The following is a 229,398-nucleotide window of genomic DNA, read 5'->3' as shown; positions in this document are numbered from 1 at the left end:
ATCGGTGCGATCGTCGCCAATGCGCTGTTCCTGCAGACCGGCCGGCATCCTGCGCCGATGTTCGGCACCGTGATCAATCTTCCTGCGCCGTCCTCGGTGCCGCTGTCGAATCCCATGCCGCGTCCGCGCCCGGTCGGCGCCGACACCTCGCCGCTCGAACCTAAGGCCACCGAGTTTCGCGTCGAGCCCAAGCCGGCCGAGCGCGTCGCCGAGAAGCCGGTGGAGAAACCGGTCGAGGCGACCGCATCGACGCCGCGCGCGGGCAACGATCCCATGACCAATCTGGTCAAGGCGACGACCTCGACGGCGCCGTCCGCGATCCGTCCGCCGGCGCCGATTCCGATGCAGAGCCCGGCCGCGCGGCGCATCGCCGGCGTGCAGCGCGCGCTGTCCGAATACGGCTATGGCAATCTGAAGATCACCGGCACGATGGGCGGCGAAACCCAGTCCGCGATCCAGAAGTTCGAGCGCGAGCACAAGATGCCCGTCACCGGCCAGGTCTCCGACCGCCTGCTGCGCGAGCTCGCCGCCGCGATCGGCCATCCCGTCGAATAATCGTCAGGCTTGCTTGCAAGGCTGGTGCTGATGGCGGCCCTGGCCTATCGTCCTTTCCATGCGTTTGAAATCCAACATATGGGTCGCGGCCTACTTGCGTCGCTGCCAGACCGAGGGCGTGTTCGGCGCGGTGCGCCGCCGCGGCGCCGAGGAGGCGGGCGCGGTGTTCGTGAAAGTGTCGCTGCTCGACGGCAATGCGATGCTCTACGTGCCGGCGCCGCAGACGGTTTACGACGACGGTCGTCCCGTCGATCGCTTCTTCGTGCCGGTGGCGCCGCAGCCTCTGCCGGAGCACACGATCGAGGAGCGCCTGACCAAGGAGCTTCGCTTCGATCCGGATGCGTGGATCGTCGAGACCGAAGACCGCGCGGGGCGGCATTTTCTGGAACTGGGGAAGACGTAACTGCTGCCTCACCGTCATTGCGAGCGCAGCGAAGCAATCCAGACTGTCTCCGCGGAGGGACTCTGGATTGCTTCGCTGCGCTCGCAATGACGAGTCCGGGGCGGGCTGCATGCCTAACTCGCAGCGTCACTGCCCACAGGGTCAAGCGCGAGAAATTCAGCGCTCCGACGACCCGCCGGTGCCGGTGCGCACCGTTGGGCTGGAGCCCGGCTGCACGCCCGGCCGCGTCTGGCTGGCGCCGGCGCGGGCGCGCTGGCGTTCGCCGTCATGCAGCGATGACTGGTACTTTGCCCGCGTCACCGCGAGCGTCGAGCCGCGCCAGGCTGCCAGCATGACCAGTGCCGAGCGGTCGTCGAGGCGGTCGTAGAGCCGCGACAGCCGGTACACCTCGTTCACGGAATTGCCGATCTCCGGCTTGAAGAACAAGAGAATGCGCTGGAAGTTCGGGCTCGGCATGTCGAGCGCGCGCGCGGCGACCGCGAGTGCTTCGCCGCCGGTATCGTCGACGATCTGCGCGGCGACGCGCGAGGGCAGGATCAGGCTGTCGCCGAGCTCGAGGGTGAAACTCTCGACGTCGCCCGCGATCGCCGCCATCTCCAGGATCTGGAACGCGCGCTTGGCGCGCACGGTGGGAATCCGCGGCGCGGCCTTCAGCGGCGTCTGCGCCAGATTGTGCAGGATCAGCGCGCGCTCGGAGGCGGAGGCGCGGAAGAACATGTCGTGGATCTCGGCGGCGTCCTTCGGCTGCATCGCCATGTTCGCCGCCATGTGCTGCTCGGCCTCGGTCGGCGCGCGCACCGGGGAGGAGGCCGGCGCGGGCGCGGGGATTTCGCGTGCCAGCGGAATCCTGCGGCCTTCCTGGGCCGCGACCAGCCCGAGCTTCTGCAGCACCGGGACCGGCGTCTGCGGATAGACCGCGAGCTTGGCCTTGATAGCCGCGCGCGTCGCGTCGTCGACCTGGTCGATCAGCCGCGTCGCAAGCTCAATGAACTGGCGCTGCTCGTCATCGCTGTGGACGCGCGTCTGGACATAGAGGTCGGTCAGCACGCGCAGCAGCGTCGGCCGAACATCGACGCCTTCGCGACGGGAGAGGCTCATCAGCCCGTCGAATCCGGGAAACAGCGACTTGGTCATGGGAGGCGTACGCAACTCGGAGAAGATACTTGGGGCGAGCCTAGCGCAGGTTCCTTTAAAGGCTCGTTAAGGAAAACGAGGCGTGAAGCCGACCCTTAAATTTGAGGCCTTCTCGTGCCGCAACGGGACGGCGGGGCTGGTCCGTGCAGTTACGGTCCAAAGGGCATGTTTACACCCCGTTAACCATGAGCTGATCTTAATGATCGCCATGTTGCAGGGGCGTATTTGATCGCGCGGCAATTGAGAGAGCTGACATGGGGACCATCATCGAATTTCCGGCCGGTCGCCGGGTAGGCTCGTCGGGGGACGTCACACCGCACGCGGACATGGGAACGATTCTGATTCTCCCGGTGATCCGCATCGAGCGCGAGAGCGACGAAACCAGCGGCGATCGCGGACCGGAGCAGGGCACAGCGCCGGGGCGCCGTCGTCGCCGTCGCTAGGTCCGGCTTTTTGCAATGCCGGACCTCATCCGCCATATCCGGCCTTTCGTATCGGCCGTCCTGCTCGCGCTGCTCGGCGCGACGTTGGGCGCCTGCAGCGGCGGCGATTTCGGCCGCACCCGCGCCGACATGCGCAGCGACGACATGCATCGCTGGCTGGGCGCCGAGGCCACCGGCAGCGTCGGCCTGCAGGCTTCGCAATTCCAGCTCACCGACGAGGAACGCCAGCTTCGCGACCTCGCCTATCCCATGATCGAGCCGCCGCTGTCGCGCCCGGCCTGGAAGAGCGTGTTCGGCGACTACAAGCCGCTGCCATCGCCCTGGCGCCAGAAGATCGTGTTCGACCGCACCATGTACGGCCGCACGCTGATCGACGAGCCGCACCGCTCGCATTCCTCGCGCTATGCGCAGCTGATTGAGGACGTCCGCAACGACATCACCCGCTTCGAGCCGTTCTTCGCCAGCGCGATCCGCGTCATCGATCTCGACAGGAAGCGCGACGCCACCATGGCGCGCGTCTCCGCGCTCTCGCCGCGGGAGAGGGACGATGCGGTCGCGCGCATGCAGGAGAACTCGCTGATCGTGCAGTGGGTGCAGCAGTGCCTGGAGCAGCGCGTCTCGTCGTATCGTTGGGCGCTGGAGCGCCTGGTGATTCAGGCGCCCGACGGCATGGCCGCCGACGCCGACCGCCTGATCGGCGAGCTCGCCGCCCAGACCGCCAACCCGCCGGTCATGAGCCAGCCGCCTTACGGCCGCGCGGTCGTCTCGAAGGGCTGAGTCGTTTGCGCGCGCCGGGCCGTTGTCCGGTCGGCTCTGGCATTCGCCGCTGTTTCTGAAGCTTCCCGACAAAATCCTTCAGCGCATCCGCGAGCGGCGCTGATGCGCGATAGGCCAGCCCCACCTCGCGTTTGACCTTGACCTCGATCTCTCTGATCGCGACATCAGGATTGCCCTTCGCCACGCCTTCCGGGACGATGGCGATGCCGACGCCGGCGGCGACCAGCGCCATCGCCCAGTCCTCCGATTGCGCGATCGCCGCGGTCTGGCGCCGCTGCGCATTGCGGCCGAAAAATGCGCTCTGCTCGCAATGGCAGCGGTCGATCAGCGGGACGTCGGCGAGATCGGCAGCGCGGAGCTTCTCCTTCAGCGTCAGCGGATGCGACGGCGGCAGCGCCGCGACATAGCGCTCGCTCCACAGCGCGACGAAATGCTCGTCATCGCGCAGCATGGTCTTTGCGATGATCCGCGCGTCGGCGCGCTCGTCGCTGCCGACGAGGCGGAGCGCGATGTCGCTGCGCGCCGTCAGCGGCTTCAGGAGCGCGATCGTCCGCGGCACGTCGAGCGTGCGCATCAGGCCCAAGGTCACCGTGGTCTTCGTGTTCGGCTTTTTGAACAGGCTGCGCGCGGCATCGGCCTCGTCGATGATGCGGCGGGCGATGGTGTGAAACTGCTCGGCCGAGGCCGTGGGCGCAACGCCCTTCTTGTGCCGGATGAACAGGGCGGTGCCGAGCTCGGCCTCCAGATGGGTGATCGCGGTCGAGATCGACGGCTGCGACACGAAGCAGGCGCGCGCCGCCGCGGTCAGATTGCGCTCGCGGTAGACGGCGGCGAAGTAGCGAAGCTCGCGGATGTCCATAGGATAGGCCTAGAGATAGTATCAATATTCGATATTTTACCTATGGCATCAGCGATGGCAAGAACGCTCCCGTCACAACAGGCGAGGGCCATCCATGAAAATCCACCATCTCAACACCGGCACGATGTGCCCAGTCGGCCGCCGCCTGGTGAACGGCACCGGCAGCCTGTTCCAGCGCGCCCGCCTGGTCTGCCATTGCCTGCTGGTCGAGACCAATGACGGGCTCGCACTGGTCGATACCGGCATCGGCCTTGGCGATATCGCAGCGCCCGGCCGGCTGGGCCGGCGATGGCTGCGGCAGACCGCGCCGAAGCTCGATCCCGCGGAGACGGCCGTGCAGCAGGTGAAGGCGCTCGGCTATTCGCCAGGCGACGTGCGGCACGTGCTGCTGACGCATCTCGACCGCGATCACGCCGGCGGCGTGCCCGATTTTCTGCATGCTGCGATCCATGTCCATCGCGCCGAACACGACATGGCGGTGCTGCGCAAGCCGGCGCCGCCGGAAGGACGCTACGTCACCGGGCAGTGGAGCCATGGACCGCGTTGGGCCTTCTATGGCGAGGAGGGCGAGGACTGGTTCGGCTTCAAGGGCGTGCGCGCGCTCGGCGACAAGGAAACGGACGTGCTGATGATCCCGCTCGCCGGTCACACGCTCGGCCATTGCGGCATCGCGGTGCGCTCAGGCGAGAAATGGCTGCTGCATGCCGGCGACAGCTATTTCCATCACGCCCAGCTCGACGCCTCGCCGCGCGCGCCGCTGATGCTCGGCTACTTCCAGCGCCGCGGCGACATGGACCGCAGCATGCGGATCGCCAACCAGGATCGGCTACGCGCGCTGAAGCTGAACCACGGCGACCGCGTGAGGATCGTCAACAGCCACGATCCCGCCGACTACGAGCGCTGCCGCTGCGGTGCGCACCAGGTGTTGAAACCAGAGCCAACCGTTCGTCGAGGCGACCGGACCGGATCAAGCTGAACCGCCCGCCGCAAGCTCACGCGTGATCCACTCGGCAAAAACGCGGATCGGCCGACGCTGCCGGCTTGCGCGTGGAAAAACGAGATGATGGCCGACATAACGGATGTCGACCGAGCGTCCGGCAAGGGGCGCAACCAACCGCTTCGTCGCGATCTCGCGTTCGGCAAGCCGCGTTGATTCCAGCGTCACGCCGAGGCCGCTCGAAGCCATCGCGATCGCCAGGAAGCTGCGATCGAAGCGCATGCCGTGAATGGCCGGCGCTTCGAGCCCGTTTGCGGTGAACCATTGGTGCCACTGCACCTGCTTCACGTCCGAGCGGATCAACACCTGATCGAGCAGGTCCTTCGGTTTGCGGATTTTTTTCGCGAGTTCGGGGGTGCAGAGCGGCGTCACGGTTTCTTCACCCAGCGAAACGACCTCGACGCCGTCTGCCCTCGGCTGGCCGTATACGATGTCGATGTCGAAGTCGTCGTTGCTGAACCGCGCATATTCGGTGTTGGCGGCAAGCCGTACCTCGAGCTTCGGCTCTGCGGCCATGAAGCGGGCGAGGCGCGGGGCAAGCCATTGGGCGGCAAAGCTCGGCGCGCAGTGCACCCTCAACAATTGCGGGCCGCGGCCCGCGACCTCTTCGATACCCCGGCGCAGATTGTCGAACGCGGCACCCGCATGACGCATCAGGTTCTCGCCCGCCGGTGTCAGCCGGACCGCCCGGGCGCTGCGCTCGAACAACGTGGTGCTCATCGCGCTTTCGAGCTTGCGAATGGCGTGGCTCACCGCGCTCGGCGTGAGATGAAGCTCGTTCGCCGCGCCCCGGAACGAGCCGGTGCGTGCGGCCGCCTCGAAGGCGCGGATGGACGATATCGGAATACTGGACAGCAACATCGGACAAGTGAACCAAATTCACCCATGCAAGACAACAGCGCGTTTGTGGGAAAGCGGGCGGCGGCATTATCAACCGCGCCAAGAACAGCGGCGCCTTCGGGCCCGGCAACAGGGAGGAGCGAATGCTGCTACGCGGCAAGACTGCAATCATTACAGGAGCCGCCTCTCCGCGGGGTATTGGACTTGCAACCGCCCGCCGCTTTGCGGCCGAAGGGGCCCGGGTCGCGATTCTCGACATCGACGGCCCTGCGGCGGAAGCCGCCGCGCGCAGCCTTGAATCCGCAGGCGAGCCGCATCTCGGGCTCGCCTGCAACGTGGCCGACAAGCATGCCTGCATCAAGGCCGTCGAGGCGGTCATCGCAAAATTCGGCCAGATCGACATCCTCATCAACAACGCGGGCGTGACCCAGCCCGTGAAGCTCCTCGACATCAAGCCCGAGGATTGGGACCGCATCCAGGACGTCAACCTCAAGGGCATCCTGTTCCTGTCTCAGGCCGTGATCCCGCACATGCAGAAGCGCAAGACCGGATCGATCGCGTGCATGTCGTCGGTCTCCGCCCAGCGCGGCGGCGGTATTTTCGGGGGACCGCACTATTCGGCGGCCAAGGCCGGCGTGCTCGGGCTTGCCAAGGCGATGGCGCGCGAGTTCGGCCCCGACGGCATCCGCGTCAACTGCGTGACGCCGGGCCTGATCGGCACCGACATCACCGCCGGCAAGCTCACCGACGAGATGCGGACGAAGATTTTGGAGGGAATTCCGCTCGGCCGGCTCGGCGAGGCTGCTGACGTCGCCGGCATCTACACTTTCCTCGCCTCCGACCTCTCGGCCTACGTGACCGGCGCGGTGATCGACGTGAACGGCGGCATGCTGATCCACTGAGCGGAGGGGAGAAACCATCATGGCAACACCGACACTCGCAAACGCGCCGACGCTTGCCCAGCGCGCCCGCAGCATCCGGCGCAATGCCTTGCTGATGGGCGAAGTCCAGGGCCAGGGCTACATCGCGCAGGCGCTCGACATCGCCGATGTGCTGGCGGTGGCTTACTTTCACGCGATGCGTTTTCGCGCCGAAGATCCAGCCTGGGAAGGCCGCGATCGCTTCCTGCTGTCGAACGGACACTATGCCATTGCACTCTATGCGGCCCTGATCGAGGCCGGGATCATTCCCGAGGCTGAACTACAGACCTACGGCTTCGACGAGAGTCGCCTGCCGATGTCGGGCATGGCGTCCTATACGCCGGGCATGGAGATGTCCGGCGGCTCGCTGGGCCTTGGCCTCGGTATCGCCGTCGGCATGGCGCTCGGGCTGAAGCGAAAGAAATCGGCGGCGCGCATCTTCACGCTGTTCTCGGACGGCGAGCTGGACGAGGGCTCCAAATGGGAAGCCATCATGTCGGCCGCCCATCACAAGCTCGACAATCTGATCGCAATCGTCGACGTCAACAATCAGCAGGCTGACGGTCCCTCGAAGCAGATGCTCGGCTTCGAGCCGCTGGTCGACAAGCTAGAGGCCTTCGGCTGGTTCGTGCAGCGCGTCGACGGCAACGATCTCGATGCGGTGGTCGGGGCTTTCGATGCAGCGATGTCGCATGCCGAGCCGAAACCCCGCATGATCGTTGCCGACACCTTGATGGGCAAGGGCGTTCCGTTCCTGGAGCAGCGTGAGAAGAATCATTTCATTCGCGTCGAGCCGCATGAATGGCAGCTCGCACTGTCTGCACTGAACGCGGGAGACCAGTCATGAAGTCCGCCGGATCGACACCGCCCGGAAAGCCGCGGCTGACCACGTCGGCCATGATCGCCTCGATCGCGGCGGAAGGTCAGCGCACCAAGCCAGCCCCCTTCGGCCACGCGCTCGTCGAGCTCGCGCGCAGCCGCGAGGACGTGGTCGGCATGACTGCCGATCTCGGCAAGTACACCGACCTGCACATCTTCGCGCAGGCCTTTCCCGACCGCTACTACCAGATGGGCATGGCCGAACAGCTCCTGTTCGGCGCAGCCTCGGGTCTGGCGGCTGAAGGCTTCATGCCGTTCGCGACGACCTATGCGGTGTTTGCCTCGCGCCGGGCCTACGACTTCATTCACCAGACCATTGCGGAGGAAGACCGCAACGTGAAGATCGCCTGCGCGCTGCCGGGCCTGACCTCGGGCTACGGACCGAGCCACCAGGCCGCCGAGGACCTCGCGCTGTTTCGCGCAATGCCCAATATGACGGTGATCGACCCCTGCGATGCGCATGAGATCGAGCAGATCGTGCCGGCCATCGCCGCGCATCGCGGGCCGGTCTATATGCGGCTGTTGCGCGGCCAGGTGCCGCTGGTGCTCGACGAGTACAACTACCGGTTCGAGCTCGGCAAGGCCGCGCTTCTGCGCGACGGCGCCGACGTCCTGATCATCTCCTCGGGCATCATGACAATGCGTGCGCTGGAGGCGGCCCAGGCCCTGTCGGAAGACCGCGTCAACGTGGGCGTCCTGCACGTTCCGACGATCAAGCCGCTCGATACCGAGGCGATCCTGCGCGAAGCCGCCAAGCCCGGCCGCCTGGTCGTCGTCGCCGAGAACCACACCGTGATCGGCGGGCTCGGCGAAGCCGTCGCGGCGCTGCTGATGCGCTCGGGCGTCCATCCGGCCTTCCGGCAGATCGCGCTTCCGGACGAATTTCTTGCCGCCGGCGCGCTGCCGACGCTGCACGACCGCTACGGCATCTCGACCGCAGAAGTGAAGCGGCAGATCAAGGAGTGGCTGCGCTAGCCGCGCACGCAGCCAACCCTTCACGTCCGTGAAGCCGACCTGCTTCGCGGCAACGCCGCGGAGAACGAGAGCTGCTGTCCAATGCTGGCGCATCGAGAGCCGGCCAGCAGCAACACCCGGTGGCGAAAGCCGCCGCTGCTGATCAATCCATGCTCAACGGGAGGAATCGATGCCAACGCGGAAACCAATCACCCTCAGCCGCCGCAAGCTGCTCATGGCCGGCGCGGCCGTGCCGCTATGTGCCATTCTCACCCGCCCGGCCTCGGCCGCGGAGTTCCCCTACAAGCTCGCGACCGGCCAGGACCCGACGCATCCCGTCAACGTCCGTGCCAAGGAAGCTGTCGACCGCATTCGCGAGGCGACGAACGGCCGGCTGGAGATCAATCTGTTTCCGGCCAACCAGCTCGGCTCCGATACCGACCTGCTGACGCAGGTCCGCAACGGCGGCGTCGAGTTCTTCAACCTGTCGTCGCTGATCCTCGCGACGCTGGTCCCGGCGGCGGGCATCGTCAACCTTGGCTTTCTCTTCACCAGCTATGACGCGGTCTGGAAGGCGATGGATGGCGAACTCGGCGCCTATATCCGCGCACAGATCGCCAGGACACCGATCATGGCGGTGTCGAGCCCCTGGGACAACGGCTTCCGCCATGTCACCTCGTCTGGCCGTGAGATCAGGGCGCCTGAGGATCTGAAGAACTTCAAGCTGCGCGTGCCGGCCGCACCCAATCTGACGTCGCTGTTTCAGGCGCTCGGGGCGGGACCGGCACCGATCAATTTCAACGAGGTTTACTCCGCCCTGCAAACCAAGGTCGTCGACGGGCAGGAGAACCCGCTGCCGATCATCGCCACGGCCCGGCTCTATGAGGTGCAGAAGACCTGCTCCCTGACCGGGCATGTGTGGGACAATTACTGGATCCTCGGCAACAAGCGCGCCTTCGAGAAGCTGCCCAAGGACGTGCAGGAGATCGTGACGCGCGAGCTCGATCGTTCGGCCAAGGACGAGCGCGCCGACGTCGCCAAGCTCAGCGAATCGCTGCGCGCCGATCTGACCGCCAAGGGCATGCAGTTCATCGACGTCGACCGCGGCGCGTTCCGCCAGGCGCTGGCGAAGACCAGCTTCTATGCCGACTGGAAGACCAAGTTCGGCGATGAGGCCTGGGCGCAGCTCGAGAAAGCGGCGGGCAAGCTGTCATGACCGCGATCAACCATATGCCTGAGGTCGATCAGGGCGCCGCAGTCGCGGCGTCTCAATCCGGTGTGCGTCTGTGGGCCGCCAGGGCCAACAGGGCGCTTGGTCATGTGGTTGCGATCCCGGCGGCACTGCTGGTCCTGGCCGAGATCATCGTGTTGTCGGCCGGCATCGTCGGCAGGTACGTTTTTCACGCTCCGATCATCTGGGCTGACGAGCTGGCCGGCATCCTGTTCCTGTGGCTCGCCATGCTGGGATCGGTGATCGCGTTCCAGCGCGGGGAGCACATGCGGATGACGGCCATCATCGGCATGCTTCGCCCCAATGCGCGCGCATTCCTGGACGTCGTCGCCGCCGCAGCATCGTTGGCGTTCCTCCTGCTGGTGATCCACCCGGCTTACGAGTTCGCGGCCGACGAGGTGTTCGTCACGACGCCCGCGCTCGAGATCGTCAATAGCTGGCGGGCAGCGGCGTTACCCGTCGGCATCGGCTTGATGCTGGTCGCGGCGGTGCTGCGACTGGTTCGGATCGCGGGCCTGAGGGATCTACTCACCGCGGTTGCGCTCGTTGCCGGGATCATCGCGACGCTGGTGCTGGTGGCGCCGGTGCTGAAACCGCTCGGTAATTTCAACCTGTTGATTTTCTTCGTCGTCATCGTCGGCGCCATGGTGTTGGCGGCGGTGCCGATCGCCTTTGCCTTTGGTCTTGCTACCGTTGGCTATCTGGCCCTGACGACAAGCGCGCCCGATGTCGTCATCATCGGACGTATGGACGAAGGCATGAGCCATCTGATCCTGCTGGCCGTGCCTCTGTTCGTGTTCCTCGGCCTGCTGATCGAAATGACCGGCATGGCTCGAGCCATGGTGGGCTTTCTCGCCAGCCTGCTCGGACACGTACGCGGCGGCCTGCACTATGTGCTGGTCGGCGCGATGTACCTGGTGTCGGGAATCTCGGGCTCCAAGGCGGCCGATATGGCCGCAGTGGCGCCCGTGCTGTTTCCGGAGATGACCAAGCGCGGCGCCAAGCCCGGCGATCTCGTCGCGCTGCTAGCGGCGACCGGCGCTCAGACCGAGACCATACCGCCCTCGCTCGTGCTGATCACGATCGGCTCGGTGACGGGCGTATCGATCGCGGCGCTGTTTACCGGCGGTCTGCTGCCCGGCATCGTGCTGGCGATCGGGCTCTGCTCCGTGGTCTGGTGGCGATATCGCGGCGAAGACCTCTCGCATGTGAAGCGCGCGACGGGGCGCGAGATCGGCCGCGCCTTCATCATCGCGATTCCGGCGATGGCTCTGCCCTTCGTCATCCGCGCCGCGGTGGTCGAAGGGGTTGCGACGGCGACCGAGGTGTCGACCATCGGCATCGTCTACTCGGTCCTCACGGGGCTCCTGATCTACCGGCAATTCTCCTGGCGCCGGCTGTATCCGATGTTGGTGGAGACCGCGTCACTATCCGGCGCGATCCTGCTCATCATCGGTGCTGCGACCGGGATGGCGTGGGCTCTCACGCAATCGGGTTTCTCGGCCTCACTCGCGAAGTTCATGACCGCGCTGCCGGGCGGAACACCGGTCTTCCTCGGCGTAACCATCGTGGCCTTCGTCATTCTAGGCAGCGTGCTCGAAGGCATCCCGGCCATCGTTCTGTTCGGGCCGTTGCTGTTTCCGATCGCACGCCAGGTCGGCGTGCACGAAGTGCACTACGCAATGGTCGTCGTGCTCGCGATGGGCATAGGCCTGTTCGCCCCGCCGTTCGGCGTCGGCTACTACGCGGCCTGCGCCATCAGCCGCATCAATCCCGACGAGGGTATCAAGCCGATCGTCGGCTATATCGTGGCTTTGCTGATCGGCACGCTCGTGGTTGCCGCGATACCCTGGATTTCGACCGGCTTCCTCTGAGGTCGCCGTCACCGCTGCCCGTCGTGCACCGAGATCTCCGACGCCTTGAGGCCGCCGATGCGCGCGTGGGGGCGGCCGCCCGTTGCCATCACGAGGCCGAAGGCGATCTCGTCACGGCGTGGCGAATCCCACAGCGTCATCTCCGCGGTGCCGAAATGACTGCGGACATAGGCCGCATGGATGTGACCGAGCGGCACCATCAGGCGCGTGCCGGGCCCGCCGATGGTCTTCGCCGCCGGAACGATCGCCTTCGGCTGTCCTTTGGGCTGTCCCAGCACCTCGCGCATGCCGTGGCCGCCGGCCTCGTGCCAGACGGCGCCGTGCTCGAGCTCGCCGTCCTCGCCGACGATGATGCCCTTGCCATAGGCTTCGATGCGCTCGGCGCCGCCGAGCTGCGCGATCAGCCCGGTTGCGAGCTCGCGCCCGAGCTCACGCAAGGAGGCCTGGAACGGCATCAGGTCAAGTTCATAGCGACCGGCGAAGGGATTGCGGACGACTGCGATGGCCGTCCCGACCAGCAGCGGCTTCTCCAGCCGCGGGCCGCGCTCGTGCCAGACGGTCTCGACGCTGAGCGCGGTCTTGCGAATGTCGTGGGACATGCGCGGTCTTACGCCTCGTCCACGACGGGATTACTGAGCACGCCGATGTTCTCGATCTCGACCTCGACCACGTCGCCGGGCTTGAGGAAGATCGGCGGCTTGCGGGTGAAGCCGACGCCGGCCGGTGTGCCGGTGGCGATGACGTCGCCGGGCACGAGGTCGAAGATGGTCGAGCAATATTCGATCAGCCGCGGGATCGAGAAGATCAGCATCGAGGTGTCGGAGGACTGCACGGTCGCGCCGTTGACGCGGGTCTCCAGCTTCAGCTTGGTGGGATCGCCGATCTCGTCGGGCGTGACCAGCCACGGTCCGAACGGACCGGTGCCGACGAAGTTCTTGCCGGAGGCGATCTGCTGGGCGTGGCGTTGCCAGTCGCGCACGCTGACGTCGTTGTAGATCGAGTAGCCGGCGACGTGATTCCAGGCATCGGCCTGGCTGATGTGACGACCGCCCTTGCCGATGACGACGGCGAGCTCGCCCTCCCAGTCGAAATTGTCGGAGACCTTCGGCCGGATCACCGGCGCGTTGTGCGCCACCTGCGAGCGCCAGACCCGCAGGAAGATCGGCGGGAACTCCGTGATCTCGCGCTTCATGCCGAACGCCACCGCCTCGTTGTGGTGGTCGAGATAGTTGCGCACGGCGCAGACGATCTTTTCCGGGCGCGGGATCACCGGCAGATATTTGACGTCGCTCAGCGCCAGCGTCGGCTTGTGCCCGGCGACGATGGCCGCGCGGCGCGCATAGTCGTCGCTGCCGAGGAAGTCGGCGAGGGTCGGGTACTGGGGCAGGGCGCGGCCGAGATCCACCACGCCGTTTTCGACAACGGCGCCCCAGCTTTCGCGATTTCCGTCCAAGAACGACAGCAGCTTCATGGTTTCGCCCCAAGGGTTTCGATTTTCGATGAGATGTATTATTTTCGAAAATCAGCCCGGGCGCAAGGCCGCCGTGTGCGAAAATGCGGTTGCGCTATTCGGTGTCGAGCAGATGGCCCGCGTAGGTCGCGACGTTATCGGAGGTCGAGCGGATATGCGCCTCGATCAGCTGCACGGCCAGATCGGCATTACGCGAGATCGCGGCCTGCATGATGGCCTGGTGCTCGCCTGCCTTGTCGCGCGGACGCGGGCGGAAATTGGCGGAGAGGTGCCGGTAGCGCTCGGCACGGTCGAACAGCTCGGCGCGAATGGCGAGCAACGTCGCCGAGCCGCAGGCGGACACCAGCGCCTGGTGGAACTGGCGATGGGCGATCTTCCATTCGGGGTCGCGCAGCGGATGCTCGGGATCGCGCTGCTCGATCCGCTTCAGGCGGTGCAGCGTCGAGATCACGGCGATTTCCCAGTCATCGTCGCCGCGCTCGATCGAGCGGCGGATCAATTCCACCTCGATCAGCACCCTTGCATCGGTGACCTCCACCAGATCCTGGCGACTGACCGGCGCCACGCGAAATCCGCGCTGCTCCTGGGCGTCGACCAGTCCTTCCGCGGCGAGCGCCGTCAGCGCCTCCCGCAGCGTCGTAAAGCTCGCGCCGAAGCGTTCGCGCAGCACGTCGAAGCGCAGCGGCTCGCCCGGCGGAAGGCCGCAGGCAATGATCTCCTCGCGCAGCCGATGGGTGATATCGGCGGCAATGGTCTTGCCGAATTCCTTGCGGGGGCGGATGGCGCTGTCGGGCATGGGCCTGCCAATGAATCGATGGCTCAAGATGCCGCGGCAACGACCATCTTGCAATAATTTTCGTAAACGGTATGATTTTCGAAAATACGGTTCTGGGGAGCGAGAAGACATGAGGGCAGTGCTGGTGCGTCAGCCGGGTGGGCCGGATGCACTTGAGGTGGTCGAGCTTCCGGTGCCCGTGCCGGGCGCAGGCCAGGTGCAGATCCGGGCCGAGGCGTTCGGGGTCGGGCAGCCCGACGCGCTGATCCGGCGCGGCGTCTACAAATGGATGCCGCCGCTGCCGGCCAATCCCGGCAACGATGTCGCCGGTCGCATTTCCGCGCTCGGCTCTGGCGTCGAGCGCTTTGCCGTCGGCCAGAAGGTGCTGCTGAGCGCGCGCGATCTGTCCCAGCGCGGCGGCTGCTACGCCGACTATGTGGTCGCACCCGCAGATGCCGTTCACGCGCTGCCCGATCATGTCGATCTGCAAGCCGCCGTGTGCATGTCGAACTACCAGGTGGCCTACGCGCTGCTGCACGAGTGCCGCCATCCGCGCGCACCTAGCAGCGCGCTGGTGATTGGCGCGGCCGGCGGTGTCGGCACCGCGCTGGTGCAACTGGCAAAGCTCGCGGGGATGACCGTGATCGGCACGGTCTCGACCGAGGAGAAGGCCGCGTTCGCGAAGGCGAACGGCGCCGATCACATCATCTTCTACCGCAGTGAGGATGTCGTGGCACGGGCGCGCGAGCTGACCAAGGGCGAGGGTGTCGGCCTCGTGCTCGATCATGTCTGCGGGCCGGAATTCACCGCCTATCTCGGCGCGCTCGGCAAATGGGGCACGCTGCTGTCGTACAACGCCTTCGCCGGATTGCCGGAAGAGAATTTGATGGCGGCGATGCGCAACCATCTCGACATCTGTCCCGCCGTGCGCTGCTTCTCCTTCCACATCTATGACCATGATCGCGACGGCCGCCGCGCCCTGATGCGCAGCGTGATCGAGGCGCTCAGCCGCAATGCGATCAAGCCGGCGATCTCGGCAGTGCTGAAGCTCGACGAGGTCGGCAAGGCGCACACGCTGCTGGAGCAGGGCTCCGCGCTCGGCAAGATCATCATGACGCCATGAGAGGGTGGACCGCACGATGACACAAGCACCCATTGCACGCTTCACCCGGCTGCGGCACGCGACCTTCACCTCGCCTGATCCGGAGCGGCTGCTCGACTATTATCGCGGCGTGATCGGTCTCGGCCTCGTCGCCCGCGACGGCGGCCGCCTGTTCCTCGCTAGTGATTCCGAGCAGCTCTCGCTCGTGATCGAGCGAGGGGACGCCGCGCTGAAGAGCATCGCCTTCGAGATATCTCCTGATGTCCAGCTGGAGGCGCTGGGCGCCGCGCTGAAGCAGGCCGACTTACGGCCCGAGCTCCACAGCGATTCCCTGCCGGGCGTGTCCCGGCTGCTGTCCTTCAGCGACCCCGAAGGCACGCGCTTCGAACTGCTCCAGGGCTGGACGCCGACGCCCGCGCAGGAACTGATCGGCGGGCTCGCGATCGCCAAGCTCGGCCATGTCGCGCTGCGTACGCCCGATCCGCAAGCCGCTTCGGAGTTTTATGCTGATGTGATGGGCCTGCGGGTCTCCGATTGGATCGAGGACCGCTTCGTCTTCATGCGCAGCGGCTTCGAGCACCACACGCTCAACTTCGCTCGCGCGCCGGAACGCAGTCTTCATCACTTCGCCTTCGAGCTGCGGGGGCCCGAGCACATGCATCGCGCCTGCGATCATCTCGCGCGGCACAAGCTGCCCGTGCTGTGGGGGCCGGTGCGCCACGGCCCCGGCCACAACACCGCGATCTACCACCGCAATCCCGACGGCCATCTGGTCGAGCTGTTTTGCGATCTCGACCGCATGACCGACGAGGCGCTCGGCTATTTCGAGCCGAGGCCGTGGCATCGCGATCGTCCGCAGCGGCCAAAAATCTGGGTCGGCCTGCCGCGCGACGTCTGGGGCATGGCGCCTTCGCCTGAATGCACGGAGTTCGCGCGCTAGCGGATTTGAGTTCGAACGGAAGATCGCCGCGCGCGCTGCGGCCAAAGACATAACAATCAAGGGGAGAAGCATCCATGCGAGGGATGAAGCGGCTTGCTGCGGCCATTTTTCTGCTGGGCGGTTGTCTTGCAACCAATCTTGCGGCGGCGGACACTTATCCGTCGCGCCCGATCCGGCTGCTGCACGGATTTGCCGCGGGCGGTGCGGCCGATACGCTGTCGCGCATCATCGCCGACGGGCTCTCGAAGAAGCTCGGGCAGCCGATCATCGTCGAGGCCAAACCCGGCGCCGGCGGCAACATCGCGGCGGACGCGATCGCAAAGGCCGCGCCCGACGGCTACACGCTCGGGCTCGTCACCGGCGCCCACGCGATCTCCGCAGCGACCTACAAGAGCCTCGCCTACCAGCCCGCCGAGAGTTTCGACATGATCTCGACGCTGGTGTACTACGCGCTGGTCATCGCGGTGCGCAACGATCATCCCGCAAAATCACTCGGCGACCTCATCGCTATCGCGAAGCAGAAGCCCGGAGCGCTCAGCTTCGGATCGGTCGGCTTCGGCAGCACGCATCACCTTGCCGGAGAGCTGCTGAACGCGGCGGCAGGCGTCGAGATCGTGCACGTGCCCTATCGCGGCGATTCGCAATCCATCACCGCGCTGCTCGGCGGCGAGGTTCCGGTCATTGTCGGCACGCCCGTCCTGCTCGCCCCGCAGATCCAGAGCGGTGCGATCCGCGGTCTCGCGGTGACCTCGCCGACGCGTACCGCGCTGCTGCCCGATGTCCCGACCGTTCAGGAGGCCGGCATCAAGGGCTACGATGTGCGCACCTGGGCCGGCCTCCTGGCCCCGAAGGGCACGCCGCCCGCGATCATGGCGACGCTTAATGCAGCGACGCTCGAGGTGCTCAAGGACCCCGAGATCAGGCAGCGCCTGGAGATGGCCGTCGGCGGCGAGGTCCGCGGCAGCACGCCGGCGGAGATGAAAGCGCTGATCGAGACCGAGATCGTCAAATGGACCGGCGTGGTGGAGCGGGCGAAGCTCCCGAAGATCTGAAGTGGGGGAGCTTGCCCGCTGTCCCGCTCGCTATGTGCCGGAATGCACGCCTGCAGTCCGGAGCATACGTTGCTTCACCGTCCGCGCGATCGCCGCCGGTGCCTCCTCGGGGATCGCAAAGCACGAGCTGGCGTTGATCTCGCACAGCACGTAGGTGTCGGCGCCCGCGGCATCGCGCGGCCCGTACAGGAAGTCCGCGTCCCAGATGACCGGCAATGACGGCTCATCGATTCCGAGTGTCGCCATCATCTGCGGCGTCCATTCGTCCTCCATCGCTCGCCGCAGCGCCTGGAATTGCGGTGCGTCGGGGCCGTGCATGATGCGCGGACCGGGTTGAGCTTCGGGGGAATCCGGCCCCTCCGGCGGCGGCGGGATCAGGGCCTTGATCTTCTGGTGTCCGAAGCCTGCGACCTTGGCGCCGCTCATGTAGCAGCGGATCATGCCGTCGGGCAGGCGCGGTTGAAACGCCTGGTCGATGATGCAGCCGCCCCAGCCGAAATACGGCTCGCATCGTGCGAGGAGCGCGTCGAGCGGCATGTCCTCAGGGATACTGCCGCGCTGCGCATGGAGCACGCGAACCATGCCGTCCGTGTCGGGCAGTGCCTCCACCTTCCAGACGCCCTGGCCGCCATTGCCGCGGTTCTGCTTCAGCACGCGCGGGCCGTCGGTCCGAAGACGCGCCGGAAACTGGCTGCGGAAGCTTGCCGCGCTGTCGTAGCGATGCGTGTCGGCACCCCAGCCCAGATGGCGCGTCCGGTACAGCACCTCCTTGACGCCCATCGTCAGGATGACGTCCGGATGTGCGCTCACCCATGGCCCACGCGCGGCGACGTCGCGCAACAGGGCGTCGAGCCCGGCGCGCGTCTTGCCCTGGTGGATCGGATCGACCCAGACCAGCACGCCGTCGGCGGCGAGCAATTGATCGCGGACGGCGCCTGCGACGCTTTCGTCGTAGATCACTGGGGAGGCTTCGATACCCGCGGCGGCGAGCGCTTCGAAGACGCGGACGAAGCGGCTGTTCTGCACTGTAGCCTCGCGGCGCGCGGCAGCGTCGCCGCGTGAGAGGATGGCTACGGTCTGGCGGGGGGAGGAGTGACGTTCGGTGTCCATGCGCAAGCTCCACGAATTTGCGTGCTGCGCAGAGCTTGGACCGGGGTCTCAAGGGGAGTCTGCATTGTCCCCGTGGAGCCAGCTTACGTGAGATGGACTTCAGATTTCAAGAGTGGTTGGCAGTTCCAAGCGGGCGCAAAATTCTTTGTGAGGACGCTCGGGGGGAGGGTGAGTTGACAGCTCGGCCACCCGGTCCTCTACTCGGCCCGTCGGGGATGTGCGATCTCCCCGTGAGGCGACATGCCCAAGAATCGCGTCCTGATTTCACCAAGGACGCAGCATGTCATTCGACACTCGATATCATCCTACAGACCATTTTCGGCTTGTTGGCCCGGCGCGGCGCGCCGGCCTCGTCGATGCGTAACCTTGCGAAGCGGACTTCACCTGGGGCGGGGACACAGGAGAATGACCATGCGCACACGGACAATCCTTCAGGCTTTCCTCATTCCGGCACTGATGGCCATCGGCGCCTGCTTCATCGCGACCGCTCATGCACAGGACGTCGACTGGCAGAAGGTCGATGAAACGCTCGGCCGCAAACCGGCCGTCACCGGCGACGTGCATCGCTACGGTTTTCCGCGCACCGACCTCACGGTGACGCTCGATGGCGTGACCATCAAGCCGGCGCTGGCGCTCGGCGGCTGGGTCGCGTTCAAGCCGGCCCATAGCGGCGTCATGGCGATGGGCGATCTGGTGCTGCTCGAGTCCGAGATCAATCCCGTCATGCTGAAGATGATCGCGAGCGGGCTGGAGATCACGGCCGTGCACAATCATCTGCTCGGCGCGAGCCCGACGACGTTCTACATGCATGTGGCTGGCCACGGCGATCCCGTGAGGATCGCAACCGCCCTCAAGGAGGCGCTCGCCGAAAGCAAGACGCCGCTCTCGGTGCCGGCTCCCACGGCCCCGCCGCCGGCCGTCGATCTCGACACCGCGCAGCTCGACCAGATCATCGGCGTCAAGGGACAGGCCAATGGCGGCGTCTACCAGTTCAACGTGCCGCGCCGCGATCCGGTCACCGAGCAGGGGATGCAGCTGAGCCCGGTCGGACCGATGGGCGTGGCCATTGCCATCAACTTCCAGCCGACCGGCGGCGGCAAGGCGGCCATCACCGGCGACTTCGTGCTGACCGGCGACGAGGTGAACCCGGTCATCAAGGCGCTGCGATCACACGGCATCGCCGTAACGGCGCTGCACAGCCACATGTTGGACGAGCAGCCGCGCCTGTTCTTCATGCACTTCTGGGCCAACGACGACGCCGTCAAGCTCGCCAATGGCTTGCGGGCCGCGCTCGACAAGACGGCGAGCACGAAGAGCTGATCGCGGACGAAGCCGGACTGGACCGGGCGTTACCGATCAGGATGCGTCGCCTGCGCTGTCCTCGTCATCCCCGAGGATCGTCTCCGAGAGCAGCGCCGCGGCCTTCTGAAGCGGCGCTATGAACCGATCCAGCTCGGTGAAGCTCACGCGTGCCACAGGAACGGACACGCCCAGGCACGCGATCAGCTCGCGATCCGGAGACAGGATCGGAACGGCGCAGCCGACCACGCCTCGCACATATTCTTCATTGGTCTTGGCCCAGCCGCGCTTGCGCGTCTCGTCGAGCAACTTCATCAGGCTCTCGACATCGATGATGGTCGTCTCGGTGTATTTGGTGAGTGCGAGTGCGCGGCACAGATTCTCGCGTGCCCGCTCCGGCAGGCGGCTCATGTAGATCTTGCCGGTCGACGTGCAGTGGAGCGGTGCTGCTTCTCCGGGATTGAACTGGAGTCCTTGGGGTTGCGATACGCGGACGCTGTCGACGTAGGCAACGACATTGTCCCGCACCACGCCGATCTCGCATTGCTCGCCGATTTCAGCCGCAACGGCCCGGAGCACCGCATGCCGGCGCGCGGTCCTGAAAGCTGCGCCGATCACCTTGGCCGACAGCGTGACCAGTTGATTGCCGACCACGTAGCGCTTCGTTCCCACGGCTTTCTGAAGCAGCCCGCGCTGCTCAAGATTTCCGATGAGCCGGTGCGCGGTCGGCAGCGGCAGGGACAGCGCGCCGGCGATCTCCGCGACCGAGGCTGCTCTGGTCTGGCTGGCAACATAGCCAATGACCGCGAAGGCGCGGTCCAGTGGCCCGTCGGTACTTGGCTCCTGCATTTGCCGTTCTCCATTCATATAAATTATCATTTTTCGGAATTAAAACTACTGAATTATGAAAATTATTCTAGTCGCTCTCGCGCGTTTGCCCATATCGTTGGCGTTGCGGGGCGGTGAATAGGATTTGTGCAGTGCGAGCCGCCGCGGACGTGCTCAGGAGATCGGGATGTCAGGTCACTACGACGTTGAAGCCGTGCGGAAGGAGTTTCCGGCTGCCGAGCGGATCACCTATCTCGACTCCGGCTTCCAGACGCCGCTAGCGCGTCCCGTCAAAGCAGCGATCGACCGTTTCCTCAGCGAAGGCCTCGAGACTGCCGGCCCCAAGAGCGTCTGGCTCGATCGCGTCGAGCAGACCCGCGAGAAGCTGGCGCGGTCTCTCGGCGCATCGGCCGACGAGATCGCCTTCACCAAGAACACCTCGGAGAGCATGAACATCGCCGCGAACGCGCTGCCGCTGCGGGCCGGCGACAAGGTGCTGATGATCCACGGCGACCACCCGAACAACGCCTACGCATTCCTCAATCTGCAGCGCAAGGGCGTGACGGTCGCGTTCGTGCCGATGACGGAGGTCGTGAACGCCGACGGCCTTCGTCCCTACATCGATGCGAGCACGCGGGCGATCTCGATGTCGCAGGTGACATTCCATGCCGGCCACCGTTTCGACGTCGAAAGCATTGGCGCGCTCTGCGCGGAGAAGGGGCTCTACTTCGTCGTCGACGTGATGCAGGCGATCGGCGTCGTGCCGATCGACGCCAGGGCGATGCGCGCGACCTTCATCGGTTCGGGTAGCCACAAGGGACTGCTCGTGCCGCAAGGGCTGGGCCTGCTCTATTGGGACAAGTCGAGGACCGAGCTCGAGCCCGCCTATCTTGCGGCCGCGAGCCTTGCGGACGTCCCGGCCGATCTCATCGCCCGGCCCGACAGACTCGCGCCTGCCCCGAGCGCGCGCCGCTTCGAACTCGGCAATTTCAATCTTCCGGCGATCCATGCGCTCGGTGCCTCGCTCGACATGATCGAAGCGCTGGGCGTTGAGAACATCCAGAACCACTGCTTCGATCTCGGCGACCATCTCATCGCCCGGCTCGATGCGCTCAACGTTCGCCTCGTCGGCCCGCGCGCGCGGCAGCATCGCGCGCCGCACATCTACGTCATCGCGCTGCCCGCCGCCGAATGGCTCGGCCATTTCGAGGAGAACGGGGTGCGCGTGTCGCCGGAGCGCGACGGCATTCGCGTCTCGTTCGGGATGTTCAACACGATTGCCGACGTCGACCGCCTGATCGAGATCATCCGGCGGCGCGGCGTGAAGCCATCATCGAGGGCCGCATAGGCCGCTCATCAGGGGAGATGTACATGACGAAGTCTGCGCGTGTCTTGAGCATTCTGTCCGGCCTCGCGATGCTCGGCGCCATCAGTGGATCCTCGGCTGCCGCCGACAGTCCCACACTTGCCAGGATCAAATCGAACGGCGCCATCACCATCGGCCATCGCGAGGCCTCGATCCCGTTCTCCTATCTCGGTCCCGACCAGAAGCCGATCGGCTTCTCGCTCGATCTCTGCGCGGCCATCGTCGAGCGCATCAAGGCGGAGACCGGCCTGCCCAGTCTCAAGGTCAATTACGTTCCGGTGAACTCGTCCAACCGCATCCCGCTGATCCAGAGCGGCACCGTCGACATCGAATGCGGCGGCACGGCGAACGACAGGAAGCGGCAGGAGCAGGTCTCGTTTTCCGTCGCCACGTTCGTCAGCCAGCCGCGCTGGCTGGTCAAGGCGGACAGCGGCCTGAAGACGGCGGGCGATCTCAAGGGCAAGACCGTCGTCGTCACCCAGGGCTCCAATGCCGTCGGCTTCGCGCAAGGCGTGAATGCGAAGGAGCAGCTCGGCTTCAACATCGTGCAGGCCAAGGACCATGCCGAATCCTTCCTGATGCTGAACACCGGCCGCGCGGCCGCCTTCATGGAAGACGACATCCTGCTCGCCGGCCTCAAGGCCGCGGCTCCGAAGCCGGATGCGCTGATATTTCTCCCCGAGGGCTACGCCAAGATCTATTATGGTCTGATGTTCACGAAGGGCGATACCGGCTTCAAGGCGCTCGTCGATGACGTGCTGTCCAAGCAGATGGCATCGGGCCAGTTCGAGAAGACCTACGCCAAATGGTTCACGAGGCCAATTCCGCCCAAGAATGAGAATTTGGCGTTCCCGCTGACGGTCGAGCTCACGGAACGGATCGCGCATCCCAGCGACGCGGTCGATTAATCGCGGAGAGTGTCCCGCAAACCGAGCCCCGAGGTTCGCCATGTTTGCAGTGCTTCTTGAACAGACGGCGGATGGCCAGCGCTATATCGACTGGCTCGTGTCGGGCCTCGGCTGGACCCTGGCGCTGGCGTTCTTCGGCTGGTGGATTGCTTTTGCGGTCGGGGTCATCGTCGGTATCGGCCGCACCGTGCAGAACCGCGCCGTCGCGGCGCTTGCGCGCCTCTATGTGGAGATCTTCCGCAACATCCCCGTGCTGGTGCAGATGTTTCTCTGGTACTTCGTCCTGCCGGAGATCCTTCCCGTCGCGCTCGGAAACGCCATCAAGCAGATTCCGCCGCCCTGGGGATCGTTCTTTCCGGCGCTGGTGTGCCTCGGTCTCTACACCGCCGCCCGGATCGCCGAACAGGTGCGTGCCGGGATCGAGGCTCTGCCGAAAGGGCAGGTCGAGGCGGCAAGCGCGCTCGGGCTCAGCGGCTATCTGACCTATCGCCACGTCATCGTTCCGCAGGCCCTGCGCCTGATCATCCCGAGCCTGACCAGCGAGGTCATGGGCATCTACAAGAACACCTCGGTCGCGCTCACCATCGGACTGATGGAGCTGACGGCGCAGGCCCGCCAGATCAGCGAAGCGACGTTCCAGACCTTCGCTGCTTTCGGCGCCGCGACGCTTGTCTATCTCGCGCTGGCGCTCATCGCCTATCAGGGGATGGCCCTGATCGACCGGGCCGTCCGCATTCCCGGCACGGGGCGCGGGGAGGATGCAGTCAAGCCGGCCACGCCGCGCGCCACCGAGCAGATCGGCGACTTGCCCGATGCAATGGAGGTCGTGAAATGAGCAGCCTCGATTTTTCCATTGTGCTTCAGGCGTGGCCTTACCTCTGGTCGGGCCTGCTGTTTTCGCTGGCGCTCACCGCTGTTGCCTTCGTGGTCGGCCTGGTCCTCGGCACCTGCTTGGCGCTGGTGCAGCACTTCGAAGTGCCCGTGCTCGGCAAGCTTGTGCGCGGCTATGTCGCCCTGATGCGCTCGATCCCGCTGATCCTGGTCCTGTTCTGGTTCTTCTTCCTGGTGCCGATCGTGCTCGGCCATCTCAGCGGAAACGGACGCCCGATTCCGATCGGCGCCACCTGGACGGCGTTCATCACCTTCGGCCTGTTCGAGGCCGCCTATTATTCGGAAATCATCCGCGTTGGATTGCGGGCGGTGAACAAGGGACAGTTCGAGGCGTGTCAGGCGCTCGCACTGTCCACCTTCGACACCTATCGCTCCGTGATCCTGCCGCAGGTGCTCCGCGTCGCGAGCCCCATCATCCTGAGCCAGACCATCATCCTGTTCCAGGACACCTCGCTGGTCTATGTCCTGTCGCTCACCGATCTGCTCGGCGCCGCCTCGAAGCTCGCGCAGCTCAACGGCCGTCTTGTCGAGATGTATCTGGTCATCGCGGTGGTCTACCTCGCAATCAGCTCGGCGGCGTCGCAATGCGTGGCGTCGCTCCGCAAGCGCTATGCGATCGCGGGCCGCTAGCGCATCATCCTGGTCTTGGGAGAGGAAAATGCTTCAACACACAGCCGGGAACGAGGCCGGACGGTCGACGTCCATCGTCACCGTGGAAAATCTGGTGAAGCGGTTCGGCCATTTCACGGCCCTGAATAACGTCAATCTCAGCGTTGCGGCCGGCGAGAAGATCGTGCTGTGCGGTCCCTCGGGCTCCGGCAAGTCGACGCTGATCCGCTGCATCAACCACATCGAGAAGCACGATGGCGGTCGGATCGTCGTCGATGGCGTCGAGCTGACGAACCGCATGGATGACATCAACGGCGTCCGCCGCGAGGTCGGCATGGTGTTCCAGAGCTTCAACCTGTTTCCGCACCTCTCGGTCGTCGAGAATTGCATGCTCGCGCCGATGAAGGTGCGGGCCTTGTCGCGCGCCGAGGCACATGAGCGTGCGATCGGTCTGTTGCGCAAGGTGCGCATCCACGACCAGGCGAACAAATATCCGGGGCAGCTCTCCGGCGGCCAGCAGCAGCGCGTCGCCATCGCGCGGGCGCTGTGCATGCAGCCGAAGATCATGCTGTTCGACGAGCCGACCTCCGCGCTCGACCCGGAGATGGTCAAGGAAGTGCTCGACACCATGGTGGAGCTCGCGCGGGACGGCATGACCATGGTCTGCGTCACGCATGAGATGGGCTTTGCCCGCGAGATCGCTGATAGGGTGGTGTTCATGGATCGCGGCGCGATCGTCGAGGAGGCCGATCCCGAGACCTTCTTCCGCGCGCCGAGGACTGAACGCGCGAGGGATTTCCTCGGCCAGATCATCCACTAGCGATCCGTCTCGGTTTGCGGCGCGTCGCGGGGCTCCGCGGCATTGATTGGCACATCTCGCAATCCCGTTGGCGCCTTGTGCCGCTGCCAACGCTGTTCCTGAAATCTAGAGACGTCTGCGAGACCAGTGAGCGGCCTGATCGCTCCTCCCAACCGCAGACCAAGGAACAGACCATGCAATCATTCCCGCTTTCCCGTCGATCCGCCATCTTCCTGCTGATGGCAACCGTGAACATCGGATTGATGCCGATGGCGCACGGCGAGGCACCGGTCTCCGACGCGATCGTCGGGACCTGGGAGGCCGACGACGGCACCGTGAAGCTCGACATGTTCAAGACCGGCGCAGAATTCCAGGCCCGGATGCTCTACGGCAACGAGATCGTCGAGGCGGACAATGTGACCTTCAAGAAGGACGCCAAGAACCCTGACCCCGCGCTGCGTTCGCGGTCGCTCAAGAACATCGTCTTCATCACGGGCTTGCACTGGGAAAATGGCGAGTGGAGCGGCGGTTCGATCTATGACGCCTCGTCGGGGCGCACCTACAACTGCAAGGCCACGGTCAAGGACGGCAAGATGCATCTGAGAGGCTATCTCGGCCTGCCGGCGATGGGACAGACCCGCGCATTCCACCGCGTTCGCGGGTAGGGGCCTTCCGCCACCCCCAACTGTTCTGCCGCAAGCGCGGTCGCCCGGACCGCGCTTTTTTCCTGCGAGCACAGCAGTTTGGCCGGTCGCCAGGATTGGCGCGTTGTGCAAGTCTAGTGGCGCGCTTGGTTAGTCAATTCGTGCCGGGGAGGCGGCAGGATAAGGATCGGAACCAAGAGAGGTTGACATGTTCGACAGATCGAAAAGAACCGCGCTCGTCACCGGAGCCTCCTCCGGCATGGGCAAGGAAATCGCAAGGCGTCTGATCAAGGACGGCTTTCAGGTCTTCGTCGCCGCGCGCCACGTCGACAAGATGGATGACCTCGTCAGGCTCGGGGCGAGATCCCTGCGCATGGACATATCGAGCGAGGTCGACATCCAGGCGGCGGTCGATGCCATCCTGCGCGAGGTGGACGGCGTCGATGTGCTCGTCAACAACGCCGGCTTCGGCCTCTACGGTCCCGTCGAGGACGTCGGAATCGACGAAGCGCGTTACCAGTTCGAGGTGAACCTGTTCGGCGCCGCCCGCCTGACGCAGCTCCTGCTGCCGAAAATGCGCGAGAAGCGCGCAGGCACGATCGTCAACATCACCTCGATGGGCGGCAAGATCTACACGCTCCTGGGCGCCTGGTACCACGCGACCAAGCATGCGCTGGAAGGCTGGTCCGACTGCCTTCGGCTCGAGCTTGCGCCGTTCGGCATCAAGGTCGTCGTCGTCGAGCCCGGTCTGATCGAGACGGGATTTGGCGATGTGGTCGCCAATGGCCTGCTCAAGCGATCGGGTGAAGGTCCCTACGCCAAACTCACGCAGGCCGTCGCGAAATCGACCCGTGAGGCCTATGGACAGGGACGCGGCACCAATCCGAGCGTCATCGCCGACATCGTGTCCAGGGCTGTGAGGGAGCCGAAGCCGCGCACGCGCTACGTTGCGGGCAAATATGCCCTGCCGATGATCAAGATTCGCGAGTGGTTCGGCGACCGCATGTTCGACCGCGTGATCATGAGCCAGATGCGCTAGGGATCGGTCATGAGCGGAACAGCGGCAGACAGGTGCAAGGTCCCCCGAGCCTTTTGGCAGGCCGTCGAACATATCGGCGTGCCGCCGGCCGTGCTGTTGCGGCAGGCGAAATTGCCGGCAACCTTGCACCTGAACGATCAAGGGCAGGTCACCACAGTGCAATATTTTGCGCTCTGGAGAGCGCTTGAGGAGCTGAAGCCGGTGCCCGGGCTCGGCTTGATGCTGGTCCAGAGCGTCGAGACGGCGGTGCATCCGCCGCCGAGCCTTGCTGCGTTCTATGCAAGGGACTATCGCGACGGACTGCACCGCATCGCGCGCTTCAAGCGGCTGTGCTCGCCCGAGCAGCTGCACGTCGACGAAGGCAAGGACGAGTGCGTGGTCACGACGGAGTGGCCGTACGCAACCGATCCGGAGCCGGCGATTACGACCGACGTGACCTTCGCCACGCTGGTCGAGCTGGGACGTCGCGGGACGGGACAGCACCTGACGCCGAAGCGGGTGGAGCTGGTTCGTCCTCGCCCCAAGAGCGATGTCCATCACGCTTATTTCGAATGCCAAATCCGCTATGGCGCGGCACGAAACCTGCTGGTCCTGAAATCTGCTGACCTCGATCGTCCGTTTCCCGGCCACAACAAGGAACTGCTCGAAATCCTGACGCCGGCACTAGCGTCGGCCCTGGGCGAGCTGGAAGCGCGCAGCTCCGTCAGGGAGCAGGTGAAGGTGGTCCTCAAGCGCAGCCTTGCGAGCGGGCGGCCGGAATTGTCGGATGTTGCGCGCGATCTCGGCCTGAGCGAGCGGACCCTGCAGCGCCGCATCACCGAGGAAGGCGCGAGCTTCCGCGAGCTCCTCGTCGAGGCGCGTCAGGAGCTCGGGCGGCAGCTTCTGTCGGATCCAACGGCTGACATCGACGAGGTCGCGTGCCTCCTGGGCTATCAGGACGCGAGCTCGTTCTATCGCGCTTTCCGATACTGGGAAGGCGTGACGCCGAGCCGCTGGCGCGAGCTGCACGGCAACAAGATTCACTAGAGCGTTTTCGAGCGAAGTGGATACCGGTTCGCGTCAAGAAAACGCGTCAAAATAGAAATCCAGAGCCCCGTTCCGATTCCATCGGAACGGAAAAGGCTCTGACGGCTGCTGCTCCCGTTTTGGCGCCTGCGGCAACTTCGTTGGCGCGCCTCGTCACTGCCGATCCTGGCCGGCGAGGATAGGACTTGCCGCGTAAGTCCAACTCAATCCATCGAGGATATCGCATGTCTGGCAAAGTCTGGTTCATCACCGGAGCATCCCGCGGCTTTGGCCGCGTCTGGGCAGAGGCTGCTCTCAAGCGCGGCGACAAGGTGGCTGCCACCGCACGTATCCTGGCCGACGTGGCTGATCTTTCGGAAGTCTACGGCGACGCCGTGCTGCCGATCGCCCTGGACGTGACCAATGCCCACGCGGTGCAGAATGCCGTGACCCGGGCTCACGCGCATTTCGGACGGCTGGACATCGTGCTCAACAATGCAGGCTACGCGCTGGTCGGGGCGATCGAAGAGGCGCACGAGGCTGATGTCCGCGCCGAGTTCGACACCAATTTCTTCGGCACCCTCCGCGTCATCCAGGCCGCGCTTCCCCTGCTGCGACGACAGGGCAGTGGTCACATCATCGGTGTGTCCAGCGTTGCGGGCATCGTCGCCGGGCCCATCACCGGGTTCTACAACGCCTCGAAATTCGCCATCGAAGCTCTCCATGAAAGCCTGGCGCAGGAGGTCAAGGGTTTTGGGCTGAAAGTCACGCTGCTCGAGCCCGGCGCCTACGCGACGGGGTTTGCCAGCACGGCCTCGCTCAGGATCTCGCCCGTCATCAACGCCTACAGCAATACGCGGGCGGAGGTGTTTGCCGCCGGTGCCAAGCTCGAGTTTGGCGAGCCGGAGGCGACGGCCGATGCGATCCTGAAGATCGTCGACGCCGAAAACCCTCCGCTCCGATTCTTTGTCGGCACTGAGGGATTGCCGCGTGCCCGCGCCGCCTATGCCCATCGTCTCGCGACATGGGAAGCGTGGGAGGCTGACTCCAACGCCGCCCAGGGCGAGGCCCGGCAACACAACATCGCATCGTAGCTGCACCAGCTTTCTTCGGGACAGACCCGTCTGCTCCTCGCGAGCGGGAAACAGAGGATTGCAATGAACGCTACCGCAGTTGCTGATTTCTTCCAGTTCTTCCGCTCGTACCTGTCCAATCCCTGGCAGGTCTCCGCCATCGCGCCGTCGGGCCAGTCACTGGCGCGCCTGATGACGCAGGAGATCGTGCCGGGGACCGGGCCGGTGATCGAGCTGGGGCCGGGCACCGGCATCTTCACCAGGGCGCTGCTCCGGCGCGGAATCGCGGAGCGCGACCTGCTGCTGATCGAATATGGTTCGGATTTCGTCCGCCTGTTGCAGGAGCGCTTCCCGCGCGCGCGCGTGCTCTGGATGGATGCGCGCCAGCTCGCCCAGTACGAGCGGTTCACGGCGCCGGCCTCGGCCGTCGTCAGCGGCCTTCCACTTCTGTCGATGTCGCCGCGCAAGGTGATCGCGATCCTGACGGGCGCCTTCCGCCACATGCAGGAGGGCGGCACGCTCTACCAGTTCACCTACGGACCGCGCTGCCCGGTGCCCCGGCCGATCCTCGACCGTCTCGGGCTGAAGGCGAGCCTGGTCGGGCGAACCGCGCTCAACATTCCGCCGGCATCGGTTTATCGCATCCGGCGGCGACGGCAGCTCAGGGTCGGGGGCCAAGACTAAGCGCGAGGGATTTCCGCGGCCAGATCATTCATGACGATGTCTGGCCTGGAGCGGAATGAATGGGGGCGAGGTGAGCCTACCTGGCCTCAACCACCTCGCCATCCTCCTTCACGAAGCGGCCGACCGGATTGTCCAGGAGATCGATGACGGCCTCCGAGGGCCGGCACAGCCGCGTGCCCTTCGCCGTCACCACGATCGGACGGTTGATGAGAATGGGATGCGCCATCATGAAATCGAGCAATTCGTCGTCCGTCCATTTGGGGTCGGCGAGGCCAAGCTCCTTGTAAGGCGTGCCCTTCTCGCGCAGCAGCGCGCGAACGGGAATTCCCATCGCAGAGACCAGCTCCTTGAGCCTGTCGCGCGACGGCGGCGTCTTCAGATATTCGATCACGGTGGGCTCGACGCCGCTCTGCCGGATCATCGCAAGCGTGTTGCGCGAGGTGCCGCAGTCGGGGTTGTGATAGATCGTGACACTCATGATCGGGTCTCCGCAACAGGAACAGGGCCGCGCGCCTTGGTTTGCCCGAGCAGCCAGTTCATCAATAGCATGCCGGCGATCGCGCCACAGAGCTCCGCGAGGATGAAGCCGGGAAGATCAGCCGGGCGAATGCCGGAAAAAGTATTCGTCAGCGATCGCGCAATTGCCACCGCCGGATTGGCAAACGACGTCGATGCGGTGAACCAATACGCGGCCGTGATGTAGAGGCCGACCAGCCAGGGAACCGCCGCGCGCTGGAAGCGGATGCCGCCGAGGATGGTCGCGACCAGCCCGAAAGCGGCGACGGCTTCGGCAAACCATTGTGCCCCGCCGGTCCTGACCTTCGTCGATAGATCGAGCAGGGGCAGGCCGAACATCAGATGCGCCGCGATCGTCCCGGCGATGCCGCCGGCGATCTGCGCAATCACGTAGAGCGCGGCTTCATTCACCGGCAGCTCGCGCCTGCCGGTGAAGACCAGCGTCACCGCCGGATTGAAATGCGCGCCCGAGATCGGGCCGAGCACGGTGATCAGGACGACGAGAATGGCCCCGGTCGGCAGGGTGTTGCAAAGCAGAGCAAGCGCGACGTCCTTCGTTAGCGTCTCGGCCATGATGCCGGAGCCGACGACGGTGGTGACGAGGATGCCCGTGCCGAGCGATTCGGCAGCGAGGCGCCGCGAAAGGTCGAATGTCTCCATCAGCGCGCTCGCTCCTTCCGTTTTGGCGCGCAGCAGGCTTGAACGCTTTCGACGACCGGATCGCAAACCTCCGGTCGGCCGCCACAGCAATCGCGCAACAGGAAAACCGCCACGTCCCGGAATTCGCTGAGGTTGGCGCGGTAGATGATCGAGCGGCTGTGCCGCTCGGAGGAGACGAGGCGGGCGCGGCTCAAGATCGATAGATGCGCGGAGAGCGTGTTTTGAGGCACTTCCAAAAGGCGCGCGAGGTCGCCGGCCGCAAGGCCGTCGGGCTCGTGCCTGACCAGCGCCCGGAAGGCCTCCAGACGGGTCGATTGGGACAGGGCGGCAAGCGCGAGGACGGCTTCTTCAGTATCCATATATCCAGACTTATGGAAATATTGGGGCCCGGTCAATCCGGATCCGAAGCATCTTCCCAGGCCATATTTCGAATATTCTAGAAATACGGTTGACGGCGCGGACGATCGGGCGCATTGTGGAGCCATGAAGATCGCCGACGCAGCAGCACGTCTGGAAGCCCTGGGTAATCAGACCCGGCTTCAGATCTATCGCGCCCTGGTCCGGGCCGGGCATTCGGGCATGCCTGTCGGTCGCTTGCAGGAAAAGCTGAAGATTCCGGCGTCGACGCTGTCGCATCACATCAAGACCCTGGTCTCGGTCGGGCTCGTCAGTCAGATCAGGGAATCGACAACGCTCGTCTGCCACGCGAACTTCGAGGCCATGCGGGGTCTGGTCGATTTCCTGGCGGCGGAGTGCTGCGCAGACGAAGTCGGATGCAAGACTGCGCAAACCGCAGCGTGATCTTTTTGGCCAATATTATTCGATGATTCTAGAAAGATGGGAGAAGCCGAATGAACGCCAAGACGGTCGCCATCATCGGGGCGGGGCCTGTTGGCCTCGCTGCAGCAGCCCATGTGCTCGAACGCGGCATGTCGCCCGTCGTGCTGGAGGCGGGCCCTGAGGCGGGACACGCGGTCCGGCAGTGGCAGCAAGTCCAGCTGTTCTCGCCGTGGGAGTACAACGTCGACAAGGCCGCCGCGCGCATGCTGGCGCCGACGGGATGGAATTCGCCGGACCCTCAGTCCTATCCGACCGGCGGCGAGCTGCTCGACCGGTACCTGATGCCGCTCGCGACGAGAACGCCGCTGCGCGGACATCGAGCCGCGTCACGGCCATCAGCCGCGTCGGCTTCGACAAGGCAAAGACGAAAGGGCGCGAGCAAGCCCCTTTCGAAATCCGCTACCAGAACGGCAAGGGCCCCGAGGTCCTGCGTGCGGACGCCGTGATCGATACATCAGGCACATGGTTCTCGCCCAATCCGGCCGGCCGCAACGGCTTGCCCGCGATCGGTGAGCCCGAATGCGCCGACCACATCGCCTACGGCATGCCGGATGTGCGGGGTGTCGCTCGTTCCAGATATGCCGGCAAGACCGTTGCGGTCCTGGGCGCGGGCCACTCCGCGATCGGCACGCTCATCGATCTCGTGCACCTCGCCGACGAAGAGCCGGGCACGCAACCCGTCTGGCTCTTGCGCGGCGCCGATCCCGCCAAGGCCTTCGGCGGCGGCCGCAACGATAAGCTCGCCGCACGCGGCGAGCTTGGCGCTGCCTTCGCCGCGCTTGTCGCCTCCGGGAAGATCAGAGTTGAGGCCGAATTTGGCGTCACGCATCTCTCGGGATCTGAAGGCCGCCTCAAAATTGCAGCCGGTTCCTGTTCCGGTGCGCGCATCGTGATCGCAGACGAATTGATCGTATCGACCGGCTTCCGTCCAGACTTCTCCTTCCTGTCCGAGCTGCGCCTGCGGCTCGATCCCGCCATCGAGGCGCCGGTCGCGCTGGCGCCGCTGATCGATCCCAACGAGCACAGCTGCGGCACGGTGCGCCCGCACGGCGCGCGCGAGCTCGCGCACGATGAACCGGGCTTCTATCTCGCCGGCATGAAATCCTACGGTCGTGCGCCAACCTTCCTGATGATGACCGGATACGAGCAGGTCCGCTCGATCGCGGCCGATCTCGCTGGCGACAAGGTGGCGGCGGCGAGAGTCGAGCTTGTGCTGCCCGAGACCGGCGTCTGCACGCGCGGCGGCGTCGAGACCGGGGCCGCAGCGGGATGCTGCGGCGGACCTCCGAAGGAGGAGCTATCAGCCTGCTGTGCCGCCGATGAAACGGCCAAGAAGGCGGGCACCGCGGGGTGTGGCTGCTCATGAAGCAAGTCCCTGCGGACCAGGCTCGAGGTCCGCTCGCCATCGTGCTCGCGCTCGGCACCGCCCAGACGATTGCGTGGGCGTCGAGCTATTATCTTCCTGCCATCCTGGCTGCGCCGATCGCACGCGATCTGGGACTTGCGCCGACCTACGTGTTCGGTGCGCTCTCGGGCGCGCTCGTCATCTCCGGGCTGCTCGGCCCGCGGGTCGGGCATGCCATCGACACGTTCGGAGGGCGCGGTCTGCTCGCGATCTCGAACCTCGTGTTTGTGGCAGGGTTGCTCCTGCTGTCAGTGGCCCATGGCGCGGCGGTGTTGATCGCGGCCTGGGCGTTGCTCGGGATCGGCATGGGCCTCTATGAAGCGGCCTTCGCAACGCTTGCGCGCATCTATGGCACCAATGCGCGGCGAACCATCACCGGCATCACCCTGATCGCCGGTTTCGCCAGCACACTCGGCTGGCCGCTCACGACGTGGCTTGCTTCCGAGTATGGCTGGCGCGTCGCCTGCCAGGTCTGGGCGGCGATCCATATCGCGCTCGCGTTGCCGCTCAATCTCTCGCTGCCGCGCGCCGTTCCATTGGACCAGCAGCCTCGACCGGGTGCGGCTGCGAGCCGGCGATCCGGACGCCAGAGCGAGACCTTCGCGATGGTCCTGCTGGCTTACATGTTTGCGGCGGCAAGCTTCGTCAGCTCGGGAATCTCGGCCATTCTGCCGACCATGCTGGTTGCGTTCGGTGCTAGTCCGGCGCAGGCCTTGCTCGCGGGAGCATTGGTTGGACCTGCACAGGTCGGCGCGAGGCTTCTGGAGGCGGGATGGCTCGCCAGGTTTCATCCGCTGCTCTCGGCGAGGCTGGCCATGCTCATGAATCCGATCGGCGTCGTCGCGCTGGTCGCGGGCGGCCCCTTGCTCGCGACGACTTTCACGGTGCTGTACGGCGCGGGCAACGGCATCATCACCATCGCCCGCGGAACGCTTCCCCTTGCGCTGTTCGGGCCGGCCGGTTTCGGCAGGCGCGTCGGCATGATCTCGTTGCCTTCGAGGGTAACGGGTGCCGCCGCGCCGCTCGCGCTGGGGCTGATGGTAGAGCACATCGGCAGCAGCGCGCTGTGGATCAGCGCGCTCGTTTCGCTCTCGGCCTTCTTTGCGCTCTTGCTGTTGCGTAGCGAGCAGGCAACATCGACGCCCCTCAAGGTGGGAGAGCAAAATTCATAAGCTGAGCGGTCGGTCCCTGATTGCGGTGATGTGCACCGGCCAGGTCGGCAATCTGCTGCCGCATGTCACGCTGTCCGCAAACCTCGCGCAGCATCTGATGCCGGCGTGGGGTCTCTCTGCCGCCGAAGGCGGGTTGATGGCGAGCGGTTATGCCTTCGGCTACATGCTCGCCGTGCCCGTGCTGACGACCTTGACCGACCGCATCGATGCGCGCCTCGTCCTGCTCTGGGGCTCGATCGTCAGCGGGCTTGCCACCGCAGCATTCGGCATCTTCGCGCAAGGGTTTTGGTCGGGGACCGCGATCTGGTCGCTTGCAGGGCTTGGATTTGCCGGCGCCTACATGCCCGGCCTGAAGGCGCTGACGGACCGGCTTCCCGCCGGCGACACGTCGCGGGCGGTCACCCTGTACACGTCGAGCTTCTCGGTCGGCGTCGGGCTCTCGTTCCTCGTCGCGCAACTGATCGCCGACAGCTGGGGATGGCGGGCCGCTTTCCTTGTCACCGGCTGCGGCCCGATCGCAATGGTTGTCGCGTGCCTCCTGATCGACCGGCGGCAGCCTGTACCGAAGGTCGGGCGGCTGCTGAACTTCGCGCCCGTCTTCGCCAACCGCGAGGCGCTCGGATACATCCTGGGCTACGGCGCCCACTGCTTCGAGCTCTACGGCATCCGCACCTGGCTGGTCGGGTTCTGGACGTTCGTCGTCGCGCATCAAGGCGCACCGTCGTGGCTGAGTCCCGTCGTGCTGAGCTTTTGCTTCGCGGTGATCTCGATGCCCGCCAGTATCCTCGGTAACGAGGCCGCGCTGAAATTCGGCCGCCATCGTGCGATCACGCTTGTGATGATCGCCTCGGCCTGCGTGGCGCTGGTGATCGGGCTCAATGCAACGGCGCCGGCATGGCTGCTCGCACTGTTGCTGCTCCTGTATGGACTGACGGTGCCGGCCGATTCCGGCGCGTTGACCGCCGGCATGTCGACCGCGGCGGCGTCCGAGCATCGCGGCGCGACCCTGGCCCTGCATTCGACGGTCGGCTTCGGCCTGTCCGCACTTGGAGCATGGAGCACCGGCGCCGCTCTCGACATCGCCGGCGGTCCGCAGAGCGCGGCCGGCTGGCTGCTGGCGTTCATCGTTCTTGCCGCCGGAATCGCGCTGGGACCGTTGGCACTGCTGTGGGCGCGGATGGCGCAACCAAAGCAACGATCTTGAGAGCACTGGCTCCCAAATGAAACACCCGCGACGGACGGCTCCGCGCGGGTGTGACGAACTCTCGATAGTGTCAACATGCTCCTGTTTTGCCCGACGAGTCAAACGTGCTCGTAGGTTGCCAATAGGGCGGCATGCATGATGGTTCGCGGATCGGTGAACGGTGACGTTCAAACGTCCAACGTGTGTCCGGGACAAGCCCGAGCGCACGTTGAGACTGCAATTCGCAGACCTACTGTCGTGCCGCGCCGCTGGCTCCGGGGATTTGTCCCCCGAACTTTGACGAGCCAGTGCCACTGACGCTCGTCGGCCCGCCGGCCGTCCCATTCGGGTCAGACCTGGCCGCGGTCCGGCCGGGGCCGTGCAACATGTTCATTGAATTGAACCAGCCGTGGTGGTGATGGCGTTTGGCGCTGAGGGCCGAGGCATAGCCGGTCGAGCAGGCCAGTAAGATCGCTAAAGTAAGCGTTGCTGTTCTCATCTGGGTTTCCTCTCCAGTTGAGGAAAATGCATGGACAAGCGACTTGTTCCAAGGTTGGTGCCGCGCCACCTTCGCCAAAGAATCTGCATCATCGGTTGTCCACAGCCACGACACGCAGTGGCGAATTGCAGATCCGACCTACTAGCGATCGATAATTTGCCAACGAGGTCGGGCCTCGTTTGATGGCGGCATGGGCACCAAATCGCGCGAGGTCGTGTGGAGCGGGCGGATCATGGGGGCGGAGATTTCTGCCAAGCATGCGCGCGAGGAGGCCAGGAAGGCCATTCGTGAGGCCGATCGCGCTGAAGCCGAAGCCTGATCGGGCCGCATGGAAGGGTACGGTGGCCCCTCGCAGCCATCGCCGACGATCGCGCAATGCCTCAACGGCGGCATGGGCTGGCTCGAGGTGGAGTGCAACAGGTGCAAGACGCGCGCGAGCCTGCCGCTCGAAGCGATCCGCCGGCCGCGCGACACGCCGATCTGGAAGTTGGGAGCCTCGCTCAAGTGCCGATCATGCCGAAAGGGACGTTCCGCGCCGCCCGTCCACATGATCAAGCTGACGGCCACGCGAAGCATCACGCCCTACAAATATGGGTGCATCCGACCGAGGAGAGATTGAGCGTGTCTTGGCCGAAATGCCCGCTTGGTGGAGTTTGCGAGAGACGGCATGACGATGGTCTGTGTCACGCGCGGCGTCATTGGTGTGTTTGACGCTGTCCCTATTGCTCAACAAAATCGCCCCACTCCTCCTTGATGACCGCGCGAAAGATGCCGGGAGGCAGCGCTTCCTCCAGAATTTCCGCGTTCGAGAAGGAATTGGGATCCAGGAAGATCCCAATGAGGGGCGTGCACGCTCTCATGGCGTAGTTGGCGGCGTCCTCGGCTGTCCGAACTCCCGCCGCGCGCGCATCAATGCGACGTGACGCAAGCTCGGAAGCGGGAAACTGTTGGTTGTTCTCCACGAGGCGCCTGAGCAGTTGCCTGAGACAATGCCAGAAGCGAGATCAAAATGGCGACTCTCAACAGACGCTCCAAAACTTGGACCAAGTATTGCGTTGGACCAAGCTATTGAGACCGAAATAAGGGGCTGCCATTTCGGCTAGGGCCCACACGCAGACACCGGCCGCGGGTGTGGCAAACGTTCGCACGGCCACGTGGGGCCCTTGTAGCCGGCGCTGCTCGTCGAAGTGGCTGATGGCCTTGTGAAGGAGAGAACGAAGAAGACGGCGAGCGACAGGACCGCGCTCCAAAACCCGAAGCGTGCGGCTATTCGCTGTCCGCGTCTCAGTTTCGGATATCGCTCGCGTGTATCGATGGCGGGAAGCGGCGGAAGAAGTTCGCGAGGTGTGCCTAGCCGGATCGCATCTTCAATTCGTCTTGCGCGTGCGACCGCTGCCGCTTTCCAAAGGCAGACGAGTGCGAGGAGCCAGGCCGTCAGCCAGAGAAAAAGCGAAGCCCACGTATTGTAGGAAATGAAGATCGCGGCAGTCGAACAGATGCAGGCGGCTTGTAGATGGCGGCCTCGACCGAAAAGGCTTATGACACCGCCACAATTCCGAAGAGGATTGGAACGTTCCCGCCATGCATCAGAGACGACCTGTTCGAGGCTTCCAGACTGGATATCTGAAGCTCGCGTGGTCCGCAACTTATGGTGATAAGCAATGGCGACTTCTCCTCGGATTGGCGATTGTCGACTTAGCTCGCGTTGAGACGTTCGTGCGGGCGAGGGCTAAAGCGTTGAGCGGGCGCACGACGGCCCCTCGCTCCAAGGCCCCGACATGACAACACCCGCGACGGACGGCTCCGCGCGGGTGTGTGACGAACTCTCGATGATGCCAGTATGCCGGTGTTTTGCCCGACGAGTCAAAGGGGCGCGCGCTTGGCCCGGTAGCGTCGTATCGCCGGTCGAAAGAGCGTAATGATTTCAATGCCCCCGCTACTGTGCATGGGGTTGTTTTCGCACTTTTTGTTTGGCACCGCCGAAACGGCTGCGCTCACCGCCGGCCGCGCGGCGCTTCCGCCTTGGCCGGCTGCTCGGTCTGCGGGCCGCAGGTCGCGGCCTGAAGCGTCGCCTGCGCCTGCGGCATCAGGCCGGGCTCGGCGGCGAGCGCCTTCATCACGATCAGGCCGGTGGTGCTGGGGGAGTCGATGATCAGGCGGTCGGCGGCGGTGACCTCCTCGTCCTCCGGCAGCTCGTTGTGCTGGGCTTCCGTCATGAGGTCGAGCTCGATCACCTTCCGGCCCGCCGAGCGGTCGTTGATGGCGTAATAGGCGATCTCGTTGCGGGTGTAGAACGACACCGAGGTGTAGGCCTGGCTCACCGGCACTGTCAGCTTGATCGGGCCGCCCGAGAGGTCGTAGCGGCAGATCGCGAGCGCAAAGGCCGGGTCCATGAACGGCATCGGCGAGGTCTGCGGATCGGCGAGGGGCAGCTGCGTCACGCCGTTGAGCTTGGTCATCGGCGTCAGCCGCGAATAGGCGTCCTGCGTCGCGATCCGCGGCAGCGCCAGCACGCTGACGAGATGGACCACGAGGCCCAGCAGCACGCCGGCAACGATGGTGAAGGCGAGGCGGATCATGAGCAGCCCACCGTCGAGATCGTGGGCATCGGCGCATCGCGCTGGGTGCGCGTGGCGACGCCGACGGGGGTGTCGTAGAGGCGCAGCATCAGGGCGTAGCGCTCGATGCCGCCGGTCGGCAGCCAGTTGCCGGCGCGCGAGCGCGAGGCGATGCGGATCTCGAACGTGCCGTCGGACGAGCGCACGATCTCCTGGCTGGTGAAGCCGTAGCGGGCAAGCGAGTTGGCGACGAGGTGACCCTTGCGGTCGTACAGCGTCAGCGTCCAGAACCGCGCCGGCGGCGTCACGCCTGACACGACGACGTCGCAGCGGCCGTCGAGCGCCTTCTTCTTGTCATCAGTGGTCGCGGTGAAGGCGACGCCGTCGCCGGTGCCGATCGGCAGCTCGCCGTTGCGCACGATGGTGGCGCGCGAATAGGGATCGACGTCGGCGGTGCCGGTGCGCGGCCGCGCGGTCCAGGCGCCGATGGTCAGCGCGCCGATCTCGGTGCCGCGCGTCGTCGTCATCCAGGTGGCGCCGACGCCGACCACGGTCGCGAGCAGAAGGGCCGTCAATGTGATCAGGATCAGCCGCACGGGTTTCGATCAGTTCTTGCGCGGGGCGGATGCGTTCGCATTCTCTTCCGCATAGTTCTGCGGGAAGGCGAGTGCACTCGATGCCGAGGATGGCTTGGCCGGCTTGCTGTCGTCGGCCGTCGATTTGTTTGCGGTCCTGGCGGCGTCATCGAGCAGCTTCTCGACCCGCACCAGGATATCGGCGCCGCGCTTGGTCAGTACGGGCGGCGGACCGGGCTTGGTCTCCAGCACCTTCGGCGCCGCGCTGGCCTGCGCGTTCGCGTCCTTCGGCTGCGGCGGCAGCTTCTGCCCCATGCCGATGCCGGGGATCTCCCGGACCTCGACGCCTTGATGCGCGGCGACCATGATGTCGTGCCAGGTCTGCGCCGGCAGCGAGCCGCCGGTCATGCGGTTGGTCGGCGAGTAGTCGTCGTTGCCGTACCAGACCGCGCAGGTGAAATTGCCGGTGTAGCCGACGAACCAGGCGTCGCGATACGCGTTGGTCGTGCCGGTCTTGCCCGCGGTCGGAATGCCGTCGAGGGCTGCGCGGCGCGCGGTGCCCTCGCTGACGACGTGGCTCATCATGCCCGCCATGTCGGCGGCGATGTTCGGCGGAATGGCCTGCTTCGGCTTGGGCCCGTCGCGGTCCCAGCGCCAGACCAGGTCGCCGGCGCCGGTGCGCACCTCCAGCACCGAATGCGGCGTCACCGACTTGCCGCGGTTCGGGAACGTCGCATAGGCGACGGCGTGCTCGAGCACGGTGACTTCGTCGGAGCCGATCGGCAGCGACGGCGTGTCGGGCAGCGGCGCCTTGAGGCCGAAGCGGCGCGCGACCTCGACGATCTTGGCGCGGCCGATCTTGGCCGGATTCGGCGCCTTCGGCTGTTCCTTCTGGCCGATCGCGATCGACAGCTTCACCGGCACGACGTTGATCGAGCGTGTGATCGCCTGCGTCAGCGTCACCGATCCGGAATAGGAATGACCATAGTTCTGCGGGCACCAATTGCCGATGCAGACCGGGCCGTCGACCACGATCGAGTTCGGCGTGAAGCCGTTGAGGAGGGCCGTGGTGTAGACGTAAGGCTTGAACGAGGAGCCGGGCTGGCGATAGGCGTCGGTGGCGCGGTTGAACTGGCTGGCGCCGTAGTCGCGGCCGCCGACCATGGCGCGGATGCCGCCGTCGAGATCGGCGACGACGGTCGCCGCCTGCGTTGCGTGATAATCGCGGCCGAACTGGCGCAGCTGGTTCTCGATGGCGTCTTCGGCCGCCTTCTGCACGTTGGCGTCGATGGCGAGGCGTACCACGAAGACGCGCTCGACGTAGGATTTCGGGAAGGTATCGACCAGCTTGCGCATCTCGTCGAAGGCGTAGTCGAGATAGTAGTTCGGCGAAGCCTCGTCGCGGCGGTCGACGGCAAAGGCCGGGTTGCGGCGGGCGCCGAACACCTGGCCCTCGGTCATGAAGCCGGCATCGACGAGGTTGTCGAGCACGACGTTGGCTCGCGCGCGGGCGGCGGGCAGGTTGATGTGGGGTGCGTACTTCGTCGGCGCCTTGAACAGGCCGGCGAGCATCGCCGCTTCCGAAAGCGTCACGTCGCGCGCGGACTTGTTGAAGTAGAAGTGGGCCGCGCCGTCGACGCCGAAGGTGCCGCCGCCCATATAGGCGCGGTCGAGATAGAGCTTGAGGATCTCGTTCTTGGTCAGGCGCCATTCCAGCCAGATCGCGAGGAAGGCCTCGTTGACCTTGCGCTCGATGGTTCGCTCGTTGCTCAGGAACAGGTTCTTGGCGAGCTGCTGGGTGATCGAGGAGCCGCCCTGGCGGACGCCGCCGGCTTGCGCGTTGGTGACGAGCGCGCGCGCGGTGCCGGCGATGTCGATGCCGAAATGCTCGTAGAAGCGGCGGTCTTCGGTCGCCAGCGTCGCCTTGATGAGGACGTCCGGAAAGTCTTCCAGCGGGATCGAGTCGTTGTGCTTGATGCCGCGGCTGCCGATCGGGTTGCCGTAGCGGTCGAGGAAGCTCACCGCGAGATCGGACTTCTTCAGCCAGTCCTCGTCCGCGGTCTCGCGGAAGGCGGGGATGGCGAGCGTGAGCATCACGACGAGGCCGCCGAGCCCGAGGGTCGCGGCCTCCGACAGCGGCTCGATGAACACCCAGCGCTTCCACCGCCCGACATAGAAGCGGTCCATGAAGGTCGAGTAGCGCTCGTAGAGCTCGCGGATGCCCTTGGCCGAGGAGAACAGGGAGGAGTCGATGCGCGCATCGAGGTCCAGGAAGAAATTCCGGACCTTCTGCTTCCAATGCGGTGGTATGATCTGGCGCACCTAGAACCCTTGAGGCTTGGTTCGAAAGCGTTCAAGCACCCGGCCGGGGGCGGCATCGAGACGTCTTGAGGGAATGTTGCGGCAAACCCAAGGCGCCCGGTTCGCGTCCTCTGGGGACTTGCTGTTCCTTCTAGCCGAGCAGGGCCCATAAACCAATGGTCAGGCTCGCGATTTTGAACAACAGGCCTAATTGACCCCGGTTCATTACGGGCCTCGAAGGGCGTCTGCTTGCACCCTCACGTCCGCCCGCCCTAGATGGCGTTAGCCGTAGCTCTTTCGAATCTTGTTGAGGCGCATGACCGCAGCTCCCAAACGACCTTCCGGCCAGGAAGGATTCTTCTGGAAAACCAAGACGTTGGAACAGATGTCTGGGGAGGAATGGGAAAGCCTGTGCGACGGCTGCGGCCGCTGCTGCCTGAACAAGCTGGAGGACGAGGACACCGGCCAGATCTATTTCACCCATATCGGCTGCAAGCTGCTCGATGGTGCCAGCTGCGCCTGTAAGGACTACCCGAATCGTTCCGACAAGGTTCCGGACTGCGTCCGCCTGACCCCGGCCAATGTCCGCACCCTGAACTGGCTGCCGCCAAGCTGCGGCTACAAGCTCGTCGCCGAGGGACGCGACCTCTATTGGTGGCACCCGCTGGTGTCAGGCGATCCCAACACCGTTCATGAAGCCGGTGTCTCCGTGCGCGGCCGGGTCGAGGGCAGCGAGGAGGATGTCCCGGACGAGGAGCTCGAGGATCACATCGTGCAATGGCCGGCCGTGCTGCCGAAGCGGGCCCGCCTGAAGCGACGCCCGAAGGACTGATCCGCCGCAGGCCTCATCACATGTTCGGGATGACCCTGCGATGGGATGCACCCATGCGCCGCGGTGCCTGCCTGAGAAGAACCTTCCTCTCTACATTGGCTGCATAGAACGAATCCTTCGCGGCGTTTGCGCCGCCTCATGCGTCCGATCGAGATGAACAAGTTCGACCGGCAGAGCAGTTCTGCCGACATCCAGGCATTGCCCGACGACATCGCCGAGGAGCTCTCCCGACTTCCGAGCGAGGTCATCAGCGTCGATGACGCACCCTCGCTCGCGCCACCGGCGCCACTGGGGCAGGACGAGGTCCGCACCATCGTCATCAGCCTGATGCTGACGATGTTCCTGGCCGCCCTCGACCAGACCATCGTCGCGACCGCGCTGCCGACCATCGGACGCCAGTTCCAGGACGTCTCGAACCTGTCCTGGGTGATCACGGCCTACCTGCTTGCCTCGACCGCGGTCGCGCCGGTGTTCGGCACGCTCAGCGACATCTACGGCCGCAAGGCCATGATCATCACCTCGCTGAGCCTGTTCGTGACCGGCTCGATCCTGTGCGCGATCGCGCCCAACATGCCGATGCTGATCCTCGCGCGCGGCCTCCAGGGGCTCGGCGGCGGCGGCATCATGCCCGTCGTGCAGACCGTGATCTCCGACGTCGTGAGCCCGCGCGAGCGTGGGCAGTACCAGGCCTATTTCTCCAGCGTCTGGATGGTCGGCGGCATTTTGGGTCCGGTCATCGGCGGCGTGTTTGCCGAGCACCTGCACTGGTCGATGATCTTCTGGATCAACCTTCCGCTCACGGCCGCCGCACTCGCGCTGCTGCTGCCGAAGATGAAGAAGATCCCGGTGTTCCACCACAAGCGCAAGGTCGACTGGCTCGGCGGCGTGCTGCTGATGGCGTCCGCCGTGGTCTTCATGCTGGTGCTGACCTGGGGCGGCACGCGCGATCCCTGGCTGTCGCCGACCGTGCTCGCGATGGTGGGCGGCGCCGTCGCGCTCGCCGTCACTTTCGTCTGGCATGCGCGCCGTGCGGACGAGCCGTTCCTGCCGCTGCCGCTGCTCGGTGGATCGGTCGTGCCGTTCGGCCTGATGGCAGGTGGCTGTGCGCTCGGCGCGATCACGGGGCTCACCGTGCAACTGCCGCTCTATTACGAGTCGGTCTACCATCTCAGCGCCAGCGAGGCGGGGCTTGCGCTGATTCCGCTCGCGGCGGTCTCGACCTGCGGTGCGGCGATCGCCGGCCGCACCATGGCGCGCGCCAAGCACTACAAGCGCGTCGCCATCGTCGGCACGTCCTGGGCTGCGCTGTGCGGCCTCGGCCTCACGCTCACCACCTTGCCGCTCTGGGGCCTGCTGACGCTGATGGCCGCGTTCGCGCTCGGCCTCGGCACGACCTTTCCGGTCTGCGTGGTCTCGGTGCAGAATTCGGTCCCGCGTCCGCAAGTCGGCACGATCACCGGCGCGCTGAACTTCTTCCGCTCGCTGATGTCCTCGTTCACGGTCGCGGCCTTCGCGGCGATCCTGCTGATCGCGCTCGGCGCCGACATTCCGCTCGCCGGCGAACATCATGTCGCGGGCAGCATCCCAGCGATCCCCACCGAGGACATGCGGCACGCATTCCGCTACGTCTTCGGCGCCGCCACCGCGCTGATGACCGGCGCCGCGCTCTGCCTGATCATGATGGAGGAGCGACCGCTGGCCGGCCCCTCCGTCACGCAGCAGGTGGAGATGGCGGAGTAGGGGTCATCCCCCGCGGTCGGGATCGTCGTCGGCATCGCCTGCGCTAGTCTTCCGCGCCTTCGCCGCGAGCTGTTCCTTGAGCCGCGCCAGCGCATCAGCAGACCAATCACTGATATCGGTGACCGCGACCCAGGCATCGACGTAATGCTCGGGCGCGTAGACATGGCCGAAACCCATCGGCGTTCCGTTCGCGACCGCCATGTCGAGGGCGAGCTGCAGCATCGTCACGATCGGATACCATCGCAGCTCGGGCGACACGTCGGGTCCGCGCGGTGCGCTCATCCAGGCCGGGGCCTGAAAGGCATCGCGGTAGGCGAAGAAGGTGATCGCGTCGCTGGCATATTGCAGGTAGACGACGCGTATCGGGCCCCAGGGCGTATCTGGCGGAACCGTCGGCCCGTTCTGGTTCATGAAGCGCACGATGCGGCTGTCGCGGAATTCCGGGAGCCACGCCGGCGAGCCCTGGTTGCGGTTCGCGGTGACCGAGCGCCAGATGCGGCTCTCGAACGGCGGCCCGCTCCATAGCGCGCCGGCAATGGGATCGCCGATCGTCTCGAACAGCTCCGCGGATTTTTCCGAGTTCATGGCGCCGAGGCTGAGTCCGTGGAGGTACAGCTTCGGTCGCTTGTCCTTCGGCAAGCTCGTCCAGTAGCCGTAGATTTCCGCGAACAGCGCACGCGCCGCCTCGGCGCCGTATTCGGGCTGAAACAGCAGCGATAGCGGGCTGTTGAGATAGGAATATTGCATCGCCACGCTCGCGACATCGCCGTGGTGGAGATATTCGACCGTATCCATCGCGGACGGATCGATCCAGCCGGTCCCGGTCGGCGTGATCACGATCAGGATCTTGCGTTCAAAGCCGTGCTGGCGCTTGAGCTCGTCGAGCGCAAGCCTTGCACGCGCCTGCGCCGTGCCTCCGCCGGCGAGGCCCACATAGACGCGCACGGGGTCATGTGCGGCCCGGCCCGTGATGGCGCTGATGTCCGCTGCGGTCGGACCCGAGGCAATGAACCGGCGGCCCGTGCGCCCGAGCTCCGTCCATTTCACCAGCGACGCCGGACTGCCCGTGCGATCCGGCGCGGTCGGCTGCGGCCGTTCGGGCTCGTGCAGGGCGTCGAGCTCACGGAAGGACGAATCGAGTGCGCGAAATGCCGTGCTGATCAGGACGTTGCTGGCGATCGACCAGAACAGCAGACCGGCAGCCGCGATGCCAATGACGTTCGCGATCTTGCGTGGAATGATGCGCTTGGCGTGCCAGGCGAGGAAGTGCGACACGAGCGCGAACAGCCGCCCCAGCAGCAGCAATGCGGCGAACGTGACGATGGCGATGGCGCAGACCTTGAACGGATGCGCGGTTTCGACCGGCGCCATCTTCATCACAGTGCGGATCGAGTTCTGCCATTCGGCAGCGCGCCACAGATAGACGACGACGACGATCAGGCAGCCGGCCGCGACCAGCGCATTGGCACGCGAGCGCAGGCGCGTCGAGGGCTCGGGCAGCTCGAGATAATGCCACAGCCAGCGCCAAAGGTTGCCGGCGAGGTAGCCGATCGCAAAGCAGGCGCCGGCAAGGGCGCCTTGCGTGAGATAGCTTCGCGGCACCAGCGTCGGCGTCAGAGCGGCCGCGAAGAACAGCGCGCCCAGCATGAGGCCGACGCCGGACAGCGAGAGCAATTGTCGCCGAATGAGCCGGGTCAGATACATGAAAGCACCTTTTGAACGAAGCTACCGTCCGTCCTTGTCCGGGAAGCCGCTCTTCCGCGGCAGCAGAATCGTGAACTCTGTGAACTTGCCCGGTTCGGTCGCGACGTCGATCGTGCCGCCGTGCTGCTTGACCACGATATCATGGCTCATCGACAGCCCGAGGCCGGTGCCTTCGCCGGCCGGCTTGGTGGTGAAGAAGGGATTGAACATCTTCTCCTTCACCTCGTCCGGAATGCCGGTGCCGTTGTCGCGGATTCGGATCTCGATGCTGTCGCCGCGATCGCGCGTCGTGGCGGTCACCATCGGCGCGTAGCCGGCGCCGCCGTGCTCCGCCTTGCGCCTGGTCACCGCGTAAAATCCGTTCGAGATCAGGTTCAGCAGCACCCGCGTGATCTCCTGCGGAAACACTTCGGCTTGGCCGGCCGCGGGATCGAGCTCGTGCTTCAGCGTCACGTCGAACTGCGGTGTTTCGGCGCGGGCGCCGTGATAGGCGAGATTGAGGCTCTCCTCGACCAGCGCGTTGATGTCGCTCAAGCGATGCTCGCCGCCGCCCTCGCGCGAATGCAGCAGCATGTTCTTGACGATGGAATCGGCGCGTCGTCCGTGTTGCACGACCTTGTCCAGATTGTCCTTCAGAAGTCCAGTCAGCTCGTCGACTTCGCTGCGGACGTCGCCCGCGAGCGGGACAGGCGCCAGCACCTCGTTCAACTCGCTCGTCAGCTCGGCGGAGAGCGAGGCAAAATTGTTGACGAAGTTGAGCGGGTTCTTGATCTCATGCGCGATGCCGGCGGTGAGCTGGCCGAGCGAGGCCAGCTTCTCGGTCTGGATCAGCCGGTCCTGCGCAGCCCTGAGATCATCGAGCGATCTGGCGAGCTCACGCGTGCGGTCCTGCACCTCGTTGAACAGGCGCGTGTTCTCGATGGCGATGACGGCCTGGTCGGCGAAGGTCTTGAGCAAATTGATCGCCTTGTCCGGGAACTGACCGGCCACCGGCCGCGTCACGCCGATGGTGCCGATCGCAGTGCCGTCGCGCAGCATCGGGATCACGAGAATGCTGCGATAGCCTCGCGTTCGCGCCAGCACCCGCATGGCGTTGGTGAGGTCGGGCTCGTTCTGCATGTCGCCGCGGAAGGCGTACTGCCCGCTCGCCGCCACCCGGCTGTGAATGCCGGACGCCGCAAGCGGTGCCGGAAACGAGCTGAGCAGTTCCGCGTTGCCGGCCTCGTTGTCGGTGGTGAAGGCGGCCAGATGCAGCATGCCGTCGATGACGCGGGTGACAGTGGAGGAATGCCCGCCGATCAGCGCCTTGGCACTGTCGGAGATCGCCTGGAACACCGGGGTGACATCGGCCGGCGAAGCCGCGATCACCTTGAGGATGTCGGAGGTCGCGGTCTGGCGCTCCAGCGCTTCCCTTGTGGCGTTGAACAGGCTGACATTCTTGATCGCAATCACCGCCTGGTCGGCGAAGGTCTGCAATAGCCGCACATGATGTTCGGCGAACGCGCCCGTCGCCCGCCGCGTGGCGATGATGATTCCGATGGCTTCGCCCTCGCTCATCAGCGGCGCGAACAGCATGCTGCGATAGCCGCGGGCGCGCGCGATGTCGCGCGCGGCCGGCTCGAGCTCGGTGTCGGGCAATTGCGCCGCGGCCCCGTTGGCCACCAGCCGGTAGGGCGGGAACTGCGCGAACGGCACGGGGAACGAGGCCTGGAGCACGCGATCACCGGCCGGATCGGTCGGCGTGAACGCCGCAAGATGCGCGGCACCGTCGACATAGCGCAGGACGGCCGTGGAGAAGCCGCCGATCAGCCGGTTGGCATTGGCGGCGATCGCGTCGAACACCGGCTGGACGTCGGAGGGCGAGGCGGCCATCACCTTCAGAATATCGGCGGTCGCGGTCTGGCGCTCGAGCGCCTCGCGCGTCTGGTTGAACAGCCGCGCATTCTCGATCGCGATCACGGCCTGATCGGCAAAGGTCTGGAGCAGCTGCACGAGATCGGTCGCGAATGCGCCCGGCTCGGCGCGCGTGACGCTGATCATGCCGACCGGCGTGCCCCGGTTCATCAGGGGCATGAACAGCACGCTGCGGAAGCCGCGCAGCCGCGCAAGATTCCTGTTCAGCTCCGGGACATCGTCAGCCTCGCTGTCAGGAAACTGGATCGTCTCGCCATTGCGAACCAGGGCGAAGGTTGGAAAGTCCGCGATCTTGCGCGGGAACGATCCCTTGAGCCCCTCGTCGGCTTCAGGACTGGTCGGCGTGTACGCCACGAGATGCAATTCGTCGCCGATGAACTGCAGCACGGTGGCGGAGAAGCCGCCGAGCAGGCGCTTCGAGCTGGACGCGATCGCCGCGAAGACCGGCCGGGCATCCGATGGTGAGGCCGCGATGGTGCGCAGGATCTCCGCGCTGGCATTCTCACGATCGCGCGCAATCGCGAGTGCGCTGCGTAGCCGCGCGTTCTCGGCCCCAAGCTCATCGGCGACTTCATTGGAAGGGTTGGTCATTCGCAATCCGGCTTGATGCCACGACATGCGTGGCATCAGGTCGAATTATCACATCTCCTGCGGCCGGAGCCAGTGCTCGCGGCTGAAACCCGGTTCGCCTCACGTGCCCGGCCGCGACACCTCGGTCTCCTTGCTGGTGATGAACTCCAAAAGCACCGGCACGCCTTCCCGTGTCTTCTGAATGCCGCGCTTGATCGCGGGCACGATGTCCTCCGGCCTGGTCACCCGCTCGCCATAGCCGCCGAAGGCGCGCGCCATCGCGGCATAGTCGCCGGAAATGTCGGTCGAGCGATATTTCTCGGTCGAGACCGGCATCACCTTCAGCTCGATCGCCATCGAGAAATTGTTGAGCAGGACCGACATGATCGGGATGCGCTCGCGCACGGCGGTTTCGAAATCCATGCCGGTGAAGCCGATCGCCGCATCGCCCCAGACATTGATGCAGAGCTTGTCGGGCTTTGCCAGCTTTGCGCCCATCGCGAGCCCGAGGCCGTAGCCGAGCTGCGTCGTCTTGCCCCAGCCGAGATAGGTGAGGGGCTCGACCGCCTTCCAGAACGGCGAGAGCTGGTCGCGTGGGCTGCCGGCATCGTGTGTGATGATGGTGTTCTTGACGTCGACGGTGTGCTGCAAGTCCCACAGCACGCGATAAGGGCTCAAGGGTGCATCGTTGCTGGTGAGTTTTGGCATCCATTTCGCCAGCCACTCCTTGTGCGAGGCCGCGATCTCGGCCGCGACCGCCGAGGCGTCGCGATCCCTGGTGACGGTCTTGCCGATCTCCTCCAGCAAGGCATCGAGCACGAGGCCGGCATCGCCGACGAGGCCGATGCTGGCTTCGACATCCTTGTTGAGATGGTTCGGATCGAGCGTCGAATGGATGATGGTCTTGCCCTTGGGCATCGCGATGCCGAAATTCGTTTCGGTGAAGGAGCAGCCGATACCGAAGATGACGTCGGCCTCGGCGAGGAATTTCGGGACTGCGCGCGGCACCGCGAGCCCGCCGGAGCCGAGCGAGAGCGGATGCGTTTCCGGAAACGCCGATTTGCCCCCGAGGCTGGTGGTGACGGGGATAGCGAGACGCTCCGCGAGCCGCTTCAGCTGCGGCCAGGCCTGCGCGTAGTGCACGCCCTGGCCCGCATAGATGACCGGCCGCTTCGCGTTGACGAGAAGGCTGGCGGCTTCCTTCACGTGGACGGGATCGGCGCCGTAGCGGGTGCGCAGCACCGGCGTGTAGTTCAGCGGCTCCGGCACCTCCTCGTTCCACATGTCCGAGGGGATCTCGACGATCACGGGCCCGCCGCGGCCGTTCTTCAGCTTGGTGAAGGCGCGGCGGAAGATGTTGGCGACCTCTGCGGCGAGGATGATCGGCTCCGATGATTTCGCGAACGGCTTCATCGCTTCGCTGGAATTGAAGTTCGGCTCGATATGCGCGAGCCGGCGCTGATAGCCCATCGGCAGCACCAGCACGGGCACGGATTCGCCGAAGCACTGGGCGACGCCGCCCATCGCATTCTCGGCCCCAGGTCCATGCTGCATGCAGAATGCGCCGATGCTCCGTCCCGAGGTCACCCGCGAGATTGCATCCGCCATGTGGATGCCGACGCGCTCCTGCCGCACCATGACGGGACGGATCTCGGCCTTGGCCGCATGCTCGATTAGGTGATTGACCGGATAGCCGCAGAGGATCTCGATCCCCTCGCGCCTCATGATTTCCGCAATCGCAGTGCCGAGCTTCATGGCGTCTCTCTCCTCAGGCAGAGGCCGGTTGATCCGGCTGGTTGGGACGAGAGGATCAGGAAATCGGAGAGGCGTAAAGCGCGCGCGGTGGGCGCGGCGGTAGGCCAGCTATGCACCGCGGGCGTGCATCGGCTCCGGCTGGCGATAACGGCCGCAGCCATTCGCAGTTGGCTGCCTGCGCTGCAGCAGGCGCTCGGCCGCAACGAGATCCGGCGTTTCGAAGCCCTCGGTGAACGCGTCATAAATCGGGGCGAGCAGTCGGATGGCCTTCGCCCTGCGGCCGGTCGCGATCCAGTGTGCCGCGAGATCGGCGGCGATCCGCAGCTGGAATGTCATCGCGCCTATGGCGCGCGCTTCGGTAAGTGCCTGCTGGAGTCGCTGCTCGGCGCGCAGCGGCTCGCCGGCGTGGAGAAGGACCGCTGCCTCGACCCGCTGCAGTTCCGACCGGCACCAGCGCTCACCCTGACGTTCCTGATGGTCGATCGCACGCGTGATGGCTTCGCGCGCATCTGCGATCCGCCCCTGCCGCAGATAGGCGCGGGCGAGGACCGCGAGATAGCTGCCGATCCGCATCAGGAAGCGACATTCGATCAGTTCGTCGATTGCGGCTCGAATATCCTGAACCGCACGGGGATCGCCACGTAGCTCGCGAAGGCAGGCGGAGAAATAGCGCTCGACCGGAACCCAGCGCGAGATGCGCTCGCGTTCCAGGTTGCGACGCAGCCGCATCGTATAGCTTTCGAGCGCGTCCAGATTGCCGGTTTCGAGCGCGACGGGAAGTGCGGCAAGCCCCAGTGCGTTCGACTGCGATACCCAATGGCCGCCGCGGTCCGCGGCGTCGACCGCGTCGCGGGCGAGCCTTGCCGCGTGGTCGGCCTGCCCTTGCATCCACGCCACGAAGGGCAGGTTGAAGCGGACGGTGATGAACCGGTAGACCTCATTCGCATCCTTGCGCGAACGGCCCTCGGCCAGCGAATAGGTCGCCGCGAGGCGATCCAGAACCGGGCGGCTCTTGCTCAACTCGCCGGCAAAGGCGTGGGCCCAGGCCAGTGCCCGATCGGCTTCGGACGTCGCCGTCAGGTCGCGGCCGCGGTCGCGGTCGGCGAGCGCGGTGGCCTCCTCGAGATAGGTTATGGCGCGCGGGACCTGACCGATCTGCAACAGGTAAAAGGCAAAACCCACCAGCGCTCGCTGCTGATACTCGATACTGCCGGCGCGCCTTGCAAAGGCGATCGCATCGAGCCAGGCAACCTCGTTCTCGTTCGACATCTTGCGGGCGTAGAACAGGCTCCAGCCAAGGGCGCAGGCGAGCTTTGCCTTCGACAGATCGTCGCACGCGACGGTCTTGGCCAAGGCAAGCGCATCTTCCAATCTTGCCTGCGCTTCCGACAGGATGGAGGTTTCCGACCACAAGGTGATCGCCGCAACCGCGAGCCTGATGCCGAGGACAGCATCGCCGTCCTCGCCGAAGGCCCACGACAGCGCAGCTCTCAGATCGGCGATGCGGCCGAGGTAGCGCTGGGTCCAATCGGCCGGCTCGCGCCAGTTCCACTCCTCCTCGGACTGCTCGAACAGCGCAAGCACGCGCTGCGCATGGTGACGCAGCGCCTGGCCGCAGGCGGGATCGGCCTGGCGCCGCTCGGCCGCATAGCGGCGTGTGCTGTCGAGCAGCCGGTAGCGAAGGTGCGCTCCCCGGGCCTGCGCACTCAGGAGCGATTTGGCGACGAGGCTGCCGAGGCCGGTGACGACGTCGATCGGCGTGAGCCCGGCCGCTTCTGCGACGAAAACCGCATCGTCGGCGTCAAAGGCGTCGCTGAACACCGACAGCAGGCCGAACAGTCTGGCCTCCTTCTGCGACAGCAGCCGGAAGCTCCAGTCGATCGTCGCCATCAGGGTCTCGTGGCGCGGCGGCGCGCTCTCGGCGCTGGGCGCGCGAAAGCCCAGGTTCTGGTCGAGCAGCGTCACCAATTCCCGAGGATTGAACCTGCCGATCTGGGCTGCTGCCAGCTCGATGGCCAGCGGAAGGCCGTCAAGCGACTGGCAGATCGAGGCGACCGCCTCGCAATCGTCATCGACGAACTGGTAGTCCGACCATTCGGCGGCGCGGCGGACGAACAGCTGCACCGCTGGAAATGTCACGGCCTGATCGACCGACAGGTCGAGGCCAGACTTCGGCGAGGCCAGCGAGCCAAGCCGTACGACGTGCTCGGTGGCGGTGCCGAGCGCTTCGCGGCTCGTCGCCAGCAATCTGGACGGCGATGTGTCCATCAGGAACTTGCCGGCGAAGATCGTGGCGGCGGGCAGCACATGCTCGCAATTGTCGAGGATGAGCAGCATCTGCCGCGGCCTCAGATAGTCGAGGGCGGCAGCCAGACCGTTGTCCGTATTGCCTCTGATGCCCAGTGCCGTCACCAGCGCTGTGCCGAACAGCGTCGGATCGGAGATCGTCGCGAGATCGACGAAGCAGACGCCGTCGCGGCACCGCGGCGCAAACGCCTGGGCGACAGCCACGGCAACTGTCGTCTTGCCGATGCCTCCCGCGCCGGCCAGGGTCACGTGCCTGTTGTCGGCCAGCAGATCGGCGATTTCGACGATTTCCGCTTCGCGACCAACGATGCCGCGTGGCAATGGCGGATTGGACAGGGGGAGCGGATCGGCGAGCGCAAGATCGTCCTCGACCTCGCCGATGCTGATTTGGACGTCCGCGATGAACTTGTACCCGCGGCGCGCCACGGTCGCGATGTAGACGGGCTCGATCTGGGTATCCCCCAGCGAGCGCCGCAGGCTCCACATGCTGACCTTGAGATTGCTGTCGTGGAGGAAGGTGCCCGGCCAGGCCGCCGCCATCAGCTCATTCTTGCTGACCAGATCGCCGCAGCGCTGCACCAGCACCTGCAGGAGCTCGAATGCGCGTCCGCCCAGTTTGACGGGACACCCGTCGAGAAGAAGCAACTGGCGGCGGGGAACCAGTCGAAATGGGCCGAAGCAGTATGTGAGTTCCTGCCGGTGTGTGCCCCGTTGTTGTGTCTCCGTGGCAGCCCGCATTGACCATTGCCAATCGATCGAGAAGATCGCTTGCAATTATCACGCGCTGCAAACCTGTTGAAGTGAGCCCTTCTGAATTCGCACGATTGCTGCCGGCATTGCCGGCAGCATGGCTGCGACAAAACCGCTCGCGCGGTGCCGGCTATTTCTTGGGCACACCAAGTACCGCCATGCGCATGACTTCGACGCCGCCATCGGCAAGTTCCGGAAGCTCGGCGAACCACGCCTGCACATAAGGCATGGCATTATGCGCGTCGAAATCGGCCTGGCTGGCGAACACCTCGTAGAAGATGAAATGACCGGGTTTGGCGCGGTCTTCCTGGAGAAAATAGACCAGGTTCTTGGGATCGCCCCGAACCAGGTCGATCAGCGGAAGCGTGGCCATGCGCAATGCGTCTTCCTTTCCAGGCTTGGCGCGTACCTGGGCCACCACCGAATAGGCGCCTTCCGGAATCTCCTGATAGCGCACGCGCGGGGCTTCCTGGGCGACGACTGGTGCCGCCGTCATGGCCACCGAGACAGCGACGAGCAGAGCGCCAAGCGAATTGCGGACGAGCGTTTGCATGATGAAGTCCTTCACATCGAGATCGAAGGTGCTTTGTCGGGCGACCAGCGGAAGCCGGTCGTCCGAGTCTTATGGGTCAGCGCACGATTGTCTGCTGGCGCTTTGCCAGAGCCTCGCTGAAGCGCTGCTTGACGGGGCCGAGCGCTTTGACGAATTCGAGCTGCTCGCCCTCCGGCCCCTTGCAATAGATCAGCTCCCACCCGTTCGAGGGTTCCGCGGTCACCCGGTTCGTGTTGGCGCTACGGGGAGCCGCCTTGCGGTCCGCCTCCGTCATGACGCGGATGGTGCGGTTCGCTCGTACCTGGTTCATGCCGCGACGCGCGGATTCGGCTTCGAGGTCGGCGATGAACTTGTTGAAGTCGACATCGTCGCGAACATAGAAGCAGATGTGCATCATGCGCGGGAAAGCCGGACTCATGTGCTCCAACGGTTCGGCAAAGCTCTTCGCGGCGCCCATGGGCTGGTCGGCCTCGCGATATTGCAGCAATTCGAGCACCATGTTGTCGAACTGGATGAAGCGCACATCGAGCCTTTGCGCTCCGCTTCTGAGGTCGGGAACGCCGATGGTCCGCGGATTGACCCCGCGCGCGTTCGCCTCGATCTCCTGGTCGGCCAGCAGCGTGTTCTGCACCCCGTCGCCCTGGAAGTCGCCGTGACGGAACACCTCGGTGCCGCCGAGCACCTCCGTGTAGAACTGATAGGCCCGCTCCATATTCTGCACCGTCAGCCCGAAATGCTGGACGCCCTGAAGCCGCGCACCGAGCGGCGCCTCGTCGCGCGCCGCTGACGACATGCCGTCTTGCGTCGCGGCCCGCGCGTCGGTCGTGCCGGCGACGAGGCCGGTGACGACGGCTGCGCCGGCGGTCTGGAGCAGGGTGCGGCGGCCCATGTCGGTGGCGTTGTCTGCTTCATCTGTCATGTCGCTCTCCTTGGTCGTTCGTTGGATTTTGTGTGCGTTATCCTGCCGGCCGGAGCAGCGCTCGGCCGGGATGAACCTGCTTGTGCCCTCGGCGCCTCAAGCAGCCGCCGGAAGCGGAGCTGCGGGGTTGACGAGCCCTTCCGAACGTAGCTCGCGCCAGAAATCGGCGGGGATGGCCTCCTCGAGCGCAGCGCGATCCTCGGCGATGCGGCCCGGGCGGCTCGCGCCGGGAATGACGGCCGCGACCACCGGGCTCGCGAGCGCGAACTGCAAGCCTGCCGCCTTCATGCTGATGCCGTAGCGGTCGGCGATGGCCTTGATCCGCGCCACCTTGTTGAGGATTTCCGGGGGCGCCGGCGCATATTCGAAGTTCGGGCCGCCGACGAGCGCGCCCGAACTGTAGGGGCCGCCGACGACGATCGCGAGTTCATGTTCCGCAACCATCGGCATCACCCGCTGAAGCGCCCTTGCATGGTCGAGCAGCGTGTAACGGCCCGCGAGCAGGAAGCCGTCGGGGCGCGGCTCTTCGAGCGCGAGCAGCAGCTCGATCGGCTCGACCCGGTTGACGCCGAGGCCCCATGCCTTGATCACGCCTTCGTCGCGCAGCTGGTCGAGCGCTTTGAACGCGCCCTTGCGCGCGCTTTCGAACACCGAAAGCCACTCGTCGCCGTAAAAATCCTGCGCGACGTCGTGCACGAATGCGATGTCGATGTGGGAGGTGCCGAGCCGCTTCAGGCTGTCCTCGATCGAGCGCAACGTCCCGTCCCGGGAATAGTCGTTCACGATCCTGTTCGGGCGCCCGTACTGGAAGACGCCGCCCTTCTCGCCGAGATCGCGGGCGCTGACATCCTCGATCTCGTCCAGGATCAGGCGTCCGACCTTGGTGCTGACGACATAGTCGCTGCGCGGCCGGCCGGCGAGCGCAGCGCCCATGCGGATCTCGGCGAGGCCCGCGCCGTAGAACGGCGCGGTGTCGAAATAGCGGATGCCGTCGTCCCAGGCTGCGTTGACCGTCGCGAGGGCTTCCTGCTCCGGGATGTCGCGGAACATGTTGCCGAGCGGCGCTGCACCGAAGCCAAGTCTTCCCGGCAGAATATCCTTGAGGGGCATGTCGCGAGTCCTTGTCCGTGACAGGCGAGCGCATCCGCACGTAGCGCGGCCGATCTCAGTCGGTTGCGGAGGTGTCTGCGCTTCTGATGAACGCCGCGACCTCGCGCGGATGCGACAGCATCACCGCGTGGCTGCTTTTGATCTCCGTCACCTTCGCGCCCGAGCGCTTGGCCATGGTGCGCAGTAAGCTCGGAGGGATAATGTGATCCTCCATCGTCACCATGTAATAGGTCGGCTTCGTCTTCCAGGCCACGCGCTCGACCTTGGTCTGCACCGCCTGCAATCCAAACGGCAATTGCGCCGCAGCCATGAAGCGGGTCGTGGCCGGGTCGACACCGGCGGCGAAGGAGGTCGGGAATTTATCGCGCTCGACGAAGAGATAATTGCCCTCAATGACCAGCGGACCCTTGTGCTCCCCGGGCGGCACGGGTGCTTCCGACAGCGTGCTGACCGACTCGCCGGCATCGGGAGCATATGCCGCGAGATAGACCAGGCTGCGAACCTTCGGATTGTCGCCGGCTTCCGTGATAACCATTCCGCCATAGGAATGTCCGACGAGAATGACCGGATGCCGCGCCTTGGCGATCACGCGTTCGGTCTCCGCGACATCGTCACGCAGCGAGATCGTCGGCTGCTGCACGACGAGCACCTCATAGCCCGCCTTCGAGAGGATGTCGTAGGTGTCCTTCCAGCCCGATCCGTCGACGAAGGCGCCATGGACGAGGACGATGGAAACGGTCCTCTCGGCCGCGATTGCGGGGGCGGCCGTTGCGATCGTCATTGCGGCAAGTGTGGAGATTAGCGTCTTCATATCAGGCTCCGATCCTCGATACGGCGGCATTGCCGTTGATGAGCCTTTCACTAACGCGGGCGAGCATTGCGGTATTTCCGATTCCTGCGCGATGACGGACGCATCTTGCTCTTCCATGAAGAGATCGGCTTTCGAAGCCGAGCACGCCGCGTTCCAAGTCTTTGCTTTGCCTGCCTTTTACCTCTTTTAACCGCGTTGCCTCTGGACTTCGCTGTCGCCGCTTGTGAGAAATTCGAAGATCGGCGTGGCAGCAGCCGGGGCTGCAACTCATCACCGGATGGAATGATCGCTCGCTCGCGATACGGGGCCGGGATTCGCCGCAACTGAAGCGGAGGTCGTGATGGCGCTCGTGACGCATGGAGATCAGAAATATCAGAACAGCGAGAAGCTCGCTGCGGCCAGCGACTGGCCGGGGCTGGCCATCGAACATCGCAAGTTCGAGGCAGGGCGCCAGGCAACGCCCGTTCCGATCTGCACCGAGCTCGTCATGCTGCTATCGGGAGGTGGGATGGTCTGCCGGGCCGGCAACGGCGAAGTCCAGAAGAGCCTCGCGCGGCCGGGCATGAGCTACCTCGTCCCGGTGGGGACACAGGAAAGCCATCTCGAGCTGTCGGACCGGATGGAATGTCTTCATCTCTATCTTCCGCCGGCGCTGCTCGACCAGAGCGCGCTTGCGGACTTCGATATCGATCCGGCAAAAGTCGAGATCGCCTACGCCCACGGTCTGGCGGACCAGGTGCTCTTCCACATCTGCTCGCCGCTTCGCGATCTGCTCCATCGCCCGCGCCAGTCGACCGACGCGCTGTTCGTGGAGGGAATCCAGGTTGCGCTCGCGGCGCATCTTCTAGGAAATTATACGATCGACCGCTGGCGCGCGCCGGACAAGTTGCCGGCGCTCGATCCGCGGCGCCTGCAGCGCGTACTGGACTATATCGAGGCTTCTCTTGGCAGCGATATCAGGCTCGAGGATCTGGCGGCCCAGGCTTGCCTCAGCCCCTATCATTTTTCCCGCCTGTTTCGCGAAGCGACCGGATTGTCACCGCACCGCTATGTGACCGAGCGCCGCGTTCAGGCTGCGCGGCACGAACTCGCGCGCGACCGCTTGTCCCTGGTCGAAATCGCCCTGGCCTTCGGTTTCGGCTCGCAAGCCAATTTCACGCGCGTGTTCCGCAAGGCCGCAACTCTCACGCCGGGGCAGTATCGTGAATTGTGCTGCGGCCAGGCCGAGGTGAAGACCGATCGCTCCGATACGGCACTGCGCACGGATTGCGCATGATTCCGCAGGAATCGGGAATACGGCTCAGCGTCCATCAGGCAGAGCTGTCGTGCCGACCGGATCCACGAAGGGATATACGGACATGATCGAGCTCACGGTGAATGGGATCAAGCGCCAGGTCGACGTGGTTGCCGAAATGCCTCTGCTGTGGGTGCTGCGCGACGAGCTCGGCATCACCAGTGCCAAATACGGCTGCGGTGTCGCACAATGCGGCGCCTGCACCGTTCATATCGACGGCAAGGCGGTGCGGTCCTGTCAGGCGCATATCGGCGAGGTCGCCGGCAAATCGGTCGTCACGCTCGAAGGGCTGGACAACAAGGACCAGCATCCGGTCCTGCAGGCCTGGATCGAGCATCAGGTCCCGCAATGCGGCTACTGCCAGACCGGACAGATCATGCAGGCCATCTCGCTTCTTGCATTGATCTCCAAACCGACCGACGAGCAGATCAATCAGTTGATGTCCGGCAACCTCTGCCGCTGCGGCACCTATCCGCGCATTCGTGCGGCGATTCATGCGGCTGCCGCAAACAAGACGGCGGAGAAGTGAGATGGGCCACATGCAAACCCTTTCCCGCCGCGCCTTCGTTTTCGGCTCCGCCGCTGTCGCCGGCGGCGTCGCGTTCGGCGCCTACGGTCGTGCTGAAGCGGTCGCGCCGACCGCCAGCGATAATCCATTGGCGGCGGGCCTCGGGCCGAATTCCGTGACCTTCAATCCCTGGGTCGAAATCAGCCCGGAGAAAATCACGCTGATCGCGCAGCACGCCGACATCGGCCAGGGTGTCGGATCGGTGCAGCCGATCATGATCGCCGAAGAAATGGACCTCGATCCCGGCCAGTTCGAGATCCGCTTCGCCGGTCCCAGTCCCGCCTATTTCAACACCGGATTCGCCGACGAGTTTGCGCCGTTCGTGGCCGCGGATCAAAGTCCGGCCGCTGAGGAAGCCCGCGCCAAGACGCTCGAATGGCTGAGGCAATCTGGCCTGCAAATGACCGGCGGATCGAGCTCGGTGCCGGACACCTATGAGAAGCTGCGTGTCGCCGGTGCGGTAGCCCGCGAGACGCTGAAAGCCGCCGCCGCCAAACGGTCTGGCGTCGCCGTGGCTGACCTGCGCACCCAATCGGGCCATGTGCTCCTGCCCGACGGAAGCAAGATCGCCTATGTCGCACTCGCGGCGGAAGCATCGAAAATTCCGCCGGTGCTCGATGCGAAGCCGCGCGACCCGTCCAAATGGCGCATGCTCGGCAAGCCGATGATGCGGCTGGACGTCCGCGCGAAAGTGATGGGCGAGCTGAAGTTCGGCATCGATATGAAAATGGACGGCATGCTCTATGCCGCCGTCAAGCTGAACCCCGCCAAGGGGCAGCCGCTGAAATCGTACGACGCGAGCAAGGCGCGCGTGATGCCGGGGGTCAAGAACATCCTCGAGATCAAGAATGGCGTCGCGGTGATCGCGACGAACAGCTGGTACGCGATGAAGGCCGTCGACGCCATCGCTTGCGAGTGGGCGCCCTCGGCCTATCCCGCCGAGCAGGCCGAGCATTGGAAGGTGCTGGAATCCTCGTTCAAGCCTGAGTTCCTGGGCAAGGAGTGGCGGAAGATCGGTGACATCGAAAGCGGGCTGAAGGCAGGTACGCGCGTCGAGGCCGAATATCGTGCGCCGTATGTGGCGCACCAGCCGCTCGAGCCGCTGAACGGGATCGGTCTCGTCACCGACAAGGGGATGGAGATCTGGGTCGGCCATCAGAGCCCGCGCTTCGTGCAATATGTTGCGGCGACGGCGATCGGCCTCAAACCCGAGCAGGTCACCTTCCACAATCAGTGGACCGGTGGAAGCTTTGGCCACCGTCTCGAGTACGAGAACGTCCGCGTTCTCGCCGAGATCGCCAATCAGATGAAGGGAACGCCGATCAAGCTGGTGTTCTCGCGCGAGGAGGATTTCCTCCAGGACATTCCGCGGCAGATTGCGATTGCCAGGCACCGGGGCAGCGTCGACAAGAGCAAGATCGTCGCGGCCGATCTGCAACTGGCTTCGACTGCTCCGCTCAAGGGGCTGCTCGAGCGTTCGGGCACGCCCTCGAAGGATCCCGACGGGCAGTTGGCTGCAGGGCTTTGGAACGTCTATTACGACATCCCCAATTTCCGGGCCACGAGCTACGAGGCGCAGGGGCTTTCGCCGAGCACCACGTGGCGTTCGGTCGGCGCCTCGACATCGGGCTTCTTCACCGAAAGCTTCATCGACGAGCTGATCCATGCAGCTGGACTTGATCCGATGCAGGCGCGCATCGCGATGTGCACCGTGCCGCACTATCGCAAGGTGCTGGAGACGGTCGCGGAGATGTCGGACTGGAAGGGACCGCTCGGCAACGGTCGAGGGCGCGGCGTCGCGTTCGTGGAGTCCTTCGGGACGCCGACCGCGGAAGTCGTCGAGGTGACGGCGACGCCCGACGGTATCAGGATCGACAAGGTCTGGGTCGCGGTCGATGTCGGCAAGGTCGTCGATCCCGTCAATTTCGAGAACCAGGTGCAGGGCGGCGTCGTCTGGGGGCTAGGCCACGCCATCAACTGCGAGCTCACTTACGCAAAGGGCGCGGCGCAGCAGACCAACTACAATCACCACGAAGCCATGCGGATCTATCAATGCCCGGTCATCGAGGTTCGCGGGCTCGAGAACGATCCGAAGGTGAGGGGTGTCGGCGAGCCGCCGGTTCCGCCGGCCGCGCCTGCGCTTGCGAACGCGATCTTCGCGGCGACCGGAAAGCGCATCCGCGAGATGCCGTTCAACAAGTTCATCGATTTCGTGTGAGGCGGATGATGAAGAGATCTCCGATCGTGGTCGCACTCGCCGCTGCGTCAATCGCGGCCCTCACGGGAATTGTCGCGGCCAAGGACGAGGCCAAAAAAGATGTCTTGCCGCCGGGCAGCGTCAGTCGCGCCGAGGGACTGGAGGCCTGGAAGCGGATTGAAGCGGTGGTGACCCATCCGCGCTGCGCCAACTGCCATGTCGATGCCAAGGCCATCCCGATCTGGACGCCTGCGGGCGAAACGAAACCTCGCGTGCACGGCATGAACATCCACGGCGGCGAGAGCCGCACCGGCGCGGAGGCGATTGCGTGCTCGACCTGTCACATGACCTCGACCCAGGCCAACGAGCCGGCACCGTCGCCGCCGCGCGCCGGCATCGACTGGCAGCTCGCACCGGTGGCCTTCATCTGGTTTGGCAAGAGCGGCGCCGAAATTTGCGCACAGTTGAAGGATACCAAACGCAATGGCGGCCGCGACGCCGCCGGCCTCGTCGACCATTTGCGGCACGATGCATCGCTGAACGGCTTCATTCCGAGAGGCTGGGCCCCCGGAGCAGGCCGCTCGACGCCGCCGGGGACCTTCGAGGATCACGTCAAGGACATGGCGATGTGGGGCGCGGCCGGGCAACCCTGTCCGAACTGACCGTCCTCCGCCTCGCGCCAACTGGCCGCCTGAATGAACAGCGTTATCGCAAGGAGAAAACCGTGACCCAACATGTCCTCTTCATCGTCACCAACGCAGCCGTGCTCGGTCCGCATAATCGCAAGACCGGCTTCTTTTTCGCCGAGGTCGCCCATCCCTTCGAGGTGCTCGACAAGGCTGGGGTCGCGGTGGAGTTCGCGTCCCCGGCGGGGGGATGGACGCCTTACGATGCGTACGACGAGAAAGATCCCGCCCAGAAGGATTTTCTCGCGAGCAAGGCGTTTCGTCGCCTAAATCACAGTCGCAAATTGTCCGAGGTGGACGCCGCCGACTACGACGCCATCCTGGTGCCCGGCGGTCTTGGGCCCATGGTGGACATCCAGCGCAACGCCGCGGTCCAGAACGCCATCGTGCGCGCCTGGAGCACTGGCAAGCTCGTCGCCGCTGTTTGTCACGGGCCGTGCGCGCTGCTTGGCGTCAACCTTGGTGATGGCACCCCGTTCGTGCGCGGCAAGAAGCTCACGTCCTTCTCGAAGAAGGAAGAATACGACTACGCCCGCGATGATGTGCCTTACGAGCTCGAGGACGCGTTGAGGGCAGAGGGTGCCGAGTACTCGTCTGCAGCCAACTGGCAGCCTCACGTCGTCGTCGATGGCCGGCTCATCACGGGGCAGAACCCCGCTTCGGCCGGACCGCTGGGAAAAGAGCTGCTGTCCGCCCTGAAGCGACAGGACCGGTGACGCGAAAATCTGAAAGTTGGAGTGGTCGCAATTTGCGAGGGACGGGCTCGGCATCGGCCAAGCCGCGCTTGCCCTCGCATCGGGAGCTATCGAATGACGCAATCGCCATCCAAGATCACCGCCATCCTGGTTGCTCGCCCGGGCAAGTCCGCTGAACTCAGAGCGCTGCTTGTTGGCATGGCACCGCATTCCAGGGCCGAACCTGGCAACCTGCACTGGGACGTCTGGCGCGACATGTCGAATGAAGATCGCTACGTTCTCGACGAGCTGTACCGGGACGTTGCGGCCGTCGAAGCTCACCGAGCCACGCCGCATTACCAGGCCTACCTGGCCAAAATTCCCGAGCTGGCTGATCGGACGGCCGTGGTCTTGGAAGCGGTTGAGGTTGGGGGCAGGTGAACGGCGTCAGAAGACCTTAGAAGTAACTGCATCCGCGCGGACCGCTCCCCGGATTTCGCTGCGCTCCATCCGGGCTACCAGCTTGCCAGCCGCTGCAGCCGCAGTCCGGAGCCGGCTGACGACGTCCTATTTGCAGTTCCGGCAGATCATCAGCTTTCGCTTTAGCGCCCCATCTTCCTGATCGAGGTCATTTGCATCTGGATTGGACCTGGCGTCCCTTGCTGCGCGTGACCGCACAGGCGGCGTCACCTGGCTCGGGGTGTCAACGTCATCGACGGTGCCGACGCTGAAGCCATCGTAGTCGGCGGCCGGATCCGGCTTTAGTTGAGGACCGCCAATCACGGAAGGCTCTCTGCCGGGCGCCGCCGGTGGAGTTCTGTTCGTCGTCACCCGCGCGGGCTTGGTGGCACTCGGGCGCGGCGGCGATGCATCGGGCGGAGCAAGCGAAACCGGCGGGGTGACCGAAGTCTGGCCTCTCGCGCTGTCGTGCGACCATGCGCCGACAAACATGAGGCTGAGAGCCACGAGCGTCACGCTTCTCATCCGCATCCTCTCGGCAGCTTGGCTCAACGATCGATTGCATGGCGCGCCGAGCCATGACGTGGTGCAGAGTATCAGGACTCACACAGCCGTCAAAGCGTCGTAGCCTGGATGGCGCTCCGCACCATCCGAGCTACGATTCCTTGCCTTTGCCCGGCAAACAAGACGCGCCGCAACCGGGCGAAGCGCGACCGCCGGCTCAGACCAGCGTGCCGGCGTGGAAGCTCGCATGGGCCAGCAGCGACTGGATCACGACGTTGTCGCCGGAACCTCCATCCAGCACGTCGGTTCCGCCGCCGCCGATCAGCACGTCGTCGCCGAGCCCACCGAGCAGCGTGTCGTTGCCGGCGCTGCCGATGAGCACGTCGTCGCCGGCACCGCCGTCGAACACGAGGTGCGGCCCGCCGGGGCCGACGCCTGATGCCTCGATCACGTCGTCGCCGCCGAGGCCATTGATGGTGATGGTGTCGTTGAAGTCGAAATTCTCGATCACGACCTGGCTTGCCAGACCGTCGATCACCAGCGCGCCATTGCTGTTGAGCGAAAGCGTGATGACGTCGTCGCCGCCGGTGCCGTTGATCACGATCTTGTCGGCCGCGCCATCGCCGCCCGGGTTGCCGGGAACACCGCCGAGGTCGATCTTGACCTCCGTCACGTCGGTCCCGCTCATGTCACCGACATTGATCGTATCGGCGCCGCCGCGAGCATTGAACGCGATCGTCTCGACGCCGTGCGTATCCATCGTGATCGAGGCGACGTCCCGCGTCAGCTCGGCACGGGAGCCGTTCGCGAAGATGTTGATGGTTTCGGCGATGTTGGCGCCGTTGAACAGCAGCGTGTCGGCGCCGCCCTGACCCTCGACCGTGTCGTTGTCGTCGCCCGGATTCCAGACGAAGGTGTCGTTGCCCGCGCCCATCAGCGCCACGTCGTTGCCGTCGCCGCCGTTGATCACGTCATCGCCCTGGCTGCCGCGGATGGTGTCGTTGCCGAGCCCGCCATTGATCGTCAGCTGCAGCACGCCGGCAGCAAGCCCGCTGGCGTCGATGACGTCGTCGCCGCCGAGGCCGTTGAGCGTCAGCTGGTCGGTTGCGTCCATGCCGCTCAGGCTGGTGGTCGTATGCAGGCCGAACACCGTCACGCCGCCGGCATTGCCGGAGACGCCGAACGTGTCACCGCCCTGGGTCGCGTCGACCGAGACGGTATCGAGAGCGCCGTCGGGCGTACCAGTCGAACCGCCGAAGTCGATGTTCACCTGCGTCACGTCGGTTCCGGTCAGATCTCCCACCGCGATATGGTCGGCGCCGCCCAGCGCGTGGAGATCGACATGCTCGACCCCGTGCAGGTCCATCGTGATATTGCCGACGTCACGCGCGAGCCGGGCGTGATCGCCGTTCGCCGCGAGGACCATATTCTCGGCAATGTTGGCGCCGAAGAACCGCAGCGTGTCGACACCGGCACCGCCGTCGACGGTGTCGCTGCCGTCGCCCGGATTCCACTGGAACACGTCGCGGCCGTCGCCGAGCTGCACGAGATCATCGCCGCGGCCGCCGACGACGAAGTCATTGCCGTCGCCGCCGATCAGCGTGTCGTTGCCTGCGCTGCCAGTGATCGTATCGTTGCCGGCACCGCCGTCGATCGTGAGGTGCACGACGCCCGCGACAAGCATGGCCGCCGAGATCGTGTCGTTGCCGCCGAGGCCTTCGACGACGAGTGCATCGCTCGCGCCTTCCGCATTGGTGACGGCGAGGGCGGCGGGCAATCCCGTGACCGACACCGATGTGCCCGAGCCGGACACCTCGATCGTATCGGCGCGGCCCGTGCCCTCGAGCGTCACCGTATCGGCCGCACCGTCGCCGGTCCCGGCCGATCCGAGATCGACATTGACCTGCTTGACGTCGGTTCCAGCGAGATTGTTGACGACGATGTTGTCGCTGCCTCCGCGCGCGTTGATCGTGATGGTCTCGATGCCGTCGAGGTCCATCGTGATGTTGCCGACATCGCGGGTCAGCAGCACGCGTCCGCCACTGGCGGCGGAGATGGCGATATTCTCGCCGATGTTCGAGCCGTTGAACAGCAGGGTGTCGGTTCCGGCCTGACCGTCCACCTTGTCGCTGCCGTCGCCGGGGTCCCACTGGAAGGTATCGTTGCCCGCGCCCAGCAGGGCGGTGTCGTTGCCCTGGTTGCCGTCGATGAAATCGTTGCCGTCGCCGCCCAGCAGGCGGTCCGCACCATTGCCGCCGTGGATCGTGTCATTGCCCGCGCCCCCGTCGAGCGTCAGCGTGATGAGCGCGGCGAGATTTCCGGTGGCGGTGATGAGGTCATCGCCGCCACCGGCATGGACCACGAGGTTTTCGGTGGTGCCGATGTCCAGCGAGAACGGCGCCGGCTCGAGCCGGTCGAAGCGGACGCGCGTGCCATTGGCCGTGATGGCGAAGGTCTCGCTGCCGTTGCCGCCGTTCACCCCGGCAGTGTCGATGCCTTCCCCGCCTTCCATCAGGTCGCTGCCGTCGCCGGGATTCCAGATCATGCGGTCGTCGCCGGCTTCACCGAACATCTGATCGTTGCCGTCGCCGCCGACCAGCACGTCATTGCCGGAGCCGCCGAACAGCAGGTCGTTGCCGCCCTTGCCGAGCAGCGTGTCGTTGCCGGACTGGCCGAACAGCATGTCGCCGGCGGAGCCGCCCGTCAGCGTATCGTTGCCGGCGCCGCCGAACAGGTTCGCTGCAGGCATCGCGCCGTTGCTCTCGTCGATGGTGATGATGTCGTTGCCGTCCTGGCCGAAGGCCTGGATCAACTTGGTGTTGGCGACCGTCGCGGGGCCGCCCTTGATCGCGACTGCGCCGCCGTTGACGACGATCGTTCCGGCCGCATTGCGGCCGAGTGCGATCGTATTGTTCAGGCCATTGCCAAGGACGGTGAGAATTTCGGCGGAAAAATTTGCTGTGACAGCCATGTGTGCTTCTCGCTTGCGTGATCGCCGAAACGGACCGCGGCGGTATCGCGACGGGTTCTCGCGATGGCCGGGTGAGCGGCAAATGACGTCGTCTGTAGGCGGAGACGGCAGTTCCGGCTTGAAGGAAGTCTTCGGACCGGGTCCTGTTTCTCTTGAGGGCAGCTTGATTTTTGGGAAGCCGATCGCAGCCGCGTGAACCGGAGCGCCGAAGAGACGTCTTCGGAGGCGGGGAGATCGGGGGAAGCGCTAGAGCTTCTGCGCCGCAACGCGAGGAACGCAGGCGTCCGGGATACGGAAACTAAGCGGTGGCGGAGCAGCTTGCTCCGTCATTGCGAGCGCAGCGAAGCAATCCAGACTGTTGCCGCAGAGGAACTCTGGATTGCTTCGCTGCGCTCGTGATGACGAGTTTGGAGGCGCCGTGCCTCCGACGCTATCGCAGAAATCGGAGCGACGGGTATGCCGACTACTTCGTGGCTGCGTCGATCGAATTGAACTTGTTGTTCAGCAGCGCGCTGCCGGTGTTGTTCACGACAGCGACGATCGCGAGCGCGATGCCGGCGGCGATCAGGCAGTACTCGATAGCGGTGGCTGCACTTTCATCGGCAAGAAAGGACCTGAGCAAAGCCATCGTCAACTCCTGTTCATCCGTCTAATTTAGGCTGGTGCCGTTTTCGGAATGGTAAATTGATTCACTAAGTTTTTCGCGGCGCGCGCACGCCAAAGCGCAAGGTCGGATGCTCCCGACCCCGGGCCTCATATACTGCCTTCCTTGATTTAAGGTTTCGTCACCTAATGCGGGTGCATTCGCCCGTGTCGCCGCCGTCTCAGGATTTGACAGCGCATCCGGACGCGGCCTTGCCTGGGCGTCTCAGCGCGGCTGCGAGGCGCCCGATCAGATTGCCCATGACGCGCGGCTGCGACCGCGCCGCGCTGTCGGCAAGGCGCTTGTCCTCGGTCGTGTCGTTCACGAGGCCGATATAGTTCTTGCTGGCGTCCGGTTGCTGCACCACGCGCAAACCCTGCTTCCATCGACGGCGCGACCTTGTCCTGCGCAACGGGAATCGACGGTTAATTTTGTCTTCCGTAGGAATACGTGGCGGCGCGCAAGCCTGCCGGAAAGAGCGGCGCGGCTTAACGGATTGTTGAGGCTATTTGCGGCGTGCGTCCGCGTTCAGTGCCCGCAGCATCGCGATGCGGGCGAACATCATCCAGCCGCCGCCCGTTTCGGCCGCGTTGATCAGAGTCTCGATCGCGGTCTGCCAGTGGCTGGCGTGCTGCGCATCCTCGGGCAGCTGCATGATGTGGTCGGCCGCTTCCTGCAGCGTCCGCAGCCTGCGCCCATTGGAGAGCGGAATCGGATCGTCGAACGCCGCCGACCAGGGCATGTCAGGCCGGCCGACCGGAGGGGAGGGACATCACGGCGCGATCGACAGGTCTGGTGCTGCTAGCTGGCCTTCTTGGCCCGCGCCGGTGCGCGCACCGGCTTCTCGGCCTTCTTCTGGGTGTCCTTGGGAGCCGCCTTGGCCGCGGCGTCCTTGCCGCCCTTGCCGGCGATTGGCAGCAGCATCTCGCGCTGGCCCTCGACGCGCTTCTTCGGCTTCTTGCCCTTGACGGCCTCCTTGGCGACCCTCGCCACAGGCGCCGCTTCCTTCTCGCTCGCGAGGCTCTTCTTCAGCGCGTCCATCAGGTTGATGACGTTGCCGCCCGTCTTCGGCGCCGCCTTCGCGGTGATGGGCATGCCGCTGCGCTTCTTGTTGATGAGATCGATCAGCGCGGTCTCGTAGTGATCCTCGAACAGCTCGGGCTCGAACGCGCCGGACTTCTTCTCCACGATGTGCTTGGCAAGGTCGAGCATGTCCTTGGTCAGCTTCACGTCCTGGATGTCGTCGAAATATTCCTTCTCGCTGCGCACCTCGTAGGGGTAGCGCAGCAGCGTGCCCATCAGGCCGCTCTCGAGCGGCTCCAGCGCGATGATGTGCTCGCGGTTGGTCAGCACCACGCGGCCGATCGCGACCTTGTCCATGCTGCGGATGGTCTCGCGGATCACCGCAAAGGCGTCGTGGCCGACCTTGCCGTCCGGCACGAGGTAGTAGGGGCGGATCAGGTAGCGGCTGTCGATGTCGGTCCTCGGCACGAACTCGTCGATCTCGATCGTGTGGGTGGAGTCGAGCGCGATGTCGTCGAGCTCGTCCTTGGTGACCTCGATATAGGTGTCGGTGTCGACCTTGTAGCCCTTGACGATGTCCTCGGACGTGACCTCGTCACCGGTCTCGGCGTCGACCTTGAGGTACTTGATCCGGTGACCGGTCTTGCGGTTGATCTGGCTGAACGAGACCTTCTCGGTATCTGAAGTGGCCGGATAGAGCGCGACCGGGCAGGTCACGAGCGACAAACGCAGAAAACCCTTCCAATTGGCGCGGGGGGCCATGGGCTACTCCAAACGCAACAGAGGACAGACCTACGAGAATACCATCGGGGAACACCGAATCATACACGGCTCGGTGCGGAATCTTGCAACTGCGTTAACCGGTCGTCGCGCGCGTGGTTGCTGCCCGATCGGACGGCAAAAGCCGGAACATCATATCGGATCGGGCGTTGGCTCAGGACACAAGGCTGCGAGGAGGTCGCGGCCACCGGGGCAGCATCCAGAGATTGAGGGCATCATGGCAACCACGCGAGAGCAGCGCCAGATCGTCGAAACTCCGACTGAGGCGCGTCAGGGCGAGCCCGGCCCTTCGGTGGCGGCGTTGCTCGCCATCTCGACCGGGCTGGCGATCCTGATCCTCGCCGTCATCTGGTTCGTGTTCTTCCGGACCTGACGGCCCCGACCGGAACGCTCCGGGCCCTTCCTAATCGCCGCGCAACGCGGCACATTGCGCCCGCCAGGCCGCCGGCTCGTCCGGTTGACTGGCGGGCGCAGTCACGTTGGTGGACAACAAGTCGTATATGACCAAAAAGTAACGTCGGCGGTTCCCGGCGTTCATATTCAGTTCACGCCGGAATTGCTCATCTGGAGCGGTGTTCATGCGGTCTATTTCTGGAGAGAAGCGTGCGCCTGCTCGTTGTTGAGGACGACCCCGATCTCAATCGCCAGCTCACGAAAGCGCTGACGGACGCCGGCTATGTCGTCGACCGCGCTTTCGACGGGGAGGAGGGGCACTATCTCGGCGACAACGAGCCGTACGATGCCGTCGTGCTCGACATCGGCCTGCCGAAGAAGGACGGCATCTCGGTGCTGGAGGCCTGGCGCCGCAACGGCCGCACCATGCCGGTCCTGATCCTGACCGCACGTGACCGCTGGAGCGACAAGGTGCAGGGCTTCGACGCCGGCGCCGACGACTATGTCCCGAAGCCGTTCCATCTCGAGGAGGTGCTGGCCCGCATCCGCGCGCTGCTGCGCCGCTCCACCGGTCATGCCCAGAGCGAGCTGAGCTGCGGCCCCGTTACCCTCGACACAAGGACTGGCCGGGTCAGCGTGTCGGGCAATCCCGTCAAGATGACGTCGCACGAATATCGGCTTCTGGCCTACCTGATGCACCATTCCGGCCGCGTCGTCTCCCGCACCGAGCTGGTCGAGCATCTCTATGACCAGGATTTTGACCGCGACTCGAATACGATCGAGGTGTTCGTCGGCCGCATCCGCAAGAAGCTCGACGTCGACATCATCCAGACCGTCCGCGGCCTCGGTTATCTCCTGACCCCGCCGCCTGCGCCCGGCGCCTGAGGCCTTCCCGGGCTTGACGGGAGGCCGAACAGGGCCCTTGGTCCGGTGATGACCTCCGACGCCCTGATATCCTGCGCCTGCGGGGACGCTTCCGATGGCCGCTAGCTCACTTGCCAATCGCCTGTTCCTGTCGGCGACCGCGTGGCTCGTGGTGATCCTGGCCATCACCGGCGTGGTGCTGTCGTCGGTCTACAAGAACGCCACCGAGCGCGCTTTCGACCGCCGGCTCAATCTCTATCTGCGCACCCTCATCGCCGAAGTCGCCACCCCGGACGAGCCGCCGGACCGCCAGTTTCAGTCGCTTGGCGAGCCGCTGTTCGAGCTGCCGCTGTCCGGCTGGTACTGGCAGATCACACGCACCGACACCGAGAAGCCGGAGGTGCGCTCCTCGCGCTCGCTCTGGGACAAGAAGCTGCCGAAGCTGGAGGAGCAGGGCGCCGAGCTCACCGCCGCCGGCATCCGGCTCGGCTATGTCGACGGGCCCGAAGGGCAGAATTTGCGGATGGTGGAGCGGCCGGTGGATCTCGGCGCCGACGGCAAATATCTGGTCAGCGTCGCCGGTGACGACACCGAGATCTTCGACGAGACGCGGAGCTTCGATTACTATCTCGGCGGCACGTTCACCGCGCTCGGCATCGTGCTGCTCCTGACCACGGTGTTCCAGGTTCGCTTCGGCCTCGCGCCGCTCAAGCGCATCTCGGAATCGATCGCCGACATCCGCTCGGGGCGGGCCGAGCGGCTCGAGGGCGAATTCCCGGTCGAGATTGCGCCGCTGGCACGCGAGACCAATGCGCTGATCGAAGCCAATCGCGAGATCGTCGAGCGCGCGCGAACCCATGTCGGCAATCTCGCCCACGCGATCAAGACGCCGCTGTCGGTCATCGTCAACGAGGCCGGCGCCCACGCCGCGGAGCCGTTCGCGGCCAAGGTGATGGAGCAGGCGGACGTGATGCGTGACCAGGTCGCCCATCACCTGGAGCGTGCGCGCATCGCGGCGCGCGTCTCGGTGGTCGCGACCGTGACGGAGGTTGCGCCTGCGATCGAGGCGCTGCGGCGGACGATGGAGAAGATCCACCGCGACCGCGACATCGTGGTCGAGGCCAAGGCCGATCCGTCGGGCAAATTCCGCGGCGAGCGGCAGGATCTGGAGGAGATGGTCGGCAACCTCGTCGACAATGCCTGCAAATGGGCGGCCTCCCGCGTCTTCATCGAGGTGCTGGTCGAGGCGCCGCAGCAGGCGGGCGCGGGGCCGCGGCTGCGGATCATCGTCGATGACGACGGCCGCGGCCTGTCGGAGGCGGAGCGGGCCCAGGTCTCCCGGCGCGGCCAGCGGCTCGACGAATCCAAGCCCGGTTCGGGGCTGGGGCTATCGATCGTGACCGATCTCGCCGCGCTCTATGGCGGCAGCCTCTCCCTCGGCGGGGCGCCGACCGGGGGCTTGCGGGCCGAGCTGGTGCTTCCGGGAATATAATCCTCTGTTCCCAAGGGGTTATTTGGTCTGCCGGGCGCCGATCCGGAACAAAACGGCGGTGTTGGAGCCAACGTCCTCAACGGCTTCTTAAGGCGCAGCCACCTATGATCGCGCCCGGACGCATCCCACGTCTGCCATTTTACCGTGCATTACCCGGGCGCATGAGCCAGACATCGATCGAGCGGCTGAGGGAATATCTCGCGCAGCTCCCGCCGCAGTCGCAGGCGCTGCTGATGCGGGAGTTCGAGCGCGCGCTCGAGCGCGGCCAGGACACGGCCGTGGCCACCCTCGTGCTCGAGCAACTGCGCAAGATCGTCCGCAAAACCGAAGCCGACGAAGCCCCGCCGCCGCGGACCGACGATCTGTCGCGGCTGCTGTTCCAGGCGCTGGAACCGTTCCTGGTCGAGGCAGGCGCCCCGATCCGGGTCGGCCAGATCCGGCGCTCCTCGCTGCAGCCGATCTGGCAATGGCTCGGCCGCGACGGCGCACCGGACAAGCTGAACGAATTCGAGGCGGCGCTGGCACGCATGCCGGCTGACAGTGGGGGGCAGGTCGAGGCTCTCGCGCAGAAGCTGCAGACGGTCGCCGCGGACGCGATCTTCGTGCTGACCGGTCCCGGTGGCGGCGACAAGTCGCGCGCGCTCGCCCGGGTCGGCCCGCCCAACGTGATCGAGGACCTCTATTCGATCGGAGCGGTGCTTGGGGTCCGCGAGGCCATCGCCACACTGAACGAGAAGCTGCCGCGCACCCTGCGCGCCTTCGGCGATCCCCAGGTCGCCTCGGTGACGTCGGCGCTCAACATTCCGGTCCTGCAGACGCCGCAGATGCTGCCCTTCGCGCTGTCGATCGTCGTGCAGCGCATGACCGCGCCGTGGCAGATCATCCGCCTCGCCATCAAGATCGCCGCCTCCGACGACGAGATCCGCGTCGCGGCAACGCCTTATGGCGTCGCCGTCACGATCGCCCTGCACGATTTGTCCTGCGTCGCGGCGATCCTGCGCACGGACATCAAGCGCGGCCATTTCGACAATGTCGCAGACAACCTCAAGGCGCTGCATGATGGCGTGCGCGGCCTGCGCACCGAGCTCGACCTGCGCAACGATTCCGTCTGGGGCAAGCAGCTGACCTCGATCCGGGCCGACATCTCCAATGCGCTGCAATCGGAGATCGACAGCGTTCCCGGCCGCGTGCGCCGCATCCTGCGCCAGCGGCCAGAGAAGGACATTCCGCCGGGCGCGCGGATCGACAGCACCGAGGTGGAGGAAACCGCGGCGCTGATCGATTTCGTCGCGACCTGCCGCAACTATGCGAGCGAGCTTGCGATCAACGAGGTGACGCTGCGCACCTATTCCGACCTGCAGCAATATGTCGAACGTTCGACCGAGCAGCTGGTGCAGTCGCTGCGCGCGGCCGATCACAAGGTCCGCACCTATCGCCAGCAGCAGGTGCAGGCGGCGATTCGCTTCTGCCAGGTGCTGTTCGGCGATGACTATGCCTCGCTGATGAGTCGCGCTGCGGAGAACGCTGCAACCGGCGAGCGCAAATCGTCGCGCGCGAGCTGATTCAGGCGCATATTTTCGTGATCACAATTTGTGGTTGACGCTGCCGGTGACGGGCCCTACGGTCGCTGCGCAAGCTTTTGGAATTTCTACCTGTGGGCGCATGAAATCCATTATCAGCTCCATCGAGATCGAGAACCGGGTCATTGTCGCCAAATATCAAAGGCTGATGGTCGGGGCGAAGGTCGTGCTCGTCGAGAAGGCGAGCGGCCGGCAACTGCCTGAGACAGCGACCAGGGTTGCTTCTCCGGTTCCGGTCGGGGCGGTGCGCATCAGGTTGCCGGATGCGATTCCGCCGGGAACATATTTCCTGAAGGCCTTCAACGGTCATGGCGAGGATGCCGCTCGGAGTGCCGACTTCGAGATCGGCTAAACTGTTGGGATATTGACCGTTTCAGGACAGAGCGCGGTCGCGCCGAATTGACAATTGTCAATTGCCGCATCGTCCGGCCGTGGTGTAAAGCCACCTATGGGCGCGGGTGGCGCGCTGCCGGAAGCTTGCCAGATGACGTTATGGTTCGTGTTCGCGCTGATGACGGTCGCGGCGATTTTCGCCGTGCTCTGGCCGCTCGGCCGCAGTGGACGCGCGCAGGATCAGGGCAGCCAAAATCAGGCCGGTGAGGTCGCGGTCTACAAGGATCAGCTGGCCGAGATCGAGCGTGATCTTGCCGCAGGCTTGATCGCGGCCCCCGAAGCCGAGGCGGCGCGCGTCGAGATCAGCCGCAGGCTGCTCGCCGCGGCCGGAAGCGAGTCCTCGCCGGACCTCAAGTCGGCGCCGAGCCTCAAATGGCGCCGCGCGGCAGCGGTGCTGGCGCTCATTGGCCTGCCGCTGGTCGCGATCGGCGTCTACATGCCGCTCGGCTCGCCCCGGCTTCAGGACTTTCCGCTGGCGCAGCGGGAGCGCGGGGCCGGGTCCGGCATGGCCCGATCGCTCGAGAATCTCGTCGTGCAGGTCGAGCAACATCTGGAAAAGAACCCGACCGACGGACGCGGCTGGAACGTGCTCGCGCCGGTGCTGCAGCGGCTCGGCCGCTTCGACGATGCGGTGCGGGCCTATCGCAACTCGCTCACCTACAATGGCGAGAGCGCAGAGCGCCGCTCCGATCTGGGCGAAGCGATCTCCGCCGCCGCCGGCGGCGTCGTGACCGCCGAGGCCAAGACCGAGTTCGAGCGTGCGCATGCGCTCGACGCCGATGATCCCAAGGCGAACTACTTCCTCGGGCTCGCCGCCGAGCAGGATGGCCGCAAGGACGATGCGGCCAACATCTGGCGTGCGCTGCTGGCCAAGGCTCCGGCGGATGCACCGTGGCGGCCGCTGGTGCAATCCTCGCTGGCGCGGGTCGGCGGTGGCGGCACGATGCCGCTGTCGGACGAGACCATCGCGGCGTCCAAGGACATGGCCGAAGGCGATCGCAACGCGATGGTGCGCGGCATGGTCGAGCGTCTTGCGACGCGCTTGAAGCAGAACGGCGACGACGTCGAGGGCTGGCTGCGCCTGGTGCGCGCTTATCTCGTGATGGGTGATCGTGACAAGGCGATGGGCGCGTCGACCGACGCCCGTCAGGCGGTCGCCAAGGATGCCGAGCGGCTCCGCCAGCTCAACGAAGGCCTCAAGACTCTCGGGCTCGACGGATGATGATTTCGGGACGAGACGAGCGGAGAACGGATACGCCATGACGCGCAAGCAGCGACGTATGACCATCATCGGCGGCTCGCTCGCCGTGCTCGCGCTCGCGGCCGCGCTGGTGCTCAACGCATTGCGCGACTCCATCGTGTTCTTCTCGACCCCGACCATGGTCGCCGAGAAGCACGTCGCACCCGGCAAGCGGTTTCGTCTCGGCGGCCTGGTGCAGCCCGGCTCGCTCCAGCGCGGCGACAATCTCGCAGTGACCTTCGAGGTTGCCGACGGCGGCGCGAAGCTGCCGGTCGCCTACAAGGGCATCCTGCCCGACCTGTTCCGGGAAGGGCAGGGCGTCGTCGCCGAAGGCGCGCTCGACGCCAACGGTGTGTTCAAGGCCGACACCGTGCTCGCCAAGCATGATGAAACCTACATGCCCAAGGACGTCGCCGATGCCCTGAAGAAGCAGGGACACTGGAAGGACGACTATGGCGCCCAGGCCTCCGGTGGTGCCGCGCCGGCGGCAACGACCGCGCAGGGCAATCCGCAGGGAGCAGTGCGTTGATCGCGGAATCAGGACATTACGCGCTGGTGCTGGCGCTTGGCCTTGCGCTGATCCAGTCCATCGTACCGCTGATCGGCGCGCGCCTGCGCGATGCCGCGCTGATGAACGTAGCGCGTTCCACCGCGCTGGCGCAGCTCTTGTTCGTCGGCGCCTCGTTCGTGGCGCTGGTGATGCTGCACGTGAATTCGGACTTCTCGGTCGCCAATGTCTACGAGAATTCCCACTCCATGAAGCCGCTGCTCTACAAGATCACCGGCGTGTGGGGAAACCATGAAGGCTCGATGCTGCTGTGGGTGTCGATCCTGGCGCTGTTCGGTGGATTGGTCGCAGCGTTCGGCAATAACCTGCCGCTGTCGCTGCGCGCGCATGTGCTCGCCGTGCAGGCCTGGATCGCCAGCGCCTTCTATCTCTTCATCCTGGTGACCTCGAACCCGTTCCTGCGCATCGCCAATCCGCCGATCGAGGGACGCGATCTCAATCCGGTGCTTCAGGACATCGGCCTCGCCGTGCATCCGCCGATGCTCTATCTCGGCTATGTCAGCTTCTCGATCTCGTTCTCCTTCGCCATCGCGGCGCTGATGGAGGGCCGGATCGACGCGGCCTGGGCGCGCTGGGTGCGGCCGTGGACGCTGGTCGCCTGGATCTTCCTGACGCTCGGCATCGCCATGGGCTCCTACTGGGCCTATTACGAGCTCGGCTGGGGCGGCTGGTGGTTCTGGGATCCGGTCGAGAATGCCTCGCTGATGCCCTGGCTCGCCGGCACGGCGCTATTGCATTCGGCGCTGGTGATGGAGAAGCGCAACGCGCTGAAGGTCTGGACCATCCTGCTCTCGATCCTGACCTTCTCGCTGTCGTTGCTCGGCACCTTCCTGGTCCGCTCCGGCGTCATCACCTCCGTGCACGCCTTCGCCACCGATCCCACGCGCGGTGTGTTCATCCTCTTGATCCTCTGCCTGTTCATCGGCGGCAGCCTGTCGCTGTTCGCGGGCCGGGCAACGTCGCTGAAGCAGGGCGGCCTGTTCGCGCCGATCTCGCGTGAGGGCGCGCTGGTGCTGAACAATCTGCTGCTCACGGTCGCCTGCGCGGTGGTGCTGTTCGGCACGCTCTATCCGCTGGCGATGGAGATGCTCGCCGACTTCAAGATGTCGGTCGGCGCGCCCTTCTACAACCTCACCTTCGCTCCGCTGTTTGCTCTGCTGCTGCTCGCCGTGCCGTTCGGTCCGATGCTGGCGTGGAAGCGCGGCGATCTGCTCGGCGTGACGCAGCGGCTGCTCGCGGCCGGCCTTGCCGGGCTCGTCGCTGTAGCGATCGCTTGGGGCTGGGCGAGTGGCGGCGCCACGCTGGCGCCGCTCGCGATCGGACTTGGCGTCTTCGTCATCGCCGGCGCCGTCACCGATCTCGTCGAACGGACCGGGCTCGTTCGGCTGCCGTTCGCCACGGTGCTGCACCGGGCGCGCGGCCTGCCGCGTTCGGCCTGGGGCACGGCGTTCGCGCATGCCGGCCTCGGCGTCGCGCTGATCGGGATCGTCTGCGAAACCACCTGGAACAGCGAATATATCGCGACCATGAAGCAGAACGAGGTCGCCCATATCGCCGGCTACGACGTGAAGCTCGACGGACTGTTCCAGCGCCAGGGCCCGAACTATCGCGAGATGATCGCCGAGTTCAACGTCAGCCGCGACGGCGAGACGCTGAGCGTCATGACCCCGTCCAAGCGCAGTTTTACGACGCGCGGCTCTTCGACCACCGAGGCTGCGCTGCTGACGCGCGGCGCGAGCCAGCTCTACATTTCGCTGGGCGATGCCACCGCCGAGGGTGCCATTGCCGTGCGCATCTATCACAAGCCGCTGGTGCTGCTGATCTGGTGGGGGCCGGTGCTGATGGCGTTCGGCGGCGTGCTGTCGCTGTCCGACCGGCGTCTGCGGGTCGGCGCGCCGAAGCCGGCGCGGGCCAAGCAGCGCCTGCAACCGGCGGAGTGATTTTGATGCGCCGGATGATGGCCGCGTTCGTCGCGCTGATGCTGCTGGCTTCGCCTGCGGCGTACGCCGTGCAGCCCGACGAGATCATGTCGGATCCCGTGAAGGAGGGGCGCGCGCGCGAATTGTCGCGCGAGCTGCGCTGCATGGTCTGCCAGAACCAGTCGATCGACGATTCCGATGCGCCGCTGGCGCGCGACCTGCGCCTCCTGGTGCGCGAGCGCATCGCGGCCGGCGACAGCAATTCGCAGGTGCTCGACTTTCTGGTCGCGCGCTACGGCGAGTTCGTGCTGCTCAAGCCCCGCTTCGAGCGGCAGACCCTGCTGCTGTGGCTGCTCGCGCCGCTGCTGCTGATGGGCGGCGGCACGGCGTTGTGGCTGCAAATCCGTCGTCGCGCGCGGAGCGGTGCAGACGTACCAGCTCCGCCACTCACTGCGGAGGAAGAGGCGCGGCTCGCCGCCCTGATGTCCGATGATGCGAAGACGCGAAGACGCCCTGACCTACGTAATGATACGTAACCTGTCGGGCGCTGAGCGTTTCATCCTCTATTGACCTTTGTCTGGAAGCTTGTCGCGAGATTCGATTCCAGCCTCTGAGTCCTGCCATGTTCGCGAACAGCAATCTGACGATCCGCTTCCTGGTCGGTGCCGTCGTCGCTGCACTATTGTTCCTGCTGGGCATCGGCGGCGGCACCGGCTTCGTCGCGGTGCTCTATCTCAACAACGAGATCACCAGCCTGTCGTCGGATTTTGCCGCATTGAGCGGCCCTGCGCGTGATCATGCGATGCAGATCTACCAGCAGGCGCAGACCGCGTTCTCATATTTCCTGATCGCCTGCGGCGTGATCGCGGTGGTCGCTTTCGCGATCTGCCTCACCACCTGGTTCGCCGTGCGCAACGGTATCCTCAATCCGCTGGCGGCGATCGTGCATGCCATGCGCGAGGTCGCCGACCAGAAGTTCGAGACGTCAGTGCCGGGGCTCGGCGGCACCAATGAAATCGGGCTGCTCGCCGGCGCACTCGAGGTCTTCAAGACCAATGGGCTGGAGCGGCGCCGCCTCACCGAGCAGCAGTTACAGGAGGCGCAGCACCAGGCCGAGCGCTCGAAATTCCTGGACGCGCGGATCAAGCGCTTCAACGATCTCGTCGCCAGCGTGGTCGACAGCGTGGCCTCGTCCGCCGTGCATCTGAAGCGCAACGCCGAGACGCTGTCGCGGACGGCCAACGACACCAGCACCAAGGCCAATGCGGTGGCGAGCGGCGCGAGCCAGGCCAGCGCCAGCGTGCAGGCGGTTGCGGGCTCGGCCGAGGAGATGACGAATTCGATCGGCACGATCAGCCGCCGCGTCACCGATGCGACCCAGCGCGCCGAAGGCGCGGCAAGCCAGGCCGAGAAGAGCCGCGACACCATTCACACGCTGTCGGACGCCGCCGACAAGATCGGCGAGGTCGTGCAGCTCGTGCAGGCGATCGCCTCGCAGACCAATCTGCTTGCGCTCAACGCCACCATCGAGGCGGCGCGAGCGGGCGAAGCCGGCAAGGGCTTTGCCGTGGTGGCCTCTGAAGTGAAGAATCTGGCGCACCAGACCAGCAAGGCGACGGAGGAGATCACCTCCCATGTCGCCAGCATCCAGGGCATCACCGCGGAGACACGCGACGCGATCGACGGCATCTCGAAGACGCTGTCGGAGATCTCTTCGATCATGTCCGGCATCGAGGTCGACACCGCCCAGCAGCGCACCGCCACGCAGGACATCACCCGCAGCGCACAGGACGCCGCACAGGGAACCCTGGACGTCTCCAATCACATCGCCCAGATCACCTCGACCTCGGCGGAGACCGGGCGCATGGCGGCCGAGGCGCGGGATTCCGCCGTCGATCTGTCGCAGCAGGCCGAGACGTTGAAGCGCGAAGTCGACGCGTTCATCGTCAGCGTCCGGGCCAGCTAAGGCCAGCCAAAATCTCACTCGGTGCCCGTCGCGGGAACTCGACTAAGTTCCTGTAGGGGCACGATTTTCGGCCTGCGCTAAACTGCCGCATCCGTAGCGCGGCATCATTACAAAAGTTTAACCCCACCGCCAGCGCACGGTAAGGCGGGAGTCCCCATCTTCAGGTTCGCAAGGTGCCCGACATCCGGCACCAAAACGAATTCAAGGCCCTGGAGATCCCTGCATGAACGACCGTATCGACCTCTCGAACCTTCCGTCCTACCGGCAGCCGCGCCGGTCGGTGTTCTCCGCGCGCAAGCTCGCGCTGATGGCCTCGGTGGTCGCCGGCCTCGGCGCTGCCGTCTATGGCTTCAGCCCGTCGGTGTCGCCGGCCGACCTGATCTCGAGCCCGGCGCATGCGCAGGTCAACAACGAGGTCCGCAAGGTCGAACGTCCGGTCGGTTTCGCCGACATCGTCGAGCGCGTGAAGCCGTCGGTGATCTCGGTGAAGGTCAACATCAAGGAGAAGACCGCGAGCAACGATGACGGCGACGACGCACAGTCGCCGTTCCAGCCGGGCTCGCCGATGGAGCGCTTCTTCCGCCGCTTCGGCGGTCAGGACGGCATTCCCGGTCTGAAGGGTGGCGGCCGTGGCCGCGTCGTGCAGGGCCAGGGCTCCGGCTTTTTCATCTCGGCTGACGGCTTTGCCGTGACCAACAACCACGTGGTCGACGGCGCCGACAAGGTCGAGGTCACCACCGACGACGGCAAGACCTACACCGCCAAGGTGATCGGCACCGACCAGCGCACCGACCTCGCGCTGATCAAGGTCGAGGGTGGCTCGAACTTCCCGTTCGCCAAGCTCGCCGACGCCAAGCCGCGGATCGGCGACTGGGTGCTCGCGGTCGGCAATCCCTTCGGTCTCGGCGGCACCGTGACCGCCGGCATCGTCTCGGCCAGCGGCCGCGACATCGGAAATGGCCCCTATGACGATTTCATCCAGATCGACGCGCCCGTGAACAAGGGCAATTCCGGCGGTCCGGCCTTCGACACCAACGGCGAGGTGATGGGCGTCAACACCGCGATCTACTCGCCCTCCGGCGGCAGCGTCGGCATCGCGTTCTCGATCCCGGCCAACACCGTCAAGAGCGTGGTGGCCCAGCTCAAGGACAAGGGCTCGGTCAGCCGCGGCTGGATCGGCGTTCAGATCCAGCCCGTGACGTCCGATATCGCCGACAGCCTCGGCATGAAGAAGGCCGAAGGCGCGCTGGTGGCGGAACCGCAGGCCAACGGTCCGGCGGCGAAGGCCGGCATCGAATCCGGCGACGTGATCACCGCGGTCAACGGTGAATCCGTCAAGGACGCCCGCGAGCTCGCCCGCACCATCGGCGGCATGGCGCCCGGCGCGACCGTGAAGCTCAACGTGCTGCACAAGGGCCAGGACAAGGTCGTGAACATGACGCTCGGCCAGCTGCCGAATACGGTCGAGGCCAAGGCCGACCTCGACAAGGACAGCGGCAAGGGTGCGAGCAAGGGCACTGACGTGCCGAAGCTCGGCATGACCGTTGCCCCTGCGAACTCCGTGGCCGGCGCCGGCAAGGAAGGCGTCGTGGTTACCGAAGTCGATCCGAAGAGCGCTGCGGCCGAACGCGGCTTCAAGGAAGGCGACGTGATTCTCGAAGTCGGCGGCAAGAGCGTGGCCACTGCCGGCGAAGTCCGCGACGCCATCAACGCGGCGCGGACCGACAACAAGAACAGCGTCCTGATGCGCGTGAAGAGCGGCGGCCAGTCGCGCTTCGTCGCGATCCCCATCGCCAAGGGGTAAGCCTCAGGAGGCCCAGGAAACTCAAGTGATGAAGGGTGTCGCCGGCATCAGTCGCCCCCGCCGTCGGCGCCCTTCGGGGGAGCAGCGTAAATTTCGCTTCCCCAGCCTACCTTCCGGTGGAATTACGCCCCCCTCCGTCGGAAGGCATAGGGCGGTGAGGTCCCCCCAGCTTCACCGCCCGCCTTTTTCTCGCTTCGACACTCTCCCGCTCGGCTTGCATGCGATTGCCGCTCGCGCCATGTTTAGAGAAGGTTGACCCCCTTGACCGCCGCCGAACGCACGATGCGCCTCCTCATCATTGAAGACGATCGCGAATCCGCCGATTACCTCGTGAAGGCGTTTCGCGAGGTCGGACACATTGCCGATCACGCCGCGGACGGCGAGGAAGGCCTCGTCATGGCCGAGAACGGCGACTATGACGTTCTGGTGGTCGACCGCATGCTGCCCAAGCGCGACGGCCTGTCGCTGATCGGCGCGCTGCGCGACAAGGACAACGTGACGCCGGTGCTGATCCTCTCCGCGCTGGGACAGGTCGACGACCGCATCAAGGGCCTGCGCGCCGGTGGCGACGACTATCTGCCAAAGCCCTATTCCTTCGCCGAGCTGCTCGCCCGCGTCGAGGTGCTGTCGCGCCGCCGCGGCGGCCCCGCCGAGGACACGCTCTATCGCGTCGGCGATCTCGAGCTCGACCGGCTCTCCCATCGCGTCGCCCGCGGCAAGGACGAGCTGACGCTGCAGCCGCGCGAATTCCGCCTGCTCGAATACCTCATGAAGCATGCCGGCCAGGTGGTGACGCGCACCATGCTCCTGGAGAACGTCTGGGACTATCATTTCGATCCGCAGACCAACGTGATCGACGTGCACATTTCGCGGCTGCGCTCCAAGATCGACAAGGGCTTCGATCGGCCGCTGCTGCACACGATCCGCGGCGCCGGCTACATGATCCGCGACGGCATTCGGTAGAGACGTCGGCGCCTCCAAGGTCCGCTAACTAGACCTTGCCGCGTCGGCGGCTATCGTCACTTCCGGCCAACGGTGTCGCTGTCGCTCCGGTGGATGGCCGGGGGATTCCACACGCCGGTCAGCGCCTCCGACTTCGGCGCATAGAGACGCATGGTGAGGTTGAACGGACCTTTAGGTGCGGGCAGCCAGTTGGCTTCACGATCGCTGCCGGGATTTTCATTCTGGAAATGGAGCGTCAGCGAGCCGTCGGCGTCACGCTTGAATGGCATCCAGCTGCTCACCGCAAAGCGATTGATCGGATTGGCGACCTGAAAGCCTTCGTCGTCATACAGGGTGATTGACCAGAATGCCTCGACCGGTGGCAGTTCGTCCTTGGTAAAGCGGATGATGTATTTGTTTGCGCCGTCGAGCGGCTTTCCGCTTTGATCGCCAATGCTGTTCGGGTAGATCGCATCCTCCGGCAGATTGGCACCGAGGCCGAGCTGGGCGACAATCGCGCGCTTCAGGTAGTAGTTGCCGTAAACTCCCATCGTGTCCGTGTTCATGGACCAGTTGTTTGCGACGCGCGCCAATGTCGGAACTTTCCAGGCCATCAGCTTTTGCGCCTGCGCCGGCGCATCGTCGATGGCTTTCCGAACCGTTGCGTCAACCTTGGCCATGTCGAAGCTCTTGCCCTGCTCGAAACCGATCCGCTTCATGCGCGCGATGATCGGCTCATCGGTGATGTGTGGCGGGTTGACCTTGAGCAGCTCCGCGGCATAGGCGAAGAATTTATCGCCCGCCATCGTGTCGACTTGCTTCTTCGGCGGCGTTTTGACGTCGACGCTGGGATCGATGGTTTGCGTTACCGCGACCGGAGGCTTGCCCCATCCAGACAGCGGCGTGATCTTGTAGCCCTTCTGCACCTCGTGAACGGCGGCATAGTCGGCGGGTCCATCAGTCTTGGTGCGACCAATGACCCAGACATGGGGTGTCGGCGCATTGATGCGCGTGAAGCCCGCCGGCACGTCTCCATTCCAGCCCGGCGGCACGACCAGGAAATTGGCCGCTTGGGTGCCTGTCGTGCGCATTCCCGGCGATGCAAACACATCGGACCACATGTCGAGCATCGGCAGCAGGTAGTAGCGACCACCGGTATCAGGAACCGAAACCACCAAGGGCTCCTGCGTCAGGTCCAGCCAGGCGCTCGAATACAACGTGTCGAAATTGGGCCGCACCACCGCCCTCATGTCCGCGGTCGGGTAGGCCTGGATATTGTCGAACGTGTTGGGCGGGCCGCCTATTCCGCCGGATTTGGGATCGGAATTGATGAGCTGCTTGCGTGTCACGTCCATCGTCACGAGCGGATAGAAGTAGACATACGCTTCTGCAGCGATGGCCTGTGCCTCGTCGGCAGAAATTGATTGAGCCGCGCTCGGCACCGATGTCGGGACCATGAAAATCAGACCCGACAAGACCGCAGCCAGAGATGACAGATGCTTCGTCATAATCTTCCTCCTGGTTATCCCTGCAGCGGCGAGCAAATGATCCTGGCGGATGTCATGTTGCTTTCCAGCTGCGGAATATTTTCCCGATTTCCTTCAAGGGCGGAGATTGGACAGTGGACGAGCCAGCCAAGAGGCGAAGCGCCGCGGTCTGCTTGATCTACATCAATGGACGCCCGCGAACGGTCAAAAACGGAAGATCAAGCAATCCGCCGTCCCAAGGTCTGCTCGAACTCCGGAAACACACCCTGGGAGCCCGCGAGATTGCACAGAATTAAGTAGAGGAGGGCCGCTTCTGCCTTTATCATGACAAGACGGTGCGGTCCGCGATAGCTCGATAAGGCATTGTGGCCGCTTGCCAAAAGGACCACCCCTGAGAGGACGGCAAGGAAAATGGTTTTGAATTTACCGTTCTGCCAGTGCCGTAAATGATCCGTGACGGCATTCGGTAAACTCGTCCGCACCACGGCCTTCCGGCTCACGCTGGTCTATCTGCTGCTGTTCGCGATGTTCGCGGCCTCGCTGCTCGGCTATTTCGCCTGGAACACGCGGCGGCTGATCACCGAGGAAATCACGCAGACGGTGAATGCCGAGACTTCGGAGATCAACGAAATCTATGATCGCCGCGGCTTGGTCGGCCTCGTGCGGACGATCGAGTACCGCGCGCTGCGGCCGGGCGCCAACCTCTACCTCGTGACCACGCCGACCGGGCAGGCGATTGCCGGCAATGTCGGCTCGCTCGCGCCCGGCGTGATGGCGAGCCGCGGCTGGTCCGAGACCGCCTACCGGCGCATCGAGGACGCCGACGACCGCGATCATCGCGCACTGGTGCGCGTCACCGAACTCGAAAACGGCTTCCGGCTGCTGATCGGCCGCGATCTCGCCGAGCGGCGTCGCCTGTTCGGCATCGTCGCCAAGGCGGCGCAATGGTCGATCCTGATCGTCGTCGTGCTCGGCCTCGGCGGCGGCATCTTCGTGGCACGCAGGGTGCTGAGGCGCATCGACGCGATGACCGGCACCGCGCAGCGCATCATGACCGGCGATCTCAGCGGGCGCCTGCCCGTGGGGCGCAGCGGCGACGAGCTCGATCGCCTCGCCGAAAACCTCAACGCCATGCTGGAGCGGATCGAGGCCTTGATGGCGGGGCTGAAGGAAGTCTCCGACAACATCGCCCACGATCTCAAGACGCCGCTGACGCGCCTGCGCAACCGCGCCGAGGAGGCGCTGGCGAAATCGGGCTGCGAGGCCGATTACCGTGCTGCGCTGGAGCGGACCATCGAGGAATCCGACGGGCTGATCCGCACCTTCAACGCATTGCTGATGATCGCGCGGGCCGAGTCCGGACAGGCGCGGGGCAACATGGATGATTTCGATGCCGCCGACGTCGCGGGCGGCATCCACGAGCTCTACGAGCCGCTCGCCGAGGACGACGGCATGACCTTGAAGGTCAAGGCCGATCCGACGCCGGTTCACGGCAATCGCGAACTGATCAGTCAGGCGCTCGCCAATCTGGTCGAGAATGCCATCAAATACGGCAAGCCGGTCGCGCAGGCCGGCGGAACCGTTGTCAGCATGGACGCGCGGCAGATCACCATCGAGGCGAAGCGCGAGGGTGACCAGGTGCTGCTCAGCGTCACTGATCGCGGCCCCGGCATTCCTGAAGCCGACCGCAAGCATGCCGTCGAGCGATTCGTCCGGCTCGAGGCGAGCCGCACGCTGCCGGGGTCCGGCCTCGGCCTCAGCCTCGCCTCGGCTGTTGCGACGCTGCATGGCGGAGAACTGCGGCTTGGCGATGCCCATCCGGGCCTCGTCGCCACGCTGGTGCTGCCGGCGCGCACGGGCGCGGGCGACAGGGTTGCTCCGCCAATACCGGATGTGCCACAGAAGGTGGCATGAACCACTCCGCGCCGGGAAACGCGGACAAGCATGGTGAGAGTCTGGCCGCACGCTTCGCGGAGGCTCCCCATATTGTCGCTTCCACAACCGACGAACGCCGACTTGAAAACTGGCTGGCCGAGCTCGAGCCGGCACAATCGGCCCGTCTCGGAGCGTTGCTGGTTCATCCCTTCGCCCGGAATATTTTGGCCGGCATCGCGGAATTCTCGCCCTATCTGTTCGATCTGGTGCGCGCCGATTCGCTGCGCCTGATCCGGCTGCTCGAATGCGATCCGGATACGCATCTCGCCGCACTGATCGCTGAGACAAGGGGCGCGGTGTTCGCGGCGCCCGACGAGGCCGAGGTGATGCGACTGCTTCGCCGCATGAAGGCTGAGGCCGCGCTGCTAACCGCGCTGTGCGACATCGGCGGGGTCTGGCCGGTGATGCGGGTGACGGCGGCGCTCACCGACGTCGCAGTCTCCTCGGTGCAGGCGGCGCTGCAGTATCAGCTGCGGCAGGAAGCCGCACGTGGAAAGATCGTGCCGCCCAATCCGGAGGCACCGGAAGAGGGCTGCGGCCTGATCGTACTCGCGATGGGCAAGATGGGCGCAGGCGAGCTGAACTATTCCAGCGACATCGATCTCATCGTGTTCTTCGATCCCGATGCGACGACGCTCGCGCCCGATATCGAGCCGCAGCCGTTCTTTGTCCGCGTGACGCAGGGCATGGCGCGCATCCTGCAGCAGCGCACTTATGACGGCTACGTTTTCCGCGTCGATCTGCGGCTGCGTCCTGATCCATCCTCGACGCAGGTGGCAATCTCGCGCGACGCCGCGCTGCATTATTACGAGCGGGAAGGGCGCACCTGGGAGCGCGCCGCGATGATCAAGGCGCGCGCCTGTGCCGGCGATGCCAGGGCAGGCGAGGCGCTGCTCGCCGAGATCGCGCCGTTCGTCTGGCGCAAGCACCTCGATTTTGCCGCGCTTGCCGATGTCCACGACATGAAGCGGCAGATGCAGACCTATCGCGGCCAGAGCGAGGTCGCGGTCGAGGGCCACAACGTCAAGGTCGGCCGCGGCGGCATTCGCGAGATCGAGTTCTTCGCGCAGACCCAGCAGCTGATCGCCGGCGGCCGCCATCCGGAATTACGGGTACGGCCGACGCTTAGCGCGCTCGACGTGCTTGCGAGCAGCAACTGGATCACCTTCGCGGCGCGTGACGAGCTGACCACGGCCTATGAATTCCTGCGCCGGGTCGAGCATCGCCTCCAGATGATCGCGGACGAGCAGACCCATGCGCTGCCCGACGACAAGGATGCCGTCGAGCGCTTTGCGCGCTTCTTCGGCTATCCCGATCGCGAGGCCTTTGCCCACGACCTGCTGCGGCAGCTCGAGATCGTCCAGGGCCACTACGAAAAACTGTTCGAGGGCGATGACCCGACCGGCACGGCTGGCCTGCCGGCTCTCGACTACAGTGCCGGCCCCGACGACCCGCGCCTGCTCCAGCACCTGACGACGCTCGGCTTCAAGAAGCCCGCCGCCGTGGCGCAAACCGTGCGCGACTGGATCACCGGCGACTATCGCGTGTTCCGCAATGAGGCGACACGCAGCGCTTTCATCGAGTTCGTGCCGGCCCTGATCGACGGTCTCGCGCATGGCGAGGAGCCGGACCGCGCCGTCGTCGCGTTCGATCAGTTCCTCGGGGCGCTCCAGCGCGGCGGCCGGCTGATCACGCTGCTCGGGCAGAACCGCGATCTCGTCGCGCTGGTGGCACTGGTGCTGGGAGCTGCGCCGCGGCTCGGCGAGATGCTGGCGCGGCAGCCGCAGCTCATGGACGGCCTGATCGATCCGCGCTTCTTCGGCGCGATGCCCGACAGGCAGGAACTGTCGGGACGGCTCGCCGCCACCGTGCAGGACGCCGCCTCGTACGAGGAGTTCCTCGATCGCCTGCGCCTGTTCGGGCAGGAGAGCCTGTTCCTGATCGGCACGCGCATCCTGTCCGGCACCGTCTCGGCGCAGCAGGCGAGCACCGCCTTTGCCGATGTCGCCGAAGGTATCGTCCACACCGTGCATGGTCTTGTTGCCGACCGCTTTGCCGCGCAGCACGGCCGGATCAAGGGCCAGGAGACCGCGATCATCGCGATGGGCCGGCTCGGCAGCCGCGAGATGACGGCATCGTCAGATCTCGACCTGATCCTGCTCTACGATTTCGACAGCGAGAACCCGGACTCGGATGGGACGAAGTCGTTGCAAGGCGCGCATTATTTCGCCCGCTTCACCCAGCGCCTGATCAGCGCCTTCACGACCCGCACCAATTACGGCGTGCTCTACGAGATCGACGTGCGGCTCCGTCCCTCGGGCCGCGCCGGTCCGGTGGCCTCGAGCCTCGCCTCCTTCGCAGACTACCAGGCCAACGAGGCCTGGACCTGGGAGCACATGGCGCTGACGCGCGCGCGCGTGGTGTCGGCTTCGCCTGCATTCCGGGAACGCATCGAGCGCGTCATCCGCGATGTCCTGACCCGCCGCCGCGATCGCGCGGTCATCGCCAATGACGTCGCCGACATGCGCAGTGCGATCGGCCAGGAGAAGGGCGAGACCGATTATTGGGATCTCAAATATGCCGCCGGCGGCATGATCGACATCGACTTCATTGCGCAATATCTTCAGCTCGTGCATGCCCACGACAAGCCCGAGATCCTCGACGTCAGCACGTTGCAGGTGCTGGACAATGCCTGCAGGCTCGGCGTGCTCGGACAATCGGAGACCGAGATCCTGCGCGCCGCGGCGCGGCTCTATCACGATCTGACGCAGATCCTGCGGCTGTGCGTCAGCGACCGCTTCAAGCCGGAAACCGCCGGCACGGATCTGCAGCGCGTCATGGCGCGCGCCGGCGATGCGCCGGACTTCTCGTCGCTGGAGGCCCGTGTGAAGGAAACGCAGGGCGAGGTGCGGCGCGTGTTCAGGGCGCTGCTGGAAGGGTCGTCGTCTGCTTCAACGCGGTGATGGCTTCGCGCACGTTCGGCTCCAGGCCCACGCCGCCGGCATCGAGATGGGCGAAGATCGCGCGCTTCATCCGGGGATCCCAGAACTTCTTGATGTGCTCGGCGATCCCCGGCACGGCCTTGTCATGGCCCTGGCTTTTGAAGAACTTGCCGATCTGGTTGGCCATGTAGATCAGGCGGTCAGGCGACATCGGCAACCTCCGTGGCATGGCGGGCGACAATCCGGCCACCATGCGAGAACACTTCGAACCCGTCCTGGCGGGCAATGGCGATCAGCGTGATGCCCGCGGCTTCCGCCGTGCGCACCGCGAGCGCGGTCGGCGCGGACACCGCGACCATCACCGGCGCGCCGATCGCGGCGGTCTTCTGCACCATCTCGACCGAGACACGGCTGGTCAGCAGCACCATGCCGCCACTTGCATCGGTGCGGCTGCGCGCCAACGCGCCGGCGAGCTTGTCCAGCGCATTGTGGCGGCCGACGTCTTCGCGCAGGGCGACGATGTTGCCGCTAGGAGACCAGAACGCAGCGGCGTGAACGGCGCGGGTCTGCAGATTGATCGATTGCAGCGGTGCGATCGCCTGCATCGCCGCCATGATGTCTTCCGGCGTGAAGGTCTGCCCCTGCGGCACGACCGCCGCGGGTCGCACCGCCTCGGCAATGGACTCGATGCCGCAGATGCCGCAGCCGGTGGGACCCGCGACGTGGCGGCGGCGCTCGCTGATGAGTGCCGCATCTTCCGGTGCCAGCCACATCCTGAGCTCGATGCCGTCATCGAGGCGAACCACCTCGAGCGACTTGATGTCGTCGACCGACTTGATGACGCCTTCGTCCAGGCTGAAGCCGACGGCGAAATCCTCGAGGTTCTGCGGCGTCCCCATCATGACGGCATAGGTGCCGCCATTATAGGTCAGCGCCAGCGGCGTCTCCTCGGGGATCAGCCGTGTCCCTTCGGACGCGACGCCGTCGCGCCAGATCTCGCGGTCGATGGCCTGGACGGGCACGTGCATGCCGTTACTCCGCGGCCTCGGCTGGTACGATGCGGCGGGATTGCCGCGCCTGCGCGTCATAGGCCTTCTGCCAGTCGGACGGGCCGTTCGAGGGCGAGACCTGCACCGCCGTCACCTTGTATTCGGGACAGTTGGTCGCCCAGTCCGAATACTCCGTGGTGATGACGTTGGCCTGCGTGTCCGGGTGGTGGAAGGTGGTGTAGACGACGCCGGGCGCGACGCGGTCGGTGATCTCCGCGCGCAGCGTGGTCTCGCCGGCGCGGCTCTTCAGCCGCACCCAGTCGCCGTCGCGCACGCCGCGCTGCTCGGCGTCGTGCGGATGGATCTCGAGGCGATCCTCGGCATGCCAGACCACGTTATCGGTGCGCCGCGTCTGCGCGCCGACATTGTACTGGCTGAGGATGCGGCCCGTGGTGAGCAGCAGCGGATAGCGCGGGCCGGTGCGCTCGTCGGTCGCGACATATTCGGTCACGACGAACTTGCCCTTGCCGCGGACGAATCCGTCGATATGCATCACCGGCGTGCCCTCGGGCGCCTTCTCGTTGCAGGGCCACTGCACCGAGCCGAGCTCGTCCAGCCTGGCGTAGGAGACGCCGGCGAAGGTCGGGGTCAGCGCCGCGATCTCGTCCATGATCTCGGAAGGGTGGCTGTAGTTCATCTCGAAGCCCATCGCCTTGGCAAGGCCGATGGTGACCTCCCAGTCGGCGAGGCCGTTCTTCGGCGTCATCACCTTGCGCACGCGCTGGATGCGGCGCTCGGCATTGGTGAAGGTGCCGTCCTTCTCGAGGAAGCTCGAGCCGGGCAGGAAGACGTGGGCGTAGTTGGCGGTCTCGTTCAGGAAGAGGTCGTGGACGATGACGCATTCCATCGCCGACAGCGCCGCCACCACATGGCTGGTGTTGGGATCGGATTGCAGGATGTCCTCGCCCTGCACATAGATGCCCATGAACGTGCCTTCGACCGCGGCGTCGAACATGTTGGGAATGCGCAGGCCCGGCTCGGGGTTGAGCTCGACGTTCCACAGCGCCTCGAACTGGTCGCGGACGGCATCGCCCGAGATGTGGCGATAGCCGGGCAGCTCGTGCGGGAACGAACCCATGTCGCAGGAACCCTGCACATTGTTCTGGCCGCGCAGCGGATTCACGCCGACGCCGGGACGGCCGATATTGCCTGTGACCATCGCAAGGTTGGCGATCGCAATCACGGTGGTCGAGCCCTGGCTGTGCTCGGTGACGCCGAGACCGTAATAGATGGCGCCGTTGCCGCCGGTGGCGTAGGTCCGCGCGGCTTCACGCAGGTCCTTCGGATCGACGCCGGTGAGGATGGCCGTGGCTTCCGGGCTGTTGCTCGGCTGGGCGACGAAGGCCGCCCATTCCTCGAACTCGGCCCAGTCGCAGCGCTCGCGCACGAAGGCTTCGTTGACGAGGCCTTCGGTGACGATGACATGCGCCAGCGCCGTCATGACCGCGACATTGGTGCCGGGCATCAGCGGCAGGTGCAACGCCTTCACATGCGGCGATTCCACCATTTCGGTGCGACGCGGATCGATCACGATCAGCTTGGCGCCCTGGCGCAGCCGCTTCTTCAGCCGCGAGGCGAACACCGGATGGGCGGACGCCGGGTTTGCGCCGATCACGACGACGACGTCGGTGTCCTCGACCGAGTCGAAATCCTGCGTGCCGGCGGAGGTGCCGAAGGTGGTGGCGAGGCCATAGCCGGTCGGGGAGTGGCAGACGCGCGCGCAGGTGTCGACATTGTTGTTGCCGAAGCCGGCGCGGATCAGCTTCTGCACCAGATAGGTCTCTTCATTGGTGCAGCGTGACGAGGTGATGCCGCCGATGGCGTCGCGGCCGTACTTCTTTTGGATGCCGCGCATCTTGGCGGCGGCAAACGAGAACGCCTCGTCCCAGGACACTTCCTTCCAGGGATCCTCGATCCGGTCGCGGATCATCGGCTTCAGGATGCGTTCCTTGTGATTGGTGTAGCCCCAGGCGAAGCGGCCCTTGACGCAGGAATGGCCGCGATTAGCCTTGCCGTCCTTGTAGGGCACCATGCGCACGACTTCCTCACCGCGCATCTCGGCCTTGAAGGCGCAGCCGACGCCGCAATAGGCGCAAGTGGTGACCACGGAGTGCTCGGGCTGGCCGATCTCGATCACGGACTTTTCCGTCAGCGTCGCGGTCGGGCAGGCCTGCACGCAGGCGCCGCAGGAGACGCATTCGGAGCCCAGAAAACTCTCGCTCATGCCGGGCGACACGCGGCTGTCGAAGCCGCGGCCGGAGATGGTCAGCGCGAAGGTGCCTTGCACCTCCTCGCAGGCGCGGACGCAGCGCGAGCAGACGATGCACTTGGAGGGATCATAGGTGAAGTACGGGTTGGACTCGTCCTTCGGCATCCAGTGGTCGTTGTCGCAGCCGTGGCTCTTGGCGAAGACGTGGTTCTCGCCCTCGTAGCCATAGCGCACGTCGCGCAGGCCGACCGCGCCGGCCATGTCCTGCAATTCGCAATCGCCATTGGCGCCGCAGGTGAGGCAGTCGAGCGGATGGTCGGAGATGTAGAGCTCCATCACGCCCTTGCGCAGCTTCTTTAGCCGCTCGGTCTGGGTGTGCACGACGAGGCCGTTCATGACGGGCGTGGTGCAGGAGGCCGGCGTGCCGGCGCGTCCCTCGATCTCGACGAGGCAGAGCCGGCAGGAGCCGTATGCGTCGACCATGTCGGTCGCGCACAGCTTCGGGATCTGGTGGCCGGCGTCCATCGCCGCCCGCATGATCGAGGTGCCCTCGGGCACGGTGACCTCATTGCCGTCGATGGTTAGCGTCACCATCGTTTCCGATTTGGAGCGCGGCGTGCCGTAGTCGATTTCTTCGATCAGAGACATTGTCGTTCTCCTATTCCGCGGCCTGAAGCGCGGTCGGGATGGGTGCGAAATCCTCCCGGAAGTGCTTCAATGCGCTGAGCACCGGATAGGGCGTGAAGCCGCCGAGCGCGCAGAGCGAGCCGAATTTCATGGTGTTGCAGAGGTCCTCGACCAGCGCGAGGTTTTCATGCACGCGCTCGCCGTTGATGATCTTCTCGATGGTCTCGACGCCGCGGGTGGAGCCGATCCGGCACGGCGTGCACTTGCCGCAGGATTCGACGGCGCAGAACTCCATCGCGAAACGCGCCTGCCTGCGCATGTCGACGCTGTCGTCGAACACGACGATGCCGCCATGGCCGATCAGGCCGTCGCGCGCGGCAAAGGCCTCATAGTCGAACGGCGTGTCGAACAGGGCGCGGGGGAAGTAGGCACCCAGGGGGCCGCCGACCTGCACGGCCCGAACCGGGCGGCCGGTCGCCGTGCCGCCGCCGATGTCGTCGACGAGCTCGCCGAGCGTCACGCCGAATGCTGTCTCGAACAAGCCGCCGTGGCGGATGTTGCCGGCGAGCTGGATCGGCATCGTGCCGCGCGAGCGGCCCATGCCGAAATCGGCATAGGCCTTGGCGCCCTCGGCGAGGATGAAGGGGATCGCTGCGAAGGACAGCACGTTGTTGATGACGGTCGGCTTGCCGAACAGGCCGTGATGGGCCGGCAGCGGCGGCTTGGCACGCACGATGCCGCGGCGGCCTTCGAGGCTCTCCAGCAGCGAGGTCTCCTCGCCGCAGACATAGGCGCCGGCGCCGACGCGCACTTCCATATCGAAGCTGTAGGTCGAGCCGCCGATCTTGTCGCCGAGATAGCCGCCGCGCCTGGCAGCCACGATCGCGGCATTCATCGCCTCGACCGCGTGCGGATATTCGCTGCGGATGTAGATGTAGCCCTTGGTCGCGCCGACGGTGATGCCGGCGGTGGTCATGCCCTCGATCACCAGGAAGGGATCGCCTTCCATGATCATGCGGTCGGCAAAGGTGCCGCTGTCGCCTTCGTCGGCGTTGCAGACGATGAACTTGCGATCGGCCTTGGCCTGCGCGACGGTCTTCCACTTGATCCCGGTCGGGAAGCCGGCGCCGCCGCGGCCGCGCAGGCCCGAAGCCGTCACCTCATTCAGGATCGCATCAGGTCCGAGCGAGAGTGCGCGTTCAAAGCCCTTGTAGCCGCCATGGGCACGGTAGTCTTCGAGCGAGCGCGGATCGATCACGCCGCAGCGGGCGAAGGTGAGGCGGGTCTGGCGCTTCAGCCAGGGGATCTCGTCGATCGCGCCGAGCCGCAAGAGATGCGGCGTGTTGCTGGCGAGCGCGTCGAGCAGGGAGGGGACGTCGGCCTCGGTCACCGGGCCGAAGGCGATCCGGCCCTGCGGGGTCGCGACCTCGACCAGCGGTTCCAGCCAATACATGCCGCGCGATCCGGTCCTGACGATCTCGATCGCAATGCCACGCTTGGCCGCAGCCTGTTCCAGTGCCAGCGCAACCTCATCGGCGCCGACGGCGACCGCGCCTGCATCGCGCGAGACGAATATCCGCATGCTCATCGCTGTGCCTCCGCAACCAGTGCATCGAGGCGCTTCTCGTCGAGCCGGCCGATGAGGCGGCCGTCGAGCATCGCGGACGGGGCAGTCGCGCAAAGGCCGAGGCAGTAGATCGGCTCCAGCGTGACGCGATCGTCGGCCGTCGTGTTGCCGAGCGCCACACCGAGCTTCGTCTCGGCGCGTGCGGCCAGTGCATCGCCGCCCGCAGCCTGGCAGGCTTCCGCGCGGCACAGCTTCAGCACGTGGCGGCCGGCCGGCTTGTGGCGGAAATCATGGTAGAAGGTGAAGACGCCATGCACCTCGGCGCGCGACAGATTCAGCGCCTGCGCAGCCATGGGAATCGCCGCCTCCGGCACGTAGCCGAATGCCTCCTGAAGCGCATGCAGGATGACCAGCGTTGCGCCTTCCTGCCCGGCATGTTCGGCGATGATCTCAGCGCCGCGCGCTTCGTCCCAAGGTTCGTAACGAGGTTCGTAAAGCGTTGTCATTGTTCGTTCTCAACCTGAGCGTTCCTTCCGTGCAAAGTATTTGGAATCATTCGAAGATCAATAAAGCTGTCTCATGCTGCGATTGCGAATTCAGATCGATTTGCAACCGCAATCGGTCGATACGGACTGGTAATGAAGATTGCATCGGCTGCCGGTTTTTGCGTGTTGGTGCAGGCCCGGCATGCTAGCTTGCATGCCAACACAGAATCCGAGGGGACAACCGGTTGATCGATAAGCTTGAACTGCTGCTGGCGCTGGCGAAGGAGCGGCATTTCGGACGCGCGGCAGAGGCCTGCGGGGTCACGCAGCCGACCATGTCGACCGGGCTGAAGCAGCTCGAGGAGATCCTCGGCGTGATGCTGGTCCAGCGCGGCTCCCGCTTCCAGGGTTTCACCCCCGAGGGCGAACGGGCGCTGGACTGGGCGCGGCGGATCGTGGGCGATGCCCGCGCCATGCGTGACGAGATCAACGGGCTGAAGCACCAGCTCTCCGGCGAGATCCGCATTGCCGCGATCCCGACCGTGCTCGGCATGGTCGCCGCACTGACGACGCCGTTCCGCGCCCGGCATCCCGAGGTGCGTTTCAGCATCCGCTCGACGACCTCATCGGAGGTGCTCGGGTTGCTCGAAAATCTCGAGGTTGATGCGGGGCTGACCTATATCGAGAACGAGCCGATCGGCAAGGTACGCACCATTCCGCTCTACAATGAAAGCTATCGCCTGCTGACTGCGCCGGACGGAATGTTCGGTGACCGCGAGACGGTGACCTGGAAGGAAGTGGGGCAGGTGCCGCTGTGCCTCTTGACGCCCGACATGCAGAACCGCCGCATCATCGACCGCGCGCTGCGCTCGGTCGGCGCGGAGGCGACGCCGACGCTGACCTCGAACTCGCTCCTGGTGCTGTTCACGCATGTGAAGACGGGACGCTGGGCCAGCGTGATGCCGGCCAAGCTCGCCGAGACGCTTGGCCTGTCCGATACGGTGCGGTCGATCCCGATCGTCGACCCCGAGGTCAATTACAGCATCGGCATGGTGATCCCGCAGCGCGATCCGATGACGCCGCTGATCGCGGCGCTGGTCAATGTGGCGCGAGAGGTCGCGCCGACGCTGCAGCTATAGGGCCAGGGCGGGCGGGTCTGAGCAAGCGCCTCGTCCTTCGAGACGCCCGCTTCGCGGGCTCCTCAGCGACTGTGTTCTTCGTCAAGCGGTTTGCCATGGTTTTCGGTCCCTGAGCATGGCGTTGAGGGTGGTCAGGAGCTTGCGGGCAACGGCGATGAGGGCGACCATTTTCGGCTTACCGGCGCTGACCAGGCGGCGATAGAAGACCTTGAGCTGCGGATGGCACCGGATCGCCGAAAGAGCGGCCATGTAGAGGGCCGCCCGCAGGGCGGATCGGCCTCCGCCGATCTTGCTCCTGCCCTTCCATCGGCCGGACTGGCGGACGAACGGGGCAAGTCCGGCGAGGCTTGCGATCTGGCGCCGATTGAGCGCGCCAAGCTCGGGGACTTCGGCAAGGAGGGTGCGCGCGAGTGTGTTGCCAACACCGGGAAAGCTGATCAGCAAATCCTCCTTGTCCCGCCAGACCGGCGAACCGCGCACCAGTGTGTCGATGTCGTTGTCGATATCCGGCAGTTCCTTCTCGAGCAGCTTGATGTGGCGAGCAAGGCCCTTGCGGATGCGGACGTTCTCAACCCGTTGCTCGCGCTGGCGTTCGGCGACGATCATCTCAATGATCTGCCGTCGGCGAGCGACCAACTCGGCCAGCAGCCGCGCCTGCTGATCCGGGACGGGGCGCAAGGCCGGCTTCACCGCCTCGACGAACCTTGCGATCACTGCCGCATCGATCGGATCCGATTTGGCGCGCTGACCGATGGCCTGTGCGAAATGCCGGATCTGGGCCGGATTGATCACCACCAGCGGCAGCTGGGCGCCGGCCAGTGCCGCGGCGACGACGGTCTCGAAGCCTCCCGTCGCCTCCACCCCAACCAGCGTCGGCGAACAGCTCAGAAGGCGCGCAACAAGTTCTTCCAGGCCCTTGCCATCGCGCGCTACGGCAAACACTTCTCCGATCGGACGGACATGCACGTCCAGCCGGTCCTTCGACACATCAATGCCAACATAGATCGCGTCCATCTGCACCCATCCTTGCGCAACCGGGCTCGCCAGGCGGCCCCCGCGACTGTTCGGGTTCAATGGAACAACGGACGGGGCGCCGCGCTGAGGAACGGGCTTCAAGGCCCTTGGATGAAGCGGTCTCCCGTCCGTTACCGCATCGGACACTCTATCCGATCCAGTGAGTCGTGACTTACAAGGATGAGGCTCCGCGCCATTGGATGCCTTTGGCACTGCTGCCGCGCACGCTGCCCTCATCCTGAGGGCCCGCCGCAGGCGGGCGTCTCGAAGGATGGCCGCGGGCACGTAACCTCGAGCCGCCTCTAGGCCGCAGCCGATATCCCGGCCCCCTTCACGGCATCGCGCGGCAGCGTCACCCGGACGACGGTGCCGACATCGATCTTCGAGCGCAGCCGCATCGAGCCGCCGTGGAGCTGGGCCAGCGAGCGGGCGATGGCGAGGCCCAGCCCAGAGCCGTGATAGGTCTTGGTGAGCTGGCTCTCGACCTGCTCGAAGGGGCGGCCGAGCCGCGCCAGCGAGTGCGGTGCGATCCCGATGCCGGTGTCGGCGATCATCAGTACGATCCTGTCGTCGAGCTGCCGGCTGCGCACCACGATCCGTCCGCCGTCGGGCGTGAACTTCACCGCGTTGGAGAGCAGGTTGACGATGATCTGCTTGGTGGCGCGGCGGTCGGCGACGACCGAGATCGATGTCCCGATGTCGGCATCGAGCGTCAGGTGCTTGTCCTCGGCGCGGCGGGAGACGACGCGCAGGGATTCGGCGAGCGTCCGCGCGAGGTCGAGCTCTTCCATGTCGAGCTTCATGCGGCCGGCCTCGATCTTGGACATGTCGAGGATGTCGTTGATGACCTCGAGCAGATAGTGGCCGCTGGTCAGGATGTCCTGGCAATATTCCTGGTATTTCTCGCTGCCGAGCTCGCCGAACATGCCGCTTCCCATGATCTCGGAGAAGCCGATGATGGCGTTGAGCGGCGTGCGCAGCTCGTGGCTCATGTTGGCGAGGAACTTCGACTTGGTCTGGTTGGCTTCCTCGGCGCGGGTCTTCTCGCGCTGGTATTTTTCGGCGAGGTCGGCGAGCTCGTTGGTCTGGCGCTCCAGCGCGGCCTGCGAGCGCTTGAGGTCGATGACCGTCGCGCGCAGGCGCAGGTCGTTGTCGACCAGCTTCTGCTCGTGCTCCTTGATGCGGGTGATGTCGGTGCCGACCGAGACGTAGCCGCCGTCCTTGGTCCGGCGCTCGCTGATGTGCAGCCAGCTGCCGTCGTCGAGCTGCGCCTCGAAGGTGCGCGCGCCCGGGCCTTGGGCAGCGGTCTCGTTGTGGCGGGTGCGCACCTCCGGCATGCGGCCGACCTCGAGCACGGTCTCGTAGGAGGTGCCGGGAATGACGGCGCTGTCTGGCAGCTTGTGCAGGCGCTGGAAGTGCGAGTTGCAGAGCACGAGGCGGTCGCTCGCGTCCCACAGCACGAAGGCCTCCGGAATGGTCTCGATGGCGTCGCGCAGCCGCAGGTCCGCTTCCACGGTCCGCTCGGCGAGGCTCTTCTGCTCGGTGATGTCGACCGCGATGCCGATCAGATGCACGCTGGAATCGGTCGCGCCGCGGGTCTTTTCGCAGCGGACGCGGAGCCAGATCCAGTGGCCGTCGACATGCTGCATGCGGAAGGTCTGGTCGATGTGGTCGATCTTCTCGGAGATGAGCTGGTCGGCGATCTCGAACAGGTCGATGTCGTCGGATTTCACCAGCGCGTTGACCTCGCCGAAGGTGAGCAGCTCGTGGCGACCGTCGAGGCCGAGCATCGAGAACATCGACTGCGACCAGAAGATCCGGCCGCGCGACAGGTCCCAGTCCCACAGCCCGCAGCGGCCGCGATTCAGCGCGGTGTCGATCCGGCCGCGCACGGCGTCGTTGATGAGGTCGCCCTCGCGGGCGCGGGTGGACTGCCAGTGGAAGGCAAAGCCGAGGATCAGGACCACGAAGCCGGTGGTCGCCGACAGCGTCACCGAGAGCGCGGCGTCCGAGCCCCAGATCGGCTCGTTGCGCTCCTGGATCACGGTGACGAAGCCGGGCAGCGACTTGATCTGCCGCGAGGTGGCCATCGCAGCATTGCCGCTCGGCAGCGTCATGTCGGAGACGTTGCCGTCGCGCGGCGGCGCCGCAAGCAGCTGCGCCGTGGTGATGGCATCGAGCAGGCGGTCGTTGCCCGAAGGGTCGCTGTCGATGGGAATGCGGGCGAGGAGACGGCGGTCGATCCCGGCCGAGGTGACGATGACGTGGCGGCCGCTGGCCGTGCCCCAGGACGGGATCAGGTCGGGCAGCAGCGTCGGCAGGCGCTCGATGTTCTTCTGCCGCTCGATCCGCAACGAGGTGAGGCGGTCGATGCGCTCGGCGAGCAGGTCGGCGAGCGCGGAGATGTCATGCCGGATCACCAGCCGCTTCTGGCGCGTCTGATCGACGACCTGCACGAACGCGCCGAGGCAGATCGTGATCAGGAACGCGATGATGAGCGTTGGCACGGCACGGCGCAACGCCGGCTCTGCGATCAGCAGCCGATGATAGGCAGGTTTCGCGATCGATTGCGCCAATCCCTTGATCGAATCGGATTGGACGCACGCGTTCGCGGCGTCTGCACGCGACATGCCTTCGGCCCCCTGAAAACCCTGCTTGCAACTTGAGTTCGGAGGCAGCCCCACGTCGCTTCCGAATCAGACCGATTTGAATCCAGTTTTGCCGGGCTGTCGAGAGTCAACGAATCGTTAACGCGAAATTATTCTTATCCAACGCGCAGTTTACGCATCACGCGTCCGCAAACCCACGTGGGCGAGGAGTCCGAAACGGGAACGTGTGACTCCTCGCGCAATCCGCGTCACATGCGCGGCGGCTCGGCGTGACTGATGACGCGCTTCACGCTCGGAAACGCGCGGCGCAACGCGCGCTCGATCGCGTCGACCTGCTCGTGCACCTTGATCACGCTCATCGACGGCGCGGCGCGGCAGTGGAAGTTGACGATCTCGCCGGCGTCGGTGTTGCGGACGCGCACATTATGGATGTCGTGGATCTCGCCTTCGCCGGCGAACTCGGCCAGCGCGGCGGCGATGGTCTGCACCCTTTCCGGCGCGGCGTCGACGCCGAACGGCAATTCCGGTTCCAGCGGCTCGATGTGGACGTCGACCTCGACGTCCTCGCCGAACTCCTCCTTGATGTTGCGCTCCAGCGTATTGGCGATGTCATGGGCCGCGTCGAGCCGCATCCCGGCATCGACCTCGAGATCGATGCCGACGATCAGCTTGGCTCCGAGGTCGTGCACCGTGACGTGGTGGATGGCGAGGCTCGAATTGCGCGCGATCACCATAATGCGGTCGCGGACGGTTTCGTTGTTGCGCGCGACCGGGACCGGGGTGAAGGTGAGGTCGGCATCGCCGAACGCCTTGTCGACGGCGGCCTGTGCCTTGCGCTTGATCTCCTCGACGCGGTCGATCGGGTAGGTCCGCGGCACCTTTGCGATGGTGTCGATGAAGGTGGTCGCCCCGACCATGCGCACGCGCAGCCGCTCGACGTCGATCACGCCGGGAACGCTCCTGATCGCGGCCGTGGCCCTCTCCTGGGCGCCCTCCGGCGCGCGGTCGAGCAGCGTCTGCACGGTCGAGCCGGCCATGCGCAGGCCAAGCAGCGCGATCATCACGGCGACCGCGGCGGCGGCCGCGGCGTCACCCCACCAGAAGCCGAGGGCGGCGAGGATCAGGCCGACGATCACGGCGCAGGAGCCCATCACGTCGGAGGCGAAGTGGAGCGCATCCGCGGCGAGCGCCTGGCTTCGGGTCTCCCGCGCGGCGCGGTGCAGGGCGCGGGCGCGCCAGAGATTGACGGCGATGTCGATCACCAGCACGACGAACGGCACGGCCGAGATGGTCGGCGGCGGCGTCCCCTCGCGCAGCCGGCTATAGGATTCGACCAGGATGCCGCCGGCGAGCACGTAGAGCAGGGCGGTGACGCCCAGTGCGGAGATGCTTTCCAGCTTGCCGTGGCCGTAATGGTGCTCTTCATCCGCCGGCTTGTCGGACACCCGCACCACCGCCCAGGTGATGATGGTCGCGACCAGGTCGATCGAGGAATGCAGGGCCTCGGAGATCAGCGCCAGCGAGCCGATCGCGATCCCGACCACGAACTTGGCCGCCGCCATGCCGCCGCTGGCGAAGATCGAGATGGCCGCGACCGAGGTTTTATTGTGCTGGGAGTTCATGGCGGGGATTTAGCAGCCTGAGGCTGAACATCAAGCGGCGATCCACAGCTGTAGTCGCAAGTGAGTTGCAGGAGCGAAGCCATTGCGAATGCTTCTGAATTGAATGGTGGCTCGCTGCTACGAGCTCGGTCTCGTAGGGTGGGCAAAGGCGCAAAGCGCCGTGCCCACCATCCGTCCGTGATGGATACAGATCGTGGGCACGCTTCCGCCTTCGCTCTTCGAGCTACGGCGGACGAGCCGCTTTGCCCACCCTACGGGACCGTCGCTTTGGCCGAGTCTGCCCCTTAAAGCGTCACCACGATCTTCCCCAGATGCTTGTTCGCCTCCATGTGCTCGAACGCCTGGTCGATCTGGTCGAACGCATAGACCTTGTCGATCGGCAGCTGCAGCTTGCGCGACTCCACCGCGCCCCAGATGTCCTTGCGGACCTCCTCAAAAATCGCGCGGACCTCCTCGATGGTGCGGGTGCGGAAGGTGACGCCGATATAGCTGATGCGGCGGGCCGCATGCAGGTCGAAGTTGAAATCTGCATGGGTGCCGCCGAGCCGGCCGACATTGACGATGCGGCCAAGGACCTTGGTCGCGGCGAGGTTCTGGTTTGCGACCTTGCCCGAGACCTGGTCGATGATGAGGTCGACGCCTTCGCCGTTCGTCGCCTTCAGCACCTCGTCGACCCATTTGGGGTCGGAGGAGTCGACCGCGAGGTCGGCGCCATATTCCTTCAGCCGGCCGCGCCGGTAGGCATCGGTCGACGAGCCGATCACGAGCCTGGCGCCCTTGAGTTTTGCAATCTGCATCGCCATCAGGCCAACGCCGGAGCTGGCCCCCTGGATCAGCACGGCTTGCCCCGGCTGCACCCCGCCGACGGTGACGACGGCGTTGTGCATGGTCGCCAGCGCGACGGGGAGGGTGGCGGCCTCCTCGAAATTCATGTTCGAGGGCGCGCGGAACAGCCGGCCGTGATCGGCCAGCGTGTATTCAGCAAACGCCGCGCCGCCGGATCCCATGATGCGGTCGCCGACTTTGACGCCCTTCGCATCGGGCCCGAGTTCGGCAACCTCGCCGGCCCATTCCATTCCGAGCACGGTGCCGACGCCGCCGGCCGCGCCATGGGCGTGACCCTTGCGCATGCCGGTATCGGCGCGGTTCAGCCCGCAGGCGCGGACCTTTACCAGCACCTGCGTGCCTTTCGGCTTTGGTTGAGCGACGTCGGAAATCCGAGCGCCTTCAGGGCCGTAGACGTAAGCCTTCATGAATTACTCTCGCTTCTTGCAGTGATTATTCCGCAGCTTGCGCGCTTGGAGCGATCATGCCTTCGAGCCGGCTGCGAATGATCGCTTCGGCCTCGCGCACGATGCGGGAGATCAGCTCGCCGCAGCTCGGGATGTCCTGGATCAGGCCCTGCACCTGGCCGGCCGACCAGATCCCTTCATCCGAATTGCCGGTCGCATAGACCATCTTGCCGCGGGCCCCCGCAACGAGCTCGCGGATGTCCTCGAACTTGGCGCCCTCCTTCTCCATGGCGACGACCTTGGTCGAGATCTCGTTCCTGGCGACGCGCGAGGTGTTGCGCATGGTGCGGAAGATCAGCTCGGTCTCGCGCTCGTCATTGGCGACGATCTTCTCCTTGATGAGTTGGTGGATCGGGCTCTCCTTGGTGGCCATGAAGCGGGTGCCCATGTTGATCCCTTCCGCACCCAGCGCCAGCGCCGCGACGAGGCCGCGGGCGTCGGCAAAGCCGCCGGAGGCGATCATGGGGATCTTGACCTTGTTGGCGGCGGCCGGGATCAGGATCAGGCCGGGCGTGTCGTCCTCGCCGGGATGCCCGGCGCATTCAAAACCGTCGATCGAGATGGCGTCGACGCCCATGCGCTCGGCCGAGAGGGCGTGGCGGACGCTGGTGCATTTGTGCACGACCTTGACGCCGTTCTTCTTGAACTCGTCGACATGCTCCTGCGGCTTGTTGCCGGCGGTCTCGACCACCTTGATGCCGGCCTCGATGATGGCGGCACGGTATTCGGCGTAAGGCGGCGGCTTGATCGCGGGCAGGATGGTGAGGTTGACGCCGAACGGCTTGTCGGTGAGGTCGCGGCAGCGCGCGATCTCCTTGGTCAGATCCTCCGGCGTCGGCTGCGTCAGCGCGGTGATGAAGCCGAGCGCGCCGGCATTGGCGACGGCGGCGACCAGCTCGGCCCGCCCGACCCATTGCATGCCGCCCTGGACGATCGGGTGCTCGACGCCGACGAGCCTGGTGAACCGTGTCTGCAGCATGATCTGTTTCCCCCGCGCCCCGCGTGGCGCTCTGTTATCGTTTGATGGCAGCAGGATGCCGCCGGGGGTGGCAAAAGTCTATTGCGGGGCCGTGCGGTGAGGGCGGGGTGTCATGCGGGGCGTGAGGGGGATTCCGCCGGGCGGATAATTTGGGCCTCACTCCGTCATCCCCGCGCAACCGCGAAGCGGTTGTCGCTGGAGGTGCGAGGCATGGGACGCAACGCGTCCCATGGGGAGCTTCGAAGGATGAGCGGCCACGCTGTGAGAGCCGGGCGTCGCCCTTCGAGGCTCGCTCAGCGGCGCGATGCGCCGCGGAGCGCGCACCTCAGGGTGACGTCATAGAGAAGTGCTCGCTGCTTCAACCCCGTCATTGCGAGCGTAGCGAAGCAATCCAGACTCTCTCCCCGGCGGGATTCTGGATTGCTTCGCTGCGCTCGCAATGACGGCAGAGCTACTCCGCCGACAGCCGCACTATCTGCCGGCCGCCGTTCATTTCCTTGAGGCGGTTGACGAACTTTTCCGGACGCTGCCAGCGATTGGGGACCTCTAGGCCCATGAACTCGGCGATATCGCCGATGAAGCCGGTGCAGTTGGCGGTCTCGGCGTTCCATACCGGCGAGTTCGCCTGCAATTTCTTGATGTAGGCGAACACGCGCTTGGCGTCGGCCTCGTTCAGGTAGACCCGATAGTTCGCGGTCAGATATTCCGGATCGAGGTCGCCGTAGCTCGCGCCGGTTTCGGACGGCACAAAGGTGATGTGGCCGAGCACGTAAGCGAGCGTGTCGCCGGCCGGCGTCAGGCCCGCGACCTCGACCGCCTTCTCGCTGGTCTTGCCGTACCAGACGAAGGCATGGCCCCAGCTCGCCGCCGTCCTGGCGCGGAAGTCGACGTAGTAGGGGCCTTTCTCCGCGCGCGCGACGGGGCGCCGCGTCGCTTGCGGTTGAGGCCGCGATGCGGTCTCGGACGTGGCAAGCGCGTTGGCATCGGCAACGCGCTTGTTCGCTTCGTGGGCCGAGGCCGTGGGCGTCGTGCATGCGATCATCGCCGCGAGGGCGAGCCCCGCGAGGATGCAGGATCCCGATCGATCAGCTCTGTTCGTCACGCTATGTCCCCTCGACTGTCGGCCGCTTACGCAGAGTCTGCGCGTCAGTAGCGCGCCGCGACCGGGCCGGGCGCCTTGCCGATCGGGGCCTTGCCAACCGGGCTCTTTCCAATCGGCATCTTGCCGATCGGGGCCTGCTCCGCCGGATAGACCGGCACGGGCTGCCGGCGCGGCAGATCCGCGGCATTCGCGGCCGTCACCAGAGCGAACGTGGCACCCAGAACAAATACAATCTTCTTCACAGTCATACCCCCTAGAAGGTTTGGTCCAAACACGGCCAGGCCGTGCCCCCAGACACGCCTCACAGAAGGGCGGCCGAATGCGTCCAAGTTGCGGCGCGCACGGGACATGTTGGCGGCATTGATCGGGCGTAAGCAGATGTGATGTGTCTGGATGTTTCGGGGCCGGCTGGCGGTGTCGTAGCCCGGATGAGCGCAGCGATATCCGGGGTGCTTGTGGCCGCATGCGTCCCGGATGTCGCTATCGCTCATCCGGGCTACAGCAGCCGCGCTTCACCCGATCCGGTTCAAGCTGTTCCTGATCGTCGCGAAGATGCCGCCGATGTCCTTGCGCAGGGCATCGAGCGCATTGAAATTCTCGAAGACGCGGGCGAGGCGGTCTTCGACCTCGCGCTTGCTTTTCGTCAGCGCGTCGACGCGCGAGTCGAGGGTGACTCCGGCGTTCGCCTCGATCTCGCCGACGGTCTTGGCGAGGAGGTCGCGGGTGGTGCTGACCTCCGCGATCATCGCCTCGATGCCGAACACCGGAGCCTTCAGCGGGACGAGGTCGGCCTGCGACTTCGACAGCTCGGTCTTGAAGGCGTTCAGCGTCGCCAGCGTCTCCTGCAACGCGCCGAGGCGCTGGCGCGACTGCAGGACAAAATCGTTCAGCGCATTCTGGCGCTCAATGAGGCTCTTGCCGTCGCCGTCGGTCTCGACCTCCGCGATCGCGCGTTCGAGCTGGCCCCGGCGCTGGCCGAGCTCCTCGAAGTCGAGCCGGATGCCTTTCAGGATGTTGAAGCTGTCATCGATGCGCACGAGGCGCTGCTCGATCTCGATCTTGTTCTTCGACAGCGTCTCGACGCGGCTGCCGAGCGGCGCTTCGCCGCCGGTCTCGAGCTCGTCGATGCTTTTTTCGAGGCGGTCATGGCTGAGGCTGAGCTCGCCGATCAGGGCGTTGATGCCGGCGTCGGTCGAGCGCAGCGGCGCCAGCTCGGCATGGGACTTCGCCAGATCCTCCTTGTACTGGTTGAGGGTCGCGAACGTGTCCTGGACCGCGCTCACCCGTGTCAGCAGCGCCGACACGTCGCGCGCGATGTCCTTCAGGCGATCGGCGAGGTTGTTCTTGCGGTCGTCGGTCTCGAGGTCGTGCAGGGAGCGTTCGAGCTGGTTCTGGCGGTCGCGGATCTCGGTGAAGACGGGCTCGACCGCGCGGCGCTGGTCGGCGATCTTGCCGACCATCTCGCGCAGCGCCTGCTGGCGGCGGCGGATCTCCGCGAGCTGGTCGTGCATGTCGGTGGCTTCGTTGCGGCCCTGCTGCAGCAGTGCGCGCTGCTCGGTCTCGCCGAGCTTGTCGTGAAGGGCGGAGACGGCCTCCCGTGGATCGCTCTCGATCAGGTGCTGGACGGTGGCATCGAGGTGGTTTTGCAGGGCATGGGCGACGACGACGTCTTCCCGGGTCTTCTTCAGTCGGTCGCGCAGCGTGTCGAGGCGCCGGTCCTGGCGCGAGAGCCGCCAGGCGGTTGCGCCGATCAGCGCCAGGCCTGCGGCCAGGATCGTGCCGGCCGCGATGCGCTGCGGCACGGACAGGGCCGCGAACCACGCCGGCAGGTGACCGACGTCGTAACCGAACGCCTGCTGGCCGAGGATCGCGATGACGGCGAGCAGGGCAAACCAGGCAACCAGGAAAAACAGCCACATCGTGAATTCCTCACGCCGGCACACAATTTCGCCATGATTGCTATTGGAGAGCGGAACCGAGATCAAGGGCGAGCGGGTTGCCGGATGCGCGTGGCGGCGCGAAATCCACGACTGGTTGCGTCAGCCGATCGGTGGAGCGGCGTAGAGAGGTGCCGGATTTTCCCGATCGGTTGGGGCCGTGGCTGCCAACATACTCCGCCGTCATTCCGGGGCGGCGCGCAGCGCCGAGCCCGGAATCCATAACCACAGGCGGTTGTGTTGAAGCGAGGTCGGCGTGGCGCGCAACGTCTCACCCAATCGCCGTCGTGGTTATGGATTCTCAGGTGCGCAATTGCGCACCGTAGCTCGCGACTTCGTCGCGCCCCGGAAGCACGGAGAGAGAATCGTAGACCGCATGTAGGCGGCGACATGCAGGACCACGTCAAGGTCTGTCCCGGACGTCGCTCCGCTCATCCGGGCTACGGCCTCTTGCTCGCTCTCATTTCCCGAGGAAGTTCGAGCGCATCTTGTCGGCGAACCAGACCACGAAGATCGCAGCGAACGAGAGAGCAAAGTACAGAGCCGTCCACAAAAGTGCATTAGCGGCATTCGACATGGCGTCCTCCCTGGCATCAGAAAACCGATCTGTTGCCGGGAAGGATAATGGCGGCCGCGACGGCGCGATTTGCGCAGGATCAATTTTGCCGCGCTGCGGCGAACATGACCGGCGAGCCTTTATTCCTGGGCCACGATGGAGTTGCGCCGGGGAATGATGGTCGGGCCGTAGCCTGTAGCCCGGATGGAGCAAAGCGCAATCCGGGTCGGTCCATCGTCATGCGAAGGTCCCGGATTACGCGGAGCCTGTCATCGGGCGGCGCTTGGCGCCGACCCGTTGGCTCCATCCGGGCTACGGCACTGCGTCTGACGCTACAGCCGAAACTCGTTGGTGAGCTCGCCGATGCCGTCGATCGCAACGGTGACCGTGTTCACCGGCTCCTTCATCACGCCGACGCCGACTGAGGTGCCGACGGCGATGAGGTCGCCGGGGAGCAGGGTCATGTCCTGGGAGATCCTGCTGACCAATTCCTGCGCCGAAAAAATCATGTCCGAGATCGGATAGTTCTGCCGCTCGGCGCCGTTGAGGATGGTGCGCACGGTGAGTTTTGCGGGATCGAGGCCGGTCGCGATCACAGGACCGAACGGACCGTAATCGTCGATGCCCTTGGCGCGCGCCCATTGCGGGAAAGTCGGATCGCTGGTCAGGATGTCGTTGGCGGTGATGTCGTTGACGCAGGTGTAGCCGAAGATGAAGCCGTCGGCTTCCGCAGGCGACACGCGGGCGCAGGTCTTGCCGATGACGATGCCGAGCTCGCCCTCGTAAGTCGTCTTGCCGTCGTAGTAGGAGGGGCGGCGGATCACGGCGCCCGGCGTCGTGATGCTGGTGGTGGCCTTCAGCAGATACAGCGGCTCCGGCGGCTCGGGCTGGTTCAGCTTGGCCGCGAGCGCGTGAAAATTATTCCAGAGCGCAACGATCTTGCTCGGTGCGCAGGGCGCGAGCAGCTCGACCTCCGACAGCGCCAGCGTCTTGCCGGTCGCGGCATTGCGGCCGAACAGCTCGCCCTCGTGCACGCCGATGCCGGAGGACGTCAGCGTGCCGAAACCGGCCGTGCCGGCATGGCGAAAGCGCAGCCACTTCTTCATCTCGCCCGCCATCACGCCACCGCCAGTGCACGCGGATCGGTTGTCGAGACGCCGTCATAGAGACCGGCGATGCGGGCGCGCTGGCTCACCATCGCCAGCACCGAGTCGAGTGCCGGCGTCGCGATGCCGGTGAGGCGGCCCATCTCCTGCACCACGGTGACGAGCGGGTCGATCTCCATCGGGCGGCCGCGCTCGAGATCCTGCAGCATCGAGGTCTTGTGCGCGCCGACCTTGCGGGCGCCCTCGATGCGGCGCTCGACGTCGACGCGGAATTTGACCCCGAACGTCTCGGCGATGCCTTGAGTCTCCACCATGATCGCGCGCGACAGCGCCCGCGTGGCGGGATCGGTGCAGATCACGTCGAGCGTGGCGTGGGTCAGCGCGCTGATCGGGTTGAAGCAGACATTGCCCCAGAGCTTGAGCCAGATCTCGTCGCGGATGCGGTCGAGCACCGGCGCCTTCAGGCCGGCGGCGACGAAGAGATCGGCGAGACGCTGTACGTCGGACGTGACCTCGCCGGAGGGCTCGCCGAGCGGGAAATTGTTGCCGTAGACGTGACGGATCACGCCCGGCGCCTCGATCTCGGTGGCGGGATAGACGATGCAGCCGATGGCGCGCTCGGCGCCGATCTCGCGCCATTGCCGACCGCCGGGGTCGATGCTCTCCAGCGTCGAGTTCTCGTATTGGCCGCCGTGCTTGTAGAAATACCAATAGGGGATGCCGTTGACGGCGGTGACGATGCGGGTGTGCGGCCCGAGCAGCGGCTGCATCTTCTCGATCACGCCGGTGATCGAATGCGCCTTCAGCGTGATGATGATGTAGTCCTGCACGCCGAGCTCGGTGGGATCGTCGGTGCAGCGCGGATGCACGGTGTGCGTCTCCTCGCCGGCGAGCAGCGTCAGGCCGCGCTCGCGCATGGCGGCGAGGTGCGCGCCGCGTGCGACCAGGCTGACGTCGGCGCCCGCGCGCGCGAGCTGAACTCCGAGATATCCGCCGATCGCGCCGGCGCCGTAGATGCAGATCTTCATGAAATCCTCGCGAGCAGAGACCGGATTTTGGGACGAAAGATCCGGTCCGGCTCGGATGGATCCGAGCCGGGGCCGGTAGTCGCAGGGGAAGTTTTGCCGCTTGTTAGGCTGCCGCTTGCGGCGTGCCGTTGATCGCCTCGTCCATCGCAGCGGCGATGTCGCGCATGCTGATGACCGAGACGAGGCTGTAATCGTCGATGACCGGCAAGTGACGGATGTGATGCCGGTTCATCAGATGGCGCACGTGCTCGATGGTGTCCGAGGAGGTGCAGGAGACGAGCTGCTGCACCGACACGAGCTGCGAGACCTTGACGTTGACGGCATTGGCGCCGTGCTCGGCGACCGCGCGCACCACGTCGCGCTCGGTGAACATGCCGACCGCGGTGTTGCCCTCGGAGCGGACCACGTCCTTGACCACCAGCGCGCTGATATTGTTGGCGCGCATCAGCTTGGCGGCGATACCCACCGTTTCGTTCATTCGCACCGTGACAACGCGCGGCGTCTTCTTGCGCAGAATGTCTCCGACCAGCATTGCGACCTCCCTGGGTGAATGACAGGAGGAAGTGTGGTATACATAATGCCAATCGTCAAGCGCTGGATTTGGCTGATCCGAAAAATCTTGCGGCAGCAATACTGACGTTTGTCGGCGGGCAAAAAAGAAAAGGGGCGCATCGCTGCGCCCCTTCTTGAAAGCTCTGGTGTGTTGGTTGCTTACGCCGTCTCGGTCTTGGCGTTGCCCGTTGCCGTGCTGGCGCTCTCGGCTTCCTTGCCGAGGATGAAGGAGCGGCGCAGCGGCTTGATCACGAACAGCGCCATCAGCGCCGCCGTTGCGTTCAGCGCCACCGCCACCACGAACACGGCCTTCCAGCCATAGGTTGCCGAGATCACGCTTGCGAGCGGAACGAGCAACGAGGCGGTGCCCTTGGCGGTGTAGAGCATGCCGTTGTTGGTCGTTGCGAACTTGGAGCCGAAGGTGTCGCCGCAGGTCGCGGGGAACAGCGAGTAGATCTCGCCGAACACGCCGAAATACACCGCGGTCGCGAGCACGAAGACAACAGGATTCTGGCCATAGGCCGACAGCGTCAGGAGCATCACCGCGGCGGTGCCGAAGGCGATGAACATGGTGTGCTCGCGGCCGATGGTGTCGGAGACCCAGCCGAAGAAGGGGCGTCCGAAGCCGTCGAAGATGCGGTCGAGCGAGATCGCGAAGGTCAGCGCCGCCATCTGGAAGCCGGCGAGCGTCACCGGCGTGTCGGCGATCTTGTAGTCGTGCGCGATCGGGCCGATCTGCGCCGCGGTCATCAGGCCGCCGGAGGCGACCATGACGAAGACGAGGTACATCACCCAGAAAATAGGGCTGCGCAGCACCTGCGGCGGGGTGAAGTCGATCTTGGTCTGCGGCAAATTGAGCTGCTTCTTCCTCGGCGGGATCGAGATCCGCGGCGGCTGGATGAAGAAGGCGAGCACGAACACGATCAGACCCTGGCCGATGCCGAAGGTGAGGAACGCCTGCTGGTAGCCGCTCGATGCGATCATGGTCGCGATCGGGACGATGGTGAGCGCGGCGCCCGCGCCGAAGCCCGCGGCGGTCGCGCCGGCGGCAAGGCCGCGGCGGTCGGGAAACCATTTCAGCGCGTTGCCGACGCAGGTGCCGTACACGGCGCCGGCGCCCATGCCACCGACAACCGCGGCCGCGTAGAGCAGAGTTAGCGAGTCGGCGTAGGAGTTGAGCACCCAGGAGAGCGCGATCATCACGCCGCCGAACATGATGACGATGCGCGGGCCGTATTTGTCGACGAACCAGGCCTCGACCGGCACCAGCCAGGTCTCGGTGACGACGAAGATGGTGAAGGCGAGCTGGATCGCGGCGCGGCCCCAGTGGTGGACCGCATCGATCGGATCGACGAACAGCGTCCAGCCATATTGCAGGTTGGCGATCATCGCCATGCAGACGATGCCCATGCCGAGTTGGAGCCAACGGAAACCGGTGCGAAGAGGCGCGGCCGTGACGGCGCCGTCCGTGCTGGAAATCATCAAGAACCTCCCAACGCGCCTGATTGATTGCGACTTGGGATTGCAAGATGACCCGGTGTCGCAAATGTTGTGGCTTATCGTCGCAAGCGCGGCGGGGACATTGGTATACCATATTCCAGAACGCAAGCCCTATCTCACGCCGTGACGCAAGAAAATGCCCGGTTCCGTTCGGGTTATCGGAACCCAGGAAGGCTTCGGGCAAACGAAAACGCCCGGCCGCGAGGCCGGGCGTTGTTGCCTGGAGTTACTGTGTGAAGCGTGTCAGAGGGTCGATTTCGCGACCACGACCTTGCGCCAGGGTTTCAGCACCGCGATCGCCAGCAGCGAAGCCAGGATGTTGGCGCCGGCCGCGATGATGAACACGCTGTCCCAGGTGCCCGACGACTGCTGCATCAGGTTTGCGACCGGGACGAGCAGCGCGGCGGTGCCCTTGGCGGTGTAGAGCAGGCCGGCATTGGTGGTCGCGAACTTGGCGCCGAACGTGTCGGTGCAGGTCGAGGGGAACAGCGAGTAGATCTCACCCCAGGCGAAGAACACGAAGCCCGAGAGCAGCACGAACCAGACCGGATCGTGGCCCCAGAGGTAGAGCATCCAGATGCCAAAGCCTTCCATGCCGAAAGCAATGAACATCGTGTTCTCGCGGCCGATATTGTCGGAGATCCAGCCGAAGAACGGGCGCGTCAGGCCGTTGAGCACGCGGTCGATGGTCGCTGCGAAGGTCACCGCGGTCATCGTCACTGCCATCAGCGTCACCGGCACGCTGTCGACCTTCCAGTCAACCGCGATCGGCTTCAGATTCGCGGTGACCATCAGTCCACCCGCGCCGACGATCACGAACATGAAGTACATCAGCCAGAAGATCGGCTGGCGCAGCACTTCGGTCGGCTGATAGTTGCGCCGGGTCTGGATGATATTGGCGTTCGCCACCACCTGCGGCACCTGGCCCGCTTTCGGCGCGAGCAGGAAGAAGGCGAGGATGCAGATGATGATGCCTTGTCCGAGGCCGAAATAGAGGAAGGTGGTCTGGAATCCACTGTCCTTGATCATGGCCTGGATCGGCGCGACGGTGAGGGCGGAGCCTGCACCGAAGCCCGCCGCCGTGATGCCCGCGGCAAGACCGCGCTTGTCCGGAAACCACTTCAGCGCGTTGCCGACGCAGGTTCCGTACACGCCACCGGCGCCGATGCCCGCGATGATCATGCCGAGATAGTAGCCGTTGAGCGAGGTGGCCTGTGCGTTGATCGCCCAGCCGATGGCGCAGAGCACGCCGCCGACGAGAACCACGATGCGCGGGCCGTATTTGTCGACGAACCATCCTTCGACCGGCACGAGCCATGTCTCGAACAGCACGAACAGCGTGAAGGCCCACTGGATCGAAGCGCGATCCCAGCCGAACTTCTTCTGGATGTCGGGGACGAAGAACGTCCAGCCGTATTGGTAGTTGGCGATCATCACCATGGCCGCTACACCGATCGCCAATTGCGCCCAGCGATACGTGTCGCTAACGCGCGCGGCTGTAGGGGCCGTTGCCTGCACCATGTCCGTCATAAAATCCTCCCGAAGGCGCCGATCATTTTTATGCGCGCGCGGCCCGCATCTTGGTATTCATTATGCCAAGATTCAACTGACGGACTGAGGGTGCGGCGAAATATCGCGGGATCGGGTCACATGCGCTCTGGCCGCGGAATTGTAAAGCCCCAATCGCTGCAGCGGGACAGCGGCCGCAACGGTCCTATGCGCGCAAGACTTTGAATTTGCGAGATATCTCTGCTGTCGCCGCGTGCCGCAAACCGGCTGTGGGAAGCTGATCTACACTCGTGCACACGTCGACGTGCGCAGTGCCGCCAGGATGGATGCGCGTCGTCAGAGGACCGCGCGACTCCTGGAATTCTTTATTCCAGAAGTCCGGGGTGCGGCGAATTTGACGCGGTCAGCGGCGCGCTTCACGCCATCGACATGCGCAGCCGGCTGTAGCCTTCCTGGATCGCGGACCAGAACAGGGCCACCAGGCCGAGCGCCATGATCGTGCTGACGAGGCCGTTGGAAAAGAACACGCCGAGCGACCCCTGCGATCCCAGCAGGGATTGTCGGAAGGCTTCCTCCGCCTTGTCGCCGAGCACGATGGCGAGCACAAGCGGCGCGAGCGGATAGTTGCACTTCTTCAGGAGATAGCCGAGCACGCCGAACACCAGCATCAGCATCACGTCGAAGGTGCTGTTGTGCACCGAGTAGGCGCCGATCGCGCAGAGCACCAGGATCAGCGGGGCGATGATTCCGAAGGGCACGCGCAGGATCGCGGCGAAGATCGGCACGCAGGTGAGCACGACGATGAGGCCGGCGAGATTGCCGAGATACATCGACGCGATCAGGCCCCAGACGAATTCCTTCTGTTCGACGAACAGCATCGGGCCGGGCTGCAGGCCCCAGATCAACAATCCGCCAAGCAGCACGGCAGCCGTCGGCGAGCCGGGCACGCCAAGCGAAAGCATCGGCAGCAGCGCCGAGGTGCCTGCGGCGTGCGCGGCCGTCTCCGGCGCGATCACGCCTTCGATCTCACCCTTGCCAAAATTGTTGCCGCGCCGCGCCAGCCGCTTCGCGATGCCGTAGCTCATGAAGGACGCCGGCGTTGCGCCGGCGGGCGTGACGCCCATCCAGCAGCCGATCAGGCAGGAGCGCAGTGACGTCATCCAGTAGGCGGGCAGCTCGCGCCAGGTCTGAAGCACGACGCGGAGGTTGATGCTCGCATTGCCGCCGCGGAATGCCAGCCCTTCCTCCATGGTCAGCAGGATCTCGCCGATTCCGAACAGGCCGATCACGGCGATCAGGAAGTCGAAGCCGTTGAGCAACTCGGTAACCCCGAAGGTCAGTCGCAACTGTCCCGTGATGGAATCCAGCCCGACCGCTGCAAGCGCAAAGCCCATCATCATGGCCGCGATGGTCTTGAACGGCGGCTCCTTGCTGAGGCCGACGAAGCTGCAGAAGGCGAGGAAGTAAACCGCGAACTTTTCCGCCGGGCCAAATCGCAACGCGAAGCCTGCGACCAGGGGCGCGACGAGCGTGATCATGATGACGGCAAACAACGCGCCCACGAAGGAGGAGGTGAAGGCCGCCGTCAAGGCTTCGCCGGGTCTGCCCTGTTGCGCCATGGGATAGCCGTCGAAGGTGGTCGCCACGGACCATGGCTCACCGGGGATGTTGAACAGGATCGAGGTGATGGCGCCGCCGAACAACGCGCCCCAATAGATGCAGGACAGCATGATGATCGCCGATGTCGGCGGCATACTGAAGGTGAGGGGCAGCAGGATCGCCACGCCATTGGCGCCGCCAAGCCCCGGCAGCACGCCGATGATGACCCCGAGCGTGATGCCGATGATCATCAGCATGATGTTGTAGGGCTGCAGGGCGACCGCGAAGCCGTGAAACAGATTGGCCAACTCTTCCATATCAATACGTCCTGCAGCAGCAATTGAATGAATGCGTAGCTCTTACAGACCTAGCCATTCCTCGAGCGGCCCCTTGGGAAGCGGGACCAGGAACCAGCGCTCGAAGACGAGATAGGTCACGACCGGCATGCCGACCGCCACCGCGGCGACCGTCAGCCAGCGATAGCCGCCGAGCCAGCGCATGAACCAGGCGATGAACACCATCGAGGAGACGTAGAGGCCGATGAACGGCATCGAGCCTACATAGATCGCGGTGGGCACGACGACGCTCATGACCTGGCGAAGCTGTCCCCATTCTGCGAACAACCGGCCGTCGTCGTGGCGCCGCGCGCTCCAGAGGTTGATGGCGCTCGCGCCGACGATGGCGGCGCCGACATAGAAGGGGAAGAAGCCGGCCCGCGGGCCCTCCGCGCCCCAGTTGATGCCGGCCTTTAGGCTGCCGAAGATCACGACCAGCCCGAAGACGCCGATCAGCAGCGCGATGCCGATTTCCAGCGTCTTGTGTGCCGGGCCAGATTCGGATCCGGATTGTTCAGTCATGGGACCTCCAGGCGAAACGCGGTCTTTCGCGGCAGGCGTGAGGACGACCAGCGTCCTCAGCCGTCATCGACGTCGTGCGTCAATTCCCCGATGCGAGGAATCCGGCTTCCTTCATCAGGCCTTCGTGGCGCTTCTCCTCCGCCTCGATCCACTTGGCGTAGTCGGCTCCCGCCAGGAAGGTCGTGTTGAAGGCGCCGTTCTTCATGAATTCCTGCCACTCCGGCGTGGCGCGGACCTTCTTGAACAGCTCGACGTAATATTCGATCTGGTCCTTCGTGGCCTTGGGCGACATGAAGATGCCGCGCAGCATGAGATATTCCATCGCGAGGCCCTGCGACTTGCAGGTCGGAATATCCTTCCAGGCCTTGCCGTCGGCGATCGGCTCGTCATAGGCCATCGGCTGGGCGTCGAAGACGCAGAGCGGACGAAGCTTGCCGCCGCGCCATTGCGCGACCGCCTCGATCGGATTGTTGACGGTGGAATCGACGTGATTGCCGACGAGTTGAACCGCGACTTCGCCGCCGCCCTTGTAGGGGATGTAGGTGAATTTCGCGTCGATCACCTTCTCGATGCCGACCGTGATGATCTGGTCTTCCTGCTTCGAGCCGGTGCCGCCCATCTTGAACGAGCCGCTCGGAGCCTTCTTTGCAGCGTCGACGTAATCCTTGACGCTGTTGTACGGCTTCTCGGCGTTGACCCAGAGCACGAATTCGTCGAGCGCCAGCATCGCGACCGGGGTGAGATCCTTCCAGTTGAACGGAATACCCGTCGCCAGCGGCGTCGTGAACAGGTTCGACAGCGTGATGATGATCTTGTGCGGATTGCCCGACGACGTCTTCACGTCGAGGAAGCCTTCGCCGCCTGCGCCGCCGGCCTTGTTGATGACGACCAGCGGCTGCTTCATGAGATTGTGCTTGGTGACGATGCCCTGGATGGTGCGTGCCATCTGGTCGGCGCCGCCGCCGGTGCCCGCGGGCACGATGAACTCGACCGGACGGACCGGTTCCCAGGCAGCACGGCTTGCGGTGCTATTGGCGCACGACATCGCGATTGCCGCCAAAGCGACATTCAGAACGAATGGCTTCATCTTGTTTCTCTCCCTGTCGAACCTCGAACGCAGCCACTCTCTGGCGGCTTGCGTCAGCCCATCTCGATTCAGATGCTTGGGGTCACCTTGTTGGTCGATCTCCCATTGCAGTCCCAGCCAGCACTTTATGAGCAGGGGACAGGGCCCGGCATCCGCTCCTTTCGGCTAAGGCTCTGCCGAGGATCACGGCAAGTGCGCTTCGCCCTCGGTCCTTCCTGTTCCCGTCCCGCACCTTCAATTTGTGCAATTGTTCTTGGTTCCCGAATGGTATGCGAGATGCCAGCAGACAAACAATTAGATCAAAGGGTCATGTCGGCGGACCAATCGTCGCAGTTGTGTTCGCGGGCGAGGTGGGGGCTCAAAAAAGAAAATGGCCCCGTCATGCGGGGCCATTTGATCGGACGTACGGTCCTCGAAACGTGTCTACCAGCGCGCCGTTGCGGCTGCGCGTGGAAAGCCTTCTCAGAGGCCGAAACGGGGCAGGTCGCCGTTGTGATTCGAGATCTCGGCGCTCGCCATCAGGAAGCGGTCGACCGCGGCCAGGAAGCGGGCGAACAGCGTGGAGGAGGGGGCGATAGCGACGGTAGCGGTCTTGGACATCGGAATTCCCTTTCTTGAGACGGTCAGTGATGCTGTCTCATTTCGAAGGGCAATCTACGTATACCAGATGCCAGTGTCCATGCATGCCATTGCATGGCAGCATGTGTTCTGCCGCATTGCAACATAATATCCCGTTAAAGCGGCCGTTCCGGACTTAAAATTGCCGGTGTGGATATAAAAACAGGGATTTCGACCTCCAGCGAGCGGAATAGCCCTGTTCACGCGACACGGCACGGCGCCCGGCGGACTGCGAATTCCGACCGCGCTGCAGCAAACCGGCTCTTGGCAGGGCGGGCCAAAGCCGTTAGTGCTCTGCCCCCTTTTCCAATCAACTGTCAGAGTGGTTCATGTCGAGCGCCTCGCCCGCCGTCTCGATCGGCATCGATTTTGGGACCAGCAATACGGTCGTCGCCCTTGCGGCGGACGACCGCCGGGTCGAGGCCATCCGCTTCGATCACGGCGGACAGCGCCACAGCACCTATGTGTCGGCGCTGTGCTTCTGGGAGGACCGGCCGGGCGCCGGCGCCCAGGCCGAAGGCGGGCCGTGGGCGATCGAGACGTTCCTCGAGGGGCGCCACGTCTACCGCTTCCTGCAGTCGTTCAAGACTTTTGCGGCCAGCAGCAGCTTCAACACCACGCAAGTCTTCCGCCAGCGCTTCAAGTTCGAGGACATCCTGGCGGCGTTCCTGCGCACGCTGGCGCGCCATGGCGGCGAGAAGTTCGGCTTCGAGACGTCCAACATCACGGTCGGCCGCCCGGTGCGCTTCGCCGGCGGCAATCCCGACGAGGCGCTGGCGATGCAGCGTTACCGGGCCGCGTTCGAGCGCTTGGGTGCCGGCCACGCGCGTTATGTCTACGAGCCGGTGGGGGCGGCGTTCTCCTTCGCCCGAAGGCTCGAGCGCGATGCCACCGTGCTGGTCGCGGATTTCGGCGGCGGCACCAGCGACTTCTCGGTGATGCGCTTTTCGCGCGCGGGCGGCACGCTGCGCGCCGAGCCGCTCGGACACGCCGGCATCGGCATTGCCGGCGACACGTTCGACTATCGCATCGTCGACCACGTCGTCTCGCCGCGGCTCGGCAAGGGCTCGAGCTTCCGCTCGTTCGACAAGGTGCTGCCGGTCCCGAGCGGCCACTACACCAATCTGGCACGCTGGCATCAGCTCGCGATGATGAAGAGCAACGGCGATCTGCGCGAGCTCCGCGAGCTTGCGCGCACCGCGCTGAAGCCGGAGCTGCTCGAGGATTTCATCACCATCGTCGACTTCGATCTCGGCTTCTCGCTGTACCGCGCGGTGTCCGACGCCAAGGTCGCGCTGTCGGGGCAGGACCAGACCGACTTCCGTTTCAAGGGCGGCGGCGTCGACATCGGCGCGACCATCACCCGCAAGAATTTTGAATCCTGGATCGCCGACGATATCGCCCGTCTGGGTGCGACCGTCGACAAGGTGCTGAACGAAGCCGGCATCACCGCGCGCGAGGTGGAGAAGGTGTTCCTGACCGGCGGCACGTCCTTCGTGCCTGCGGTCCGAAAGCTCTTCGCCGACCGCTTCGGCAACGAGCGGCTGATGTCGGGCGACCAGTTCGAGTCGATCGCCTATGGCCTGGCCTTGATCGGACATAGTCCGGAGCCGGACCGCTGGACCGCGGATGGCGGGCTCAAGCCGAAGGGCGCGTAGCGATCGTTCGCAATCGGTGCATTGCTGGCATTGCAAGTTCACAGGGCTCTGCAGCAACTCGATGTGAGTTGTTCTCTCGGAGAGTTCCTCATTCTCCGTCTTTGCGAGCGCAGCGAAGCAATCCAGAATCGTTCTGCGGAGGGACTCTGGATTACTTCGATGCGCTCGCAATGACGACGTAGGTGGGCACGCTGCGCTTTGCCCACCCTACGAATACTGATGCTACCGCTACTGGTTGATCTCGGGCTCGACGAGTTTCGCCAGATTCCGCAGCGACTCCTGCCAGCCGAGGTAACAGGCCTCCGGCGGGATGACGTCGGGGATGCCGGCCTGCGTGATGTCCACCTCGGTGCCGACCGAGACCTTCTTCAGGATCACGGTGACCTGGATTTCGCCCGGCAGATTGGGATCGTCGAACCTGTCGGTGTAGCGCAGGCGTTCGCCGGGGACGAGCTCGAGATATTCGCCGCCGAAGGCGTGGCTGTTCCCCGTCGTGAAGTTCCGGAACGACATCTTGAACGTGCCGCCGACCTTGGGCTCGAAATGATGCACGGTGCAGGTGAAGCCGTTCGGCGGCAGCCATTTTGCCAACGCATCCGCCTCCAGGAAGGCGCGATAAACCTTTTCCGGGCTCGTCGTCAGAACGCGATGGAGACGTACGGTGCTGGGCATGTTCTTTCATCCTCTTGCATCGATGGGCGTACATTGGCGTCTACAGCCCATTCATGTCTCAAGGACGACCGTGATGCCGCCGATCCGACACGACGGCTCAGATTTTCTTGCTGCCGTGCCGGCTAGTTCGCTGCGACATCCTGCGGTGTCATCGTGAAGGCCAGCCGGTAGTGGCCGATGACCGGATTGTCGCAGGCGCCGTGCGGCTGAAGCGCTGGTGGCGACAACCGGTCGGCAACCGCGCGCGCGACTGCGTCGTCATCGTAGCCGGACAGCAGCACGATCCAGTCGGCGGCGCCGTCCTTGCCGCGGATCTGCTGCTCGGTCGTGGGCGCGCTCGCCCTCGGTGTGTCGGTTAGAAGCAGGTGGGCGCCCGTCAGTCTCGGCTTCTGCGCCAACGCACCGAGCGTCTCTGAGAGGTGCGCCTGCAACGCCGTTTCACGTCCGGCCTGCGGCGAAAGCCGGATGGTCGCGATCGAGGCCGCGACCCCGCCGCCAAAGCTTGCGACGATACGGCACTGGCTGCGCACCATGCCCAGATGATGCGGCATCATCCTGGTCGACCACGGCGTCGGCGCATTGAGGCGGTCGAGATATCCCTTCGACGTCAGCACGTCGTACTGCTCGAGCTCATAGAGCACGAAGAAGCCTTCGGCATCCGTCGTGCTGCTCCAGCGCGATCCGCGCCGGAAGCCGGGAATGCTCATCCGCTCCGGGAAATGTTCGTGGGAATGCCAGTCGCCGAACTCGGCGCGCTGTTCGGGGCGGACGCTCCACCACATCGCAACGGCGGCCTTGCCGAGCAGTGACATGTTGATCTCCCGATGTCGTGGCAGCTGCAGAGGCGCCGATGACGGCGACATTGAATGAGGGCTTGGTCGGGCCCAACGAGGAAAGCCCGAACTATAGTCTGACGGCTGAAGGACGAGCAACGTTACTTGCCGAGCGACGGTCCTGCGCTCCAAACACCAACGCCCGTCACTTCGTGATGACGTGCTTCGTCGGCGTCACTGCGGGTGGCGGTGCCGCCGGCGAAATCACGAACGTCACCCACGCATTCCAGCCCTCGGGCCGGTTCTCGGCGGCAAATTCCTTGTAGCCCTTGAAGTTGAGGTAGCCCTGTTTGTCGCCGATCGGGAAGATGAATCCGATCTGCGGGCCGATCCCGCCGACCCGCGAGCGGAAGCAGCCGACGCGATCGCCGGATCCGCTGTCGCAGCCGAGCTGCTGGTAGACATAGCCGACGAGTCCCACCTGCACCTGCTTGCTCAGGAACTGGGACGCGCCCCAGTCGAAATGCATGTCCACGCCACTCTGATACTGCGTATCGGTGTTCTTGAAATTGTAGGTGAAGCCGAGCACGCCGGACAGCTCATGTCCGGTCTGCGGATTGAAATAGGTGTAGCCGCCGCCCGCGTCGATCGCACCGTGACCGATCCCGATATTGGCGAGCCGGGTCGACTGGTAAGCCCCAACCGGAATATCGCCCGTGATGTATGTCATGTAGTTGTTGACACCGGCATTCCAGCGCAGCGAAAATTGCGGGATCACATCGCCAAAGGCGGTCACGGAATCGCTGATCGAATCGAAGCGCGAGAACGGAATCGAGCCGAGCGGCGTCGCAAGCGTTCCCGTCACCAATCCGTTCAGCGAAGTTGTGTTTGCACCGTAGACTCCCATCAGGGTGGCCGAGGCCTGACCGCCCAGCACCGGCGTTGCGAAGACGTAGGTTGCGTTCAAGAGGCCGAGATCCACGTTCGCATTGACATTCGCGTTCAACGTGGCCGTCAGGTTCGCAGGGATGCGTCCGATCTGAATTTCGCGCGCCCGCGCCACGTCACCGCCGGCGGACACCGAGGTGTGATAGTAGATCGCAGCGGCCGTCCAGCCCGGTTGCTGAGGTGTGGCAGCAAGGCTGCCGAATAGGCCCGGAATCCAGAAGCTGATGCCGCTTTCGTCGGCCAAGGTCTTGGTCGGTATTGATGCCACGGCCGCAAATGCAAGAGCGGCAAGCGCTTTCGTCAATCGCATGGTGACCCCTCCCGAACCACGAGCTTCGCTCAGTGGGAGCGCCTGATATGTTGCTGGATCATATGACCCAGCCGGCCGTGCTTGCCATAGTTGTCGATGTGCCGGGAATATTTTGCAATCAGGTGTAGCAAGAGAACAACAATACCGCGCCATGATACCGGCGCGATGGAGATGAGTTCCCCGGGAATTTACGGAAAAGCGCCGCTCCTCCGTCTGCAACTTCTACGTGTCTGATCCGCCATCTTGATCTCTTGATCCATATCAAGCCCTTTTTCGGGTCCCGGAAAATGATGGCGGCTCATTTGAAGGGAGTGATTGCCATGAGCACTGCGCGACCCTTTCATCTTGTCGCATTTTCGCTGACCCTTGCGCTTTCTTCGCCAGCATTCGCACAACAAGCCCAACAAGCTGCACCGCCTCCGGGCTCGCCCGCCGCGACCATCACCATTCCCGGCAATCAGCTGCCGCCGCCGCCGCAGCAGTTCGGCGGCAAGATCGAGCGCGATGCGCGCAATTCGACACCTTTCTGGCCCGCGCGCGTGGTGCCGCCCAAGGGCGCACCGAACGTGCTGCTCATCATCACCGACGATGCCGGCTACGGCGTGCCAAGCACGTTCGGCGGCGTCATTCCAACGCCTGCGCTCGACCGCATCGCACAAAGCGGATTGCGCTACACCAATTTCCATTCAACGGCGCTGTGCTCGCCGACGCGCGCGGCACTCATCACCGGACGCAACCATCACTCGGTGGGCTACGGCGTGATCGCCGAACAGGCCACCGGCTTCCCCGGCTACGACAGCATCATCACCAGGGACAAGGCCACGATCGGCCGGATCCTGTCCGATAACGGCTATCGCACCGCGTGGTTCGGCAAGAACCACAATACGCCGGAATACCAGGCGAGCCAGGCAGGCCCGTTCGACCAGTGGCCGACCGGCATGGGCTTTGAATATTTCTACGGCTTCATGGGCGGCGACACCAACCAATGGCAGCCCGGCAATCTCGTCCGCAATACCACGCCGATCTATCCCTATGAAGGAAAGCCCGGCTGGAATCTGGTGACGGCCATGGCCGACGAGGCCATCGACTATGTCAATCGCATGAACGCGCTATCGCCGGATACTCCGTTCTTCGTCAAGTTCGCGCCCGGCGCAACCCATGCCCCGCATCACCCGACGCCGGAGTGGGTCAAGAAGATCGGCGACATGCACCTGTTCGATCAGGGTTGGAACAAGCTGCGCGACACGATCTTCGAGAACCAGAAGAAGCTCGGTGTCATTCCGCAGAATGCCAAGCTGACTTCGTGGCCAAAGGACCTGATCAAGGAATGGGATCAGCTTTCGGCCGACGAGAAGAAGCTGTTCATCCGTCAAGCTGACGTATTCGCAGCCTATGCCGCATACGCGGACAACGAAATCGGTCGCGTGATCCAGTCCATCCAGGATATGGGCAAGCTCGACAACACGCTCATCATCTATATCGAGGGCGACAACGGGACGAGCGCAGAGGGGCAACCCAACGGCACGCCGAACGAAGTGGCGATGTTCAACCAGATCAACCCGTCGGTCGAGGATCAGCTCAAATATTTCTACGACGTCTGGGGCACCGATCGCACCTACAATCACATGTCGATCGGTTGGGCCTGGGCGTTCGACACGCCGTTCTCCTGGACCAAGCAGATCGTCTCCCACTTCGGCGGGACGCGCCAGGGCATGGCGATCTCCTGGCCGGACGTGATCAAGGACAAGGGTGGCATCCGCACTCAGTTCCACCACGTCATCGACGTCGTGCCGACCATTCTCGAGGCTGCGCAGATCAAGCAGCCGGACATCGTCGACGGCATCAAGCAAAGCCCGATCGAGGGCGTCAGCATGATGTACACGTTCGATGCCAAGAACGCGAATGCGCCTTCGACGCACACGACGCAGTATTTCGAGATGATGGCCGATCGCGCCATCTATAACGACGGCTGGATCGCCTCGACCAAGGTCTTGCGTCCGCCGTGGGTGACGGTCGCGAAACTGCCGCGCCCGGGCGACTACCCCTGGGAGCTCTATGACCTGCGCAACGACTGGACGCAGACCGAGGACGTCGCCGCCAGGAATCCGGACAAGCTGAAAGAGCTGCAGGCGCTGTTTTGGAAGGAGGCGGAAAAGTATCAGGTGCTGCCACTCGACTCGACGGTGGTTTCGCGCATGATCACGCCGCGTCCGAGTCTCAGTGCCGGCCGCACAAGCTTTGCCTGGACGCGTCCGATAACCGGTACGCCGAACGGCGACGCGCCGAGCTTGCTCAACTCCTCCTACAACTTCAAGGTCGACGTCGACATTCCCGATGGCGGCGCCGAAGGTGTGCTGGTGACGCAAGGCGGCCGATTCGGCGGCTATGGCCTCTATGTCCTGAAGAACAAGCCCGTGTTCACGTGGAATCTCGTCGATCTCAAGCGCGTGCGCTGGGAGGGGCCGGAGCTCACACCGGGCAAGCACCTCATCGAGTTTGACTTCAAGTACGATGGTCTTGGAGCGGGCACCATGGTGTTCGGCAACTATACCGGCATCGGACAAGGCGGCACCGGGACGCTCAAGGTCGACGGCAAGGTGGTGGCCACCGAGAAGATGGAGCACACGCTGCCGTTCATCCTGCAATGGGACGAGGCGTTCGACATCGCCTCCGACACCGGCACGCCGGTCGACGACAACGACTATCAGGCGCCGTTCGCCTTCACCGGCAAGATCAACAAGCTTGCGCTGGACATCGACCGACCCAAGCTGAGCCCGGACGACGTCAAGCGGCTGCAGGAGGCCGCCCGCGCCGCCGGTGATGGGCCATCTGCCGACGACGGACAAACTGCTTCGTCCGGGGCACAAGTGGGCACCGTTGGCCTGAGCCTTGTCGACAAGATCCAGGTCCGAATGGACAAGCGAGAAGGCTGTCGCAAGCAGGCCGAGGCGAAGGGCCTTGGTATGGTGGACCGCGTCAAGTTCGTTCAGGAGTGTGCCCGCCAATAGCTCGGCGCGAGACCGCGGGGAAGCCATTCGGCTTCCCGGCCAAATGCACGGGATGCGTGATCGGAGAAGCTCATGAAGAACGGTCGTTGGATCTTCATTTCAACGCTTGCGCTGATCGACGTCTTGGCCGTCGGCCGCGCTGCAGCGCAGGGCGCGGCGGAGACGCTTCAGGGCATGCTTGCCGCACAAATCCGCTCGCAGGGGTTTACTTGCGACAAGCCGCTGGGCGCAACCAAGGATGCCGGGCGCTCGAGGGCCGATCATGGGGTCTGGGTGCTCAGATGCAGCAATGCGAGCTATCGGGTGAGCCGCTGGCCAGACATGCCCGCCAAGATCGAGCCGCTGCGGTGACGAAGCGCGCGGCGGCTGGAGCGGTAAGCAGACGTGGCACGAGGCTCGCGAAAGAACCGCAAGCGCGACAAGGTCCGCACGGCGCGAGCGCCTGAACCAGATCGTTCCTCACCGCAGTCACGGCCTCCCTCCGAGGGCACCACGAAGCGGTGGATCGCCGTCGCGAGCATATTTGCCGCCGCGATCGCCGTCGGCCTGCTCTGGTTCGCGACGTCAAGGGCCCCGATCCAGCTTCCCGCAGTGGTCGAATTGGCCTTCGTCGGGAGCGAGTCCTGTGCCGGCTGCCACCAGGCCGAGGCGAAACTCTGGCGGACGTCGCAACACCGCCACGCCATGGATCATGCGACCGCGCAATCCGTGCGCGGCGATTTCAACGGCGCGACCTTCGACTATGCCGGCACCCGGTCGCGCTTCTTCCGCAAGGACAACAAGTTCCTGGTCGAGACCGACGGGCCCGACGGCAAGCTCGCGACCTTCGAGGTGAAATACACCTTCGGCGTCGAGCCGCTGCAGCAATATCTGATCCAATTCCCGGACGGCCGTTTCCAGGCTCTGTCCATCGCCTGGGACACGCGGCCGAAAGAGCAGGGCGGTCAGCGCTGGTTTCATCTCTACCCGGACAGCGCCATCACCAGCAGCGATCCCCTGCACTGGACGAAGCTGAACCAGAACTGGAATTTCATGTGTGCGGAGTGCCATTCGACTGATGTGCACAAGGGCTACAATGCCGACCGGGACAGGTTCGCGACCACCTTTTCCGAGATCAGCGTTGGCTGTGAGGCGTGCCACGGTGCGGGCTCGCGCCACGTCACCTGGGCGCGTGGCAAGCCGGCGGCGCGCACCGCCGATAACGGCCTGCTGGTCCGCTTCGACGAGCGCTCCGGCGTCACCTGGTCCGCCTCTGCCGACACATTGACGCCGGTACGTAGCGCGCCGGCGCCGGCCCTGCGCAAGGAGGTCGAGACCTGCGGGCGCTGCCATGCGCGCCGCGGGCAGCTTTCGGAAGACTGGATACCGGGCCGACCGCTCTCTGACACACACCGCGTATCGCTGCTCGATCGCCAGCGCTTTCATGCCGACGGCCAGATGCGCGACGACGAGGAGACCTACAATTACGCACCGTTCAAGCAGAGCAGGATGTTCGCCAAGGGCGTGACCTGCAGCGACTGCCACGACCCGCACAGCGCAACGTTGAAGGCGTCCGGAGACGGCGTTTGTTCGCAGTGCCATGCGCCCGCCAAATATGAATCCATGGCGCACCGGCACCACGCCGATGTCTCGCCGCCGCCGGGCTGTCCGGCCTGCCATATGCCGGAGCGCCGCTACATGGTCGTCGACCGTCGCCACGACCACGGCTTCCGCGTTCCGCGCCCCGATCTCTCGGTGCAGACGGGCGCACCGAATGCGTGCAACGACTGCCATCGCGACAAGCCGGCGGCCTGGGCAGCGCATCAGATCGAGGGCTGGTTCGGGCCGGAGCGACGCGGCCATCAGACCTGGGCGCGGGCATTTCATGCTGCCTGGAGCGAAGCTGCCGACGCGCAAGCGCAGCTCGCCGCAATCGCTGAATCGGCTGACGTTCCCGGTCTCGTCCGCGCCAGCGCGCTGGCGGAGCTTCCGGCGCCGGTTCTCGATCTGATCCGGCAGGGGCTTTCCGATTCTGATCCGCTCGTGAGGCTCGGCGCGCTCGATCGGCTCGAAGGAGTGCCGGCCGATCAGCTCTGGCCGCTCGCTTCGGCGCAGCTGAGCGATCCCGTGCGTGGTGTCCGCATTCGCGCCGCCGAAGTCTTGGCCGCCATGCCTCCAGCGCGCCAGCCACCGCCCGATCGCGACAAGTTCATGCGGGCGGCTGCCGAATTCATTGTTGCGCAGAAGCTGAATGCTGATCGGCCGGATTCGCGAACGGCGCTCGGCGACTTCTTCCGGCGCCAGGCCAATCCCGGCGCGGCGGAGGCCGAATACCGCGCCGCCCTCAGGCTCGATCCCTCGTTTGCGGCGGCCGCCGTCAACCTGTCCGACCTGTACCGGCAGCTCGGACGCGACAGTGACGGGGAGAAAATCCTGCGTGAGGCACTCTCCACGTCGGCGCAGGCCGCATCACTCCACTACGCGCTTGGTCTGACACTCGTGCGCCAGAAGCGCAGCGAGGAGGCCCTCGACGAGCTGCGTCGGGCGACCTCTCTCGACCCTGGCCAAATGCGGTACGCCTACGTCTATGCCATAGGACTGAACGGGGTGGGCCGGCGCGACGATGCACTTTCCGTGCTGAATCAGAGCCTGCGCGCTCATCCGAACAATCTGGAGCTGCTTTCAGCCGCTTTGAGCTTCAGCAGGGAGAAGGGAGACATCGCTGCGGCGCTTGGTTACGCCGAGCGACTGGCGCTTCTCCGGCCTGACGATCCACGGTTGGCGAACCTCATCAGAGAGCTCAGGCGATAGCTGAGGTTGGAACCGAGGTCGGGCCGCCGCCGGCTGCGGGCGCGATTAAATCTGCCCGAAGCCTTGCTAATGTCGATGGCGAGGTATAGCGTCACTTCATTCGTTCAGCCGCTGTGCCTTGTTGAATGCGCCCGCGGGCTCCTTTTCCAGAGACATCGACGAATTGAAACGATCTGCGTGAGCGTCACGCGGACTACGCGCTCGCGCGCTTTGGAGAAGAGAATGGCGACAGGTACAGTGAAGTGGTTCAACGGCCAGAAGGGTTTTGGATTCATTCAACCCGACGACGGCGGCAATGACGTGTTCGTTCACGTCAGCGCGGTCGAGCGGGCAGGCCTTGCGGGTCTCGCCGAGGGCCAGAAGGTCAGCTTCGAGGTCAAGACCGACAAGATGCGGGGCAAGGTCAGCGCGGAGAATCTCTCGCTGGCTTGAATTCTGTAGCGCCGTTTCACGGATGTACTGAAACGGCCATGCGACCCGCTCGATCCCTGGGATTGAGCGGGTTTTCTCCGTTGCCGGGCAGGGTGAAGGATGAGCGCCAAAAGATGAGCGCGAAGAAAACGGCCGAGCCGTCACCCGAATCCGTCGCGCGGGCCGAGCGTCAACGCCTGGCCGCCGAAGAGGGCGCGCGGGCGGTCGCGGATGTCGAAAGGCGCGCTGTCGATATCCGCAAGAACATGGCGCGGCTTCGCGAGCTGCGTGAGGCCAAGGAAGCTGCCGACGCCAGTCTTAGTGCATCGTTGCCGGCGCCTGTACCGAAGAGGCGCGCGAGGAAATTGCCGCGATAGCCGGATTCAACAGCGTCGCCGAGAACCTGAAAAGGGCCGTTCACATGCCAGAGAGTGCGGGCCGTGCCTAGGATCAAGCCGGATGACGGCGGCACCATCACCTTCTTTCTCGCGCTTGGCGCAGGCCGACAGCTATGCCGTCTTGCCACGACCTTCCGGACGCAGAGGCAGGCCTTCAGCTATCTTCAGAAATACCGGACGGAGTTCGAGCGTATCGCACGGGCGCGCCTCGCGTCAGGTGAGCTCGAGGACGGCGTCGTCGTCCTCTCGATGCTCTGAAGCATGATCCCGACCCGAGGGCCGCGTTAGCGCAAAGTGCGAAGCGGTTTTCCGAAAGATCATGCTTAGGCAACAACCTGAAGCGCGGTGGCGATTCATCTATTCTCACCGCGCTTCAGGCCGAACTCCTGGGGCGATCTCAATCGTTCGACCGGGCGGTCCCGAAGAGAAATGCCGCCCGAAAGATCGGGCCATTGTCATCGCGCACCTCGATCGCCAGGCCGCGGCCGCTCGCGGACGGCGCAAGGTCCTTGGCGCTATCGGCAAGAGACAGCGCAGCTTCGATCTCGGCAGCTCTCTGGTTCGTCAGATTCAGTCCCTCTTCGTCCACAGCGAGTGCCTTGCCGTCCCTGATGTCGAAGTAATAATGCGGCACCGGCACTGCCTTATCTGGGACGATATCCCTGTTATCTGGGGTGCTTTCCCTGCTTGGCCTCTCGCGCCAGTCGTTCCGCCTTCAGGCGCTCGCGATTCTCATGAAGAGACTGTTGCGCCTTCGCATAGTCGCTCATCGGCTTCTTCGTTTCGACCGGCTTGAACGCTCTGTTGGCCTCCCGCAGAGCCCGGGACGCGGGATGATCTCTCATCGTCTTGACCTCGATTTGGGTGGACAGGCGCGATCTCGAAATGCGCCGGACCCGGCGTGTTCGGCTCGCGGGCTGGCGGCGGTCGACTTGTCGTTGGATGGCCCGCCTGCGCTCCCACGAGCGCGCCCGTGCAAGATAACGGGGCGGAACCCCGCCTGTTCCTGGGAGGCGACCTTAATTCGGCATCGATTGCTTCTCGGAGGATGGCAGGGCTACCTCATCTGGCGCCCACAAGAAATCTGGCGCAATCGGAGGCCACAGGACGACGCCTGGGACCGATGTTGCTTTTTTCGACGATGGCATAATACCCCTGTTTTGCCCGACGGGTCAAAAGGCATTTCGTAAAAGCAGAAATGCCTTTTGACGCCAATGGGGTGGCTACTGTGCATGGGGTTGTTTTGCGACTTTTTAGTTTGAGCCCTGCGCCTGTGCGCCTTCACAAGCAAAAAGGGCCGCCCCTTCGGGCGGCCCTTTCGTCGTTCTCTGACAGACTCGCTTACTCAGCGGCCTGCTTCTGCGGCGGATCGAGCGCGCCGGACTTGTGGATGTCGGCGACCTGGTGATCGCTGAAGCCGAGCACCGAGCGCAGGATCTCGTCGGTGTGCTCGCCGAGCAGCGGCGAACGCTCCACCTCGCTCGGGGAGTCCGACAGCTTGATCGGGTTGCCGACCGAGATGTACTTGCCGCGGGTGGGGTGGTCGACCTCGACCACGGTGCCGGTCGCGCGCAGCGACTGGTCCTCGGCGATTTCCTTCATCGACAGGATCGGGCCGCAGGGGATGTCGTCCTTGTTGAGGATTTCCATCGCCTCGAACTTAGTCTTCGTCATCGTCCACTGCTCGATGCGGGCGAAGATCTCGTTCAGGCGCGGCAGGCGGACGGCCGGCTTGGCGTAGTTCGGATCGGTCTTCCAGGTCGGCTCGCCGATCACGTCGCAGATCTTCTCCCAGACCGGGGCCTGGGTGATGAAGTAGATGTAGGCGTTGGGATCGGTCTCCCAGCCCTTGCACTTCAGGATGCGGCCGGGCTGGCCACCGCCGGAATCGTTGCCCGCGCGCGGCACGGCATCGCCGAACGGAACGCCTTCGCCGAACTGGCTGTATTCCTTGAGTGGGCCGTGGGCGAGGCGCTGCTGGTCACGCAGCTTGACGCGCGCAAGATTGAGCACGCCGTCCTGCATCGCGGCGGTGACCTTCTGACCCTTGCCGGTCGTGGTCCGCTGATGGAGCGCGGCCAGGATGCCGATCGCAAGATGCAACCCGGTGCCGGTGTCGCCGATCTGCGCGCCGGTGACGAGCGGCAGGCCATCGCGGAAGCCGGTGGTGGAGGCGGCGCCGCCGGTGCACTGCGCGACGTTCTCATAGACCTTGCAGTCTTCGTAGGGGCCGGGGCCAAAGCCCTTGATCGAGGCGACGATCATCTTCGGGTTGAGGCTGTGGATCTTCTCCCAGGGGAAACCCATGCGGTCGAGCACGCCGGGGCCGAAATTCTCGACCAGGACGTCGCACTTCTTGATCAGCTCGGTGAGGACTTCCTTGCCCTTGGGGTTCTTGGTGTCGAGCGTGATCGAGCGCTTGTTGTGGTTGAGCATGGTGAAATACAGGCTGTCCACGTTCGGGATGTCCTGCAGCTGGCCGCGGGTGATGTCACCCACGCCCGGACGTTCCACCTTGATCACGTCGGCGCCGAACCAGGCCAGCAGCTGCGTGCAGGTCGGTCCGGACTGGACGTGGGTGAAGTCGAGAATGCGAACGCCCGTGAGCGCTTTGGTCATCGTGTTGCTCCGTACTCTGTGTCTGCCCCTGCGAACCACAGGGAATAAGGGTTGAAGGGGAGGCTAAAGCGCGCTTGGCGCTTTAGCTCTTTTGTTTGGGCATGATCTTATCGGAAAACCGCTTCGCACTCTTCCGGATCGTGCCTTACTTCTTCTTCTGCAGAACGCTCTGCGGATTGAGGTTGCCGATACGGCCGCTCTCCGAGCCCGCGGCCGGATCGATCACCGCGTTGATGAGCGTCGGCTTGCCGGACTTCATGGCTTCGTTGACGGCGCGCTTGAGCTCGTCGGGCGAGGTGGCATTCACGCCGACGCCGCCGAAGGCTTCCATCATCTTGTCGTAACGCGCGCCCTTGACGAACACGGTGGTTGCCGGATCGTCGTTGGCGCCGTTGACGTCGGTGCCGCGATAGATGCCGTCATTGTTGAAGATGACGACGCAGATCGGCAGGTTGTAGCGGCAGATGGTCTCGACCTCCATGCCGGAGAAGCCGAACGCCGAGTCGCCTTCCACCGCGAGCACGGGATGGCCGGTCTCGAGCGCGGCGGCGATCGCCTGGCCCATGCCGATGCCCATCACGCCCCAGGTGCCGACGTCGAGACGCTTGCGAGGCTTGTACATGTCGATGACGCCGCGGGCGAGATCGAGCGTGTTGGCGCCTTCATTGACGAGGATCGCCTCGGGATACTCCTTGATGACGTTCTTCAAGACGCCGAGCGCGCCGTGATAGTCCATCGGCGACTTGTTGTTCATGAGCTTCGGCGCCATCTTGGCGACGTTCTCGTCGCGCTTGGTGGTGATCGCCTTGGTCCATTCGGCGGGCGGGGCGGCCCAGCCCGTAGCGATCGCCTGGTTGAAGGCCGAGACGACCGAGCCGATGTCGCCGACGACGGGCGCGACGATCTCGACGTTGGAGTCCATTTCCTTCGGCTCGATGTCGACCTGGATGAACTTCTTCGGCGTTTCGCCCCAGCTCTTGCCCTTGCCGTGGGAGAGCAGCCAGTTCAGCCGCGCGCCGATCAGCATGACGACGTCGGAATCCTTCAGCACGGTCGAGCGGGCCGCGCCGGCGCACTGCGGATGGGTGTCGGGGAGGAGGCCCTTGGCCATGCTCATCGGGAGGAACGGCACGCCGCTCTTCTCGACGAAGCTCTTGATCTCTTCATCGGCCTGCGCGTAGGCCGCGCCCTTGCCGAGGATGATGAGCGGACGCTTTGCGCTCTTCAGAACATCAAGCGCGCGCTTGACCGAAGCAGGCGAGGGGATCTGCGCGGGGGCCGCGTCGATCACCTTGACCAGCGACTTCTGGCCGGCCTCGGCGTTCATCACCTGGCCGAACAGCTTTGCCGGCAGGTCGAGATAGACGCCGCCCGGGCGGCCCGAGACTGCGGCGCGGATGGCGCGGGCAAAGCCGATGCCGATGTCCTGGGCGTGCAGCACGCGATAGGCCGCCTTGCACAGCGGCTTCGCGATCGCGAGCTGGTCCATCTCCTCGTAGTCGCCCTGCTGCAGGTCGACGATCTCGCGCTCGGAGGAGCCGGACACGAGGATCATCGGGTAGCAGTTGGTGGTGGCGTGAGCGAGCGCGGTGAGGCCGTTGAGGAAGCCGGGCGCAGACACCGTGAGGCAGACGCCGGGCTTCTTGGTGAGGTAGCCGGCGATGCCTGCGGCGTAGCCGGCGTTCTGCTCGTGGCGGAAGGAGATCACGCGAATGCCGGCGGCCTGCGCCATGCGGCCCAAATCCGTGATCGGGATGCCCGGCACATTATAGATGGTGTTGATGCCGTTCAGCTTGAGCGCGTCGATGACGAGATGGAAGCCATCCGTCAGTTCCTGCTCGGTGCCCGGTGCTTCGGACTTGGTCGCGGTATTCAGCATGGGCCTTGTCTCCCTGGTCTCAAGTAACGGGGCGAATTTTTCGCCCTTCTGGTGAACGTTGCTAGTTACGTGAACAGTTCCTGGCCGTGCGCTTCGACGTAAGCGGCAAGGCCGAGGGTGTGGTCGCGGGCGCGCTTCTCGGCGAGCTCGGTGTCGCGCGCTTCAAGTGCTTCGATCATGCCGAGATGCTCGGGTAGCGACGTCGCGGTGCGGTCCTTGCGTCCGATCGTCAGCTGGCGATAGCCGCGCACGTGCAGCAGCAGGTCGTTGGTGAGATCGACCAGGACGGGCGATTCCGACAGCGAGATCAGCGCCTGGTGGAAGGCGATGTTGGCCTTGGAGTATTCCTCCACATGATCCTCGGGCAGGCGGTCCTTGCCGAAGTCCTTGAAGAAGTCGCGCAGCGCCGTGATGTCCTTCTTGCGAGCGGTGGTGGTGATGAGGCGCGCCGCCATGCTCTCCAGCGCCGCCCAGGCGCGGATCATGTCGACGATCTCGCTCTTGGTCCTGCGCACCACCATGATGCCGCGGCGCGGCACGGTCTTCACGAAACCGTCCTGCTCGAGCATCGCGATGGCTTCGCGGATCGGCGTGCGGCTGACGCCCAGGCGTTCGGACAGCGCGCGCTCGTCGAGCATCACCGGCTCGGGCGTCGAGTAGATGTCCATCTTGAGGATGGCTTCCTTCAAGGCGTCATACGCCTTGTTCTTGAAGCTGCTCTCCGGGGCAATGCGAACGATTGCGATGTCTGCCTCGGCCATGTTCGGCAACGCCTTGGTTGGTTTCCGTAGTGACACGACGAATCTCCTCCAGTGGGAGTCGTCTTTTACAGGAATATTAACGGGAAAGTTTTTGGCATACCACATGCCAGAATGTCAAGCTGCCTATTTTTTGCGGCGTTCCAGGGTGCGCGGCGGCTTGACAAGTTGGCTTCTGGCATACCAAATGCCATCGCCAGCCATTTTTGATCCAAGCCGGCGGAGTATTCTGGCCCTTATGCCACTCCGTTCCGCCGCATGGAACAGAGCGCGGCGAATGGCAAGCATCACGGGCGGCCGCAACACGCGCGCGCTTTGCAAAGAACGAACTCAGGTCAAGGGAGAAGCCATATGTCCAATTCAAAAGATGCCGTCCGCAAGGTGCTTGACCAGGTCAAGGCGGACAACCGCACCAGCCTGACGGCGCCGGAAGGCAAGCTGGTTTGCGACGCCTACGGCATTCCGGTGCCGAAGGAAGGCGTGGCCAAGTCGGCGGGCGAGGCCGGCAAGATGGCTTCGTCCATGGGCTTCCCCGTCGTGATGAAGATCGTCTCGCCGGACATTCTCCACAAGACCGAAGCCGGCGGCGTCATCGTCGGCCTCAAGACGGCTGAAGAGGCCGAGAAGGCCTACGAGACCATTCTCGGCAATGCCAAGAAGTACAAGGCCGACGCCAAGATCGAGGGCGTCCAGGTGCAGCAGATGCTGGCCGGCGGCACCGAGGTCATCGTCGGCTCGATCACCGACGGCTCGTTCGGCAAGCTGGTCGCCTTCGGCCTCGGCGGCGTGCTGGTCGAAGTCCTGAAGGACATCACCTTCCGCCTCGCGCCCGCGACCAAGGAAGACGCGCTGTCGATGCTCGACGGCATCCAGGCGCATGAGATCCTGAAGGGCGTGCGCGGCGGTGAGCCGGTGAACCGCACGGCGCTCGCCGACGTCATCGTCAAGGTCTCGCAGCTCGTGACCGATTTCCCCGAGATCGTCGAGCTCGACCTCAACCCGGTGTTCGCGACGGCGAAGAGCGCGATCGCCGCCGACGTCCGTATCGTCGTCGACTTCGCCTATGTGCCGAAGCCCAAGCCGCGTCCGACCGAAGAGATCGTCGCCGCCATGAACCGCATCATGCAGCCGAAGGCGGTCGCCGTGGTCGGCGCCTCCGCCGAGGATGGCAAGATCGGCAACTCCGTGATGAAGAACCTCATCAACGGCGGCTACAAGGGCGAGATCTATCCGATCCATCCCAAGGCTGCCGAAATCCTCGGCTACAAGGCCTACAAGAGCGTCAAGGACGTGCCGGGCGTGATCGACACGGCCGTGTTCGCGATCCCCGCGAAGTTCGTCGCGGCGGCGCTCACTGAGTGCGGCGAGAAGAAAATCCCGGGCGCGGTGCTGATCCCGTCGGGCTTCGCCGAGGCCGGTGCGCCGGAGCTGCAGGCCGAGATCGTCGAGGTCGGTAAGAAGTACGACATCCGCCTGATGGGGCCGAACATCTACGGCTTCTACTATACGCCGGCCAATCTCTGCGCGACCTTCTGCACCGCCTACGACGTCAAGGGCCACGCGGCGCTGTCGTCGCAGTCGGGCGGCATCGGCATGGCCATCATCGGCTTCTCGCGCTCGGCCAAGATGGGCGTCTCCGCGATCGTCGGCCTCGGCAACAAGTCCGACATCGACGAGGACGATCTGCTCGCCTTCTTCGAGCAGGATCCGAACACCAACCTGATCGCGCAGCACTGCGAAGACCTCAAGGACGGCCGCGCCTTCGCGGAAGCCGCCAAGCGCGTCTCCAAGAAGAAGCCGGTCGTCGTGCTCAAGGCAGGCCGCACCTCGGCTGGCGCGAAGGCCGCGTCCTCGCACACCGGCGCACTCGCCGGTAACGACAAGATCTACGAGGACGTGCTGGCGCAGTCCGGCGTGATCCGCGCCCGCAGCCTGCGGCAGCTGCTCGAATTCGCTCGCGGCGTGCCGGTGCTGCCGACGCCAAAGGGCGAGAACGTCCTCATCATCACCGGTGCGGGCGGCTCGGGCGTGCTGCTGTCGGACTCCTGCGTCGACAATGGCCTGTCGCTGATGTCGATGCCGCCGGATCTCGACGCGGCCTTCCGCAAGTTCATCCCGCCGTTCGGGGCGGCCGGAAATCCTGTGGATATCACCGGCGGCGAGCCGCCGATCACCTACGTCAACACGGTGAAGCTCGGCCTGTCGGACGAGCGCATCCATTCGCTGATCCTCGGCTACTGGCACACGATCGTCACGCCGCCGATGGTGTTCGCCCGAAACATGGTCGAGGTGAAGAAGGAGATGGAGGCCAAGGGTTTTGTGAAGCCGATCGTGGCGTCACTGGCCGGCGACGTCGAGGTCGAGGAAGCTGCCGAATATCTCTACCAGAACGGCATCCCGGCCTACGCCTACTCCACCGAGCTGCCGGTCGAGGTGTTAGGTGCCAAGTACAAGTGGGCGCGCGGGGCAGGGCTGCTCTGAGCCTAACTCTCCTCCGGGGCGATGCGGAGCATCGAACTATGGTGCGCACTTGCGCACCTGAGGATCTCGAGATTCCGGGTCTGGTACGCCAGGCCCGCGCTGCGCGCAGTCCCGGCGCACCATCCCGGAATGACGGACGCACGCGATGAGCAAGAACGTGATCCGGCGCAAATCGCTCGAAGCCCGGCCGCCATCGGAGGCCGAGCACGAGGCGCGTGACGGCGGCGTGCAGTCCGTGGACCGCGCGCTGTCGATTCTCGAGACGCTCGCTGAAGACGACGAAGGCTATCGCCTCAGCGATCTCGCCGTGCGGACCGGTCTGTCCGCCTCCACCGTCCACCGCCTGCTGGCGACGCTGGAAAGCCGCCGCTTCGTTCAGTTCGACCGCGTCGAATCCAAATGGCATGTCGGCGTCCGCAGCTTCACTGTCGGCGCGAGCTTTGCCCGCCGGCGCAATTTCTCCACGCAGGCGATTCCGTATCTTCGTAAGCTGCGCGACCTCACCCGAGAGACCGCCAATCTTGCCGTCGTCGACGATGAGTTCATCATCGTGCTGACCCGCATGGAGAGCCGCGAGATCATGCGGTCGCTGACCCAGATGGGCGGACGCGTCCCCATGGTGACGTCGGGGGTCGGCAAGGCGGTGCTCGCCACTTATTCGGACGAGGACGTCGGCGCCGTGATCCGCCATCACGGCATGCCGCGCCTGACCGAAAAGTCGATCGTGCGGCCGAGCGACCTGTTCAGGGAGCTCGAAAAAATCCGCAAGCAGGGCTATGCGGTCGACGACGAGGAGGCCTCCATGGGCCTGCGCTGTATTGCCGCAGTTGTCTATAACGACTGCGCCGAGCCGCTGGCGGCGATCTCCGTCTCGGGCATGACCAGCCGCCTGACCGACGACAGACTGCCGGAAATCGGGCAAATCGTGCGCGAAGTCGCCGGTGAGCTGACGTTGGCGCTCGGCGGGGCGATGCCGCAATCCGGATAGCAAGGAACCGGGCCCGTCGCTGGACAGCGTCGGCCGTTTTGGCTGATATGCGACCAAACGACACAATGCGGCAAACGATCAACACGTCCGCACGAGCCTGGAGAATGCCCCCATGTTTCAGTTTTCCGCGCGCCTTGTCGGCGCAGCCGTCGCGCTGACCCTCGCGGCAGCGACGCCTGCCTTCGCCCAGCAGCTCGAGCTCAAGCTGATGGCGCCGGCAGCCCCGGGCGGGGGCTGGGACCAGACCGCGCGCTCGATGCAGCAGGCGCTGGTCGCTGCGGGCGTGGCGCGCAGCGTGCAGGTCACCAACGTTCCCGGCGCCGGCGGCAGCGTCGGCATCGCGCAGTTCGTCAACGGCGCCAAGGGCGACGGCAACCAGATGATGGTGAACGGCTTCGTCATGGTGGGCGCGCTCGCAATGAACAAGTCGCCGGTGACGCTCGAGCAGGTGACGCCGATCGCGCGCCTCACCGAGGAAATCCAGGTGATCGTGGTGCCCGCGAATTCGCCGATCAAGAATGCGCAGGATCTCGCCGCCGCGGTGAAGGCCGACATCGCCAAGGTGACCTTCGCCGGCGGCTCGGCCGGCGGCGTCGACCATGTGATGGCCGCGCTATTCGCCGGCGCGGTCGGTGCCGACGCCAAGAAGATCAACTACATCCCGTTCTCCGGCGGCGGCGAGTCGCTCGCGGCGATCCTCGGCGGCAAGGTCACCGCGGGCATTTCGGGCTTGAGCGAATATGAAGGGCAGATCAAGTCCGGCAAGCTGCGCGCGATCGGCGTGACCTCGGAGAAGCGCATCGCAGGCAGCGACATCCCGACCTTCAAGGAACAGGGCATCGATCTCGTGATCGCCAATTGGCGTTCGGTGGTCGCGCCTCCCGGCATCACGCCGGAGCAGCGCAAGACCTTGAGCGATGCGGTCGAGAAGATGGTGAAGTCGGACGCCTGGAAGGAGATCCTCAAGCAGAAGGGCTGGGAGGATGCTTATCTCGGCGGCGACGCCTTCGCCGACTTCCTGAAGAAGGAAACCGTGCGCGTTACCGACGTGCTGAAATCGGTCGGCCTCGTCAAGTCATGACCTCAGGCGATCCTGCGCAGCCGCGGCGCGTCGATCGCGCCGGCATCGTCATCGCCGCCTTGCTCGCGCTACTTGCCGCGGTGCTGGTCTGGGACGCGCGCGGCCTGCAGTCCGCCGCGATGTACGGCATGGGGCCGGAGGCGATGCCGGTCGTCGTCGCCACCGGCCTTGCGCTGCTCGCGATCGGCAATTTCATCGACGCCCTGCGCGGCAATCTGCCGGCGCGCGAGAGCGCCGATCCCGTACCAGTTGTCCTGATCCTCATTGGCCTTGCGCTGCTGATCGCCATCATCGGCTTCGGTGGCGGCTTCATCCTGGCGACATCGGCGCTGTTCGTGACCACGTCGGCGGCGTTCGGGCGCCGCGCCGTCCTCGTCGACAGCATCATCGCCCTCGTGATGTCGACCCTCATCTATCTCGCCTTTGACCGCCTGTTGACGCTGAGCCTTCCTGCCGGCCCGCTGGAGCGACTGCTGTGATGGACACTTTTGCCGCGCTGGCCCACGGCATGGCGGTCGCCGTCCAGCCGATGAATTTGCTGTACGCTCTTATCGGCGTGTTCCTCGGCACGGCCGTGGGCGTGCTGCCTGGCATCGGCCCGGCGCTGACGGTCGCGCTGCTGCTGCCGGTGACCTACAAGCTCGATCCCGGCGGCTCGCTGATCATGTTCGCCGGCATCTATTACGGCGGCATGTATGGTGGCTCGACCACCGCGATCCTGATCAACACACCCGGCGAGAGCGCCTCGATGGCGACCGCGCTGGAAGGCAACAAGATGGCCAAGGCTGGCCGCGGCGGCCCGGCGCTGGCGACGTCGGCGATCGGCTCCTTCGTCGCCGGCACCATCGCCACAATTGGCCTTGCGTTCCTTGCGCCATGGCTGGTCGATTTCGCCGTGCGCTTCGGCCCCGAGGATTATTTCGCGCTGATGTGCGTCGCCTTTGTCACGGTGTCGGCGACCTTCGGCGATTCCCCGATCCGCGGCCTCACCAGCCTGTTCATCGGCCTGACGCTCGGCCTCGTCGGCATCGACAAGCTGACCGGCCAGGCGCGGCTGGCGTTCGGCGTCCCCGAACTGCTCGACGGCGTCGAGGTGACGACGCTGGCCGTCGGCCTGTTCGCAGTGGGTGAGGCGCTCTACGTCGCGTCGCGCCGTCACCACAGCGAGGAGAAGCTCGAGCCGGTGCGCGGCTCGCTGTGGATGACCAAGGAGGACTGGAAGCGGTCGTGGAAGCCGTGGCTGCGCGGCACCATGTTCGGCTTCCCGATCGGCGCGCTGCCGGCGGGCGGCGCGGAGATCCCGACCTTCCTGTCTTATTCCACCGAGAAGCGCCTCACGAAACATCCCGAGGAATTCGGCAAGGGCGCGATCGAAGGCGTCGCCGGACCGGAAGCGGCCAACAACGCCTCCGCCGCCGGCACGCTGGTGCCGCTCTTGACGCTGGGACTGCCGACCTCGGCGACGGCCGCGATGATGCTGGCGGGCTTCCAGCAATACGGCCTCAATCCCGGGCCGCTGCTGTTCGCCGAGCGGCCTGACCTGGTGTGGGGCCTGATCGCAAGCCTGTTCATCGCCAACATGATGCTGCTGGTGCTCAACTTGCCGCTGGTCGGCCTGTGGGTGCGGCTGCTCGCGATCCCGCAGCCCTGGCTCTATGCCGGCATCCTCGTGTTCGCGACCATGGGCACCATCGCGGCAAAGCCGTCGGTGGTGGAATTGTCGATGCTGGCCGGGTTCGGCGTGCTCGGCTTCCTGATGCGCCGGTTCGATTTCCCGATCGCGCCCGTTGTGGTCGGCCTGATCCTCGGCCCGATCGCCGAGAGCCAGCTGCGCCGCGCGCTCGCCATCAGCCTCGGCGATCCCATGACGCTGCTGCAGAGCCCGATCTCGGCGACGCTGCTCGGCGTCGCGCTGATCGCGCTGCTGGCCCCCTTCGTGCTGAAGGGGCTCGGCCGGTTCAAGGCGAACGAGGATTAGACGAACGCCAATCCGGCGGCGATCAGCACCGTCAATCCGAGCGCGATGTTGAGAGCGCGCTCGTTCCTGGGCGACAGCGACAATCCGCGCAGGAAGGCTCCAGTGTAGAGCCAGATGATGTCGACCACGATCATCACTGCGATCAGCAACATCCACTTGGTGAAAGCATCGTGCGGGGCGTTGTCCTTGATCAAGGTGTACGATGCCAGCAGCGAGGCGAACGCGAGATAGGCTTTTGGATTCGTCACGCCGAGTAGAAATCCCATCGCGGGCGAGGCGTGCGCGCCGTTGTATGTTCCTGCTTCCCCGATCGGGGACGACGCGATGCTCCAGGCGAGATAGACGAGATAAACTGTGGCTGCGATCGTCATCACGTGCAGCGCGGACGGGAATGTCGCCAGCAACGAAAACAATCCCGCGGCCGTGATGCCGGCGGCCATGGCCAGACCGAGCTGAAGCCCCAGGAAATATCGCAACCCGCCGGCAAAGCCGCGGGCGCGACCGACCGCGAGTAGCGCAGCGATCGCCGGCCCCGGCGATCCCAGCAATCCGACCGCCGCTGTCAGGAATAAGCCCGTTGCAACCGTGTCCATCGCGACGCTCCTCGCATCCGTCAGGACTAGCCGGCTTGTTCTCAATAGAAAAACTAATTATTAAAATGGGACGTATTGGTTTTCTTAATTGCAGGAATGTCCGATGGACGACATCGACGTCAGCTTGCTGCGCTCCTTCGTGGCGGTGGCCGAGACCGGTCGCATGACGACGGCCGCAAAGGTCGTGAACCGGAGCCAGGGCGCGGTCAGCCAGCAGATCAAGCGTCTGGAAGATCTGTTCCGTGCGCCGCTGTTCGAGCGCCACGCCGCCGCCGTGCGGCTGACCCGCAGCGGCGAGCGATTGATGGTTGCCGCCCATCGCATCATCGCGCTGAACGACGAGGTGATGAGCCAGATGCTGGCGGTCGAATTCGCAGGTGAAGTGCGGCTCGGCGTCCCTCATGACGTGGTCGGCATGCTGATGCCGCCGATCCTGCGATTGTTTCGGCAGGATCATCCGAACGTACTGGTCACGCTGGTCAGCGATACCAGCCGCGCCCTGAAGCGCGGCCTCGTCGAGGGCAACGTCGACCTGACGCTGCTCACCGAGCCGCAGCCCGGCGAGGGCGACCGGCTGCTGTTGTCCGACAGGCTGGTCTGGGTTGGCGCCAAGGGTGGCGATGCCCACAAGCGCGATCCATTGCCGATCGCGCTCGGGCAAGAGGACTGCGGTTTTCGCGCTGCAGCCGTGGAGGCCCTGACCAACGCCAAGGTCGAATGGCGGGCGATCTGTCAGGTGGGCAGCCTGGAGCCGGTCTTTGCCACGCTCGAGGCCGACATGGCGATCGCGCCGTTCCTGTCGAGGACGGTCCCCGACCGCCTTGCCGTGTTGACCGGCCCCCATTTGCCAAAGCTGCCAAGGCAGTTTGTCAATCTGAGGCTTCCTTCGACGCGAGTCAGCGCGCTTACGAAAGAGTTCGCGCGCTATATTCGCGAGGGCTTTCACAAGCGTCACGGCTGAATTGGCGCTATCGTCCGATCTCGAATCCATCCCGTGGGGAACGTCATGCCGTCCGAAATTCGCTCGCCCCGTCTCGCCGTCCTGATCGATGCTGACAATACGTCGGCCAAGATCGCGGACGGGCTGTTCGAGGAAATCGCAAAGATCGGCGAGGCCAGCGTTCGCCGCATCTACGGCGATTTCTCCAATGCCCGCTCGAAGGGCTGGGCCGACATTTTGGCGAAGCACGCCATCATCCCGCAGCAGCAATTCGCCTATACGACCGGCAAGAATGCGTCCGACATCACGCTCGTGATCGATGCGATGGATCTGCTGCACAGCGGCCGGTTCGATGGCTTCTGCCTGGTCTCGTCGGACAGCGACTTCACCCGGCTCGCCGCGCGCATCCGCGAGCACGGCATCGACGTGTTCGGGTTCGGCGAGCAGAAGACGCCGGAGAGTTTTCGGCAGGCCTGCCGGAAGTTCGTCTACACCGAGAATTTGCGCGGCGGCGTGGCCAACAATCGGGATGCCGCGTCCGCGCCGCGCTCGCTGCAGCCGCCGGAAGCCGCGACCTCGATCATCAAGAACGTCATCACCCAGGCGGAAAGCGAAGACGGTTGGGTCGAGCTTGGCGTGATTGGAAAGCAGGTGACCAACCTGGCGCCCGATTTCGACCCGCGAACCTACGGATCCCGCAAGTTGATCGACCTCGTGCGCAAGACGAATGCCTTCGACCTCGACCAGTCGAAGGATCGGTGCGCATCCGTGTCAAGCCCGTGACGGTGGCCGCGCCGGTGCCGAAACGGCGCTCTCGGCGAAAGTCCGAGGAAGCCAAGAGCTGATCGCGAGGACGTCGTCCTGCGCATGGCACAAGCCCGCTTTGGCCGAACAGTGGCGCCCACGTTGCCCAATGCGTAAGCACGGGTGCCGTTTTATTTGAGTTGCTCCTGCCGCTGCCGGGGGCAACCATCGCTGGGTTGTCCAATCTCCGCGAGAGTCCCGATGACCAAACTCACCCGTTTCTCGGTCGCGCCGCTGCACAGCATGACGCGGCGCCTCGCCGACGTCGCCTCGGCGCGCGTCGTGCCTGATCTCGTCATATCGGGCGCGCGGGTGCTCTCGACCTATTCTGAGCGTATCCATCCGGGGCGGGAGGTCTGGATCACAGGCGGCCGCATCGCGGCGGTGAAGCCGGCCGGTACGGCGAAGAAGGTGTGGAGTGACGTACCGCTCTATGACGCCGCGGGCGGCATCATCGCGCCCGGCCTTGTCGATCCGCACATTCACATCGAATCCTCGATGGTGACGGCCTGCGCCTATGCCGAGGCAGCGCTGCTCAACGGCACCACGACGATCTTCTGCGACAGTCATGAGATCGGCAACGTCATGGACGTCGCCGGTGTCGAGGCGATGCTGGAGGACGCACGGGAGGCGCCGCTCTCGATCTTCCTGACGGTGCCGAGCACCGTGCCGGCGACCTCGGCGGAACTGGAGACCGCCGGCGGCGACCTCACGCCGGACAAGATCGCCGGCCTGTTCGACCGCTGGCCCGAGGCGGTCGCGCTCGGCGAGAAGATGGATTTCGTGCCTGTCACGATGGGCGACGAGCGCAGCCACGCGATCCTCGCGGCCGCCCTGAAGCGGGGACGTCCGGTGTCCGGCCATGTCTACGGCCGCGAATTCGTTGCGGCCTATGCGGCGAGCGGCGTCACCGACACCCATGAGGCGATCGACCGCGACATCGCCGATGATCTGCTCGACGCCGGCGTCTGGGTATTTTTGCGCGGCGGCCCCCCGACGACGCCCTGGCACTCGCTGCCGCAGGCGATCCGGACGATCATGGAGCTCGGGGCCTCGCACAAGCGCACGGCCGTCTGCACCGACGACCGTGACGCGGATGATCTCCTGCTGTTCGGCCTCGACTGGGTGGTGCGGGAGGCGGTGAAGGCGGGGATGTCGCCGGAGCAGGCTTGGTCGATGGGCTCGCTGCATGGCGCCACGCGCTTTGGCATGGAAGGCGATATCGGCGGGCTCGGCGGCGGCCGCCGCGCTGATCTCGTGCTGATGGACGACCAGCTCAAGCCGCAATGCACCTGGTATGGCGGCGAGCTCGTGGTCGAACACGGCAAGATCACGCCGCGTCTCGATCAGGCGCTGTCGCAGCGCTACCAATATCCGAAGGCGGCCTATGCGACCGTGAAGCTCCCTGAGAAGATGAAGCTCACGCCGGAGCTGCCCGCGAAGGCCTGCACCGTCAACGCCATCAAGACCGCGCTGCCGGGCATCACCTTGATTCACGAGAAGGTGGCGATCGAACCGGCCAAGGACTGGCCGTCGCTGTTCGCGCGCTACGGCCTCTGCTTCGTCACGGTGGTCGAGCGCCACGGCAAATCGGCCGGCAACCTCGCTTATGGCCTGCTGAAAGACTTTGGCCTGAAGCGCGGCGCGGTTGCCTCCAGCGTTGGGCACGACAGCCACAATATCATCGTCGCCGGCACTAACGAGGCCGACATGCAGGTCGCGATCGCAGCGATTAGGGAGCAGCAGGGCGGCGTCTGCGTCGTCGCCGACGGCAAGGTGAGGGCGCTGGTTCCGCTGCCGATCGCGGGGCTCCTGTCCGACAGGCGCGTCACGGAAGTTGCCGAGGAGGTCAAGGCGCTCAAGAAGGAATGGGCGGAGGTCGGCTGCACCATCCCCTACATGGGCTTCAATTTGATTCCGCTATCGGTCATTCCGGAAATTCGTATCACCGACAAGGGCCTCGTCCTGGTGCCGCAGATGGAGCTGGCGCCGCTGTTCGAGTGAAGCGGCTTTCACTGACCGTTTCATCTAACCGATTGAGACATCCGCGGATTTTCCAGCGGCTGCCGCATCGTGGAAAATAAAATCGATCTCGTTGAGATCGCATCCCCCGCATCTGATGATCTCGCTCACTGACTTGAACCTGAGGGAGGTCCGATATGGCGAAGATGCGAGCTGTCGATGCGGCCGTGCGTATCCTGGAGAAGGAAGGCATCTCGACCGCCTTCGGTGTTCCCGGGGCTGCGATCAATCCGCTGTACTCGGCGCTGAAGAAGCGCGGCTCGATCCGCCACATCCTGGCGCGCCATGTCGAGGGCGCTTCGCACATGGCGGAGGGCTACACCCGGGCCAAGGCCGGCAATATCGGCGTCTGCATCGGTACCTCCGGGCCGGCCGGCACCGACATGATCACCGGGCTCTATTCGGCGATCGCCGATTCCATTCCGATCCTCTGCATCACCGGCCAGGCGCCGCGGGCCCGGCTCTACAAGGAGGATTTTCAGGCCGTCGACATCGAGTCGATTGCCAAGCCCGTGACCAAATGGGCGGTGACGGTGCGCGAGCCGGCATTGGTGCCGCGCGTGTTCAGCCAGGCGTTTCACATCATGCGCTCGGGCCGTCCCGGGCCGGTGCTGATCGACATGCCGCTCGACGTGCAGCTCGCCGAGATCGAGTTCGACGACGAGACCTATGAGCCGCTGCCGGTCTACAAGCCCGCCGCGACGCGCAAGCAGGTCGAGAAGGCGCTGGAGATGCTCAACGCCGCCGAGCGGCCGCTGATCGTCGCGGGCGGCGGCATCATCAACGCCGACGCGTCGGACCTGCTGGTCGAATTCGCCGAGATCGCCAACGTACCTGTCGTGCCGACGCTGATGGGGTGGGGCGCGATCCCCGACGATCACGTGCTGATGGCCGGCATGGTCGGCCTTCAGACCAGTCACCGCTACGGCAATGCCACGCTTCTCGAATCCGACTTCGTGCTCGGCATCGGCAATCGCTGGGCCAACCGCCACACCGGCTCGGTCGAGACCTACACCAAGGGCCGCAAGTTCGTTCATGTGGACATCGAGCCGACCCAGATCGGGCGCGTGTTCAATCCCGATCTCGGCATCGTCTCGGACGCAAAGGCCGCGCTCGAGCTGTTCGTTGCCGTCGCCAGGGAGTGGCGGCGGTCAGGCAGGCTTCGCGAGCGCCAGGCGTGGCCCGCTGCCTGCCGCGATCGCAAGAAGACGATGCTGCGCAAGAGCCATTTCGACAACGTTCCGATCAAGCCGCAGCGCGTCTATGAGGAGATGAACAAGGCCTTTGGTCGCGACACCACCTATGTCACCGTGATCGGCCTGTCGCAGATCGCCGGCGCGCAGTTCCTCGGCGTCTACAAGCCGCGCAACTGGATCAACGCCGGGCAGGCGGGCCCGCTCGGCTGGACGCTGCCCGCTGCCCTCGGCGTGCGCGCGGCGTGTCCGGATCGCGAGATCGTCGCGCTGTCGGGCGACTACGACTTCCAGTTCCTGATCGAGGAGCTCGCGGTCGGCGCGCAGTTCAATCTGCCCTACATCCACGTCGTCGTGAACAATTCCTATCTCGGCCTGATCCGCCAGGCCCAGCGCGGCTTCGACATGGATTACCACGTCCAGCTCTCCTTCGAGAACATCAACGCGCCCGAGATCGGCGTCTACGGCGTCGACCATGTCACGGTGGCCGAAGGCCTCGGCTGCAAGGCGATCCGCGTCACCGATCCCAAGGATACCCAGGCCGCATTTGCGACAGCACGCGAATTGATGGCCAAGCACCGCGTGCCCGTGGTGGTCGAGTTCATCCTCGAACGTGTCACTAACATCGCGATGGGCACGGAGATCGACAACATCGTCGAGTTCGAGGAGGTGCTGGATCTGCCGCTCGACGAGGTCGGCACCACGCGCGTGTTGCAGCCGGCGGAATAAAGGAGAGCATCATGCCGAAATTTGCCGCCAACCTCACCATGCTCTTCAACGAGATGCCGTTCCTCGACCGCTTTGCCGCGGCGAAGGCGGCGGGTTTTGCCGGGGTCGAATATCTCTTTCCCTATGATTTCGACAAGGCGCAGCTGCGCGAGCAGCTCGAGGCCCATGGCCTCACGCAGGTGCTGCACAATCTGCCGGCCGGAAATTGGGCCGGGGGCGAGCGCGGCATCGCGATCCTGCCCGACCGCACCGCCGAATTCCGCGACGGCGTGTTCCGCGCCATCGATTATGCCAAGGCGCTCGATTGCGAGCAGGTCAACTGCCTCGTCGGCATCGCGCCTTCCGACGCTGATCCGCGCGAGCTTCAGGAGACGCTGGTCGGCAATTTGCGCTTCGCCGCCTCGACGCTGGCGCGTGAAAATATCAAGCTGCTGGTCGAGCCGATCAACACGCTCGACATTCCCGGCTTCTATCTCAACGGTACCGAGCAGGCGGTGCAACTGATCTCCGAGGTGCGCTCGAACAACCTCTTCATCCAGTACGACATCTATCACATGCAGATCATGGAGGGCGATCTCGCCCGCACCATGCAGGAATATCTGCCCCAGATCGCCCACATCCAGCTCGCCGACAATCCCGGCCGCCACGAGCCCGGCACCGGCGAGATCAACTATCCCTTCCTGTTCCGCCATCTCGACGCGATCGGTTATCGCGGCTGGATCGGCTGCGAATACAAGCCGCGCACCACGACGCTGGAAGGCCTCTCCTGGCACGCGGCACAGACCTTCGAGACCTAAGGAAGACACAGAGGCGGTGCGCTCCCTCTCCCGCTTGCGGGAGAGGGTTGGGGAGAGGGTGTCTCCGCGATGGGGCCTTCTGATGTGTGCCGAGATAATCCCCGGTCGGATAGAGCCCTCACCCGGCACTGCGTGCCGACCTCTCCCGCAAGCGGGAGAGGTGCACTGAGCGCGCGGATGAAACTTCGCCAATGCAACTGAGAGAACATCAGACATGATCGACATCGGCTTCATCGGACTTGGCACCATGGGACGGCCGATGGCCGGCCACCTCCTGGCCGCGGGCCATCGCGTGTTCCTGCATGACGTCGCGCCGGTCGCATCTGAGCTGATCTCTGCGGGCGGCATCGCCTGCAAATCGGCCAGGGAGGTCGCGGAGCAGGCGGACGCCGTCATCATCATGGTGCCGGATACGCCGCATGTGGAGGCCGTGCTGTTCGGCAAGGACGGCGTTGCGAGCGGTATCTCCAAGGGCAAGATCGTCGTCGACATGAGCTCGATCTCGCCGCTGGCGACGAAGGAGTTCGCGAAGAAGATCGAGGCACTGGGTGCGGACTATCTCGACGCGCCAGTGTCGGGCGGGGAGGTCGGGGCGAAAGCCGCGAGCCTCACCATCATGGTCGGCGGTCCCGAGCGGGCCTTCGGCACCATGAAGCCGATCTTCGACAAGATGGGCAAGAACGTCACGCATGTCGGTGCCAATGGCGACGGCCAGACCACGAAGGTCGCCAACCAGATCATCGTCGCGCTGACCATCGAGGCCGTGAGCGAAGCGTTGCTGTTCGCATCGAAGGCCGGTGCGAACCCCGCGCTGGTGCGCAAGGCGCTGATGGGCGGGTTCGCCTCGTCGCGGATTCTCGAGGTGCATGGCGAGCGCATGGTGAAGCGCAATTTCGATCCGGGCTTCCGCATCGAGCTGCATCAGAAGGATCTGAACCTCGCGCTCGAAGGCGCGCGCGCCCTCGGCCTGTCGTTGCCGAGCACTGCGGTGGCGCAGCAATTGTTCTCGTCCTGCACCGCGCATGGCGGCAAGGCCTGGGATCATTCCGCGATGGTGCGGGCGCTGGAACTGATGGCAGGCCACGAGATCGCGGCTAGCTGAACTGTTACGCGGTAACAGTCTCCAGACATGTGATGCATCTTTCGTCGCAGGGGAACCGGAACATGCTCCGGCCCCGCGGGTTGAAGTCGCACAACAATCACTGGAGGCGTAAGGATATGAAAACGCGTCTTGCGATTACGTTGGCCGCCGCGTCGCTGCTGGCGTCGAGCGCGGCCTTTGCCCAGTCGACCACCGAACAGGGCGCCAGGGACGGCGCGCGTGCGGGTGGGGACATTGGCGGCCCGGTCGGCGCGATGGTCGGCGGCACCGTCGGTGCGGCCGTCGGCGCAGGCCTCGAAATTCCGAATGCGGTGCTCGGCGGAATCCCGCGTAGTGATTCCGTCGTGATCCACGAGCGCGTCGTCGTCGGTGAGCCGCTGCCCCCGACCGTGGTGCTGCGGCCCGTGCCGAACTATACCGAGTATCGTTATGCGGTCGTGAACGATCGCCGTGTGATCGTCGAGCCGCGTACGCGCCGCGTCGTCAAGATCATCGATTGATCGGCGCAGCGTCGCATTGTTGAGATCGGGCCCTGCGGAGCGTCGCTCCGCGGGGCCTCAGCTTGTCAGGGCCGAGTTTGCCCGAGACCGGCTCATGACCCAATCGGCGACGGCGGCGAGGGCAAAGCCGATGCAGGCGGTGCCGGCATCGACCAGAAAATCCTCCAGTCGCGCATGGCGCCCCGGCGCCCAGAACTGCATCAGTTCGAGCAGGCCGATCAGGACCACCGAGACGGCCGCCACTGCGAGCCGCCGCTGCCGGTAGGCGAGGCCGAAGGCCAGCCCGACCAGGATAAAGGCGAGCGCGTGCTCGCCGTCCTGGCCGAGGTCGGAATGGGGCCGCAGGCCTGGAGGCCCGAGCGTTGCAAAGATCACGGCGGCGGCGAGCAGCCAGGCAAAGGCGCGAACAAAGAGGGACATCCGCACCGCTTAGCACGGATGGGCAGAGGCCTGCCGCGTGATGCGGATCAGATCGCCGTGTAGTTAATGACCAAACGTTAAAGCGGCTCGCGTACGCCGAGGCCGTGCATGAAGCGTTCCCGGATCTGCACGGGATCGCGCCTCGTGGTGCCGACGCCCGGCTTGTCGTCGATGCGGACTGCGATCAGGCTCGGCTCTGAGGCCAACATGGCCTCGTCGACCAGGCGCTCGAAATCCTCCTCGTCCGCGGCCCAGGAACTCCTGACGAGCCCGGAAGCGGTGGCAATGCCGACGATGTCGGCGACGCCAGCGGCCGGCGTCGGCTGCGCGCCGGTGATCTGGTAGATGCCATTGTCCATCACGATCATGATCAGGTTTTGCGGCTTCAGTGCCGCGATCGTCGAGAGCGCGCCGAGCTGCATCAGGAGCGAGCCGTCGCCTTCGAGCGCGAAGACGCGGCGCTCGGGCTGCGCCAGCGCGACGCCGAGTGCGATCGGGAAGGCGAGACCCATGCTGCCCAGCATGTAGAAATTCTGCGGGCGGTGGCCGGCGGCCCAGAGGTCGAAATTGGTGTTGCCGATGCCGCCGATCACGGCTTCCTCGTGCTTGAGCTTTGCGATCAGACGCGAGGTGACATCGAAGCGGTTCATCACCTTGGTATTGCCAGTGTTCATCGCCGGCCTCACTTGTCAAAAACCTTGCCGCCCGTGAGCAGCGGGTTGAGGATCAGGGCCACCGGCGCCTGCGTGGTGACGGCCTGCTTGATCGAGCGGTCGGCGATGAATTCGAGCTCGTCGAGCCGGGTGATGGTGTGGTGCTCCAGCGCCAGCGAATCCAGCACCGGGCGCATGGTGCGGCAAACCAGCGACTGGCCGTAATTGAACTCGCCAAGCGTGCCGCGCTCTGAGACGAACATGATCAGCGGAATCTGGTAGGGCACCGCGAGCGAGGCGAGCACGTTGGCGAGCGTGGCAAAGCCCGAGGTCTGCATCAGCACCGCGCCGCGCCGTCCGCCCATCCAGGCGCCGGAGACGATGCCGACGGCCTCTTCCTCGCGGGCGGTGGCGAAGGTGGTGAAGAAGGGATCGGCGTGCAAATTCTTGATCAGCGGCGTCAGCACGCGGTCGGGCACGTAAGGGATCAGGCTGATCTCGTTCCGCTTCAGGGTCTGCAGGACGATGCCATGCCAGCTTCTGTCGCTGGTCGCCTGCTGTTCCGCAATCGCCATTGCGTTCTCCCTTCGGCCGCACATGCTTCTTGGTTCTGGCCGTCGCGGCGATCTGCCGAACTTGACGCAGGCAGCGGGATTGTCAACATGTCCGGGCCGGCACCGTGATCTGCGCCAGACGGCCTGCCGTGGCCGGCACCGCCATGGCATAAGCGGCTACAACCAGAAAGCTGGAGGGGCACGGACGGGCGCGCATCGCGCTGACCTTGCGGATCTCCTCGATCGAGCCGGAAGGGTCCTGATGTCCGTCAACAGCAAGCGCGTCTTCTACGTCAAATATCTGGCCAACCCGATCTATATCGACATCCTGAAGGCGCGGCCCGACGTGCGGCTCGACCGCATCGAGAACGAGAGCCCTGAAGATGTCTACGCGCCGATCCTGAGCGCGGCGCATGTCTACCAGATCGGCGCCGCGCGCGACGAGCTCGCCCCGCATTTCCATGTCGATGCCGCCTTCCTGAAGCGCACGCCGAATTTGCTGCTCGTCTCCAGCAACGGTGCCGGCTTCGACCCTGTCGATGTCGAGGCCTGCACGGAGGCGGGCGTCCTGGTTGTCAACCAGTCCGGCGGCAATGCCCATTCGGTCGCCGAGCACGCGCTGGCGATGATGCTGACGCTGTCCAAGCGCATCATCCAGTCCGACCGCCGCCTGCGCCGCGAGCGCGACGTCAACCGCAACGAGCTCGTCGGCAACGAGGTCGAGCACAAGACCGTCGGCATCGTCGGCCTCGGCAATGTCGGCCGCCGCATCGCCGCGCTCTGCAAGGGGCTGCTCGGCATGAAGGTGCTGGCCTATGATCCCTATTTGTCGGCCGAGGTGATGGCGGAGCGGGGTGGCGAGAAGGTCGAGCTCGACGAGCTCTTGCGCCGCGCCGATTTCGTCTCGATCTCCTGCCCGCTCGACAAGAAGAGCCGCAACATGATCAGCACGCGCGAATTCGCGCTGATGCAGCCGCATGCCTACTTCATCACCACCGCCCGCGGCTTCATCCACGACGAGGACGCGTTGCTGCAGGCGCTACGCGACAAGCGCATCGCCGGCGCCGGCCTCGACGTCTGGTCCAAGGAGCCGCCGCCGCCGGAGCATCCGCTGCTCCAGCTCGACAACGTGCTGGCGAGCCCGCACACCGCCGGCGTCACGATCGAGGCGCGTCAGAACATGGGCCGCATCGCCGCCGAGCAGGTGCTGGAGACGCTCGACGGCAAGCGCCCGCCGCGCATCATCAATCCCGAGGTCTGGCCGCGCTATGCCGAACGCTTCAAGCAGGCGTTTGGCGTGACGCCGGGGTAGGGTGCGCGAAGTCCAATCGCGTGCCGATCGTTGGTTACGAGGACGACAACAGAAAGCGGCGGATTTTACTGATGGCGTGAATGAACGCGTATGACTTGTCCTGTACATCAGCGTTCATGAGCATACTTTCGATTGCGACATCCGGACTTTCTGCGGCGAGCCTGCGCGTGAGCGTGGCCGCGAGCAACATTGCCAACATCAGCACGACCGGCCCGCTGCCAGCATCAGGTGGATCGAGCACATCGGCCGGTGCGGGCATCGCTCCGACGTTTCCGGCCGCCTATGTGCCGCTGCGGGTTGATCAGGTCTCCCAATGGAGCGGCTCGACACCCGGCGGGACGATCGCGACCGTGTCGGCGGTTTCGCCGAGCTATACCGCGCAGTCGGATCCGAGCGCTCCCTTCGCAAACCAGGACGGCCTGGTCGCCGCGCCGAATGTCGATCTCGCCAATGAGTTCGTTGAGCTGGCGACCGCAAAGTACAGCTTCATTGCCAACGCGAAGGTCATTCAAGCCTACGCCGAGACCGAAGACACACTCCTCGATATCAAAGCGTGATGGCTGATGCCGGCCCAGTCTTGCCGGCGTCGCGTCCGTTCGCCTCCACCGGCATAGCGCCGGGTAGGCGCCTACCCCAACTTCGCGCCGAGCTGCTGGAACACGGCCTCGCAGGTCATGAGATCAAGATGGCCGCCGCCCGCATTCTTGAAGAACGTGATGTCGGACGATGACGTTCGCCCCTGCACGCGGCCGCCGGCGAGATCGTAGAGGTCGCCGAGGACGTCCGCTTCGCTGATCGCACCGCTCGCGATCGGCTGCAGGATGTCGCCGACGCCATGGAAGGCGGATTCCCTGCGATCCACGAAGACGCGCGACATCTTTGCCGCTTCGTCGTCAGCCTCACGCGTTTGCGGCGTGTAACCGCCGACGAGGTCCAGATGCGTGCCCGGCCGCAAATTGCGGCCCTTGATCAGCGGCTGATGCGCGCGGGTGCAGGTGGTGATGACGTCAGCCTCGCGCGTCGCGGCGTCGAGGTTCGTGACCGTTTGCACCTTTACGCCGTCCTTCGCCAAACGCTGAGCGAGATCCGCGGCCCGGTCCAGGCTCCGATTCCAGATCAGCACGCGCTCGAGCGACGGTCGCACGGTGCGATGGCCCCGGATCAGCCATTCGGACATCTCCCCGGCGCCGACGCAAAGCAGCGTCTCGGGATTGGGCGGAGCGAGCAGTTTCGTGCCCAGCGCGGAATCGGCTGCGGTGCGCCAATGCGTGATTTCGGTGCCGTCCATCGCCGCCAGCGGCCGTCCGTTGGTGCCGTCGAACAGCACGCAGACGGCCTGCACCGCCGGCATCTTGCCTTCGGCCAGATTGGCCGGGAAGCTGGTGAACATCTTGCTCGCCATGTAGCGGCCGGGATCGACGGCGCTGCGGATGACGTACTGCCCTTTCTCGTCGCCGAGGAAGGCGTCCAGCACCTCCATCTTCGGCCGGCGGTGCGCTTCCTCCAGAGCTGCGATGAGGATCGGAAAGGTCAGAACGTTCGTGACTTCGGTATCGGAGACAAAGTGCAAGGGGGAAATCCTCATGGGCGATCGGCACTTGCCCATAAACCCGCGCGGTGGGTTCCGCAACGAGTCTTCGGCCGGGACTCGCTAAGCCTTGATCCGCGTCAAAATCTTCTTCCCCCGTCCGGCCTAAATGGGATTAGAGTGCCGCCGGGGCAGCAGGGAGGTCCCATGTCAACTTTTGTGGTCAAGTTCATGAAGGACGTGCTCGGCCAGTACGGCCGCGAGATCGAGGTCTGCCAAGGCACGCTCGAGATCGATGCCGCCGACGAGGACGAGGCCAGGGAACGTGCGAAAGTGAAGTTCTGCAAGGACCAGGCGTTGCATCATTGGTCGCTGCATGCCGATCGCATCCACGTCAGACCGGCTGACTTTCCCTCGTAGGGCTATCGCCCGGGCGCCGTGACCGGCGGGGGCGCCGTCGTCCCCGTGCCGAGCGAGCGTTGCACCATGACAGTGTCGGACCAGCGGCCGTGGCGATAGGCAACGCCGCCGAGCAGGCCGGCGCGCGCGAAGCCGAACTTCTCGTGCAGCGCCAGCGAGGGGGCGTTGTCGGCATCGATATAGCCGATCAGTTGGCGAAAACCTGCCGCGGCACAGGCATCGATCATTGCCCCGAGCAAAAGCCGTCCCACACCACGACCGAGATGACCGTGGTGCACATAGATCGAGTGCTTGGCGGTGTAGCGATAGGCCGGACGCTTGCGGAACAACACGGCATAGGCATAGCCGACGACCTCGCCGCGATAGGTCGCGACCAAATGGGGCAGGCGGGTCTGTTTCAGGTTCTTGCGCCGGTCGCGCAAGTCATCCGGCTCGGGCGCGCCGGTTCCTTCGACGTCGCGCGGCACGCCATTGCGGACGTGATGGCGGTAGATCGCCAGCATCGCCTCGACATCGCTCTCGCGTGACGGCCTGACCAGGACGGGTTCGTCACTCGCGCGCGCAGCTGGTTCGTTCATCGGCACCTACTCTGCAACGACGTAGGTATAGAGCCCAATGCGCCCCTGGGCATCGATCTCCTTGTAGACGCCCTGGATCTCGACGTCGAAGCCCGGGAAGGTGTTGAAGCAGGTCTCGAACATCTTGAGGTAATCGATCATGGGCTTGGCTCGCTCCGTCAGCCGCTCGCCGGGCACGATGGTGGCAATGCCGGGCGGGTAGACCACGAAAGGCGTGGTGGCGATGCGGCCTGCGATCGCCTCGATCGGGAGATAGTCGACGTCGTTCTTGAACAGATAGCGCGCGGCATCGCGGGGCGACATCGCGATCTCGGGCATGTGCTCGGGCATGAACTGCCGCGCCTGGAGCGCGCTGACATCGGCGGCGCGGAAGAAGCGGTGCATGTCGCCGCAGAGGTCGCGCAGGCGCACGCCGGCATAGCGCGCCTGCCGCCGCTGATAAAATTCCGGGATCGCGTCTGCCAGCAGCGCATTGTCGTCATGCAGCCGCTTGAACGCGACGAGACCGGAGATCAGCGTGCCGGCCTTGCTCGCCTCGACGCCGGGGGTGAGCAGGAAGAGCATGGAGTTGAGATCGTTCTTCTCGGGGACGATGCGGTTCTCGCGCAGATATTGCGCGACGACCGGCGCGGGGATGCCATGCTCGGCATAGGCGCCGGTCGCACGATCGAAACCCGGCGTGAGCAGGGTCAGCTTGTTCGGATCGGTCATGGCAAAGCCTTCCGCAAGATCCGGAAAGCCGTGCCAGTTGGTATCAGGAGAGAGCTGCCACAGCGCAGGATTGGTGGCGAGCTCGTCGGTGGAGAGGGTCTCCCAGGCGACGTTATGCGCGGCACCGGGGCGGCTGACATCGGGAATGGCGACGCGGTCGGGAACGAAGGGCTCGAAGAACCAGCGGCGGTCCGGATTTTGCTCCTTCTCCTCGAACTCCCGGCGCATCGCGCGGACCTTCTTGCGCAGCTCGATGCCGAGGCGGATCGTGTCGTCCCACAGCACTTCGCCGGAGCGCCCCTTCATCATCTGCGCGCCGACGTCGAGCGAGGCGAACAGCGGATAGAAGGGCGAGGTCGAGGCATGCTGCATGAAGCTCTCGTTGAAGCGGCGGTGCTCGACGCGCCGCTTCTGGCCGCGAATGTGGCGGTCCTTGATGTGGATCTGCGAGGCCTGCGAGAAGCTCGCGAGCTGCTTGTGGGTCGACTGCGTCGCGATGATGCCCGGCGCTTCAGGGGCCAGGTTCGCAAGGCCCATGGCGAAGCGGCCGGCATAGAGCGGGTGGAATTTCATGAAGCCGGCCCAGGCCTCGTCAAACAGGATGTAGTCGCAGAGATGGCCGATGCGCTTGATGATCATCTCGGCGCTGTGGATCGAGCCGTCATAGGTGCACTGCTCGACCACGGCGACGCGGAACGGCCGCTCGTTGCGCCAGGCGTCGCGATCCTTCACCAGCGGATGGTTGCGGATCGCCTCGCGCAGGGTCTTCTCGTCGAGCATGTCCCAGCGCATCGGGCCGATCAGGCCCCAGGCGTTGCGGACGGTCGGGACGTAGACCGGGATGCCGCCATTGATCATCAGCGCGCCGTGATGGGCGGCCTTGTGGTTGTTGCGGTCGAACAGCACGAGATCGCCGTCGGTGACGAGGGCGCCGAGCGCGACCTTGTTGGAGGTCGAGGTGCCGTTGAGCACGAAATAGGTCTTTTCCGCGCCGAAGATCGCCGCCGCTTCCTTCTGCGCCTTCAGCGCCGGGCCCTCATGGGTGAGGAGGTCGCCGAGGTCGAGCACGGAATTGTCGAGGTCGTCGCGGAACACGGACTCGCCGAGATGTTCGACGAACACCCGCCCGATCGGGCTGCGATTGTAGAACACGCCGCCGTTGTGGCCCGGACAGGTCCAGAGCTGGTTGCCTTCCTCGGCATAGTCGACCAGCGCGCCGAAGAACGGCGTCTTCAGCGTCTCGGCATACTGCTTGAGCCGGCTGATCAGGTTCTTGGCGATGAAGGGCGGCGTCTCCTCGGACAGGAAGACATAGCCGTCGATGAAGTCGAGCACCTCGACCGGCAGGTCCTCGAACCGCTTGCGCCGGATCAGCAGGATGATCGGGAAGTCGAGGCCGCGCCGCCGCATCAGATTGATCAGCGCCGAGGTCTTGCCCTCCAACCCCTTCTTGCCCCAGTCCACCACCATGCAGCCGATCGCGGCATCGGTCTGCACCGCCATCTCGGCGTCCTCCAGCTTGCGGGCGCGGACCACCTCGAAGCCGGAACGCTGGATCTCCTCGATGATCTGGTTGAAGCGGACGCCCTCGAGGTCGTCGGCGTCGAACATGGGGGCTGCGAACAGGAAGTTGAAGCGCTTGAAATAGTCCATTGTCGGTCCCGAATATGCTGGAGACACAGCTCTCGGCACATTCGATGACAGTTGGATGACAAGAGCGAGTCTGGCCTGCGGCGTCTCAACTTGATCCGTCATCCTGAGGCGCGATGATGGGACCGGAGCGTCCCATCGGCAGCCTCGAAGGGTGAACGGCCGGGATGCAGCGGCTGACGCCGCACCCCCTCAATCGAGCAGCTTGTCCAGCGTAATCGGGAAGCGCCGGATGCGCTTGCCGGTGGCGTGATAGACCGCGTTCGCAATCGCCGCAGGCACGCCGACGATGCCGATTTCGCCAAGACCCTTGACACCCAGCCTGTTGATCCGGTCATCGGGCTCATCGACGAAAATCACGTCGATGTCGTGAACGTCCGCATTCACGGGAATGTGGTACTCGGCAATGTTCGCGTTCATGATCCGGCCGTAGCGGTGATCCATCAACGTTTCCTCGTGCAGCGCCATCCCGATGCCCCAGACCACGCTGCCCATGACCTGGCTGCGGCCGGTCTTGGTGTTCAGGATGCGGCCGGCCGCGACCGCGCTCACGACCCGCGTGACGCGAATCACGCCGAGTTGCTCGTCTACTTTCACTTCGGCGAAGACGGCCGAATGGGTGTTGCGCGCGTACGACTTCTCTTCCTCGAACTGGTTGAGCTTCTCCTTTTCGATCCGCTCGAGCTTGCTGTGGCGCATGATATCCGCAATCGAGACGGCGCGGCTCCTATCGCCCGCCTTGGCGACGGTTCCGTCGACGAGAATGATGTCCGGCGCATCGACGCCGCCGAGCGGCGAGGCGGGCATCGCCTTGACGCGACAGACGAGCTCCTGGCGAATCTCCTCGGCTGCTCCTAACACGGCGTGCGCGCTCGAGGCGGCCATCCACGAGCCGCCTTCCACCGGCGCCTGCGGCAGGCTCGAGTCGGCGAGCCGGACGCTGATGTTCTCGATCGGCAGCCCGAGGGCATCGGCCGCGACCTGTGCCACGATGGTGTACGTGCCGGTGCCGATATCGGATGCGGCGCAGGAGACCTCGGCATGGCCGTTGGCTGTGAGCACGATGCGGACGGCGACCGGCATTTGAAGCGCCTCCCACACCCCGGTCGCCATGCCCCAGCCGACCAGTTCCTTGCCGTCGCGCATGGAGCGCGGCCCGGGGGCGCGTCGGCTCCAGCCGAAGGCTTCTGCGCCCCTGGCATAGCATGCGCGTAGTTGCTTGCTGGTGTAGGGCAGGTCTTCGCTCTGGTCGCGATCCGAGTAACACCTCAGCCGCAACTCGATCGGGTCGAGCTTGAGCGCGACGGCCAGCTCGTCCATGGCGCATTCGAGCGCGCAGACGCCCGATGCTGCACCCGGCGCGCGCATGTCGCAGGGAGTGGCGACGTCGAGGTGGACGAGCTTGTGGGAGAGGCGGCTGTTAGGGCTCTTGTAGAGCTGTTCCCCCCAGCCTGTATCGTTGCGGGAGAAATTCTCAAACCGCGAGGTGACGGCTATGGCTTCGTGCATGACGGCTTCGAGCGTGCCGTCGCGGTTTGCGCCGAGCGCAACGTGCTCGATCGTCATCGGCCGGTAGCCCAAGCCGTACATCTGGTGCCGCGTCAGCACGACACGGACAGATCGTTTCAGTGCGAGAGCGCCAAGCGTTGCCAGGACGACCTGGTGCTGCGGCCGCAGACCCGAGCCGAAGGCGCCGCCGACATAGGGCGAGATCACGCGGATTTCGTCCGGCTTCCTGCCGAAAACGCTGCAGAGGAACTTCTGGACGTTCTGGACGCCTTGCGTCTTGTCATAGACGGTAAGCTTGCCGTTGCCATCCCAGACGGCCGTTGTCGCATATAGCTCCATCGGGTTGTGATGCTCGCTCGGAATGACATAGTCCGCCTCGTGATGGACGGCCGCTCGCGTCAGCGCCGCCGAGGCGTCACCGCGCGGCTTGTGCGGCTGATCGACTTTGGCAGCCTTGGTGCGTTCGGATTCGAGATCGGTCGCAAACGCCTCCTCTTCATATTCAACTCGAATGCGGGTTGCGGCGAACTTGGCGGTTTCCCAGTCCTCGGCGACGACCAGCGCGATCGGCTGGCCGTTGAACTTGACGCTGTTGTCATAGAGCGGACGAAACGGCGAGCCCTGCTCCGGCGCCACCTCGTCCTTCCAGGCTTCGTCCTGCTCGGCGAGGGGCGGGCGATGCGCGTGGGTGAGTACGTCGACCACGCCCTTCACCTTCAGCGCCTTGCTGGTGTCGAGGCGAGCGATGCGCCCGCGCGGAATGGTGGCCGCGACGACGAAGCCATGGAGGAGGAGGTCTGCTGCGAATTCGCCGGCATATTTGGCGGCTCCGGTGACCTTGGCCCGGCCGTCGACGCGCGACGTTGGTGTTCCGACATAGGCGTTCATCGGGCCCTCATGCGATCTTCTTGTGAGCTTGCGATTGCGGTGTGGCGTTTGCGGCCTGCATCAGCGTACGCACGACGGCTCGCCGCGCGAGCTCGATCTTGAAGCCGTTCTGCGAACGAGCGGTTGCTCCCTGCAGCAACAGGTCGGCGGCGCGGCCAAAATGATCCGGCGTTGCCGCCTGGCCGCGCAATGCCGCCTCGGCATCGAGGTTCCGCCAGGGCTTGTGGGCCACGCCGCCCAGCGCCAGGCGCGCTTCCCCGATCGCGTTGCCCTCCAGTTCGAGCGCGGCCGCGACCGAGACCAATGCAAAGGCGTAGGACAGCCGGTCCCGGACCTTCAAATAGCTGTAGTTCCGGGCGAAACCGCGCGGCGGCAGCTCGATTGCGGTGATGATCTCGCCGCTGCCGAGATTTGTATCGACATGAGGTTTGTCGTCAGGCAGCCGATGGAAATCGGTCAGCGCGATGGTACGCTGACCGGCAATGCCTGCGGTGTGTACCAGCGCGCCCAGTGCGGCCAGCGCCACGCTCATGTCGGATGGGTTGGTGGCGATGCAGGACCTGCTGGTGCCGAGGATGGCGTGATTACGGTTGAGGCCATCGAGGGCCGAGCAGCCGGTGCCTGGGCTTCGCTTGTTGCAGGGCGTTGCAGTGTCATAGAAGTACGCGCAGCGCGTTCGTTGCATCAGGTTGCCGCCGACCGAAGCCATGTTGCGCAGTTGCGCGGAGGCGCCGGCCAGGATGGCGCTGGCGAGCAGGGGATAGCGCTGCTCGATCAGCGGATGGTACGCGAGGTCCGAATTTGGTACCAAGGCGCCGATGCGCAAGCCCCCGTCCGCGGTCTCCTCGATGTCGCGGAGCGGCAGGCGGGAGATGTCGACCAGTCGGGAGGGCCGTTCGACATTCTCCTTCATCAAGTCGATCAGATTGGTGCCGCCGGCAATCAGCTTCGCGCTCGGATCTGCAGCGAGCAGACGAATGGCATCGGTGACGTCGCTCGCGCGGGAATACTGGAAGTTGTTCATGACCGACCCATTGCCTGCTCGATCGCAGCCACGATGTTGGGATAGGCACCGCAGCGGCAGAGATTCCCGCTCATCAGTTCCCGGATCTCGTCGGCATCGCGGGCGCGGCCCTCGGCCAGAAGACCGGCCGCCGAGCAGATCTGCCCCGGCGTGCAATAGCCGCATTGGAATGCGTCGTGATCGACGAAGGCCTGCTGCAGGGGATGCAGCGCGCCATTCTCGGCCAGGCCTTCGATCGTCGTGATCTCGGCGCCGTCCTTCATGATCGCGAGCGTTAGGCAGGAATTGACGCGCCGCCCATCGACCAGCACGGTGCAGGCGCCGCATTGACCGTGATCGCAGCCCTTCTTGGTGCCGGTCAACTCCAAGCGGTCACGCAGGGCATCCAGCAGCGTGGTCCACGGCGCGATCTCGAGCGTGCGCCTCGCGCCATTAACGACAAGGTTGATCGGAATGCGTTCGGGGATCTGATCCGTGGTGTCCGCCATGTTCTGTTCCCTGCGGATGGGCCGAGCCGGGCAAGGATACTGACGCGAGGATGCGTCGCCGCGCTGGCCGATAGCGCCCAACGGATGACCCCATGCTTGGTTCCTGGCCGGTTCGAGATCAGCGCTTCCCCTCGCCGAACACCACGGTCGGCACGGCGCGGTTGACGACCTCGCGCAATGCAAAACTCGATTGCACCCGCGCGACGCGCGGCAGGCGCGACAGCTCGGTGCGATGGATGCGCTCGAAATCCTGGATGTCGCGGGCGAGCACGATCAGGATGTAGTCGTCGGTGCCCGACATCAGGAAGCAGCGCACGACGGAGGGGCATTTCCCCACCTCCGCCTCGAACGCCTTGAGCGCCTCGTCGCTCTGGCTCTCCAGCGCAATGCGGACCAGCACGGTCGTTGTGAGGCCGAACTGCGTCAGATCGAGCGCGGCCTGGTAGGCCTGGATGTAGCCGTCGTCCTCCAGCGCCTTCTGCCGCCGCGCCAGTGCCGTGCTCGAGAGCCCGACCTTGTTGGCGAGCTCGGTGTGGCTGGCCCGCGCATTGGTCGTGAGTTCCGCGAGGATGGCGAGGTCTTTCCGGTCCAGGGCCAAGGTTTTGTTTCCGGCGTGAAAGGATGTTTCCGCGCCGGAAACCGGCGCGCGAGGTCCGAAACTAGCGGATATTTGCACGAAACCAAACCGGCCCTCTCGCTACGATCAACAACGGAATCAATTCGTTGGCGAAGGAGCGGAAGATGCACGTCGGTGTTCCCAGGGAGATCAAGGTGCAGGAATATCGCGTCGGGCTCACGCCGGGCGCGGTCCGTGAATATGTCGCCGCCGGGCATCAGGTGACGGTCGAGACCGGCGCCGGCAGCGGCATCGGCGCGTCCGACGAGGTCTATCGGCGGGCAGGGGCTGCGATCGCCGACAGTGCCCGCGACATCTTCGCCAAGTCCGACATGATCGTGAAGGTGAAGGAGCCGCAGCGAAGCGAATGGGTCCAGCTCCGCGAAAGCCAGATCCTGTTTACTTACCTCCATCTTGCGCCGGATCCCGAACAGGCCAAGGGCCTGCTCTCGTCCGGTTGTACGGCGATCGCCTATGAAACCGTCACCGACGCGGCCGGCCACCTCCCCCTGCTCGCGCCGATGAGCGAAGTCGCCGGCCGCCTCGCCATCGAGGCAGCCGGCGCCGCGCTCAGGCGGTCGGCCGGCGGCCGTGGTCTGCTGCTCGGCGGCGTCCCCGGCGTGCAGCCGGCGCGCGTCGTCATTCTCGGCGGCGGCGTGGTGGGGACGCAGGCCGCGCGCATGGCCGCGGGCCTCGGCGCCGAAGTCACCGTGATCGACCGCTCCATACCCCGGCTGCGGCAGCTCGATGATCTCTTTATCGGACGCGTGCGGACGCGCCTTTCGACGATCGAGTCGGTCGAGGAGGAGGTGTTCGCCGCCGACGTCGTGATCGGTGCAGTGCTGGTGCCGGGCGCCAGCGCGCCGAAGCTCGTCACGCGCGCGATGCTCAAATCGATGCGGCCGGGCGCGGTGCTGGTGGATGTCGCGATCGACCAGGGCGGCTGCTTCGAGACCTCGCACCCGACCACGCATACCGATCCGACCTACGAGGTCGACGGCATCGTGCACTATTGCGTCGCCAACATGCCGGGTGCGGTGCCGGTGACCTCGAGCCACGCGCTGAACAACGCGACGCTGCCGTTCGGCCTGATGCTCGCGAGCAAGGGTTTTGCCGCGGTGCTGGAAAATCCCCACTTGCGCAACGGACTCAACGTGCATCGCGGCCGCATCACCAACAAGGCGGTGGCGGAGAGCCTGGGGCTGGAATTTGCGCCGGTGGAGAGCGGGCTGGCGGCCTGAGTAGCCGCAACCTCCGTCATTGCGAGCGCAGCGAAGCAATCCAGAGTCTTTCCGAGGAGGGATTCTCTGGATTGCTTAGCTTCGCTCGCAATGACGATGTGGGGCGTGCGCGACTCAAGCTTCGGCCAGAGGCAGTGCTGCCTCACCCCTTCGTCAGCCTGTACTGCCGCAGATCCGGATCGTGCGTCATGCGCCAGTAATCCACGAACCGCCACGGCATCGCCGAAAATACGCGGCCACTGCTGTTGCGGTAGTAGGTCGTCATGCCCGGATGGGTCCAGATCATCGCCTCGTGCTCGGCATCGACCTTGCGGATATAGTCGTCGAGCACGTCCGGGCGGACGTCGATCGCCGCAATGTTCTGCTCGATCATGCTGGCGAGACAGGCTGAGATGTAGCGGCTCTGGCATTCCGACTGGAAGATGACGCTGCCGCCATGCGCGGGACCGGAGTTCGGCCCGAGCATGCAGAAGAAGTTGGGGAAATCAGGCACGGTGAGGCCGAGGAACGCGGTCGGATTGTCGTTGCTCCAGGCTTCGCGCAGATCCTTGCCGTCGCGGCCGGTGATGTTGAGGCGCGCCGCCATCTCCGTCACCTTGAAGCCGGTGGCGACAACGATGATGTCGGCGGGACGGTGCTTGCCGTCGGCGGTGACGATGCCCCTTTCGTCGAATCGGTCGATCGCGTCGGTGACGAGCTCGACATTGTCCCGCGTCAGTGTCTTGAACCAGTTGTTGTCCAGCAGGATGCGTTTGCCGTAGGGCGGGTAGGTCGGTACGCATTTTGCGATCAGGTCCGGCCGGTCCTTCAGCTCGGTGAGGATGAAGTCGGTCAGCTCCTGCCGGTGCCGGTCGTTGCCCTTGTTGACGGCGCGCTCTGGGTGCGGCCAGGTCGGGTCCTTGCGCAGGAACGGCAGCAGGCCGTCGCCGTAGCGCCAGAACATGTTGAAGCGGTACCACTGCACATAGAACGGCAGATGCGCCAGCAGCCAGCGCGCACCCTCGGTGATCGGGTCCGAATAGCCCTTCACCGGCCGCGCCCATTGCGCGCTGCGCTGATAGACCGTGACCGAGGCGACGCGGCCTGCGATCGACGGCACCAGCTGCATCGAGGTCGCACCGGTGCCGATCACGGCGACATGCGTGCCGTCGAGCCCGATATCGCCCGACCATAGCGCCGAATGCAGGATCGTGCCCTTGAAGTTGTCCTCGCCCTTGAAGTGCGCGCGGGAGGGATCGTTGAGCTGGCCGATGGCCGAGACCAGCGCGGTGGATTCGAAAATCTCTTCGCCGTCCTTGGTCTTCAGCGTCGAGATCCAGCGCTTCTTGCCTTCGTCCCAGCGCGACGAGGTCAGCTCGGTGTTGATGCGCAGATGGTTGCGAATGCCATATTCGTCCGCGACCTTCAGCAAATAACCGAGCAGCTCCTCACGCGGGCAAAAATAGCGCGTCCACGCGTTGCGCGAGCCGAACGAATACGAGTAGGAGTGGTTCGGCGTATCGACGCCGCAGCCGGGATAGCGGTTGATCCACCAGGTCCCGCCGAGCTCGTCGTTCTTCTCGACGATGGTGTAGGGGATGCCGAGATGGCCGAGCGCTACCCCGAGCGCGATGGCGCAGACCCCGGCGCCGACGATCAGCACATGCTGCTCGGCGAGCTTCTCGTTCGACGGTTGCCTGGTCCAGCGCGCTTCGCGCGACACAAAACCCATCTCCTCGCGCATCAGGGGCGCGTATTCCGGCGCGACGTTCTCGCCGAGGCAGGCGCGCATCATCCTCAGCAGCAGGCCGTCGCCGGGGTCGGTGATGACAGGCTTTGGCGTGCCGCCGGCAAACAGCTTGACCACGGCGGCGCGGATCTCATCCTGGACCTCCCGGGGCACGCCGGCATCGGGATCAGGAATGAGGCGGATGTCGCGCTTGGGCAGGTACGGCGGTTCGAGCCATTTCTCGTCGCCCGTCATGTGCACCAGCACCATCAGCAGGCAACGGATATCGCCCTCGGCAATGGCCGAGGCGAGATCGAGCGGCTTGTGCGGAGATTCGATGTTCATGGCGTGTCCTGATCTCCGGGGGAGCTGAAGAGGCCGCGCGTCATCAGCTTGCGATAGGCGGAGATGACGTGGTCGGGCACGGCGGTGACGCCGCCTTGCGAATAGGAATAGCGGCGGCTGAGATAGCCGCGCGCGCCCATCAGCATGTGGACGATCGCCTCGAATTCCTCGTCGCTGTAATCCTCGATCGCGCCGGCAAGGCGGGCGCGTCGCAGGATGCGGACATAGGCGACCGAGATGTTGTCCAGATGCTTCTGGTAGCCGTGAGGTGCAAAGAACTCGGCCTCGTTGAGGATGCGCAGGAATTCCGGCACCTCGCGGATGAAGTCGAAGAAGGCGGAGAAGCGCTCGATCTCCTGCCGTGCCGCGTGCGCATTGCCGGTGCGGGCGCGGATGAACTCGACCATGTCGAGGCCGATCTTGGGCAGCAGCTGGTCGAGCAGCTCCTGCCGGTTCTCGAAATGATTGTAGAAGGTGCCCTGCGCGACACCGGCCTGTTCGGTGATGCGGGCGACGGAGGCTTCGGCATAACCATATTTGCCGACGACCTTCGTCGCGGCGTCGAAAATCTTTTGCTTGGTCCAGGCGTTGCGCTCGACGCGGTTGAGCTTTGTGACCTTGGCGTTCACTTGCGTCATTCAGACGTCTCCAGCTCGGCGCGCAGCACGCGCTTGAGGATCTTTCCACTCGGGTTGCGCGGCAGGCTGTCGCGAATGATCAGCTGTTTCGGCACCTTGAAGCTCGCCAGCCGCGCGCGGCAGTGCTCGGTGAGGGCAGACAGCTCGAGGCGCGCACCTTCGGCGAGCACGACGATCGCGACGGGACGCTCGCCCCAGCGCGCGTCGCGCAGACCGATCACCGCGACCTCGCGCACCTCAGTCAGATCGTAGATGACGCGTTCGACTTCGGAGGAGGCGATGTTCTCGCCGCCGGAGATGATCATGTCCTTCTTGCGGTCGGTCAGGTACAGAAAGCCCTCGTCGTCGAGATAGCCGACGTCGCCGCTGCGGAACCAGTCGCCGAAGAAGGCGGACGCCGTCTTCTCCGGATCCTTCCAATAGCCGCGCGTGATCTTGGGACCGCGCAGGCAGATCTCGCCGTTGACGTTCGGCGGCAGCGTCTGGCCGTCCTCGTCGCGGATGGCGATCTCGACATGGGCGATGGCGCGGCCGGTGGAGCCGATCTTCTCGATCTCGCGGCCGGCCTCCATGAAAGTGTCGCCGCCCACCGTTTCGGTGAGACCGTAAGCGTCGATGTAACGCGCGTTGCGAAAATATTCGGAGAAGGCGCGGATGCGAACCTCCGGCGTCTTCTCGCCGCCGCCGATCGCCCATTTCAGGCTGGAAATATCGTAGCGGTCACGGGCGTCGCAGGTGAGCATCGCTGTCGTCATGACGGGCGCGAACCAGGCGGCGTTGAGCTTGTCCTCGGCGATGGCGCTGAGCGCCGTCTCGGGCTCGAAATTGCGCTCGATGCGGATGAAGCCGCCATGCCAGAGCACGGCGATGCCGGGCAGGTCGAGCGCGCCGACGTGGTAGAGCGGGCCGACGACGAGAAGTCGCGTCTCGGCAGTGAGGCCGAGCGCGATCGTCTGGTCGGCCGACTTCCAGTAGAAATTATCGTAACTGAGCATCACGCCCTTGGGGCGGTCGGTCGTGCCCGACGTGTACATCAGCCGCATCAGGTCTGATGGCTGACGAACGTGCATGGAGGCGGGCGGCGCGTCGCCTGCCAGATGCGTGACGCTCTGCTGCGCGGCCTCATCGAGCACGACAATCCTCGCGCCCGCTGCGATCGCCGCCAATTCCTCATCGACGATCAGCAGGCGCGCGCCGGCATTGCCGGCGATGTAACCGACCTCATCGCGCGAAAGACGAAAATTGATCGGCAGGAACACCGCGCCGAGATGGCTGGTGGCGAAGACGAGCTCCAGGAACGCCGCGCTGTTCTTCATCAGCACGGCCACGACGTCGCCGGCGCCGATGCCCTGCGCGGTGAGCCAGCCGGCCGCTTTCCGGATGCGCGCGTCGAGCGTGGCGTAGGAAATCTCCTCGCCGCGATATTTCAGCGCGGGCCGCTCCGGCGTGCGCCGGGCATGAAAGCCGATGAAGCTCGACAGATTGATCATTTTCGCTGGTTTCAGGCCAATTGCCGGCCTCGTTCCTCTGCTATGAATTCTGACTCATAATTCATCTTTGGCTTGACGTCACCCCCTCCCTCTGAAATCCTTGGGAACACGGAGACGAGACGATCTCCGGCAAGGGACCAGGAAAACGCCGACCCGAAAGAGGGAGGGGAAAATGACGAGAACCCGCACGCCGGGCATCAGCCGCCGTTCAACATTGGCGCTGATGGGCGCCGGTGCGATGACATTTGCCGCGCCCTGGGTGGCGCGCGCTCAGGCCAAGACCATCAAGATCGGTATGCCGACGATCCTGTCGGGGCGCGTCGCGCAGCTCGGCACGTCCTCGCGCAATGCGGTGATGCTCGAGGTCGAGAAGGTCAACGCCGCCGGCGGCCTCGCCGGCCGGCAGATCGAGATGGTGATCCGCGATTCCAAGGGCCAGCCGCAGGAAGCCGCCCGCGTCGCGCGCGAGCTCGTCAACACCGACGGCTGCGAGCTGATGATCGACGCCGAAGCCTCCTCCGGCGCCTTCGCGGTGCATGAGGTCGCGCGCGATCTCGGCGTGTTCTGCATCCACACCAATTCGGAAACCTCGGCGCTGACCGCGGATCCCAAGCAGCACATCCCCAACGCGTTCCGCACCGCGCGGCAGGGCGTGCACGATTCCATCGTCGGCGGCAGCTATGCCGCGGCGATCGCCAAGGCGAAGGGCTTGAAGAAATGGGCGACCTGCTCGCCCGACTATGCCTATGGCCGCGACACCACCGCGGAATTCACGCTCTACCTCAAGCGCTTCGCGCCCGAAGTCGAGATCATCAGCGAGTCCTGGCCGAAGCTGTTTCAGCCCGACTACACCGAGGTGGTCACCAAGATCCTGCAGGCCAAGCCGCAAGCGCTCTATTCCTGCTTGTGGGGCGGTGATCTCACCTCCTACATCGACCAGGCCAACATCTACGCGATGTTCGGCCAGATGGAGGTGTTCGCGGTCAACATGGCCGACTACACCGCGCTCACCGTGGTCAAGAACCTGCCCAAGGGCATCCACTCCGGCAACCGCTACATCAAGACCTTCCCGACCACGGCGGAGAATGCCGCCTGGGGCGACGCCTACAAGGCCAAGTACAACGAATATCCGACCAATTGGTCGTGGGAGAACGCCACCGCGATCATGCTGATGGCCGAAGCTTCGAAGAAGGCGAACTCGGCCGACGGCAAGAAGATCGCGGAGGCGCTGAAGGGCCTCACCATCAAATGCCCGTTCGGCGCCGACGGCACCGTGACGATGCGCGGCGACGACCACACGCTGGTCGGCTACGCCATCGGCTGGGGCACCACGATCCCGCAGGAACCGTACGTGCCCGAGGTCAAGGCCGGCGACTGGAAGACCATCTTCGAACTCGAAGCCGAGTGGAAGATGAGCAAGGGCTACACCTGATCTGAAGCGCAGCGGAGGCGGGCGACCGTCTCCGCCTTTTGTTTTCCGCGCCACATCAGGCGCGCAGCAATGAAAGTGCTCCCGTGGATCTCGATGCGCTTGCCGGCTGCCTTTCCAGCTCCGCCTGCCTGGTGACGCAAACCACCAGCGGCCTCATCATCGGCATGCTGCTGTTCCTGGTCGCGGTCGGGCTGACGCTGATCTTCGGTGTGCTCAAGGTGGTCAATTTCAGCCACGGCGCCTTCTATATGTTCGGCGCCTATTTTGCGATGACCGCCTATCAGCTCACGGGAAGCTTCGCGCTGGCGATGCTGGCCGGTGCGGCCGGCACTGCGATCCTCGGCCTGATCTTCGAGCGCGTCTTCATGAGCCGCGTCTATGGCGCCGACGTCCTGATGCAGCTTCTCGTCTGCTACGCCTTCGTGCTGATCTTCGACGATGTCGTGCGCATCATCTGGGGACCGGAGTTCAAGGCGATGGGCATGCCGTCGGCGTTCCAGGTGATGCCGCTGTTCATCGCGGGCGGCGTGGTGCCGCCTTATTACCTGCTGTTGATCGGCGTCGCGCTTGTCGCGGCCATTGTGCTCGGTATCGGCCTGTCGCGCAGCCGCATCGGCAAGGTGATCCGCGCCGCCGCGCATAATCCCGGCATGGTCTCCGCCCTCGGCATCAACACCGGCCTGATCTATGGCGGCGTGTTCGCGCTCGGCGGCATGCTGGCGGGGCTCGCAGGTGCGCTCGCAGCGCCGGTGCGGTCGCTGACACCCGGCATGGGATTCTCGGTGCTGATCGAATCCTTCATCGTCACCGTGATCGGCGGCATGGGCTCGATCCTGGGCGCGCTGATCGGTGCGCTGCTGCTCGGTCTCATCCGGTCGTTCGGCTCGCTCGGCTTTCCCTTGTTCACCGAAGGCCTGATGTATCTGTTCATGGTGATCGTGCTGGTCTCCAAACCCACCGGCCTGTTCGGCAAGGAGGCGGCATGACCGAGCTCGAGGCCGGCCGCGCGCAGACGCTGGTGCCGGTGCGTGGCGGCACGGTGCCTCACCGCTATCGCGACGTGCTGATCGCACTGATCGCCTTCGCCGTGCTGGCGAGCCTGCCGCTGTTCACCGGCAGCAAGGCGCTGCTCGATTTCGTCATCCGCTGCTCGGCCTATGGCCTGTTCGCAACCTCACTCAATCTCTTGGTCGGCTATACCGGCCTGACCTCGTTCGGTCACGGCATGTTCTTTGGCCTCGGCGCCTACAGCTTCGGCCTGATCATGCAGAAGCTCGGCGTGCCGATTCCGATCGCCTTCGTCGCGACGCTGGCGATCACGGCAATCGTTGCGGCCATCATCGGCGCGATCTGTGTGCGGCTGAAGGAGATCTATTTCGCCTTCGTCACGCTCGCCTTCCAGATGCTGATCCACTCGACCATTTTGTCCTGGGCCTCCTTCACCGGCGGCGATCAGGGCCTGCGCGGCGGCATTCCCAGGCCTGCGTTCCTCGGCATCAATCTTGCCAACCACGTCCATCTCTATATCGCGAGTTGTGCGCTGCTGATCCTCGGCCTGCTCGCGATGCGGCAGATCGCGCAATCGCCGTTCGGCTACACCTTGCGCATGATCCGCGACAATGCCGCGCGCGCGAGCTTCCTCGGCATCGACGTCTGGCGGGCAAAGCTCACCGTCTTCGTGCTGGCGGCGCTGTTCGCCTCGATGGGCGGCATGGTGATGGCGCTGTTCGTCTCCGGCGCCTATCCTGAGTTCGCCTACTGGACCATCTCGGGCGAAGCTATCTTCATCAACATGCTCGGCGGCGTCTCGACCTTCCTCGGCCCGATGGTCGGCACTGTTCTGCTGCTCCTGCTCAACGACACCGTGACGCGGTTCACCGAATATCACGGCATCGTGCTCGGCGTCGTCATCCTGTTCTTTGCGCTCGGCCTGCGCAAAGGCCTCTTGGATTTCGTTGCCGACTGGTACGCGCACCGGCGCGAGACAGGCGAGGGGCGCTAGTCATGCTCAGTGTATCCATTGGGCAGTCATTCCGGGGCGCACGAAGTGCGAACCCGGAATCTCGAGATTCCGGGTCTGGTCCTGACGGACCATCCCGGAATGACGGTGCCAGACAAGCGCGAGAGGCGCACCATGCTTGAGATCCGCAACCTCGCAAAGTCCTTCGGCGGCGTGAAGGCGACCAACGACGTCACGCTGGACTTTCCCGACGGCTCGCTCACGGCCGTGATCGGCCCGAACGGTGCCGGCAAGAGCACCTTCTTCAACCTGATCACCGGTGCCTTGAGGCCGGATTCCGGGCAGGTGCTGCTTGACGGCGTCGATCTCGCCGGCCGTTCGCCGCCGGAGATCGTGCGCCATGGCATCGGCCGCGCCTTCCAGGTCGCCAGCATCTTCAAGTCGCTGACGGTGCAGGAGACCATGCTGGCCGCGGTGAGTGCCGACCAGCGCACCTCCGCCGTGCTGCACAAGCGCTTTCCCTTGCCCGAGACACGCGACCGCGCCGAGCATGTGATGGAGCTGCTGGGTCTGGCAAGCAAGCGCCATCGGACCGCTGCCACGCTGTCGCATGGCGACCAGAAGCTGCTCGACATTGCGCTGGCGCTGGTGCTCGAACCGAAGGTGCTGCTGCTGGACGAGCCGACCGCCGGCATGGGTCCGGAGGAGCGCTGGCGCATGATCGACAAGGTGCGCGAGCTCTGGGAGAGCCAGAAGATCACCGTCGTCTTCATCGAGCACGACATGGACATCGTGTTCAAGATCGCGCCCAAGATCGTCGTGCTCTGCTACGGCCGCATCCTCGCGACCGGCACGCCCGACGAGATCCGCAACAACAGCGCCGTGATCGACGCCTATCTCGGCACCGAGCATGCGGGAGCCGCCGCATGAGCGTCGCCGTCATCGAAGTCGCCGATCTCGACGTCTATTACGGCACGAGCCAGATCCTGTTCGGCGTCGGCCTCTCGGTGCGGCAGGGCGAGACGATGGCGCTGCTCGGCCGCAATGGTGCCGGCAAGTCCACCACCATGAAGGCGATCATGGGCCTCGCGCCGCCACGGCGCGGCAGGATCAGCCTGCGCGGCGCGGTGATCTCGGGCCAGAAGCCGCATACGATCGCGCGCGCGGGTCTCGGCTTCGTGCCGGAGGATCGCCAGATCTTTCCGGAGCACACGGTGGAGGACAATCTCGTCATCGGTCGCAAGAAGGGGCCGGAGGGTCAGGACGAATGGCCGATCAAGCGCATCTATGAGGTCTTCCCGCTGCTGGAGCCGCTACGCCATCGCATCGCTGGGCGTCTCTCCGGCGGCGAGCAGCAGATGCTGGCGATCGCGCGCACGCTGATGGGCAATCCGGCGCTGCTGCTGCTGGACGAGCCGAGCGAGGGGCTGGCGCCGATCATCGTGCAGCGGATCGGCGAGCTGTTGCGGCAGCTCCGCCAGCTCGGGTCGACCGTGCTGATCGCCGAGCAGAACATGCATTTCTGCCTGGGCCTTGCCAGCCACGCCACGGTCATCGACAAGGGCCAGATCGTCTATGCGGCCGGGATCGACGAGCTGAAGGCCAACGACGCGATCCGGCGGCGTTATCTGGCCCTGTAGCCCGCGCCGCCGGTGTCCAAATAGGCCGGAAGAAGAAAACTATTGCCGCGGCATCGTCGGGAGGAAGGAGTTTCCCCTCCAGAGGGCAAAAACGCCAATCGCTTCCATTGCTGTTTTGGGCCGAAACGACGACATTTCTGCCAGAAATTGATGGATCGGCAGCTATGGAACGCACCGCATTTGAGCCCTTCGGCGAGCAGCTGGTGTCCGCAACGGACGCCCAGCCGAAATCGCGCGCCTCGAAGCTCCTGTTGCGGGCCGGCACGACGCTGTTCTGGTCGCTGGTCGCCGGCATCGTGCTGGCGCGCGCGGCCTTCTTCGAGCCGGGCATCTATGACGGCTTCAGCCGCGTCGCCTCGCTGGCGAAAAGCCTGATCTTCTGAGTCCGATTATTCCAGGCCGAGGACAGAACTTCCCTCGGCCCTGATATGTCGAAAACATATTTCCCAATCGGGCCGCGCTGCGTATAAATCCTTCTCCTCCGGGAGAAATTTGTGTCGCAGAATCAAGCATCCAGCCCGGCCGAGTCCAAGCCGGCCACCGCCGTCAGCCGCATTGCGGCGCTGATTCCGGGTATTCTCCTCTGCATTCTCGTCGCCGGCGTCTCGGCCCTGCTTGAGCGGGCGGAACTGGGCGTCTTCGAGCACCCCTATGTCGAAGCGCTGGTGATGGCGATCCTGCTCGGCATGGCGCTGCGCAGCTTCTGGAAGCCGGCCCCGCGCTGGCAGGCCGGCATCGCCTTCAGCGCCAAGCAGCTGCTCGAAGTCGCGGTGATGCTGCTCGGGGCCTCCATCAGTTTCGCTGCGATCGCGGCCTCCGGCATCGCGCTGCTGGCGTCGATCGCCGCGGTTGTCGTGGTCGCGCTGTGCGTCTCCTTTGGCCTCAGCCGGCTGCTCGGCCTGTCGACGCGCCTCTCGATCCTGATTGCCTGCGGCAACTCGATCTGCGGCAATTCCGCGATCGCCGCCGTGGCGCCCATCATCGGCGCCAACAACGACGAGATCGCATCCTCGATCTCCTTCACCGCGATCCTCGGCGTGATGATGGTGCTGGGCCTGCCGCTGCTGATCCCGCTGCTGCAGCTGTCCGCCACCCAATACGGCATCCTCGCCGGCCTCACCGTTTACGCGGTGCCGCAGGTGCTTGCGGCCACTGTGCCGGCCGGCCTCGTCTCGACCCAGATCGGCACGCTGGTGAAGCTGATGCGCGTCTTGATGCTCGGTCCGGTCGTCGTCGGCCTGTCGCTGGTTGCCTCGCGCTGGCAGAGCGATGCCAAGAAGACCAGCGTCGGCTTCTTCCGCCTGGTCCCCTGGTTCATCCTCGGCTTCCTCGCGCTCGCGACGTTGCGCTCGCTCGAAATCGTGCCGGCCACGGTGGTTGGCCCCGTGACGAAGATCACGAGCTTTCTCACGGTGGTCTCGATGGCGGCGCTGGGCCTCGGCGTTGACGTGCGCGTGCTCGCCAATGTCGGTGGCCGCGTGACGGCAGCCGTGACGCTGTCGCTGATGCTGCTGCTGGGGATCAGCATCGCGCTGGTGCACTGGTTCAAGTGAGGGACCCGACACTGCCGTAGGGTGGGCAAAGGCGCGAAAGCGCCGTGCCCACCGCGCGTCTTAGCGTGCGATCAAGATGGTGGGCACGCTTCGCTTTGCCCACCCTACGGCAGTTTCGCCAGCGAATGGCCGTGGACTTCCCCCGCCAGACGTTTATTGGTTTTCACCAATGTGATCGGCCGCTGCGAATGCAGCCGATCCTTTAGAAACAACGAGGACGCCGGCCATGACGACATTGACTGTAAAAGACCTTCTCCCCGAGGACGGCACGCGGGGAACATTGGTCGGCCGCGTCTGGCTGCCGCAGGTGAATGGCCCGGCCGTGGTCGCCGTGCGCGGCGACGGCGTCTTCGATGTCACCGCAAAATTTCCGACCATCAGCGCGCTGTGCGAGGAGGATAATCCGGCCAAGGCGCTGGCTGCGGTCAAGGGCGAGCGCATCGGCGATCTCGAAGCCATCGTGGCCAACACGGCCCCCGACGGGCGCGATCCCAACAAGCCTTGGCTGCTCGCGCCGGTCGATCTCCAGACCTTGAAGGCCGCCGGCGTCACCTTCGCCATCTCGATGCTGGAACGCGTCATCGAGGAGCGGGCCAAGGGCAATCCGGCCTCGGCTGAAGCGATCCGCAAGGAGGTGACGCGGCTGATCGGCGACGACCTGTCGAAGCTCAAGCCGGGCTCGGACCAGGCGATGCACCTGAAGCAGGTGCTGATCGACCAGAATGCCTGGAGCCAGTATCTCGAGGTCGGCATCGGTCCCGATGCCGAGGTCTTCACCAAGGCGCCGACCATGTCCTCAGTCGGCACCGGCATGGATGCCGGCCTGCATCCGAAATCGACCTGGAACAATCCCGAGCCGGAGCTGGTGCTGTTCGTCTCGAGCCGCGGCAAGATCGTCGGCGGTGCGCTCGGCAACGACGTGAACCTGCGCGACTTCGAAGGCCGTTCGGCGCTGCTGCTGTCGAAGGCCAAGGACAACAACGCGTCCTGCTCGATCGGCCCGCTGCTGCGGCTGTTCGACGACAGCTTCACGCTCGACGACGCGCGCAAGCTCGACATCAGCCTGAACGTGACGGGCACGGACGGCTTCGTCCTCGACGGCCACTCCTCGATCAGCAAGATCAGCCGCGATCCGACCGATCTCGTCGCGCAGACCATCGGCAAGATCCATCAATACCCCGATGGCTTCGTGCTGTTCCTCGGCACCATGTTCGCCCCCGTGAAGGATCGCGACGCGCCGGGGCAGGGTTTTACGCACAAGCGCGACGACATCGTCACCATCGCCGCGCCCGAACTCGGCAAGCTCGTGAACCGCATGCGCACCAGCGACGAGTGCGAGCCCTGGACCTTCGGCATCGGCGCGCTGATGAAGAACCTCGCGCAGCGGAAGCTGATCTAGCGCGGGTCTTCTTCGCCTCTCCCCGCGTGCGGGGAGAGGCCGGATTGCATCGAAGATGCGATCCGGGTGAGGGGGACTCACCGCGAGTCAATCTGCTCGAGAGACGCAGGGGCTCTATCGACACCGTCATTGCGAGCGCAGCGAAGCAATCCAGAATCCCTCCGCGGAACGACTCTGGATTGCTTCGCTGCGCTCGCAATGACGAGGAGGAGAGTCTGCGCGTCCGTTTGTCGCCGTCCTCGCGGAAACTCCCGCATCCCACCCGCCCTACAATTTCCTTCATCTCCCAGTTGCATCGCTGGAACAAAATCGCGCTTAGCGTGTCTTAGAACCGCCCGCCGCCGCTCGCGCCCATTTTCCTCCAATAGTCAAATAATATGACTAGTCGGAACCCATCTTCCGTGAAATAGTGCCTTCCGCCGCCCAAAAGGCCGGCCTGCGGGTGCCATGCTACCAATCGGCGCCCCGGATAACATCTTGGGAGACACGCCTGATGACCCCTAAAGCCCTCTTTGCGGCCAGCGCCATGGCCGCCTTGCTGCTCGCGCTGCCGGCCAGTGCCGGTCAGCTCACCATCGGCTTCTCGCAGATCGGATCGGAATCCGGCTGGCGCGCGGCCGAGACGTCGGTCTCCAAGCAGGAAGCCGCCAAGCGCCAGGTGAATCTCAAGATCGCCGACGCCCAGCAGAAGCAGGAGAACCAGATCAAGGCGATCCGCTCCTTCATCGCGCAGAACGTCGATGCGATCTTCCTCGCGCCTGTCGTCTCGACCGGGTGGGATTCGGTGCTGAAGGAAGCCAAGGAGGCCAAGATCCCGGTCGTGCTGCTCGACCGCGACATCGATCCGTCGGGTAAGGAGCTTTATCTCACCGCGGTCACGTCAGACAGCGTGCACGAGGGCGCGGTCGCCGGCGAATGGCTCGCGAAGACCGTCGGCGAGAAGGCCTGCAACATCGTCGAATTGCAGGGCACGGTCGGTGCCAGCGTCGCCGCCAACCGCAAGAAGGGCTTTGACACTGCCGTCGCCAAGCATCCGAACCTGAAGGTGGTGCGCAGCCAGACCGGCGACTTCACCCGCGCCAAGGGCAAGGAGGTGATGGAGAGCTTCATCAAGGCCGAAGGCGGCGGCAAGAACATCTGCGCCGTCTACGCGCACAATGACGACATGATGGTCGGCGCCATCCAGGCGATGAAGGAAGCCGGCCTCAAGCCCGGCAAGGAGATCCTCACCGTCTCCATCGACGCGGTGCCCGACATCTTCAAGGCGATGGCCGCCGGCGAAGCCAATGCCACCGTCGAGCTGACGCCGAACATGGCCGGCCCCGCACTCGATGCCATCGCGGCCTTCAAGGACAAGGGCACGGTTCCGCCGAAATGGATCCAGACCGAGTCCAAGCTCTATACGGCTGCCGACGATCCGCAGAAGATCTACGACAGCAAGAAGGGCCTCGGTTACTGAGGCGGGCTTCGCCGGACCGCGCTTGCGGTCCGGCCCCCCCTTCGAAACCGCTGCGCGAACGAATAGGCTGGGTGTCCGCATCGTTTGCGGGCGCCGGTGGGAGTGACGTCGCGATGGAAAACAGCCTTGATCCTGCTCTGCCGCTGCTGGAAGTGCGCGGGATCAGCAAGAGCTTTGGCGCCGTGCGCGCGTTGCAGGAGGTCGACTTCACGCTGCGTGCCGGCGAGATCCATGCGCTGCTCGGCGAGAACGGCGCTGGCAAGTCCACACTGATCAAGGTCGTCACCGGCGTGTTCGCCCGCGATGCCGGCATTGTCAGGCTCGGTGGTGAAGAGGTCGCGCCGCGCTCGGCCAAGGCAGCGCTCCAGGCCGGTATCGCCACCGTGTACCAGGAGGTCAATCTGCTGCCGAACCTCTCGGTGGCGCAGAACCTGTTCCTCGACCGCCAGCCGATGCGCTTCGGCATCGTGCGCGAGGGCGAGATGCGCCGCCGCGCCAAGGCATTGCTCGCGGATTTCGGTCTCGACATCGATGTCGCTGCACCGCTCGGCAACTATTCCGTCGCGATTCAGCACGTCACCGCGATCGCCCGCGCGGTGGATCTCTCCGCGCGCGTGCTGATCCTGGACGAGCCGACCGCGAGCCTCGATCGGCATGAGGTCGAGATTCTCTTTCGCATCATGCGCCAGCTTGCCAAGCGCGGCATCGGCATCGTCTTCGTCAGCCACTTCCTCGACCAGGTCTACGAGATCTCCGACCGCATCACCGTGCTGCGCAACGGCCGCCTCGTCGGCGAGCGCGAGACCGCCTCGCTGCCGCGGCTCGAGCTGATCCGGATGATGCTCGGCCGCGAACTTGCGGAAACCACCAGCGCGCGGGCGGCAACGCGCGAGCATGGGGGCCGCGAAGTGTGTGCGAGCTTCGAGAATTACGGCAAGGCCGGCTATGTCGCACCGTTCAGTCTCGAGCTGCGCCACGGCGAGGTCGTCGGCCTTGCCGGGCTGCTCGGCTCGGGCCGCACCGAGACGGCACGGCTGGTGTTCGGCGCCGAGCGTGCCGATGGCGGGCAGGCGAGGGTGGAGGGGGCACCGGTGCGGCTGCAGTCGCCGCGCGACGGCGTGCGCCACGGCTTTGGCTATTGCCCGGAGGAGCGCAAGACCGACGGCATCGTTGCGGAGCTCAGCGTGCGCGAGAACATCGTGCTCGCGCTCCAGGCCAAGCGCGGCCTGCATCGCCCGCTGTCGCGCCGCGAGCAGGACGAGATCGCGCGCCGTTACGTCAAGATGCTCGACATCCGCCCGCCCGATCCGGAGCGGCCCGTGGGCCTGCTCTCCGGCGGCAACCAGCAAAAGGTGCTGCTGGCGCGCTGGCTTGCGACCTCGCCGCGGCTTCTCGTGCTGGACGAGCCGACCCGCGGCATCGATGTCGGCGCGCATGCCGAAATCATCCGCCTGATCCGCGAGCTCTGCGATGACGGGCTTGCGCTGCTCGTGATCTCCTCGGAGCTGGACGAGATCGTGACCTATTCGGATCGCGTCGTGGTGTTGCGCGACCGCGCCCATATCGAGGAGCTCGCAGGCGAGGCGATCGACGTCGGCAACATTCTCGCCGCCATTGCCGCCGATGGCGCCGCGGTCGCGCTTGAGGCCCACACATGACAGCGCTGTTGCCGCGCCGCGGCCTTGCCCAGATCCTGGCGCTGATCGTCATCCTCGCGGTCGATCGCTTGGTGTCGCCGCAATTCTTCGATCTGCGCCTCCAGGACGGCCGGCTGTTCGGCAGCCTGATCGACGTGCTCAACCGCGGCACGCCGGTGGCGCTGCTCTCGCTTGGCATGGTGCTGGTGATCGCGACGCGCGGCATTGATCTCTCCGTCGGCGCGGTCATGGCCATCTGCGGCGCGATCGCGGCGAGTCTCGCCGACAGCCACGGCCTGCCGGTGGTGCTGGCAGCCGCGCTCGGCGCCGGCCTCGTTTGCGGCCTCTGGAACGGTTTCCTCGTCGCCGTGCTCGGCATGCAGCCGATCGTGGCGACGCTGATCCTGATGGTGGCGGGCCGCGGCATTGCCCAGCTCATCACCGAAGGACGCATCGTGACCTTCTCCTCGCCGGACCTGGTCTGGCTCGGCAATGGCTCGGTGCTCGGCCTGCCGGTGCCGGTCGTGATCGCCCTGGGCATGCTGATCCTCACCGGCGCGGTGGTGCGCGGCTCCGCGCTCGGCCTGCTGATCGAGGCGACCGGCGGCAACGCGCGCGCGAGCGAGCTCGCCGGCGTCGGCACTCGCGCGATGATTTTGGCGGTCTATGTCTGGTGCGGCGTCTGCGCCGCGCTCGCCGGCGTGATCGCGGCGGCCGACATCATGGGCGCGGATGCCAACAATGCCGGCCTCTGGCTCGAGCTCGACGCGATCCTGGCCGTCGTGATCGGCGGTACCTCGCTGTTCGGTGGCCGCTTCAGTCTCGTGCTCGCGGTGCTGGGGGCGCTGATCATCCAGACCATGAACACCGGCATTCTGCTCTCGGGCTATCCGCCGGAGTTCAACCTGCTGGTCAAGGCGGTGGTGGTGCTCGCGGTGTTGCTGCTACAATCGCCGAAATTCTCTGGTCTCGCCGGTATCGCCGCGCGGCTGCGGAGGACCAAAGCATGAAAGGCCTGCCGCCGGTTCTCATCACCGCCATCGTGCTCGTCGCGGGCTTTGCGCTCTGCGCCATGCAATTCCCCAACATCGCCTCCACCCGCGTGGTCGGCAATCTGCTCACCGACAATGCCTTTCTCGGCATCGTCGCGACCGGCATGACCTTCGTCATCATCTCCGGCGGCATTGACCTCTCGGTCGGCTCGGTGATCGGCTTCACCACGGTGTTCGTCGCGCTGGCGATCGAGCGCTGGGGCGTGCCGCCGCTGGTCGCCTTCATTGCCATCCTCGCGCTCTCGGCGGCCTTCGGCGCGGCGATGGGTGCGGTGATTCACGTCTTCGATCTGCCGCCCTTCATTGTCACGCTCGCGGGGATGTTCCTCGCTCGTGGCGCGAGCTTCCTGCTCTCGACGGAATCGGTGCCGATCACCGCACCGGTCTATTCCACCGTGTCGGACTTCGCGCTACGCATGCCTGGCGGCGGACGATTGACGGCGATCGCGATCATCATGCTCGTGATCGTGATCGGCGGCGCCTTGCTGCTGCATCTCACGAGGTTCGGCGCCAACGTCTATGCGCTCGGCGGCAGCCGGACCACCGCGAGCCTGATGGGCGTTGCCGTCGGCAAGATGACGATCAAGATCTACATGCTGTCGAGCCTGCTTGCGGGGATCGCCGGCATCGTCTTCTCCTTCTACACCAGCGCCGGTTATTCGCTCTCGGCAGTCGGCGTCGAGCTCGACAGCATCGCGGCCGTCGTGATCGGCGGCACGCTGCTCACGGGCGGACAGGGCTCGGTGATCGGCACCTTCCTCGGCGTATTGATCCAGGGCATGATTCAGACCTACATCAATTTCGACGGCACGTTGTCGAGCTGGTGGACCAAGATCGCGACCGGCGTCTTGCTGTTCGCCTTCATCGCCCTGCAGCAGGGGCTGGTCGCGCTGGCGCGCCGGCCGGTGGCCAAGAGCGCAGGAGCGGCGTCATGACTTCGCGCATCGTCGTCATCCCGACACGGCGGGCTCACTCCAACCACGCGGAGGTGGCCCGCTCGATCGGTGTCGACATCATCGCCGGCCGCTATGCGGAAGGCACGCGCCTGCCCGGCGATGCCGAGATGATCGCGATGTTCGGCGTGTCGCGCCCGGTGCTGCGCGAGAGTGTGAAGACGCTGGTCGCCAAGGGCCTGCTCACCACCAAGGCGCGGGTCGGCACCGTCGTGCGCGAGCGCGGCGCCTGGAACATGTTCGACGCCGACGTGCTGGCTTGGCATCTGGACGCCGGCATCGACAAGCGCTTCCTCAACGACCTCGCTGAGATCCGTCTCGCGGTCGAGCCGCGCGCGGCCATGCTCGCGGCCGCGCAGCGGTCCGAGGAGGACATCGCCGAGCTCCGCCGCAGCATGGACCGCATGCGGCGTGAAGCCTCCGACTCGGTCGGCTTTGCCGATGCCGATCTCGCGCTTCACGTTGGCGTGGCACGGGCCTCCGGCAATCTGTTCATGCGCTCGATCGGGCACGTCATCGAGGCAGCCTTACGCGCGTCGTTCCTGCTCAGCGCTCCGGTCGAGACGGAGGACCGCGACACCGTGCTGCTCTGGCACCAGAAGATCGTCGATGCCATCGCGGCCGGTGATGCGGACGCCGCGTCCGAGGCCATGGTCTATGTCATTCACAACGGCATGCGCCGCCACGAGGGCACGGTGATCGAGACCGCCCCGGCCGAGCCGCTGCCGTCTGCAGATACTGGAGAACAAGCGTGACAGACCTTCGTATCGCCATCGTCGGCTTCGGCAAGATCGCGCGCGATCAGCATGTGGGCGCGATCGCGGCGACACCGGGCGCAACGCTCGCGGCCGTGGCGAGCCGCAACGCTTCGCTGCCGGACCTACCGCATTTCGCTACCATCGAGGAGCTGCTGGAAAAAGGTCCGCCGATCGACGCGGTCTCGCTCTGCACGCCGCCGCAGGTGCGCCGCGCCCAGGCCGCCGCGGCGCTCGCCGCCGGCAAGCATGTCATGCTGGAGAAGCCGCCGGGCACTGGCGTTGCCGAGCTCGATCCGCTGATCGCGATGGCGACTGATGCGAAGCGAACGCTGTTTGCCACCTGGCATTCGCGCTACGCGCCGGCGGTCGAGCCGGCCCGCGAATGGCTGGCCACGCGCCGGATCAAATCCGCGCACATCAACTGGAAGGAGGACGTCCGCGTCTGGCATCCCGGTCAGGCCTGGATCTGGGAACCAGGCGGGCTCGGCGTGTTCGATCCCGGCATCAATGCGCTGTCGATCCTGACCCGCATCCTGCCGCAGCCGGTGTTCGTCACTGCGGCCGAGCTTGCCTTCCCGGCCAATTGCCAGGCGCCGATCGCCGCGAACCTGAACCTGACTGATATCAAAGGCCTGCCCATCACCGCCGAGTTCGACTTCCGGCAGACCGGCCCGCAGAGCTGGGATATCCTCGTGGAAACAGACCAGGGCCGGATGACATTGTCTGATGGCGGCCGGCGGATGGCCGTCGACGGTAAGGCCATTGCGGATGCGCCCGATCAGGAATATCGCGAGCTGTACCAGCGCTTCGTCAGGCTGGCGGCGTCAGGCGCAAGCGATGTCGATCTGGCGCCGCTGCGTCTCGTCGCCGACTCTTTCCTGCTCGGCAAGCGCACGATCGTCGAACCGTTTGTGGACTGAACATGGCCGGCTCAAGGAAAATAGAAAAGGACGTCTTCGGAGCACTGCCCGACGGCCGCAAGGTCGAACGCATCGTGCTGCGCGGGCAGGGCGGCTTCGAGGCTCGCATCATCACCCATGGCGCGGTGATCCAGGCGCTGATCGCGCCTGATACCAAAGGTGGTTACGACGACGTCGTGCTTGGCCATGACGACTTCGCCGGCTATCTCGCTGAACGGAAGTTCTTGGGCGCCACCGTGGGCCGCTATGCCAACCGCATCGCAAAGGGACAATTCTCGCTCGACGGCGAGACGGTGCAGCTTCCGGTCAACAACGGTCCAAACGCTCTGCACGGCGGCCTCGACGGCTTCGATCGCAAGCTCTGGGAGATTGCCGCAATCGACGAGGGCGCCGAGCCCGCGGTGACGCTCACCTATTCCAGTCCGCATGGTGAGGAGAATTATCCCGGCAAGCTCGACGTCCGCCTGACCTATCGCATCACGGGCCCGACCGAGCTGTCGCTGGCGATGGAAGCGCGAACCGACCGGCCGACCATCGTCAACCTGACCAACCATAGCTTCTTCAATCTGGAAGGCGCCACGTCAGGCACGTCCATTCTCGACCATCGCTTGACGGTCGCGGCCGAGCATTTCCTCGCCATCGATCCCACCGCCATTCCGCTGCCGGAGCCGCCGCGCGCCGTGGCCGGCACGCCGTTCGACTTCCGCCATCCGCACGCCGTCGGGGAGCGCATCCGCGAAAGCGATCCGCAATTGCGCAACGGCAGGGGCTACGACCACACCTATTGCCTCGGCCGCGATGGCATGCTTGCGCTCGCAGCGCGGCTGGAGGCACCGCGCTCGGGACGCGTCATGGAGCTGCTCACCAATCAGCCCGGGCTTCAGGTCTATTCCGGCAACTACCTCGACGGCACGATCTCGGGCAAGGGCGGCAAGCTGATCCGGCAGTCGGACGCCATGTGCCTGGAGCCGCACATCTGGCCCGACGCACCGAACCGGCCGGACTTTCCGAGCCCGCGCCTCGATCCCGGCCAGATCTATCGGCATCACACCGTCTATCGCTTTGGAGTGAGGGCGTCATGATGGAACAGGTGCCGACCTCGGTTCTATCCGCCGAGCAATGCCATCTGGGAGAGGGGCCGACCTATGATGCGACCACCGACACCGCCTGGTGGTTCGATATCCGCGAAGGCAAGCTGTTCGAGGCGCAGCTCGGTAGCGGCTCTGTCCGTATCCACGCGCTCGGCCGGATGGCGAGCGCGCTCGGGCGCATCGACGCCGAGCGGCAGTTGATCGTGGCGGAAGACGGGCTCTATATCCGCAAGCTCGCGGACGGCGCCATGACGTTGTTCTGTCCGCTCGAGGCGGACAACCCGGCGACGCGCTCAAACGATTGCCGCGTGCACCAGTCCGGCACATTCTGGATCGGCACCATGGGCAAGAAGGCCGAGCCGAAGGCGGGGGCGATCTACGCGCTCCATCGCGGCAAGATCTCGACGCTGTTTCCCGGCATCAGCATTCCCAATTCGATCTGCTTCTCGCCCGATGGCGCCACCGGCTATTTCACCGATACCCCGCGCGCCATGCTCTACGCCGTCCCGCTCAACCCCGCGACCGGCCTGCCGCGCGGCGAGCCCGAGGTGCTGCTGCGCCACAGCGGCATCGGCGGCCTCGATGGCTCGGTGTGCGACGCCGATGGGCAGATCTGGAATGCCTGCTGGGGCGCGAGCCGCGTCGATGTCTACTCGCCGCAAGGCGAGCGCCTGCGCTCGATCGGCGTGCCGGCGAAGCAGGCGAGTTGCCCGGCCTTCGTCGGCCCCGACCTGTCGCGCCTGCTCGTCACCTCGGCCTGGCAGGACATGGACGCGGCGGCACGCGCCGCCGATCCGCAAGCCGGCTGCACCTTCCTGCTCGAAGCATCCGCGCGCGGTCGCGCGGAGCCCGATGTCAAGCTCGCATAGGAGACCCCAAGCAACCGACCTCCGTTCTCGACGACACGAAGAAACAGTCTGACACCCAAAGGGAGTGAAACATGCTGAAACTGAAGACCACATTCCTCGCGCTGGCGCTGGCCGGCGCTGCGACGATGGCCACGGGCCTGTCTGCCACCGCGCAGGACAAGGCAACCGTCGGCATTTCCATGCCGACCAAATCGTCGGCGCGCTGGATCGACGACGGCAACAACATGGTCAAGGTGCTGAAGGAGCGCGGCTACAACACCGACCTGCAATATGCCGAGGACGACATTCCGAACCAGCTCTCGCAGGTCGAGAACATGGTGACCAAGGGCGCCAAGGCGCTGGTGATCGCCGCGATCGACGGCACCACGCTGTCCGACGTGCTCAAGCAGGCGAAAGCAAAGGGAATCACCGTGATCGCCTATGACCGCCTGATCCGCGGAACGCCGAACGTCGACTATTACGCGACCTTCGACAATTTCCAGGTCGGCGTGCTCCAGGCGGAGTCGCTCGTGCAGGGCCTCGGCCTGAAGGACGGCAAGGGCCCGTTCAACATCGAGCTGTTCGGCGGCTCGCCCGACGACAACAACGCCTACTTCTTCTACAACGGTGCGATGAGCGTGCTGAAGCCGTACATCGACAGCGGCAAGCTCGTCGTCGTGTCCGGCCAGATGGGCATGGACAAGGTCGCGACCCTGCGCTGGGACGGCGCCACCGCCCAGGCCCGCATGGACAATCTGCTCAGCGCCTACTACGGCAACAAGAAGGTCAACGCCGTGCTGTCGCCGTATGACGGCCTCTCGATCGGCATCATCTCCTCGCTGAAGGGCGTCGGCTACGGCAGCGCCGACCAGCCGATGCCTGTTATCTCGGGCCAGGACGCCGAGGTGCCGTCGATCAAGGCCATGCTGCGCGGCGACCAGTACTCGACCATCTTCAAGGACACCCGCGACCTCGCCAAGGTGACCGCCGACATGGTCGACGCCGCTCTTGCCGGCAAGCAGGTGACGGTCAACGACAGCAAGACCTACGAGAACGGCGTCAAGACCGTGCCGTCCTATCTGCTCAAGCCGGTCGTGGTCTACAAGGACAATTGGGAGAAGACGCTGGTCGACAGCGGCTACTACAAGAAGTCGCAGTTCCAGTAAGAGTTGCTACTCCGTCATTCCGGGGCGATGCGCAGCATCGAACCCGGAATCTCGAGGTTCCGGGTTCGCCCTTCGGGCGCCCCGGAACGACGGCGATTTAGGGACATGACACAATGACCGCCATGCTGGAGATGCAGAACGTCAGCAAGAGCTTTGCCGGTGTGCAGGCGCTGCGTGACGTCAATTTCTCGGTTCAGGCCGGGCAGATCCACGCCCTCGTCGGCGAGAACGGCGCCGGCAAGTCGACGCTGATGAAGGTGCTGAGCGGCGTCTATCCGGCGGGCAGCTACGAGGGCACCATCGTCTTCGAGGGCGAGGAACGCCGCTTCCGTGACATCAACGATTCCGAGGCGCTCGGCATCATCATCATCCACCAGGAGCTGGCGCTGATCCCCTTGATGTCGATCGCCGAAAACATCTTCCTGTCGCATCCGCCGTCGAAGTTCGGCGTGATCGACCGCGACGAGGTCTACCGGCGCACGCGCGAGCTGCTGGCGCAGGTCGGCCTGAGGGAATCGCCGGATACGCTGATCACAGATCTCGGCGTCGGCAAGCAGCAGCTGGTCGAGATCGCCAAGGCGCTCTCCAAGCGCGTGCGCATGCTGATCCTGGATGAGCCGACCGCGAGCCTCAACGAGGCCGACAGCGCCGCGCTGCTCGAACGCCTCATGGCCTTCCGCGAGCAGGGCATCGGATCGATCCTGATCTCGCACAAGCTCAACGAGGTCGCCAAGGTCGCCGACCACATCACCGTGCTGCGTGACGGCCGCACCGTCGACAGCATCGACTGCCGTGCCGAGCCGATCCAGGAAGACCGCATCATCCGCAGCATGGTCAACCGGGATATGGCGCACCGTTTCCCGGAGCGTAGCGTGACGATCGGCGAGCCCGTGCTCGACGTCGCGAACTGGTCGGTCTATCACCCCATCCATCCCGAGCGGCAGGTGATCAAGAACGTTAATTTCGGCGTCAGGCGCGGCGAGGTCGTCGGCATTGCCGGCCTGATGGGGGCGGGGCGCACCGAATTCGCCATGAGCCTGTTCGGCCGCTCCTGGGGCACCAATATCAGCGGCAGCATCAAGCTCGAAGGCCGCGAGATCGCGCTGCCGAGCGTTGCCGCGGCGATCGATGCCGGCCTTGCCTATGTTACCGAGGACCGCAAGCAGCTCGGCCTGATCCTTGCCGACGACGTCCGCAAGAACATCACGCTGGCGAGCCTTGACCAGGTCGCGCCGGGCAGGGTGATCGACGACATCGCCGAGCTGAAGGTCGCCAGCGACTACCGCAACCGCATGCGCATCCGCTGCTCCGACGTCTACCAGGAGACCGGCCAGCTCTCCGGCGGTAACCAGCAGAAGGTGGTGCTGTCGAAATGGCTGATGACCGATCCCAAGGTCCTGATCCTGGACGAGCCGACAAGGGGCATCGACGTCGGTGCCAAATACGAGATTTACTGTATCATCAACGAGCTGGCGGAAGCCGGCCGCGGCGTCGTGGTGATCTCCTCGGAGATGCCCGAGCTGCTCGGCATCTGCGACCGCATCTGCGTCATGAACGACGGCGCCTTCGTCGGTGAGTTCAAGGGCGCTGAAGCGACACAGGAAAAGATCATGCGCGCCATCATGCGCAACGAACGAAGCAACAGCGTGCCTGAGGCCGCGGAGATGGGAGGATCGCAGCCATGACCGACAAGACGGTTTCGCTGCCCGAGGAGCGCCGGCACGGCAGCTTCATCAAGAACAATCTGCGCAATTACGGCATGCTGATCTCGCTGATCGCGATCATGCTGTTTTTCCAGGTCATGACCGGCGGGACCCTGCTCCAGCCGCTCAACCTCACCAATCTGGTCCTCCAGAACAGCTACATCGTCATCATGGCGCTGGGTATGCTGCTGGTGATCGTCACCGGCCATATCGACCTCTCGGTCGGCTCGGTCGCGGGCTTCATCGGCGCCGTGGCCGCGCTTCTCATGGTGACCTACAAGGTCGACTACACGCTCGCCTTCATCGCCTGCCTCGCGCTCGGCGCCGCCATCGGCGCGGCGCAGGGCTATTGGGTGGCCTACTTCAAGATCCCGTCCTTCATCGTCACGCTGGCGGGCATGCTGGTGTTCAAGGGTCTTGCGCTTGCGGTGCTGCAGGGCCAGTCGCTCGGGCCGTTCCCGCCGACCTTCCAGAAGCTGTCCTCCGGCTTCATTCCGGAGCTGCTGCCCGAGGCCGGCACGCTGCATCCGACGTCAATGCTGATCGGCGCCGTGCTCGCGCTCGGTCTCGTCTATGCCAGCGCCAAGGGGCGGTCGCGCGAGCAGTCGCACGGCATCGAGGTCGAGCCTTACGCGTTCTTCCTCGGCAAGAGCATTCTGCTCGCCTGCGCCGTGCTCTATTTCACCTATCTGATCGCCTCGCATCGCGGCCTGCCCAACGTGCTGGTGATCATGACCGCGCTGATCGCGCTCTACGGCTTCGTCACCCGCCGCACCGTGATCGGCCGGCAGATCTACGCGGTCGGCGGCAACGCCAAGGCGGCCAGCCTGTCGGGCATCAAGACCGAGCGGCTGACCTTCCTCACCTTCGTCAACATGGGCGTGCTCGCCGCGCTCGCCGGCCTCGTCTTCGCCGCGCGGCTGAACACCGCAACGCCGAAGGCCGGCCTCGGCTTCGAGCTCGACGTCATCGCCGCCTGCTTCATCGGCGGCGCCTCGGCCTATGGCGGCGTCGGGCGCGTCGGCGGCGCCGTGGTCGGCGCCATGATCATGGGCGTCATGAACAACGGCATGTCCATCCTCGGCATCGGTATCGACTACCAGCAGGTCATCAAGGGCCTGGTGCTGCTGGGAGCGGTGTGCATCGACGTGTATAACCAGCGAAGGTAGGCGTAAAATCACGTCGCGGAGGTGAGGCTCTGGCGCCGCCCGCGCCAGGCGGTTACAATTTTCGTCGATTTCGATCACGGCTTCGGCATCGCGACCGGGTCCGCTGCCTCGCGATGACCATGATTTGGGGGCTAGATTCGGGGGGGCCGAGCAGGGCACGGGCAGGGCAGCACCAGTGGCGGCTCATATCCGCGAGATGACGGACGACGAATTTGAGGGGCGGCTTCGCATCCTCGTGCGGATCGTTTCCGTCTGCACCTTGGGGCTCTGCTCCTTTGCTGCAGGTTTGTTGATCGGGGCCTTTGTTCTGTTCTGATCAAGGCGATTCACGCCAAGCCTCGGAGAGAGAGGCGCCGGCGCACCTTCTTGATCTAGATCAACTGGCAACGAGTTTCGCGCGAATTTCATGCGGTTGGCGCAAGTGATTACGGGGAACCTGAGTGGCGCGTACAGTGGGGTCATCGCCGGCTTCGGAGGTGATGCTGGTCTCGACGTTGCCGGCGTTGCAGCTGATCTACGACACTGCCCCGATCGGGCTGGCCTGTCTGTCACCGGACTGCCGCTATTTGCTGATCAACCAGCGTCTGACTGAAATCTGCGGCATATCCGTCGAAGGCCATCTTGGGCACACGGTCAGGGACTGCGTGCCGGCCCTGGCGGATTCCGTCGAGCAGATTGTGCGCTCGATCGTCGCGACGGGCGAGCCGGTGATCGGTATCGAGGTGGCGGGGCAGCGGGCCGATCAGGTCGAGGAGCGCTCCTGGGTCACCTATTGGCACCCGCTGCGAATGCCGGACGGCGAGATCGTCGCGGTCAACGTGGCGGCGGAGGAGATCACCGAACGCAAGCGCGCCGAGCGGGAGGTTCGCAGCGCCAGGGACGCCGCTGAGACCGCGCTTCGCCATCTACGCGATATCCAGGACACCCTGATCGAGGCGGAAAAGCTGGCGGCGCTCGGGCACATGGTCGCCGGTGTCGCGCACGAGATCAACACACCGCTGGGCAGCAGCCTGACGGTCGCCTCGACGCTCCAGCGCAAGGCCCAGCAGTTCGCCGCGGAGGTCGCGCGAGGCAATCTCAAGCGTTCGACATTGACGGGTTTTCTGGAGCTGGTGGGCGATGCCTCGGCGCAGCTGGTCAACAATCTCGGCCGCGCCGCCGAACGAGTGCAGTCCTTCAAGCAGGTGGCGGCCGATCAGACCCGGTCACACCGGCGCAGCTTCGATGCGGGTGAACTGACCGGCCAGGTTCTCTCCCAGTTCGAGCGGCAGCTGCGCACGCGCGACATCGCGCTTGGCCTGCGCTGCGAGCCAAAGTTGGCCATGGACAGCTATCCGGGTCCGTTCGGGCAGGTGCTCACCAATCTCGCCGTCAATGCGATGACGCATGCCTTCGCTGGCGGCGGAGGAGGGAAGATCGACGTCTCGCTGCGCGCGGCAGGCCACGGGCATATCGAGCTGCTGTTTGCCGACGACGGTTGCGGCATGGCGCCCGACGTGGAGCGGCGGGCCTTCGATCCTTTCTTCACCACACGCCGACATGACGGCGCGAGCGGCCTTGGCCTGCACATCGTGCACAGCATCGTCGTGGATCGATTGGGCGGACAACTCCGGCTCGAAAGCAAGCCCGGCGAGGGTACGCGGATTCAGCTGGTCCTGCCGAGAACGGCGCCCGATCGGCGATCGGGCGAGAGCTGATCGCGCCCCCGATCCGCGGCGTCCGGGTTACTGGGTCGTGAACAGCACCGTCGCGATCGCGACGGAGAGGCTTACCGCCGACGCGGTCGCGACCGTCGACAGCACCCCCATGCGCCGGAGCGCGATGGCGAAGGCGATGATGATGGGTGTCGCCGTCATCAGCCCGATCTGTGCATCGCTCATTTCGTCACTCCCTGGGAACTCTGAGCCCTTCGTAGCGCGTTCCGGCCCGCCGGACGTTGCGTCGGCGCAAACAACGCGCTCCGGCGTTCTCCAGTTTGTCCTGCGACAAATTCCGAACTGGACGGGCGAGCTAAGCCTTTCCGGTGTCCTGATCCGGAAAGACGATGTCGACGGCGGAGTGCGAACAACAGGGAACCGGTTGGGGAATTCTGGAGGATCTCCCCGGCGATCCCATGATCTGGGTGCTGATCTTCAGCGAGCTCATGGCCTTCGGCCTGTTCCTCGGCGCCTTCGTGGTTGCGCGCGCGATCCATCCGGCGGTGTTCGCAGCCGGGCAGGCGACGCTCGATACGAATCTCGCCGGCCTCAACACCGTCGTGCTGGTGACCAGCGGCTGGGCTGCGGCCCGGGCCACGAAAGCCGCGCGGGCCAGCGAGAGGCGGGCGTCGCGCCGCTGGCTCCTCGGTGCGATGGCGCTGGGAGGCCTCTTCATTGCGATTAAGCTCGCCGAATACGCCGAAGAGATCGGGCGCGGCGTCGGGCTCGAAACCAGCCCGTTCTTCACGCTCTACTTCCTCCTGACCGGCTTTCATCTGCTGCATGTCGGTCTCGGCATCATCATCCTCGCCGTGGTCTGCCACCGCGCTGAGGTCTCCGGCGTCGAGACGGGCGCCGCGTTCTGGCACATGGTCGATCTGGTCTGGATCGTCATATTCCCGATCCTTTATCTGGTGCGCTGATGAATCTGGATCGCCTCGACATCGCCTGGCTCGTGCTGATCGGCCTCGCGCTCGCAACGATCGCGCTGCCGCCGTTGATGCCGCGGCCGCTGCTCGGCAACGCCCTGTTGCTGGCCTTGGCCGCGCTCAAGGGCCACCGGATCGCGCTCGACTTCATGGACCTTCGCGCCGTGCCCGCGCTCTGGCGCGGTCTCGTCAGCGCCTGGATCCTGATCGTGCTGCTGCTCGCCTGGCTCACCTCCGCCGTCGTCGCCCTGATCTGACGCGCTCATTGCGCCCTGACAAAGAACGGGCCGGGCCAATCGGCAATAAATCGCAGCATCGCATTTCTTCAGGAAACAACCGGAAAGGATTGGCAATGGCTGAACGCCTGACCAAGTCGGCCGCTCGAAACGTGTTCTACGGCGGCTCGGCCTTTTTCTTCGCCATCTTCATAGGGCTGACGGCGCACAGCCATTACTACATGGCCACGAGCTCGACCGACGCGACAACGCTGACCTCATCGGTCGCCCGCGGCAAGCATGTCTGGGAGAAGAACTCCTGCATCAACTGCCACACGCTGCTGGGCGAGGGCGCCTATTTCGCGCCCGAGGTCGGCAACGTCTGGGATCGCTGGGGCGGCAAGGAGGATCCGGCCGGCGCGCGCGAGACGCTGAAGGCCTGGATGCAGGCGCAGCCCTCGGGCGCACCGGGCCGGCGGCAGATGCCGCAGTTCAACCTAACCGACCAGGAGCTCAACGATCTCGCCGACTTCCTGCAATGGACCTCGACGATCAAGCGCCAGGAATGGCCGCCGAACAAGGCGGGCTAGAGCACGCGACTTTCCTCTTTCAAGACTAGAGAGACCCGAGATGAAATACCAAACCCAGAACGTCGCGATGCTGTATTTCTACGGCGCGCTGACGCTGTTCCTGGCCCAGGTCCTGTTCGGCCTGCTCGCCGGAACCATCTACGTCCTGCCCAACACGCTCTCGACCCTCCTGCCGTTCAACATCGTCAGGATGATCCATACCAACGCGTTGATCGTGTGGTCGCTGATCGGCTTCATGGGCGCGACCTATTTCCTGCTGCCCGAGGAAACCGAGACCGAGCTTTTCAGCCCGCTGCTCGCGAAGATCCAGTTCTGGATGTTCTTCGGCGCCGCGGGCGTCGCCGTGGTCGGCTATCTCTTCCACTACCACGAAGGCCGCGAATTCCTCGAGCAGCCCTTTATCATCAAGGTCGGCATCGTTGTCGTCTGCCTGATGTTCCTGTTCAACGTCACCATGACGGCGCTGAAGGGGCGCAAGACCACGGTCACCAACATTCTGCTGTTCGGCCTGTGGGGCGTTGCGATCTTCTTCCTGTTCGCCTTCTACAATCCGGCGAACCTCGCGGTCGACAAGATGTACTGGTGGTATGTCGTCCACCTCTGGGTCGAGGGCGTCTGGGAGCTGATCATGGCCTCCGTGCTCGCCTATCTCATGATCAAGCTCAACGGCATCGACCGCGAGGTCGTGGAGAAGTGGCTCTACGTCATCATCGGCCTTGCGCTGTTCTCCGGCATCCTCGGCACCGGCCATCACTTCTACTGGATCGGCGCGCCCGGCTACTGGCAGTGGATCGGCTCGCTGTTCTCCACGCTCGAGGTTGCGCCGTTCTTCACCATGGTGATCTTCACGGTGCAGATGACCTGGAAGGCCGGCCGCAAGCATCCGAACCGCGCCGCGCTGCTGTGGTCGGTCGGCTGCTCGGTGATGGCGTTCCTGGGGGCCGGCGTCTGGGGCTTCCTGCACACGCTGTCCTCGGTGAACTACTACACCCATGGCACCCAGGTCACCGCCGCGCACGGCCATCTCGCCTTCTTCGGCGCTTACGTGATGCTGAACCTGTCCGTGATGGCCTACGCGATCCCGCAGCTCAAGGGACGTGCGCCCTATAACCAGTGGCTCAGCATGGCGAGCTTCTGGATCATGTGCACGGCCATGATGACCATGACCTTCGCGCTGACCTTCGCCGGTGTGATCCAGGTCCATCTGCAGCGCATCCTCGGCCAGAGCTACATGGACGTGCAGGACCAGCTCGCGTTCTTCTACTGGATCCGGCTCGGCTCCGGCGTGTTCGTCGCGATCTCCGCGCTGATGTTCGTGTGGGCCGTGCTGGTGCCCGGCCGAGAGAAGACGGCAGCCATTCCGGCCGCGTTGCAACCGGCCGAGTAAACGCACATGGCGGCCGCGGTTCGCCGCGGCCACCGTCTCAATGTGAATTGCGGAGAATGACCATGAAAGCTGCCCTCCACGCCGTCACTGCGCCGGCACCGGCGCTGCCGCCCTATGTCGCCAGCGGCAATGAATGCGCGCTGTTCGAGCAAGCCTGGCGGCATCAGCTTCCGGTCCTGCTGAAGGGACCGACCGGCTGCGGCAAGACCCGCTTCGTCGCGCATATGGCGGCACGGCTGGGTCTGCCGCTCCACACCGTCGCCTGCCACGACGATCTCACCGCGGCCGATCTCACCGGCCGCTATCTCTTGCGGGGCGGCGACACCGTGTGGACCGATGGTCCTTTGACGCGGGCGGTGCGCGAGGGCGGCATCTGCTATCTCGACGAGGTCGTGGAGGCGCGCAAGGACGTCACCGTCGTGCTGCATCCCCTGACCGACGACCGCCGCATCCTGCCGCTGGAGCGCACCGGCGAGGAGCTCGCCGCGCCCAACAGCTTCATGCTCGTGGTCTCCTACAACCCCGGCTACCAGACGCTGCTGAAGGCGCTGAAGCCCTCGACGCGACAGCGCTTCGTCGCCATCGAATTCGGTTTCCTGCCGCCAGAGCAGGAGATCGCGGTGGTCACGGCCGAGAGCGGGCTGTCGCCGGATCGCGTGCGGCCGCTGGTTGCACTGGCCGGCCGGCTGCGCGCGCTGAAGGGCCACGATCTCGAGGAGGGCGTCTCGACCCGCCTCGTCGTCTATTGCGCCACGTTGATTGCCGCCGGCATGCCGATTGCCGATGCCGTGCTCGCCGGCATGATCGAGCCGCTGACCGACGATGCCGACGTCAAGGCGGCGCTGCTCGACGTCGCACGTGCCGTGATCGGGTGAGGCGGGTCCCATGCTCGACTTCCTCGAACTGGAGGAGACGGTTGGCCGTGCCTGGCATCGGATGGTCGGCGGCACCGCCAGCTATCCGGTTCATGCCGATCATGCGGTCTCGCTTGCCGAGATGAGAAGCAGGCTCGCGGTAATGTTCCGCGCGCTCGGTGGCGAGACCGGCGTGCAGATCGCGAGCGCCGGCGCGCGCAAGTCCAGCCATCGGCTCGGCTGGCGGCAACGCATCGGTCTCGGCGACGAGCGCCTCGAACAGCCGGGCCGCGACGCCGCAACCATCTTCCTGCCGGACAGCATCGCGATTTTCGCCGACCGCGAGCTCAATGCATGCCTCTATCGCTGGCTCGCGGCCTGGTTCGCGGTCGCGCCGATCGAGGCGATCACCGAGACCGATCCGCTCCGGCGCGATCTGCTCGTGCTGCGCCGCGCCGCGGAAACGGCGGTTTTCGTGCTCATGCAGTTTCCCGGGCTCGTCGCCGACTACGCGCAGCTTGCCGCGGCGACCGCCGAGGCCCGGCCGCGGCGCCCACTGCCGCGCATCGAGCAGGAGATCGAGCAGATCGTTCTCGCCCTGCTCGGTGCCGGACCTGCGCCCGCAGGACAATTGTGGCCGGCGATGATGGGAACGGCGCCGCTGCCGGACAAGGCGCCGCCGGGCTATCATCCGATCCTGCCGTGTCCGCTATGGGGCGATTGCTGGACGCGCGAGCTCACGCCCGCACATGCGGGTGAGGACGAGTGTGCTGCTGGTGCGGAGCCCGCCAGCGAGGACAATCGCAAGCGCTTCGCCGTGCGCGAGCGCGAGGACGGCGCCAACCGCCGCGATCCCTTCGTGCTCAACCGCTTCGAAAAAATCCTGGCGATGGCCGAGATGGTCAATGTCGATCGCCCCGCGGACGACAGCGAGGACGAGGACGCGCAGAAGGCGGCCGACGACCTGGAGGAGATCACGCTCAGCCGCCGCACCGGCAAGCCGGCGAGCCGCTTCAAGTTCGATCTCGACCTGCCGCCGGAGGCGCTCGATGCCTCGCGCCTGAATGCGGAGCTGACCTATTCCGAATGGGATTATCGCAGCAGCTCCTATCTGCCCGATCATTGCCGCGTGCTCGCAGCTCCGGCTTCGGAGACCGGAGAAAGCTGGACGCCTGACGAGACCATGCGCCGGCACATCCGCCAGGTGCGCCGTCGCTTCGAGGTCTTGCGGCCGCGCCATGAATTGATGCGGGCCCAGGCCCACGGGCACGACCTCGACCTCGACGCGCTGGTGCGCGCGAGGTGTGACCTTCGCGCCGGCAGCAGCGCTGGTCTCGATCGTGTCCACATGGCGATGCGGCCGCAAGGGCACGATCTCGCCGTCACGCTGCTGGTCGACGTCTCGCTCTCGACCGATGCCTGGGCCAATGGCTACCGCGTGCTCGACGTCGAGAAGGAGGCGCTGCTGGTGCTTGCGCACGGGCTGTCCGCCTGCGGCGATCACCACAGCATCCTGACCTTCACCTCGCGCCGGCGCTCCTGGGTGCGGCTCGAAACGGTCAAGGCGTTCGGCGAGCCGATGAGCGGCGTGGTCGAGCGCCGCATCGGCGCGCTCAAGCCAGGCTATTACACGCGGATCGGCGCGGCGGTCCGCCACGCCTCCGCCGAGCTTGCGCGCCAGCCGCAGCGCAAGAAGCTGCTGCTCATCCTCACCGACGGCAAGCCGAACGACGTCGACCATTATGAGGGGCGCTTTGCGCTCGAAGACACCAGGAAGTCGGTGCAGGAGGCGCGCCGGCTCGGCATCGCGGTGTTCGGCGTGACGATCGACGCGGCGGCGCAATCCTATTTTCCGACGCTGTTCGGCCGCAGCGGCTATGCCATCGTCGGAAACATCAAGCGACTGCCCGCGGCGCTGCCGGCGATCTACCGGCAGGTGGCCCATTAAACCAGTCGAACCAACGTTCCCGAGTGAACTATTGCTCATCGCATGGGTATATGATCGAATGGGCGGATGGACCAAATCCGGTCGAAACCCGATCTCATCATCTTTGACTGCGACGGCGTGCTCGTCGACAGCGAGCTGCTGAGTTGCCGGTGCTTGTCCGAGGTGCTGGCGGAGTTCGATTTCGAGCTCAGCCTGGAGCAGGCGCTCGAGCTGTTTCTGGGCCGCAGCACGGCCGCGATCGGACAGTATTATCGCGAGCGTGGACGAACACTACCCGATGAATTCCTGCCGCGCCTGAAGGCGCGCGTGCGTGAGACCTTTGCGAAGTCGCTCCAGCCAATCCCCGAGGTCGCCACCATTCTATCCGCGCTGAAGGCACCGCGCTGCGTCGCCTCGTCCAGCGATCTCGATCGTGTCTCGCTGTCGTTGGACGTGACTGGCCTCGCGTCGCATTTCGACGGCCGGCTCTATACCGCGCAAATGGTCAAGCACGGTAAACCCGCACCGGACCTCTTTCTCCACGCCGCCGAAATGATGCGCGCCGACCCCTCGCGCACGCTGGTGATCGAGGACAGCGTCAGCGGCGTGCAGGCGGGCAAGGCGGCCGGCATGACCGTCTGGGGATTTGTCGGCGGCGGCCATTATCGCAGCCGCGACGGCCGGGCTATATTGTCGGCCGCCGGGGCCGATCGGGTCTTCGCGCGCATGAGCGATTTCTGGGAGATGTGAGCCCGCATGGCCGCCGAGAACGACAAGTCGAGACTCGACGACGCCGCGCGTGCCGGCTGGCTCTATTTCATTGCCGGCCACACCCAGGACGAGATCGCAAAAATGCTCCAGGTCTCGCGCGCCTCGGCGCAGCGGCTGGTCTCGCTGTGCCTCGCCGAACGGCTGATCACCTTCCGGCTCGAACATCCCATCGCCGCCTGCATGGAGCTGGCGGCCCGTCTGAAGGAACGGTTCGACCTCGTTCATTGCGAGGTGGTGCCGGCCGATTCTGCCGCGCCGCAGGCAACCGCAGGCATTGCCGAGCGCTGCGCCAATCTGCTCGATTCCACGCTGCGCTCGGAGACGCCCGTCATCGTCGCGCTCGGCACGGGCAGGGCGGTGCGTGCCGCGGTCGAGCGCGTCACGCCGATCGACCGGCCCAATCACCAGATCGTCTCGCTGGTCGGCAACATCTCCGCCGACGGCTCGGCGAGCTTCTACGACACCGTCGGCCGGCTCGCCGATCGCACCGGCGCGCGGCACTATCCGATGCCGCTGCCCTTCCTGATGTCGTCGGAGGACGAGCGCAACAGGATGGTGCGCATCGAGCCGATTGCCAAGGTGAAGGCGGTCGCGGCCAGGGCCGATTTGCGCCTCGTCGGCATCGGCCAGATGGATCAGAAGGCGCAGGTGCACGTCGACGGCTTCGTCACCCGCGACGAATTGTTCGAGATGATGCGCCTGGGAGCGATCGGCGAGATCACCGGCTGGGCCTATGATGCGAAGGGCCGCCTGCTCAAGGCCGGCACCAACAAGCGCCTCACCAGCATCCCGCCCGAAGTGCCGGCAAAGACCACGACCATCGGCGCCGCCGTCGGCGCAGCCAAGGTGGCGGCGATCTCTGCGGCGTTGAGCGGGGGCCTGATCAACGGCCTGATCACGGACGAGGCGACGGCGAGGGCGATTCTGGAGCGGTAGGCCGGAGCTGGCACGGCAGCGGGACTCCGCTCCCTCTCCCGCTTGCGGGAGAGGGCTGGGGAGAGGGTCTTTCCGCTGGCAAGACTCCCCAAGAGGAGCAAGCCCTCACCCGGATCGCATCTGTCGATGCGATGCGACCTCTCCCGCAAGCGGGAGAGGTGGAGCAAGCCGCGCCATCTGCTTCCATTCACTTCCACCCCTCCCGCACCGCAGCACTCATAAGTTGCTGGAACGCCCGCGCGCCTGCTTGACAAGCACCGTCCCTCCGTTGAACATACGCCCAACGCGTGGGCATATGCTCAAAAGCGCGAATTGAGGGAGGTCACCGTGAAACATGTCCTCGGCGCCGTCTGCGGCGCGTCTGTCCTGTTGGCCGTCCCCGCGATGGCCGAAACGACCCTGACCATCGCCACCGTCAACAATGGCGACATGATCCGCATGCAGGGGCTGACGGGTGAGTTCACCAAGAAGAACCCTGATATCGCCGTGAAATGGGTGACGCTGGAGGAGAACGTGCTGCGCCAGCGCGTCACCACCGACATCGCCACCAAGGGCGGCCAGTTCGACGTCCTCACCATCGGCACCTATGAGGTGCCGATCTGGGCCAAGAAGGGTTGGCTGGTGCCGCTGGCCAATCTCGGCGCCGATTACGACGTCGCCGACCTCCTGCCGAAGATCAAGGACGCGGTCTCCGCCGACGGCAAGCTCTATGCCGCGCCCTTCTACGGCGAGAGCTCGATGGTGATGTATCGCACCGATCTGTTCGAGAAGGCCGGCCTGAAGATGCCGGAAAAGCCGACCTGGGACTTCGTCATCGACGCCGCCAAGAAGCTGACCGACAAGAACGCCGGCACTTACGGCATTTGCCTGCGCGGCAAGGCGGGCTGGGGCGAGAACATGGCCTTCCTCTCGGCGATGGCCAATTCCTACGGCGCGCGCTGGTTCGACGAAAAATGGGAGCCGCAGTTCAACACGCCGGAATGGAAGACGACGCTCACGACCTACGTGAACCTGATGAAGGAAGCCGGCCCGCCCGGCGCGAGCTCCAACGGCTTCAACGAGAATCTGGCGTTGTTCAACGCCGGCAAATGCGCGATGTGGATCGACGCCACGGTCGCGGCGTCCTTTGTCACCAACCCGAAGGACTCCAAGGTCGCCGACAAGGTCGGCTTCGCGCTCGCGCCCAACACCGGGCTCGGCAAGAACGCCAACTGGCTGTGGGCCTGGAATCTCGCAATCCCCGCCGGCTCCAAGAAGACGGAAGCCGCCGAGAAGTTCATCGCCTGGGCAACCAGCAAGGACTACACCAAGCTGGTGGCGTCGAAGGAGGGCTGGGCCAACGTGCCGCCGGGCACGCGCACCTCGCTCTACCAGAACGATGAGTACCTGAAGGTCGCGCCGTTCGCCAAGCTGACGCTGGCCTCGATCGACGCCGCTGACCCCAACAAGCCGACGGTGAAGCCCGTTCCCTACGTCGGCGTGCAATACGCCGCGATCCCCGAATTCCAGGGCATCGGCACCCAGGTCGGCCAGCAGTTCTCGGCTGCGCTCGCGGGGTCGATGACGGTCGATGCCGCGCTCACCGCGGCGCAATCGGCAACCGAGCGCGAGATGAAGCGCGCCGGCTACATCAAGTGAGCTCTCCCTCCTGAGCTCAAACTGGCGGCCATCCTCCAGCCCAGCCCCGGATGGATGGCCGCCTTCTTCCCGCCAACGGAGCGCGCGGATGGCAACCCGGCAGACGCAATTCCTCGCGAGGTCGCTGCTGACCCCGGCCGTCGGATTGCTGTTCATCTGGATGATCGTCCCGCTCGCGCTGACGCTCTATTTCTCGACGCTGCATTACAGCCTGCTCGATCCCGGCTCCGAGGCCTTTATTGGCCTGGAGAACTTTCGCTACTTCCTCACCGATCCCGCCTTCCTCGCCTCGCTCCAGAACACGCTGGTGCTGGTTGGCTCGGTGCTGGCGCTGACCATCCTGCTCGGCATTCCGCTGGCGCTGCTGCTCGACCAGCCCGTGATCGGGCGCAATTTCGTGCGGCTGATGGTGATCGCGCCGTTCTTCGTGATGCCGACCGTGAGCGCGCTGGTCTGGAAGAACCTCTTGATGCACCCGGTGTCCGGCCTGTTCGCCTGGCTCGCAAAACTGGTCGGACTGACGCCGGTCGACTGGTTCAACGACGTGCCGCTGTTCTCTGTGATCCTGATCGTGGCCTGGCAATGGCTGCCGTTCGCGACGCTGATCCTGCTCACCGCGCTGCAGTCGCTCGATGAAGAGCAGAAGGAGGCGGCTGAGATGGATGGCGCGAGTGCGGTCTCCACCTTCATCTACATCACGCTGCCGCACCTGGCGCGCCCCATCACGGTGGTGATCCTGATCGAGACCATCTTCCTGCTCACCGTCTTTGCAGAGATCTACGTCACCACGGGCGGTGGCCCCGGGCTGTCGACCACCAACATCGCCTTCCTGATCTATGCGCAGGCGCTGATCCAGTTCGATGTCGGCAGCGCCTCGGCCGGCGGCCTCGTCGCGGTTGTGATCGCCAACATCGTCGCCTTCTTCCTCGTCCGCATCGTCGGCCGCAACCTGGAGGCCTGAAGTCATGGCACGCATGGCGACGAGACAGCGGGTGGTCATATCGACGATCGGGGCCTGGCTGTTCGGCTTCCTGATCTTCTTCCCGATCCTGTGGATGGTGCTGGCGAGCTTCAAGACCGAGCTCGAGGCCTTCGCCATTCCGCCCTCGTTCCTGTTCTTCCACTGGACCCTGGAAAACTACGCGACCGTGCAGGAGCGCAGCGACTATTTCCACCACGCGATGAACTCGATCATCATCGCCGGCGGCTCGACGCTGATCGCGCTGCTGATCGCGATCCCGGCGGCCTGGTCGATGGCGTTCTCGCCGACCAAGCGCACCAAGGACATCCTGCTCTGGATGCTCTCGACCAAGATGATGCCGCCGGTCGGCGTGCTGGTGCCGATCTACCTGATCTTCAAGACGTTCGGCCTGCTCGATTCCCGCATCGGCCTCGTCTTCATCCTTTGCCTCGGAAATCTGCCGATCGTGATCTGGATGCTCTTCACCTATTTCAAGGAGATCCCGCGCGACATCCTGGAGGCCGCGCGCATGGACGGCGCCACGATCGGCCGCGAGCTGGTCTATGTGCTGACGCCGATGGCGATCCCGGGCCTCGCCTCGACCTTGCTGCTCAATCTGATCCTGGCCTGGAACGAGGCGTTCTGGACGCTGAACCTGTCTACCTCGAACGCCGCGCCGCTCACCACGTTCATCGCGTCCTATTCGAGCCCGGAAGGGCTGTTCTGGGCAAAACTGTCGGCGGCCTCGACGCTGGCAATCGCGCCCATTCTCGTCCTCGGTTGGTTCAGCCAGAAGCAGCTCGTGCGCGGGCTCACCTTTGGCGCGGTGAAGTAAGGGGGCTGCCATGGGTCAGATCACACTTCAGGGCGTGCAGAAATCCTTCGGCCCCGTGCACATCATCAAGGGCGCCGACCTCGACATCGCCGACGGCTCCTTCGTGGTGTTCGTCGGTCCCTCCGGCTGCGGCAAGACCACGCTGCTGCGGCTGATCGCGGGGCTCGAGGACGTCAGCGGCGGCAAGATCCTGATCGACGGCAAGAACGTCGTCGATACGCCCCCGGCCAAGCGCGGGCTGTCGATGGTGTTCCAGTCCTATGCGCTCTATCCGCATATGAGCGTGCGCGGCAATATCGGCTTCGGCCTGAAGATGGCGGGCCTTGCCAAGGACGAGATCAACCGCAAGGTCGAGGCCGCCGCCGCGACGCTGAACCTTTCGCCTTATCTCGACCGCAAGCCGCGCGAGCTCTCCGGCGGCCAGCGCCAGCGCGTCGCGATCGGGCGCGCCATCGTCCGCGAGCCCAAGGCGTTCCTGTTCGACGAGCCGCTCTCCAACCTCGATGCAGCCTTGCGCGTGCAGATGCGCATCGAGGTGACGCGGCTGCAGAAGCAGCTCGGCACCACTGCGATCTACGTCACCCACGACCAGGTCGAGGCCATGACCATGGCCGACAAGATCGTCGTGCTCAACGGCGGCAAGATCGAGCAATATGGCTCGCCGCTGGAGCTTTACGAGCGGCCGGCCAATCTCTTCGTCGCCGGCTTCATCGGGTCGCCCAAGATGAACTTTGTCACCGGTGAGCTCGCCTTGCAGAAGGGGGCGGCGACGATTGGTGTACGGCCGGAACATCTGAAGATCGAGCGCGACGGCGGAGGCGGCTGGCAGGGAACGATCGCGGTCGCCGAGCATCTCGGCAGCGACACCTTCCTTTATGTCGATGCCGGGCCACTCGGCATGCTGACCGCGCGCTACATTGGCGAATTGAGCCTGCATGCCGGCGACCGCGTCTCGCTGGTGCCGGACCCCCAGCGCATTCACCGCTTCGACGACGGCGGCAATGCCCTTCGAGGCTAACAAGAAACGGCAAGACAACGGCAAGAAACGGAAAGACCACCATGTACCTGGAAAAATTCAGATTGAACGGGAAGACCGCGTTCATCACCGGCGGCGGGCAGGGCATCGGCCTTGGCTGCGCCGAGGCGCTGGCCGAGGCCGGCGCCCGGGTCATCATCGGCGACCGCGACAGCAAGATCGCCGACAGCGCCAAAGCCGGCCTGAAGGCGAAGGGTTTTGACGTCGAGACCGCGATCATGGACGTCACCGACACCAAGCGGGTGGCCGACGTCGCGAACGACCTCGTCGCCCGCCACGGCAGGGTCGACATCCTCGTCAACAATGCCGGCATCGCGCGCAGCGAGACGCCGGCGGAGACCGTCACCGACGAGCACTGGCTCAACGTCATCGACGTCAATCTCAACGGCACCTTCTGGTGCTGCCGCGAGTTCGGCAAGCACATGCTGAAGGCGAAAAGCGGCGCCATCGTCAATGTCGGCTCGATGTCGGGCTTCATCGTCAACAAGCCGCAGGAGCAGTGCTTCTACAACGCCTCCAAGGCCGCAGTGCACCACCTGACCAAGTCGCTGGCCGCGGAATGGGGCGCACGGGGCATTCGCGTCAATGCGGTGGCGCCGACCTATATCGAGACCCCACTGAACGCCTTCGTGAAGAGCAATCCAAAAATGTACGACGCCTGGATCGGCGGAACCCCGATGGCGCGGATGGGGCAAGTCGAGGAGATCGCCTCCGTCGTGCTGTTCCTGTCGTCGGAGGCCGCGAGCCTGATGACCGGCAGCATCGTGCTGGTGGATGGCGGCTACACTTGCTGGTAGGCTTATCGTCAAAACTGACGGAAAGCGACCGGGAGCGACAATGCCGCGAGCGTATATCGGCGTCGACGTGGGGACCACGAGCACGCGGGCAGGGGTGTTTGACGAGGCAGGAACCTTGCTCGCGACCGCCCGGCATCCGATCAGGATCTGGCACGAGGCCGGCGACATCGTCGAGCAGTCTTCCGAGGACATCTGGGACGCCTGCGTCAAATCGGTGCGCGCGGCCGTGGCGGAAGCGGCGATTGCGCCCGACAGCATCGGCGGCATCGGTTTTGACGCCACCTGTTCCCTCGTGGTGCTTGATCCGCAGGGCGAGCCGCTCACCGTCAGCGCCTCCGGCGATAAGCAGCGCAACGTCATCGTCTGGATGGACCATCGCGCCATTGCCGAAGCGCGGCTGATCAACGAGACCGAGGACGCCGTGCTGCGCTATGTCGGCGGCTCGATCTCGCCCGAGATGGAGATGCCGAAGCTCTTGTGGCTGAAGCGGCATCTGCGCGCGAGTTTTGACGCCGCAGGTCACTTCTTCGATCTGGCGGACTATCTGACCTGGCGCGCGACCGGTTCGCTGCAGCGTTCGACCTGCACCGTCACCTGCAAGTGGAACTATCTGGCGCATGACGGCGGCGGCTGGAGCGCGCCGTTCTTCAAGCGCATCGGTCTGTCCGACTTCGTCGCCGAAAAATACGCCCGCATCGGCACCGACATCGTTGCGCCCGGCACCCGCGTCGGCACAGGCCTCACGTCGGCAGCCGCAGCCGAGCTCGGCCTGACGCCGGGCACCCCGGTCGGCGCCTCCCTGATCGACGCCCATGCCGGCGGCATCGGCGCGATCGGCGGCCGCGATGGCTCGGGCGGCGCGAGCGAGGTCAGCGACCGGCTCGCCTACATCATGGGAACGTCGGCCTGCATCATGGCGACGACGAAGGAGCCGTGCTTCGTGCCGGGCGTGTGGGGGCCCTATTATTCCGGCATGGTGCCGGAGTTCTGGCTCAACGAAGGCGGCCAGTCGGCCGCGGGCGCGGCGATCGACCACCTGCTCAAGTCGCATCCCGGCCACACTGATGCGAGCGCGGCGGCGCGCAGCGAAGGCCTCGACCTGATCGAGTTCCTCGAGCGCCGCATCATCGCACGCGCCGGCGATGCCAGCCGCGCCGCGCTGCTCGCCCGCGATGTCCATGTACTGCCCGAATTCATCGGCAACCGCTCGCCCTATGCCGATCCCGACACGCGCGCGGTGATCGCCGGTCTCGATCTCGACACCGACATCGCCTCGATGGAGCGGCTGTTCGTCGCCGGCCTCTGCGGTCTTGCCTATGGCCTTGCCGAGGTGATCGAGGCCTTTGCCGCGCATGGGGTCCGCTCCAGCCTCATGATCATGGGCGGCGGCGCCAGCCGCAGCCCGCTGGTGCGGCAGATCATGGCGGATACCACGGGCCTCACCGTCGCGCTGCCGCAAACCAAGGAGCCGGTGCTGCTGGGCGCCGCGATGCTCGGGGCGGTGGCCGGCGGCGCCTATGCCTCGATCGGCGAGACCATGGCCAAGATGTCGGCGCTCGGGCGCAAGAGCGAGCCGACCGCGCCCGACATGGCCGCATTTCACACGCGCAAGCGCGAGGTCTACAAGCTGCTGCGCGAGGTCGATCGCGGCAGCCGTGCCGCGATGGCCGGCATCGCCAGAGGTTGAAGAGACATGCTGATTGCTAGCGGCGATGCGCTGATCGATTTCGTGCCGACGCGAAACACGGAAGGACGCGAGGCGGTGATGCCCGCGGTCGGCGGCTCCTGCCTCAACGTCGCGATCGGCATGGCGCGGCTGGGCGCGCCGACCGGCTTCGTCGGCGGCATCTCGACCGACCTGTTCGGACGGATGATCGAAGACCACGCAACCGCCTCGAATGTCGCACTCGATCTCGCCACCCGCAGCGACCGCCAGACCACGCTCGCCTTCGTCCGCATCGTCGCGGGCGAGTCGCACTATGCCTTCTATGACGCCGAAACCGCGACGCGGAGCTGGACCTACCGGCGCGGGAGCATTCCTTTCGATACGGTCGAGGCCGTCCATGTCGGCTCGACTACGCTCGTCAACGACCAGGGCGCCGCCGAGACGAAGGCGCTGATCGCGGATGCGCGTGCATCGTCCACGATCTCCTTCGATCCGAACTGCCGGCCCAACCTCGTCAAGGACAAGCCGGCCTATCTCGCGCGCATGGCCGAGTTCGGCGCCTCTGCCGATCTCATCAAGATGTCCGACGTCGATTTCGGCTATCTCTTCGGAGACGAGCCGTATCAGCAGCGGGCGAGCGCGCTGCTGGGGCAGGGCACGAGCCTCGTCGTCATCACCCGCGGCAACAACGGCGCCATCGCCTGGCACGCAGCCACAGGGCAGATCGAAGTGCAGGCACCAAAGGTCGAGGTCGCCGACACCATCGGCGCCGGCGACAGCTTTCAGGCCGCGCTGCTGTTCGCCCTGCACAAGCAGGGGCGCCTGGTCCGCGAGCGGCTCAAGGACATCAGCGCAGACGAGCTCCGCCGCGCGCTGTCCTTTGCCGCCAATTGCGCCGGGCTGACCTGCACCCGTCCGGGCGCCGATCCGCCCTGGAGCCACGAGGTCACCTGGAGCCTGTAGCCGTCACAACGCCGCGACGACCTTCTCGGCGCATTTCAGGAAGGTGCGGATCAGCGGGCTGTGCGAATCCCGCCGCCAGCAGACCGCGATGTCGAGGGAGTCGGTGGCATCGCGCAGCGGCCTGAACACGATGCCGCGCGGCGCGCCGAGCTGCGCGCAGGCGGGCAGGATGGCGAGGCCTTCGCCGGCGAGAACCAGGCTCATCGCCGAATGCACCGTCTCAACCCGGCTCGCGATCGGCATCACCACCTGGTGCCGGCGCAGCAGGGGGACCACGGCGGACGATGCGGGGCCATGGTCCGGATGTGGCAGCGCGATCAGCGGACGGCCGTGCAACCGGGCCATCGGCACGGAGCTGAGGCGCGCGAGCGGCGAGTTGGTCGGCATCGCCAGCATGAAGCGCTGCGTACCGATCCGCGCCACCTGGATCTCGGGATGGTTGATGGCCGGCATGCACAGCGCGACCGTGACGGTGCGATCGAGCACCCGGGCCTCGCGCGTCGAGGCGCTGAGCTCGGCGAAGTCGAGGTCGACACCGGGCACCGAGCGGCGCAGCTCGGGGATCAGCCGCGGCAGGATCGCATTGGCCAGCACGAACATGTAGCCGACTGAGAGCCGCCCGCGCCGGCCCGAGGCAACCGCGCGCGCGGCCTCGATGCCGTCGGCCGCCAGCGCCAGCGCTTCGCTGGCGCGCACCAGCAGCGCCTGGCCCGCTTCGGTCAGGTCCATGCCGCGGGTGCCGCGGCGGAACAGCGGTGCGCCGACCTCGGCCTCCAGCTTGCGGATCTGCACCGAGAGCGGCGGTTGCGCCATCCGCAGCCGTTCGGCGGCCTTGCCGACGCTGCGCGCCTCGGCCACGGCGACGAAATAGCGGAGCCGGCGGAGATCCATTGGCATACCGAAAACGTATGGGTTGGCGACCAAAATCGTATTGGACGGCGAGTTAACAAAACTGTCATTCTCGCTGTCAATCCCTGCCAACGGTGGCGGGCTTGCGGAGCGTGATGTGACGATGAACGGCGATCCCTGTCTCCTGTCCGCAACCGACCTGCGCGGCCTCATCGCCGCCAGGAAGATTTCGCCGGTCGAGATCGTCAGCGCCGTGCTCGCCCGCGCCGAGGCGCTCCAGCCCGAATTGAACTGCTTCATCACGCTGTGCGGCGACGAGGCGATGGCGCAGGCCCGCGCCGCCGAGCGCAAGGTGATGGCGGGCGAGCCGCTCGGCCTGCTCCACGGCATCCCCGTCACCGTCAAGGACATCGTCAACACCAGGGGCGTCAAGACCACCTTCGGCGCCGTTCCCTACAAGGACAACGTGCCGACCGAGGATGCCGTCGCGGTGGCGCGGCTGCGAGCTGAGGGCGCGATCCTGATCGGCAAGACCACGACGCCGGAATTCGGCAGCAAGTGCCTGACGGATTCCCCGCTGTTCGGCCGCACCCGCAATGCCTGGGACGCCTGCCGCTCCTCCGGCGGCTCCAGCGGCGGCGCGGCGGTGGCGGTCGCGAGCGGCATCGCGCCGCTGGCGATTGCGACTGACGGCGGCGGCTCGACCCGGATTCCCGCCGCCTGCAACGGCGTGGTGGGCCTGAAGCAGAGCAACGGCGTGATCCCGCACAGCCAGGCGCTCGACGTCTTCGGCAACCAGACCTATGTCACGCCGACCACCCGCACCGTCGCCGACACCGCGCTGATGATGCAGGCGATGGCGGGCGAAGATTCTTGCGATCCGTGGTCGATCGGTCTCCCCGTGCCCGATTTCGTCGGCACCGCCGCTCCGCGCGGCGACCTGCACGGGCAGAGGATTTTGTATTGCCTGACGCCGCCGGGCCGCCCCGTCTCCGCCGAGGTCGCCGCCAATTTCAAGGCGAGCCTCGACCGGCTGGCCGGGCTCGGCGCCGAGCTCGAGGAATTCTCCGGCGAAGGCTTCGACATCGAGCCGATCTGGCGCGCCATCAACCACACGGTCTGGCGCACGCGCTTTGCAAAGCTCGCGGCCGAGCACGGGGACGAGCTGAGCGAGGCCTTCCTCAAGCAGCTCGCGCTCGCCACCGAGGTCAGCGGCGTCGACTATCAGGAGGCGATGTTCGCGCGCACCGCGCTGTTCCGCCGCGTGCAATCCCTGCTTGCGCGGGGGCACTTTTTGGCGATGCCGACCCTCACGCGCACCGCGCTGCCGATCAAGCAGGACCTGTTCGGCAGCATCGAGATCGACGGGGCGCATTTCGACAGCGTCCGGCCGAATTGGTTCCCCTGGACCATGCCGTTCAACATGACCGGCCATCCCGCCGTCAGCCTTCCCTCAGGTTTTGCCCGCGACGGCCTGCCGGTCGGGCTCCAGCTGGTCGGCCGCTTCCGGGCTGATGCGGAATTGCTGCGCGTCAGCGCGCTGTTCGAGGCCTCGAGCGGTCTTCTGTCCCGTTGGCCGGGCTGAGGAGATGGGCATGCAGCAAAGCCCTTGCCTCCGCCGCCCGGACATGTTGATCGTGCCGCGGATGAGCCCTGAAATCGACCGCACATGAGCGTCTTTGTCCTCCGACGTCTGTTGACCCTGCTGGCGACGCTGGTCGGCGCGTCGCTGATCATTTTCCTGGTGCTGGACGCGCTGCCGGGCAATGCCGCGCAGATGCTGATGGGCGCCGACGCCTCGCCGGACGCGGTGCGCGCGCTCACCGCCAAGCTCGGGCTCGACCAGCCGCTGGCGATCCGCTACCTGCAATGGATCAAGGGCCTCCTCATTGGCGATCTCGGCAATTCCTATGTCTATGGCACGCCGGTCGCCGGCTTGATCGCGGAGCGGCTGGTGCTCACTATTCCGCTCGCGATCATGTCGATGGCGATCACGGTGACGCTGGCGCTGTCGGCCGGCATCTACACCGCCGCCAACCACAACAAGCTCGGCGACGTCGGCGTGATGTCGCTGACGCAAGTGGGCATCGCGCTGCCGAATTTCTGGTTCGCGATCCTGCTGGTGCTGTTGTTCGCGGTGCGGCTGCAATGGCTTTCGGCGGGCGGCTTCGCCGGCTGGGAGGACGGCGTCTGGCCAGGCGTCAAGTCGCTGCTCCTCCCGGCAGTTTCTCTGGCGGTGGTCCAGGCCGCGATCCTCGCCCGCGTCACACGCTCGGCGGTCCTGGAAGTGCTGCGCGAAGACTTCGTCCGCACGGCGCGGGCCAAAGGGCTCGGCAAGCGCGAGGTGCTGTGGAGCCACGTGCTGCGCAACGCCATGATCCCCGTGATGACGGTGATGGGGTTGCAATTCGCCAACCTGCTCGCCGGCACCATCGTGATCGAGAACGTGTTCTACCTGCCGGGCCTCGGCCGGCTGATCTTTCAGTCGATCGCCAACCGCGACCTGATCGTGGTGCGCAATTGCGTGATGCTGCTCGCGACCATGGTCGTCATCGTCAATTTCGTCGTCGACGTGCTCTACGCGCTGATCGATCCCCGTATCAAGGTGCACGACCTGTGAGCGCGCCCGTGACCACTTCCATTGACGCACCCGTCGCGACGCGCCGTCTGCCGGCCAAGACCTTCTGGGGCCGCGCGCTGCGCCATCGCAGTTTTGTCCTCGGCGGCTCCCTCAGCCTGCTCGTTCTCGTCTCGGCGCTGCTGTCGCTGGTGTGGACGCCGTGGTCGCCTTACGAGATCGACATCGCCTCGAAGCTGCGGCCGCCCTCGGCCGCGCACTGGCTCGGCACCGATTCCTTCGGCCGCGACATCGTCTCGCTGCTGCTCGCCGGCGCGCGTTCCACCATTGCGGTCGGCATCATCGCGGTCAGCATCGGTCTCACTTTCGGCGTCTGCCTCGGCCTGATCGCCTCGGCCAAGCGCGGCTGGACCGAAGAGATCATCATGCGTTTCTCCGATTTCACCTTCGCCTTTCCGGCCGTGCTCTCGGCAATCATGCTCGCCGCGGTGGTCGGCCCCGGCATGGTGACTTCGATCGTCGCGATCGGCATCTTCCAGATCCCGACCTTGACCCGGCTGACGCGCGGCTCGGCCAACGCGATCTGGGCCCGCGAATTCGTGCTGGCCGCGCGGGCCTCGGGCAAGGGCAAATTCCGCATCACCATCGAGCACGTGCTGCCCAACATCCTGTCGATCCTGATCGTGCAGCTCACCATCCAGTTCGCGCTCGCCATTCTCGCGGAGGCAGCGCTGTCCTATCTCGGCCTCGGCACGCAGCCGCCGCAGCCGTCCTGGGGGCGGATGCTGAACGATGCCCAGACGCTGCTGTTCCAGTCGCCGATGCTCGCGGTCTATCCGGGCGCGGCGATCGCAATCGCCGTGCTCGGGCTCAATCTCCTCGGCGACGGGCTGCGCGATCTGCTCGATCCCCGGCTGGCGCGGGAGAGATGACGATGGCTGAGCGCTCCACCATGCCGCTGATCGAGGTCGACAATCTCGGCGTCCGTCTCAACACCAGCCGCGGGCCCGCACAGGCCGTGCGCGGCGTCAGCTTCTCCCTCAAGCGCGGCGAGACGCTCGGGCTCGTCGGCGAGTCCGGCTGCGGCAAGTCGGTCACCGCGATGTCGCTGATGGGCCTGCTGCCCGACAGCGCACGCGTCACCGGCAGCATCAAGCTCGACGGCAACGAGCTCGCCGGCTTATCGGATGCGGACTACTGCCGCCTGCGCGGCAATCGCATCAGCATGATCTTCCAGGAGCCGATGACCGCGCTCAACCCGATGCATACGATCGGCAACCAGGTCGCCGAGCCGCTGCGGCGTCACAAGAAATATTCGGCGGGGCAGGCGCGAAAAGAAGCGATCGCCTTGCTCGATCGCGTCGGGCTGCCCGATCCGGCGCGTCGGATCGATGCCTATCCGCACCAGTTCTCGGGCGGCCAGCGCCAGCGCATCACCATCGCAATGGCGCTCGCCTGCGAGCCCGACCTGTTGATCGCGGACGAGCCGACCACCGCGCTCGACGTCACCATCCAGGGCCAGATCCTCGACCTCATCGCCGATCTCGTCGAGGAGCGCGGCATGTCGATGATCCTGATCTCGCACGATCTCGGCGTCATCGCCGAGAACGTCCAGCGCATGATGGTGATGTATGGCGGCACCGTGGTCGAGAGCGGGCCGACCGATGAGGTGTTCCGCCGGATGGGTCATCCCTACACGCAGGGCCTGTTCCGCGCGCGGCCGAAGCTCGGTGCGCGCAAGGGGACGCGGCTGAAGACGATCTCGGGCACGGTGCCGGAGCTCGCCGACCTTCCGGCCGGCTGCACCTTCTCGGAACGATGTCCGCTCGTGATCGATGCGTGCCGCGCAGCGCTGCCGCCGATGGTGGACGTCGGTCCCGGACATGGCGTGCGCTGCATCCGAACGGACGTCTCGATGGCTGCGAATGTCGGAGCGCTGTCCGCATGAGCACCGCGCCTCTTCTCGACGTGAAGGATCTCGAGCAGCGCTACACGCTGCCGCGCGAGAGCCTGTTTCGTCCGCCCGGACATGTGCGCGCGCTCAACGGCGTCAGCGTGCAGGTCCAGGCCGGCAAGAGCCTCGGCATCGTCGGCGAATCCGGCTCGGGCAAGTCCACCTTCGCGCGCGTGGTGATGGCGCTGGAGCGGCCGACCTCGGGGCAGGTCGCGCTGCTCGGCCGCGATCTCAACCGGATCCCGCCCGATGAGCTGCGTCGCGCCCGGCGCGATTTCCAGATGGTGTTCCAGGACCCCTATGGTTCGCTCGATCCGCGCCAGATCATCGCCCGCATCGTCGCCGAGCCGCTCACCGTGCTGGAAGGCGCCGACCGCACCACCTTCCGCGACCGCGTCGCCGCCGTGCTGAAGCAAGTCGGCTTGCGCGAAGCCGACATGGACAAATATCCGCACGAGTTCTCCGGCGGCCAGCGCCAGCGCATCGCGATCGCGCGTGCGCTGATCACCCAGCCGAAGCTGATCGTCGCCGACGAGCCGGTCTCCGCGCTCGACGTCTCCGTGCAGGCCCAGGTCCTCAACCTGATGCAGGACCTCCAGGAGCAGTTCGGCCTCAGCTACATCCTGATCAGCCACGACCTCGCCGTGGTCGACTATCTCTGCGACGAGGTCGCGGTGATGTATCTCGGCCGCATCGTCGAGAAGGGGCGCCCCGAAGATCTGTTCGAGCATTGTGCCCATCCCTATACGCGGGCGCTGCTGGATGCCGTGCCACGGGCGCGCGCCGGGGGCGGCCGGCGCCGGCGCGGAGCCCAGGCGATCGCTTCGCAATCGGCGGCCGCGACCGGATGTCCCTATGTCGCGCGCTGTGCACTCGCCGACCAGCATTGCCGCGAGGCCCTGCCTGAGCTACGCAGGGTGGGCGAGGGGCACCTTGCCGCCTGTCACAAGGCGGAGTCTGTGATGGCGTTGCCGCAGGCCGCCATGGAAGGTTAGTGTCCGGAGCAGGATTGGCATAGGCTCACGAAGACAGCAGGCCGGGGAGTTACGAGATGTTCAGGAAACTATCCATCGTCGCATTTGCCGCCGCGCTCGCCGCGGCGCCTTTGCCTGTACTGGCGCAGAGCAAGAAGGACAGCGTCGTCATGGCGATGACGCTGGAGCCGCCGGGGCTCGATCCGACCAATGCCGCTGCGGCCGCGATCGCCGAGGTCACGCTCTACAACATCTACGAGACGCTCACCAAGATCAACGAGGACGGCTCCGTCTCGCCGCTGCTGGCGGAGAGCTGGACCGCGTCGCCCGACCTGAAGATCTATACCTTCAAGCTGCGCAAGGGCGTCAAATTCCACAATGGCGAACCGTTCGATTCCGCGGCGGTGAAGTTCTCGTTCGACCGCAACGCCGCTGCGACCAGCACCAACAAGGACAAGAGCCTGTACCAGGCGTTCGAGAAGGTCGAGACGCCCGACGCCGACACCGTCGTGATCACGGTGAAGTATTCCGAGCCGAACCTGCCGTTCCTCCTCGGACAGGCGAGCGGCTCGATCGTCGAGCCGAAGAGCGCAGCCACCAACGTCACGCAGCCGGTCGGGACCGGGCCTTACCAGTTAGGGGCCTGGGCCAAGGGCTCCTCGATCACGCTCAACAAATGGGCGGACTATCGCAACGCCTCGGCGATCAAGCTGTCGAAGGTGACGATCCGCTTCATCTCCGATCCGGCCGCCCAGGCCGCGGCGCTGCTCTCGAACGATGTGGACGCATTTCCGCGCATTGCGACCCGCGTCGTTGCCCAATTCAAGTCTGATCCGCGCTTCACGGTGCTGATTGGCGGCTCCAGGGCCAAGACCATCGTGGCGATCAACGAGCGCAAGAAGCCGCTCGATGACGTCCGCGTTCGCCGCGCCATCCTCGCTGCGATCGACCGCAAGGCATTGATCGACGGCGCCGTCGAGGGTTTCGGCACGCCGATCGGCAGCTTCTACACGCCGGGCTCGCTCGGCTATGTCGACACCACCGGCATCAACCCTTACGACCCCGAGAAGGCCAAGAAGCTGCTCACTGAAGCCGGCGTCACCACGCCGCTCGAGCTGTCGCTGAAGCTGCCGCCGCCGCCCTATGCGCGGCAGGGTGGCGAGATCGTCGCGGCTCAGCTCGCCAAGGTCGGCATCATCGCCAAGATCGAGAACGTCGAATGGGCGCAATGGCTGTCGCAGGTGTTCGGGCCCACTGGTCCGCATAATTTCGATCTCACCATCGTGAGCCACGTCGAGCCGTTCGACCTCGTCAAGATCACCGAGCCGGACTACTATCTCGGTTACAACAACGAGGCGTTCAACGCGCTCTACAAGCAAATCGTGTCCACGCCGGACGAAGCCGCCCGCGCCAAGCTGCTCGGCGACGCCCAGCGTATGCTGGCCACCGACGCCGTCTCCGCCTACCTGTTCCAGCCGCAATGGCCGACTGTCACCAACAAGAAGCTGAAGGGCGTCTGGAAGGAAGTCCCGCAGTTCGAGAACGATTTCTCGACCTGGTATTGGGAGTAGGGGCGACGACAGCGCGGTGCCCATTCGCGGTGCCCTTTCCCGTCGTGGGCAGAGCTATGCATATGGATTTCACGAAGATTGTCCGCGGGCTTGCTCCGCCTCCCCCGCTTGCGGGAGAGGCCGGGCGCGGCGGGTGAGGGCTCTCGCCACACAGAGACGCCCTCCACAATTAACAATCCCACCGCGGAGACACCCCCACCCCAGCCCTCCCCCGCAAGCGGGAGAGGGAGCCCAGCGCCGATGCCGCAGCATCGTGCACGCCATATGCGATTCCCCTGCCGTCGTGGGGGAGGGCTATCGCGGATGGCGTTGGTGGCGGCCTGAGCAAGCGCCTCGTCCTTAGACGACTGCTTCCCGCGGTCTCTTCAGGAAGCGGCTAAGCAGCATTGGCCCCGTTTGAAATTGCCGCCACGCACTCCTCCCTCATCCTGAGGGCCCGCCATCGGCGGGCGTCTCGAAGGCTGCGTTGTAGGCGTGCTATCCGCAACCCTTCTTTTCATGCGGATGCGCGCCTGTATCCGAATTCCCACACTTGCCGGCAAAAGAGATCTGTTTGTCGCCTTTCGAACAGACGGAAAAAGCCTGCTTCGTTCCAATTCCCCAGCGATCGAAAAAAGTCATCGGTGGGGCAAACGAAATGGAACGTTCCCTGTTAGTTGAGATGGCGCGCGATGAATATGTCGAGCGTTGCAAGCAACGGGCCTTCGATCATCTGGACCGAGGCGATCTCAAGAACGCGGTCGCCTCGTTTGTCGGCAATATGAACGCGCGTCCCGATTGCGAACTGCCGTTCCACCTGGCAGCGCTTGGCGCTTTGCTGCTGACGGCGAACGATGCGTTCGGCTGGAAAATGCTGATTGAAGGATTGAGGTGATGATCCGATAAACGCGGGCGTAGGGAGACTTGGGGATGGCTCACTACCGGGCTTATCTTTTGGATCAGCACCGCCACGTTATAAGCGTAGCGAAATTGCAGTGTGCCGACGAGCAGGAAGCACGAGAACGTGCTGCGCAACTGGTTGATGTCAACGACGTCGAGCTCTGGCAACTCGATCGCCGGATTGCGGTCTTTGAGGCCCCCGCAAGCCGAACCTCGCAGGCTGCGGGAAAGGAAAAGCCGCAGCGCCCTAAAGACAAATGAGGCGTGCGTGTCAGTGCACGAATCCCGCGAGTTGAATTCGCGGAGACAACCCCTCATCGGCGGCGTCCGCGGATGTTTTCGGCCAAGTGCTTCCGGTTCCTGTCGGGAACTTACGTGATCATCATCGCTGCGCGCCGGCCGCTTGATTTAGATCAAGCGCGAGGCAACGAAATGCCAAATGCATGCGCTGGTGCCGTCGCCGTTGGCGCGGGCATCACGCGCGGAAGCCGGCGGATCGATGGCGCCTCACCATCAGGAGGAAGCTCATGGTTCGCTATGGTCTGATTGGTTTCGCGGCAGCCATCGTCGTCGCTGCCAGCCTGGTGCCCGATGACGCGTTTGCTCGCCGTGGCGGAGGTGGCGGCATGCGCGCCGGAGGCGGATTTCATGGCGGCGGCATGCGCGCCGGTGGCTTTCATGGCGGTGGCATGCGTGCTGCCCACGTTCGGGGCGGCGCCGTTCATGCCGGACGCGGCTATCGCGTGGCCGGAGGAGTTCGGCCGGCGCATCCGATAGCGGGCCGCCCGATTGCAGGTCGGCCCGGCTATCCGGGACGCCCGATCGCGGGCCGCCCGGGCTACGGCGGCGGCTACTACCGCCCGGGCTTGGGCTATGGCGCTGCCGCGGTGGGCGCCGCCGCTGCCTACGGAGCCTACGGTTACTACAACAACAACTACAACAGCGGCTGCTACTACGACACCTACGGCAGCTACGTCTGTCCGGGTCAAAATCAGTATCAGTATCAATATTGAGAAGACCAAGTGAGCGCGGACGGCGGTGATCGAGGGCCGCCGCCTGCTCCCAGCTTTCTCGCCCCCGATTGATCCGGATACGAGGCGAACCCTTTGGGGCAGCTTTTGTCGCGGCAGCCGATCCCCGCGGGCTCAGGATGGGCACGAGCGATACATCGCCTGCAGCGGGTCTCCGCGAAGGAATATGGTTCGGGGCGTCAAGCCGCCGCGATGGGCGATCCAGCGCCGCACCGGTGCAGGATACATGAGATACATCATGCGCGTGGCGCCGGCGTTCGTGACAGCCCGTCCGCGCGGACCAATATCCCATGCGGCGTGGAACGCCATCTCGGCCCGCGAGGTCACGCAGATCCTTTCGGAGGGCAGGGTCGCCAGGACAATGGTGCAGGCCGATGCGCAGAAGCCATCGATGATGACTCTCTGGCCCGAGGCGCGCAGCCGTTCATACTTGTATATGTACTTCCCGATCGATCCGCCTCGATCGTCCGTGATCCGTATGGCGGCATCGCCCGAGCGCGATCCGGCGACCATGAGTGCTGCGATGACGAGCCCCACCCAACGTTTCATCCCAGGCCCCCGCGCGTTGCCTGGTCAATCCTGTTGAATCAGGCTTCGCCGGGCTTGATCCAGATCAATCAACTCGAAAACACGCCGACATCGGCGGGAGATTGCCGAGCTGGCGGTTGACCACGTGGAATGGCGCGCGGATGGCCTCTCGATTGGTGCGACCGAACACAGCTGGCGTCTCCTTAGGAAACGCGATCAAGTTTTGGTCGCTGCGGCAACCTCACGCCCGCGAGGCGATTTGTCAGGGAGGTTGTCCCAATTAGGCTCGCGTCCTCGACTTGATGTCGTCGAACCTCAAAGTATCTAGATTCAAATTCGGGAGTGTTGATTTGCCGGATTGCGGCTCTCGCGGGGAATAAGCAATGAAGGAAATGCAGGCCCAGCTAGAACTGCTCCGCGCGCAAATCGCCGATTGCGAGCGACTTCAGAAAACTGCCAAGAACCAAATCAAGCGCGACACTTTCACGAGATTGCTCGCTCGCTACAGGGCCATCGCTGTGGAGTTGGAGCGAGCAATAGCAGGAATGCCACCGGCTCGCAGTACTCTCCTGGGCCGCAAAACCAAAGAACCCCGTCCGAAAGAAGAGTAAGGCCCACCTGAGTTGGCAGCCTTTTCGTGCTCTTCATCCAAGTGACTTGTTCGCCTGGTGTGAAGTCGATGTCTCCGGATCGTCCGTTCGTAGACGACTCGATCCAGCAGATCGAGGACGCGATCGTCGCGGTTGAGGCCGGTCGCTCGAGCCTTCCGGATATACCCGCAGATGCTGGCTCCGAGTTTGCCGGAGCTTCAAAGTCCGATTTGCTCTCTCTCGACACATGACGCCGCGGCCTCGTGTTGCTCGCGATGGCTGCGTTGAACGTCACTGGATTGCATCAGTTGCGCTCGAACGATTTGAAGTCGTAACGAATTCGAATCACGTCCGGAGAGTGAAAATTAGTTCTGCGCCATAATCGTAATGACTCCGTCGTAAAAAAAGAAAATAAGGTGCAAAAAACAAAAAATAGCTGGGAGGAGCAAATGGATACTGCGAGTCGCCTGCGCGCGATGGCATCGCTGTGCCGTCAGACAGCCGCGCATCATCCTGATCGAAGTTGGAAGCTGCTCGCCGAAGCTGAGTATTGGGAGCATTTGGCCAACGATACGCCGCCCGATGATTTCGAACTTTGCCAAGTTGGCTCACCGCCTCATGGAGAGCGCAGTCTCACGCAACCGGCCGCGGCCGTCGCAGGGGAAGTGCAAGACAGCATAGTTTGTTAGCTTCTATGTGCCTAACTGGAAGCGTGCCCGATTACCGCCGATTGCGGCACATTGGAATGGGAATGCCGGCCCCGGCTGTTACCCCATCCTGCGGCTGGGGCCGTTTTGAACTTTCAAACTCCAACTACAACCATGTTGAGAGGCAGCGCTGTAGCGCTATTTGGAATGGGCATCTTTTCTCAGCGTGGTCGAGCGCTGTTCTGTGGCCGCAATACTGATGCCGCTGTTGGGGGTATGCGGGAGATCAGCCGAGGCTAGGGGCCCTTCGGGCTCTACCCGTGCGCCTCGTTGATCAGGCAGCGCCCTGCCAGGGACGGCTACTTCTTCAACAGTATTCCCATGCTCCGCGCCATTCGTCGCACCGACCCGGCGTGACGGCCCAATTCGGCGGCTATCTTCGATGTGCCAACTCCCTGCCGGGCGAGCCTGATCAATCGGCGGACTTCCTGCTCGGCCCATTGCTTTGGCTTCGGTGCTTTCATTGCGGTGCTCGACGGCACCAGTTAACCCGCAGGGTGATCGGCCGGCACTTGGGAAATTTACGGGTGGTGTTTGCTCCCAATCGACATCCGACGCCTGCCAGCCGCCACGAGGCACGCGGCTGCGCGCAACGGCTGCCCCGCTTGCTCGCGCGCCTCTAACCTTGATGGTATTCTGATGACCCATCGCTAAACTGCGTGGGTTGCTCCCGCTGAAGTCCAGCCGCACGTCAGCGCCGCCGAGCCGTCGATCCAGATGCTTTTCGCGCCGGTATTGCCTCCCACTTGGAGGAGAACGAGGACAACGCCCGGACTTCGGAATAATAGCATTATACCCCTGTGTTGCCCGACGTGTCAAAGCGGCGTGTGGCTATCTGCGTAAGCCGTTGATTGTGTTATCGCCAGCTACTGTGCATGGGGTTGTTTTCGCGTTTTTGTTTGATGGGGATGACCCGGCTACGCCGCCGCCGGCAGATCCGGATCGGCAATCGCCCCGGCAACACGCACGCGCACGCGCAGCGCATTGCCGGGCAGATACGCGATCGGCATGTCCTCGACGTCGACCGTCTTGAGGCTGTCGCGCGCGGCTCCGGCCTGAACGGCGCGGTCGGCCGCGATGTCGCGCGCGGCTGCGATGGCATCCTCGCGGCTGAGGTCGCGGAACACCTGGTCGGCTTCACCGGAGACCTGCGCGATCGCGGCGCCGACCGCATTGGCGCAGTCGCCATGCGGCACGCGGACGATCTCGGAGATGCCGGGCAGGCGATCGGGCACCAGGAAGGCGCCGCCGCCGACCGCGAGCAGCGGCACGTCGCCGGCCTCGGTCTTCATGCGGTCGATGTCCTCCTCCAGCTTGCGCCAGGCATCGCGCAGCGCGGCGTCGATCAGGCGCTTCGGCAAGTTCGCGACGCGTGAGCGGTCGCCGATGTCGATCAGGCCGGCGGCCACCGCAATGTCGGTGGCGGTGAGGCGCGAGCCGCCGAACACCAGCGCGTCCGACGTCAGGCGATAGCCGACGCTGAGCGGGCCGACGCGGACCGGGTCTTCGTCGACATGGCTGCCGCCGCCGAGCCCGATCGAGAGCAGATCGGGCATACGGAACAGCGTGCGCACGCCGCCGACCTCGACGACGGCATTGGCTTCGCGCGGAAAGCCGTGACGCAGCTGGCCGATGTCGCTGGTGGTGCCGCCGACGTCGACGACCATGGCATCGTCGAGACCGGACAGATGCGCGGCGCCGCGCATGGAGTTGGTGGCACCGGAGGCAAAGCTCATCACCGGGAACGCGGTGGCGATCTCGGCCTGCATGACGGTGCCGTCGTTCTGGGTCAGGAACAGCGGCGCATCGATGCCGCTGTCGGCGATCGCCTTGCGGAAGGCCGCGACCGTGGTGACGGCGAGATCGTGCAGCGAGGCATTGAGCAGGGCGGCGTTCTCGCGCTCGAGCAGGCCGATGCGGCCGAGATCGTGCGACAGCGTCACCGCGACGTCGGGGCAGATGTCGGCGAGGATCTCAAGCGCCGTGGTCTCGCAGGAGGGATCGAGCGGGGAGAAGCTCGAGCACACCGCGACCGAGCGCAGGCCCTGGTCCTTGATCTTTCGGGCGGCGTCCTTGAGGCCGCCGACGTCGAGCGGCATGAACGGGCGGCCGTCGTAATCGTGGCCGCCCTCCAGCATGAAGATCTCGCCGTTGACGAGAGAGGCGAGGTCCGTCGGCCAGTCGCAGAACGGCGGCAGCGAGGCGCTCGCCGGCATGCCGATGCGGATCGCACCGATCTTCTGCACGTGGCGGCGCTGCACCACCGCGTTGATGAAGTGCGTGGTGCCGATCACGACCGCATCGACCTTCACCGCGGCAGCCGGCTCGGCGCGCAGCGCCTTCAGCGCGTCGAGGATGCCCGAGGTCACGTCGGCCGTGGTCGGCCGCTTGACGGAATGGACGACCTTCTCGTCGACGATCAGCACGGCGTCCGTGTTGGTGCCCCCGACATCGATGCCAATACGCTTCATGGGATCTTAAGCTCCAGCCGCCGCGGGCGAGAAGAGGGAACGGAAGTCGAGGTCGTAGCCGAAGGCGCGCGGGCCGACGAATTCGAGACCGCGCGGGCTCGTCAGCACCGGCGGCGCCGGCAGGGCGACCACGGTGACGCGCTGGCCGTAGCGAATGGTCTCGGTACCGATGCCGTGGCCGTTGACGCTGTCGAGCACGCAGATCAGATCGGGCGAGGTCGCGATCGCTTCCTCGCCGCGCCAGGCGACGATCCATTCGTTCTGGAACGAGAGCTTGAGCTTGGTACCGCGATCAGCATCGCTGCCGTCGACCATCGCGGTGCCTCGCAGGAAGCCCTCGGTGGTGCGCCGGGCGACGTCCACAATCTTGCCGGTGAACAGTTTTTGGCCGCCTTCGGTCGCAAGCAGCGCGGCGATCGGGTCCTCGTGGCGGCGGTTCGCCTCCTGCACGGCGCGGCCGATGCGGATCGCCTTGGTGGTGGTGAAGTGGATGCCCCAGTCCTTGACCTCGCGGCCCGTGCGCGGGGCCTTGCTGGTCGAGGCGATCGAGCCCATCTCGACGCAGATCTTGCGGCTCGCCCGCTCCATCCATTTCCAGGTCGGAACCTTGGTGACGACGGCTTCGATGCCGCGGGGATCGTAGAGCGTGCAGGGATAGGGACGTAAGTCCCCGATCGCGACCGAGGTCATCTGCGCCTCGGGGAAAGCGCGGCCCATGCAGTCGGCATCGACCACGGGAATGCCGAGATGCGCGGCCGCCATCAGCGCCTGCACGCCGTTGCCGCCGCCGATCTCGACCGACATCACGGCGCGGAACTTGATGCCGTTGATCTCCTCCTGCATGCGCACGGCGCGCGCGATGTTGCGGCTGTCGGCAAGGCGCTCCTGCCCGACCAGCGGCGCGCCCATGTTGGAGACCACCGCGACCCAGTCCGCGTCGTCGAGGTCGAGCGGCGACATCAATTGCACGCGATGGCCTTCGGCATAGAGCCGGCGCAGATTGAGCAGGCCGAGATAGGGGCTGCCGCCGCCGCCGGTGCCGAGGATCCAGGCGCCGACCGCGAGCGCCTCGATCTCCTCGAGGCTGATCGTCTTCAGTTCCACCTTGCTCACGACACCAGCTCCTCGACGATGCGGGCCGCCGCGGCAATGCCGAGGATGACGGGGCCTGGATAGGCTTTGCGCACGCGCGCCTTGTTGGCGCTGGTGTAGCTGATGCAGTCCATCACGACGAGATCGGGCTCGAGGTCGGCCATGGTGTGTGCAGCCTCGTCGACGACAGCCTCACTGGAACCGGGGCGCAGCGTGATGCCGACCACCTCGACGCCGTCGCGCTGCCATTTCTTGTCGATCAGCGCGGTCTGCTCGGGCAGCGGCGAGAACACGCCGAGCCGTCCCTTCGGCAGCACGGCCTCGACGAGATTGTGCAGGATGGCCGAGGGCAGGATGACGAGCCCGTCGGCCGCGAGGTTGGGGAATTTTCCGGTGCACGCCATCAGCGTCACGCCGACGCCCTCATGCTTGAAGCGCGTGATCTGCTGGCTCGCGCGCCGCTCCACTTCCTTCTTGCTGATGGTGACGCCGTCGCCGTTCGGCAGCAGCGTGAACAGCGTGTCGTAGCCGTCCATTGGCGGGATGGCGTCGATCTCGGCGCGGCTCATGCCGTCGAGCGCGCCGCGCAGCTCGATCTGGATGCCCGGCGACAGCACGGCTGCGATCTCGGCAGCGACGGTCGGGCGCGGACTCTGGCCGATCACGACCACTCCGATGCGCTGATGCTTCAATGGCATGTTCATGGGGCTAGTCCTTCAAGACGACGAGATCGGCCGGCGTCCATTCGAGTGTGACGCCGTTGCCGGGAACGAACAGGCGGCTCGTGCCTGCATTGGGTTGTTGCACGAGAACGCGATGTCCACCCTCTAGCGTGACGCGGTAGAGCACGGCGCCGCCGAGGAAGTTGGTGTTCTCGACGATGCCATGCGCGGAGATGCCGGCTGGAGTGGCGCCGTCACCGCGCGGGATGAGGCGAATCTTTTCCGGGCGCAGCGCGACCGAGAGCACGCCAGTGCCCTGCGCCTCGGTCGGCGGCAGCGCCAGGATCAGGCCCTTGCCGGCATCGAGCGCCGAGGCAACCGTGCTGGTCCTGGTGCGCTCGCCGCGGAAGATGTTGGTGTCGCCGATGAAGTCGGCGACGAAGCGCGTCGTCGGCTGGTTGTAGATTTCCGTGGGCGTGCCGACCTGCTCGACGCGGCCGCCGTTCATCACGGCGATGCGGTCGGACATCGCGAGCGCCTCTTCCTGGTCGTGGGTGACGAAGACCAGGGTGAGGCCAAGCTTCTTCTGCAACTGCTTGAGCTCGAACTGCATCTGCTGGCGCAGCTTCTTGTCGAGCGCCCCTAACGGCTCGTCGCAGAGCAGGACGCGCGGCGCGATGACGATGGCCCGCGCAAGCGCGACGCGCTGCTGCTGGCCGCCGGACAGCTGGGCGGGGCGGCGATCTTCCAGTCCGGACAGCTCGACCATGGCGAGGGCCGCCTTCACCTTGGCCGCGATGGTCGCCTTGTCGAGCCCGCGCATGCGCAGGCCGAAGGCGACGTTCTCGGCGACGGTGCGATGCGGGAACAGCGCGTAGTTCTGGAACACCATGCCCATGTCGCGCTTGTGCGCGGGCACATGGGTGATGTCGGCGCCGTCGACGTGGATCGCGCCCGAGCTCGGCGTCTCGAAACCGGCGATCATGCGCAGCGTCGTGGTCTTGCCGCAGCCGGAGGGGCCGAGCAGGGAGAAGAACTCGCCCTGCCTGATGTCTATCGCGACCGCGTCCACTGCGCGGACGCCGCCGTCATAGACCTTGCTGACGCCGGCGATCTCGATCGACGCGCTCATGCGCGGAAGATCCTGTTGACGCGCTGGTCGATCTCGTCCTTGCGCTCGTTGTACCACTTCCAGTCGACCTGGATCAGCTTGGAGACCTTCTCGGGCGTGGTGAGCAGTTTTGCATCGTACTTGGCATCGAGCTTCACCTTCTTGTTGGCCGGCGAGTACCACACGGTCTCGGCGAGGCGCTTCTGCACCTCGGGGCGGAGCATGTAGTTCACATAGGCGTTGGCGAGCTCCTTCATCTTGCTGCCGGGCGTGATGGTCAAAACCTGCTCGAGCGACAGCACGCCTTCGCTCGGCGAGACGAAATCGGTCGGCTGGTTTTGGCCGTCATAGCGGTAGATGCCGGAATCGTGGATGACGCAGAGGCCGACTTCGCCGGAGAGCAGCATCTTTTCCATGGCGCCGGTGAAGTCGACGATCTTGATCGGCTTCAGCTTCTCCAGTGCGGCATAGGCCGCGTCGAGATCGGTCTGCCCCTTGCCAAACAGCGTGCCGCACATCATCAGGAAGGCCTGGCCGAGGCTGTTGACGGGAATGACATAGCCGCCACGGACGCCGTTGTACTTTGCGTCCCACAGCTCCTTCCAGGAGGTGATGTTGCCATAGTCCTTGTCGGTGCGAAGGCCGAGGCCGATGGCGCTGGTGAAGATCGAGACGCCGACGATCTTGTCGCTGACGGCGTAGGGATAGACGTCGGCGAGGTTCGGCACGAGCTTCGCGTCGATCTTCGGCTCGACCAGGCCCATTTCGGCGGCCGCCCACTGCTCGTTGGAATTGGTGTGCATCACGTCATAGATCGGCGCGGAGCGCGAACTCGCCTGGAGTTTTGGCAGATAGGGGAAGGCGGAATCGATCTGGAGCTTGCACTTGAATTCGTTCTCGAAGGCGGGGCCGATCTCGGCCTTCATGATCTCGCCCCACTTGCCGCCCCAGCCGGTGATGCGCAGCGTCGGATCGTCGGCGCGCGCGACGTAAGGCGCGGCGATGGTGCCGATGCCGAGTGAGGCGCTTGCGGTCAGAAAGCGGCGGCGGCTGAGCGGTCCCAAAGCTTTCATCATGTGTCGAATCCTTCGTTGCAATGAGCGGTTACAATTTGACGTAGGAGCGCAGGCCCACCGTGCGGTCGAGCCCGATGACGACGACAAAGGCGAGCACGATCGAGACCACCGAGGCGGCGCCGATGGTGCCGTCCAGATCGAACTTCAGATAATTGAACAGCGTGACCGGCAATGTCTCGTTGCCCGGCGAGACCAGGAACAGCGATACCGGGAACTGGTCGAAGGAGACGATGAAGGCGAAGATCGCGCCGGCGAGCACACCCGGCTTGATCAGCGGCAGCGTCACCTCGAAGAAGGTGCGCAACGGACTTGCGCCGAGATTGCGCGCGGCCTCCTCCAGGCGCGTGTCGAAATTATGCAGCACGGCGAGCGTGGTGCGCACGACATAAGGCAGCGTCACCAGCGTGTGGCCGGCGACGAGGCCCCAGGTCGGACGTCCCACATCGAGCAGCACATAGGTCTGGAACAGCGCGAGGCCCGTGAGGATCGCCGGCAGCATCAAGGGTGAAAGCATGGTCGCCACGATCAGCCGCGTGCCCGGCAGGTTGCCGCGCGCGAGCGCCAGCGCCGCGGAGGCGCCGAGCACAGTTGCGGACAGGGTGGTGAGCACGGCGACTTCGAGGCTGAAGCCGAGCGCATGCATGAAATCACGCGAAGCGAAGAACTTTTCGAACCAGCGCAGCGACACGCCGACCGGCGGAAACTGGATGAACGGTGTCGGGTTCAGCGCGAACACCACGACGATCGCGATCGGCGCCAGCAGAAAGACCAGGATGGCGATGTTGATCGCGAAATAGAGGTAGCGGCCGTAATGCCTGATAGGCCCGGGCGTCCGCACAGACGTTGCTTGGTGGGCTGCCGGGAGCGAGGGCGAGGCCGTGGTTTGCATCGTCCGCCTTATTGCAATTCGCGCTGGCCTGAGACGAGGCCGAGTGCGCGGTTATAGGCGATGACGAGCATGAGCGAGATCACGAGCAGCACGATGCCAAGCGCGGCGGCGAAGCCGACGTTGAAGTTCGCCGAGATCTGCTGGTAGATCAGGATCGGCAGCGTCATGATCTGGAAGCCGCCGAGCAGGATCGGCGTGACATAGGCGCTGATCGCAAGCGCGAACACCAGCAGTGAGCCGGCGAGGATGCCGGGCAGGCTGAGCGGCAGCGTCACCTCGAGGAAGGCGCGCAAGGGGCTCGCGCCGAGGTTTTCCGCGGCCTGCTCCAGCCGCTCATCGATGCGGCCGATGACGCCGGTCAGCGTCAGCACCATGAAGGGCACGTAGATGTGGACGAGGCCGACCACGATGCCGGTCTCGGTGTACATCAGCTTCAGCGGCTGAGCGATGAGGCCGAGCGACATCAGGGTCTGGTTGACCACGCCCTTGTCGGAGAGCAGCGTCATCCAGGCGAAGGTGCGCACCACGATGCCGGTCAGCATCGGCGCCAACACCGCCATCAGCAGCAGCGCGTGACCGGCACGGCTCTTGATGCGCGCCATCCAGTGCGCCAGGGGATAGCCGATGAGGAGCGCGACCAGCGTGGTGACCAGCCCGATCCGGATCGTGGTCCAGATCACCTCGAGATAATAGGGATCGCCGACCATGCGGGCGTAGTGGCGCGTGGTGAAGGCGACCTTCGGCATCACCACCGGATTGCCGGTGAGCACGCTCATCAGCGCCATCAGCCCGATCGGCAGGAAGAAGAACAAGGCAAACAGCAGCGCGCTCGGCAGGATGAAGAGCGCAAGGCCGTTGGGACGGGTGGTTGCGGTGCTGCTCATCGCGTCCCCGTCTGGATGCGCGCGGTGTCCTGATCGAGCGGATCGCCGGTCAGTCGTCGCAGCTTCGCGGACATCGCCGCCAGCTCGCGGCGGACATTGGCGCGTTCGACGGCGGTGGTCGCCTGCACGGAATAGGACACCGCGATGCCGATCATCTCGCCGGTCTCGCCGCTCTTGAGCGCAAAGCCTTGCGAGCCGACGCCCTCGATGGATTCATCGGCCGCCTCCGACACGCCGGTGCGGCGAATCTCGTCGAGGCGTGTGATCAACTGCTTGAAATTCTGCGGCGAGTTGCGCGGCAGCTTTGGATAGGTCGCGGGCACGCGTGCGCGGATGTCGTCGTCGGAGAGGCGCGCCAGCATGGCGCGGCCGTTCGAGGTCGCGAGCGCCGGCGTGCGCTGGCCGGGCGGATTGACGACGCGCAGCGGATTGGAGCCCGGCACGATGCGGAGCACGACCTGCTCAAAGCCGTCGAGCACGGCGATGTAACCGGTGTGGCCCGTGCGCGCACAGACCTCGCGCAACTCGCGCTCGGCCATGCTGATGAGATCGTCATGGGCACGGTGCAGCCGGCCGAGCTCGAAGGTGAGCAGGCCGGGCCGGTAGCGGCGGGTGTGCGGGTCCTGCTCGAGCAGGCCGCAATCGCGCAAGGAGCGCAGCAGCCGCGAGGTCGAGCTCTTCGGCTTGCCCGTCAGCGCCATCACGTCCGCGAACGACAGATCCGGCCGTGCGCTGGAAAAGCAGCGGAGGATCTCGATCGCGTTGGTGAGAGCGCTCATGAAGGCTGGTCCAAGGTAGTTCCAAATTTCGGGACCTTGTCCCAAATTTTAGGCCTGCCGCGGAAACGGGCAAGCGGAAATTTCCGGCAGGCTGGCGCCCGATTGCGCAGATGCGGCGGAAGGTCGCTCGCAGGGGTTCGAAGCGACGCATCGCAGTCGTGCGATGCGTCGCTTCTTCGTCAGGCCGCTTCGGCGGCGACGTTGCCAATCCAGTCGCGGGCGAGCGTCACGTCGGCCTGCGACAATTGATGGCCCGCCGGCAGGACCTTGTGCGTCACGCTGGCGCCGGCTTGCGACAGCAGCGCGGCGAGCTGCGCCGAGTTGCTCGCCGGCACGATCGGATCAGCCTGCCCGGACAGCAGCAGGACAGGTTTGCCGCCGAGCTCCGCTTTGGGCGAATCCGACAGCGGCACCATGGCGCGCAGCAGGATCGCGCCTGCAAGCACGTCCGGCCTCAGCAGCAACAGCGCAGCTGCAATGTTGGCGCCGTTGGAAAAGCCGACCGCGACAGGCGCGGCGATGCCGTAGCGTTGCCGCGCTTCCGTAACGAAGTCGCCGAGCTCGCGTGCACGCCGTCGCACGTCCTCCTCGTCGAATACACCCTCCGCGAGGCGACGGAAGAAGCGCGGCATGCCGTGCTCGAGCACGCGGCCGCGGGGCGAGAGCAGGGCCGAGCCCGGCGAGATCATCTTGCCAAGGCCGAGGAGATCGCTTTCGTCACCGCCGGTGCCGTGCAGCAGCAGCAGAGGAGGGGAGCCCGCGCTGGTCGCGGGCTCGAAGCGATGGATGAATGCACTCTCGGTCACGACACGCTCTCCTCCAGGCTCGGCAGCACGTCCTCGATCTGCTTGCGATGCTGCTCGAGGAAGCCGGGCAGCTTCAGGTCGCGTCCCAGCGTCGCGACGGGTTCGTCGACGGCGAAGCCGGGGATATCGGTTGCGATCTCGAACAGCACGCCGCCGGGCTCACGGAAGTAGATCGAGCGGAAGTAGTTGCGGTCCCTCTGCTCGGTCGGGTGCAGGCCGTGATTGCTCACGAGCTTTTGCGCCATCTGGCCCTGCTCGGCATCGTCAGCCGCGCGGAAGGCGATGTGATGCACTGAGCCGCCGCCCTGGTGCCCACGTAAAAAGCCCTTGGCCTCGTAGATGTCGACGACGCTGCCTTCGACATCGCCCGGGGCCTTGAAGCGGATCACAGAACCTTCGCGGCCGGTCTCCTTGAAGCCGAACACGTCGGTGAGGACGGCGGCCGTCTTCGCCGCGCTGTCGAGCAGCAAGGTCACGCCATGGAAGCCGCGGATTGCATGCTCGGCCGGCACGTCGCCATTGCTCCAGCCGGGCTCGTTCTCGGCGCCGGGGATGCCGACGAGGGCGAGCGCCATCCCATCAGGATCGGTGAAGGGCAGCACGGATTCGCCAAAGCGCTTCTCAAGCGCCTCGTAGGCGATGCCCTTCTCGGTGAAGCGCTGGGTCCAGTAGCCGAGCGAACGCTGCGGCACGCGGAAGGCGGTCTGATGGGTTTCGCCGACGCCGCGGCGGCCGGCCGGCACGCCCGCCCAGGGGAAGAAGGTCAGGATGGTGCCGGGGCGGCCGGTCTCATCGCCATAATAGAAATGATAGGTGCCGGGATCGTCAAAATTGACCGTCTTCTTGACGAAGCGCAGGCCGAGATCCCGGGTGTAGAAGCCGAAATTCCTGATGGGGTCGCCGGCGATCGCGGTCACATGGTGCAGTCCAGACATTGTCGTCCTCCTGAAATCGGGAGCGGTCTTGCTCTGGCCGGAAATATCGTTCCGCTTTGGATTGGAGACAATCCATGCAAATATGACGGCTATGTCTACGATTTGGAAACAATCACCGAAGCCAGACCTTGGATAAGGTCGCCAGCCTCCGGGCCTTCGTCAAAGTGGTCGAAAGCGGCAGTTTTGCCGAAGCGGGCCGGCAGCTGCGGCTGTCGCGCTCGGCGATCAGCAAATACATCGCCGACCTCGAGGAGAGCCTCGGCGTCCAGCTCTTGAACCGGACCACGCGGCACGCCAGCCCGACCGAGAACGGACAGCGCTATTTCGAGCGTGCGGTCGTGATCCTCTCGGAGATCGAGGCCGCCGATCAGGCGGTGACGCAGGCCCAGTCAGCGCCGCGGGGGCTGCTCCGCGTCAACGCGCCGATGTCGTTCGGCACCATGCGGCTCGGTCCGGTGCTGGCCGACTTCATGATGCGCTATGGCGAGCTTCAGCTCCAGATCGTGCTCAGCGACGATCTGCTCGATCCTGTGCAGGACGGTTTTGACGTGACCTTGCGGATCGCGGAGCTGGAATCCTCCAGCCTGATCGCGCGCAGGATCGTGCCTGTCCCCCGCATGATCTGTGCCTCGCCGGATTATCTCGCCCGTCACGGCACGCCAAAACATCCGCAGGATCTGCGCGAGCACGCTTCGCTGACCTACGGCTTCCTGCTCACCGGCAATCAGTGGAAACTGACCGGCGCCGACGGCGATCACTGGATCCAGCCGGCCTGGTCGCTCTGCGTCAACAATGCCGAAGTGCTGCGCGACGTCGCGATCAAAGGCCGGGGGCTGGCACTGCTGCCCGAGTTCATCGCGGCCGACGCTTTGAAGAAAGGCGAGCTGCGGACGGTGCTGGACGACTATTCTGCGCCGCCGCTCGCACTCTATGCGGTGTATCCGCCGACGCGGCATTTGTCGGTGAAGGTGCGGCTGTTCATCGATTTCCTGGTCGAGCGTTTTGGTCGGGAGGACGGAGGCGTGGGGACGCGCTGAGGGTGATGGCGTGGGCTCATCAAGCGGCCAAAAGCGACGACCTGTATTGCCTCCTTGTCCTCAGTTGCAGGCCGAGGACGGAGCACCGAGTTACTGGGCCTCGGCGATCTTCGGTCCAGATGACGGCATCTGCGCGTTATTTGCCGAGGGCCGGTTCGACGGCGATGCCGGGTCCGGCGATCGGGAAGCGGCGTCGGGCGCTCCCTGGGATGGTCGACGGGTAGCGGTTGCCGGAAGCACGATCACTTTCGCTCCGACTTTCACCCGCTCATAAAGGTCCACGACATCTTCATTGGTCAGCCGGATACAGCCGGACGAAACCCGCTTCCCGATCGTATCGGGCTTGTTGGTGCCGTGAATTCGATATTCGGTCTCGCCGAGATACATCGCCCGGGCGCCGAGCGGGTTGCCGGGGCCGCCTGCCATGAACCGCGGCAGATAGGGCTGACGCGAGACCATCTCCGCAGGCGGATGCCAATCCGGCCATTCTGCTTTACGGGCCACAGTCTGCTCACCGGACCACGTGAAACCTTCGCGGCCAACACCGATGCCGTAGCGCAGTGCTTGCGTGTCGTTCAGGACGAAATAAAGGAACGTGTTCTTGGTATCGATGATCACGGTGCCCGGCGTCTGGCGGCTGGCGTAGTCGACCACCTGCCGAACCAATGCTCCGGGAACGTCAGCATCGGCTCTTGGTGGTTCGACCAGAGGCGCCGGGGCTGGAATCGGAGCCGGAGCCGGCGCGGATGCATGCGTTGGAGGTGCCACGTAAACCGGACTTGACGATGCCTGGGCTTGGGGCGCGGACGGCTTCCGTGCCGGCTGCACGCTGGCCGGGCGAGACAGCAAACCGTACCCCAATGCGGCGACGGCCACGGCGCCAATTGCAACTCTCGCAGCCATTGGCAGTGCGAGCGTCTCCGCCTTTCCACGCTTGGCCCGCTTACTCATGTCTTTCCCCAGGTCACCATGCCTGGAAGAGGTACCCAGCAAAATTTAAGAAACTTCGAAGCGATGTCGCTCAGACTGGAACCGTCAGCGATGGTTAACGCCGAACTCCGTGCGCTACCCGGCCGATGCGAGCAGATCGTCCAGCGCGCTGATCGAGGCCTTCTGGAGCGCGGCGAGATCGCGGGCGGCGCTCTGGCACTCCGGCGGGGACATCGAGGGCGCCGCCAGCTCGACCTCGCGGCAGCGCTCAAACAGGCGGACGAGGCCGAGCGCGCCGGCGGCGCTGCCGAGCTGGTGTGTGGATCGCGCGAGCTGTTTGCGATCGCCGGCGGCGGCGGCTTTGGTGATGTCCTCGATCAGCCTGTCGCTGGTCTCCTGCAGCAGATGATGAAGCTTTGCGATCTGCGTCGCGCCCAGCAGCTCTTTCTGGTCGTCGAGGAAATGCCGGTCGATCAATGCGCCCGCGGCGAGTTGCGCGGCGGCCGGCTCGTCCTGGGTGTCTTCGATCGCCTCACGCAGCGCATTGATCAGGATCGGCTTGCTGACGACCTTGGCGATGCCGGCGCCGGCGAGTCGTTCGCGGGCGAGGGTGGAGACGTCGGCCGTCACGGCGATGATGCGCGGTCTCTTCGGCAAGCCGAGCTTGCCGATCCGCGACGCCGCCTCGACGCCGTCCATGTCAGGCATGTGCAGATCCATCAGGATGACGTCGAACGCCTGATCGCGGGCAAGCTCTATGGCAGATGCGCCGTTCCTGGCGATCGTGGGGTGGTGGCCGAGCCGGTTCAGGATCGCTTCGCCGACCTCGCAATTGACGGGATCGTCGTCGACCAGCAGCACGTTCAGCTGCCGCGATGGCGGTGGAAGCGCGCCTTGTGCAATGCCGCTCGCGGCGCGGCCGAGCGGCACGTCAAGCGTGAAGGTGCTGCCGGCGCCCGGCGTGCTCTTCACCGTCAGCTCGCCGCGCATCAGGCGCGTGAGGCGCCGTGCGATCGCAAGTCCGAGGCCGGTGCCGCCGAATCGCCGTGCAATGCTGTCGTCGGCCTGGACGAAGTCCTCAAAAATCCGCTCATGCATGTCGGGCGCGATGCCGATGCCGGTATCGCGAACGGTGATGTGCAGCAGGACATGTTTGTCGAGCTGTTCTGCGGCCGCCGTCAAGGCGATCCCACCGCGCGGGGTGAACTTGATCGCGTTGCCGATCAGGTTGAGCAGGATGCGGTTGAGCCTGACAGGATCGCCGTGCACGGCGATGTTGACCGTCGCATCGCTGGCGAGATTGAAGGTCAGTCCCTTGTCGAAGGCCTGCGGGCGCATCAGGTCGGCGGCGGCCTCGATCAGCTGGTCGAGGCGGAAGTCGCGCGTCTCCAGCGCCTCGGTGCTGGCCTCAAGGCGCGCATATTCCAGGATCGCATCGACCAGTGCGATCAGTGTTTCGCCCGATGCGGCGGCGGTGGCGAGGTGGCGCCGCTGCACTTCGCTAAGGTTGCCGTCGTCGAGCAGTTGCAGCACGCCCATGACGCCGTTCAGCGGCGTGCGCAGCTCGTGGCTGACGACGGCGAGGAAGCGCGACTTGGTCTCGTTGGCCTGCACGGCAATGCTGCGCGCGCGCTCGGCTGCGTCGTGCTCGGCGAGGGCCTGATCGCGCGCCTTCTCGAGCTCGGAGGTCCGCTCGATCACCTTGCCCTCGAGCGTTGCGTAGGAGTCGCGCAAGTGAGCGGCCATCCGGTTGAACTGGTCACCGAGCGCCTCCAGCTCGTCGCCGGTCCTGATCGCGAGCCGCAGACCGAGATCGCCGCTTCCGATCCGCCGCGCGCCCTGCGTCAGGATCTGGATCGGCACAGTCATGCGCCGGCTGAGCCAAAGGGACACCAGCACCGCAATGGCAAGCAGGGCGATCAGAAGAAATGTGGAACGTCCGATCGACGCATAGATCGGGGCATAGGCCTCGCTGAGCGGAAGCTCGACGAACACCAGCCAGCCGAGCGAGGGCACCGTCGCGTAGGTCGAGAGAACGCGTTGACCTGACAGGTCCTCCCTGACCAGGCCGCCGGAGGGCGGGCCCACGCCGTCGAGCGCGGCGCGCACGTCCGCGTGGCCGGTGAGATCGCTGCGGCGTAGTGCCGGCCATAAATCCGGATGCGCGATCAAGACTCCCGTGCGGTCGACCACATAGGCCTTGCCGGTGTTGCCGACCCTGATCCCGGCGACGAGGTCCCAGATGAAGCGCAGATTGACTTCGGCGACGACCACATTGGGCTGGCGGCCGGTCCCGCGAGTGGCGAGCGTCATGAACGGTTCGGTATCACCGAAGAAGTACACGGGGCCGTAATAAGCGCGGCTTTCATTGGCGCCGCGGAAGGCCGGCGAGGTGGAGAGGTCGGCTTTGCTGCCG

At 65.1% G+C, this 229,398-nt stretch carries 207 protein-coding genes and 3 pseudogenes (2 of these 210 only partly in view); 122 read left to right on the top strand and 88 right to left on the bottom strand.

The window, feature by feature from the left end:
* A protein-coding gene (locus N2603_RS30610; protein WP_260385058.1) for a peptidoglycan-binding domain-containing protein crosses the window boundary here: on the top strand, positions 1-555 show its 3' portion. Its footprint begins 165 nt before the window's first position; the window shows 555 of its 720 coding nt (coding positions 166-720); the start codon falls outside the window, past its left edge; its stop codon occupies positions 553-555.
* A gap of 58 nt (positions 556-613) precedes the next feature.
* Positions 614-958 carry a DUF1491 family protein gene (locus N2603_RS30605; protein WP_260385057.1) on the top strand — a complete coding sequence of 115 codons (345 nt, stop codon included), beginning with the start codon at positions 614-616 and terminating at the stop codon, positions 956-958.
* A gap of 156 nt (positions 959-1,114) precedes the next feature.
* Here N2603_RS30605 and N2603_RS30600 read toward each other — a convergent pair whose 3' ends face one another.
* Positions 1,115-2,092 (bottom strand): DUF2336 domain-containing protein, encoded by a 978-nt coding sequence (locus N2603_RS30600; protein WP_260385056.1) that lies wholly within the window; start codon positions 2,090-2,092, stop codon positions 1,115-1,117.
* 254 nt (positions 2,093-2,346) lie between these two features.
* Between N2603_RS30600 and N2603_RS30595 the strand changes: the two genes are divergently transcribed.
* On the top strand, positions 2,347-2,535 hold the full coding sequence (locus tag N2603_RS30595; protein WP_018647854.1) for a hypothetical protein: 189 nt from the start codon (positions 2,347-2,349) through the stop codon (positions 2,533-2,535).
* A 15-nt stretch (positions 2,536-2,550) separates the two neighbouring features.
* A complete protein-coding gene (locus tag N2603_RS30590; RefSeq protein ID WP_260385055.1) occupies positions 2,551-3,312 on the top strand; it encodes a hypothetical protein in 762 nt (253 codons plus the stop codon).
* Here the strand turns inward: N2603_RS30590 and N2603_RS30585 are convergent.
* Positions 3,266-4,171: a LysR family transcriptional regulator gene (locus N2603_RS30585; RefSeq protein WP_260385054.1), complete on the bottom strand. Its 906-nt coding sequence runs from the start codon at positions 4,169-4,171 to the stop codon at positions 3,266-3,268. The two genes, N2603_RS30590 and N2603_RS30585, sit on opposite strands and share 47 nt — an antisense overlap.
* Before the next feature lie 94 nt (positions 4,172-4,265).
* On the opposite strand from N2603_RS30585, the gene N2603_RS30580 reads away from it, so the two are divergent.
* Positions 4,266-5,147, top strand: a complete 882-nt coding sequence (locus N2603_RS30580) for an MBL fold metallo-hydrolase (protein WP_260385053.1) — start codon at positions 4,266-4,268, stop codon at positions 5,145-5,147.
* Here N2603_RS30580 and N2603_RS30575 read toward each other — a convergent pair.
* The gene (locus N2603_RS30575) at positions 5,139-6,026 is read right to left on the bottom strand and encodes a LysR substrate-binding domain-containing protein (RefSeq protein ID WP_260424299.1); all 888 of its coding nucleotides are present in this window, start codon (positions 6,024-6,026) and stop codon (positions 5,139-5,141) included. The genes N2603_RS30580 and N2603_RS30575 overlap by 9 nt on opposite strands.
* Before the next feature lie 125 nt (positions 6,027-6,151).
* On the opposite strand from N2603_RS30575, the gene N2603_RS30570 reads away from it, so the two are divergent.
* The 5 genes from N2603_RS30570 (at position 6,152) to N2603_RS30550 (ending at position 11,866) form a co-directional block, all read left to right on the top strand.
* Positions 6,152-6,910, top strand: a complete 759-nt coding sequence (locus N2603_RS30570; RefSeq protein ID WP_260385052.1) for an SDR family NAD(P)-dependent oxidoreductase — start codon at positions 6,152-6,154, stop codon at positions 6,908-6,910.
* Positions 6,911-6,929: 19 nt separating this feature from the next.
* Positions 6,930-7,775: a transketolase gene (locus N2603_RS30565; RefSeq protein ID WP_260385051.1), complete on the top strand. Its 846-nt coding sequence runs from the start codon at positions 6,930-6,932 to the stop codon at positions 7,773-7,775.
* Positions 7,772-8,782: a transketolase family protein gene (locus N2603_RS30560; protein ID WP_260385050.1), complete on the top strand. Its 1,011-nt coding sequence runs from the start codon at positions 7,772-7,774 to the stop codon at positions 8,780-8,782. The genes N2603_RS30565 and N2603_RS30560 overlap by 4 nt, the downstream gene beginning before the upstream one ends.
* Positions 8,783-8,951: 169 nt before the next feature.
* Positions 8,952-9,977, top strand: coding sequence for a TRAP transporter substrate-binding protein (locus N2603_RS30555; protein ID WP_260385049.1), 1,026 nt, complete (start codon positions 8,952-8,954; stop codon positions 9,975-9,977).
* Positions 9,974-11,866: a TRAP transporter large permease gene (locus N2603_RS30550; protein WP_260385048.1), complete on the top strand. Its 1,893-nt coding sequence runs from the start codon at positions 9,974-9,976 to the stop codon at positions 11,864-11,866. Before N2603_RS30555 ends, N2603_RS30550 begins: the two co-directional genes overlap by 4 nt.
* An 8-nt stretch (positions 11,867-11,874) precedes the next feature.
* Here the strand turns inward: N2603_RS30550 and N2603_RS30545 are convergent, their stop codons facing one another.
* From N2603_RS30545 to N2603_RS30535, 3 genes are all read right to left on the bottom strand, one after another.
* Positions 11,875-12,465, bottom strand: a complete 591-nt coding sequence (locus N2603_RS30545; RefSeq protein WP_260385047.1) for an amino acid synthesis family protein — start codon at positions 12,463-12,465, stop codon at positions 11,875-11,877.
* An 8-nt stretch (positions 12,466-12,473) separates the two neighbouring features.
* Positions 12,474-13,337 carry a fumarylacetoacetate hydrolase family protein gene (locus tag N2603_RS30540; RefSeq protein WP_260385046.1) on the bottom strand — a complete coding sequence of 288 codons (864 nt, stop codon included), beginning with the start codon at positions 13,335-13,337 and terminating at the stop codon, positions 12,474-12,476.
* A 94-nt stretch (positions 13,338-13,431) separates the two neighbouring features.
* Complete coding sequence (locus N2603_RS30535) at positions 13,432-14,133, bottom strand: GntR family transcriptional regulator (RefSeq protein ID WP_260385045.1); 702 nt, start codon at positions 14,131-14,133, stop codon at positions 13,432-13,434.
* Between the two features lie 109 nt (positions 14,134-14,242).
* Between N2603_RS30535 and N2603_RS30530 the strand changes: the two genes are divergently transcribed.
* The 3 genes from N2603_RS30530 (at position 14,243) to N2603_RS30520 (ending at position 17,206) form a co-directional block, all read left to right on the top strand.
* The gene (locus N2603_RS30530) at positions 14,243-15,235 is read left to right on the top strand and encodes a zinc-dependent alcohol dehydrogenase family protein (protein WP_260385044.1); all 993 of its coding nucleotides are present in this window, start codon (positions 14,243-14,245) and stop codon (positions 15,233-15,235) included.
* A 16-nt stretch (positions 15,236-15,251) separates the two neighbouring features.
* A complete protein-coding gene (locus N2603_RS30525; protein WP_260385043.1) occupies positions 15,252-16,154 on the top strand; it encodes a VOC family protein in 903 nt (300 codons plus the stop codon).
* A gap of 74 nt (positions 16,155-16,228) precedes the next feature.
* Positions 16,229-17,206, top strand: coding sequence for a tripartite tricarboxylate transporter substrate binding protein (locus N2603_RS30520; protein WP_260385042.1), 978 nt, complete (start codon positions 16,229-16,231; stop codon positions 17,204-17,206).
* Positions 17,207-17,236: 30 nt separating this feature from the next.
* Here N2603_RS30520 and N2603_RS30515 read toward each other — a convergent pair whose 3' ends face one another.
* A complete protein-coding gene (locus N2603_RS30515) occupies positions 17,237-18,316 on the bottom strand; it encodes a Cj0069 family protein (protein WP_260385041.1) in 1,080 nt (359 codons plus the stop codon).
* Between the two features lie 405 nt (positions 18,317-18,721).
* On the opposite strand from N2603_RS30515, the gene N2603_RS30510 reads away from it, so the two are divergent.
* Entirely contained in the window at positions 18,722-19,636 is a 915-nt protein-coding gene (locus tag N2603_RS30510; protein ID WP_425248935.1) for a DUF1259 domain-containing protein, read from the top strand.
* A 36-nt stretch (positions 19,637-19,672) separates the two neighbouring features.
* Here N2603_RS30510 and N2603_RS30505 read toward each other — a convergent pair whose 3' ends face one another.
* On the bottom strand, positions 19,673-20,464 hold the full coding sequence (locus tag N2603_RS30505) for an IclR family transcriptional regulator (protein ID WP_260385040.1): 792 nt from the start codon (positions 20,462-20,464) through the stop codon (positions 19,673-19,675).
* 166 nt (positions 20,465-20,630) lie between these two features.
* Here N2603_RS30505 and N2603_RS30500 point away from each other — a divergent pair, with 166 nt between their 5' ends.
* The 10 genes from N2603_RS30500 to N2603_RS30455 all read left to right on the top strand — a co-directional run bounded on the left by N2603_RS30500 (position 20,631) and on the right by N2603_RS30455 (position 29,461).
* A complete protein-coding gene (locus N2603_RS30500; RefSeq protein WP_260385039.1) occupies positions 20,631-21,791 on the top strand; it encodes an aminotransferase class V-fold PLP-dependent enzyme in 1,161 nt (386 codons plus the stop codon).
* A gap of 17 nt (positions 21,792-21,808) precedes the next feature.
* Complete coding sequence (locus N2603_RS30495; protein WP_260385038.1) at positions 21,809-22,717, top strand: amino acid ABC transporter substrate-binding protein; 909 nt, start codon at positions 21,809-21,811, stop codon at positions 22,715-22,717.
* 40 nt (positions 22,718-22,757) lie between these two features.
* Positions 22,758-23,552 carry an amino acid ABC transporter permease gene (locus N2603_RS30490; protein WP_260385037.1) on the top strand — a complete coding sequence of 265 codons (795 nt, stop codon included), beginning with the start codon at positions 22,758-22,760 and terminating at the stop codon, positions 23,550-23,552.
* Positions 23,549-24,238, top strand: a complete 690-nt coding sequence (locus N2603_RS30485) for an amino acid ABC transporter permease (RefSeq protein WP_260385036.1) — start codon at positions 23,549-23,551, stop codon at positions 24,236-24,238. The genes N2603_RS30490 and N2603_RS30485 overlap by 4 nt, the downstream gene beginning before the upstream one ends.
* A 28-nt stretch (positions 24,239-24,266) precedes the next feature.
* Positions 24,267-25,037: an amino acid ABC transporter ATP-binding protein gene (locus N2603_RS30480; protein WP_311740698.1), complete on the top strand. Its 771-nt coding sequence runs from the start codon at positions 24,267-24,269 to the stop codon at positions 25,035-25,037.
* Between the two features lie 173 nt (positions 25,038-25,210).
* Positions 25,211-25,681, top strand: a complete 471-nt coding sequence (locus tag N2603_RS30475; RefSeq protein ID WP_260385035.1) for a DUF2147 domain-containing protein — start codon at positions 25,211-25,213, stop codon at positions 25,679-25,681.
* A gap of 187 nt (positions 25,682-25,868) precedes the next feature.
* Positions 25,869-26,699, top strand: a complete 831-nt coding sequence (locus tag N2603_RS30470; protein ID WP_260385034.1) for an oxidoreductase — start codon at positions 25,869-25,871, stop codon at positions 26,697-26,699.
* A 9-nt stretch (positions 26,700-26,708) separates the two neighbouring features.
* On the top strand, positions 26,709-27,725 hold the full coding sequence (locus N2603_RS30465) for an AraC family transcriptional regulator (RefSeq protein ID WP_260385033.1): 1,017 nt from the start codon (positions 26,709-26,711) through the stop codon (positions 27,723-27,725).
* 224 nt (positions 27,726-27,949) lie between these two features.
* Positions 27,950-28,798: an SDR family NAD(P)-dependent oxidoreductase gene (locus tag N2603_RS30460; RefSeq protein WP_260385032.1), complete on the top strand. Its 849-nt coding sequence runs from the start codon at positions 27,950-27,952 to the stop codon at positions 28,796-28,798.
* Positions 28,799-28,861: 63 nt separating this feature from the next.
* Positions 28,862-29,461, top strand: coding sequence for a class I SAM-dependent methyltransferase (locus N2603_RS30455; protein ID WP_260385031.1), 600 nt, complete (start codon positions 28,862-28,864; stop codon positions 29,459-29,461).
* 76 nt (positions 29,462-29,537) lie between these two features.
* Here the strand turns inward: N2603_RS30455 and arsC are convergent, their stop codons facing one another.
* The 3 genes from arsC to N2603_RS30440 are packed head-to-tail and all read right to left on the bottom strand — an operon-like array spanning position 29,538 to position 30,996.
* Complete coding sequence (arsC, locus tag N2603_RS30450; protein WP_260385030.1) at positions 29,538-29,939, bottom strand: arsenate reductase (glutaredoxin); 402 nt, start codon at positions 29,937-29,939, stop codon at positions 29,538-29,540.
* Entirely contained in the window at positions 29,936-30,637 is a 702-nt protein-coding gene (locus tag N2603_RS30445) for an aquaporin (protein WP_260385029.1), read from the bottom strand. Before N2603_RS30445 ends, arsC begins: the two co-directional genes overlap by 4 nt.
* A complete protein-coding gene (locus N2603_RS30440; RefSeq protein ID WP_260385028.1) occupies positions 30,637-30,996 on the bottom strand; it encodes an ArsR/SmtB family transcription factor in 360 nt (119 codons plus the stop codon). The genes N2603_RS30445 and N2603_RS30440 overlap by 1 nt, the downstream gene beginning before the upstream one ends.
* A 124-nt stretch (positions 30,997-31,120) precedes the next feature.
* On the opposite strand from N2603_RS30440, the gene N2603_RS30435 reads away from it, so the two are divergent.
* From N2603_RS30435 to N2603_RS30415, 5 genes and pseudogenes are all read left to right on the top strand, one after another.
* Positions 31,121-31,438, top strand: a complete 318-nt coding sequence (locus N2603_RS30435; protein ID WP_260385027.1) for an ArsR/SmtB family transcription factor — start codon at positions 31,121-31,123, stop codon at positions 31,436-31,438.
* 50 nt (positions 31,439-31,488) lie between these two features.
* Positions 31,489-32,843: pseudogene (locus N2603_RS30430) on the top strand (NAD(P)-binding domain-containing protein).
* Positions 32,840-34,054 carry an MFS transporter gene (locus N2603_RS30425; RefSeq protein ID WP_260385026.1) on the top strand — a complete coding sequence of 405 codons (1,215 nt, stop codon included), beginning with the start codon at positions 32,840-32,842 and terminating at the stop codon, positions 34,052-34,054. The pseudogene N2603_RS30430 and the gene N2603_RS30425 overlap by 4 nt, the downstream one beginning before the upstream one ends.
* Positions 34,055-34,082: 28 nt before the next feature.
* Complete coding sequence (locus tag N2603_RS30420) at positions 34,083-35,258, top strand: MFS transporter (RefSeq protein WP_260385025.1); 1,176 nt, start codon at positions 34,083-34,085, stop codon at positions 35,256-35,258.
* Positions 35,259-35,926: 668 nt separating this feature from the next.
* Positions 35,927-36,351 (top strand): annotated as a pseudogene (locus tag N2603_RS30415) (hypothetical protein); the annotation flags it as partial.
* A gap of 104 nt (positions 36,352-36,455) precedes the next feature.
* Here the strand turns inward: N2603_RS30415 and N2603_RS30410 are convergent.
* The 4 genes from N2603_RS30410 to N2603_RS30395 form a co-directional block, all read right to left on the bottom strand.
* The gene (locus N2603_RS30410; protein WP_260385024.1) at positions 36,456-36,698 is read right to left on the bottom strand and encodes a hypothetical protein; all 243 of its coding nucleotides are present in this window, start codon (positions 36,696-36,698) and stop codon (positions 36,456-36,458) included.
* Between the two features lie 1,032 nt (positions 36,699-37,730).
* On the bottom strand, positions 37,731-38,315 hold the full coding sequence (locus tag N2603_RS30405; RefSeq protein ID WP_260385023.1) for a DUF1254 domain-containing protein: 585 nt from the start codon (positions 38,313-38,315) through the stop codon (positions 37,731-37,733).
* Entirely contained in the window at positions 38,312-38,890 is a 579-nt protein-coding gene (locus tag N2603_RS30400; RefSeq protein WP_260385022.1) for a DUF1214 domain-containing protein, read from the bottom strand. The genes N2603_RS30405 and N2603_RS30400 overlap by 4 nt, the downstream gene beginning before the upstream one ends.
* A gap of 9 nt (positions 38,891-38,899) precedes the next feature.
* On the bottom strand, positions 38,900-41,191 hold the full coding sequence (locus N2603_RS30395; RefSeq protein WP_018647811.1) for a transglycosylase domain-containing protein: 2,292 nt from the start codon (positions 41,189-41,191) through the stop codon (positions 38,900-38,902).
* A 295-nt stretch (positions 41,192-41,486) separates the two neighbouring features.
* Here N2603_RS30395 and N2603_RS30390 point away from each other — a divergent pair, with 295 nt between their 5' ends.
* Both N2603_RS30390 and N2603_RS30385 read left to right on the top strand, forming a co-directional pair.
* Positions 41,487-42,002 (top strand): YcgN family cysteine cluster protein, encoded by a 516-nt coding sequence (locus tag N2603_RS30390; RefSeq protein WP_260385021.1) that lies wholly within the window; start codon positions 41,487-41,489, stop codon positions 42,000-42,002.
* Between the two features lie 153 nt (positions 42,003-42,155).
* A complete protein-coding gene (locus N2603_RS30385) occupies positions 42,156-43,742 on the top strand; it encodes an MDR family MFS transporter (protein WP_260424296.1) in 1,587 nt (528 codons plus the stop codon).
* 3 nt (positions 43,743-43,745) lie between these two features.
* On the opposite strand, the gene N2603_RS30380 is transcribed toward N2603_RS30385, so the two are convergent.
* The 8 genes from N2603_RS30380 to N2603_RS30345 form a co-directional block, all read right to left on the bottom strand.
* On the bottom strand, positions 43,746-45,446 hold the full coding sequence (locus N2603_RS30380) for an alpha/beta hydrolase (protein ID WP_260385020.1): 1,701 nt from the start codon (positions 45,444-45,446) through the stop codon (positions 43,746-43,748).
* 21 nt (positions 45,447-45,467) lie between these two features.
* Positions 45,468-47,951, bottom strand: coding sequence for a GAF domain-containing sensor histidine kinase (locus tag N2603_RS30375; protein ID WP_260385019.1), 2,484 nt, complete (start codon positions 47,949-47,951; stop codon positions 45,468-45,470).
* Positions 47,952-48,050: 99 nt separating this feature from the next.
* Entirely contained in the window at positions 48,051-49,685 is a 1,635-nt protein-coding gene (locus N2603_RS30370) for a thiamine pyrophosphate-requiring protein (protein ID WP_260385018.1), read from the bottom strand.
* A gap of 108 nt (positions 49,686-49,793) precedes the next feature.
* Positions 49,794-52,637, bottom strand: coding sequence for an ATP-binding protein (locus N2603_RS30365; RefSeq protein ID WP_260385017.1), 2,844 nt, complete (start codon positions 52,635-52,637; stop codon positions 49,794-49,796).
* Between the two features lie 235 nt (positions 52,638-52,872).
* Positions 52,873-53,310, bottom strand: coding sequence for a putative quinol monooxygenase (locus N2603_RS30360; RefSeq protein ID WP_260385016.1), 438 nt, complete (start codon positions 53,308-53,310; stop codon positions 52,873-52,875).
* A gap of 61 nt (positions 53,311-53,371) precedes the next feature.
* Positions 53,372-54,214: a VOC family protein gene (locus N2603_RS30355; RefSeq protein ID WP_260385015.1), complete on the bottom strand. Its 843-nt coding sequence runs from the start codon at positions 54,212-54,214 to the stop codon at positions 53,372-53,374.
* Between the two features lie 96 nt (positions 54,215-54,310).
* Positions 54,311-55,324, bottom strand: coding sequence for an aldo/keto reductase (locus N2603_RS30350; RefSeq protein ID WP_018647802.1), 1,014 nt, complete (start codon positions 55,322-55,324; stop codon positions 54,311-54,313).
* A 55-nt stretch (positions 55,325-55,379) separates the two neighbouring features.
* Complete coding sequence (locus tag N2603_RS30345) at positions 55,380-56,135, bottom strand: alpha/beta fold hydrolase (protein WP_260385014.1); 756 nt, start codon at positions 56,133-56,135, stop codon at positions 55,380-55,382.
* 340 nt (positions 56,136-56,475) lie between these two features.
* Between N2603_RS30345 and N2603_RS30340 the strand changes: the two genes are divergently transcribed.
* From N2603_RS30340 to N2603_RS30315, 6 genes are all read left to right on the top strand, one after another.
* Positions 56,476-57,411: a helix-turn-helix domain-containing protein gene (locus tag N2603_RS30340; RefSeq protein WP_260385013.1), complete on the top strand. Its 936-nt coding sequence runs from the start codon at positions 56,476-56,478 to the stop codon at positions 57,409-57,411.
* A gap of 82 nt (positions 57,412-57,493) precedes the next feature.
* Positions 57,494-57,958 carry a (2Fe-2S)-binding protein gene (locus N2603_RS30335; RefSeq protein ID WP_260385012.1) on the top strand — a complete coding sequence of 155 codons (465 nt, stop codon included), beginning with the start codon at positions 57,494-57,496 and terminating at the stop codon, positions 57,956-57,958.
* Position 57,959: 1 nt separating this feature from the next.
* A complete protein-coding gene (locus tag N2603_RS30330; protein WP_311740692.1) occupies positions 57,960-60,215 on the top strand; it encodes a xanthine dehydrogenase family protein molybdopterin-binding subunit in 2,256 nt (751 codons plus the stop codon).
* A gap of 8 nt (positions 60,216-60,223) precedes the next feature.
* Positions 60,224-60,856, top strand: coding sequence for a hypothetical protein (locus N2603_RS30325; protein WP_026312778.1), 633 nt, complete (start codon positions 60,224-60,226; stop codon positions 60,854-60,856).
* Between the two features lie 62 nt (positions 60,857-60,918).
* A complete protein-coding gene (locus tag N2603_RS30320) occupies positions 60,919-61,596 on the top strand; it encodes a type 1 glutamine amidotransferase domain-containing protein (RefSeq protein ID WP_260385010.1) in 678 nt (225 codons plus the stop codon).
* A 93-nt stretch (positions 61,597-61,689) separates the two neighbouring features.
* The gene (locus N2603_RS30315; protein ID WP_260385009.1) at positions 61,690-61,995 is read left to right on the top strand and encodes a putative quinol monooxygenase; all 306 of its coding nucleotides are present in this window, start codon (positions 61,690-61,692) and stop codon (positions 61,993-61,995) included.
* Positions 61,996-62,734: 739 nt separating this feature from the next.
* Here N2603_RS30315 and N2603_RS30305 read toward each other — a convergent pair.
* The 5 genes from N2603_RS30305 to ku form a co-directional block, all read right to left on the bottom strand.
* Positions 62,735-65,488, bottom strand: coding sequence for a beta strand repeat-containing protein (locus tag N2603_RS30305; RefSeq protein WP_260385007.1), 2,754 nt, complete (start codon positions 65,486-65,488; stop codon positions 62,735-62,737).
* A gap of 463 nt (positions 65,489-65,951) precedes the next feature.
* Positions 65,952-66,116, bottom strand: coding sequence for a Flp family type IVb pilin (locus N2603_RS30300; RefSeq protein ID WP_018647793.1), 165 nt, complete (start codon positions 66,114-66,116; stop codon positions 65,952-65,954).
* Between the two features lie 196 nt (positions 66,117-66,312).
* Positions 66,313-66,498: a hypothetical protein gene (locus N2603_RS30295; RefSeq protein WP_018647792.1), complete on the bottom strand. Its 186-nt coding sequence runs from the start codon at positions 66,496-66,498 to the stop codon at positions 66,313-66,315.
* Between the two features lie 138 nt (positions 66,499-66,636).
* Positions 66,637-66,873: a hypothetical protein gene (locus N2603_RS30290; RefSeq protein WP_260385006.1), complete on the bottom strand. Its 237-nt coding sequence runs from the start codon at positions 66,871-66,873 to the stop codon at positions 66,637-66,639.
* Between the two features lie 59 nt (positions 66,874-66,932).
* Positions 66,933-67,916 (bottom strand): non-homologous end joining protein Ku, encoded by a 984-nt coding sequence (gene ku / locus N2603_RS30285; RefSeq protein ID WP_260385005.1) that lies wholly within the window; start codon positions 67,914-67,916, stop codon positions 66,933-66,935.
* A 235-nt stretch (positions 67,917-68,151) separates the two neighbouring features.
* Here ku and N2603_RS30280 point away from each other — a divergent pair, with 235 nt between their 5' ends.
* The 12 genes from N2603_RS30280 (at position 68,152) to N2603_RS30225 (ending at position 81,116) form a co-directional block, all read left to right on the top strand.
* Positions 68,152-68,307, top strand: coding sequence for a hypothetical protein (locus N2603_RS30280; protein WP_018315820.1), 156 nt, complete (start codon positions 68,152-68,154; stop codon positions 68,305-68,307).
* Positions 68,308-68,537: 230 nt separating this feature from the next.
* On the top strand, positions 68,538-69,212 hold the full coding sequence (locus tag N2603_RS30275; protein WP_014496705.1) for a response regulator transcription factor: 675 nt from the start codon (positions 68,538-68,540) through the stop codon (positions 69,210-69,212).
* A 94-nt stretch (positions 69,213-69,306) separates the two neighbouring features.
* Complete coding sequence (locus N2603_RS30270; RefSeq protein WP_260385004.1) at positions 69,307-70,683, top strand: sensor histidine kinase; 1,377 nt, start codon at positions 69,307-69,309, stop codon at positions 70,681-70,683.
* Between the two features lie 161 nt (positions 70,684-70,844).
* Complete coding sequence (locus N2603_RS30265; RefSeq protein ID WP_260385003.1) at positions 70,845-72,245, top strand: hypothetical protein; 1,401 nt, start codon at positions 70,845-70,847, stop codon at positions 72,243-72,245.
* A gap of 100 nt (positions 72,246-72,345) precedes the next feature.
* Positions 72,346-72,615, top strand: a complete 270-nt coding sequence (locus N2603_RS30260; protein WP_026312775.1) for a hypothetical protein — start codon at positions 72,346-72,348, stop codon at positions 72,613-72,615.
* Between the two features lie 132 nt (positions 72,616-72,747).
* A complete protein-coding gene (gene ccmI / locus N2603_RS30255) occupies positions 72,748-73,878 on the top strand; it encodes a c-type cytochrome biogenesis protein CcmI (protein ID WP_260385002.1) in 1,131 nt (376 codons plus the stop codon).
* 37 nt (positions 73,879-73,915) lie between these two features.
* Entirely contained in the window at positions 73,916-74,425 is a 510-nt protein-coding gene (gene ccmE, locus N2603_RS30250) for a cytochrome c maturation protein CcmE (protein WP_260385001.1), read from the top strand.
* On the top strand, positions 74,422-76,404 hold the full coding sequence (locus N2603_RS30245; RefSeq protein ID WP_260385000.1) for a heme lyase CcmF/NrfE family subunit: 1,983 nt from the start codon (positions 74,422-74,424) through the stop codon (positions 76,402-76,404). The genes ccmE and N2603_RS30245 overlap by 4 nt, the downstream gene beginning before the upstream one ends.
* Before the next feature lie 5 nt (positions 76,405-76,409).
* Entirely contained in the window at positions 76,410-76,919 is a 510-nt protein-coding gene (locus tag N2603_RS30240) for a cytochrome c-type biogenesis protein (protein WP_260384999.1), read from the top strand.
* Positions 76,920-77,005: 86 nt separating this feature from the next.
* A complete protein-coding gene (locus N2603_RS30235; RefSeq protein WP_260384998.1) occupies positions 77,006-78,349 on the top strand; it encodes a methyl-accepting chemotaxis protein in 1,344 nt (447 codons plus the stop codon).
* Between the two features lie 223 nt (positions 78,350-78,572).
* Complete coding sequence (locus tag N2603_RS30230; RefSeq protein ID WP_018647782.1) at positions 78,573-80,153, top strand: Do family serine endopeptidase; 1,581 nt, start codon at positions 78,573-78,575, stop codon at positions 80,151-80,153.
* A 282-nt stretch (positions 80,154-80,435) separates the two neighbouring features.
* Positions 80,436-81,116 (top strand): response regulator transcription factor, encoded by a 681-nt coding sequence (locus N2603_RS30225; RefSeq protein ID WP_260384997.1) that lies wholly within the window; start codon positions 80,436-80,438, stop codon positions 81,114-81,116.
* 56 nt (positions 81,117-81,172) lie between these two features.
* On the opposite strand, the gene N2603_RS30220 is transcribed toward N2603_RS30225, so the two are convergent.
* Complete coding sequence (locus N2603_RS30220; RefSeq protein ID WP_260384996.1) at positions 81,173-82,603, bottom strand: DUF1254 domain-containing protein; 1,431 nt, start codon at positions 82,601-82,603, stop codon at positions 81,173-81,175.
* Between the two features lie 432 nt (positions 82,604-83,035).
* On the opposite strand from N2603_RS30220, the gene N2603_RS30215 reads away from it, so the two are divergent.
* Both N2603_RS30215 and N2603_RS30210 read left to right on the top strand, forming a co-directional pair.
* Positions 83,036-84,496 (top strand): sensor histidine kinase, encoded by a 1,461-nt coding sequence (locus tag N2603_RS30215; protein WP_018647779.1) that lies wholly within the window; start codon positions 83,036-83,038, stop codon positions 84,494-84,496.
* The gene (locus tag N2603_RS30210; RefSeq protein ID WP_260384995.1) at positions 84,493-87,480 is read left to right on the top strand and encodes a bifunctional [glutamine synthetase] adenylyltransferase/[glutamine synthetase]-adenylyl-L-tyrosine phosphorylase; all 2,988 of its coding nucleotides are present in this window, start codon (positions 84,493-84,495) and stop codon (positions 87,478-87,480) included. Before N2603_RS30215 ends, N2603_RS30210 begins: the two co-directional genes overlap by 4 nt.
* Here N2603_RS30210 and N2603_RS30205 read toward each other — a convergent pair.
* From N2603_RS30205 to N2603_RS30185, 5 genes are read right to left on the bottom strand one after another with little or no spacing between them, the layout of a single operon-like run.
* Entirely contained in the window at positions 87,437-87,670 is a 234-nt protein-coding gene (locus N2603_RS30205; RefSeq protein ID WP_260384994.1) for a formate dehydrogenase subunit delta, read from the bottom strand. The two genes, N2603_RS30210 and N2603_RS30205, sit on opposite strands and share 44 nt — an antisense overlap.
* Entirely contained in the window at positions 87,660-88,487 is an 828-nt protein-coding gene (gene fdhD, locus N2603_RS30200; protein ID WP_018647776.1) for a formate dehydrogenase accessory sulfurtransferase FdhD, read from the bottom strand. The genes N2603_RS30205 and fdhD overlap by 11 nt, the downstream gene beginning before the upstream one ends.
* 4 nt (positions 88,488-88,491) lie before the next feature.
* On the bottom strand, positions 88,492-91,365 hold the full coding sequence (gene fdhF, locus N2603_RS30195; protein ID WP_260384993.1) for a formate dehydrogenase subunit alpha: 2,874 nt from the start codon (positions 91,363-91,365) through the stop codon (positions 88,492-88,494).
* Between the two features lie 10 nt (positions 91,366-91,375).
* Positions 91,376-92,932, bottom strand: a complete 1,557-nt coding sequence (locus N2603_RS30190) for a formate dehydrogenase beta subunit (protein WP_260384992.1) — start codon at positions 92,930-92,932, stop codon at positions 91,376-91,378.
* Complete coding sequence (locus tag N2603_RS30185; protein ID WP_260384991.1) at positions 92,929-93,417, bottom strand: formate dehydrogenase subunit gamma; 489 nt, start codon at positions 93,415-93,417, stop codon at positions 92,929-92,931. Before N2603_RS30185 ends, N2603_RS30190 begins: the two co-directional genes overlap by 4 nt.
* Before the next feature lie 224 nt (positions 93,418-93,641).
* On the opposite strand from N2603_RS30185, the gene N2603_RS30180 reads away from it, so the two are divergent.
* The gene (locus tag N2603_RS30180; RefSeq protein WP_018647772.1) at positions 93,642-94,535 is read left to right on the top strand and encodes a LysR family transcriptional regulator; all 894 of its coding nucleotides are present in this window, start codon (positions 93,642-93,644) and stop codon (positions 94,533-94,535) included.
* A gap of 81 nt (positions 94,536-94,616) precedes the next feature.
* Here the strand turns inward: N2603_RS30180 and N2603_RS30175 are convergent, their stop codons facing one another.
* The 12 genes from N2603_RS30175 to oxlT (N2603_RS30120) all read right to left on the bottom strand — a co-directional run bounded on the left by N2603_RS30175 (position 94,617) and on the right by oxlT (N2603_RS30120) (position 109,814).
* Positions 94,617-95,549, bottom strand: coding sequence for an IS110 family RNA-guided transposase (locus tag N2603_RS30175; protein WP_260384990.1), 933 nt, complete (start codon positions 95,547-95,549; stop codon positions 94,617-94,619).
* Between the two features lie 302 nt (positions 95,550-95,851).
* Positions 95,852-98,179, bottom strand: a complete 2,328-nt coding sequence (locus N2603_RS30170; protein WP_260384989.1) for an ATP-binding protein — start codon at positions 98,177-98,179, stop codon at positions 95,852-95,854.
* A gap of 227 nt (positions 98,180-98,406) precedes the next feature.
* Entirely contained in the window at positions 98,407-99,780 is a 1,374-nt protein-coding gene (locus tag N2603_RS30165) for a cation-efflux pump (RefSeq protein ID WP_260384988.1), read from the bottom strand.
* A gap of 284 nt (positions 99,781-100,064) precedes the next feature.
* Positions 100,065-101,033: a zinc-binding dehydrogenase gene (locus tag N2603_RS30160; RefSeq protein ID WP_260384987.1), complete on the bottom strand. Its 969-nt coding sequence runs from the start codon at positions 101,031-101,033 to the stop codon at positions 100,065-100,067.
* A 25-nt stretch (positions 101,034-101,058) separates the two neighbouring features.
* Complete coding sequence (locus tag N2603_RS30155; RefSeq protein WP_260384986.1) at positions 101,059-102,051, bottom strand: NAD(P)H-dependent flavin oxidoreductase; 993 nt, start codon at positions 102,049-102,051, stop codon at positions 101,059-101,061.
* 451 nt (positions 102,052-102,502) lie between these two features.
* Positions 102,503-103,153: a hypothetical protein gene (locus N2603_RS30150; protein ID WP_260384985.1), complete on the bottom strand. Its 651-nt coding sequence runs from the start codon at positions 103,151-103,153 to the stop codon at positions 102,503-102,505.
* A gap of 44 nt (positions 103,154-103,197) precedes the next feature.
* Positions 103,198-103,401 carry a hypothetical protein gene (locus N2603_RS30145; protein WP_260384984.1) on the bottom strand — a complete coding sequence of 68 codons (204 nt, stop codon included), beginning with the start codon at positions 103,399-103,401 and terminating at the stop codon, positions 103,198-103,200.
* A gap of 264 nt (positions 103,402-103,665) precedes the next feature.
* Positions 103,666-105,072 (bottom strand): hypothetical protein, encoded by a 1,407-nt coding sequence (locus N2603_RS30140; RefSeq protein WP_260384983.1) that lies wholly within the window; start codon positions 105,070-105,072, stop codon positions 103,666-103,668.
* A 906-nt stretch (positions 105,073-105,978) separates the two neighbouring features.
* Positions 105,979-106,752 (bottom strand): fumarylacetoacetate hydrolase family protein, encoded by a 774-nt coding sequence (locus N2603_RS30135; protein WP_260384982.1) that lies wholly within the window; start codon positions 106,750-106,752, stop codon positions 105,979-105,981.
* Between the two features lie 11 nt (positions 106,753-106,763).
* Complete coding sequence (locus N2603_RS30130; RefSeq protein WP_260384981.1) at positions 106,764-107,780, bottom strand: 2-dehydropantoate 2-reductase; 1,017 nt, start codon at positions 107,778-107,780, stop codon at positions 106,764-106,766.
* A gap of 103 nt (positions 107,781-107,883) precedes the next feature.
* Positions 107,884-108,312: a CBS domain-containing protein gene (locus N2603_RS30125; protein ID WP_183241135.1), complete on the bottom strand. Its 429-nt coding sequence runs from the start codon at positions 108,310-108,312 to the stop codon at positions 107,884-107,886.
* A 179-nt stretch (positions 108,313-108,491) separates the two neighbouring features.
* Positions 108,492-109,814 carry an oxalate/formate MFS antiporter gene (oxlT, locus tag N2603_RS30120; RefSeq protein WP_260384980.1) on the bottom strand — a complete coding sequence of 441 codons (1,323 nt, stop codon included), beginning with the start codon at positions 109,812-109,814 and terminating at the stop codon, positions 108,492-108,494.
* Here oxlT (N2603_RS30120) and N2603_RS30115 point away from each other — a divergent pair.
* Positions 109,801-109,959: a hypothetical protein gene (locus N2603_RS30115; protein WP_158646913.1), complete on the top strand. Its 159-nt coding sequence runs from the start codon at positions 109,801-109,803 to the stop codon at positions 109,957-109,959. The genes oxlT (N2603_RS30120) and N2603_RS30115 overlap by 14 nt on opposite strands.
* 116 nt (positions 109,960-110,075) lie before the next feature.
* Here N2603_RS30115 and oxlT (N2603_RS30110) read toward each other — a convergent pair whose 3' ends face one another.
* The 5 genes from oxlT (N2603_RS30110) to N2603_RS30090 all read right to left on the bottom strand — a co-directional run bounded on the left by oxlT (N2603_RS30110) (position 110,076) and on the right by N2603_RS30090 (position 115,484).
* Entirely contained in the window at positions 110,076-111,362 is a 1,287-nt protein-coding gene (gene oxlT, locus N2603_RS30110; RefSeq protein WP_260384979.1) for an oxalate/formate MFS antiporter, read from the bottom strand.
* A gap of 395 nt (positions 111,363-111,757) precedes the next feature.
* Positions 111,758-113,257 carry a tripartite tricarboxylate transporter permease gene (locus tag N2603_RS30105; RefSeq protein ID WP_018647758.1) on the bottom strand — a complete coding sequence of 500 codons (1,500 nt, stop codon included), beginning with the start codon at positions 113,255-113,257 and terminating at the stop codon, positions 111,758-111,760.
* Positions 113,258-113,299: 42 nt separating this feature from the next.
* Positions 113,300-113,797, bottom strand: coding sequence for a tripartite tricarboxylate transporter TctB family protein (locus N2603_RS30100; RefSeq protein WP_260384978.1), 498 nt, complete (start codon positions 113,795-113,797; stop codon positions 113,300-113,302).
* Positions 113,798-113,876: 79 nt separating this feature from the next.
* Entirely contained in the window at positions 113,877-114,884 is a 1,008-nt protein-coding gene (locus N2603_RS30095; protein ID WP_018647756.1) for a Bug family tripartite tricarboxylate transporter substrate binding protein, read from the bottom strand.
* A 462-nt stretch (positions 114,885-115,346) separates the two neighbouring features.
* Complete coding sequence (locus N2603_RS30090) at positions 115,347-115,484, bottom strand: hypothetical protein (RefSeq protein WP_260384977.1); 138 nt, start codon at positions 115,482-115,484, stop codon at positions 115,347-115,349.
* A gap of 347 nt (positions 115,485-115,831) precedes the next feature.
* Between N2603_RS30090 and N2603_RS30085 the strand changes: the two genes are divergently transcribed.
* Positions 115,832-117,160 (top strand): Hsp70 family protein, encoded by a 1,329-nt coding sequence (locus N2603_RS30085; protein ID WP_018647754.1) that lies wholly within the window; start codon positions 115,832-115,834, stop codon positions 117,158-117,160.
* Positions 117,161-117,388: 228 nt separating this feature from the next.
* On the opposite strand, the gene N2603_RS30080 is transcribed toward N2603_RS30085, so the two are convergent.
* The 3 genes from N2603_RS30080 to N2603_RS30070 form a co-directional block, all read right to left on the bottom strand.
* Positions 117,389-117,832, bottom strand: a complete 444-nt coding sequence (locus tag N2603_RS30080) for an SRPBCC family protein (protein WP_018647753.1) — start codon at positions 117,830-117,832, stop codon at positions 117,389-117,391.
* Positions 117,833-117,954: 122 nt separating this feature from the next.
* Positions 117,955-118,644 (bottom strand): hypothetical protein, encoded by a 690-nt coding sequence (locus tag N2603_RS30075; protein WP_260384976.1) that lies wholly within the window; start codon positions 118,642-118,644, stop codon positions 117,955-117,957.
* 166 nt (positions 118,645-118,810) lie between these two features.
* Positions 118,811-119,863, bottom strand: coding sequence for a SphA family protein (locus tag N2603_RS30070; protein WP_260384975.1), 1,053 nt, complete (start codon positions 119,861-119,863; stop codon positions 118,811-118,813).
* 320 nt (positions 119,864-120,183) lie between these two features.
* Here N2603_RS30070 and N2603_RS30065 point away from each other — a divergent pair, with 320 nt between their 5' ends.
* The 6 genes from N2603_RS30065 to N2603_RS30040 all read left to right on the top strand — a co-directional run bounded on the left by N2603_RS30065 (position 120,184) and on the right by N2603_RS30040 (position 126,728).
* Complete coding sequence (locus tag N2603_RS30065) at positions 120,184-122,871, top strand: arylsulfatase (protein WP_260384974.1); 2,688 nt, start codon at positions 120,184-120,186, stop codon at positions 122,869-122,871.
* Between the two features lie 72 nt (positions 122,872-122,943).
* A complete protein-coding gene (locus tag N2603_RS30060; RefSeq protein ID WP_260384973.1) occupies positions 122,944-123,222 on the top strand; it encodes a hypothetical protein in 279 nt (92 codons plus the stop codon).
* Positions 123,223-123,255: 33 nt separating this feature from the next.
* Positions 123,256-125,661 carry a cytochrome c3 family protein gene (locus tag N2603_RS30055; protein WP_260384972.1) on the top strand — a complete coding sequence of 802 codons (2,406 nt, stop codon included), beginning with the start codon at positions 123,256-123,258 and terminating at the stop codon, positions 125,659-125,661.
* A 222-nt stretch (positions 125,662-125,883) separates the two neighbouring features.
* Positions 125,884-126,093 carry a cold-shock protein gene (locus N2603_RS30050; RefSeq protein WP_018647747.1) on the top strand — a complete coding sequence of 70 codons (210 nt, stop codon included), beginning with the start codon at positions 125,884-125,886 and terminating at the stop codon, positions 126,091-126,093.
* A gap of 113 nt (positions 126,094-126,206) precedes the next feature.
* Positions 126,207-126,449 (top strand): transcriptional regulator, encoded by a 243-nt coding sequence (locus N2603_RS30045; protein ID WP_260424295.1) that lies wholly within the window; start codon positions 126,207-126,209, stop codon positions 126,447-126,449.
* Between the two features lie 54 nt (positions 126,450-126,503).
* A complete protein-coding gene (locus N2603_RS30040) occupies positions 126,504-126,728 on the top strand; it encodes a hypothetical protein (RefSeq protein ID WP_260384971.1) in 225 nt (74 codons plus the stop codon).
* A 139-nt stretch (positions 126,729-126,867) separates the two neighbouring features.
* Here the strand turns inward: N2603_RS30040 and N2603_RS30035 are convergent, their stop codons facing one another.
* The 5 genes from N2603_RS30035 to N2603_RS30015 form a co-directional block, all read right to left on the bottom strand.
* Positions 126,868-127,110, bottom strand: a complete 243-nt coding sequence (locus N2603_RS30035; protein ID WP_425248934.1) for a DUF6894 family protein — start codon at positions 127,108-127,110, stop codon at positions 126,868-126,870.
* A gap of 25 nt (positions 127,111-127,135) precedes the next feature.
* Complete coding sequence (locus tag N2603_RS30030; protein ID WP_018647743.1) at positions 127,136-127,315, bottom strand: hypothetical protein; 180 nt, start codon at positions 127,313-127,315, stop codon at positions 127,136-127,138.
* 496 nt (positions 127,316-127,811) lie between these two features.
* Positions 127,812-129,089, bottom strand: a complete 1,278-nt coding sequence (gene frc / locus N2603_RS30025) for a formyl-CoA transferase (protein WP_260384970.1) — start codon at positions 129,087-129,089, stop codon at positions 127,812-127,814.
* A 145-nt stretch (positions 129,090-129,234) separates the two neighbouring features.
* Complete coding sequence (oxc, locus tag N2603_RS30020) at positions 129,235-130,968, bottom strand: oxalyl-CoA decarboxylase (RefSeq protein WP_260384969.1); 1,734 nt, start codon at positions 130,966-130,968, stop codon at positions 129,235-129,237.
* Positions 130,969-131,033: 65 nt separating this feature from the next.
* Complete coding sequence (locus N2603_RS30015) at positions 131,034-131,729, bottom strand: GntR family transcriptional regulator (RefSeq protein ID WP_164936202.1); 696 nt, start codon at positions 131,727-131,729, stop codon at positions 131,034-131,036.
* 348 nt (positions 131,730-132,077) lie between these two features.
* On the opposite strand from N2603_RS30015, the gene N2603_RS30010 reads away from it, so the two are divergent.
* The 5 genes from N2603_RS30010 (at position 132,078) to N2603_RS29990 (ending at position 138,254) form a co-directional block, all read left to right on the top strand.
* The gene (locus N2603_RS30010) at positions 132,078-134,207 is read left to right on the top strand and encodes an acetate--CoA ligase family protein (protein ID WP_260384968.1); all 2,130 of its coding nucleotides are present in this window, start codon (positions 132,078-132,080) and stop codon (positions 134,205-134,207) included.
* A gap of 145 nt (positions 134,208-134,352) precedes the next feature.
* Entirely contained in the window at positions 134,353-135,195 is an 843-nt protein-coding gene (locus N2603_RS30005) for an IclR family transcriptional regulator (RefSeq protein ID WP_260384967.1), read from the top strand.
* A gap of 112 nt (positions 135,196-135,307) precedes the next feature.
* Positions 135,308-136,276, top strand: coding sequence for a Bug family tripartite tricarboxylate transporter substrate binding protein (locus N2603_RS30000; protein WP_145831311.1), 969 nt, complete (start codon positions 135,308-135,310; stop codon positions 136,274-136,276).
* Complete coding sequence (locus tag N2603_RS29995; RefSeq protein WP_260384966.1) at positions 136,273-136,755, top strand: tripartite tricarboxylate transporter TctB family protein; 483 nt, start codon at positions 136,273-136,275, stop codon at positions 136,753-136,755. The genes N2603_RS30000 and N2603_RS29995 overlap by 4 nt, the downstream gene beginning before the upstream one ends.
* Positions 136,755-138,254 (top strand): tripartite tricarboxylate transporter permease, encoded by a 1,500-nt coding sequence (locus tag N2603_RS29990; RefSeq protein WP_260384965.1) that lies wholly within the window; start codon positions 136,755-136,757, stop codon positions 138,252-138,254. The genes N2603_RS29995 and N2603_RS29990 overlap by 1 nt, the downstream gene beginning before the upstream one ends.
* Here the strand turns inward: N2603_RS29990 and N2603_RS29985 are convergent.
* Complete coding sequence (locus N2603_RS29985; RefSeq protein ID WP_260384964.1) at positions 138,251-138,847, bottom strand: LysE family translocator; 597 nt, start codon at positions 138,845-138,847, stop codon at positions 138,251-138,253. The two genes, N2603_RS29990 and N2603_RS29985, sit on opposite strands and share 4 nt — an antisense overlap.
* Positions 138,848-138,950: 103 nt before the next feature.
* On the opposite strand from N2603_RS29985, the gene N2603_RS29980 reads away from it, so the two are divergent.
* The 7 genes and pseudogenes from N2603_RS29980 (at position 138,951) to N2603_RS29950 (ending at position 146,934) form a co-directional block, all read left to right on the top strand.
* Positions 138,951-139,808 carry a LysR family transcriptional regulator gene (locus N2603_RS29980; RefSeq protein ID WP_018647733.1) on the top strand — a complete coding sequence of 286 codons (858 nt, stop codon included), beginning with the start codon at positions 138,951-138,953 and terminating at the stop codon, positions 139,806-139,808.
* Between the two features lie 45 nt (positions 139,809-139,853).
* A pseudogene (locus N2603_RS29975) lies at positions 139,854-140,632 on the top strand (NYN domain-containing protein).
* 160 nt (positions 140,633-140,792) lie between these two features.
* Positions 140,793-142,595, top strand: a complete 1,803-nt coding sequence (locus tag N2603_RS29970; RefSeq protein WP_260384963.1) for an adenine deaminase C-terminal domain-containing protein — start codon at positions 140,793-140,795, stop codon at positions 142,593-142,595.
* Positions 142,596-142,750: 155 nt separating this feature from the next.
* Positions 142,751-144,535 (top strand): glyoxylate carboligase, encoded by a 1,785-nt coding sequence (gene gcl, locus N2603_RS29965; protein ID WP_260384962.1) that lies wholly within the window; start codon positions 142,751-142,753, stop codon positions 144,533-144,535.
* An 11-nt stretch (positions 144,536-144,546) separates the two neighbouring features.
* Positions 144,547-145,332: a hydroxypyruvate isomerase gene (gene hyi, locus N2603_RS29960; protein WP_260384961.1), complete on the top strand. Its 786-nt coding sequence runs from the start codon at positions 144,547-144,549 to the stop codon at positions 145,330-145,332.
* A 214-nt stretch (positions 145,333-145,546) separates the two neighbouring features.
* Positions 145,547-146,434 (top strand): 2-hydroxy-3-oxopropionate reductase, encoded by an 888-nt coding sequence (locus N2603_RS29955; protein WP_260384960.1) that lies wholly within the window; start codon positions 145,547-145,549, stop codon positions 146,432-146,434.
* A gap of 116 nt (positions 146,435-146,550) precedes the next feature.
* Complete coding sequence (locus N2603_RS29950; RefSeq protein WP_026312767.1) at positions 146,551-146,934, top strand: DUF1236 domain-containing protein; 384 nt, start codon at positions 146,551-146,553, stop codon at positions 146,932-146,934.
* A 57-nt stretch (positions 146,935-146,991) separates the two neighbouring features.
* On the opposite strand, the gene N2603_RS29945 is transcribed toward N2603_RS29950, so the two are convergent.
* The 3 genes from N2603_RS29945 to N2603_RS29935 all read right to left on the bottom strand — a co-directional run bounded on the left by N2603_RS29945 (position 146,992) and on the right by N2603_RS29935 (position 148,582).
* Positions 146,992-147,354 (bottom strand): VanZ family protein, encoded by a 363-nt coding sequence (locus tag N2603_RS29945; protein ID WP_260384959.1) that lies wholly within the window; start codon positions 147,352-147,354, stop codon positions 146,992-146,994.
* A 77-nt stretch (positions 147,355-147,431) separates the two neighbouring features.
* Positions 147,432-148,028 (bottom strand): thiamine pyrophosphate-dependent enzyme, encoded by a 597-nt coding sequence (locus N2603_RS29940; RefSeq protein ID WP_260384958.1) that lies wholly within the window; start codon positions 148,026-148,028, stop codon positions 147,432-147,434.
* 8 nt (positions 148,029-148,036) lie between these two features.
* Positions 148,037-148,582 carry a thiamine pyrophosphate-binding protein gene (locus N2603_RS29935; RefSeq protein ID WP_260384957.1) on the bottom strand — a complete coding sequence of 182 codons (546 nt, stop codon included), beginning with the start codon at positions 148,580-148,582 and terminating at the stop codon, positions 148,037-148,039.
* Positions 148,583-148,823: 241 nt separating this feature from the next.
* On the opposite strand from N2603_RS29935, the gene N2603_RS29930 reads away from it, so the two are divergent.
* Both N2603_RS29930 and N2603_RS29925 read left to right on the top strand, forming a co-directional pair.
* On the top strand, positions 148,824-149,873 hold the full coding sequence (locus N2603_RS29930; RefSeq protein WP_260384956.1) for a hydroxyacid dehydrogenase: 1,050 nt from the start codon (positions 148,824-148,826) through the stop codon (positions 149,871-149,873).
* A gap of 116 nt (positions 149,874-149,989) precedes the next feature.
* Entirely contained in the window at positions 149,990-150,430 is a 441-nt protein-coding gene (locus N2603_RS29925; protein ID WP_260424293.1) for a flagellar basal body rod protein FlgC, read from the top strand.
* A 71-nt stretch (positions 150,431-150,501) separates the two neighbouring features.
* Here N2603_RS29925 and N2603_RS29920 read toward each other — a convergent pair whose 3' ends face one another.
* Positions 150,502-151,443 (bottom strand): ornithine cyclodeaminase family protein, encoded by a 942-nt coding sequence (locus N2603_RS29920; RefSeq protein ID WP_260384955.1) that lies wholly within the window; start codon positions 151,441-151,443, stop codon positions 150,502-150,504.
* A gap of 165 nt (positions 151,444-151,608) precedes the next feature.
* Here N2603_RS29920 and N2603_RS29915 point away from each other — a divergent pair, with 165 nt between their 5' ends.
* Positions 151,609-151,821 carry a hypothetical protein gene (locus tag N2603_RS29915; protein WP_018647720.1) on the top strand — a complete coding sequence of 71 codons (213 nt, stop codon included), beginning with the start codon at positions 151,609-151,611 and terminating at the stop codon, positions 151,819-151,821.
* Positions 151,822-151,823: 2 nt separating this feature from the next.
* Here N2603_RS29915 and N2603_RS29910 read toward each other — a convergent pair whose 3' ends face one another.
* The 6 genes from N2603_RS29910 to N2603_RS29885 all read right to left on the bottom strand — a co-directional run bounded on the left by N2603_RS29910 (position 151,824) and on the right by N2603_RS29885 (position 159,267).
* Entirely contained in the window at positions 151,824-152,399 is a 576-nt protein-coding gene (locus tag N2603_RS29910; RefSeq protein ID WP_260384954.1) for a GNAT family N-acetyltransferase, read from the bottom strand.
* A 6-nt stretch (positions 152,400-152,405) separates the two neighbouring features.
* Positions 152,406-154,763, bottom strand: a complete 2,358-nt coding sequence (locus N2603_RS29905; protein ID WP_260384953.1) for an Orn/Lys/Arg family decarboxylase — start codon at positions 154,761-154,763, stop codon at positions 152,406-152,408.
* Between the two features lie 189 nt (positions 154,764-154,952).
* Entirely contained in the window at positions 154,953-157,157 is a 2,205-nt protein-coding gene (locus N2603_RS29900) for a xanthine dehydrogenase family protein molybdopterin-binding subunit (protein WP_260384952.1), read from the bottom strand.
* Positions 157,158-157,164: 7 nt separating this feature from the next.
* Complete coding sequence (locus N2603_RS29895; protein ID WP_260384951.1) at positions 157,165-158,181, bottom strand: FAD binding domain-containing protein; 1,017 nt, start codon at positions 158,179-158,181, stop codon at positions 157,165-157,167.
* The gene (locus N2603_RS29890; RefSeq protein ID WP_260384950.1) at positions 158,178-158,669 is read right to left on the bottom strand and encodes a (2Fe-2S)-binding protein; all 492 of its coding nucleotides are present in this window, start codon (positions 158,667-158,669) and stop codon (positions 158,178-158,180) included. The genes N2603_RS29895 and N2603_RS29890 overlap by 4 nt, the downstream gene beginning before the upstream one ends.
* 118 nt (positions 158,670-158,787) lie before the next feature.
* Positions 158,788-159,267: an Lrp/AsnC family transcriptional regulator gene (locus tag N2603_RS29885; RefSeq protein ID WP_026312763.1), complete on the bottom strand. Its 480-nt coding sequence runs from the start codon at positions 159,265-159,267 to the stop codon at positions 158,788-158,790.
* A 143-nt stretch (positions 159,268-159,410) separates the two neighbouring features.
* On the opposite strand from N2603_RS29885, the gene ald reads away from it, so the two are divergent.
* Positions 159,411-160,526, top strand: coding sequence for an alanine dehydrogenase (gene ald / locus N2603_RS29880; RefSeq protein WP_260384949.1), 1,116 nt, complete (start codon positions 159,411-159,413; stop codon positions 160,524-160,526).
* Positions 160,527-160,668: 142 nt separating this feature from the next.
* Here ald and N2603_RS29875 read toward each other — a convergent pair whose 3' ends face one another.
* The 3 genes from N2603_RS29875 to N2603_RS29865 are packed head-to-tail and all read right to left on the bottom strand — an operon-like array spanning position 160,669 to position 164,707.
* Complete coding sequence (locus tag N2603_RS29875; RefSeq protein ID WP_260384948.1) at positions 160,669-162,579, bottom strand: flavin-containing monooxygenase; 1,911 nt, start codon at positions 162,577-162,579, stop codon at positions 160,669-160,671.
* A complete protein-coding gene (locus N2603_RS29870) occupies positions 162,576-163,217 on the bottom strand; it encodes a TetR/AcrR family transcriptional regulator (protein WP_018647711.1) in 642 nt (213 codons plus the stop codon). Before N2603_RS29870 ends, N2603_RS29875 begins: the two co-directional genes overlap by 4 nt.
* Positions 163,214-164,707, bottom strand: a complete 1,494-nt coding sequence (locus N2603_RS29865; RefSeq protein ID WP_260384947.1) for an AMP-binding protein — start codon at positions 164,705-164,707, stop codon at positions 163,214-163,216. Before N2603_RS29865 ends, N2603_RS29870 begins: the two co-directional genes overlap by 4 nt.
* A 172-nt stretch (positions 164,708-164,879) precedes the next feature.
* On the opposite strand from N2603_RS29865, the gene N2603_RS29860 reads away from it, so the two are divergent.
* From N2603_RS29860 to N2603_RS29765, 20 genes are all read left to right on the top strand, one after another.
* Positions 164,880-166,139: an ABC transporter substrate-binding protein gene (locus tag N2603_RS29860; protein ID WP_260384946.1), complete on the top strand. Its 1,260-nt coding sequence runs from the start codon at positions 164,880-164,882 to the stop codon at positions 166,137-166,139.
* Positions 166,140-166,222: 83 nt separating this feature from the next.
* On the top strand, positions 166,223-167,125 hold the full coding sequence (locus N2603_RS29855; RefSeq protein WP_018647708.1) for a branched-chain amino acid ABC transporter permease: 903 nt from the start codon (positions 166,223-166,225) through the stop codon (positions 167,123-167,125).
* Positions 167,122-168,141, top strand: a complete 1,020-nt coding sequence (locus N2603_RS29850) for a branched-chain amino acid ABC transporter permease (protein ID WP_260384945.1) — start codon at positions 167,122-167,124, stop codon at positions 168,139-168,141. Before N2603_RS29855 ends, N2603_RS29850 begins: the two co-directional genes overlap by 4 nt.
* Before the next feature lie 132 nt (positions 168,142-168,273).
* Complete coding sequence (locus N2603_RS29845; RefSeq protein WP_260384944.1) at positions 168,274-169,029, top strand: ABC transporter ATP-binding protein; 756 nt, start codon at positions 168,274-168,276, stop codon at positions 169,027-169,029.
* Positions 169,026-169,739, top strand: coding sequence for an ABC transporter ATP-binding protein (locus N2603_RS29840; RefSeq protein WP_260384943.1), 714 nt, complete (start codon positions 169,026-169,028; stop codon positions 169,737-169,739). The genes N2603_RS29845 and N2603_RS29840 overlap by 4 nt, the downstream gene beginning before the upstream one ends.
* Positions 169,740-169,903: 164 nt before the next feature.
* Positions 169,904-170,122: a hypothetical protein gene (locus N2603_RS29835; protein ID WP_018647704.1), complete on the top strand. Its 219-nt coding sequence runs from the start codon at positions 169,904-169,906 to the stop codon at positions 170,120-170,122.
* 111 nt (positions 170,123-170,233) lie between these two features.
* Complete coding sequence (locus N2603_RS29830) at positions 170,234-171,292, top strand: YeiH family protein (protein ID WP_018647703.1); 1,059 nt, start codon at positions 170,234-170,236, stop codon at positions 171,290-171,292.
* Between the two features lie 226 nt (positions 171,293-171,518).
* Complete coding sequence (locus N2603_RS29825) at positions 171,519-172,691, top strand: fumarylacetoacetate hydrolase family protein (RefSeq protein WP_260384942.1); 1,173 nt, start codon at positions 171,519-171,521, stop codon at positions 172,689-172,691.
* A gap of 493 nt (positions 172,692-173,184) precedes the next feature.
* Complete coding sequence (gene ytfQ, locus N2603_RS29820; RefSeq protein WP_260384941.1) at positions 173,185-174,150, top strand: galactofuranose ABC transporter, galactofuranose-binding protein YtfQ; 966 nt, start codon at positions 173,185-173,187, stop codon at positions 174,148-174,150.
* Between the two features lie 113 nt (positions 174,151-174,263).
* Positions 174,264-175,808, top strand: a complete 1,545-nt coding sequence (locus tag N2603_RS29815) for a sugar ABC transporter ATP-binding protein (protein ID WP_260384940.1) — start codon at positions 174,264-174,266, stop codon at positions 175,806-175,808.
* A complete protein-coding gene (locus tag N2603_RS29810; protein ID WP_260384939.1) occupies positions 175,805-176,797 on the top strand; it encodes an ABC transporter permease in 993 nt (330 codons plus the stop codon). The genes N2603_RS29815 and N2603_RS29810 overlap by 4 nt, the downstream gene beginning before the upstream one ends.
* Positions 176,794-177,774: a galactofuranose ABC transporter, permease protein YjfF gene (gene yjfF / locus N2603_RS29805; protein ID WP_260384938.1), complete on the top strand. Its 981-nt coding sequence runs from the start codon at positions 176,794-176,796 to the stop codon at positions 177,772-177,774. Before N2603_RS29810 ends, yjfF begins: the two co-directional genes overlap by 4 nt.
* Positions 177,771-178,547 carry a FadR/GntR family transcriptional regulator gene (locus tag N2603_RS29800; protein ID WP_018647697.1) on the top strand — a complete coding sequence of 259 codons (777 nt, stop codon included), beginning with the start codon at positions 177,771-177,773 and terminating at the stop codon, positions 178,545-178,547. Before yjfF ends, N2603_RS29800 begins: the two co-directional genes overlap by 4 nt.
* Positions 178,544-179,470, top strand: a complete 927-nt coding sequence (locus N2603_RS29795) for a Gfo/Idh/MocA family protein (protein ID WP_260384937.1) — start codon at positions 178,544-178,546, stop codon at positions 179,468-179,470. Before N2603_RS29800 ends, N2603_RS29795 begins: the two co-directional genes overlap by 4 nt.
* Before the next feature lie 2 nt (positions 179,471-179,472).
* Positions 179,473-180,552: an aldose epimerase family protein gene (locus N2603_RS29790; protein ID WP_260384936.1), complete on the top strand. Its 1,080-nt coding sequence runs from the start codon at positions 179,473-179,475 to the stop codon at positions 180,550-180,552.
* The gene (locus tag N2603_RS29785; protein ID WP_026312760.1) at positions 180,552-181,430 is read left to right on the top strand and encodes an SMP-30/gluconolactonase/LRE family protein; all 879 of its coding nucleotides are present in this window, start codon (positions 180,552-180,554) and stop codon (positions 181,428-181,430) included. Before N2603_RS29790 ends, N2603_RS29785 begins: the two co-directional genes overlap by 1 nt.
* Before the next feature lie 71 nt (positions 181,431-181,501).
* A complete protein-coding gene (gene chvE, locus N2603_RS29780) occupies positions 181,502-182,575 on the top strand; it encodes a multiple monosaccharide ABC transporter substrate-binding protein (RefSeq protein ID WP_018647693.1) in 1,074 nt (357 codons plus the stop codon).
* Positions 182,576-182,688: 113 nt separating this feature from the next.
* The gene (gene mmsA / locus N2603_RS29775; protein WP_018647692.1) at positions 182,689-184,260 is read left to right on the top strand and encodes a multiple monosaccharide ABC transporter ATP-binding protein; all 1,572 of its coding nucleotides are present in this window, start codon (positions 182,689-182,691) and stop codon (positions 184,258-184,260) included.
* Complete coding sequence (gene mmsB / locus N2603_RS29770) at positions 184,257-185,447, top strand: multiple monosaccharide ABC transporter permease (RefSeq protein WP_018647691.1); 1,191 nt, start codon at positions 184,257-184,259, stop codon at positions 185,445-185,447. The genes mmsA and mmsB overlap by 4 nt, the downstream gene beginning before the upstream one ends.
* Before the next feature lie 479 nt (positions 185,448-185,926).
* Entirely contained in the window at positions 185,927-187,144 is a 1,218-nt protein-coding gene (locus N2603_RS29765; RefSeq protein ID WP_145831317.1) for a sensor histidine kinase, read from the top strand.
* A gap of 27 nt (positions 187,145-187,171) precedes the next feature.
* Here N2603_RS29765 and N2603_RS29760 read toward each other — a convergent pair whose 3' ends face one another.
* On the bottom strand, positions 187,172-187,327 hold the full coding sequence (locus tag N2603_RS29760; RefSeq protein ID WP_167526305.1) for a hypothetical protein: 156 nt from the start codon (positions 187,325-187,327) through the stop codon (positions 187,172-187,174).
* 164 nt (positions 187,328-187,491) lie between these two features.
* Here N2603_RS29760 and N2603_RS29755 point away from each other — a divergent pair, with 164 nt between their 5' ends.
* The 15 genes from N2603_RS29755 (at position 187,492) to N2603_RS29685 (ending at position 202,649) form a co-directional block, all read left to right on the top strand.
* Positions 187,492-188,067: a cytochrome c oxidase subunit 3 family protein gene (locus tag N2603_RS29755; protein ID WP_260384935.1), complete on the top strand. Its 576-nt coding sequence runs from the start codon at positions 187,492-187,494 to the stop codon at positions 188,065-188,067.
* Positions 188,067-188,330, top strand: a complete 264-nt coding sequence (locus N2603_RS29750; RefSeq protein ID WP_260384934.1) for a cytochrome C oxidase subunit IV family protein — start codon at positions 188,067-188,069, stop codon at positions 188,328-188,330. The genes N2603_RS29755 and N2603_RS29750 overlap by 1 nt, the downstream gene beginning before the upstream one ends.
* Before the next feature lie 95 nt (positions 188,331-188,425).
* Positions 188,426-188,878, top strand: coding sequence for a c-type cytochrome (locus tag N2603_RS29745; protein ID WP_018647685.1), 453 nt, complete (start codon positions 188,426-188,428; stop codon positions 188,876-188,878).
* 40 nt (positions 188,879-188,918) lie between these two features.
* Positions 188,919-190,265, top strand: coding sequence for a cbb3-type cytochrome c oxidase subunit I (locus N2603_RS29740; protein ID WP_260384933.1), 1,347 nt, complete (start codon positions 188,919-188,921; stop codon positions 190,263-190,265).
* A gap of 62 nt (positions 190,266-190,327) precedes the next feature.
* Positions 190,328-191,140, top strand: coding sequence for a CbbQ/NirQ/NorQ/GpvN family protein (locus N2603_RS29735; RefSeq protein WP_260384932.1), 813 nt, complete (start codon positions 190,328-190,330; stop codon positions 191,138-191,140).
* 10 nt (positions 191,141-191,150) lie between these two features.
* A complete protein-coding gene (locus N2603_RS29730) occupies positions 191,151-193,067 on the top strand; it encodes a nitric oxide reductase activation protein NorD (protein WP_260384931.1) in 1,917 nt (638 codons plus the stop codon).
* Positions 193,068-193,133: 66 nt separating this feature from the next.
* Positions 193,134-193,796: an HAD family hydrolase gene (locus tag N2603_RS29725; RefSeq protein WP_260384930.1), complete on the top strand. Its 663-nt coding sequence runs from the start codon at positions 193,134-193,136 to the stop codon at positions 193,794-193,796.
* A 6-nt stretch (positions 193,797-193,802) separates the two neighbouring features.
* Complete coding sequence (locus N2603_RS29720; RefSeq protein WP_260384929.1) at positions 193,803-194,753, top strand: sugar-binding transcriptional regulator; 951 nt, start codon at positions 193,803-193,805, stop codon at positions 194,751-194,753.
* Between the two features lie 327 nt (positions 194,754-195,080).
* A complete protein-coding gene (locus tag N2603_RS29715; RefSeq protein ID WP_260384928.1) occupies positions 195,081-196,391 on the top strand; it encodes an ABC transporter substrate-binding protein in 1,311 nt (436 codons plus the stop codon).
* 88 nt (positions 196,392-196,479) lie between these two features.
* Complete coding sequence (locus tag N2603_RS29710; RefSeq protein WP_018647678.1) at positions 196,480-197,352, top strand: carbohydrate ABC transporter permease; 873 nt, start codon at positions 196,480-196,482, stop codon at positions 197,350-197,352.
* Positions 197,353-197,356: 4 nt separating this feature from the next.
* Complete coding sequence (locus N2603_RS29705) at positions 197,357-198,187, top strand: carbohydrate ABC transporter permease (protein WP_018647677.1); 831 nt, start codon at positions 197,357-197,359, stop codon at positions 198,185-198,187.
* A 10-nt stretch (positions 198,188-198,197) separates the two neighbouring features.
* Complete coding sequence (locus N2603_RS29700) at positions 198,198-199,205, top strand: ABC transporter ATP-binding protein (RefSeq protein WP_018647676.1); 1,008 nt, start codon at positions 198,198-198,200, stop codon at positions 199,203-199,205.
* Positions 199,206-199,246: 41 nt separating this feature from the next.
* Positions 199,247-200,020 carry an SDR family NAD(P)-dependent oxidoreductase gene (locus N2603_RS29695; protein WP_260384927.1) on the top strand — a complete coding sequence of 258 codons (774 nt, stop codon included), beginning with the start codon at positions 199,247-199,249 and terminating at the stop codon, positions 200,018-200,020.
* Positions 200,021-200,060: 40 nt separating this feature from the next.
* Positions 200,061-201,707, top strand: coding sequence for an FGGY-family carbohydrate kinase (locus tag N2603_RS29690; protein ID WP_260384926.1), 1,647 nt, complete (start codon positions 200,061-200,063; stop codon positions 201,705-201,707).
* 6 nt (positions 201,708-201,713) lie between these two features.
* The gene (locus N2603_RS29685; RefSeq protein ID WP_260384925.1) at positions 201,714-202,649 is read left to right on the top strand and encodes a carbohydrate kinase family protein; all 936 of its coding nucleotides are present in this window, start codon (positions 201,714-201,716) and stop codon (positions 202,647-202,649) included.
* 3 nt (positions 202,650-202,652) lie between these two features.
* Here N2603_RS29685 and N2603_RS29680 read toward each other — a convergent pair whose 3' ends face one another.
* Positions 202,653-203,540 carry a LysR family transcriptional regulator gene (locus N2603_RS29680; protein ID WP_260384924.1) on the bottom strand — a complete coding sequence of 296 codons (888 nt, stop codon included), beginning with the start codon at positions 203,538-203,540 and terminating at the stop codon, positions 202,653-202,655.
* A gap of 121 nt (positions 203,541-203,661) precedes the next feature.
* On the opposite strand from N2603_RS29680, the gene N2603_RS29675 reads away from it, so the two are divergent.
* The 9 genes from N2603_RS29675 (at position 203,662) to N2603_RS29635 (ending at position 212,467) form a co-directional block, all read left to right on the top strand.
* Complete coding sequence (locus N2603_RS29675) at positions 203,662-205,083, top strand: amidase (RefSeq protein ID WP_260424292.1); 1,422 nt, start codon at positions 203,662-203,664, stop codon at positions 205,081-205,083.
* Between the two features lie 84 nt (positions 205,084-205,167).
* Complete coding sequence (locus tag N2603_RS29670; RefSeq protein ID WP_018647670.1) at positions 205,168-206,118, top strand: ABC transporter permease; 951 nt, start codon at positions 205,168-205,170, stop codon at positions 206,116-206,118.
* Positions 206,115-207,008, top strand: coding sequence for an ABC transporter permease (locus N2603_RS29665; protein WP_260384923.1), 894 nt, complete (start codon positions 206,115-206,117; stop codon positions 207,006-207,008). Before N2603_RS29670 ends, N2603_RS29665 begins: the two co-directional genes overlap by 4 nt.
* A 2-nt stretch (positions 207,009-207,010) precedes the next feature.
* Positions 207,011-208,024 (top strand): ABC transporter ATP-binding protein, encoded by a 1,014-nt coding sequence (locus N2603_RS29660; RefSeq protein ID WP_260384922.1) that lies wholly within the window; start codon positions 207,011-207,013, stop codon positions 208,022-208,024.
* Positions 208,021-209,025, top strand: a complete 1,005-nt coding sequence (locus tag N2603_RS29655) for an ABC transporter ATP-binding protein (protein WP_260384921.1) — start codon at positions 208,021-208,023, stop codon at positions 209,023-209,025. Before N2603_RS29660 ends, N2603_RS29655 begins: the two co-directional genes overlap by 4 nt.
* Positions 209,026-209,081: 56 nt before the next feature.
* A complete protein-coding gene (locus tag N2603_RS29650; protein WP_260384920.1) occupies positions 209,082-210,575 on the top strand; it encodes an ABC transporter substrate-binding protein in 1,494 nt (497 codons plus the stop codon).
* 553 nt (positions 210,576-211,128) lie between these two features.
* Positions 211,129-211,449 carry a hypothetical protein gene (locus N2603_RS29645; protein WP_260384919.1) on the top strand — a complete coding sequence of 107 codons (321 nt, stop codon included), beginning with the start codon at positions 211,129-211,131 and terminating at the stop codon, positions 211,447-211,449.
* Positions 211,450-211,484: 35 nt separating this feature from the next.
* Positions 211,485-211,715, top strand: a complete 231-nt coding sequence (locus N2603_RS29640) for a hypothetical protein (protein WP_035668117.1) — start codon at positions 211,485-211,487, stop codon at positions 211,713-211,715.
* Positions 211,716-211,981: 266 nt separating this feature from the next.
* Positions 211,982-212,467, top strand: coding sequence for a hypothetical protein (locus N2603_RS29635; protein ID WP_260384918.1), 486 nt, complete (start codon positions 211,982-211,984; stop codon positions 212,465-212,467).
* A 132-nt stretch (positions 212,468-212,599) separates the two neighbouring features.
* Here N2603_RS29635 and N2603_RS29630 read toward each other — a convergent pair whose 3' ends face one another.
* Positions 212,600-213,034 (bottom strand): hypothetical protein, encoded by a 435-nt coding sequence (locus tag N2603_RS29630; RefSeq protein ID WP_260384917.1) that lies wholly within the window; start codon positions 213,032-213,034, stop codon positions 212,600-212,602.
* A 362-nt stretch (positions 213,035-213,396) separates the two neighbouring features.
* Here N2603_RS29630 and N2603_RS29625 point away from each other — a divergent pair, with 362 nt between their 5' ends.
* Complete coding sequence (locus tag N2603_RS29625) at positions 213,397-213,624, top strand: hypothetical protein (RefSeq protein ID WP_018647660.1); 228 nt, start codon at positions 213,397-213,399, stop codon at positions 213,622-213,624.
* 1,603 nt (positions 213,625-215,227) lie between these two features.
* Here the strand turns inward: N2603_RS29625 and N2603_RS29620 are convergent.
* The 10 genes from N2603_RS29620 to N2603_RS29575 form a co-directional block, all read right to left on the bottom strand.
* Complete coding sequence (locus N2603_RS29620) at positions 215,228-216,781, bottom strand: hydantoinase/oxoprolinase family protein (protein WP_260384916.1); 1,554 nt, start codon at positions 216,779-216,781, stop codon at positions 215,228-215,230.
* 6 nt (positions 216,782-216,787) lie between these two features.
* Complete coding sequence (locus N2603_RS29615; protein WP_260384915.1) at positions 216,788-217,894, bottom strand: DUF917 domain-containing protein; 1,107 nt, start codon at positions 217,892-217,894, stop codon at positions 216,788-216,790.
* The gene (locus tag N2603_RS29610) at positions 217,891-218,577 is read right to left on the bottom strand and encodes an AroM family protein (protein WP_018647655.1); all 687 of its coding nucleotides are present in this window, start codon (positions 218,575-218,577) and stop codon (positions 217,891-217,893) included. Before N2603_RS29610 ends, N2603_RS29615 begins: the two co-directional genes overlap by 4 nt.
* 4 nt (positions 218,578-218,581) lie before the next feature.
* Positions 218,582-219,667 (bottom strand): ABC transporter ATP-binding protein, encoded by a 1,086-nt coding sequence (locus tag N2603_RS29605; RefSeq protein ID WP_260384914.1) that lies wholly within the window; start codon positions 219,665-219,667, stop codon positions 218,582-218,584.
* Positions 219,664-220,722 carry an extracellular solute-binding protein gene (locus N2603_RS29600; RefSeq protein WP_260384913.1) on the bottom strand — a complete coding sequence of 353 codons (1,059 nt, stop codon included), beginning with the start codon at positions 220,720-220,722 and terminating at the stop codon, positions 219,664-219,666. The genes N2603_RS29605 and N2603_RS29600 overlap by 4 nt, the downstream gene beginning before the upstream one ends.
* A 28-nt stretch (positions 220,723-220,750) precedes the next feature.
* Positions 220,751-221,611 (bottom strand): ABC transporter permease, encoded by an 861-nt coding sequence (locus N2603_RS29595; RefSeq protein WP_260384912.1) that lies wholly within the window; start codon positions 221,609-221,611, stop codon positions 220,751-220,753.
* Positions 221,612-221,619: 8 nt separating this feature from the next.
* Positions 221,620-222,495: an ABC transporter permease gene (locus tag N2603_RS29590; RefSeq protein ID WP_260384911.1), complete on the bottom strand. Its 876-nt coding sequence runs from the start codon at positions 222,493-222,495 to the stop codon at positions 221,620-221,622.
* Positions 222,492-223,274, bottom strand: coding sequence for an IclR family transcriptional regulator (locus N2603_RS29585; RefSeq protein ID WP_260384910.1), 783 nt, complete (start codon positions 223,272-223,274; stop codon positions 222,492-222,494). The genes N2603_RS29590 and N2603_RS29585 overlap by 4 nt, the downstream gene beginning before the upstream one ends.
* 179 nt (positions 223,275-223,453) lie before the next feature.
* Positions 223,454-224,080: an alpha/beta hydrolase gene (locus N2603_RS29580; protein WP_260384909.1), complete on the bottom strand. Its 627-nt coding sequence runs from the start codon at positions 224,078-224,080 to the stop codon at positions 223,454-223,456.
* Positions 224,077-225,015 carry a ring-cleaving dioxygenase gene (locus N2603_RS29575; protein WP_260384908.1) on the bottom strand — a complete coding sequence of 313 codons (939 nt, stop codon included), beginning with the start codon at positions 225,013-225,015 and terminating at the stop codon, positions 224,077-224,079. Before N2603_RS29575 ends, N2603_RS29580 begins: the two co-directional genes overlap by 4 nt.
* A 128-nt stretch (positions 225,016-225,143) precedes the next feature.
* On the opposite strand from N2603_RS29575, the gene N2603_RS29570 reads away from it, so the two are divergent.
* Positions 225,144-226,052, top strand: a complete 909-nt coding sequence (locus N2603_RS29570; RefSeq protein ID WP_260384907.1) for a LysR family transcriptional regulator — start codon at positions 225,144-225,146, stop codon at positions 226,050-226,052.
* Between the two features lie 90 nt (positions 226,053-226,142).
* Here N2603_RS29570 and N2603_RS29565 read toward each other — a convergent pair whose 3' ends face one another.
* Positions 226,143-227,003 carry a L,D-transpeptidase gene (locus N2603_RS29565; RefSeq protein ID WP_260384906.1) on the bottom strand — a complete coding sequence of 287 codons (861 nt, stop codon included), beginning with the start codon at positions 227,001-227,003 and terminating at the stop codon, positions 226,143-226,145.
* 114 nt (positions 227,004-227,117) lie between these two features.
* On the bottom strand, positions 227,118-229,398 hold the 3' portion of the coding sequence (locus N2603_RS29560) for a hybrid sensor histidine kinase/response regulator (protein WP_260384905.1). 395 nt of this gene lie beyond the right edge of the window; 2,281 of the gene's 2,676 nt are visible here — the last part of the coding sequence; its start codon lies beyond the right edge, outside the window; the stop codon is at positions 227,118-227,120.

Origin of the sequence: Bradyrhizobium huanghuaihaiense (genome assembly GCF_025200885.1) — a bacterium.
Lineage (GTDB): Bacteria > Pseudomonadota > Alphaproteobacteria > Rhizobiales > Xanthobacteraceae > Bradyrhizobium > Bradyrhizobium huanghuaihaiense.
This window is presented reverse-complemented; position numbering and strand designations above follow the sequence as displayed.

What these genes read in the sequence shown, in the direction of transcription:
- N2603_RS29740 (WP_260384933.1), top strand. Translation starts at nt 188,919, where the DNA reads ATGAAATACCAAACCCAGAACGTCGCGATGCTGTATTTCTACGGCGCG.
- N2603_RS29785 (WP_026312760.1), top strand. Translation starts at nt 180,552, where the DNA reads ATGGAACAGGTGCCGACCTCGGTTCTATCCGCCGAGCAATGCCATCTG.
- N2603_RS30475 (WP_260385035.1), top strand. Translation starts at nt 25,211, where the DNA reads ATGCAATCATTCCCGCTTTCCCGTCGATCCGCCATCTTCCTGCTGATG.
- N2603_RS29685 (WP_260384925.1), top strand. Translation starts at nt 201,714, where the DNA reads ATGCTGATTGCTAGCGGCGATGCGCTGATCGATTTCGTGCCGACGCGA.
- N2603_RS30405 (WP_260385023.1), bottom strand. Translation starts at nt 38,315, where the DNA reads ATGATCCGCCTCGCCTTCACCATCGTTGCCGGCGTGCTGCTGGGCCTC.
- N2603_RS30530 (WP_260385044.1), top strand. Translation starts at nt 14,243, where the DNA reads ATGAGGGCAGTGCTGGTGCGTCAGCCGGGTGGGCCGGATGCACTTGAG.
- N2603_RS29930 (WP_260384956.1), top strand. Translation starts at nt 148,824, where the DNA reads ATGTCCGTCAACAGCAAGCGCGTCTTCTACGTCAAATATCTGGCCAAC.
- N2603_RS30210 (WP_260384995.1), top strand. Translation starts at nt 84,493, where the DNA reads ATGAACCACTCCGCGCCGGGAAACGCGGACAAGCATGGTGAGAGTCTG.
- N2603_RS30300 (WP_018647793.1), bottom strand. Translation starts at nt 66,116, where the DNA reads ATGGCTTTGCTCAGGTCCTTTCTTGCCGATGAAAGTGCAGCCACCGCT.
- N2603_RS29705 (WP_018647677.1), top strand. Translation starts at nt 197,357, where the DNA reads ATGGCACGCATGGCGACGAGACAGCGGGTGGTCATATCGACGATCGGG.
- N2603_RS29790 (WP_260384936.1), top strand. Translation starts at nt 179,473, where the DNA reads ATGGCCGGCTCAAGGAAAATAGAAAAGGACGTCTTCGGAGCACTGCCC.
- N2603_RS30345 (WP_260385014.1), bottom strand. Translation starts at nt 56,135, where the DNA reads ATGAAGACGCTAATCTCCACACTTGCCGCAATGACGATCGCAACGGCC.
- N2603_RS29840 (WP_260384943.1), top strand. Translation starts at nt 169,026, where the DNA reads ATGAGCGTCGCCGTCATCGAAGTCGCCGATCTCGACGTCTATTACGGC.
- N2603_RS30145 (WP_260384984.1), bottom strand. Translation starts at nt 103,401, where the DNA reads ATGACTGTGAAGAAGATTGTATTTGTTCTGGGTGCCACGTTCGCTCTG.
- hyi (WP_260384961.1), top strand. Translation starts at nt 144,547, where the DNA reads ATGCCGAAATTTGCCGCCAACCTCACCATGCTCTTCAACGAGATGCCG.
- N2603_RS30480 (WP_311740698.1), top strand. Translation starts at nt 24,267, where the DNA reads ATGCTTCAACACACAGCCGGGAACGAGGCCGGACGGTCGACGTCCATC.
- N2603_RS29750 (WP_260384934.1), top strand. Translation starts at nt 188,067, where the DNA reads ATGAATCTGGATCGCCTCGACATCGCCTGGCTCGTGCTGATCGGCCTC.
- N2603_RS30190 (WP_260384992.1), bottom strand. Translation starts at nt 92,932, where the DNA reads ATGAGCATGCGGATATTCGTCTCGCGCGATGCAGGCGCGGTCGCCGTC.
- N2603_RS29620 (WP_260384916.1), bottom strand. Translation starts at nt 216,781, where the DNA reads ATGAAGCGTATTGGCATCGATGTCGGGGGCACCAACACGGACGCCGTG.
- N2603_RS30095 (WP_018647756.1), bottom strand. Translation starts at nt 114,884, where the DNA reads ATGAAGCCATTCGTTCTGAATGTCGCTTTGGCGGCAATCGCGATGTCG.
- N2603_RS30520 (WP_260385042.1), top strand. Translation starts at nt 16,229, where the DNA reads ATGCGAGGGATGAAGCGGCTTGCTGCGGCCATTTTTCTGCTGGGCGGT.
- N2603_RS30230 (WP_018647782.1), top strand. Translation starts at nt 78,573, where the DNA reads ATGAACGACCGTATCGACCTCTCGAACCTTCCGTCCTACCGGCAGCCG.
- N2603_RS30445 (WP_260385029.1), bottom strand. Translation starts at nt 30,637, where the DNA reads ATGGAGACATTCGACCTTTCGCGGCGCCTCGCTGCCGAATCGCTCGGC.
- N2603_RS30085 (WP_018647754.1), top strand. Translation starts at nt 115,832, where the DNA reads ATGTCGAGCGCCTCGCCCGCCGTCTCGATCGGCATCGATTTTGGGACC.
- N2603_RS30175 (WP_260384990.1), bottom strand. Translation starts at nt 95,549, where the DNA reads ATGGACGCGATCTATGTTGGCATTGATGTGTCGAAGGACCGGCTGGAC.
- N2603_RS30225 (WP_260384997.1), top strand. Translation starts at nt 80,436, where the DNA reads ATGCGCCTCCTCATCATTGAAGACGATCGCGAATCCGCCGATTACCTC.
- N2603_RS29900 (WP_260384952.1), bottom strand. Translation starts at nt 157,157, where the DNA reads ATGAACGCCTATGTCGGAACACCAACGTCGCGCGTCGACGGCCGGGCC.
- N2603_RS30440 (WP_260385028.1), bottom strand. Translation starts at nt 30,996, where the DNA reads ATGGATACTGAAGAAGCCGTCCTCGCGCTTGCCGCCCTGTCCCAATCG.
- N2603_RS30135 (WP_260384982.1), bottom strand. Translation starts at nt 106,752, where the DNA reads ATGAAGAAGTGGCTGCGCTTTCGCCATGCCGGCACGGCCGGTTTCGGC.
- N2603_RS30535 (WP_260385045.1), bottom strand. Translation starts at nt 14,133, where the DNA reads ATGCCCGACAGCGCCATCCGCCCCCGCAAGGAATTCGGCAAGACCATT.
- N2603_RS30500 (WP_260385039.1), top strand. Translation starts at nt 20,631, where the DNA reads ATGTCAGGTCACTACGACGTTGAAGCCGTGCGGAAGGAGTTTCCGGCT.
- arsC (WP_260385030.1), bottom strand. Translation starts at nt 29,939, where the DNA reads ATGAGTGTCACGATCTATCACAACCCCGACTGCGGCACCTCGCGCAAC.
- N2603_RS30140 (WP_260384983.1), bottom strand. Translation starts at nt 105,072, where the DNA reads ATGTGGCTGTTTTTCCTGGTTGCCTGGTTTGCCCTGCTCGCCGTCATC.
- N2603_RS30585 (WP_260385054.1), bottom strand. Translation starts at nt 4,171, where the DNA reads ATGGACATCCGCGAGCTTCGCTACTTCGCCGCCGTCTACCGCGAGCGC.
- N2603_RS29710 (WP_018647678.1), top strand. Translation starts at nt 196,480, where the DNA reads ATGGCAACCCGGCAGACGCAATTCCTCGCGAGGTCGCTGCTGACCCCG.
- N2603_RS29640 (WP_035668117.1), top strand. Translation starts at nt 211,485, where the DNA reads ATGGCTCACTACCGGGCTTATCTTTTGGATCAGCACCGCCACGTTATA.
- N2603_RS29585 (WP_260384910.1), bottom strand. Translation starts at nt 223,274, where the DNA reads ATGAGCGCTCTCACCAACGCGATCGAGATCCTCCGCTGCTTTTCCAGC.
- N2603_RS29725 (WP_260384930.1), top strand. Translation starts at nt 193,134, where the DNA reads ATGGACCAAATCCGGTCGAAACCCGATCTCATCATCTTTGACTGCGAC.
- N2603_RS30070 (WP_260384975.1), bottom strand. Translation starts at nt 119,863, where the DNA reads ATGCGATTGACGAAAGCGCTTGCCGCTCTTGCATTTGCGGCCGTGGCA.
- N2603_RS29735 (WP_260384932.1), top strand. Translation starts at nt 190,328, where the DNA reads ATGAAAGCTGCCCTCCACGCCGTCACTGCGCCGGCACCGGCGCTGCCG.
- N2603_RS29990 (WP_260384965.1), top strand. Translation starts at nt 136,755, where the DNA reads ATGGACACTTTTGCCGCGCTGGCCCACGGCATGGCGGTCGCCGTCCAG.
- N2603_RS30125 (WP_183241135.1), bottom strand. Translation starts at nt 108,312, where the DNA reads ATGCTGGTCGGAGACATTCTGCGCAAGAAGACGCCGCGCGTTGTCACG.
- N2603_RS30205 (WP_260384994.1), bottom strand. Translation starts at nt 87,670, where the DNA reads ATGTCGCCTGACCGCCTGATCTACATGGCCAACCAGATCGGCAAGTTC.
- N2603_RS30380 (WP_260385020.1), bottom strand. Translation starts at nt 45,446, where the DNA reads ATGTATCTGACCCGGCTCATTCGGCGACAATTGCTCTCGCTGTCCGGC.
- N2603_RS29910 (WP_260384954.1), bottom strand. Translation starts at nt 152,399, where the DNA reads ATGAACGAACCAGCTGCGCGCGCGAGTGACGAACCCGTCCTGGTCAGG.
- N2603_RS30340 (WP_260385013.1), top strand. Translation starts at nt 56,476, where the DNA reads ATGGCGCTCGTGACGCATGGAGATCAGAAATATCAGAACAGCGAGAAG.
- N2603_RS30305 (WP_260385007.1), bottom strand. Translation starts at nt 65,488, where the DNA reads ATGGCTGTCACAGCAAATTTTTCCGCCGAAATTCTCACCGTCCTTGGC.
- N2603_RS30510 (WP_425248935.1), top strand. Translation starts at nt 18,722, where the DNA reads ATGACCATGCGCACACGGACAATCCTTCAGGCTTTCCTCATTCCGGCA.
- fdhF (WP_260384993.1), bottom strand. Translation starts at nt 91,365, where the DNA reads ATGTCTCTGATCGAAGAAATCGACTACGGCACGCCGCGCTCCAAATCG.
- N2603_RS30290 (WP_260385006.1), bottom strand. Translation starts at nt 66,873, where the DNA reads ATGCCCTGGTCGGCGGCGTTCGACGATCCGATTCCGCTCTCCAATGGG.
- N2603_RS30485 (WP_260385036.1), top strand. Translation starts at nt 23,549, where the DNA reads ATGAGCAGCCTCGATTTTTCCATTGTGCTTCAGGCGTGGCCTTACCTC.
- yjfF (WP_260384938.1), top strand. Translation starts at nt 176,794, where the DNA reads ATGAAAGGCCTGCCGCCGGTTCTCATCACCGCCATCGTGCTCGTCGCG.
- N2603_RS29950 (WP_026312767.1), top strand. Translation starts at nt 146,551, where the DNA reads ATGAAAACGCGTCTTGCGATTACGTTGGCCGCCGCGTCGCTGCTGGCG.
- N2603_RS29590 (WP_260384911.1), bottom strand. Translation starts at nt 222,495, where the DNA reads ATGAGCAGCACCGCAACCACCCGTCCCAACGGCCTTGCGCTCTTCATC.
- N2603_RS30565 (WP_260385051.1), top strand. Translation starts at nt 6,930, where the DNA reads ATGGCAACACCGACACTCGCAAACGCGCCGACGCTTGCCCAGCGCGCC.
- N2603_RS30385 (WP_260424296.1), top strand. Translation starts at nt 42,156, where the DNA reads ATGAACAAGTTCGACCGGCAGAGCAGTTCTGCCGACATCCAGGCATTG.
- N2603_RS29655 (WP_260384921.1), top strand. Translation starts at nt 208,021, where the DNA reads ATGAGCACCGCGCCTCTTCTCGACGTGAAGGATCTCGAGCAGCGCTAC.
- N2603_RS30185 (WP_260384991.1), bottom strand. Translation starts at nt 93,417, where the DNA reads ATGACAACGCTTTACGAACCTCGTTACGAACCTTGGGACGAAGCGCGC.
- N2603_RS29765 (WP_145831317.1), top strand. Translation starts at nt 185,927, where the DNA reads ATGCTGGTCTCGACGTTGCCGGCGTTGCAGCTGATCTACGACACTGCC.
- N2603_RS30490 (WP_260385037.1), top strand. Translation starts at nt 22,758, where the DNA reads ATGTTTGCAGTGCTTCTTGAACAGACGGCGGATGGCCAGCGCTATATC.
- N2603_RS30315 (WP_260385009.1), top strand. Translation starts at nt 61,690, where the DNA reads ATGACGCAATCGCCATCCAAGATCACCGCCATCCTGGTTGCTCGCCCG.
- N2603_RS29810 (WP_260384939.1), top strand. Translation starts at nt 175,805, where the DNA reads ATGACAGCGCTGTTGCCGCGCCGCGGCCTTGCCCAGATCCTGGCGCTG.
- N2603_RS29875 (WP_260384948.1), bottom strand. Translation starts at nt 162,579, where the DNA reads ATGAACATCGAATCTCCGCACAAGCCGCTCGATCTCGCCTCGGCCATT.
- N2603_RS29905 (WP_260384953.1), bottom strand. Translation starts at nt 154,763, where the DNA reads ATGGACTATTTCAAGCGCTTCAACTTCCTGTTCGCAGCCCCCATGTTC.
- frc (WP_260384970.1), bottom strand. Translation starts at nt 129,089, where the DNA reads ATGACCAAAGCGCTCACGGGCGTTCGCATTCTCGACTTCACCCACGTC.
- N2603_RS29575 (WP_260384908.1), bottom strand. Translation starts at nt 225,015, where the DNA reads ATGTCTGGACTGCACCATGTGACCGCGATCGCCGGCGACCCCATCAGG.
- N2603_RS30420 (WP_260385025.1), top strand. Translation starts at nt 34,083, where the DNA reads ATGTGCACCGGCCAGGTCGGCAATCTGCTGCCGCATGTCACGCTGTCC.
- N2603_RS30605 (WP_260385057.1), top strand. Translation starts at nt 614, where the DNA reads ATGCGTTTGAAATCCAACATATGGGTCGCGGCCTACTTGCGTCGCTGC.
- N2603_RS30000 (WP_145831311.1), top strand. Translation starts at nt 135,308, where the DNA reads ATGTTTCAGTTTTCCGCGCGCCTTGTCGGCGCAGCCGTCGCGCTGACC.
- ccmI (WP_260385002.1), top strand. Translation starts at nt 72,748, where the DNA reads ATGACGTTATGGTTCGTGTTCGCGCTGATGACGGTCGCGGCGATTTTC.
- fdhD (WP_018647776.1), bottom strand. Translation starts at nt 88,487, where the DNA reads ATGCACGTGCCCGTCCAGGCCATCGACCGCGAGATCTGGCGCGACGGC.
- N2603_RS30335 (WP_260385012.1), top strand. Translation starts at nt 57,494, where the DNA reads ATGATCGAGCTCACGGTGAATGGGATCAAGCGCCAGGTCGACGTGGTT.
- N2603_RS29955 (WP_260384960.1), top strand. Translation starts at nt 145,547, where the DNA reads ATGATCGACATCGGCTTCATCGGACTTGGCACCATGGGACGGCCGATG.
- N2603_RS30460 (WP_260385032.1), top strand. Translation starts at nt 27,950, where the DNA reads ATGTCTGGCAAAGTCTGGTTCATCACCGGAGCATCCCGCGGCTTTGGC.
- N2603_RS29760 (WP_167526305.1), bottom strand. Translation starts at nt 187,327, where the DNA reads ATGAGCGATGCACAGATCGGGCTGATGACGGCGACACCCATCATCATC.
- N2603_RS29650 (WP_260384920.1), top strand. Translation starts at nt 209,082, where the DNA reads ATGTTCAGGAAACTATCCATCGTCGCATTTGCCGCCGCGCTCGCCGCG.
- N2603_RS29925 (WP_260424293.1), top strand. Translation starts at nt 149,990, where the DNA reads ATGAGCATACTTTCGATTGCGACATCCGGACTTTCTGCGGCGAGCCTG.
- N2603_RS30165 (WP_260384988.1), bottom strand. Translation starts at nt 99,780, where the DNA reads ATGAACTCCCAGCACAATAAAACCTCGGTCGCGGCCATCTCGATCTTC.
- N2603_RS30005 (WP_260384967.1), top strand. Translation starts at nt 134,353, where the DNA reads ATGAGCAAGAACGTGATCCGGCGCAAATCGCTCGAAGCCCGGCCGCCA.
- N2603_RS29755 (WP_260384935.1), top strand. Translation starts at nt 187,492, where the DNA reads ATGTCGACGGCGGAGTGCGAACAACAGGGAACCGGTTGGGGAATTCTG.
- N2603_RS29945 (WP_260384959.1), bottom strand. Translation starts at nt 147,354, where the DNA reads ATGTCCCTCTTTGTTCGCGCCTTTGCCTGGCTGCTCGCCGCCGCCGTG.
- N2603_RS29630 (WP_260384917.1), bottom strand. Translation starts at nt 213,034, where the DNA reads ATGAAACGTTGGGTGGGGCTCGTCATCGCAGCACTCATGGTCGCCGGA.
- N2603_RS29610 (WP_018647655.1), bottom strand. Translation starts at nt 218,577, where the DNA reads ATGAACATGCCATTGAAGCATCAGCGCATCGGAGTGGTCGTGATCGGC.
- N2603_RS30160 (WP_260384987.1), bottom strand. Translation starts at nt 101,033, where the DNA reads ATGAAGGCTTACGTCTACGGCCCTGAAGGCGCTCGGATTTCCGACGTC.
- N2603_RS30075 (WP_260384976.1), bottom strand. Translation starts at nt 118,644, where the DNA reads ATGTCACTGCTCGGCAAGGCCGCCGTTGCGATGTGGTGGAGCGTCCGC.
- N2603_RS29730 (WP_260384931.1), top strand. Translation starts at nt 191,151, where the DNA reads ATGCTCGACTTCCTCGAACTGGAGGAGACGGTTGGCCGTGCCTGGCAT.
- N2603_RS29970 (WP_260384963.1), top strand. Translation starts at nt 140,793, where the DNA reads ATGACCAAACTCACCCGTTTCTCGGTCGCGCCGCTGCACAGCATGACG.
- mmsA (WP_018647692.1), top strand. Translation starts at nt 182,689, where the DNA reads ATGACCGCCATGCTGGAGATGCAGAACGTCAGCAAGAGCTTTGCCGGT.
- gcl (WP_260384962.1), top strand. Translation starts at nt 142,751, where the DNA reads ATGGCGAAGATGCGAGCTGTCGATGCGGCCGTGCGTATCCTGGAGAAG.
- N2603_RS29895 (WP_260384951.1), bottom strand. Translation starts at nt 158,181, where the DNA reads ATGAACAACTTCCAGTATTCCCGCGCGAGCGACGTCACCGATGCCATT.
- N2603_RS30220 (WP_260384996.1), bottom strand. Translation starts at nt 82,603, where the DNA reads ATGACGAAGCATCTGTCATCTCTGGCTGCGGTCTTGTCGGGTCTGATT.
- N2603_RS29825 (WP_260384942.1), top strand. Translation starts at nt 171,519, where the DNA reads ATGACGACATTGACTGTAAAAGACCTTCTCCCCGAGGACGGCACGCGG.
- N2603_RS29870 (WP_018647711.1), bottom strand. Translation starts at nt 163,217, where the DNA reads ATGACGCAAGTGAACGCCAAGGTCACAAAGCTCAACCGCGTCGAGCGC.
- N2603_RS30325 (WP_026312778.1), top strand. Translation starts at nt 60,224, where the DNA reads ATGAAGAGATCTCCGATCGTGGTCGCACTCGCCGCTGCGTCAATCGCG.
- N2603_RS29605 (WP_260384914.1), bottom strand. Translation starts at nt 219,667, where the DNA reads ATGAGCGCGTCGATCGAGATCGCCGGCGTCAGCAAGGTCTATGACGGC.
- N2603_RS30105 (WP_018647758.1), bottom strand. Translation starts at nt 113,257, where the DNA reads ATGGAAGAGTTGGCCAATCTGTTTCACGGCTTCGCGGTCGCCCTGCAG.
- N2603_RS29860 (WP_260384946.1), top strand. Translation starts at nt 164,880, where the DNA reads ATGACGAGAACCCGCACGCCGGGCATCAGCCGCCGTTCAACATTGGCG.
- N2603_RS30515 (WP_260385041.1), bottom strand. Translation starts at nt 18,316, where the DNA reads ATGGACACCGAACGTCACTCCTCCCCCCGCCAGACCGTAGCCATCCTC.
- N2603_RS29635 (WP_260384918.1), top strand. Translation starts at nt 211,982, where the DNA reads ATGGTTCGCTATGGTCTGATTGGTTTCGCGGCAGCCATCGTCGTCGCT.
- N2603_RS29695 (WP_260384927.1), top strand. Translation starts at nt 199,247, where the DNA reads ATGTACCTGGAAAAATTCAGATTGAACGGGAAGACCGCGTTCATCACC.
- oxlT (WP_260384980.1), bottom strand. Translation starts at nt 109,814, where the DNA reads ATGATTTCCAGCACGGACGGCGCCGTCACGGCCGCGCCTCTTCGCACC.
- N2603_RS30595 (WP_018647854.1), top strand. Translation starts at nt 2,347, where the DNA reads ATGGGGACCATCATCGAATTTCCGGCCGGTCGCCGGGTAGGCTCGTCG.
- N2603_RS30545 (WP_260385047.1), bottom strand. Translation starts at nt 12,465, where the DNA reads ATGTCCCACGACATTCGCAAGACCGCGCTCAGCGTCGAGACCGTCTGG.
- N2603_RS29595 (WP_260384912.1), bottom strand. Translation starts at nt 221,611, where the DNA reads ATGCAAACCACGGCCTCGCCCTCGCTCCCGGCAGCCCACCAAGCAACG.
- oxlT (WP_260384979.1), bottom strand. Translation starts at nt 111,362, where the DNA reads ATGACGGACATGGTGCAGGCAACGGCCCCTACAGCCGCGCGCGTTAGC.
- N2603_RS30505 (WP_260385040.1), bottom strand. Translation starts at nt 20,464, where the DNA reads ATGCAGGAGCCAAGTACCGACGGGCCACTGGACCGCGCCTTCGCGGTC.
- N2603_RS29985 (WP_260384964.1), bottom strand. Translation starts at nt 138,847, where the DNA reads ATGGACACGGTTGCAACGGGCTTATTCCTGACAGCGGCGGTCGGATTG.
- N2603_RS30390 (WP_260385021.1), top strand. Translation starts at nt 41,487, where the DNA reads ATGACCGCAGCTCCCAAACGACCTTCCGGCCAGGAAGGATTCTTCTGG.
- N2603_RS30550 (WP_260385048.1), top strand. Translation starts at nt 9,974, where the DNA reads ATGACCGCGATCAACCATATGCCTGAGGTCGATCAGGGCGCCGCAGTC.
- N2603_RS30425 (WP_260385026.1), top strand. Translation starts at nt 32,840, where the DNA reads ATGAAGCAAGTCCCTGCGGACCAGGCTCGAGGTCCGCTCGCCATCGTG.
- N2603_RS30470 (WP_260385034.1), top strand. Translation starts at nt 25,869, where the DNA reads ATGTTCGACAGATCGAAAAGAACCGCGCTCGTCACCGGAGCCTCCTCC.
- N2603_RS30590 (WP_260385055.1), top strand. Translation starts at nt 2,551, where the DNA reads ATGCCGGACCTCATCCGCCATATCCGGCCTTTCGTATCGGCCGTCCTG.
- N2603_RS30455 (WP_260385031.1), top strand. Translation starts at nt 28,862, where the DNA reads ATGAACGCTACCGCAGTTGCTGATTTCTTCCAGTTCTTCCGCTCGTAC.
- N2603_RS30600 (WP_260385056.1), bottom strand. Translation starts at nt 2,092, where the DNA reads ATGACCAAGTCGCTGTTTCCCGGATTCGACGGGCTGATGAGCCTCTCC.
- N2603_RS30540 (WP_260385046.1), bottom strand. Translation starts at nt 13,337, where the DNA reads ATGAAGCTGCTGTCGTTCTTGGACGGAAATCGCGAAAGCTGGGGCGCC.
- N2603_RS29675 (WP_260424292.1), top strand. Translation starts at nt 203,662, where the DNA reads ATGAACGGCGATCCCTGTCTCCTGTCCGCAACCGACCTGCGCGGCCTC.
- N2603_RS29680 (WP_260384924.1), bottom strand. Translation starts at nt 203,540, where the DNA reads ATGGATCTCCGCCGGCTCCGCTATTTCGTCGCCGTGGCCGAGGCGCGC.
- N2603_RS29815 (WP_260384940.1), top strand. Translation starts at nt 174,264, where the DNA reads ATGGAAAACAGCCTTGATCCTGCTCTGCCGCTGCTGGAAGTGCGCGGG.
- N2603_RS29835 (WP_018647704.1), top strand. Translation starts at nt 169,904, where the DNA reads ATGGAACGCACCGCATTTGAGCCCTTCGGCGAGCAGCTGGTGTCCGCA.
- N2603_RS30010 (WP_260384968.1), top strand. Translation starts at nt 132,078, where the DNA reads ATGTCCAATTCAAAAGATGCCGTCCGCAAGGTGCTTGACCAGGTCAAG.
- N2603_RS29800 (WP_018647697.1), top strand. Translation starts at nt 177,771, where the DNA reads ATGACTTCGCGCATCGTCGTCATCCCGACACGGCGGGCTCACTCCAAC.
- N2603_RS30260 (WP_026312775.1), top strand. Translation starts at nt 72,346, where the DNA reads ATGAAATCCATTATCAGCTCCATCGAGATCGAGAACCGGGTCATTGTC.
- N2603_RS29935 (WP_260384957.1), bottom strand. Translation starts at nt 148,582, where the DNA reads ATGGCGATTGCGGAACAGCAGGCGACCAGCGACAGAAGCTGGCATGGC.
- N2603_RS30015 (WP_164936202.1), bottom strand. Translation starts at nt 131,729, where the DNA reads ATGGCCGAGGCAGACATCGCAATCGTTCGCATTGCCCCGGAGAGCAGC.
- N2603_RS30060 (WP_260384973.1), top strand. Translation starts at nt 122,944, where the DNA reads ATGAAGAACGGTCGTTGGATCTTCATTTCAACGCTTGCGCTGATCGAC.
- N2603_RS30155 (WP_260384986.1), bottom strand. Translation starts at nt 102,051, where the DNA reads ATGCTGCAGACACGGTTCACCAGGCTCGTCGGCGTCGAGCACCCGATC.
- N2603_RS29865 (WP_260384947.1), bottom strand. Translation starts at nt 164,707, where the DNA reads ATGATCAATCTGTCGAGCTTCATCGGCTTTCATGCCCGGCGCACGCCG.
- N2603_RS30030 (WP_018647743.1), bottom strand. Translation starts at nt 127,315, where the DNA reads ATGAGAGATCATCCCGCGTCCCGGGCTCTGCGGGAGGCCAACAGAGCG.
- N2603_RS30240 (WP_260384999.1), top strand. Translation starts at nt 76,410, where the DNA reads ATGCGCCGGATGATGGCCGCGTTCGTCGCGCTGATGCTGCTGGCTTCG.
- N2603_RS30090 (WP_260384977.1), bottom strand. Translation starts at nt 115,484, where the DNA reads ATGTCCAAGACCGCTACCGTCGCTATCGCCCCCTCCTCCACGCTGTTC.
- N2603_RS30570 (WP_260385052.1), top strand. Translation starts at nt 6,152, where the DNA reads ATGCTGCTACGCGGCAAGACTGCAATCATTACAGGAGCCGCCTCTCCG.
- N2603_RS30045 (WP_260424295.1), top strand. Translation starts at nt 126,207, where the DNA reads ATGAGCGCGAAGAAAACGGCCGAGCCGTCACCCGAATCCGTCGCGCGG.
- N2603_RS30555 (WP_260385049.1), top strand. Translation starts at nt 8,952, where the DNA reads ATGCCAACGCGGAAACCAATCACCCTCAGCCGCCGCAAGCTGCTCATG.
- N2603_RS30265 (WP_260385003.1), top strand. Translation starts at nt 70,845, where the DNA reads ATGAGCCAGACATCGATCGAGCGGCTGAGGGAATATCTCGCGCAGCTC.
- mmsB (WP_018647691.1), top strand. Translation starts at nt 184,257, where the DNA reads ATGACCGACAAGACGGTTTCGCTGCCCGAGGAGCGCCGGCACGGCAGC.
- ku (WP_260385005.1), bottom strand. Translation starts at nt 67,916, where the DNA reads ATGGCCCCCCGCGCCAATTGGAAGGGTTTTCTGCGTTTGTCGCTCGTG.
- N2603_RS29980 (WP_018647733.1), top strand. Translation starts at nt 138,951, where the DNA reads ATGGACGACATCGACGTCAGCTTGCTGCGCTCCTTCGTGGCGGTGGCC.
- N2603_RS29660 (WP_260384922.1), top strand. Translation starts at nt 207,011, where the DNA reads ATGGCTGAGCGCTCCACCATGCCGCTGATCGAGGTCGACAATCTCGGC.
- N2603_RS30580 (WP_260385053.1), top strand. Translation starts at nt 4,266, where the DNA reads ATGAAAATCCACCATCTCAACACCGGCACGATGTGCCCAGTCGGCCGC.
- N2603_RS30525 (WP_260385043.1), top strand. Translation starts at nt 15,252, where the DNA reads ATGACACAAGCACCCATTGCACGCTTCACCCGGCTGCGGCACGCGACC.
- ytfQ (WP_260384941.1), top strand. Translation starts at nt 173,185, where the DNA reads ATGACCCCTAAAGCCCTCTTTGCGGCCAGCGCCATGGCCGCCTTGCTG.
- N2603_RS30370 (WP_260385018.1), bottom strand. Translation starts at nt 49,685, where the DNA reads ATGAAGCTCGGCACTGCGATTGCGGAAATCATGAGGCGCGAGGGGATC.
- N2603_RS30350 (WP_018647802.1), bottom strand. Translation starts at nt 55,324, where the DNA reads ATGCCCCTCAAGGATATTCTGCCGGGAAGACTTGGCTTCGGTGCAGCG.
- N2603_RS29690 (WP_260384926.1), top strand. Translation starts at nt 200,061, where the DNA reads ATGCCGCGAGCGTATATCGGCGTCGACGTGGGGACCACGAGCACGCGG.
- N2603_RS29845 (WP_260384944.1), top strand. Translation starts at nt 168,274, where the DNA reads ATGCTTGAGATCCGCAACCTCGCAAAGTCCTTCGGCGGCGTGAAGGCG.
- N2603_RS30495 (WP_260385038.1), top strand. Translation starts at nt 21,809, where the DNA reads ATGTACATGACGAAGTCTGCGCGTGTCTTGAGCATTCTGTCCGGCCTC.
- N2603_RS30355 (WP_260385015.1), bottom strand. Translation starts at nt 54,214, where the DNA reads ATGACAGATGAAGCAGACAACGCCACCGACATGGGCCGCCGCACCCTG.
- N2603_RS30330 (WP_311740692.1), top strand. Translation starts at nt 57,960, where the DNA reads ATGGGCCACATGCAAACCCTTTCCCGCCGCGCCTTCGTTTTCGGCTCC.
- ald (WP_260384949.1), top strand. Translation starts at nt 159,411, where the DNA reads ATGCACGTCGGTGTTCCCAGGGAGATCAAGGTGCAGGAATATCGCGTC.
- oxc (WP_260384969.1), bottom strand. Translation starts at nt 130,968, where the DNA reads ATGCTGAATACCGCGACCAAGTCCGAAGCACCGGGCACCGAGCAGGAA.
- N2603_RS29625 (WP_018647660.1), top strand. Translation starts at nt 213,397, where the DNA reads ATGAAGGAAATGCAGGCCCAGCTAGAACTGCTCCGCGCGCAAATCGCC.
- N2603_RS30170 (WP_260384989.1), bottom strand. Translation starts at nt 98,179, where the DNA reads ATGTCGCGTGCAGACGCCGCGAACGCGTGCGTCCAATCCGATTCGATC.
- N2603_RS29720 (WP_260384929.1), top strand. Translation starts at nt 193,803, where the DNA reads ATGGCCGCCGAGAACGACAAGTCGAGACTCGACGACGCCGCGCGTGCC.
- N2603_RS30080 (WP_018647753.1), bottom strand. Translation starts at nt 117,832, where the DNA reads ATGCCCAGCACCGTACGTCTCCATCGCGTTCTGACGACGAGCCCGGAA.
- N2603_RS29565 (WP_260384906.1), bottom strand. Translation starts at nt 227,003, where the DNA reads ATGAGTAAGCGGGCCAAGCGTGGAAAGGCGGAGACGCTCGCACTGCCA.
- N2603_RS29850 (WP_260384945.1), top strand. Translation starts at nt 167,122, where the DNA reads ATGACCGAGCTCGAGGCCGGCCGCGCGCAGACGCTGGTGCCGGTGCGT.
- N2603_RS30100 (WP_260384978.1), bottom strand. Translation starts at nt 113,797, where the DNA reads ATGACTGAACAATCCGGATCCGAATCTGGCCCGGCACACAAGACGCTG.
- ccmE (WP_260385001.1), top strand. Translation starts at nt 73,916, where the DNA reads ATGACGCGCAAGCAGCGACGTATGACCATCATCGGCGGCTCGCTCGCC.
- N2603_RS30435 (WP_260385027.1), top strand. Translation starts at nt 31,121, where the DNA reads ATGAAGATCGCCGACGCAGCAGCACGTCTGGAAGCCCTGGGTAATCAG.
- N2603_RS29890 (WP_260384950.1), bottom strand. Translation starts at nt 158,669, where the DNA reads ATGGCGGACACCACGGATCAGATCCCCGAACGCATTCCGATCAACCTT.
- N2603_RS29700 (WP_018647676.1), top strand. Translation starts at nt 198,198, where the DNA reads ATGGGTCAGATCACACTTCAGGGCGTGCAGAAATCCTTCGGCCCCGTG.
- N2603_RS30270 (WP_260385004.1), top strand. Translation starts at nt 69,307, where the DNA reads ATGGCCGCTAGCTCACTTGCCAATCGCCTGTTCCTGTCGGCGACCGCG.
- chvE (WP_018647693.1), top strand. Translation starts at nt 181,502, where the DNA reads ATGCTGAAACTGAAGACCACATTCCTCGCGCTGGCGCTGGCCGGCGCT.
- N2603_RS29940 (WP_260384958.1), bottom strand. Translation starts at nt 148,028, where the DNA reads ATGAACACTGGCAATACCAAGGTGATGAACCGCTTCGATGTCACCTCG.
- N2603_RS30050 (WP_018647747.1), top strand. Translation starts at nt 125,884, where the DNA reads ATGGCGACAGGTACAGTGAAGTGGTTCAACGGCCAGAAGGGTTTTGGA.
- N2603_RS29745 (WP_018647685.1), top strand. Translation starts at nt 188,426, where the DNA reads ATGGCTGAACGCCTGACCAAGTCGGCCGCTCGAAACGTGTTCTACGGC.
- N2603_RS29600 (WP_260384913.1), bottom strand. Translation starts at nt 220,722, where the DNA reads ATGATGAAAGCTTTGGGACCGCTCAGCCGCCGCCGCTTTCTGACCGCA.
- N2603_RS30235 (WP_260384998.1), top strand. Translation starts at nt 77,006, where the DNA reads ATGTTCGCGAACAGCAATCTGACGATCCGCTTCCTGGTCGGTGCCGTC.
- N2603_RS30375 (WP_260385019.1), bottom strand. Translation starts at nt 47,951, where the DNA reads ATGACCAACCCTTCCAATGAAGTCGCCGATGAGCTTGGGGCCGAGAAC.
- N2603_RS30280 (WP_018315820.1), top strand. Translation starts at nt 68,152, where the DNA reads ATGGCAACCACGCGAGAGCAGCGCCAGATCGTCGAAACTCCGACTGAG.
- N2603_RS30465 (WP_260385033.1), top strand. Translation starts at nt 26,709, where the DNA reads ATGAGCGGAACAGCGGCAGACAGGTGCAAGGTCCCCCGAGCCTTTTGG.
- N2603_RS30560 (WP_260385050.1), top strand. Translation starts at nt 7,772, where the DNA reads ATGAAGTCCGCCGGATCGACACCGCCCGGAAAGCCGCGGCTGACCACG.
- N2603_RS29915 (WP_018647720.1), top strand. Translation starts at nt 151,609, where the DNA reads ATGTCAACTTTTGTGGTCAAGTTCATGAAGGACGTGCTCGGCCAGTAC.
- N2603_RS30130 (WP_260384981.1), bottom strand. Translation starts at nt 107,780, where the DNA reads ATGAAGATCTGCATCTACGGCGCCGGCGCGATCGGCGGATATCTCGGA.
- N2603_RS30065 (WP_260384974.1), top strand. Translation starts at nt 120,184, where the DNA reads ATGAGCACTGCGCGACCCTTTCATCTTGTCGCATTTTCGCTGACCCTT.
- N2603_RS29670 (WP_018647670.1), top strand. Translation starts at nt 205,168, where the DNA reads ATGAGCGTCTTTGTCCTCCGACGTCTGTTGACCCTGCTGGCGACGCTG.
- N2603_RS29995 (WP_260384966.1), top strand. Translation starts at nt 136,273, where the DNA reads ATGACCTCAGGCGATCCTGCGCAGCCGCGGCGCGTCGATCGCGCCGGC.